We start from the raw sequence: 162990 nt of genomic DNA on the forward strand, positions 1-162990 counted from the left end.
TGTCCTGGTAGTCCTCGGTAAAGGAATCCTTGTTCGCGTTGGCTCGGTCCACGTGCGCGTCGCCCAGCACTTCGCGGCGAACCACCATGCCGGCGTCGTAAATGTCTTGCGCGGTGGCGTCCGCCTGCACGGCACCGTTGCGTTCGGCATCGCCGGAAACAGTACTCATCGTCCGTTCTCCTTCATGAAGTTGCTCATCAGTTCAGCCACCACTGCCGGTGCCTCAGCCGGGGCAAGGTGACCGACGCCGTCGAGCGCTACAGCCTCAGCGGTACCGCCGCCGGCCGTGATACCCGAAACAACAGATTCAGCCACAGACGGCGGCGCTACGGAATCCTCGACGCCGGCGATCACCTGGGTGGGGACGGTGATGCTGCCGAGCTGCTCGCGGACGTCGAACGCGGCGAGGGCTTCGCAGCAGAACGAGTAGCCGAAGCGGTCGGCGTCGCGCAGGGCGTGCAGGAGGCGGCTGCTGATGTCCGGCTGGCGCTCCATGAAACCGGGACCGAACCACCGCTCAGCGGAGCCCTGGATCATCACCGGGGTGCCCAGCTTGCGGACGGTTTCGGCACGCTCCAGCCAGCCTTCGGGTGTGCCGAGCTTGGCGCCGCTGCACTGGACGGACAGGCTGCGGAGCCGGTCGCCGTGCTTGATGCCGAGCTGCAGGCCCGTGGCTCCGCCCAACGAAACACCGGCGTAGTGGAAGTTGGCGCCCGGGGTTACCGAATCGACAAGATCGACGACGGCGTCCGCAAGTTCCGCGACATCGAACCCTTCAGTGACTGTCGGCGAGATGCCGTGGCCGGGGAGGTCCCAGCCGATGACGTCGTACTCGTCGCCCAGGAGCGCGGCGGTTTCCGTCCAGAGGATCGTGGAGGTGCCCAGTGACGGACCTACCACCAGGAGCGGTTTGGCTCCGAGTTCGCGCTGCGGGGAGAGCAGCACGGCCTTGACAGTTGGCTTAGCCACGCGTGGCTCCTTTCGAGGAGAATCCTGCATAGTCCGGGTACGCGGCAAGGATCCTACGGCTGATCTGTGCGGCTTCGCCGAGGTAGCTTGCGGGATTCAGGAGTGCTTCGAGTTCGGCATCGGACAGCTTGTCCGCAGGGACGGTTTCGCGCAGCAGCTTGGTGTAAATGCGGGACTGCTCGGCGGCGGGTGCTTTCAGGGTTTCGTCGACGACGGCCTGCAGCTTCTGCTTTCCGTCCTCGCCCAGCAGAGGAGCGACGGCGGCAGCCACACCTTCGCTGAGCAGCAGCGGCCCTGTTAGTTCGAGGTTCCGGCGCATGGCATCCGGGAAGACGCGAAGACCTTCCGTGAGTTCGCGGAGGTGTCCGGCTGCGCCCAGGGCCAACGCGAGCAGCTGACGCAAAGCAGGCCATTCGCTGTGCCAGGCGCCATCGGGTCGCTCATCGTTGAAGGTGGCCGCAGCCAGGTGCAGTTGCGACGCGAGGCCGGGAGCCTGCAACGCCGCACTGCGGATGAGCACGGACAGGACTGGGTTCTGCTTCTGCGGCATGGCGGAAGAAACACCGCGCCCGGCCGCCAAAGGTTCGCCGAGTTCCGCAACTTCAGGTCGGCTCAGGAAGAGCAGGTCCGCCGCGATCTTGCCGAAGGAATCGATGAGTGCAGCGAGGCCGTCCCCCAACGCCGTAATGGCCAGGCGGTTGGTGTGCCAGGGAGCGGCAGCCGGGGCGAGGCCAAGTGCGGCAGCCAACGAGTCGGCCAGCGTGAAAGGCGTGGAAGCTGAACCGGCAGTCAGCTTGGTCCCGGAGGCCAACGTGCCGCCGGCTCCGCCGAACTGGACCGGCAGCTCCAAGGACTCCAAGCGTGAAGCCGCAGCCGCAACACCCTGGAACCACTGAGCAGACCTGAGTCCGAACGTGTACGGAAGTGCGTGCTGCGTCAGGCTCCTGCCCACGCACAGCGTTTCCGCATGCTGTTCCGCCAAGGCGGCGAGCGCCGTCGTCGTGCCTTTGACGTCCAGCAGCAGCGCCGAAACGGTGCGGCTGGCGAGCAGCATGAGGGCGGAGTCGAGGACGTCCTGGCTGGTCAGCGAGGTGTGGACGGCTTTGCCGGCGCCGATCCCGGCCGAGTCCACGGACTTGACCCGGGCACGGAGGTCACCGAGCAGCGGGATCACCGGGTTTCCGCCACCTTGGGCCCGTTCCGCCACCGAAGCGGCGTCGTAGGAGTCCACATGGGCGGCTTCGGCCACCACAGCGGCAGACCCGGCAGGGACGAGCCCCGCGTCCTCGAGGACGGCAGCCCAGGAGGCTTCGACGTCGAGAATTGCCGCGATCACGGCACGGTCGCCCGTCAGCGCAGCCACAGCGGGCGACGCCGAGACGGGGCTAAGGAGGCCGAAATCGCCGTCGGTCATGCCGGTGTGTCCGCGTTGACGCTGGTTTCCAGCGAGCCGTCCTGCTGGAAGTCCAGGAACACGGTCTCGTCGCCACCCTGCAGGCGGATATCCCAAGTGAGGCCGCCGTCGGGATCGCGGCGTGCGATCAGCGTCTTGCGGCGCTCCGGATCCAAGGAGCTCAGCAGGGGATCGTTAGCCAATGCTTCTTCGTTTTCCGGCAGGTACACGCGGGTGAAGAGGCGGTTCATGAGGCCTCGGGCGAAGACCGCAACGGAGATGAACGCCGCAGCGCCGGGCTTGGTGGGGCCGGGGTTGACCGTGGTAAAGGTGTATACGCCGGAGTTGCCAACAGAGCCGCGACCCCAGCCGGTAAACGTGTAGCCGTCGCGAACCAGCGAACCGGTGCGCTGCACGATGTTGCCCTCGGAATCCGGCTGCCAGATCTCCAGGATGGCGTCCGGGATGGTGCTGCCGGATCCGTCGTAGACCGTGCCTTGCAGGCGGATGCTGCCGGGGCTGCCCGGAGCCAGGAGCTCGTTGTCCTTGTTGAAGGGGAGTGCGTAGCCGTAGAATGGGCCTACGGTCTGGCCCGGTGTGGGTGTCAGCTTGCTCATGTGCCTACTCCTCGTCCCCGGCGTCGCCGTATGCTTCGTTTTCCGTCCAGGTCCGCTTGGAACCGGTCAGGATGATGTCCCATTTGTAGCCAAGCGCCCACTCGGGGCTGGTGAGCTCATGGTCGTACTCCGCCACGAGACGGTCGCGGGCATCTTGGTCCACGATCGACTGGTAGATGGGGTCCAGCGGGAACAGCTGGTCGCCCGGAAAGTACATCTGGGTGACGATGCGCTGCGTAAACTCCGAGCCGAACATGGAGAAGTGGATGTGCGCCGGACGCCAAGCGTTCAGGTGGTTCTTCCACGGATACGCACCGGGCTTGATGGTGGTGAAGCTGTAAGAGCCGTCGTCACCGGTGATGCAGCGGCCGACGCCGGTGAAGTTGGGATCCAGAGGCGCGGGGTGCTGATCGCGCTTGTGGATGTAGCGACCGGCGGCGTTGGCCTGCCAGATCTCCACAAGCTGACCGGCCACCGGTCGGCCGTCACCGTCAAGGACACGGCCGGCGACGATGATGCGCTCACCTTGGGGCTCGCCGTTGTGCTGGATGGTCAGGTCCGACTCCAGCGCGTGAACGTCCTGGTGACCGAAAGCGGGCGAGTAGAGTTCGATGGTCTCCGGGTCCGCGTGGTGCAGGTTCTTGGTGGGGTGACGCAGGATGCTGCTGCGGTACGGTGCGTAGTCCAGGCGCGGCATGGTCTCCGGGCCCCGGCCGTTCTTCAGTGCCTCGGCGTAGCGGTCACTGATGCCCTTCATCTCAGCACTGAGATCGGCTTGGGTTTCCACCTTCTTGGGGGAAACGTGCGCGGCATGCGCCTCTGCGGGCGGCACGAGTTCCTCGGATTCGAGCGCTTGTGCTGACTGTTCTTGCGGCACGGCCGGCTCCTTTCGGTTGATGGTTCTCTTTGGTTTCGGGTCTAAACCCGGTGAAGCGAGTCGTATTGGACAGCGTGGCGCACAGGAGCGTTGGGTGCCCCGTAGCCGTCGTAGTTGCCGCGGCGCTCCACCATTTCGAAGAACACACTGCCCACGGTGGCGGTGTAGAAGTGGAGGAATTCGCCGTTGGCGTCCCGGTCATACAGGAGGTTGAGCTCCATGAGAGTGGCCAGGAAGTCGGGTTCAAGATCGAACCGTGCGTCCAGGTCCTCGTAGTAGTTGGCGGGAATCTGCAGGAACTCGAGGCCACGATCGCGGGCGGACCGGGCCGTAGCCACGAGGTCGTCCACCGCGAAGGCGATGTGTTCCTGGTACGTTTTGCGTGCCGTTTCCTGGGATTGCTGGGCGGGTGCCAGGTTCAGGACCAGCCTGACCGCGCCGTTGCTGGTCTCCATGACCTGCGAGCGGACAAGCCCGCTGGGACTCGGGACCTCGGCGAACGGCTGCGGTTCCAGGGCCAGCGCGCTGGTGTAGAAGAGCACAGCTTCGTCGAAGTGCTGCCAGGGCTGGGCCAGGTTCACGTGGTCGATCACGGCGTTTCGCTGCGCTGCGGAATGCTCCAGCCCTTCGCCGAATTCATGCGTCCACGCAGCGGTGCCATCGGGGCTGCCCTGGCACAGGAAAATCTCGGTGGAGTCCGGGGCGGAGATGCCTTGGAAGACTTCCTCGTCGGCTTGGACCTTGCGAGCAACCACTGGCGCCTTGAGTTGCTGGGCCCGAGCGGAGGCAATCACCGGAGAGTCGACGTCGAACCCCAAAGCGGCGATAGCCGGTTCCGAGTGCGAGGCTGCTTGCTCGTTGATGATCACGCGGGCCTGGCCCATGGTCCAGAGCTGGACGTCCTTGGTGCGGTGGCGGCCTTCGAACTCGAAGCCGAGCTGGCCCAGGAGCTTCTCCAGCTGCGCGGTGTCGTCCGCTTTGACCTCGGCGAAGTTGAAGCCGGCGGGCTCGTTCACCTTGGGCAGCGTGGCCAGTTCCATGGGATAACGACGGCGGGACGCACTGCCGTTGCCCGCAGTAGCTTCGGTGGAGGTGCTAGCGAGCCATTTGGCACTCTGCTCCTCCAGCCAGATCAGTGAGCGCATGGCGTCGACGGCGGTGCGCTCGGTGTCCGACTGGCGGAAGACGTCGTTGAAGACCTCAAGGGAGACCGGGCCCGTGTAACCGGCACGAACAACATGGCCCATGAACTTGGCGAGCTCGAACTGGCCCTCGCCCGGGAACACACGGTAGTGACGGCTCCAGGACAGCACGTCCATGGAGAGCTTGGGGGCGTCGGCAACCTGGACGAAGAAGATCTTCTCCGCGTTGATCTGCTCGATCGGCGCGGTGTCCCAGTCGCGGGAAAGGATGTGGAACGAGTCCAGGCAGGTGCCGAGGTTGGGGTGGTCAACCATCTCCACCAGGCGGTACGCATGCTCGTAGTCGTTGACGTACTTGCCCCAAGCCAAGGCCTCGTAGGCAACCTTGACGCCGTGATCCCCGGCCAGTTCTGCAAGTTCTGCCAGCTGGGAGGCGCGGAGTTCGTCGTCGTCGATGGTTGCGGTGGCCACGTTGGAGCAGACCAGGATGGTGTCCATGCCCAGACGTTCCATGAGGTTGAACTTGGCCTCGGCCCGCTTAAGGTTGGCCTTCAGCAGCTCCGGCGTGACGCCGTCGAAATCGCGGAACGGCTGGTAGAGATCAAGGCCCAGGCCAAGGTCGGCAGCCATTTTCCGGACTTCTTCCGGGCTGTGCGGTGAAGTGACGAGGTCCTGTTCAAAGATCTCGATGCCATCGAAACCCGCGATGGCGCAGGCCTGCATCTTCTCCTTCAGCGTGCCGGACAGGCAGACTGTGGCGATTCCGGTGCGCATCAGTGGCCTGCCTTCGTCAGCTCGGGGGTCAGCGAAGCCGCGGCGTCCTCCACTGCGATGAGTTCCAGGAAGTGTGCCCGCATCCGCTCGCGGTCGGCCTCGCGGCCTGTGATGAGGTGGAAAGCGTCAGCCGCCTGACCGACTGCCATCCGGCCGCCGTCGAGGACGTCGCAGCCCTTTGCCCGCGCTTCGCGGACGAGTTGCGTCTCAATCGGGCGGTAGACAATGTCAGCCACCCACTGGCGTGGCTCCAGAAGTTCGATGTCGAGGGGCAGTCCCGGGTGGGCGGCCATGCCGATCGGGGTGCAGTGCACCAGACCGTCGGCAAGGGGCATGATGTCGCCGAGTTCTGCGGGGGCGTGCGCGGTGACTGTGGCCTGCGGGAAGAGGCCGCCAAGTTCAGCGGCTCGTTCCGCAGCCCGTGCCGGGTCCATGTCCACGAGGTTCAGCGTGCTGACGCCGGCTTTGAGGAGGGCATAGGCGACGGCGGAACCTGCACCGCCCGCACCGAGCTGGACAACGCGGTCCAGCTTGGCATTCGGGAGACCGTCGGCGAGCGCGGAGCCGAAGCCCGAGAAATCCGTGTTGTGGCCGGTAAACCGACCGTCCTGAATCAGGACCGTATTGACGGCACCCAGGCGACGGGCGTCGTCGGAAATTTCGTCAAGGTGTTCAAGCACCAGCTGCTTGCAAGGATGCGTGATGTTCAGGCCGTTGAAGCCCATGCGGTGGGCCGCTGTGAGGAGGTCTCCGACGGCGGTGGCCGGCAATGCGAGTTCCAGCAGGTCGAGGGGGCGGTACAGCAAGCGAAGGCCCTGCACATCGGCTTCGCGTTCGTGCATGGGCGGCGTGAGCGAGGGCATGACCCCTTCGCCTATGAGGCCCACCAGAACGGACTCGGCTCGGTTGCTCATCCTAAAGCTCCTTTGACTTCAGCACCCGGGGCGTTGGCGCTTTTCTGGGGCGCCGCCTGACCGGGTGTTATTTAGATTACTACAAGTGTTCATATTCCGCACGCTTGTTCTTATCGCGAACATCGAGGCGATGCACACCCAACTAGCTGGCATTTATGGTTGTTCTGAGCGCTGATAACAACCACTCATGCCAGTCAGTTGAGTTAGCGCTGGGGCAGGCGGGCCGCGAGTTCAGCCGCGGCTTCCTGCAGGGTGGGGACGTGCGCGATGAGTTCCTCCATGGTGAGGCGGAAGACCGGCACTGCGACGGCGAGTGAGGCGAAGGCGTGACCCTGGGAGTTGAGGACCGGGACGGCAACAGCGCGCATGCCGATCTCGTTTTCTTCATCCATCACGGCGTATCCCTGGCGGCGCACCTGTTCGATTTCGGCCCGGAACTTGTCCCGGTCGGTGATCGAGTGCTCGGTCAAGGGATCCAGGGGAAGCTCTTCCAGGAGTCGCTTCCGCTCGACCTCTTCTTCGAACGCGACGAGTGCCTTGCCCACGGAAGTGGTGTGCAAGGCGCCCAAGTGCCCGGGGTCGCTGGTGACGCGGAAGGTCTTGGGGCCATCCACCTTGTTCACGGTGAGGTGGTGGTTGCCGTCGCGGACGGACAGGATGGTGGCCTCATGGGTGCGCTCGGTGACTCGCTGGAGGACCGGCAGCGCTGTCGCGGCAAAACCGTGGTGGTTGGAAACGCGCTGACCCAGCTGGAAGACACGCAATCCCAGGTGATAACGGCGCCCATCGGGCTCGTAGTCCACGAACCCGTCACGGGTGAGCGAACCCAGCAGGCGATAGGTGGTGCTGAACGGAAGGCTGGCACTCCTGGCCAGATCGGCCGCACTTGCGCCACGCGGCTCATTGCCCAGAAGTACCAGCAGGCTCAGGGCCTTGCCGACCATGTCGGTCTTTGTGTCCTCTTTCACACTCATACGTCGATGCTCTCACATAGTGAGAGCTATTTCTAGATGGTGGGGACTTCTCTTGACAAGTGACCCCACTCACAGCCACTATTGCTGTATTGCACAAGTAGCTCTCACCATGTGGTTACTTTCGGGATGATCCGGCCGCACCTCGCTCTGGTCTTCCCACCGAAGCAAGATCCGCGACATCGTCGTCACAGAAGGAACCCCTCATGAGTCAAACAATGCCGTCAGCGACGCCAGGCACTGAAACCACCGCAGGAACTCCCAAGAAAGCCGCGCTTGCCAGCTTCCTTGGCAGCGCCGTTGAGTACTACGACTTCTTCATCTTCGGCTCGGCCGCAGCCCTGATCTTCCCGCATGTGTTCTTCCCGTCTGCCGATGCCAACGCAGCCATCATGTCGTTCGCGACCTTCGGCTTCGCTTACGTTGCCCGCCCCGTGGGCGCTGTGATCCTGGGCCACTTCGGTGACCGCATTGGCCGACAAAAAGTCCTCATGTTCACGCTGGTCCTCATGGGTGCCGCCACGTTCGTGATCGGCTGCCTCCCGGACTTCAAGACCATCGGCTGGTGGGCACCCGTCCTGCTGGTATTCGCCCGTCTCTGCCAGGGACTTTCTGCCGCTGGTGAGCAGGCCGGCGCCTCCTCAATGACGTTGGAGCACGCCCCGGACAACCGCCGCTCCTTCTTCACTTCCTGGACCCTTACCGGCACCCAGGGCGGCCAGATCCTGGCTGCCTTGGTGTTCATCCCGGTGGTGGCACTGCCCGACGACATCAAGTACGGCATCGGTTGGCGCATCCCGTTCTGGCTCAGCGCAGTGGTGGTATTGGTTGCCTTCTTCATCCGCCGCACCCTCCACGAGCCGCCTGCCTTCGCGGAGGCCAAGAAGAATAATGAAATCTCCAAGCTCCCCGTTGCCGATCTCCTGAGACTGCACTGGCGCGATGTTCTCCGCGTAGTCTGCTGTGCCTTCATCGCCGCCGTGAGCACGGTCTTTGGAACGTTGGCCATCAAGTACGCCCAAGATGTTGCAGGCGTCAACAGCACCATCACGCTGTGGCTGGTGGTGGCGGCCAACGTCGTAGCCCTGGGAACCCAGCCGCTGTTCGGCATGCTCTCGGACAAGATCGGCCGCAAGCCCGTCTTCATCTACGGAGCTTTGTCCAGCGCCATCATGACGCCGGTGTTCCTGCTGACCCTCGAAGGCGGCAACGTGCCGCTGATGTTCCTGGTCTCCGTGGTGTTCTTCTCGTTCGGATACGCCGCAGCAAACGCAGTGTGGCCCTCCTTCTACGGCGAAATGTTCAGCACCAAGGTCCGCTTCTCCGGCTTGGCCATCGGCACGCAGTTGGGCTTCCTCATGGCAGGTTTCGCCCCGGCAATCGTCACTGCCCTGGGTGGCACCAAGCCCGGCGGATGGGTCCAGATCTCCATCTTCACCGCGGTGATCTGCGTGATCGCAGCTGTCTCGGCCATGACCGCCCGCGAATCGGCCAAGACCCCCACCACCCAACTCGGCCTGCACAAGTAGCCGCAGCGTTCCTGCCCACTTAGTGGGCGCCAGCAACAGGAAAGCCCGGAATGTCCCCTGACATTCCGGGCTTTCCGATGTCCGAACCATGGCGCGGAGGGAGGTAAGCGGGAAGGAGCGCAATCCCCGGAAGCTACCGCGGGTCCAGCACCACCGTTTGGAACGCCCCCTGACCAGTGCCGGTGTAAAGGAACAGGGTCCCGTCGCCGGCCACGCCAACTACGGAAGGATTGCCCGTCCCAGTAAAACCATTGCCCAGGGCGGCGAAGGTAGCGAACATGTTCCATCCAGCCCCCAAAGCCACCCGCGCCAGGAAGCCGCCGCTGCCGTTGCCCGGGTAGAGCCAGAGTGAGCCATCGCTTCCGCGGGCCAGGATGTCCTCCCGGCCATCACCGTTGAAGTCACCGCCCTGCATCACTGAATTGAAGATGTTCCAACCGGTGCCGATCTGCCGCCACGGCTGGAATCCACCCGCGCCGTTGCCCGGGTAAAGCCACAAGCTTCCATCGGCAGCACGCGCCACAAGATCGGCTTTGCCGTCACCGGAGAAATCACCCGGCGCGAGCAGCTGCGTGAACCCTTGCCACCCCGTGCCAATCTGCTTGCGGGCCAAGAACTGGCCGCGACCATCCGTTGGATACAGCCACAACACTCCATCGGAACTGCGCGCTACAAGGTCCGGGTGACCATCGCCGTCGAAATCTCCCGCACTGAGTACCGAAGTGAACGTGCCCCAACCCGATCCCAGCTGGACTCGCGGCAGGAAACCACCTGAACCATTGCCGGGGTAAAGCCACAACACGCCGTCGGTGCCGCGCGCCAGAATGTCCGCGACAGCATCGCCGTCGAAATCCCCTGCCTCCCACACCTGGCTGAACTGGTTCCACCCGGCGCCAATAGCCAGGCGTTCGGCAAACCCAGAGCCGTCGCCCGGGTAGAGGCGCATGGTTCCCGACGACGTCGCCGTCACGACATCCGACTTCGCGTCACCTGTGAAGTCTTGCCCGCTCACGATGTCGCCCACGGCGTTCCAACCAGTTCCGACGGCGACACGCGGCACGAAGCCACCCCAGCCATTGCCGGGGTACAGGTAGAGAGTGCCGTCGCTTGCCCGCGCGAGCAGTCCGGCTCCGGCGCCGGCGAAAGAGCCGTCGGAAGTGATGCTGGTGAAACCATTCCAGCCCGAGCCGATCTGCGACCATGTACGGAAACCGCCTTGGCCGTCACTCGGGTAGAGCCACAGGCTGCCGTCCGGTTTGGTGGCCATGAGGTCGGGCCGTGCATCGCCGTCAAAATCCCCCACCCCAATGAGGTTGGAGAAGCCTTGCCAGCCGGATCCGATCTGCCGCTTGGCGAGGAAACCCCCGTTTCCGTCGCCCGGATACAGCCACAGGACGCCATCGCTGGTGCGTGCCAGGATGTCGCTGCGGCCGTCACCATTGAAGTCCGCAATGCCGGTAATGGCGTCAAAAATGTTCCACCCCGAGCCGATCTTGCGGGGGTTATCAAGTCTGTTGCCGGGCAGGCCCGCGTAGAGCATCAGTGAGCCGTCAGCCTCGCGGGAGAAGACATCGGCGAGCCTGTCGCCGTCGAAGTCGCCCACCGAAAAGCGGATCTTCATTGTGAGCTTGGGATCGGCAAAAATAGTGACCGACGCTTGCGTTGCGGACACCGAATTGATGGTCACCTGCGTGCCGGTATAGGTAGTGAAAGTGCTGCCGGCCTGCCATGCGTGGTTGGTGGCGTACCAAGGTTCCGGGAATGGCTTGGTGGACGGCATGAGGATCAGGGACGAAGCGATGGTGGCTCCGCCGCGCTGGACGATCTTGACGCCCCTGTTTCCTGCTGGCTTGCCGGAGTCGTCGAGGTAGCTGTCGTAACCGGCAGCCTGCCGCAGCTCCAGGTAGTAGACCTCTTTGCTGATGGGATCCGTGAACTTAATGGCACGCTGGGCTTCGGTTCCGCCCCAAGGTTTCAGTGTGTAGGTCTTGGCGCCCGTGGCAACGCCAACATCACGGATCTCATCTCCCCGGCCGAGCCCGGCATAGTCCCAGAGCGAGCTGCTCACCACGGGCGATTCGAATTGGGCAGCACCCATGATGTCCGTGGTGTCGCCGTACTCCCGGATGTAGCACGAGGGATCCGTGAACCGGCCGTTGCCGTCAACCCCGACGTCGGACGCTCCGCTGCCGCACTGCAACGCGTCCGCGTGCATCAGGCCAATGACGTGGCCGAACTCGTGACTCATCACGTTGTTAGTGAACCCGCTGATCTGCGGCAGGAGGACGCGGCCACTGTAGCTTCCGCTGCTGTAACCGGCGCCGAGGGCGTTTCCGGACAGCGTGGACGTGGGAATGAAAATCACCAGTGCTGTGTAGGGGCTGGCCGTCCAATTCAGCTCGCTGGTGATAGTGGACATGATGGTGCTGTAGCTATCCGTGGACTTGGCCTTGGACTGGTGGCCGGCAACCTTGGTATTCACCGTCATGGACAGTTTGTTGGCCGTCATCGCTTTCCAGTAGTTGCTGGATGCAGCCACAGCCTGCTCGGCACCGGCCATGGACACCGTGTTGCTGTTGTCCGCCAACTTGGCCGTGACCAGCCGTACCCGGATGTCGCCGCTGGGCCCGGCCGCTGCCGCGCCGGCGTCGGGAGCGGTATTGAACGGCGTGGCACGCTCGGGCGGATTCTCGAACGTATGCTCCGAGTGCGGCGTCCCCTCCACGAACTGGACGTTCGGGTTGTCCGGTCCGGGCAACGGCACAGCCGTTGCGGGGGTCTGTACGAAAAACAGGCCGGTAGCAAACACCACCAAGCCTGTCGACAACGCAATTGTTCGCCGTAGCGCACCCATTCGATCTCCCCGGGGACGGAGCCTGCGGTTGCTGTGAGACTCAACAACCGGGATCAGGCTACAGCCGGGTAGGTGCCAAGCCCGGCAGGCGGGGCGGGCCATGTGGAAACCCAACCATCCCGGAATGCTAACGGGACCCTAACCGGGCCGAAATACCGTGGCAACATTGCCGCGCCACACTGGAATAGCCGGCAAGTGCAGGCACCAGCTCCAGCCAGGAGGACACCATGCTGAAGGAAGCCACCACTCACACAACACGAATACGCGCTATCAGCCAGCTCCACCGCGGGGACGAAATCGAAGCCCGGCTGTCCGTAGGGCCCGCTTACGATGACGTAGTGATCCGCCGCGGGCGCGTCCAGGAAACGGCGCCGGGAATTGGCGTGGTGTGGATCATGGACCACGCCACCGGAATGCGGAAAGCCATCAATACCGATGAATGCAGTGTTTGGCGCGTCGCCTGATCCGGCTCGACCCCAAACTCCACTCAGCCGCCGGCCACGGATTGGATGATCAAGACCTCCTGGCCTGCCGCAACTTCCGTTTCAAGACCTTTCACACGCCGGATCTCGTCACCGTTCACGTAAATATTCACGTAGCGGCGGAGCGCCCCGGTTTCATCACGCAAGCGCCTGGCCAGCACCGGATAATCTCCGGTCACCGAGTCCAGCAGCTGTCCAACGGTCACAGCCCCGTCGGCGGACGCAGTCAGATAGGACTGTCCGCCGACGAGCGGCTGCAGGACGCCGGGCAACAGGACCGTAAAGTCAGCCACGACCCACCTACCCGGGCACCGGGGCGCTGGCTTTTGTTTCGTTGTCGGCCGGGACACCAACCACGACGGCGGCACGCACGCAGAGCACGTCCGGCAAGTGCGATGCCACTTCAGTAAAAGTCTCGCCCTCGTCAGCGCTGGCATACACAGCGCCTCCGCGGGTTCCGAAATACACGCCGGTGGGTTCGGCGGTGTCCACGGCAGCGGCGTCCCTGAGCACGGCGTTGTATTCGTGGTCCGGGAGACCCGTGTGCAGTTCCTTCCACGTTCCGCCGGCATCGTCTGTGCGGTGGACGCTGAGCTTGCTGTCCGGCGGGATGCGTTCTCCGTCCGCCTTCAACGGGATCACCCATGCTGTGCCTTCCCGGCGCGGATGAGTCAGCATGACGAACCCAAAGTCTGCCGGCAACCCCTCCGCGATTGAGTCCCAGTTCTCGCCGCCGTCGTCCGTGCGGTACACGCCGTGGTGGTTCTGCGCGTACAAACGGTTCTCGACGGCGGCATCCGCTGCGATCTTGTGAACGCACTGGCCGAACTCGGGATTCGGATCGGGCATGAAGTAGGCCGAAATTCCCTTGTTGCGGGGCTCCCAGGAGGTGCCGCCGTCGAGCGATCTGTAAACACCGCCCGTGCTCATGGCGATGTGGACCTTCTCGCCTGACGGATCAACCACGATGGAGTGTGCCGCCGCTCCGCCGTAGCCGGCGCCCCACTCGCCGCGGTGGGGGTGGTCCCAGAGCCCGCGGTTCAGTTCAAAGTGCTCGCCGCCGTCGGTTGATTTCCATACTGAGATGGGCTCGCAACCGGCCCAGACAACGCCGGGGCGTGAGTCGGAGTCCGGGTATATCTGCCAGATGCGCTCCAGGGCAGCATCAGTGCCGTCCGGGAATTTGATGGCGCCCTGCTCGGGCTCGGTCCATGTTGCGCCGAGGTCGTCGGAGTGGGCAACGGTGGGACCCCAATGCTCGGATCGCACGCCCACCATGATCCGTGTTTTGCCGTCTCGTGTGTCTATTCCGATGCTGGGAATCTCACTCATCAGGAAGTGCGGGCCGGAGAGGGACCATTCTTTCCGGTCCGGGCTGCTTGCGAGCCAGAGGCCTTTCTTTGTCCCGATCGCGATGAGGTAACTCTCTGCGGTAGCCATGATCCCCATCGAACCATCAGGGCGTGTAGGTGGCAACGGTTTTTTGAGCTATGTGGATAGACCGGTGACCGGGTTTCGGCGACCGAGCCGGCCCCGCTTCCACACGAATGGACTCCGGGCAAGAGTCACCCTTACGGGTACAGTGCACTGAAATCCCCAATCGTGACGCGAAAATCAAAAAAACTTTTCGCGGGTTGGTGTGACAGTTGGCTACTGACTGAAGAAAACGTGCTTGACTGTGGTTTTGCGGTCATACGGCCGCAGCAACTTATTGGGGGATAAAATGTTTTGCGAGGTCAAAGAGCCATGAGAGCACCAAAAACGAGTTCCACGGTGGCCGGCCGGTAGCAGGACCGAGCCATGATTGCAGTCTCTTTGCAAGAAGTAGCCATAGTCCTGGACCCGTTCTCCGTGAGGATGGTCCTCGGGGTAGTCACCCTGACCCTGATAGTCCTCTCCTGGGTCTCCTCCCGGCGTCTCCGGTCTCCGAGCACCGATTGGTGGCGGGCAGCCTTGTGTCTCTTCTTTGCAGGAAATTCCGCCTTCCTGCTGAACGGAAGCTCCTTCCTGGCGTGGGCCAATCCGCCGGGCAAGGCATTGGTTGTGGCCGGAGCTTTCAGCGTCTGGGCAGGAGCGCGAACTCTTCGCGGCCGTAAAGTCAGAGCCTGGCAGTTGGCACCGGCACCACTGATCACCTGCCTTGTGTCGGTGATGGACGATGCTGAATCCAGCCTGTGGTCCGGAGGCTTGGTCTACCTGGGTATGACGGCGGCGGCCCTTGGTATGGCTGCGGCTGAACTGTGGTTCGCGAAGTCCGCCCAGTTCCGGGTGACGAAGTTCCTGGCCCTGGCCGCCGCGCTGACCTCCCTCTACTATCTGGGCAGGGCGATCACGTTTGTGCTGGAAGGCCCGGACGGGAGTTCATTCCGGACATACTTTGGGTACGCGCCAGCGGCGCTCATGCACATAGTCCTCCTGGTGTCGCTGACCTACACCCTGAACGCGCTCAGCAATTGCCAGCTGATCACAAAACTCAAGGAGCGCGCCGAGCGGGACCATCTGACAGGGCTGCTGAACCGGGGCGCCTTCCTGGGTCTGGCTGCAAAGGAACTGGCTGGCCCGGCTTCCCGGCAAGGCGGAGCCTTGATCCTGGCCGACCTCGACTATTTCAAAGCCATCAATGATGAACACGGGCATGCGGCCGGGGACGCTGCCTTGTGTGCTTTCGCCGAGGCCTGCACCGCTTCGGTGAGATCAACCGACCTTGTTGGACGGTACGGCGGTGAAGAATTCATCCTGTTCCTGCCGGGGGCGACTCAGCAGCGGGCCGAAGGCATCGCCTCAGAGATCAGCCGCCGCCTGTCCTCCATGGCAGGTCCGGATGGCTTGCCCTTTCCGACGGTCAGTTACGGTGTCACGTCCACTGGTACCGGGACTCCGGACCTGGCCTTCATGATCAACGTGGCAGACGCCGCGCTGTACACCGCAAAGGGGCAGGGAAGAAACAGGGTTGTGGGCGCAGATTCAGTGGACCCGCTGCCCACGTTCCTTGGACGTCCGTAGTCACGAGTCGAGGGGTAGGGCGTTCAGTGTCTGCGGGCCCCTGGTATCGCGTTGTGTGACGTTATGCCTAGGCTGTGGGTGGCAAATGAGCCCGGTTCCACCCGTGAATGACGGACAACGATGACGGAGAACAACAATGACTGAAGCAAACACCGCTGCACGCGCACAACAGCTGAAAGCCCTCCATGAAGCACCGGAAATCCTGAGTGTGGTCAATGTGTGGGACGCCATCAGCGCCCGCACGGTTGCAGCGCTTCCTGAAACGAAGGCCATTGCCACTGCAGGGCATTCCATTGCTGCAGCCTTTGGTTACGCCGACGGGACCATGCCTTTGGACGTCGCTCTTGATGGGGTAAAGCGAATTGTCGACGCCGTCGATCAGCCGGTCACTGCGGACCTGGACGATGGCTACGACAACCCGGGTGAGACCATCCGCCGGGCGATCGGGATCGGGGTAGTCGGTGCAAATGTTGAAGACCGTTTGCGGCCCTTCGACGAGGCCGTTGCCCGCGTTCAGTCGATCATTGCGGCCGCCGCGGACGAAGGCATCGCGTTCCAGCTGAACGCACGCACTGACGCTATCGCCCGGGGCGGGGACCGGCCGATCAAAGACAGCATCGAAGACGCCATCGCGAGGGGACGCGCCTTCCTTGATGCCGGCGCTTCGCTGGTCTTCGTGCCAGGTGCCATGACCCGTGAGGTCATCGAACCGCTGGTTGAAGGCCTCGGACATGGGAAGCTCTCCGTCATCGGTGCTCCCGGAGCCCTCCCGGCAGCCGAGCTTCAGGAACTTGGTGTGGCGCGTGTGTCCTATGGTCCGTTCACCCAGAGGGTGGCTTTGCGCGCGCTCCGGGAACTGGCCACCGACCTCTATGGCTCGGGCGTAGTGCCGGTGGACACTCCCGCGCTGAACTAGCTGAACCTGTCCCCGCCTGACCAGTCCCCAACTGACCAGCCCCGGCCTGACCAGTCCTGTCTGGGAAGGCGGGACTGCTCAGGACCCTGAGCGGGTGTCGAACGCGGCCGCAGATTCCCGGAGCAGGCGGGCCACTGTGTCCACGGGCAGGCTCGCTGCCCTTCTCCGGTCGAACCTTCGTAACGCGATGTGCCGGGTCCCCAACCCGGGAACATCAAGGATGTCCACTTGGTCATGGACCACACCCGTCAGGGCCAGGGTGGGCACGATCGCGACCCCCTCACCGGCAGCCACCAGTGCCAGCGCGGTGAGAGTGTCGTGGTACTGGTGAACAGTCTCAATCCGGGCGCCCGTCGAGTGGCGGAGGCGCCCAAGCACGGCAGTGTTGGCTGCTGACGGCTCGACTCCCAGCCACGGCAACGGCAAGCGGCTCAGGTCGATGTTGTCCGTGCCGAGCAAGGTTCCTGCGGGGACCACGAGCTTCCACGGTTCATCCAGCAAAGGTTCCTGGATCATTCCGGTCGCCATCGGGTGCTGCTCTGCCGCCGTCGAATCCTGTTCGATCACCACAGCGTCGAGCTGGCGTTGCCGGAGCAGCCGCATCAGCGCAGGAAAGCTGTCCTCAACAATCTGAATCTGCAGCTGTGGGTATTGGCTCCGCCAATCGGGGAGGCGCGGGATCACCACTGTGCGCATGAAACTGGTGAAGCCGCCCACCCGCACCACTCCCGCGATATTGACTTCGCTTTGCATCCGGGCCCGGGCTACGTTGAGTGCCCGTTCTATCTCTTCCCCTGCCTCTGCCATGGCCAGGCCTGCGGGTGTGAGCACTGAACCTTTTGGGGTACGCAGGAGTAACGCCTGCCCTGCTTCGCTCTCGAGTTTGCTGAGTTGCTGCGACACTGCGGAGGGCGTAATCCGCAATTCATCTGCTGCCGCGAGAACGCCTCCGGTCCGTGCAACCGCGAGAAGCACCAGCAGCCGGCGCGGGTCCATATCCATGTTAAGCGCTCCTAAACATGGGCTTCAGAATAATGCAATTGAACTAAATGACTTCCTCGCTCAATATTGACTCAAAAGCACGATTCTGTCTCGCAACACCGACTATCGAATCAAGCCCCCAACCCGGTCCTGACGCCACCCGTCGGCTTTATCCGGGTGCCAAAAAACGTGAAAGGACTCCCATGGAACTGCTGTTCGAAATTGCCGGTTGGGCCGGTGCAGTGGCGATGCTCGGCGGCTACATGGCAGTGTCCATGGGCTGGTTGCAGGCGGGCAGTACCTTCCAGACAGTCAATCTGTTTGGTTCGTGCGCCTTCATCATTAATGGCACGCTCCACGGAGCCTGGCCATCCGTAGTAACGAACGTAGCGTGGTTCCTGATCTCAGCCGTGGCACTTCTGCGGATGAGGGCAAAGCAGAGGCCTGTGCAGGTGGTGGCTCAGGCTCACGAGAGCCCCTCACTTGGTCCGGACACTGCCGCCCAGGTCATCGTCACGGCCACTCGACCAGCCACCAGCTGCGCATAGCGGCGAACCCGGGAACAGCCACGCCGCTGGCGCCGGCCCCGGCTGGCTGACGGGCCCCGTCAGTCCACGAACTCCGACTGTGTCTCGATGAAGTCCCAGTCCGCAACGGTCAGGACGCCACTGACCTTGTCCGGATGGGGCCCGCCGGCTTCGGCAATATGCTGCAGTACCTGCAGCGGCAGCTCTTCGGCGCGCAGGTTTTCCCGTAGCCATTCCTTGCTGTCCAAGTGCAGATCGAGCCACCACATGTAGATTTCCATCGCGGACCGCCTTCCTTCGGATGAGCCGTGGGCCCGGATTAACCGTAGGCCCGGTCAGGAACGTCTACAAGGGTCCGCCCATGGCTGGGCCTAAGTAGCTGTTCAAGCGCACGCCGCAGCGCAACAATAAGGGTATGGCAGCGGAAGGTTTCAGCGGACGTATTCCCCTTGTTGTCGGAGTGCTGCCGGACCAGCATGTGGAGGTCCTGCAAACTGCCAGGACCCTCGCCGAACAACTCGGCGTTCCGCTGGTTTGCGCGTACGTGGATGAGGCCAGCTACCTTGTGGAGTGGGACCCCTCGCGGGAGACGCACCGGATGTCGCTGCATCCCGAAAAGGATGACGAGGACGTCGCTGCCGTCCGCGGTGATCTGGGTAAGGCAATCGCGGAGGCCATGGACGGCGGGACAGCCGATTGGACTCTGCGCTTGCTAGCGGGTGATCCCGCCAGGGCCTTGGGCCGCTTGGCGGCGGATATCGATGCCTCAATGATTATCGTCGGGACCCCGGAGCCCGGGCTGGGGCACCGAATTTCCGAAGCCTTGAACGGCTCGGTGGCGGCCTGGCTGAGTCATCACCAGCGGCGTCCGGTGCTGATTGTGCCCCAAAAGAAGAGGCAGGACGCCGCCCATAAAAACTAAAGCGAAAGTACTTATTCGAGGTGGTGGCAAAGGCGTCTCTCGGCACGTAGAGTAATTACTGCAGGAAGGCGAAAGCCCCTGCTCAAAGGCCGCTCCGGAGTGCGTATCCCCCAATAACGCACTCCGGAGCTCTTTGTTTTAAGCGGGCTCACCCGCGTGCCGCCACCACCTTCTTTGACGCGAAAACGGCCCCGACACGCCTGGTTGCAGGCGTGTCGGGGCCGTTGTGGTTTCAATGTGGGTGGTGACGGTACAGGCTCACGCTACAAGCACGACGTCGCCACCCGGATTGGGTGCCAAGAGGTCACCTGACGAACGTGTACAGCAGCGCCGCCATACCGAAGCCCACAATGGAAAGCACTGTTTCCAGCACGGTCCAGGTCTTCAGGGTGTCCTTGACTGACATGTTGAAGTACTTGGAGATGATCCAGAATCCACCGTCGTTCACGTGGCTGGCGATGATGGAGCCCGAGGAGATAGCCACCACGATCAGCGCGAGCTGTGGTTGCGAGTAGCCGGAGGCGAGGCTGGGTGCCAGGATGCCGCCGGTGGTCACGATCGCCACTGTGGCCGAGCCCTGGGCGATGCGCATGCCGGCGCTGATCACGAAGGCGGACAGGATGATGGGAAGCCCGGCTTGGGACAGTGAATCGGCCACGGCCTTGCCGACACCGGTGGCTGAGAGGACTGCGCCGAAGAAGGCGCCGGCACCCACAACCAGCAGGATCATGCCCACGGGACGCAACGAGGAACCCGTGATTTCGCTGAGTTCGGCGGAGGTCATTCCGCGGCGGATTCCCAAGAGCCACATCGCCAGGAGCACGGCGACGGTCAGCGCGATGGCCGGGTTGCCGAAGAACTGGAGCACATCACGGAAGGTGCCTGCGGGAGCAAAGATGTTTCCGAAGGTACCGCCGAGGATGAGGATCATGGGCAAACCGATGGCCAGAAGCACCAGTCCGATGGACGGTTCGTGGCCCTTGGCTTCCTCGGCTTCGGGAACAATGCGATCCTCCGGAACGGAAACCATGACTCGCTTGCCGATCCAGGTGCCCCACAAAATACCGGATGCGAACCATGCAGGAATACCGCAGATGAGGCCCATGAGGATGATCCAGCCGAGATCCACGCCGAACAGTCCGGCCGCAGCAACGGGGCCGGGGTGCGGAGGAAGGAAGGCGTGCGTCACGGAGAGGCCGGCCAGCAGCGGGAGAGCGTAGAGGGCAAGTGACTTGCCACCACGGATAGCCGCGACGTACACCAGCGGGGCAAGGACAAAGATGCCGATGTCGAAGAACACGGGGATACCCAGCACGAAGCCGGTGATGCCCATGGCGAGCGGGGTGCCCTTTTCGCCGAAGATCTTCACGAGGCGGCCCAAAAGCACTTCCGCACCACCGGACCGTTCCAAGATGGCGCCGAGGACGGTACCGAGGCCAATGATTACCGTGATGTGGCCGAGGATGCCGGCGAAGCCCTTCTCAATGAGGGCGTCGCTGCTCTTGGTGGCCGAGCCGACAAGGGCCTCCACGGAGATCCCACCCACCAGGGCCACGATCACACCGGTTCCCACCAGGGCGATGAACGGTTCGAGCTTGACCTTGATGATCAGGAACAGCAGAAGGGCAATGCCGGCGCCTGCCAGGAGGAGCAGGCCGGCGGTGTCGTGCCGCAGCCATTCGAGGAATTCAGTCATGACGAGTCTTTCTGGGTAAGTCCTACTTGAGGGTGCCGGTGAAGGCTGCGGCACGTGCCGCGATGTCTGCCCAGTCACCCGCAGCAACTGCCGCGGGCGGGACTACGCTGGTGCCGCAGCAGACTGCGGCAGCACCGGCGTCGAGGTAGCTCTTGGCGTTGGAGGCGTCGATGCCTCCTGAAGGGAGCAATCGGATGCCCGGGTACGGGCCCTGCAGGTCCTTCAGATACGCCGGGCCGAGCTGGCGGGCGGGGAAAATCTTGACGGCGGCCGAGCCCAGGTCCAAGGCCTGTGCCACCTCGGTGGGGGTCATGGCGCCGAGGCTGAACGGGATCCCCGCAGCCACGGCGACGGCGGCGACCTCCGGCCTGAGGCCGGGCGTCACCAGGAACTGCGCACCGGCATCGATCGCTGCGCGGGCTTGATCAGCGGTCATCACGGTGCCGATTCCGACGGCGGCGCCGTGCTCCGCTGCGGTCTCCGCCGCGCGCTTGACGTGCGTGAGCACATCCGGTGTGGTGAACGTCAGTTCGACGCTGCGGATGCCGCCGTCGGCCAGCGCCCGGCAGAGATCGGCGGCGTCGGTGATGGACGGTGCGCGGACCACGGCCAGGGTGCGGTCGGCTTCAAGCTGCTGGAGGAATTGTTCAGGGGTCATTGTTGTCCTTCTCTGGTGAGGCCGTCGCTGCTGCGACGAAGGGCACGGCCCGCGCGGGCGCCGGTGGGCTTGCCGCCGTCGATCGCTGCCGTGCCGTTGACGAAGACGTACTGGAGGCCGCTGGCGGCTTGGCGGGGGTTCTCAAAAGTGGCTTCGTCGCGGACGGTTTCCGGATCGAAGAGCACGACGTCGGCCGCGTAGCCTTCGCGGACCAGTCCCCTGTTGTGGAGCTTGAGTCGTGCGGCGGGCCGGCCGGTGAGGTGGTGGACCATTTCCTCGAGGCTCAAGAGTCCGAGGTCCCGGGAGTAGTGGCCGAGGTAGCGCGGGAAGGTTCCCCAAGCGCGGGGGTGTGGCTTGGCGCCGACCAAGAGTCCGTCGCTGCCGCCGGTGTGGGTGCGGTGTTTCATGATGGCCTGCACGTTTTCCTCGTGACCCACGTGCTGCAGGATTCCGGTGCCGAGGCGGTCTTCCGTGAGGATCTGCGCGAAGACGTCGAAAGGCTCTTGCTTGGTCTCGGAAGCGATGTCCCGAACGGTCTTGCCCACGTAGCCTGCGAGCGCGGGATTCTGGACGCCGCTGATCTCCAGGGTGTCCCATTCGGCCACCACTCCGTGGCAGCCGTCGGAGCCGTAGATCTCCACGGCTTCTTGGATGCGTGCGCGGGTTTCCGGATCTGCCAGGCGGGCCAGCGTGGCCTCGGTTCCGCCCGACGACGCCCAGCTGGGGAGGATCGCGGACAGTGTGGTGGCGCCCGGGAGGTACGGGTACGTGTCCAGGGTGATGTCCACACCCTGGTCAAGGGCTTGGTCGATCAGCTCCAGGAGCTCCCCCGCCCGGCCCTTGTTTTCCGCGAAATTCATGGTGGCGTGGGACAAGTGCAGGGCACATCCAGTCTCGCGGCTCAGCCCGATCATCTCGGCGTAGGCACCCAGCGCACCCTTGCCGTAAGAGCGGTGGTGCGGCGCATAAAAGCCACCCAGTTCACCCACCGTCCGGCAGAGCCCGGCGAGTTCCTCGGTCTGCGCGTACATGCCCGGCGTGTAGGTGAGTCCCGAGGACATTCCCACGGCCCCTTCCTCCATCGCCGTGCGGATGATGTCCTGCATCTGCTGCTGTTGTTCCGGCGTGGGGTCACCTTCGGCGAAGCCCATCACCATGGCGCGGACGGTTCCTTGGGGAACGAGGTAGGCGGCGTTGGTGGCGATTCGGCCACCGTCCTGTTCCGTGTCCAGTCGGTCGAGGTACTCGCCAACTGTCCGCCAGTTCCAGTCGAACTCGGCAGGATTGTCGTTCCAGCCGGCGATTTTCTCGCGGACACCCGCCAGTGTGGCATCATCAACCGGTGCATAGGACAGTCCGTCCTGACCCAACAATTCCGTGGTGACGCCTTGGCTGAGCTTGGCGTAGTGATCCCTGTTGACCAGCAGTTGCAGGTCCGAGTGCGCGTGCATGTCGATGAACCCGGGGCTCAGGACCAGACCGGTGGCATCGATGACGCGCTCCGCGCCGGTTTCCGCTGCGGTGAGGGACCCGGCGTCGAGGATTCCGGCGTCGACGACGGCGGCAATCACCGCGCCGTCCAGCAGGACGTCCGCGCGGCGGCGGGCCGCTCCCGTTCCGTCCACCAGGGTGGCATTGTTGATGAGGGTCTTCATCGCATGGGTCCTAGAAGAAGGTATGGATGAGGTCGACGACGGTTTGGTCGCCGGCACTTTCGGCGGACGCGCTGTCCGCGAGCACCGGGATGACGGTCCACTTGTCGAACGCTGTGCACGGATGGGACAGGCCCAGCCGGACGACGTCGCCGGGGTTTACCGTGGTGGTGTTGGCGTCGTAGCTCATGAAGCTGTGTTGGTCGTTGACCGAGGTGATCTGGGCACCAAGCAGCGGTTGCATAGCTTCACCAAGGACCGGGCCGATGAACTGCGGCTCGGGCAGGCCTTCGTCGAACGGGAGGTCGCGCTTGCCGGCGTCGAGGATGGCCAGGCCCGGTTCAGTCTGCGAAACAACGCGTGCCCAGCCGTGCATCCCCGCTGTGAACGGTTGGTTGCCTTCGCGGGAAAACGGCGAGATTCCGCGGTAGAAGCCGTCGTCGTGGATGATGTAGGCGCCGCTGCGGATCATGAGGTCCACATTGGGACCGTCCTCCGGGTCTGCCCTGATGTACGGCGACAGAACCGTCACAACGTCGTCAAAGTAGGCGCTTCCCCCGGCTGTGAGGAACACGGAATCCGTGCCATACAGGCCTTCGGCGAGAAGCTGCTCGTGGAGCAGTCCTATCCGGGCGAGGTAGCCGCGAACGGCGGCCAGGCCGGCGTCGTCCGCTGTGTGCGCGAGCGAGCCTTCGTAACCGCTGACGCCCACCAGGCGAAGGTTCGGTGAGGCGGAGATTGCCCGGGCTATCTCCACGGCAGCCTCCACGGATCGGGCACCGGTCCGGCCGCCGTGGGCGCCGAGCTCCACCAGGACGTCCAGCACGGCATCGCTGCCGGCAAGCGTCCGGTTGATGACGTCCACGGTTCCCGGCGAGTCGATCCACGACAGGATGGTGGTGTCCGCGGGCTGACTTGCGACCCACTGGATCGCGTGCGGATCCGTGAGGCTGTTGGCGAGCTGCAGGTTCCGCACGCCGAATTCGCGGGCTACGCGGAGCTGGGCGAAGTTGGCCAGGGTGATGCCCCAAGCGCCCCGGTTGAGCTGCTCGGTCCACAGCTGGGGCGACATGGTGGTCTTGCCGTGCGGGGCGAGCAGCACACCGTGTTCGGCGCACCAATGGGCCAGGCGGTCGGCGTTGGCCCGCAGTGCGCCGGCGTCGAGCGTGAGCAGCGGCGTTTGAAGGTCGGCCAGCGTGTGCTTGGCGGCGAGGAAGTCCGCATGGGTGGTTCCGTTCGCGGATGCGGGCACTGCTTTGTGGCGCCAGTCCAGACGGCGTTCAGCCAGGCCTGACACGGCGGATGCCGAGATGGCTTCGGAAGTGTTCACGCGTTTGGTTCCCTTCGCGGTGCTGCGTTCTTGAAGCTGCGTTGTGGGGTTGTTGGGTGAGTTCTGCTTGCGTTGCGTATTTTGCAACGCTGGTTGCAAACCTGCTGGTGATATGTCTAACATGGTGGCGGATCGAGAGTCAAGGCCGCTGCGAAGCGCACGAACTAGTGGGAGAACGATGCTTTCAGCCGTATGCGTGGGCGAAACCATGGCCATGCTTACCCCTGTCCACGCCGTCCCCCTGCACCTGGCAACCGAACTTCACTTCGGGGTCGGCGGCGCGGAATCCAACGTCGCCATGGGCTTGGCGGCCATGGGCCTGGACACGCACTGGGTCAGCCGGGTGGGCCACGACGGCTTCGGCACCCGCATCCTGCGAGAGCTTCAGGATCACGGCGTGGGCGTCTCCGGCGTGGAAGTGGACCAATCCCTCCCCACCGGCCTGTACGTCAAAGTCCCGGCCCAGGAGTCAGACCCCGACGGCGGCAGCTCGGTTCTGTACTACCGGCAAGGATCTGCGGCCTCGGCCATGGGACGGGACACGCTGTCCAATCCAGCCGTTTCCGCTTTGCTTGAGAACGCTGCGCTGATCCATCTGAGTGGGATCACCGCTGCTCTCTCCCCCGAGTGTCTTTCGCTGTTGGAAGCAATCCTGACTTCTCCCCGCAACGGGCGGACCATCAGCTTCGACGTCAACTGGCGCGAAGCCCTCTGGGCAGGCCAGGACCGTTCCGTCCTGCAGCGCCTGGCGAACCTGGCCGACGTCGTGCTTGTTGGAAAAGACGAAGCCGAGCACGCCTTCGGCACCACCGACGAAGCCGAACTCCGCCACATGATGCCCGACCCGAAGGTACTGGTCATCAAGAACGAGGCCATCAGCGCCATCTCTTTGGACCGGAGCGGCACCCGGGAAGAGGTGCCCGCACTGTCCGTCGCCGTCGTCGAGCCTGTTGGTGCGGGTGACTCGTTCGCCGCCGGTTACCTCAGCGGCATGCTGTTCGGGCTCGGCCAAAAGGAACGCCTCCGCCGCGGCCACGTTGCTGCTGCATGCACCCTCACCGTCCACGGCGACCGCGGTCCGCTGCCCGACGCCGCCGAACTCGCAGCCATCCTCGATTCTTCGGATGACGTTTGGGCTGCTATCCATGTTGAAGACGGACAATTCAACACCAGAACCGGAGCGTGACACCGTGAGCCAAAGCCTCATGCGGGCCATCGACCTGCTCGGCGAACTCGCCGCCAAACCAGCAACCCTGGACGAGCTCGCGTCCAAGGCTGCCGTCCACAAAACCACCGTGATGCGGCTCCTGCACGCCATGGAAGAAAAACGGTTTGTGGTGAGGGACGAAGACCAGCGGTTCATGCTCGGTTCCAAGCTTTTTGAACTGTCCTCGCTGGCCTTGGAACAGCGGGACATCCGCAAAGTGGCACATCCGCACCTGGCCGAACTCAACGGCCGCACCGGGCACACCGTGCACCTCGCCGCCTTCGAAGGAAATGAAGTGGTGTACATCGACAAGTTCGAGTCGCACCACCCCGTGCGCATGTACTCGCGCATCGGCCTGACTGCATCACTGCACTCGGCCGCTGTGTCCAAAGTCCTCCTCTCCGACATGCCGCGCAGCCGGCAGGAAAAGATCGCCGCGGGGCTGGACTACGTAAAAGTTACCGAGAACACCCTGACCTCGCCCTCTGCCCTGTTGGCGGAGCTGGAGCAGGTCAAGGAACAGGGCTGGGCCCACGACAACGCCGAGCACGAAGCGTTCGTGCACTGCATCGCGGCCCCCATCCGGGACGCCAGCGGCGCCGTTGTTGCCGCAGCCTCTTGTTCGGTACCGGTAGTGATGCTCAGCTATGAAGGCTTGCTTGAGCTGCTGCCCGACCTCAAAGCCAGCACCGAGGCCATCTCCAACGACCTCGGCTGGATCAGCCACGAAAGGAACTCAGCATGAGTGAAAAGACCGTAGTACTGACCGAAAACGCCCCCGCCCCGGCGCACGTATTCTCCCAGGGCATCAAAAAAGGCGGCATGTTCCAGGTCTCCGGCCAGGGACCCATGGATCCCGCCACCAACCAGTACATCGGCGAGGGCGACGTCAAAGTCCAGACCCGTCGCACGCTGGAGAACGTGAAGGCCATCCTCGAAGCCGGTGGATCCTCCGTTGAAGACGTCCTCATGTTCCGCGTCTACCTCACCACCCGCGACCACTTCGCTGCCATGAATGAGGTCTACGGCGAGTTCATCCGCGAGAACGTGCCCAGTGGTTTGCTGCCGAGCCGCACCACCGTGTTCGTGGACCTGCCGCACGAGGTCATGCTGGTGGAGATCGACGCCCTGGCCGTCACAGCGTAACCCTCTCTCACATCCCTAGGGCTTCCACCGGACGCTCTCTCACATTCGCTTAAGGCTCGACGGCGGCACTCATCTTGAGTGCCGCCGTCGAGCCTTAAACGGTGGCTGGGACGCGTTCGGTCACCACCCACATTGATTGTTTGGGCGGGCCAACACGCCGCGAAAGCCGACGCGTCTCAGCTTCCTTGGGCTCAAAGTGGGTGGTGGCGGCACGCGCCTAGCCGAACAACCAGGCCGCACCCAGCAGCAACGGAACAGCCAGGATGCTGGTGAACACAGCCGTTGACTGGGCGATGCCTTGGCCCACGCCGTAGCGGACTGAGTAGAGGACCACGTTCTGGCCGGTGGGGAGGATCGCGCAGGCAGTGACCACAAAGGTGCTGAAGGGGTCCAACTGGAAGACGAAAGCGGCCAAAACCCACGCGAGCACGGGCTGGATGGCCGACTTGAGGATGACGGCGATGGTGGTGGGGACGCGGTCGTCGATGCCGGGACGGACCGACAATCCATGCAGGGACATTCCGAAGATGATCAACATCAGCGGGACAGCCAGTTGGGCAACCAACGCCAACGGATCCAGGACAAGGCTGGGCAATTGAATTCCCAGGGCGCTGACCAGCACGCCCAGGATCGCCGCAACAGTGACAGGGTTGCGGAACGGGATGGAGAGCGTGCGCCACACTGACACTTTCTTCCCCGCAGGGTCGGTGAGGTCCAAGATCGTCAGCGCAATGGGCGTCACGATAGCCAGCTGGAACAGCATGATCGGCGTGACGTAGGTGGCACTTCCCAGGATATAGAGCGACAACGGAACACCCAGGTTGGTGGAGTTCACGATGCCCACGGACAGCGCACCAATAGTTGTGCGCCGGACACCCCATCGAGCAATCGTGCCAGCCACCGTGAACACGAGCATGACAGCCACAGCCGTCACCACGGAGATCAGGCCAGTGGCGCTCAGGACGTCGTTGATGTGCCTGGATGCGATAGCCGAGAACATCAAGCAAGGCAGACCCACCATGAAGGTCAGAGTGGAGAGGACTTTGCTTCCCTCAGGCCCCAACGCCTTGGTTTTGCCGAGGATGTAGCCGATGAGCAGCACAATACTGACCACGAAGAAACCCTTGAGGACACCGTCCAAACCGTCTTACTCAATCCACTCTTCGGGGGGCCCGCCGACAGCGCAGGCTCTGGAAACAGATTTCAGACTATCCGGCAGGCGCGCGTTACCCGTTCTGCGTTACGTAAGGGCTAATCCAAGCCCAAAGAGGGTCAGGAAGACACGCGCCGACTGACCACCGACGCCGGGACAGCTGGAACGCGCTGCCGTTTGGCGTACACCCGGGCCCTTTGGCTGGACAACGCCAGGAGCACCAGGATGTCAGTGGCCAGGCCGGAGAGGCCGGCTTCAAGGGTGATATTCGCGCTGCCCGTAGAGTAGTCGATCGCCTGGACCAGGATGGACAGCGAACTCAGGCCCATCGCAATGACGCGGGCACCGTTGCTGCCAAGGAATATGCGCCAGGCCAGGAAAACTTCACCCAGCCCGAACACCAGGACGACTCCTGCTACCAAGGCGATTGCCGCCGTCGTGCTTTGCGGGTCTGATGAGTCGTCGTCGAAGGTGAGCCCGGATATTTCACCACCGGAGGTGAACAAGGTGATCGCCAAGGCCAGCGCCGCCACCGCCCTGGCCACCACCAGGGCGGCGCCCATCATGATGGGCGCCGGCCGTCTGTCCCTGCTATCGGTCCGGTTGGGTGGTTGATCCGAAGGAACGGGGACGCGGCGGGCGTCGATGATCGGCAAATCGCCGTCGGTGGAAATGGAGTCACCGCCGCCGTTGCGCGTGTGATAACCGGTGGAGAAGTCCTCGATGACCTGCACCATCACGGCTGGCTCAGCGGCCGAAACGGTAGAAACGATATGGTCTCGCTCCACATCGGTGTTCTGTTCAATCTTGTGCGTGATCTGGAGCGTAAACAGGGAGAAGCCGACGCTGCGATCGTACGTACCCGCGGCGAGCCAATCCACTTTGTGGCCTCCCGGCAGGAGCCAGCCTTCAGGGCAACGCCAGAAGCGGACGTGGTGGCGTTTGCCGGGGGTGTTGTTGACCTCTTGCTGGTAGGCGAAGTCCTGCTGCCGGTCGAAGAGATACAGGGGGCTGACGGGCGCCTCCGTGTAGCTCTGCCGGAAAATGGTGGAGCTGATGATGCGTCGGCTGCTGGCGAAGGTCACGTCGTCGGCCATGGTCCAGCCGGCGGCCCTCATGACCGCATGGATCTGCGGTTCCGCCCCTAGTAAGGCAACGTTGACGGGGTCACCGAGCAGGCCATCACTGGTCCGGGCGCGGCCAATGAAGTACCCAGGAACGTAAATGGTGGTCAGAATCCTGTGGAGTCGGGGCAACAGCAGGTATGCCAGGAATGCCCAGAACACCACCGAAAACCACAGCTGACCCCACCCCAGGTGGAAGCTCTCCCCCACCAGCAGAAAAGCCAGCCACACCGCAGCCGCGCCGCCAAGGATGAAAAATCCGTGGTCGAGCCGGCTGTCTGTAGCTTCTTTGTTCGGCACCTTGTACATATAGCTCCCCCCCTTGCGCTCCTTAAGCTTCGGGCCTTGGGTGGCAGTTGTACATGGGTCCACTTAAGCCAGCAGGCTTGGCACCGTGAGTTGTTTGTTGTCTATGAGCCATTGCACGGATTCGCGCACCGCCTGCTCGGGTTCATATCCAGGTGCGTACCCGATCAGGGATGCGGCCTTGTGGATGCTCATGCAGTGGTTGCGGGAGAGGTGGGCCCAGCTGGAATCGGCAAATTCCGGGGTGGTGGTCCGGCGGAACTCCTCCCAGCTCACGGTTTCCATGCGGGGCTCCTGCCCGAACCAGGACGACGCAATGCTCACGTAACCCCGAACCGTCAGGGCAGTGGGCGCAACAATGTTGAAATCCTCCCCGGCTGCAGCGTCTCGGTGAAGGATGGCTTTCTCGAAGGCCTGCGCAACGTCGTCGGCATGCACGTGGTGCATCAATTCGGTCCCGCTGCCGGGAACCTGAAGCGGCTGACCGGAGGCAATCGTGTGCCACACGCCTGGATCCAGGTTGCCCAGTGGCCCGATCGGCAACCACCCGGGCCCCACGATGTGTCCGGGGTGAATGGATGTTGTGGCCAGGCCTCCGGCAGCAGTCTCTTCCTTGAGCATGCCCGCGATGTCACGCTTCCGGATCCCGTACTGGTCCAATGGTTCAGCGGCGGACTCCGTTCCTTCGGCAATGGGCAACTTCAAGCTGACCCCGTGCCGCCATATGGAGCCGCAGTGCAGCAGATGCTCCGTCTGGTTCCGCAGACTTTCAACCAGCGCGGTGGCCGATTCGAGCGTGAAGCAAATGAGGTCAACCACGACGTCGGCACCCAGTGCCGCTACCCTGTCACCGAAGCTGCCCTCGCGTTCCTCGTGGTCGCGGTCCGCGGTGACCTGCCGAACCTGCTGCCATTCGGGGACGTCAGCGTACGGCGGGCTGCTTCCGCGGCTGACGTTGATGACCTCGTGCCCGGCGCGCACAAGCCGGGGAACGAGGAAGGACCCGATGTGGCCACTGCCGCCGATGACAACGATCTTCATGAGTGCTCCGATCTTCACGAGTCACGGTACTGAATGTTCGGTACGTACCGGTAGGCCCCGGCGCCCAACGTCAACCCCGCACATAATAACGAGACTTACTTGTTCCCGGGTTAGACAAACGGCCTGCTCCCCCGACTAGCATGAATAGTCCGGGTAAGCCCGGGTACGTGACCTCTTGAACGACCCCCTCGGACGGTCGGCGTTGACGCGGCGACCACGTAAAGGAGAAAACTGTGCGGGAGCCTGCAGTCAACGAGAGCGTGTCAGAAATCAGCGAAACTCCAGAGAAAAATCCGGAGGAGACGCCACAGGAAACGCCCGATGAAACCGCAAGCGAACCGGCGGAAATCACGTTTGATGAACAGTTCTACCCGGCCCGGCCCAAGGCTTTGCGGCCGATCGCCCGGAGGCGGCAGTTCTTCGCAGCCCGGCCCTCACTGGAATTCGATGGCCTGAACTCCACCTATGTGGACTGGCTCAGGAACCAATCCATGCTGGGTGACGCCAACACCATGGCCCGGCAATTGTCCGGGCAGGCCAGCATGTGGCAGAACTCTTACGCCAGGCCCAACCCGCGCTCAGCTGTGGAGCGCGCACCCGTCTGGTTCACCGCCTACCCGCTGTCCTTCATCACCAAGGACGGCCAGTCCTTCCTTTCAGCGTTGGGCGATCCTGCACTCTGGGATGCGTTCAGCCAGATTGGCATCCGCGGGCTCCACACCGGGCCGGTCAAGCTCGCCGGTGGCATCCGTGGCTGGTCGCAGACACCCAGTGTGGACGGCCACTTTGATCGGATCAGCATGGCGATCGACCCTGCCTTCGGCACCGAGGAAGAGTTCCGCCAGATGTGCGAGGTGGCCAATGAGCATGGCGGCACCGTCATTGATGACATCGTCCCGGGGCACACCGGCAAGGGAGCGGACTTCCGTCTTGCTGAAATGAACTTCCGGGACTACCCCGGCATTTATCACATGGTGGACATCCCCGAAGAGGACTGGCACCTGCTGCCTGATGTCCCGGAGGGCGAAGACTCGGTGAACATCAGCCCGGCGGCTGAAGAGGCCCTGCAAAAGGCCGGGTACATCATCGGACGCCTGCAACGGGTCATCTTCTACGAACCCGGCGTCAAGGAAACCAACTGGAGCGCCACCAAGCCCATCATTGACACCACGGGCAAAACCCGGCGTTGGGTTTATCTGCACTACTTCAAGGCCGGCCAGCCTTCCATCAACTGGCTGGACCCAACCTTCGCCGGCATGCGCCTGGTGGTGGGCGACGCCCTGCACTCATTGCTGGACCTCGGGACCGGAGCGCTCCGGTTGGATGCCAATGGCTTCCTGGGGGTCGAGAAGAGTGCTGAGGAAGAACCCGGCTGGTCCGAGGGCCACCCGTTGTCCGAGGCCGCCAACCAGCTGATTGGTTCCATGATCCGCAAGGTGGGCGGATTCTCCTTTCAAGAGCTCAACCTCACCATCGATGACATCAAGACCCAGTCCGAGTCCGGCCCGGACCTCTCCTACGACTTCATCACCAGGCCCGCCTACCACTACGCCCTGGTTATAGGAGACACAGAGTTCCTGCGCCTTACCTTGCGGCTTTCCATGGAGATCGGCGTGGATCAGGCGTCGTTGGTGCATGCCCTCCAGAATCACGATGAACTGACCTATGAGCTGCTCCACTTCGCTGCGGGCCACAGGGACGATGTCTTTGAACTTGCCGGCGAGGAACTCACGGGCGCAGAGGTGGCCGAGAAGGTCCAGAACACCATGCGGGAACGGCTCACAGGTGAGAACGGGCCCTATAACGCGGTCTTCACCACCAACGGCATTGCCTGCACCACGGTCAGTTTCATCATGGCGGCCCTGGGCATCAACGATCAGGATGCCATCACCGAGGAGCAGGAAGCCCAGGTGCTTGACGCCCACGTGCTGTTGTCCATGTACAACGCATTGCAGCCCGGCGTCTTCGCGCTTTCCGGTTGGGACCTCACGGGCATCACAGCACTGGATCGGGAGACGGTCCGGGAGCTCACGTCGCAGGGTGACACCCGTTGGATCAACCGTGGCGCACACGATCTCATGGGGACCAGCCCGGACGCGAAGTTCTCTTTGGCGGGAATGCCCCGTGCCCGGAGCCTCTACGGTCCGCTGCCCGATCAGCTGAAGGACCCAAACTCCTATGCCCGGCGCCTCCAGCAGATCCTCACGGTACGGGAAGAGTCGGGGATCGCCACCAGCACGCTTCTGGATGTGCCCGACGTTTCCCACCGCGGGCTGTTGGTGCTGGTGAACCAACTCGCCGACGGAGCACTGCAGGTCACTGTCCTGAACTTCTCGGACCAGGACATTGCCGGCAGCATCCAGTCCTCACACCTTGTCCCGGGCGCCACCGTCCATGATCTATTCTCCGGCGAGGACGTCAGCCAAGTGGATGACCTCCACAGCTTCTTCCTCGAGTTGCCCGCTTTCCAAGGCACGGCGCTTCTCTTGAAGGACCCGGTAGTGGAGGACGAGGTCACCGAATAGAAAGCACGACGTCGGCACTCACGGTGAGTGCCGACGTCGGGCTAATTCGCGGCTCGCAGGCGCAATGGCCAGACTGCAGAACCAAGGCACTCTTAGTAAGAGGACGATCGCGGCCTTTTATGACGCGGCTCCCGGTAACTCACACGATTAGGTGGGGAATGAGAGAAGCGCGGAGCCCGGCTTTGGCCCACAGGCGCTCCTGACCGCTGAGGTTCGTGTCTTTCGTGACAAATGTCACTCCGAAAGTCCGGCATATTTTGGGCTTGCACGGCACTTAATCCGTGCCTTCCATGCCGTCAGCCGTGCTCGACAGGAACGGCGAAATGTCCGTCCCTTGCCAGAAAGTCATAAATGCAGTCGCCGAACAACAACCCAATTCCCGATCACAACGGAGAACTGGGCAGCACCGAGGTCTTGACCGAGCTTGGGCTGCCCGCAAGGCCCATGACCAGCCTTCGTCGGCGCGGTATCTCAACCATTGAAGAGTTGATTACTTGGTCCGCCGAAGACCTTCGGTTTGAGGTGCAAGGACTCGGAAGGGGTGGGCTCAAGGAGATAGAGGCCGCACTGGCTCGCCTGGGTCTACAGCTGTCAGCAACCACACGGCGGTCAGAAGTGGCTGCGGCAGCGACCACTGGCAAGCTGGCGACCGCAAACGCGGCCAGGGCGGAAGGCCGAACAGCCATGGAAGCGGCCCGTCTAGTTGTACTGCTCAGGGAGGTTGTTTAGCCGGCTGACGGGTGGTTTGTTCCCGAGTGCGGTGTGGGGCCTGTGGTGATTGTAGTAGTGGATCCAGCCGGGTAGGGCTTCTCTGCGGGTTGTTTCGGTGCCGTAGAACTTGGCGTAGGCCCAGCCGTCGTTGAGTGTTCGGTGGAACCGTTCGATTTTGCCGTTGGTCTGGGGCCTGTAGGGGCGGGTTCGTTTCGCGGTGATGCCGAGGTCGGCGCAGGCGGCTTTCCAGGCGTTGGAGACGTAGGCGGATCCGTTGTCAGAGAGGACCCGTTTGGTGATGATCCCTTGCCCGGCGAACCAGGCCACGGCGCGCTGGAGAACGGCGATGGCGGTGACGGCTTTTTCATTCTGGTGGATTTCGGCGTAGGCAACGCGGGAGTAGTCATCCAAGACTGTGTGTACGTAGGCGGTGCCGTTTCTGGGGTGTTTGCTGGAGCGGGTGTAGCCGCTTCGTGCTGCTGAGGTTCTGGAGTTCTTTCCGCCTTCGACCCTGCCAAGGTAGCGGTGGCCGCCGCCGTCGGGGATGTTCCCGAACTTGGTGACATCGACGTGGAGCATCTCGCCCGGGGCCGTGTGTTCGTAGCGGCGGATCGGTTCGCCGGTGAGCCGGTCGATGTAGCGCAGCCGGTTGATCCGGCAGCGGACCAGGACGGCGTGCACGGTCGAGGCCGGAATGCCCAACCGCCCGGCGATCTGCACCGGCCCCAGCCGCTTGCGCCATCGCAGGGCAACGATGCGTTTGACCAGTTTCCCCGGGGTCCGGTTGGGGCTGCGGCGGGGACGGGATGACTTGTCACCCATTCCTTCGGGCCCGTGCTCGAGGTAGCGGGTGACCCAGCGTTTAGCGGTGGGCCAGGAGACCATGTAGTGCTTGGCTGCCTCGGTGATCGTCCAATGGTGTTCAACGACCAATTGGGCGAGCTTCAAACGGGCTTTTGGGGTCAACATTGCGTTAGCGTGGGACACGAAGGCCTCCTAGGTGTGCAGCGGTTTCTTAGACAGCTCCACTCCACACCGGGAGGCCTTCGTCATCCCGGAAATCTCACGCCGTGTCCTCACACGGCCTCAACCAACCTCCCCGGGCAGTACATCTAGTGGGGTGGAGTCGCGCCACTTTGTACAGGCACCACCAAGCCGCCTCACGTCGTAGCGTGGATATTTAGTAAGCGCCCGGCATAGTCAGTTAATGTCCGGCTGGCCAACGAATGTAACAAGGTTTCGAAGAAACGCGGAAAGCACGACGTCGGCACTTTAGGTGAGTGCCGACGTCGAGCTTTGGTGTTAGTCGCCTACGGCGTCGCGGCCGCGGCGGAGGATGAGCGGATCGGCGTCGTAGACAACCGAGGTGTCCTTGTCCTCATAGTCGAACTGGTTGAGGAAGTAGCGCATGGCATTGATGCGCGCGCGCTTCTTGTCGTTGGACTTGATGGTGATCCACGGCGCGTGGTCGGAGTCCGTGTGCAGGAACGTCCGTTCCTTGGCGTCCGTGTACTCGTCCCAGCGATCCAGCGACGCCAGGTCCATGGGCGAGAGCTTCCAGCGGCGGACGGGGTCGATCTGGCGGATGGCGAAGCGTGTGCGCTGCTCCTGCCGTGTCACGGAGAACCAGAACTTGGTGACGTGGATGCCGGCGTCCACCAGCATCTTTTCGAAGACCGGGGCCTGACCCATGAAGGTGTCATATTCGTCGTCAGTGCAGAACCCCATGACGCGTTCCACGTTGGCGCGGTTGTACCAGGAGCGGTCGAACATGACGATCTCACCTGCGGTGGGAAGGTGCTGGATGTAGCGCTGGAAGTACCACTGGCCTTGCTCGCGGTCAGAAGGCTTGGCGAGCGCAACGGTCCGGGCGGAGCGTGGATCCAGATGCTCAGTGAAACGCTTGATGGTGCCGCCTTTGCCGGCGGCGTCACGTCCCTCGAAAACGATGACGTGCTTGAGCCCAAGGTCCTGGCCCCAGTACTGGAACTTCAACAGTTCGATCTGCAGGCGGTACTTCTCGATCTCGTACTCATCGCGGGTCATCCGCTGCTGGTAGGGATAGTCCTCGTTCCACGTCTCCACCGCTGATCCACCGGGGTCGATGAGGTCCGGGTCTTCGCCCTGGCCGCCGCTGATGGTGTAACCCAATTCAACAAGGTGGTCGATGGTTTCCCGCAGGTTGTCCCTGACCCACCAATCGTCCAGTGATGTGCCTGTTGGGCTCGATGGGGTTGCCTCCGTCATGCGGTCCTCCTGGTCTGTGAGCCTGCCCGGTCTGCGGGTAGTGCGCGGCAGCCTAACAAGGCTTGGTGACGGGAACGTGAACGGGCCTAGGCGGGCGCTCCCAGGTCAATCCAATAGCGTCGAAAAAGCTGCCCATCCTCGTCCGTCCGCACATCCTCGAGCACCCCTCCACACCGCTCGATGGTCCTTGCGGACGCTGCGTTGCTGTCATCGCACGTCAGCAGAACGCGATCCGGCAGAATGCCATTCGGCTGTGCCCGGGCGGACAAGCGGGCACAGAGTTCCCGGAGAGCCCAAGTAGCCGCTCCCCTTCCACGGTCGGACGGTCGTACCCCGTAGCCGATATGGCCACCCGAGTTAAGGAGGGCCGGGGTCAGGTGGTGACGAAATGCGATGGAGCCTACATAGCGCGAGTGCTCAGTGATCCAGCGAAAAGTACACGGAACCATGCCGTCCTTCTCCGGGGTGTTTTCAGCGTCCAGCAGCCTGGCAACCCATTCCTCAAACCCCTCCGGGGTGGTGACGTCGTCAGCCATGAAGACGGCGGCACCGTCCTGATGGGCGCCTGCCCACTCTTGGTGGGACTCGAGGAACGAGTGGTAAAAGGACTTATCAGGGGCAACAAGCGTGAACATGGACCGACCCTATCCCGGACGCGCTTTCCCGGGTTGTCATACCGGGCTGCTAGGCCTACGGGTTTGCTCGCGGCAGCTTCCTGCCCCGCACAGCTGCGTGCGTCTTCTGGAGTGCAGCAATTGATGAGTCGTAGGAATGCTGGGCGACTCCCACAAAGAGGCAGTCAACGATCATCATCTGCGCTATCCGGCTACCCATTGCCCCCGGACGGAAAGGAGTCTCGCGGGCGGCCGTACTCAACACAATGTCGGCCGCCCTGCCCAATGGCGAGTCAGCATGGTTGGTGATGGCGATGGTGACGGCTCCGGCCGCTTTGCCCGCCTTCAGGAAATCGATGGTGTCCATGGTGGCTCCCGAGTGAGAGATGGCGATAGCAACGCCGTCGGCATCGAGGAGGGCCGCGGAAGCCAGGGCGGCATGCGGGTCCCCCCAACTGAACGAGGTTAGGCCTATCCGGTGCAATTTCTGCTGCATGTCCTGGCCCACCAACCCGCCCGCTCCCACGCCGAAGATGTCGGTCTTCCGGGAACTGGACACCGCGCTTACCGCCCGGGCCAGCTGTTCCACGTCCAGCACTTGGGCGGTATCGGCGATGGACATGGTTTCGTTGAAGGCAATTTTGGAGACGATGTCCTGCAGCGAGTCTGCGGTGTTGATGTCTTCATAGACCGCGGCAGGCACGCCATGGGCCACACTCTCCCGCGCAGTTTCGCGGGCTAGGTCCAGGCGCAGAGCGGAGTAGCCGCCGTAGCCCACCTTCTTGTAGAACCGGACCACAGAAGTAGTGGATGTTCCACACTCCTCAGCCAGGTCACCGATGGACATGGCTGCTGCCCTGGACGGGTCAGCCAGGACCAGCTCAGCCACGGCCCGTTCCGAGGGGCGCAGTGCCGGCAGGACAGAGCGAATCCGCACCAAAACTGTGCGGGACAACTTTGCATTGTCCGGCGCTTCCACCATGGTTTCCTTTCAATGGGTCGAACCCGGGCCGGGGCACTGCCCCCGACCCAAGTCACCGCCCGAGTCTTGTCATTAAGTTACACAAGCGGCGTTGAGAAGGTAAGTCATTGACGCAATGCCGGCAAGCGAATACGGTCGATGTAAGGAAAATCACAAATTTTGTCATGTCACTCGCTCCCCTTCGAAAGGCTTCTTCATGGCACTGGACCGTAGAAAACTGCTCCATGCATCCGGGCTGGCGGCAGCTGCCGCCGTCGTCGCGCCTTTTGCTCCCGGCGCAGCTGCCAGCACCAACCCCAGCGCGCAGAATCGGCCGGGGAAACCGGGCGCTCCAGTCAGTGGCGCCGACGTTGCCGCCGCGACAAACTGGAGCATTTTCGCGGGACGCAAGGTGGGAGTCATCACCAACCCCACCGGCGTGTTGGCGAACTTCCGCTCGATCGTGGATGACATGGCGGACAAAGGCGTGGACGTCGGAGCAGTCTTCGGTCCCGAGCACGGTTTCCGAGGGACCGCGCAGGACGGCGCCAGCGAAGGAACCTCCGTGGACCCGCGGACCGGCATCACGGTTTACGACTCCTACGGCGCCAGCGTTGCCGATTATGTGGGCTTCTTCGAAGCGTCGGGGGTGGACACCATCTGCTTCGACATCCAGGACGTCGGGGCACGCTTCTACACCTACATCTGGACCATGTGGGGTGCCATGCAGGCGGCGTCGAAGACAGGAGCCACGCTTGTTGTCCTCGACCGTCCGAACCCCATCGGCGGCCAAGCCCGCGGACCGGTCCTGCAAAAGGGGTTCGAATCCGGCGTTGGCCAGTTGGGCATTGCGCTCCAGCATGGGATGACGGTGGGCGAGCTCGCCAAATACTTCAATGCGGTTCATCTTCCGGCCGCCGGACTCACACCCATCGAGGACCTTCAGGTGGTGGAGGTCCAGGGATGGCGCCGCGACATGACCGGACCGGACAACCGGGCGGCCTGGATCCTGCCGAGCCCCAACATGCCAACACCGGAAACGGCCACCCTGTACCCCGGCACGGCCCTGTTCGAGGCCACCAACATGTCGGAAGGGCGCGGCACAACCCGGCCCTTCGAACTCATCGGCGCGCCCTACGTGGACTACCGCTGGGCCGAGGCACTGAACAGCAAGGGCTTGGCAGGCGTCACGTTCCGGGAGGCATACTTCCAGCCGACTCTTTCCAAGAACCAGGGCATCATCTGTGGTGGCGTGCAGGTTCACATCACCGATCCCACCCGCGTCGAAGCCCTGGAAGTGGGCACCCACATGTTGGTCGAAGCCAAGCGCCTATACCCCGGCTTCGGTTGGCGCGGCGACGGCGGCCGCTGGATGGGCCTGCTAAGCGGCTCGGCCAGGTTTGCTGAACAGCTCGACGCCGGTGCTGACGCCAAGACCATCATGGACAGCTGGCGCGCCGAACTGGACCAGTTCGTGCGCGAGACCCGCGCGTATCTCCTCTACAACGGCAAGCGCTAGTCGCGCAGACCAACGCAAACCTCAACCACAACAAGGACGATGGGATTGGGATTCACATGCAAAGACAACGAACATCACTCATGACGGCGGCCGCCACGGCGCTGCTCATGACGGGCGCGGGGGTCATCACCGCGGCGGGCACGGCAGTCGCAGCCCCACCCACCACCGCGGGAACTACGACGACGGTCTCCGCCTCGCCTAACATCGAGGCGATGATTGCCGGCATGACGCTGGACGAAAAGATCGGCCAGATGACGTGGACTCACGTTTACGGTTCATCGGCGGACGACGCCTCCATGGCAGCAAAGAATCAAGAGCGGTACGGCGTCAATACACCCGCCGAGGTGGTGGAAAAGTACAACTTTGGCGGCGTTCTCTACTTTGCGTGGTCCGGCAACACCAACAACCCTCAGCAGGTTGCGGGCCTTTCCAACGGCTTGCAGCAAACGGCCTTGCGAGAGGACGGGAACGGCATTCCACTGGCAGTCACCATCGACCAGGAAGGCGGTTTGGTTGCCCGCATTGGGCCGCCCGCCACAGTCCTCCCGGGAAACATGGCCCTCGGCGCCACCGCGGATGCGAATCTTGCCAAAGCACAAGGTGAAATCCTTGGCTCCGAAATGCGCGCCATGGGTATCAACGTTGATTTCGCGCCGGTCCTTGACCTGAACTCCAACCCTGACAACCCGGTCATCGGAATCCGATCCATGGGCGAGGACCCGGCCCTGGTCAGTGCCCTCGGTGTTGCCCAGATCGAAGGCATTCAAGCGCACAACGTAGGCGCGGCCGCCAAGCACTTCCCCGGCCACGGCGACACCTCAGTGGATTCCCACTACGGACTGCCCACCGTCACTTACGATCGCGCAACACTCAATGAGCACCTGAAACCCTTCAAAGCTGCCATTGACGGCGGGGTGGACATGGTCATGACGGCCCACATCATTGTTGAGGCCATCGACGCGGAAATGCCCGGCACCCTGTCCCACACGGTACTCACCGGTTTGCTTCGCGATGAGATGGGCTTCAAGGGGTTGGTGACAACTGATGCCTTGGATATGGCCGCAATGGCCGCCGAGTGGCCCCAGGAAGAAATCGCCGTCAAGGCGATCCAGGCCGGATCTGACATCCTCCTCAACTCCCCGGACGTGGACGCGTCGTTCGCCGGGGTTCGCGCCGCCGTCGAATCCGGCGAGATCACCGAGACCCGCCTGGATGAGTCCGTCCGACGGATCCTTGAATGGAAGGTCAAGCGTGGGGTCTTCGAGCAGCCTATGGCAGACCCCGCCGCGGTGGACACCTTGGTGGGAAGCGCAGAGAACCTGGCCACGGCAAAGCTGATCTCCGACCGCGCCGTCACCTTGGTACGCAATGAGAACGGGGTCTTGCCGCTCGCTTCGGGCAGCTCGGTGCTCATGGTGGGTGCCGGTTCAGCGTGGCCCGAGCTCGCGGGACCAATGCTCAAGGATCAGGGATTCACGGTCACCGAAGACTACGAGGATGGGGCCTCGCCCTCCGCGGCCTACCGCGCACGTGCGGTGGCTGCCGCCGGCAACGTCGATGCCGTGGTCTTCGCTTCCTACAACGCGACCAGCAATGCTGCGCAGCAACAGATGGTCGCGGAACTCGCCGCCACCGGCACACCGGTGATCGTTGTGGCAACCCGCAATCCCTACGACGTCAACGTCTTCCCCGGCGCCGACGCCGTACTTAACAGTTATGGAGTCAAAGAGGTCAATTTCCACGGTGCTGTCCGTGCCATCTCAGGTGCGGTCAACCCCAGCGGCAAGCTGCCGGTCAACGTGCCGAAGGCCGACGCCAGCGGTGTCCTCCTGCCGTTGGGCTTCGGGCTGAGCTACGAAATTACGACGCCGGCCCCCGTTACCTTCACGGACCGCCCGGGTCATGGGCAGGACGGTTACACCATCCCCTCCGTCCCGGGTGTTGCGTACATGATTGACGGCAAGGAAGTCGCCGCCGGAAGCTACAGGAAGCCTTCAGGCACTGTGACCGTCACAGCGGAACGGCTGCCCGGGTATGTCTTCACCGACGGTTCCGTCACCGAGTGGACGCACACCTTCACCACAGGGCTCCCCAAATCCTAGGAGAAGCTAAACCACCGTTGAGTTCATCAGTGCGACCGTGATGAGCAGGGCAATCCCGAACATCGGCAGGCAAAGAACGATGTTGGTCAGGCGGTTGTCCCTCATCACGGCCACGAACTCCCGGAGGAAGGCGCTGGGCACAAAGTATCTGGCCGTGGGAGCACCCACAACCTCGGCATTGATCTTCTGGCGCCGGGATAGGAGCGCGGCGCGGAGCACGTGGTAATTGTTGGTGCACACAAGCAGCGGACCCTGAATGCCTTTGTCTGCCAGCAGGGCAACGGAATACGCGAGGTTCTCTCGGGTGGTGGTGGCCTGGTTCTCTTCCAAAACATCCTTGGCCGCCGCCCCCTTTGCCACCAGGTAGTCCTTCATCGCGGTGGACTCCGGCCGGGGTTCGTCCGGGCCTTGGCCCCCGGAAGGCACCAAGACGGGCTTGGCCGGGGTGCCGCCGTCGTAAATTTCCAAAGCCTTGTTCAAGCGGGCGGCGAGCAACGGCGGGACCTTGCCATCAATCAGCCCGGAACCGAGGACGATGACGGCCGCCGGGTTAGGGCTGAAACGCATCTTGGAATACACCACTGCGTAGCCCAAAAAAACCACGAATGCGCAGCCGAGGTAGGAACAGAGGAAGAAAGCGAGAGCGGCTATGCCCGCCAGCACCGGCTGCCCGCTCAGCACGAAAAGGAACGCGATGACGGGGGCCAGGAACACCGCGAGTCCCACCGCGAACGGCAAGAAACTGGTGATCCCAGGCCCTTCCCTGCGGACCATCGTGACGCCGTTGGCGATCAGGAAGCCCGCAAACACAAAGATGCTCACCACCGGTACCACCAAGACCACCAGGTTCAACCATTCGAACCACGGGTTCAGGTCGATGAGCAAGTCCAGCACGGCCTGCAGAAGGAACCACGCAGCCACAAGCAGGAGCACCCCGTTGCGGAGCCGGCGCCGGTCCGACTGGAACGAGGCAAGGAAGAGCCCCGCAAAGAGAAGTCCGAGGACCAGATTCAGCATGATCCAAGCCTATGCGCTGGGGCTACTGCCCTTGCCCGGGCGTCTCGTACGACTCCGGGGTTAGACGGCCATCTGCGGCAACATTGGTCTGCTTCCCGGGGACGATGTCCGTGTTCTGGGCGCTGACCGCGAGCCATCGGCCGTCACTTTGACGCACGGCCGTGAAGCTGATGACTCCCCGTCTGGGCCCTGATCTCTCGCCGGTGGGCGTGATCTGGCCGGTCATGGACCACCTCGCGTGGACAACGGCCACCTCGGTGCCGAGCTCCCGGACTTTGACCTTTTCCAACACCATCTCCGTGTCCGGAAACATGTGCCGGAAACCATAGTCGTGGTTGAACCGGATCTGCCTGCGGTTGTTCCACCACATGCCCACGACGTTCACAAAGTCGGCGTCCTCCACGAACAGCTCCGTAAGCGCCGCGGGATCAGCCACGTTCCATGCTCTGGCGAAACCGTCGGCTACGTCGCGGGGGCTCGGTTTCATCACGCCGATTCGCGGATGACCAGTTCGGTGGGGATGGTGACGGCGGCGGGGCGTTTGCCGCTGATGACGTCCAAGAGCAGCCGCACCATTTCCTCGCTGATGCGGTCGAACGGCTGCCGGACGGTAGTGAGCGGGGGCGCCGCCTCTTGCGAGGTACTGATGTCATCAAAGCCGACGACGGCGACATCACCCGGGATTGTCAGACCGGCTTCGCGCAATACATCCATTGCGCCGAGTGCCATGAGGTCGTTCGCAGCGAAAACGGCATCGATGTTCTTGGTGCGACCGAGAAGTTCACGCATCGCTTTGGCCCCGCTGTCGCGGCTGTAGTCACCCTGGGCAATGAGCTCTTCATCGATATCCGCACCTTGATCGTCCCGGTACGCTTCGAGTCGCCGCGTACCGCCGGAGGTGTCCGCAGGGCCGGCGATGGTGGCAATTCGCTGCCGGCCGCCGTCGCGAAGGTACCGCAAAACGTCGCGAGCGCCCTCGTAATCGTCGGCAGCGACGTAACCCATTTTCTTCTCGAAGCCCAAGGGGGCGCCACAAGCGATCGCCGGGACACCCGCGGAAATGATGTCCGCGATGATGCCCTTCCTGCTGCCATGGGAGGAGATGAGGAGGACACCATCAACGTGGCCTGCTGTGAGGAAGTCGGTGGCTCGCCGTTGTTCATCATCGGTGCCGGCCATGATCAGGACCAGCGGGATGTCATGCACAGCCAGAGCGTCCGCTGCGCCGCGCATGAGGACAGCGAAGTTGGGGTCCTCGAAGAGACGTTCTTGGGTCTCAGTGAGCAGGAAAGCCACGGAATTGGCGCGGTTGGTGGCGAGATTCCTTGCGTGCGGGTTGACTCGGTAGCCCGTCTTCTTGATCGCGGCGTTGACAGCGGCCAGAGCCGACGGGCTGACCCAGTGGCCACCGTTGAGAACCCGGGAAACCGTACCTCGCGATACGCCGGCTTCTGCGGCCACATCGTCGATTTTGGGCCGTGGCCTGGGGGCGGATTGCGTCATGACCCAAAGCCTACCTACCGCTAGGCCTTCACGGCGCCAGCGGCAAGATCCACCTTCCAATAGCGCTGCAGGAGAAGGAACATGATCACCAACGGCACGATTGACAGCAGCGCGCCGGCGAGCACCAGCGTGTACAGGGCGGGTGCTGAAGCGCCTTGGTTCAACAGACCGTTAAGTCCCACAGTGACCGGGAACAATTGGTCGTCGCCGAGCATGATGTACGGCAGCATGAAGTTGTTCCAAATGGCCACGAACTGGAACAGGAAAATGGTCACCAGGCCAGGCAACATCATGGGTGCAGCAATGCGGTTGAAGATATACATTTCCTTGGCACCCTCGGTTCGGGCGGCCTCAATGACATCACCGGGAACGGAGGCCGCGGCGTAGATCCGCGCCAAGTAAATGCCGTACGGGCTGATGATCTGCGGCAAGAGCACCGACCAGTAGGTGTTGGTGAGGCCGGCTTGGGCCAGCATCAGGTATTGCGGGATGGCGAGGATGACGCCGGGAACCAGCACCCCCATGAGCAGGACCTTGAAGACACCGGACTTGCCCGGGAAATCAAACTTCGCCAAGACGTAGCCGGAAAGCGCAGAGACCCACGTGGACACGACGGCTCCGACGCCCGCGTACAGGGCCGTGTTGAGCATCCAGCGCCAGAACAGGCCATCGCGATATTCGGTGAGCTCCACGATGTTGTCCCAGAGGTGAGTGCTGGGAGCCAAGGTAAACGTGGAGAACAGCTCAGTGCCGTCCTTGCTCGCGGCAGCCACTACCCAGATCACGGGGAACAGGCAGTACAGCGCACCAAGGATCAGGATTCCGGTGGAAAGGTAACTGGGCTTTTCCTTGACGTACTCCGCCTTGGTTGCCTTGGGATTGGTTCTGTTGGATTTTCGGGAAGTGGCGAGGGCAGTCACGGTCAGTTCTCCTGTCCGAAGGCCCGCTTCTGCACGATGCGCAGGAACAGGAACGAAATGATGAAGGTTGCCAGGGCAATCACGATGCTGGTGGCAGCCGCGGAAAAGACATCGTTGCGCGTGAAGGCATCGCGATACACCAGCATCAGCGGGGACCAGCTCGTGGAAAGGCTGTTGGCCAGAGGGCGCAACGTGGTGGGTTCAGCGAAGACCTGCAGCGTGGCGATCATCGAGAACAGTGCGGTCATCACCAGCGATGGCGCGATGATGGGGATCTTGATGCGCAGGGCCGTCTGGATTTCCGAGCAGCCGTCCAGCTTGGCGGCCTCGTAGATTTCGCTGGGAACGGCCTTCAGCGAGGTGTACATAACGATCATGTTGAAGCCGACGCCACCCCAGAGGGCGATATTGCAGATGGCGAACGTCACCAGGTTGGGATCCAGCAGCGAAGGCAGTTCCATTCCGAACTGCCTGGCCAGGAAGTGGAACGGGCTGACGCCGGGGAGGTAAAGGAAGCCCCACAAGAGCGAGCTGATCACAGCCGGTACTGCATACGGCAGGAAGATGGCCGTGCGGGAGAAACTACCGGCACGTGTGCGCCGGGAGTCCAGCAGGAGTGCAAACAGCAGGGCAAAGCCGAGCATCAGGGGGATGAGGATGAGCCCGTAAGTGAGGACCCGCAGGACGCTGCCAAGGAATTCCGGGTCCGTCAGGGCGCTGACGTAGTTGTCCAAACCGGCGAAGGCCGTGCTCTGTGAGCCTTTGCCGAGGCCCAGTCCGCTGACCTTCTTCTTCTGGAAGCTGAGCACCAAGGTGTAGATGATGGGCGCTGCCATGAAGACGAGGAAAAGGATGATGCCCGGCGCGAGCATTGCGTAGGGGATGAGCACCCGGGATTTGAAGTTCTTCGACTTCCTCGGGGTTCCGGCTGCAGTATCGGCCGCCGGACCGGGCCTGGTTACGGTCATTGCCACGGGTGCACTTCCTTGTGGTGGATCGACGTGTGGTGATTCTGGTTCGAACTGTGGTGATTCGATGTGGGACAGCGTGCGCGGGAGGGTGCCAGGCGTCTCGCCGGCGGACACCCTCCCACGCTGAATCGGCTACTCTGAACCGCTGCTTGGAACTGCTGCTTGGCGCGGTTACTTGACCGTGAAGCCGGTCTTCTTCAGGTCATCTACGGTGACCTGCTGCATGTTGCTGACTGCATCCAGGAAGGCACTCTTCTGCTTGGACTGTGCAGCCTTGGCGAACTGATCGTTGTAGGCGTTGTAGGCCACGTTGACGTTAGGACCGTAGGTGAAGGAGCCCACGTTCTGCGCCGCCTCACCAACAACATCGTAGAAATCGGGCTGGTTGGAGAAGAATGCGGGAGCCTTGGTCAGGGCAGACTTCGCGCCTTCGTTGTCTGCCGGGTAGATGCCGGCCACCTCAACCAGGGCCTTTACGGCTTCGGGATCGGTGTTCAGCCACGTGGCGAATTTGGCCGCGGCGTCGAGGTTCTTGGACTGCGAGGTCACAGCAGTGGAAGATCCACCCCAGTTGCCGGTGGACGGCTTGGATGCGTCCCACTGCGGCATTGGCGCCACCTTCCACGTGCCGGCTGTGGATCCGGCGTTGCCCTCCAGAACGCCCGGGCCCCAGGCCGCGCTGAGCCAGCCAACCTGCTTGCCGGTGTTGAGTGCCGTGTTCCACTCCGGGGTGTACATGGGCTTGTTGTCGATGACACCCTCTTCCACGAGGCCGCCCCAGTATTCAGCCACCTTTTCTGTGGGCTCTTCGGCGATCTTCACGTTCCAGGCGTCGCCATCAACACCCCACCAGGAGGCTCCGGCCTGCTGGGCCATGCCGGTAAACCATCCGGCGTCGTTGGAAGAGAACGTTCCCAGGTAGGCCTCGGGGTCAGCTGCATGAACGGTCTTTGCTGCCGCCGCGTACTCGTCCCAGGTTTTAGGAACAGCGATGCCCAGCTTCTCGAAGATGTCCGCGCGGTAGTAGAACACCATGGGGCCGGTATCCTGCGGCACGGAGTACAGGGCATCGCCGCCCAGCGTCACATCGTTCCAGACGCCATCGGGGAAGTGGCTCTTGGTGTCGTTTGCCACGGTGCCGGAAAGATCGGCGAGCGCATCGGCTGCTACCAGGGTGGGGATCTTCTGGTATTCGGCCTGGATCAGGTCCGGGGCGCCGCTGCCGGCCTTGACTGCGGTGAGCAGCTTGGTGACGGCCGGGTCTCCGCCGTCCTGCTTGTTCACGGTGACGTGGATGTTGGGGTTTTTCTCATTCCAGAGTTCCACCACCTTGTCCAGGTTGGGGGCCCAAGCCCAGTAGGTCAGTTCCACTTTCTGGTTGGGATCGCTGGTGGCCGCGCTTTGGCTGCCTGCCGTGGAACCTCCTGAACAACCTGCGGCGAGCATCGTGGCCGCTGCGAGCATGGCTACGGCGCCTGCACGAAATGACTTGCGCATTTCGTCCTCCTTGTCGAAAAGCTGAATTGTGCTGTCTGGGATTCACCGCTCATCCGAACTGGGGTCGCATGACTGTGAGCGGTTCCAGTTAGACACAGCCGCGTGATCCATGTCAACACTAAATAACATCTAGTCAGGGCAACGAGGGCTGTGATAATACTGGGAGCGCACACAGTTCTAAGGAGATCATTCGATGACAGACGTCCTGCAGGCCCCCGCCACCCAACGCGCACCCGCGCCTTGGGTACAGCGACCGGCCGGCCTTTGCTACGGCGGGGATTACAACCCCGAGCAATGGCCCCGCGAGGTCTGGGTGGAAGACATCGCGCTGATGAAAGACGCCGGGATCAACCTGGTCAGCATCGGCATCTTCTCCTGGGTGTTGCTCGAACCACGCGAAGGTGAATACCACTTCGAATGGCTTGATGACTTGATGGACCTGCTGGCCGATGCCGGCATCAGCGTGGACCTCGGAACACCTACGGCGGCACCGCCCGCATGGTTCTGGAAGAAGTACCCCCAGTCGCGTCCCGTGACCCGCGAGGGCGTCACCTTGGGCAACGGATCGCGTGGCATGGCCAGCCCCAGCTCGCCGGAATACCGCCGGGCGGCCACCAACATCACCGAACAGCTCGCACGCCGCTACGCTTCCCACCCCGCGCTGGTTCTTTGGCACGTCCACAATGAATTCGGCGCACCGGTCAGTGAGTCCTACGACGCGCAGTCCGTGCTGGCGTTCCGCGATTGGCTCCGCCACCGTTATGGCACCTTGGACGCCCTGAACCAGGCCTGGGGCACCCTTTTCTGGGGGCAGAAGTACGGCGAATGGGATGAGATCGACGCACCCAGGCTTTCAGCCAGCGTCAGCAACCAGGCACAGCGGCTCGACTTCCGCCGGTTCACCTCGGACGCCATGCTGCAGTGCTTCATTGCCGAGCGCGATGTCATCAAAAAGTACACGCCCCACCTTCCGGTGACCACCAACTTCATGGCCACCAACTGCCTTTCAGCTGACTACTGGGCCTGGGCCAAGGAAGTGGACATCGTTGCGAACGACCACTACCTGGTTGCGCAGCGCACGGACAACCACGTTCTTCTCTCCATGGATGCCGACCTCACGCGATCCCTGGCGGGCAACCGGCCCTGGATGCTGATGGAACACTCCACCGGGGCCGTGAACTGGCAGGGACGGAACATCGCCAAACGGCCGGGCGAATTAGCCCGCAACAGCCTGTCCCACCTGGCCCGCGGGGCGGACGCCATCATGTTCTTCCAGTTCCGCGCATCCCGCTATGGCGCGGAAAAGTTTCACTCCGCCATGCTCCCGCACGCCGGCACCGGTACCCGGATCTGGCGCGAGGTCATGGACTTGGGCGAAGACCTCGGGAAACTCTCCCCTGTGAAGGGCTCCGTCGTGAAGTCTCGCGTGGCTATCCTCTGGGACGTGGAATCATTCTGGGCGCAAGATCTTGAATGGCGGCCCAGCAGCGATCTTGACCACCGCGAACGGATCGAATCCTTCTACTCCGTCCTGTGGAACCGCGGGATCAGTGTGGACTTCGCCCACCCCGAAGCCGACCTCTCCGGTTACGACCTGGTCCTCGCCCCGGCCCTCTACCTGGTGGGTGACAAGGCAGCCGCAAACATCAGCCGCTACGTCCACGACGGCGGACATCTGATGGTGTCCTATTTCTCCGGCATCGTCGATGCCAACGACACCGTCCCAGCAGGCGCCTCCCCCGGTGGCCTCCGCGACGTCCTCGGTTTGGAGATCCACGAATTCCTGCCCTTGCGTGAGAACGAAACCGTCACCATGGGCAACGGCGCCACCGGAACCGTTTGGTCGGAGGAAATTCACCCCGGCACCGCCAACGTGCTGAGCCGCTATGTTGACGGCCCTGCGGCCGCCGGCCCGGCCATTACGCGGAACGAATTCGGCGACGGCACCGCTTGGTACATTTCCACAAAGCTCGACGGCGGCCACCTCGCCGACGTCGTACTGGACGCCGTGAGGGCGGCAGGAATTGAGCTTGGCGTCCAACCACCGACGGGGCTGGAGGTTGCTTCACGCGATTCAGAGGATGGCACTTTCACCTTCCTGATCAACCACATGGATGCCGACGCTGAATACCCGGCGAGTGGACGCAACCTGATCTCCGGCGAGGACGTCAGCGGAACAGCACACATTCCCGCCGGCACCATCTGCGTGGTCCACACCCCAGCGGAACAGCGCTGACCCTGCTGGAACCAGACGGCCGGCCCGGACCGATTACGGTTCGGGCCGGCATTCCACCCCCGCGGGTTGCCACCCGCCGTCGAGCTGCCACCCGCCGTCCTGCTGGTCCTCCCTCTGAGGGGCCCGTGGTAGATTCGATAGGCGCAAAAACGCAAACAAGGGGTTGATCATGAGCGATGCACGGACATCCCGGCCGCGGCATTTCAAAGCTGTCGCTGCGTCGCTGCTGCTGGTCACCGTAGCTGGCGGCCTATCAGCGTGCCGCGAGGAAAAGCGACCCGCGCCCCCTTACCCGGCGGTTGAATGGCAAGGAACTCCGCCCAGCGCGCCCATAGAAGCCGACCCCTGGGTCATTGCAGCCCGCAAATCCCTCGAGGCCCAGGCTGTAGCACAAAACATTACGGACTTCACCTTGCCCGAACTGGTGGAGACCACTGCCCTGGACCTCCGCGTTCGCCTTTCCAGGCATCCCGTGAATGACGTCACACAGAAACGACGCCCGGACATCCGCCCGGGACCCGATCCTTTCCTCCCTATGGAGGTCAAGCCAGGTCCGGCTGCAGGCACTGCCGAGGTTCGCGGTTGCGTGGTGCGTTGGGCGTCCGAAACAGGCGACGTGCCGGATGAGATGAGTGCCTCCGGCGTGATGTTCCGGATGGAACACCTCGAGGCAGGGCAACTGCGGATCAGCAGCGTGGTTACTCTTCCCGATCTGGACTGCAGTACCGCTACACCACCCATTGCATTGTTCGTGCCTGCTCCCGAGCCGTCCGATGTCACCGACGTCCAGGATGTTGTACGGGCAAAGCCAGCCGAAATCGACCCTGAGTACGTCGACCCTGAGTAAATAGGCCCTGAGTACTGCCTTACTTAGGACTTGGTGAGGTCCACCAGCCGGTCAGGTCAGGGTCAAGCCATTCCGCGAAGCGGTCTTTCGGAATGATGACCGGCGACCGGTTGTGGACGCGGCCTAACGCGTCCTGGGCGGTTGTGGTCAGGACCGTGCAGGTCCGCAGCCACCGTTCGGGGCCGTACTCGGGCAGCGCGGGGGCGGGCCAGAAATCGTGCAGGCCGGCGAAGCCCAGCAGCGGTACTTTCTCTGAGAACAGATAGTTCGGGATCCTTTTGCCGTCTTTGCTGAATTCGGGTTCATTCATTGAAAGCCCTGAACCGGGCCTCTCCCATGGATATGCCGTAGTGCTTCTTGAACGCGATTGATGCGGAATTGTAGGTGGAGAATCCTGTTTGCAGGGCGGCGTCTGCAAGGGAGATTGATCTGCTCCGGCGTATGAGCCTGGAGAGCTCATTCAGACGCCTCAAACGGAGGGCCCGACCAGGGGGCAGCCCATTGGCCGCGAAGACCCGATGAAGGGTTCTTTCACTCACGCCGAGCTCCTTAGCCAACGTCTCTGTTGTGAAGGCCGGATCCCGGTAACGTCGCGCTATAAGTTCAAGTGCGTGCGTGAAGAGTTCGGAGACCTCGGAGCTGGCCTGCATGCGCCTAAGAAGCAATCCGGCGGTATGCCGAGCCACCTCGAGCCCATCTGCGAGATCGCGCGTTGAAGACGATCGGGCCAGCGAAATCAAAACATTCACTACTGCGACGAGCATCTTCACAGGAGCATTAAGTGGGAGAACCTGCGATCGGGATGCCTGACCGTGAGCGCGGCTTCCCGTCAACGAAACGCGCACCACTCGTGACATCGCAAGCGTCGAGTACGAGAACTTGCCGCTGTGAATCAAAACGACGTCACCATCCGAAACGGTGATCACACGCCCCTGCAGCGCCAGCTTGATGCTGCCTGTCACAATCACAAGGAGCACAGGACCGTTCGGCGCATTCCCGGCAAGAGTATATGAGGTTCCCCTAATCTCATCGATCAAGATCCCAGCAGCAGTCAGATGGAATGTCCTAAATTCGGGAGCAGGCTCGCGAAAACTAACATTGCCACCCAGACGGCGTGAAAGCTCGCCTACTGACATCGTCCCCGTGCTGCCTAGCCCTAGCCGGACGGCGGCCTCCGCGCCCGCTTCTTCGACCATCGACCGCCCCCCGTGGCGGTGAGGTTCGAGTCGTTCATTTTCGGCGGCCCACCCCTCCACGAGAGCGAGCATGATGAGGTAATCAGGGACCATTTTGGCGGCATTACAGAAGGCTCTGAGGTCGAGCATCGTTTCTCGGATTCCCACCCCGTGGTAAGCACGGGATCCTCCGAGTCGTGAAACGGCGGCGTGCAGATCGCCGCCCCTGATCTTTATATTGGTGAGCGCCTGGACTTCCGGAACGAGCCAATCAGAGGCGCGCATCCATCCGGTTCGCAGACTCACATGATTCCAGTACTTTTGGAGCTCCAGGGATCTTCCTTCGAGCCCTTTCGGGGAAATTTGGGGGACGTCTTCCATGAAAACGTAGTACAAACGGATTGGTATTCGTGTCGCAATCCTGGGCAGCTTTTGCGAAACTTTGCTCATTCGGGACAATAGGTCGCCTGCGACTGGGCCACAGGGAACCCTCCGCAAACGTGCATGGATTCCTGCAGGGTGCACACTTACTGCCGTCGAGTAGTATCAGGCTGCCTCAAGGCCATCTAGCCGCAGTGGAACCGTCGAGTAGTTCTCATGCACGGATAAACCGCAATCCGGCCCGCTCCAGCGCTGCGAGGTTCCCTTCGCGGTTCCCGCCCCTGCGGAAAAATGGGGACCACAACACGTCGGAAGCAGGCCGGACAATCACTGAACATCACGGGTAGTAAATGACAAACTGGTTATTCTTCCAATTCACATCCTGGATATCCTCATTGTTGGAAAGATCGGTTTCTTCGTAGAACCCCGCGTTGGCACCCAGGTCAATTCGGGACCGGAATGAGGTGTAGTACCAGTATTTACCGTTCGGGTTCACCACAGAGTCTGAGACCGGTTGAGTGTAGACCCTGAACGTCACGGTAAATGACTCGCTCGGAAGGAAGGGCCGGAGAAGGGTGTAGTTTTCAACGATTCTGATGACATCTGACCCTCCTGTCGATGAAACGACTTCGGCCGTGCTTCCTGTATAGGTGTACTCGCTGGCGAGAAGCGAAGAAGCGACAACCTCGTATCCAGCCAGCGGCGTGTACTCTCTATTCGTTCTCGTTGAAACATTCTGGCCAATGTAAGTCACCGCAAAATGGGTACCGGCGGGCAATATCACCGCTGAGCTGTTGGTAAATGCTGCAGTAGCTGTGAGTGGTTGGGTGAACTCCGAGAAGGCCCCCACCTCCTCATTTGACTCTGTATCGAAAGTTGTGATTGGCGGAACCTCTTGGATATCCCCAATCGTTGTCGCGAGATCAATCTCAGGAAGCTGAGAAGCGCTTGCCGCTGGTGCGGCCACGGCTGCGACGACGACCGGAACACTCCAGGCGGACATTTTCGTGATAGTTCTGCGAGATACGCCAGAATTCATGTGGTCATTAATAGTCATTTTCTCTTTCATCACTTCTCAGGACAAACTCTCAGCTACCGCGTTCAACAATGGCTCATCGATCGGCGCAATCATCCTCAGATGGCGCTTTTTTAACTACGAAGTGTGAATCTGGCCCGCAGAGGTCCTAGAACTACCCAGACTTTGCCGTTCACCTAGGTAACATGTGATTGATTTTTCGGACTTTGGATGCGAAAGAGTTTTTACGGCCGGGCAGCGACCTGGGCGCCGACCCCTGCAAGGGCTAGCGGTGGTGCAGTCCCATCACGCCCATGACCATTTCTGCGGTCTTTCCGGCACCGACCTAGTGGAACAGACCGACGGCAGTGCCCCAGTTGCACATGACCGCGAGAGTGTGGCGGTTGGCTTTGACGTCCCGCGTCGAGCTGGCTGCGTTGGAGACGATCGGGTAGGGGCCGTTGGGGATTTCGCCAACGAACTCTGGGTGCGTCGGCATCGATCCACACGTAGGCAGGTTCGCTAGGACCGCTCCCGCGCCGTCCGCTGGGCAAAATCGTTGAGGGCCGCCGCAACAGCGTCCGGGTGGCTCAGGGTGGCGTAGTGGCCCCCGGGGATTTCCACGGGCTCGATCCCAAGCCGCTGTTGTACCTGCCGCCTCATGAACGGCGCTGGAAAAAACTGGTCGTCACGGCACAGGATGGCCAGGGTGGGCACGTCCGGATGACGGCCAGGCCAGGGTCCTGACATCCAGGCGCCTTGCTGGTCCCGCTCCCGGTCAGTGGCCTGCTGTGCCAAATCTTCAGGGACCAGGTTGAAGTACGCCTCTTCGGGGATGGCCTCTCGATCATGCCCCGTGTTGGTCCACCAGTCGCCGAAGGTCTCGCCCGGCATCGGAATCATGGCCGAGAGGTACACCAGGCCGTCGGAGTGGAGTTCGTCGCAGACCAACGGCGCCGTGAAGCCACCCAGCGAATGCCCCACCACGATGGTGTGCTCGCCATCGCCAACTGCGTCCGTCACGGCGCGGGTATAGTCCTCAAGCCCGGCGTTCTTGTCTTCGATGGGCAGGTCGACGGCAACCACACCATGCCCGGACGCTTCGAGCAGCGGGCTCACCAGATGCCAGTCCCATGCCGTGGAACCACCACCGTGAATCAGTACGAAAACAGCCATCATTCCCCCGTTTCAGCTCAGGCCGTGTGTGCTGTCACCAGCGCATCCGGCTTACCTTGTACGGGCCCCGCGGCTGTCTCAACGGGGAGCCCGTTTCGGATCCAATACTCGATTCCGCCGATCATTTCCTTCACCGAATACCCCAGTTCCGCGAAGGCCAGCGCAGCGAACGTGCTGCCGTTGCACCCTGGGCCCCAGGAATAGACCACTACTCGGGAGCCGGCTGGGACAAGTTGCTCCGCGAGGGCCGGTATCTGTGCGGTCGGAATATGTACGGCGCCTGGAATATGTCCGTGGTCCCATGAGGATTGGCGGCGGGTATCCACCACAATCCAGGTGCCGGGCGCTGACTCTGCCACTTCCATGACGTCGATCTCGCACTCCAGCTTCGCGCGAAAGTATTCAGATGCAGTAATACTCATGCGAGTTTCGCCAACTTCGCAGACGCCCGGCGGGAGCCCAGCTTGGCGGAAATCCGGAGGCTTGTCTCTGCGGCCATCGGCCCGACTTCACGGACACGCTTGGCGGTCATCCGGGAGGACAAGGAAGAGACAGACAGCGCTGCCACCACGTGATCGTCATGCCCGAAGATCGGGGCGGCAACGCAGCGAACCTCCGGTTCATTCTCCCGGTCATCAATGGAATACCCGCGCCGCCGGATGGCTTCAAAATCAGCTCGGAGCAGTGTCGGGTCCGTGATGGTTTTGTCCGTGAGGGGTTCCAAGTTTCCTGCCAGGATCGGTCCCACCACTTCCTCCGGACTGAACGCGAGCATGGCCTTCCCAACTGCAGTGCAATAGGCCGGCATCGTGGCGCCCACCCGCGACGCCATGCGCACCGTGGCTTCGTCCTCCACTTTGTCCAGGTAGACAACGTCGTGCCCGGAAAGAACCACCAAATGGCAAGTGCTTTCCGTGGCACGCATGAGAGTCCGGAGTTCGCCGTTGGCCACGCTGCGTAGATCCACGCGATCCAGGTAGGACTGTCCCAGCCGCAAACAGCCATGGCCCAGGCGGAACTTGCCTGTTTCGTGGTCACGCTCCAGCAGGTTTTCTTCAAGCAGAGGCGCAGCCAAACGCAACAACGTGCTCTTGTTGAGACCGGAGAGCCGGGTGAGCTCCACGAGTGCAAGCCCATCACCATTGCCTGGTTCCTCGGCCACCACAGTCAGCAAAGCCAGTGCCTTGCGCAGCGATGCCGAGGAATTGCGGGCATCCTTGCCTTCAGTAGTCACTCAGTTCCTCACGAGGTGCTCGGCGTCGTAATCGCGTTTCCAACCCTCCACACCCGGCCGCTGCTGCCATGGCGCGGGACCGGACAAAGGCCGATACTCCACGCCCATGGCCTCGAGCCGCGCCAAGTGTGCACCTGTGAGTCGGGTCAGGAACTCATCGTAGTCCCGGCCCGCGGGGTTGGACCAGAACACTTCGGAGATGGCGCTGAGGCGCGGGAACGCTGCGAACTGCACGCGGCGCGGTGAATCCAAGTGCTCGCTCCAAATGTTGGCTTGGGCTCCTAGGAGCCTGCCCGGGAAGTCCGTGCCTTCAACTCCTGGCAACGGCTCAAACTCGTAGACAGCCTGCAAGGTGGTCACGAAACCAACGGGGACGGGTTCGTCGTCACCGTCGGCCTGGCGGTGGTCCAGGTAGAGCTTGTGCTCAGGGCACATCACAACGTCGTAGCCCTTGCGCAGGGCGTCAATCCCGCCTTCGTACCCGCGCCAGGACGCCACAAGCGCACCGTCCGGAAGGCCGCCGTCGCCGATCTCGTCCCACACGGACGTGGCGCGGCCGTGGTGCTTCAGATGCAACGCCAGCTGCCCGACGAACCAACTGTGCAAGCCGGAAACGTCGTCCAAGCCCAACTCTGCAGCCTTTGCCTGTGCTTGGGCACTCGCCTGCCATTGCGTGAGTGGCACTTCGTCGCCGCCCAGGCTTATCCACGGGGAGGGGAAGATCTCCACCACCTCGTCCAGGACATTCCGGTAGAACTCCAGCGAGGTTTCGGAGACTTCCAAGACGGTCTCATTGATGCCCCACCGCGTCCATACCTCCACAGGAGATGAACCGTCAGCCGGGCCCGCACCGAGCTCCGGATACGCCGCGATGGCAGCTTGGCTGTGGCCCGGAATATCGATCTCCGGGATGACAGTGATATGCCGGTCCGCGGCGAACGCCACGATCTCCCGGAGATCGTCCTGCGTATAGAAACCACCGTGCGGGCGGCCGTCGAATACTCCTGCGCGCCAGGAACCAAGCGACGACTCCCGGCGCCACGCACCAGTTTCGGTCAGCTTGGGGTAGCGGTTAATTTGCATCCGCCAGCCCTGATCGTCCGTGAGGTGCAGGTGAAGAACGTTGAGTTTATGCATGGCCATCACCTCGATGAACCGGAGCACGTTGTCCTTGGGCATGAAATGCCGCGCGACATCCAGCATGGTCCCGCGGTAGCCGAATCGCGGCTTGTCCTCCACAGACACACGGGGAACCGACCATCCCTCAACAGCAACAACAGGAGCCTGCCTCAACGCCGCTGGTCCCAACAACTGCAATAGCGTCTGCGCGCCGTAGAAAGCGCCAGCAACGCCACCCGCAGAAATCACGACGGCGTCACTCACCTCCAAGCGGTAGGCCTCGGCGTCCAGCGAAGGGTCCAGCAGGAGGCGGATGCCCGCCTCACGAGCAGGCGCGGGAGCCAGGTCCCAACCCGTAGCTCCGCCCAAAGCCCGGGTGAGCCAGCGGCGAGGACCGCGCAGTTCAGGGTCGGCACCCACGGAAGTGCCGGCGTCGAGCTCCAACTCGCCCGTGCCTGCGGAGAAGGACCACGGGGCTGGGATCAATTGGTGAAACGCGCTCATCCCTTCACCGCCCCGGCCAGTCCGGACACGAGCTTGCGCTGGACTGATACGAAGAAGATCAGCACTGGAATGGTCATGATGACCGAGCCGGCCATGATGGCTCCCCAATCGTTTTGGTCGGGCTTGAAGAACGTCAGCAAAGCCATGGGCAGCGTCTGATTCTCCTGGGCGGAAATGATGAAGGTCTTGGCGAACAGGAAGTCGTTCCACGTGGAAATGAACGAGAAAACTGAACATGCCACCACACCCGGCGCCACCAAAGGGAACAGGATGGAGCGGACAAAGCGGAAGCTGCTGGCGCCGTCCAAACGGGCAGCCTCCTCGACTTCCAGCGGAACAGCGGCCACGAAACCACGCAGCATCCAGATGGCGAACGGAATACTGAAGCCGACATGGACCAACACCAGCGAGCCCAGTTGGTTCAGGCCCACCAACGGGATGGCCTCACCGGCATTGCGCAGCAGGAAAAAGAGCGGAATGGTCAGGGCTTCCACAGGCACCATCTGCGAAACCAGGATGATGATCAGCAGCTTGGTGCGCATCTTGAAGTTGTAGCGGGTCAACGCCACAGCCGCGAGGAACGCCAGGATGGTGGAAAGCACCACAACCACCAGCGCCACGATCACGCTGTTCAGGAAATACTGGCCAAAATTGTTCACACCCAGGACGCGCCCGAACGAGTCCAGCGACGGTTCCAGTGTGTACGGCGCCGCATCACCGGCGTCGAGCGCTGTTTTGGGCTTCAGCGCGGACAGCACCATCCAGAACAGCGGGAAGGCAACAATCAGCGCGATGACAATCGCGGCGGCATCCGCCCCGAAGCGACGCTTGCCCTGCTTGCGCAGCTTCTGCGGAGCCTCGGCTTTGGCGCTTCGGCGCGGGACTGATGAAACGTCGACGGCGGTCATAGGGCTTCGCCTGTTCTCTTAAGGATCCGGAGGTACACCAGCGTGATGACCATGAGCAGCGCGGTCATGATCACGCCGAGCGCGGAACCGAGGCCATAGAGGCTCGCGGCGAACGCCTGCTGGTAGCCGTAGACGTTGAGCACCAGGTTCTGGCCGGCGATCCCGCCACCGTTGGTCATGATGTAGATCTGCGAGAAGATCTTGAAGTTCCAAATAATGGATTGGATGGTCACCACGATCACGATAGGCCTGAGCATCGGGAGCATGATGCTGCGGGCAATGCGGGGCATGGAAGCGCCATCAATTCTGGCGGCTTCAATGACCTCCGTGGGGATGGCCTGGATGCCTGCGTAGACCGTGACCAGCACGAACGGGAACGAGCACCACACCACTTCGCTGGCTACAAGTCCGAAAGCCGACCATTTGTCGTAGGTCCATGAGTAGCCCTCGAACTGCGTCAGCCCGATGGCCACCAGAGTCTTGTTGACAAGGCCCAAGGTGGGCTCGAACAGGAACAACCACACCGCGCTGCCCGTGACGGCCGGGGTAGCCCATGCACCGAGCGACACCACGAACAGCATCGAACGGACCCACGGGCGCAGCCTGGTGGCCAGCACCGCCAGCGAACTGCCCACCAGCAAGGTGAAGACCACGCAGGCAGTGGCGAAGACCACCGTGTTGCCTAGAACAGTCCAGAACTGCGGATCAGCGAAGAGCTTCTGGTAGTTCTCCAGACCCACAAAATTCAGGGGTGCCTTGCCGCTGACTTGCGCCTGGCGGTAGTCGTACAGGGAGACGTTGATCAGCTGGAAGATCGGGTAGCCGAGCAGTGCGATCAGGACGATGAAGGCAGGGGCAAGATAGAGCCAGGGCTCCAGACCGCGTTTTCCGTTGGCAAAACGCCGGGACTTGCGGGTCGCCGTCGTCGGGCCTTTGCCTGGCGTACCGCCCTGCGGTGTCTCAGGCAGAACCGGGGTGAGCGCTGTCATGATGCGCCTTTGGTTGTTGGACTTTGTGATGGGCCGCAGCGCATTACTTGGACCCGAATGCCGTGTTCATTGCCGTTGCGGCCTCAGTGGTTGCGGCGTTGACGTCAGCCTTGCCCGTGACCACCTTCTGGTACATGCCGGTGAAGACACCCTGGGCATCGATGGTGGACCAGCTCTCAGTTACCGGGACAAACTTGGTTCCGGCGGCCAGGGTGTTGATGAACGGTTCAACCTGCTTGTTGTTCTCCGCAACGGACTTCTGGACATCGCTGAACGTGGGGAGGTTGCCCATGGAATCGAACATCTTCTGCTGATACTTCTTGCTGGCCAGGAGCTTCACGAAGTCAGCTGCCAAGGTGCGGCGTTCGCTGCTGTTGAAGACACCCAGATTGTTGCCGCCGGCGAAGGCCGGCGCGATGGAGCCTGCAGTCTTCCCTGGAACCGGAACCACTGCGAACTTGTCCTTAATGGCGCTGGCCGCAACTGCCTTGTAGTTGAAGTCGCCGCCAATGGTCATGGCCGACTTGCCTGCAATGAACTGCTGGACGCTGGCGTTGCCGCCGAACTCCGCGCAGGTCTGGGCCGGGCAGATGTCGTCCTTGAGGAGGCGAGAGTAGGCTGCGACGCCTTCGCGGGACTCAGCGGAGTCCAGGCCGGCAACGAACGTATCGCCTTCCTTCGTAGCGATCTCGCCGCCGTTGGCCCACAGATACGGCATGGCAGAGAACTGCGCCGCGCCGCCGACGGAGATGCCTAGCAGCTCCGGGTTTGCTGCGCGAACGGCGCGGGCAACGGTTTCTATCTCATCCAAGGTCTTGGGTACCTCAAGACCGAGCTGCTGCAGGAGATCAGTGCGGTAGTAGAGGGCACGAACGCCGACGAACCATGGCACACCGTAGTTCTTGCCATCGATCTCGGTGGTGTCCAGGATCTTCTGGTCCAGGTCCTTCGCCTCATCCCAGGACGTGATGTCCTCGGTGACGTCGGCCAAGCCGCCGGACGCAACGTAGCTGGCGAGGTCGGTGTTGCCGAACTCGGCCACGTCCGGGGCGCTGGAAGGATCGTTGAACGCGGCCTTGAAGCGTTCGGCGCGGCTGTCTACTGGAATGTACTGGACGTCGATCTTGGCACCACTGTGTGCCGCTTCGAATTCAGTAACGGCTTCCTTGACCACTGCGGACTTGGGATCCTGGTTGACCTCGGAGAAGAGCCAAACGCGGACAGTGCCCGTCTGCTCGTCCGAGCTGGAGGCTGCATTGTTTGACGTGGGCGGAGCGCAAGCGGTTAATGCGAGCGCTGCGATGGCTATTGCCGCGGCGGAGCGTGCGAGTTTCAAGTGTCCTCCATGGAGAAATGTTGGGTTCCGCGGGATTTCCCCCTCCGCGGCTATGAGACCAAACACTATGAACGCGCAGGTGTGGGCGGAAGCACATTTACCAAAAGGTTTGCATTGCAAACAAGAATCCAATTTTAAGGTGTTTTGGTCTATACCTAGATCGCTTTTTGGTCTAGTCCTTTGGCTTCCTGCGACTCGACGGGTGCGTAGCTGAGGTTCGGGCTATATACCCCCAGGGGGTACTTGACGCGATACCCCCTACGGGTATAGCTTCGAGTTATGAGCACGCCAGACCTGAGCATGAGCCATCCGGATGCACCCATCATCGAGGTGGATCTGGAGCACGCCGCACCCCACGGGTACACCAGCAACAAGGACGCGTACCTCAAACGCTTGAAGCGGATTGAGGGGCAGGTCCGAGGTATTGCGCGCATGGTGGAGGACGACAAATACTGCATCGACATCCTCACCCAAGTAGCAGCCGCAACCAAGGCACTCCATGCGGTCAGCCTGGGACTCGTTGAAGAGCACATCGGCCACTGTGTGGTGGGTGCAGCCTCCGAGCCCAATCCCGAAGCCCGCGCCGAACAGATCGACGCCAAAGTGAAGGAGGCCACCGATGCCATCGGGCGCCTGCTGCGGTAACTCCGCCACCAACCACCACACCATTCAACTCATCACCAAGGAGCACGCCATGAGCCAGACCATCCAGACCAACGTCAACGTTTCGGGTATGACCTGCGGCCACTGTGTCTCCAGCGTCAGCGAAGAAATCGAATCGCTCAGCGGCGTCGAAAACGTGGCAGTGGATCTCAACCCCGGTGGCCTGTCCACTGTGACCATCACCTCAACCAAGGAGCTCTCGCCGTCGGAAATTGGCGAGGCCGTGGCAGAAGCCGGCTACCTGGTGGTAGCCAACGAAGCTTAGGAGTCCTCTTGAGTAGCCAGGAGACTTTCAACCAACCCGCACACAGGGTCATCGAGCTGGACATCGAGGGCATGACCTGCGCCTCGTGTGTCAATCGAGTGGAACGAAAACTGGGAAAACTCGAGGGTGTAGAGGCCAGCGTCAACCTGCCCCTCGAATCAGCCCACGTCACAGTCCCAGCATCAGTGACGGATCAGCAGATCGTGGACACCGTCAATGCCACCGGCTACAAAGCCACCGTCCGCCAAGCCCCGGCGGCCCACGGACACACCTCCACCAAACAAACCCACGATCGTGGCGCCGCTGTAACGATGCCACGCGGCGAAGCCGGCGGCGTGCGGCAGCATGCGTCTAAGGGAGGCACGACCGAGCATGCAGAGCACGGCGCCGACTTCGCCGCCCAAGCCAACCACGGCGAGCACGGCGAGCACGCTACACACGAAGACCACATGGCTCACGGCCCAGCAGCCTCTACACTGCGCCCCCGCCTGATCGTCGCGGCCCTCCTGACCATCCCCGTGTTCGCAATCTCCATGATCCCCGCGTTGCAGTTCGCCAACTGGGGATGGGTTGTAGGTGCGCTTGCCCTACCAGTGGTGAGCTGGGCGGCCTGGCCCTTCCACCGGGCAGCGGCCATCAACGCACGGCACTTCGCTTCCACCATGGACACGCTCGTTTCCATTGGCGTCATCGCCGCCTACCTCTATTCGGCGTGGCAACTCTTTGTGGATCCCCGGATGACCGAACACCCCGGCATGGAAAACATGTCCGGTGGTGGCCTCTACTTTGAGGTCGCTGCGGTGGTCACAACGTTCCTGCTTCTGGGTCGCTACCTTGAAGCCAACGCCAAGGCCAAAGCGGGCAATGCCCTCAAGGCACTGCTGAATCTGGGCGCCAAGGATGCAACCATCCTGGTGGATGGCGTCGAGCAGAAGATTCCCGCGGATCAGCTCCTCGTGGACGACGTCATCGTTGTCCGCCCGGGCGAAAAGATCGCTACCGACGGCGTGGTCACGGACGGTGCATCCGCCGTCGACGCCTCACTTGTCACGGGCGAATCGGTGCCGGTGGAGGTTGGACCGGGCAGCTTGGTGACGGGCGCTACCATCAACACTTCCGGCCGGCTGCTGGTCCGGGCCACCCGCGTGGGCTCCGACACTACGCTCGCCCAGATGGGGCGTCTGGTCAGTCAGGCGCAGACGGGCAAGGCGCCCATTGCGCGGCTCGCTGACAGGATCAGCTCTGTCTTCGTCCCGATTGTCCTGGTTATCGCCCTGGCCACGTTCCTTCTGTGGCTGTTCTTCTCGGGCGACCTCAACGCAGCCTTCACCGCCGCCGTCGCCGTCCTGGTCATCGCTTGCCCCTGCGCCCTGGGCCTGGCAACTCCCGTCGGGCTACTGACGGGGACGGGCCGCGGAGCTCAGCTGGGCATCCTCATCAAGGGCCCTCAGGTTCTTGAGGACACTCGCCACGTGGACACCATCCTGCTGGACAAGACGGGCACCGTGACCAGTGGCAAGCTCGCTGTGGACCACACAACGGGCCTCAACGGCTACTCGCCGGCCACCGTCTTGACGTTGGCCGGAGCGGTTGAGTCGGCATCAGAGCATCCGATCGCGCACGCAATTACGGCCGCGGCGAAGGACGCCATGCGCGACGCCGGCACTCTCCCTGGTGTTGACGGCTTCAGTTCCGCTCCCGGCGGCGGCGTCAGGGGGTCCGTTGCAGTTGACGGGGTCTCCAAGATGGTGGTCGTCGGACGCTCGGGCTGGCTGGAGGAGAACGGCATCCCGCTCGATTCAAGCCAACGGGAAGCCCTCACGGCCGAAGAAAACGGCGGCGCCACTGCTATCTGGGTTGCGGTGGACGGCAAGGCCGCCGGAATCGTGAGCCTGAGCGACACCATCAAACCTGGCTCGGCAGCTGCGATACAGAAGCTTAAGGGAATGGGAATTCGGCCCATCCTGCTGACCGGCGACAATGCTGCAGTTGCCGCCCAGGTGGCTGCCGCCGTCGGGATCTCACCGGACGACGTGTTCGCCGGCGTACTGCCGGAGGGGAAAGTTGAGGCGGTCAGGAAGCTGCAGGCATCCGGTGCGACGGTTGCCATGGCCGGTGACGGCGTGAACGACGCCGCGGCCTTGGCACAGTCGGACCTTGGAATCGCGATGGGATCCGGCACGGATGTGGCGATAGAAGCCTCGGATTTGACGGTGATGGGCAGTGACCTGGGTCAGCTGGTGCAGGCGATTGAGCTGTCCCGCAAGACTCTGTCCACCATCAAGACCAACCTGTTCTGGGCGTTCTTCTACAACGCAATCGGCATCCCGGTGGCAGCACTCGGGTTCCTGAACCCGATGATCGCCGGCGCAGCAATGGCAGCCAGCTCGGTGCTGGTAGTAGCGAACTCGCTGAGGCTGCGCTCGTTCGGTAAGTAGACCCAACCGACTGGCAGTAGTGGTTGTTCTGACCCTTTAGAACAACCACTACTGCCAGCTACATTTGCGGCCGGGGCTCTAAGCAGTCCCGAACCGAACCGCAGCCCGGGCCTTGGCTTTGGCGGCTTCCTCGTCACGATTCTTAGCCGGGCCGTGGCTCACCAAGGAGTCCAGGAGATGCTGCGTAATATGGGCGATCTCGTGGACAGCCTCCGCGAAAGCTTCCTCATTGGCTTTGGAGGGCTTGGTGGATCCGCTGATTTTGCGCACGTATTGCAGGGCAGCGGCCTCCACTTCGGCGCTCGTGGCGTGCGGTTCGAAGTTATGCAGGGTCCTGATATTGCGGCACATAACCCCATGCTAACTATGGGCAGTGCTCCATGGGGAGGGGTGCCCATCGACGGTTTTTGGATTCCCGGGATAGGTTTTAGCTATTGGATCTTCCGGATGAGCCGGAGGCCGCTGGGGATGCCGAAGAGCTCGGGTCCGAAAAAATGAAGGAGAATCTCATGGCTATTTGGGGTGCAGATGTTGATCAGCTTCGTCAGCTCGGTAACAAGCTGAAGGCCGGTGCTGAGAACATCGAGCAGCAGCGTTCACAGCTCAAGGGCGCACTTGACGGCACCGACTGGAAGGGCCCGGACGCTGACAAGTTCCGCGGCGAGTGGGACAGCCAGCACGCTTCCAACCTGAAGAAGGTTGCCGACGCACTTCGCGAAGCCGGCGATCGCGCTCAGAAGAACGCTGAGCAGCAGCAGCAGGCCTCCAACTAAGACAGTTGGAAGAACCCCGGACGCAGCAGCGTCCGGGGTTCTCGCTGTTAAGGGCGCCGAAACCCGGCCTTGTTCGTCCATGTTGCCGTTGTACGGCGAGGAGCTCGAACAACTCCGGGAATCCCGCGGCCCGGTTGCCCGGAAGCCTTGTTTGTGGCGCTTAGTTGTGGGGCGCCTTCGCGGCCCGCCCGGTGGGGACGGGCTCGACGTCGTTCGGGTGATCCAGAACCCGGGTAACTTCCTGAGATGCCCGGTCTGCCTTTCGATCTCCGCGCAGCTCATCGACGCGTACCAGGACCACGCCGCCCACAATGAGCAGGCCGCCCAGCAGCTGAATTGGCCCGGGGAGTTCACCCAAAAGCAGCCAGGCCCAGATCACGGCGAAGAGCACTTCGGTCAGGGATACGAACGACGCCACCTTCGAACCCAGGCTGCGGGCAGCCATGATTCCGGAAACGTACGCCAGCACTGTGGCCAGGATGATAAGCCCGACGGCGGAGACCCACCAGGGAGTGGTCCACGGCCCAAGCGTTGTGTCGGCGGTGCTGAAACTCATGGGAAGCAGTCCCAACAGGCCCACGAGCCATATGACCAGCGCTCCCACAAACAGACCCCCGGAGGCGAGCACCAGTGGAGGCAGAGAGTCGTTCTCCTTCGCGGTAATGAAGAAGTAGATCACCAGGCAGACGGCGGCGGCCATACCCCAAAGAACTCCGATGAAGTCGACCTTCACGGCGCCGGTCAGGTCAAGCACCAGAACCAGGCCGCCCAGGGACAACAGGGCACCGGCAGCGGTGAGTGCGCGGGGTCGCCGTCGGCTGGCAATCCAGAGCCACAGCACAATCATCACGGGCGCCAGGTACTCCAGCAGTAGTGCTACGCCCACGGACAAGCGGGCCACAGCATTGAAGTAGAAAAGCTGGCAGCCGGCCACTCCGATGAGCCCGAACAGCAGGATGGTGAGCCAGTTGTCCTTGAGTTGGTGCCAGCGGCCGCGAAGAACCACGACGGCGGGAATCGCCAGGATCAGTGCGGCACCAGTGAGGCGCACGGCAACCGCGGCGCCGGGTGACCAACCGGTCTCCAGCATCGACTTGGCAAACGAGCCGGACGTGCCGAAAACGGCGGAAGAAAAGAGTGCGATGCCGAGTCCCGATGCCAGGAAACTCTTTGCATCAGCCTTCGTCGTTGGAGCTGACACAGCAGCCTCCTGTCAGGAGTAAAGTGGGCTTATGGTCATGACAGTACTCCCGAAACATGTAAGGAGTCAAAGTGCTTTTTGCGCCTGACACCGAGGTTGCCCTTCGTAGCGTCGTCAATCTCATCAACACTGCCGCCAACGGTGAGGAATCCCTGGCCACGGTGGAGGACCTCGACTCATTCCTGGACGCCGAAGAGTTCACTGGCTCACGGGTAAATACTCCTGCGGAACTGAACAGCATTAAGCGTCTGCGCAGCGAACTGGCTGCACTTTGGAGCGCCGACGAAGACACTGCGGCCAAGTCCGTCAACAAGCTGCTCACCGACGCCAAGGCGCTCCCCCAGCTCGTGAAACACGATCACTGGGATTGGCATCTCCACGCCACCACGCCGGAAGCGCCCCTGGCAGACCGGATGGGCACTGAAGCTGCCATGGCCATCATCGACGTCATCCGCAGCAAAGAGATGGAGCGCATGCGCGTATGCGCCGCGGACGACTGTGACGCCGTGGTTCTGGACCTCAGCCGCAACCGCTCAAAGCTCTACTGCGACACCGGCAACTGCGCTAACCGCGCCCACGTCGCGGCATATCGGGCAAGAAAGGCCGCCGAGGGCGAGTAATACCGGAGGGCTGCACCAAGCTCAGCACGTCACGCAGAAAATCCGACACCCCACAAAAAAGGCGCTCCCCCACTAAGATGAGGAAGCGCCGGAAAGTCAGCGGCCGTCGTCGGGCGTTTCAGTCCCGTCATCCGGACCACCAGGACCGCCGTGGCCGGGACGCTTGGAGCTGAGGTTGACGCCGGAACCCTTGCCGAGGTGGTCGGCGTTCTCCTTGTGGCTCATGGACAGCATGGCGGCCACAACGAGGCTCACGATGAACGCGATGCCGGCGCCAGTGAAGGCGAGGTCGAAGCGCGGGGCACGCGCGCTTCCGCCGGACGCGAAAATGAGCACGGCAACAAAGGCCAGTACTGCAAAGAACGCGGAGAACATGAGGGGTCCCTTGACCGAGGTCCGCATCTTGCGCGGTTCTCCTGGTGTCTGGTCTGCCACGGTCATTCCTCCAATGATGGCGGTTCGTGTCCGCCGGTCAGTAAAAGTTCTACAACGAGTAGAACGTCCAACTCCTAGTTTACGGCCTCAGGCGAAGCGCCGGGCGCAGCAGCTTGGGCCGGGCCTCCGGCAGCGGTCCGTGCGTCGTGCCGCAGCGTCAGGCCGGACAGGATCCACAGCACACCGGAAATGATGGCCCCGCCACCGGCAACGCCCAACAGTGCATGCGCGCCCAGCGACGTGAAGAACGGCAGCATCACCGCAGTGCCCACAGCAATAACGCCCGAGATGAGCCAGTCACGCGCCAACGAGTCCCGCTTCCGGAGGCCCTGGACGAACTCAAGGAGGCCCAGCACCAGCAATGCAAACATGGCCGAAAGGGCAACCCCGTCGTCAGACTGTGTGACCAACGCGCCGATGCCTCCGAGCGCAACAACCACCGGCACGGCAACGGGCAATGCGCGGGACATCCACACAGCCGCTGCAGTCGCCAGCAGGTACAGCCCCACAGCCCACGCCATGACGTGAACGGATGGCGAAGCCCAAAAGATGGTGACCGCACCGAACAACAGCGCAACCGTCGCGCGGATCAGCACGGGTTTCCAGAGTTCAGCCGCGGAGGCAGAAGGAGACTGGGCAGGAGTCGCTGGGAGAGTCACCCGTCCAGTTTAGTGCGAACCGAGCACCATCCACCGATCGGTCCTCGCGCGCAGCCCCAAAGTCACGCCGCGGGCCAGCATGTAGCCCAACGCAAACGCCGCCCACAACCAAAGGAGCCCCGCCTCGCCGTCGGGCTTTGTTTGGTGGATGACCACCAGCAACGGCAAGTAGACCACCAAATTTACGACGCCGGCAACCGCCAGGTAGCGTGCGTCGCCGGCGCCTATGAGAACTCCGTCCAGGACGAACACGTAGCCAGCCAGGGGCTGCCCCACGGCGAGGACCCAGAGGGCGACGGTGAGGGCTGACCGGACACCGGCGTCGGAGGTGAAGAGGTATCCGGCCCAGGGTGCCGCAATGGCCAGAAGCACGCCGGTGATCACACCGAACCCGAGTCCCCAGCGGATCATGGTGCGGGTCAGTTCACGCACGCGTTCTGCGTTCCTGGCGCCGAGTTCCTTGCCGATCAGGGCCTGCGCCGCAATGGCCAGCGCATCCAAGGCAAAGGCGAGGAAGGAGAAAATCGTCATGGCCAGCTGGTGTGCCGCAAGGTTCACGGCGCCTTGGGCGGTCACCACGAGGACAGTTGCGAGGATTGCCAGGCGAAGGCTCAGCGTGCGGAGCATGAGCCACGAACCCACCTTGGTCATGGCCCGGACGCCGTGCCGGTCGGGCTTGAGGGACACTCCGTGGTGCCGCGCATTCCGGCCGACCATCACCAAATAGACGGCGGCCATGGCCCATTGTGCAATGCTCGTGCCAATCGCGGAGCCAGCCACGGACATATTCAACCCGTACACGAAGAACACGTTGAGGGCGATGTTGACGGCGAAGCCCGCAGTTGCCACCACCAGCGGCGTCCGGGTGTCCTGCAACCCCCTCAGGACGCCCGTGCCGGCAAAGATAAGGAGCATCGCGGCCAAGCCAGGCATGGACCAGCGAAGGTAATCGACGGCGAATTGCTGCACGTCGCCAGTAGCTCCCATGAACCCAACCAACGGCTCGGCCGCAACGAAACCGGCCACGGCGAGCGCCAGCCCGAGCAGCAGTGCCAGCCAGACGCCGTCGCGCCCTGCTGCCAAAGCCTTCCCCAGCTTGCCGTCGCCGATCGCCCGGGCGACTGCCGGCGTCGTCGAGTATGCCAGGAAGACCATGAGCCCCACGGCGGTGTGCAGGATGGTGGATGCAAGGCCAACACCTGCCAGCTGGTCGACGCCCAGGTGCCCCACGATTGCGGAGTCAGCCAGCAAGAACAGCGGCTCGGCAATGAGCGCGCCGAAGGCAGGGACGGCCAGGCGCAGGATCTCGCGGGCGTTGGAGCGGGGTGTGGTGGTTGTGGTTTGAGGCACTAAACAAGCCTAGTCGGCCGCGGGCCGGGTACATTTGGGCGGTGTCTCACGAGCAACCCGTCACCGTTTCCGTAGCCCGCACCATTCTTCCCGGCTATACCCGGCAGGCCAATGCTTGGGCCCATGCAGGCCAGGAGCTCGCCCGCGAATGGCCTGGATATCTGGGATCCGGCTGGGTGCGCAATGGGGTGGACTCCGCTGAATGGCACATGCTTTACCGCTTCGCGGACGCCGATTCACTGCAGGAGTGGGAGGACTCCGAGGAGCGTCGCTGGTGGATCGATAGCGCCAGGGACATGATGGAGACCACGCGGGTGGAGCGGCACACGGGCATCGAAGGATGGTTTTCGCGGCCCGGGGACGTCTCGGTGGTTGTGCCCGAAACAGTGGTGCCGCCACGCTGGAAGCAGGCCATCAGCATCTTCCTGCCCTTCTTCCCGCTCAGTCTGCTGGCAAATTTCCTACTGCACCCCCTGACCCAGGACTGGCCACTGGTGTTGTCGGTGCTGCTCAACATCGTCATCCTGACGCCTTTGATGACGTATATCTTCCTGCCGATCACCACCAGGCTCCTCCAGCCGTGGCTTCAAGCAAAGCCGCGCAAGCGGCCTCGGTAGCTGAGGCTTTGGTCATAAAAAGCCATGATTAGTTGACACTTCAACTTAATTTCGGAAGGGTTGAAGACATGAACAAGTCCAGCTTGACCACCACAGCCCTGACCATCCTGCGTGTTATCGCAGGATTTCTCTTCGCCGCGCACGGTTGGCAGAAGTTCAACGAATTCACCATCGCCGGCACGCAAGCCTCTTTCACGCAGATGGGAGTGCCCGGCGCTTCCGCTGTGGCCCCGATCGTCGCCACGCTCGAGCTTGTGGGTGGCATCGCCCTGATCATCGGCCTTCTGACCCGCGTCTTTGCTGCCCTTTTGGCCGTCAACATGCTCGGCGCGCTCTTCCTGGTGCACGCCCCAGCCGGCGTATTCGTCGGTAATGGCGGGTACGAGCTTGTGCTGCTGTTTGCAGGCGCCGCATTGGCTCTCGCACTGGCCGGCGCGGGCAGGATCTCCGCCGACGCCGCACTGTTCGGCCGTCAAAGCTCCAAGCTGCGCGTCCTCGCGTAACCCCCCCCACCCCCGGACGCTCTCTCAGATAACACGCCCTTCAGCCCGATGCTCTCTCACTCTCTTCAGGAAAGTGAGAGAGCATCCGGCTTTAAGGGCCAGGATGTGAGAGAGCGATCCAAGTCATGGCGCCGTTCCAGCGGGCGCTGCCAGGGAGATGTTGGTGCCGGGGCCGTGCTTCTGCAGCTTTCGGTGGTACAAATAGCCTGATGATGACCCTCCTCACCGGCGTCGGCGCCAGCACTGGTACAGCCCGAGGCACTGCCCGGCTCATCCACGGCCCCGACGAATTCACGCGCTTCCAGTCCGGCGACGTACTGGTTTGCCGCACTACCGACCCCGCGTGGACGCCCCTCTTCGGCATGGCATCAGCGGTGGTCACGGAGACCGGAGGAATGTTGTCGCACGCTGCGATCGTCGCACGCGAGTTCGGGATCCCGGCCGTGCTGGGAATTCGTGATGCGCTGAACCTGCTCGCTGACGGGGAAACGTTGGCCGTTGATGGATCACTGGGAACCGTCACCCTGATGGATACCAAATGACGCTCCTCACTTTGCATGCCGTCCGCCTGCTTGGTTTCGCAGATACCCCAACGGTTGCGGCCCGCTTCTCGCAAGACCCCGGCTTGGTGGAGTCCCAACTCATCGACGCCGGTGTGAACGGCTTGGTTTCGCACAGCACCTTCGCGGGGACCAGCGGTTGGTCCCTGTCGAGCCTCGGGAGGGCTGAGAACCAGAGATTACTGGCCGAAGAACTGGACCGCACCGGTGCGCGCATCGCAGTCTTGGCCGTTCATGAGGACTTCGCGGACATCAACACCGGAGTTGTGGCTGCCTGCAGCGCCATCCAGCTGCAGACATCGCCCAGTGAAGACGCCATGGATGTCCTGATAGGCGCCTTGGCGTCGTGGCGTCCACTCGAAGCGCAGCTGACCGGTTTGCTGCCTCGCTTCGGCGGCTACTCCGAGCGCCTGCTGCTCGCGCTGAAGCACGCGGTCCAGGACACGGCATGGCTCGCCGCTACCGATCGCGATTCCTTCCATCGGGCATGGTTCGAACTTCATGAGGACCTCATTGCGACCCTCGGCATCCAGCGCCAGTAGTCAGTCTTAGTCACGTAACAGAAACCTGCCGCCAGTAAACTGCCACCATGAGCGATGATGCCGCCAACTCAGTGACCCTCCGCTTCCTGGCGGCTCCCATGGACATCGGACACAGCGGGTCCGTCGACGCCGGGACAGTCCTTGAGTGGGTGGACAAAGCAGCGTATGCCGCGGCGGTTGGTTGGGCCAAGGCGTATTGCGTCACGGCGTACGTGGGAAACATCCACTTCACAGACCCCGTGAACAGCGGCGACATGGTGGAAGTGACCTCCACCATCGTCTACACCGGCCGGTCCTCCATGCACATCCACACAGTGGTCAGTTCCCGCGATCCCAAAGGCGGGCCGGAAACAATGCACAGCCAGTGCATGGTGATCTTCGTGGCCGTCGGACCCGACGGGAAGCCGATTCCGGTCCCCCAGTTTGAGCCGTCCACACCCGAGGAAATAGAGCAGCGCGACCATGCGCTGGCTCGCATCGAGGTCCGCGAGCAGATCGTCAACGCGATGAACGCCCAGGAATATACCGACGCCGGAACAGCCGAGCGCGTCGTCCTGCGGTTTATGGCGTCCCCCACTGATGTGAACTGGGGCGGCAAGGTCCACGGCGGCATCGTGATGAAGTGGATCGACGAAGCCGCATACGTATGCGCCTCCCGATACTGCGGCAAAGACACCGTGGCCGTGTTCTCCGGGGGTGTCCGCTTCTACCGGCCCCTGCTGATAGGCCACGTCGTGGAGGTAGAAGCGCGGCTCGTGTACACCGGTGCCAAGGGCATGCATATCGCGGTCCACGTGCGCTCCGGTGATCCTAAAACCCGCGAAATGAACCTGACCACGTATTGCCTCACGGTGATGGTGGCGCGCGACGAAACAGGGACGGCAGTCCCCATCCCGCCCTGGGTACCCGTGTCTGACGAGGACAGGAAGTTGCATGCCCATGCCCGCGAACTCCTGGAAATCCGCGGCCGGGCACCAGGAAACCGGCTGCCGGATCATCTGAAGAAGCTCGCCGAGAGTTAGTGCGGGCTCCTACGTCTACTTAAGTGCCTCAGCAGCTTCAACAAGCTGCTGAGGCATCGTCATTTTCCGCGCCGTCTTCCCGGCGTTCGCCGTGTCGTTCCGGCGTTGGTCGTGCTCCAAACGCGTGCCGGCTTCCACGGCAGGCCTTCCCGGGCTTCCCCGCGCCTCCCGTGACCGACAACGGCGACTCCAGCGACCCCACATTCGTTATCAGTCCGGATGTGCTGGCCCCTCACAGAAGGAATCTCGGCGATTCCACGACACGAATCCAGCCATCGCGACACTTGAGGGTTGAGTGATTACGGCAAAAGAGGCGGAGGTGTTTCGGGGCTCGGACGAACCAGGCAGATCGAACAGCACAAAGGCTTTTTGGCACCGCCAAGTGGTCGAACAGCCTTTTCCATAAGGGGTCAGCAGTTTGCATAAGCAGAAGATAAATATCGTCCTGGACTACGTCTCCAAGGGTCTGGGCGTGAGAATCGTCGGCGCACCCGGTAGCGGCCGAACCAGTCTCCTCAAGAGCGTCGTTGCGAAACTGGAAGAAGACGGGGCCACGGTCTACACCATGTTCGCTGCACCAGCTCTTGCGGCAGTGCCTTTTGCAGGCGTTCTCTCTCTGGGCTTGGATCTTCGTTCCAGGACAATCGGAATTCTCGGCATCGTGGACCTCCTTTCGGTCCAGATGGCCAGGTCCGGGGTGCATCTGATTGCCATCGACGATCTGGAGAACCTGGATCGGGAGTCATTGGCAGTGGTTGATGTCCTGCGGAGAAGGAACAATGTTCCGCTGATCACCACCATGAACGATCGGCCGTTCCAGTCCAGAACTTCCGGCTACTTGGGGAGCATTCCCGAAGCAACTGTCTCCCTGCCGCCACTCGAATACGAACAAACCAGCAAACTCATTCTGAACACCCTTGGTCACCCCGCCGAAGTGGACGTGGTAGCGCGTGTTCTGAGTAAGTCCGGCGGCAATCTACGGTTGGCAGTCCGGATCATCCAAACCTCGGTCCTCAGTGAACGCTTGATTCTCAAGAACGGCCGATGGTGTCTGAACGGCACAAAGTTGATGAACGAACACCTTCACGGCACAGTGGAAGCCCTGCTTCAGGGGTTGCGGCCGGAAGAAGTCCGGGCACTCAACAAGATGTCACTTCTTGGACCCAGCCCGGTTGACCGCTTGGTGGCAGAAGTAGGCGAGGACGTCCTCGATAACCTTGAATACAACGGTTTGCTTTCGGTAATAGAAGGCCCGGACGAGACCCTCCTTGCGGCTGTCTTTCCACCAATAGTGGACGATTACCTTCGCGCCCACACGCTCAGCTCCAGGAGAATACTCCAGAGCGCAGTATCAGATCATGTCGCTGCAGAAGCGGGCGATCATCCTGCGCCAGCGCCCACAGATGACATGTTGTCTGCCTCGGTATCCGTGCTTCGCACGGAAATGGGCAGCAACCACGCGGCTGCCACCCGGTACTTCCAGCAGCGGCGCGACTCCTTTGAAGAAAACCGCTACCAAACATGGGTACGCGATCGCAGCCTGTCCAATGCTGTCGCGGTACTTAGTGTCTATTGGGGGGCGCCCGCCAACCCTCACCGAATCCAAGAGGTTCTCCGGCGAACTGACACTGAAAGTGGTGAATCAGAAGACCTCTTCTTCTTCACCATGTCCTTGGCTTGGTGGCAGTTCTCACACGAAAAAGACTTGGCCGGCGCAGTTGCAACAATGCAGGCTCTATCCTCCAAAGAACCACGCCTACTGCACGAAGCCAAAGCGTTCGCAGCATTCCTGACCGCAAACCATAGCGGCATGCCCAGCGACCATCATGTTTTCGCCGATGCCACGGGCCTTGGGCTGCAGGGCGGCATCATCCCCACCATGATGGGGATGCTGGAGCTATACCGGCTCAACCCCCAAGGAGCATTAAGCGCACTTGACTCAGCAAACGAGGCCTGCAGTTTTCCTAACTTCGAGTCTTTCATTCGCGGAATGGCAATGCTCTCGAGTGGCCGTGAAGAGGAGGCGCTGGTCATGGCACTCGACTGCCGGGAAAAGGCCTTACAGGACTTCGATCAGTTTGCTTTCGTAAGTCAGAGTTACATAGCAGCCCTCGCCCTCCTTCACCATGGTTTGTTCGATGAAGCCGAATATCTCATGGGTCGCGCCTTTTCATTGGGTAAACCGGGATTTCTTGTGGATTCGTTGCACGTGGCCATGCTGCGTCTTTCATCCCTGCGAAACGCTGTTCCGGCAACCTCCCATGGAGTGGCAGCGGGGTCTCAGGGCCGCGACATTGGACCGTTCCCTGGTTTAGGAACCGGGTTGCACGACCTCGCTGCCAGCCGTCCCGCCAGCGCCAAAGCCTTTGACGAAAGAGCCAGCCGAATCATCGAGAAGTCGCTGGCGCGCGGTTTTACTTTCGAAGCGATGCATACGGGGCTTTTTGCTCTGGGGCTCCTCCCGGGCCCCCGTGTCCGGAGGCTTCTCCAGAAGATCCTGGAGGACCGCGGGATCACGGTCCACGATCAGCTCCTCACCATTGCCGGCGCAGCCATAGAGATGGACCTTCCCCGCCTACGGCATTTGCTTGACACCTATGTGCTGGATGGAGACACGTTCCAAGTCGCGATGGTTCTTCGCGGAGCGGAGCAGCGGTGCCAGCTCAGCGGCGAGCCTGCTGCTGCGAGCGAGATGAGAAGGGCAGCCAAGGAGTTCACCGCCCGCTTCCGCATGGTGGGGACATTGTTCAATTTCAGATCAGAGCCTCCCGGCTCTTCCTTGACCATGAGGGAGATAGAGGTTGCCCTCGTCGCCGGGCAGCAAAGCAACCATGACATCGCCGAGCACTTCGGCATCAGCATCCGGACTGTGGAGAGCCACATATCCAACGCACTGCGGAAAACCGATACAACCACTAGAAAACAACTTGCTGATCTCATTCGAGCTGCGCCGAAGCCCCTAACGTCAGGCGCCACGGAGCAAGCCACTTCGTAGGGCCGCTTACACCAGGGCATGTACACGCTGCACCATTGCCAACGGAAAGACGCCTGAAGACGCAAGGGAGGTTGCCATAGTGGCCTCTCGTACTCGGTGATTCCGTACTTCTGACAACAGCGGGTTGCTCCGCCTGTCTGATTATGGAAGGGCCCGCGACACGAGGCGATCTGACTGCTCCCAAAGTACTAGGGGTGGGGAACCAAGGTCAGTGTGGTCACGGCGCGCTCTTGCCCCCTCGCTCCAACACTGAGCCCGCGCATTAGGGGCCACTGATAGGGCGCCGGAGCGGGCTAGTTTACTCATGTGTCAGATCAACATCACCTTACGGCTGGCGCGGGAGAAACCTGGGCTTGTGCATCGAACGGGGGCAAATTGGGAGCTGTTGCATACACCTTTGATGTCGATTTCGTCCACAGAAATCCGATCCTCTCCACGGCAATAATGTCCGAGTGGAAGACCAGTACCGAAGCCGCAACGCTGGGGAAGTTCTATAGCTCGTGGTCAGCCTTTTCGCTTGATCATCCAAGAGCTGCTCACTGGATAGCCCTGGATGCTTTTTTTGATGATGAGGTGCCCCTTCCACTTAAAGTTCGCACCATCGCGGCAACCGGCCGACGCTGCATTGTGTTGGGAAGGGTTAGCCCGGTTCAACGATCTGCGCTATCCGCAGAGGGTGCCGTTGCAATTCTGGATGATGACTGGACAGCTGCTGAGATTCCCGGGCAGATTGAAGCCATTGTGGTTGGGGCAGTACCCGTCCTTCCAGCACAATCAAGCATCGGAAGTAGGCTCACCGACCGTGAAATCCAAGTACTGGAGCTCTTCGCGCAACGCAGGGCTTTGACAGCTTCGTCTTTGGCCGCAGCACTTGGACTCCGTACCACCACCGTGCGAGGTCATCTCTTCCGCGGCCGTAGGAAGCTCACTGCGGCCGGCCTCAAGTGTGCCACGCGTGGAGAACTTGCCAACGCACTTCAGGAAATTGGGTACAGCCACACGGACGCTCAGTGGCATGCCGCTGGGAGATGGTGAACCAGCAAGGGACGCTGGTGAGCCAGGACAATGGCGAACAATCGACATGGTTCCCTGGTGGAGCTCAAGGTCGGCTTCCAGATGTGCGCACTGATCGCAACAGGCGGTAACAACCTGCCACTTAGATGTCTGGCCATCTACCCTTAGACCGTCGCAGCAGCCTAACCGATCTCAGGATTCCTTTGACGCGCTTTCCGTCGTTTCCGTCGGAAGGTGTGACCGATATGTTGTTCTCAGTGGAGCCATCCGCAAAGTCACACCCGAGGCATAGCCCTGTAGGTTCTGCTTGCCAGCACCGTATTTTCGCCCCTCCGAATTGCGGCCGTCTACTCGTCAGTGGGACGGAGGCACCGATCGCGGCGCCGGCATTCGCAACTCGACCCACTTGCCATTCAAATGCCGGGGCTGGGTTGGGGCCCTGTCAGGCATCCACTCGAGCCGGTCTCTGCGGCCTGAAACCTGTTAGGACGGCCTCGTCTGCGGCCTCGTCGGATGCTTCAGGCAGCTGCGGGTCACAGCGGAGGCTATCGCCAACTACGAGCAATCAGATGTGCGGTGACACGCTGATGGTGCAGCAGCTTCATCGGATCAGTGCTGGATGTCAGCGCAAAGCCGCTGAGAGGAATGCGCTTGGAAGGGCGTCGCGTAGACAATCCCGCGGCAGGGGTCTTCAGGACTCGCGGATCTACGGCAATAGCAGCGAGTAGCGGCATCGGCTCTTGGGCGGCGGAGTCCTTAATGCATTTCAGCTATGCCCTGGCGGAATCCAGGCTGAGGGGAACTTATGGGCTGATGTGGGCGGCTGATTAAGAATGCGCGCAGTAAAATCCACATGGCTTGATGGTGCGGAATAGCGGACTGCACATGGCCCGCGTTCGCGGGGTCGAACTTCCCATCCGGCGCGAATACCGAGACTCGGACCTGTGGGTGGAGAACGCGACCCACGGGTTCGACACGTGGGGGGAACCCGTAGGTACGCTCTCTTCCAATTCAGGGGCAATAACTATCCCCTTGACCCGGCATGGTCAATTGAAAGCGTCCACTGACCAAACCGGGGGACTATCGTTTCAACTTCTAGTCGCTTGAGTTCAGAACTACCTTGATGACAGACACCGTGGTGGTGCCGTTGTAGGTCACCGTCACGGTCATGGTAGCGGTAGATGGCACTTCATCAGAGCTCAGGTTCTGTGTACTCACTGCAAAGAGTGCAACACCATCAGCGCCCGTGACACTCGATGCATTCCGGCTCTGATCTTCCTCGGGGCCGTCATTATCCGGCGCCGGGTACTCGTAGATACCCAGGACGTCGCCGTCCTCATTCTGACCTGAGACCTGGACGGTGACGCTGGCCCCGACAATGGGGTTGCCGTTTGCGTCCGTTACCGTGACGGGGAAGTCGTACGCCCTCTGATCCGCATCTTCTTCATTGCTCCCATAGTGGTGGTCACCCTTCCAATCAGTGATGACGGTTCCGGGTCCAGGCGTCACTACGACAGGAGCGAGTGAGGCGGCGACCGCCGGAGTTGCGGCAGCTACTGCAATCAGTGGAATGCTCCAAGCCGTGCCGATAACAACCTTACGTCGGTCGATATCCGGATTTTTTATCTTGCCTTTATCCAAGGTCATCGTTTGCTCCTTCAAGCCAGTCAGCGCGCTAGCCGACTGAAGTAAATTTGAGGTGGAAATATTGGTGCAAACGGAACTTATCATTGTGCTCATTTGGCACAGTTTTCACTGCTTGGAATGTACTACACGATGTTCTGGTGGATAACGCACAACTGCTCCCGGCGTCGTTCCGGCTTAGCGGCCGCCCTCGGCACCGCCACAACATGCGAGGGGGTTACCCGCCGGGCCCAACCACTAGGCGGCTATCAGAAGGCCATGGGCCTGAAGTTCCTCCACACTACTCAGCAAATGGGACTCGTAACCGGTTGGGAGTCCTATCCGGGGCGCGATCCGCATGGCAAGGCCGTCGATGTCGCAGGGAGTTGCGAGTGCGTGCCAGATCGCCGGCCCTACACCGGATAGCCGGACTACCCCTTCGCCGGTCATGACAATCAGTTCTGATCCATCTCCATCTGCCAGCGGAATCTCAACGGCGTCTACCAGCTCGGCTCTCTTGAGAAGCGCGGGGCGATCACCGTCGTCGCACCCATGTCGTTCGGGCGGCTGCGTCCCCTCCCCCAGGACTGACGTCCACGTCTTGGAGATGGCTGGCCGCTCAAGGAGCGCGGGCAAAAGGACTGCCAAGTCTCCCGCCTCGCGGTAAGTCACCCTGACAGCGCCACCCGTGGCGTCAAGGATCTCGCATAGACGTCTCAGCGGCTGGTGGACGTCACCCAACGATGAGGTGTGCGGTGCCAATTCGATAATCGCTTCCGCATGACCCAGCGCGGTGACCGTGGGCACGCTGGCGTCCGGATTTCGGTCCAACAGGACCACTGACGCCAGCGTCGGCTTGGCCGGCGCCACGAGTAACCCAAGTTCGTCGGGGCCGATCTGATGCTTGGGAGCGGCCAGATCTTCGACTATCACGGAGAGTGGCTTCGCGTACGGAACGATCACGTCCGAGCCATCAACAGCAACGGTCTCATCTGTGACGTAGCCCAGAGCAGCGCCGAGGCGTCTTGTCGCGGTGGTCTTTCCCATGCCCGAACGGCCTACGAGGGCAACGGAACGGCCGGTTTTCCGATCAGCCAGTGCCGCGGCATGCAACATGACCAAGTCACCCCGGCCGGCGGTGATGCCCGCTAAGGTAACGGCGCTTGTCAGTTCCGATGCGAATTCCTTGAATGTACGGCCGGTTACGATGGCGGCGCCAACAGCCGAGGAGACCGTTGCCCGAAATGGACGTTCTCCCGAGTGGGCCAAAACTGCCGTCGGGATTTTCTCGGGACGCGGCATCGACTCGCCCGGAAGATCGAGGCAGCGGGACCAGGCACGCCGCAGCTCCGTTTGAAGGTCCTCGGTCACTCCCGCATGCAGCACCACGGAGACCTCTGCCCCCAGGACACGGAGATTTAATTCCCCCTGTATCGCATCCTTGGCTTGTTTTCCTGCCAACTCGACCCCTGCAATTATTTCGTGATTGCTCTCCGCCGACCCTGTAGTCATCGTGGTCCTCCTCTTCCTGGAAGTGGCCCTTTACTGAGGGCTTCAGCCCAGAGACCACTTACGGCGCACGCGCGGCGCAGTCAAACAGTACATCGGCCTCTTTGATTGCTTGCAATCAATATCACCAAATGATGCTGGCTGCATGGAAATCACTCAGCAAGGGCATTAGTCGCGACCACGTAGAAGCGAAAGGAACCTTCCACTGATAGACGGTATGGGCCGCATATAGTCAGGTTCTGGATTCAATCAAACGGCTTGCTACTTCAATTTCCAAAAGGGCACACATTTTTCCAGTGCAGCTTTTAGTCCACATAGATCAAATCAAGACAAGCATGTCTTTCAGCGAACCAGGGTAAATCTAGCCGACCAGGTTTTCGGCCGCGACGTCCATGTGAGCGATGATCGTCTCCCGCGCTTTCGCAGCGTTCCCGGTCTCAATGGCGGCCACAATGTCGTGATGCCGCCCGACGCTCATGTTCCGGGTGGCGCGTTCCAACCCTGCGAACATGATGGACATCCGGATGGAGCCCTCCAGTGATTCCCACGAGTGCAGGAGGGTTTCGTTTCCGGACAGGCGGCAGAGCGTGCGGTGGAACTCCAGGTCGGATTCGATCCGCTCCTCCAGCGAGGACTTGGCAGCCTTTTCCATAGTGTCGACGGCGGCACGCAACTCTGCGAGCGCGGCGTCCTTGTCCGGCATGTCACTGAGGGTCCTGGCGGCCAACGATTCCAGAACCCCGCGGACTGCGAAGATGTCCCGGATTTCCTTGACGTCCAGATGCCGGACGGACATGCGGCCCCGTGCTCCCGCGGAGATCAGACCTTCTTGTTCCAGCTGGCGCAGGGCTTCACGGAGGGTGCCGCGGCTGATTTGCAGCATGTCCGAGAGCTCGGTTTCCACGAGGTGCCGCCCGGGTTCGAGTTCACCGCTGGTGATCGCGGTCCGCAGCGCTGCGAGCGCTTGTTCACGGAGGCTCTTCTTCTCAAGTCCCAGCAGGGATGCGGTGGCCATGATGTGTCCTCGGTTCTATGGGCAACTGCTGACAGTCCGGTGTTAACAGTTGATACTACGGGCAGGAGTGCGGGAGGAGCATTACATCCCCTTCCGCACTCCGGCCGGAAAATATGAAGTTCAGCCGAGTTCCGCCAGCACCTTGGCCACTATCCGGTCCACGGACAGTCCGTAGCGCTCGTGCAGCGTCGGCAGCGCACCGGCGTCGAGGAATTGGTCCGGAAGCGCGATGGGAACCACGCGCTTGCCGAGACCGGCGGTGACGACGGCGGACGCAACAGTTTCGAACAGACCGCCGACAACGGTGTGGTTCTCCAGCGTGACAGCAAGCCGGCCGGTGTTCAGCTCCGCGAGTACGGTGGCCGAGTCGAAGGGTTTGATGGTGGGCGTGTGCACCACGGCCACATCCACGTTATGGGCAGCCAACGCATCCGCGGCCTGCAGCGCACGCATGGTCATCAGGCCGGAGGAAACGAACACCACATCGTTGCCGCCACGGAGGACTTTGGCTTTGCCGAGCTCGAATGTGTAGTCGTACTCATCCAGGACCGTGGGCACGTTGCCGCGCAGCAAGCGCAGGTACGTGGGCCCATCGGAGGCCGCAAGCTGGGGAACAGCCTGCTCGATGTCCACGGAGTCACAGGGGTCCACGATGGTGAGGTTAGGCATGCCGCGGAAGATCGCCATGTCCTCGGTGGCCTGGTGGCTGGGTCCGTAGCCGGTGGTCAGGCCTGGGAGCCCGCCGATGATATTGACGTTCAGATTGGGCTCGGCGATGTCGAGGCACAGGAAGTCATACGCACGCCGGGCCGCGAACACTGAGTACGTGGAAGCGAACGGGATCAGCCCGGTCTCGGCCATGCCTGCGGCCGCACCGAACAGGAGCTGCTCGGCCATTCCCATCTGGAAGAACCGTTCCGGGAAGGCCTTGGCGAAGATGTGCATGTCCGTGTACTTGCCGAGGTCCGCGGTCAGGCCCACGATCCGGGAATCAGCCTCGGCGGCTTTGACCAGCGCATGCCCAAAGGGAGCGGAGGTGGTCTTTTGGCCGGGATCAGCGAAGGACGCGATCATGGCAGAGGTCTTGAGCTTTGCTTTGGTGGTAACTGTGCTCATGCTGAAGCCGTCCCTTCGTATCCTGCGGTCAGCTGTTCGCGGCAAATCTGCCACTCGTGTTCTTCGATGCGCATGAAGTGCGCCTTTTCACGGGTTTCCAGCAACGGCACGCCGCGCCCAACCTTGGTGTCGCAGAGGATCACGGACGGCTGTCCGGAAGCAGCCGAGCGCGCCGCGATGTTGTCGAATGCTGCCAGCAGCGCACCGACGTCGTTCCCGTCCACGCGCTGGGTGTACCAGCCGAACGATTCCCACTTCTCGGTGACCGGTTCGGTACGGAGCACGGTGTCCGTGGCGCCGTCGGCCTGGAGGGCGTTGATGTCCACCATGGCCGTCAGGTTGCCGAGCTGGTGGTGGTGCGCACCCATGGCGGCCTCCCATGTTGAACCCTCGTCGAGTTCGCCGTCGGAAAGGAAGTTGATCACGCGGGACGCAGAGCCCTGAAGACGCAGGCCAAGAGCCATGCCGACGGCGATGGTCAGGCCGTGGCCCAGCGAGCCGCCGGAGATTTCCATTCCGGGGGTGTACGTGGACATGCCTGACATCGGCAGGCGGGAATCGTCGGAACCGTAGGTTTCCAGCTCGGTTACCGGAACGATTCCGGCTTCGGCCAGTGCCGCGTAGTGCCCGATTGCGTAGTGCCCGGTGGAGAGCAAGAAGCGGTCGCGGCCCTCCCAGTGCGGGTCTTCAGCACGATATGTGAGCTGGTCGGCGTAGACGGCGGCCAGCATGTCTGCGGCGCCGAGCGCCTGGCCAACGTAACCCTGGCCTTGGACCTCGCCCATGGTCAGGGCGTAGTGGCGGATTCGGTAAGCGGCGGCGCGGATGCGGTCGACGCGCTCGGGCGTGGGAGCGGCCACGGGTGCCGCTTCAACTGATGAGAGAGTCACTGGTTTCCTTCCGGAGTCCGGCGCGTACCGATGGGGAGAACGCGCCGACGTCGAGGGGTGCTTTAGGCGTTTATGGTCTGGGGAGTTTTGCTGGCGGCTTCTACGGCAAGCTCACGCTCACGCTTGCCCCAGGTTTCCCGGGTGATGAGTGCTGCCCACAGGCCGATGGCTGCGTAGATGCTGAACAGCAGGGCCGGTCCCATCCAACCCATGCTGACGAACAGCAGGGTGGTGATGAAGGGGGTGAAGCCGGAGACCATGGCGGAGATCTGGTAGGACAGCGAGGCGCCGGAGGAGCGGGTCTTAGCTTGGAAGAGCTCAGGGAACCATGCACCTTGGGCGCCGGCCAGGGAATTCTGGCAGACAGCGTAGGCGATGACGATGGTGGCGATGATCAGGAGGAACATTCCGGTGTTGACCAGCATGAACATTGGGATGCCGAACACCACCGCGAAGGCCGTGGACCAGATGTAAACAGGGCGGCGACCCACGCGGTCCGTCAGTTTGCCCCAGTAGTAGGTGGCGAAGATTCCGATGCCCGCGGCGATGCAGAGTGCCACCAGGGTTTCGGTCTTGTCGGCCAAATTGTTGGTGTGCAGGTAAGAGATCATGTAGGTCACGGACACGGCGTAGCCGGCAGTTTCAGCGATGCGGAGGCCGATGCCCCGGACGATGTTGCGCCAGTCAGTCTTGATGACCTCAACGATGGGGGACTTCACGATGTCGCCCTTGGCCTTGACGTCCTCAAACACAGGGGACTCGGGAACCTTGGAACGGATGATGAGGCCGACTGCCACCAACACGATGCTGGCGAGGAACGGTACACGCCAGGCCCATTCGCTGCCGAGCCCCACGCTGCTGAGGAAGACGAGGTTGGCGAGCAGGAGGCCAACGGGGAAGCCGGCCTGCACGATGCCCGTGAACTGCCCCTTCTTCCGCCATGGTGCGTGCTCGTAGCTCATCAGGATGGCACCGCCCCATTCAGCACCGAAGGCCAGGCCTTGGATGATGCGGACCAGGACTAGGAGTGCTGGAGCGAGCAGCCCCACTTGGGAGTAGGTGGGGAGGAGGCCGATGGCGAAGGTTGCCAGCCCCATGAGGATGAGCGATGCCACGAGGACGGGTTTGCGGCCGAGCTTGTCGCCGAGGTGGCCACCGATGATGCCACCCAGTGGACGGGCAGCGAAGCCGACGCCGAGGGTCGCGAAGGAGGCCAGGGTGCCAGTCACCGGGTCAGCACCCGGGAAGAACGCTGTACCGAAGTACAGAGCGGCGGCGGTGCCGAAACCGATGAAGTCGTAGGTTTCAATGACTGCGCCAACGCCGGAACCGACGGCGACGCGCTTTGCTTCCTTGGTTCCATGAACCGGACCACGCATGGTCAGAGCTTCATTGCTCATAGTGTCTTTCCCTTTCAAAAGTGCGGCGCATCTTCGGCCACCCCACTGTCGACAGTCAACATAATACGTCAACTGTGACCGAGGACACCAGCAATGTCAACAGTCAACTTCAAAGGTTGACTGTTGACAGTCAGCGCCGATAACGTGGTGTCCATCACTAAGGTCCCTCTCTGGCGAGGGCCCCAACTTGAGGATCAACGACGATGTTTCATCAACGACTGGGCTGCTCGTCCATCAGCTTCCGCCACCAGGATCTACCCACCGCCCTGCACACCATGCGCGGCCTCGGCTTCGAGGAAATCGATCTCGGCGCGCTCCCGGGCGTCTGCGACCATGTGCCGTACGTACTGGACGCCGAGGCAGTGAAGGCGGTCGCCGCCGTCGTCAATAACTCAGGACTGCGCGTTCGTTCGGTCAACGGCGACATCGGGAACCTGAACGCAACGCTCGACGCCGGTGCGCAGGAAGCGCGCGAACGGCACCTCGAGATGCTGCTCACCTTGGCGGCCAAGACTGGCGCTGACGCGCTGGTACTCCCGTGCGGCGCTATCGACCACGATCCCTTGCAGAGCCTGGAAGAAGACATCGACGTTGTAGCAGCCCAACTGATTCATGCCTCTGTTCGCGCCAAAGAGTTCGGCGTCGAGCTGTGGACCGAATCCCTGCACTACTACCGGCTGTGCTGGAACACCGAACGCGCGCAGCTGCTCGCCGACCGGCTTGCCGGCTCCGACGTGGGAATCGTCATGGACTTCAGCCACATCGTCGCCTCCGGCGGCGACCCCGTGGACTTCGTGGACCGCTTCGCCGCGCGCGTAAAGCACGTCCACCTGCGGGACGCCGTGCCAGCCACTGACAACGAGCCGGGAAACATCAACCTCAGCATCGGCAACGGCAAGGCCGATTTCACTGCCGGACTCGCAGCGCTGAGGGACATGGGCTACGCCGGCCACTTCTCCCTGGAACTCGAAACCCGGGACGTCACCCACGAAGAGCGCCCCGCGGCCGCGGCAAAAGCCGCCAGCTTCATCACAGACCTCATCTAAACCGCGTCATCTCAAATTCAAGGAGCACCATGACTACCATCCAGCGCACCGCCGTCCTCACCGGAGCTACCTCCGATCGCGGCATTGGCCTGACCACCGCCCGCCGCTACGCCAACCAGGGCTGGGGCATCGTGATCCTGGACCTCGACGGCGAGAAGTCCGCCAAGGTTGCCGCCGAGATCGCCAACGAATTCAACGTTCCGGCCTTCGGCTACGAGATCGATGTTGCCAACGAAGCGTCCGTCACCACAGCCCAGGCCGCGGTCGCAGCAGAAGTTGCCGCCGGAAACCTCCCGCCCGTTGGGGCCCTGGCAAACATCGCCGGCATCACCTCCCCCGTTCCGTTCCTGGAGACCACGCTTGAGCTCTGGCACAAGGTCATGGACGTCAACGCCACGGGCACCTACCTGGTTACCAAGGCCTTCCTGCCGGACATGATCGCCAACGGCTGGGGCCGGATCGTGAACATGTCCTCAGTCTCCGCCCAGCGAGGCGGCGGCGTGTTCGGCAAAGTTCCCTACTCCGCAGCCAAGGCCGCCATCCTCGGCTTCACCAAGGCACTCGCCCGGGAAATCGGCGAGACCGGCGTGACCGTCAACGCCATCACTCCCGGCGCCGTGGACACCAACATCCGCGTCGGCAGCACCGACGAGCAGGAAGCCGCCATCAACGCCGGCATCCCGCTGGGTCGCAACGCGACCACGGAGGAAGTAGCCGCCGTCATCACATTCCTCTCCTCCGAGGACTCCGCTTACCTCACCGGCACCACCATCGACATCAACGGCGGCAGCCACATCCACTAATTCGAGCTGCTCGAAGGAAAAACCAGGACCCACCATGACCAGAATCTTCAACGATCCCGCCGACTTCGCTGACGAAGCCCTCGCCGGTTTCTGTGACGCCCACTCGGACCTCGTCCGCCACGTGGAAGGCGGTGCAGTCCGCCGCGGCCGCACAGCGACTCCGAAGGTCGCCGTCATCACCGGCGGCGGCTCGGGACACTACCCGGCATTTGCCGGCATCATCGGACCGGGCTTCGCCGACGGTGCCGTGGTGGGCAACATCTTCACCTCACCCTCGGCCCAGCAGGCCTACTCTGTGGCCAAGGCCGCCAACTCCGGAGCCGGCGTCGTGTTCAGCTACGGCAACTACGCCGGGGATGTCATGAACTTCGGCATGGCCAGCGAACGCCTGAATGCTGAGGGCATCCCGACGGAGAACGTGCTGGTCACAGACGACATCGCCAGCGCCTCCCCCGAGGAGATCGAGAAGCGCCGCGGCATTGCCGGGGACTTCGTGGTTTTCAAAGTCATGGGTGCTGCTGCCGAAGCCGGGCTGGACCTCCACTCCGTGGTTCGTTTGGGGCGCAAGGCGAATGAGTTCACGCGAACCATCGGCACGGCATTCAGCGGCTGCACCTTCCCCGGCGCCGAGCAGCCCTTGTTCCGCCTTCCCGAAGGACAGATGGGCCTGGGCCTGGGTATCCACGGCGAGCCTGGACTGTTCGATACCGAGCTGCCGTCCGCCGTCGAGCTCGGCCAGGAACTGGTCCGACGGGTGCTGGCGGAACCTCCTGCGAGCGATTCAACGCGGCTGGCCGTGATCCTCAACGGGTTGGGTTCCACCAAGCACGAGGAACTGTTTGTCCTCTGGCGTACCGTGGCCCCGCTGCTTCGCGAGGCCGGCTATACGCTAGTGATGCCGGAAGTGGGAGAGCTGGTGACCAGCCTGGACATGGCCGGGGCCTCGCTGACGCTGACGTGGTTGGACGAGGAACTGGAGCAGTACTGGACCGCTCCCGCCCTGACACCGGCATACCGCAGGGGTGCGGTTGGTTTTGACGTGGCATCCGCTGACGCGGATGAAGCTGACGTGGACGCCCTCACCGCTGCCGACTACTCCTCAACAGAGGCCTCGCGTGCCTACGCCGCACAGTGCCTGCGAGCCGTGGACACCACGACGGCCTTGTTGCGTGACTCCGAATCGCTGCTGGGCGACATGGATGCGATCGCCGGAGACGGCGACCACGGCCGAGGCATGGTCCGCGGATCCGCGGCAGCACTCGAGGCCGCGGCTGTTGCTTTTGAACGCGGCGCCGGCGCTGGTTCGCTACTGGCCGCTGCCGGCGATGCGTGGGCAGATAAGGCCGGCGGCACGTCGGGCGTCCTCTGGGGTGCCGGACTGCGCGCCTTTGGCGAACGGTTGGGAGACGCAGAAACCCCGACGCCGGACGTCCTCGCCCAGGCTGTTCGAGCCTTCGCGGACCGCATCGCGAGCCTCGGGAAAGCCGAAATCGGCGACAAGACCATGATGGATGCACTGCTTCCCTTCGCGTCCTCGCTGGAGGACCGCATCTCCTCCGGCACTGTTGCGGAGGACGCTTGGGCAGCTGCCGCAGCCGAAGCCACAACGGCTGCTGCGTCCACCGCGGAACTTCCCCCGCTCAAGGGCCGTGCCCGGCCGCTGGCCGAAAAGAGCATCGGCACGCCGGATCCCGGGGCGACGTCGCTCGCCATGGTGTTCGCCGCCGTCGGGCCCCATTTCACAGCCGTCCCTGGCCCCGCTACCAACTAGGAGAATTTTCATGCGCATCATTGTGGGCGCCGACGAAGCCGGCGTTGATTACAAAGACCGGATCATGGCCGATCTTGAGGCCGACTCCAGGATCACCGAAGTGATCGACATCGGAGTGAACCGCGCGGATGAGGACTTCACCAGGCCCTACCCCTATGTGGGCATCGCCGCCGGTGAAATGATCCGGGACGGCAAGGCTGACCGGGCCATCCTTTTCTGCGGCACGGGAATCGGCGTGGCAATCGCGGCCAACAAGGTTCCGGGCATCAGGGCCACGGCAGCCCATGATTCGTTCTCCGTGGAGAGGTCCATCCTGTCCAACGACTGCCAGGTCCTCACCATGGGCCAACGCGTTGTGGGCGTGGAACTGGCCCGTCGCTTGGCCAAGGAGTGGATCGGCTACGCCTTCGATCCCTCCTCGGGGTCGGCCGCCAAGGTGAAGGTGCTCAGCGACTTCGAGGGCTGCTAGAGCCTCTTGAACGGCGCTGCCTCGTCGGCGTATTCTCCACAAACAGGCATTGGGGTTTACTGGCTCCGATCTGGAGGGCGCGCTCATGAATCTACTAAGCCAGATTTTCGCCGGGGGCACTGCCCTGGCCCTGATCAGCGTGGGCTTGTTGGAGATATTCCGGCACGGCGATCAGCGACTCCACCGGATTTTCCTGATCGAACCTGATGATGTTCGGGCCGTACGCATGTGGGCAATGAACGTTGGCGCCTACAACATGGCCTTCGGACTGGGGATCGCCACCGGACTGTGGATGGTGAACGTCGGTGGGCAAACGGCCGGCGGCTCGGCGATTGTGATCTTCTGCTGCGCCAGCCATATCTTTCTAGGTTTCTGGCTGTGGGTCACGGAGAAACGCCTGCTCATCAGCGCCGTTGGACAGGCGCTCTTTCCAGGCCTGGCAGTGATCTTCTATATGTTGTTCGGCTAACCGAACCCTAGCCTCGGTTGGGAGGAAGATTTCCAGGCCACAGGAAACTTGGTTCGCCCGATTGCGCTCGGCATGGCTGCCACGCATCTGGCGGCCGGAGATTCTGTGATCATGCCGCAGTTTCTCGACGCCGAGGACGAAGCCTTGTTGTTTCGGCGTGCTGCTACAGAGGCAGGCGCCGGCTTTAGCCACTTCGTCGGGCACCAAAAAGGGCTCTACCGGCGGATGAATTTACGCCGGTAGAGCCGTCTTGGGTGTACTACTTGATGAGCGCGGCTGCCTGGTCCAGGAGTGCGCCGGCTGCTTCCGGCCCACCGACTGCACCTTCTGTACCGGATGAGGTTGCAGAGATCAGGACACCGTCTTTGATCACGTGCGCGGTGTAGATTGCTCCTGTTTTTCCATCAGGAGTGACCATGAGGGTCTTGAAAGCAGCCGTGCCTGGCACGCTTCCCACGCCATCTACCTTCTCGGTGGAAGTGGTGACTGACTGACCTTCCGCGGTGAATGTCACTTTCTTGCATGCCTCTGCCTGAGATTTGCGTGTGTCCACGTTCTCCTGCAGGAGCGCGACGTCCACGCCTGAGGTAAGCGACACGTTGCTGAAGAAATCGTTGGTTTTGGTCCGTGCCGTGCCGGCAGTGGTCGATCCTGCTACAGGCTGGGGCACTCCCAGGTTGCCGAGGTCCTTGCACCCGGCCGGTTCGACCGCCACTTTGCCAAAGGTGTCCGTGATCGGGTCGAACTGATCCAGAAGCTCCTCACCGGAAAGGACAGCAGGGCTGCTGCCGTCGGAAGCCTTGATCTGCTTGACCAACGCCACGAGCTCTTCATCGGTGTACTGCTTAGCAGGCGTGGGCGCAGCTGTGGCAGTTTCGCTTGCCGGGGCCGACGCTGGTGCTGCCGCGGTACCCCCACCACATGCGGTCAACGCCACGACCATCAGTGTCGATGCCCCAAGTCCGATCAGCGAATACTTCATGTGTGTTCCCCCAAATTAGTTTCATTGATACGCCCGCAGACACGGACTAAACAACACTACTGGCCTGACTCCTCCCATGAGGGCAGGCCACGCAGCCTGCTAGAAGCCGCCGCCACCAGCACTCGTTTCGCCCGCCATGTTGGCAAAGCGCGAGTAGTGGCCCTGGAACGCCACAACGATGTCCTTGGTTGGACCGTTACGGTGCTTGGCGATAAGGATGTCGGCCTCGCCGGCGCGGGGTGATTCTTTGTCGTACACGTCTTCGCGGTGCAACAGGATCACCATGTCGGCGTCCTGCTCGATGGAGCCGGATTCACGGAGGTCAGAAACCATCGGGCGCTTGTCCTGGCGCTGCTCGGAACCACGGTTCAGCTGTGACAGGGCGATGACGGGAACCTGCAACTCCTTGGCCAGTAGCTTGAGGGCACGCGAAAACTCGGAGACTTCCTGCTGGCGGGATTCCACCTTTTTGCCGGAGCTCATGAGCTGGAGGTAGTCGAGGATGACGAGTTTGAGGTCGTGCTGCTGCTTCAGGCGGCGGCACTTGGCCCGGATCTCCATGAGGGACATGTTGGGGCTGTCATCGATGAACAGCGGAGCGTCGTTCATGCGGCCCATGGTGGTGGCGATCTTGGACCATTGCTCGTCCTTGATGGTGCCCTTACGGAGGTCCTGCAGACCGATCGTGGCTTCTGCGGAAAGAAGGCGCATGGCGATCTCGTTCCGGCCCATTTCCAAAGAGAACATGACGGTGGCCAGGTTGTTCTTGATGGCGGCCGAACGCGCGAAGTCCAATGCGAAGGTGGACTTACCGACGGCCGGGCGTGCCGCGATGACAATCATCTGGCCCGGGTGCAGGCCGTGCGTCAGCTCGTCCAGCTCGTAGAAACCGGTGGGAACGCCGGTCATGCCCTCGCCGCGGTGGCCGGAGGCCTCGATCTCATCCACGGTGGATTCCATGACGTCCTTCAACGCCACGTAGTCTTCCGCCGTACGCTTTTCAGCCACCGCGTACACCTCGGCCTGGGCCTGGTTGACGAGGTCTTCCACTTCGCCGTCTTGGCCGTAGCCCATCTGGACAATTTTGGTTCCGGCGTTGACAAGGCGGCGCAGCACTGCGCGTTCCGCAACAATCTCGGCGTAGTAACCGGCGTTGGCAGCAGTAGGGACTGTTTGGATGAGCTCGTGGAGGTAGGCAGGGCCTCCGATCCGGTTGATCTCGCCACGCTTGGTCAGTTCATCCGAAACGGTAACGGCGTCGGCGGGTTCGCCACGGCCGTAGAGATCGATGATGGACTCATAGATGGTCTCGTGTGCGGGCCGGTAGAAGTCGTGCCCGCGAACGATCTCAACCACATCGGCGATCGCGTCCTTGGAGAGCATCATGCCGCCGAGTACTGACTGTTCAGCAGGGATGTCCTGGGGAGGTTTCCGGCTCGAGTCCGAAGCGCGTGAGCCCTCGATTGAGTCCAAGTGCGTAACTGACAAAGCCGTCCTCCATTTGTGTACCGCTGCAGAGATGTGTTCCCTGGCGGCCCGTAAAGCGCAGTGCGTGGGCTACGGGTCCGTCTGGTGCATCTGACGATGGCAGGCAGGTCCGACAGAATAAGCCGTATCCACAAGTTATCCACAGTCGAATCCGTGGACCCGCTATAAGCACTGACTTTTTTGGAGTCCAAGAAACTCATCGCGGGCTATTCGTGCCCAAAATGGACACTTCAGACACGTTACAGCAGGCGGCTGACACCCCCTGTGGAAAAGCTGTGGAATACCAGTCCCACGTTGTGCACAGACTGTGCGTTACCCTGTGGATAGAGAAATTCTTTTCGAGGAAAATAGGCTCTGACCTGCGCAAACGTTCTTCACACGCTGTGGACTGGAGAAAGTTTTGGAGGGAATTAATCCACAGCGGCCACAGCTGATGGGGTCATTCCAGTGGGCGAAATCATGTTAAACATGCCGCAGATGTGATGCACCTTACATCGAGCGCCTTAATTTGACACAGGCCTCTCAGAAGCCTATGCCGGAAGTGGAATGTGCTGTGGATAACCAACTTCTGGCATAAGCTCTAATCATGGGGATGAACTTTGGTGACGTACTGACGATTGTCCTTCCGCTCCTTGTCTTAGTGGGCTTGCTGTGGGCGCTCACGGCGGCCTTCAAACCGCGCGACACAGGCGTCTCGGACGCTGAGAAGTATCAGCGCGAGCTGGCGGCACGTTCCGCTGCGCACCAAGCTTCCCAGGTGCAGGAGGCGCTGGCTCTCCGCGCGCGGATCGAAGCCACCACCAAGCCGAGCCAGAACGAGGCCAGCCATAGGGAACAGGCGGAGAACACCAGGACGGCCATCCAGGCACAAGCGGCACGGTCTCACGCTGCCGGCCAAACGGGACACCAGCCCGCCATACTTCCCAATGGTCAACTGAACCCTCAACTCGCCTTCGAGCTGCAGAACCTGGTTCGCAGTGGGAAAAAGATCGAGGCCATTAAGGTCCTGCGCCAGGCCACCCACTCAGATTTGCTTACCGCCAAGAACTACGTAGATCGGCTCTGACAACGCCATGGACTCCATCCTCATCCCGCTCCTGATCCTCATTGCGGTCATTGCGGGCGTGCTCCTGCTTATTCGCTCGTTCACCAAGCGCTCGGCGGAAAGCAAAGCCGACATCGCAGCAGCGAATGCCCCCAAGGACCCGGTGGAACTGGCCAGGGAGTCTGCGGCAAAGCTCAACCAAGAACAGCACCGGCAGCTTTACTCGCTCATTGCCCAGGGGCAGGGCATGGCGGCCATCAAGCTTTACTTGCAGGCCACCGGCGAGGGCCTGCGGGCTTCGCGTAACGCCGTAGGCGCGCTGGCGGCGCACCCGCAGCCATTCACACCGGAAGCTCCGGCCAAAGATTTGCTTGCCGACGATGACGACGAACCCGAACGTTTCCCCTACAGGTACCGGGCAATCGTCAGCAAAGGCGACGTCACCCGCGAAGTGAGCAGCAACATGCTCAACGACGAGATCTACGGACGTATCCGAACGCTGGCAAAAAGCGGTGACGTTGAGGGCGCGGCACTTGCGCTGACGCGCCACTCAGACATCAACATTAAGCAGGCCCGCGAGTTCATTGAACTTTTGGACGACTGACGTAGAGGAAGCCGTCGAGGGAGAGCTGAATGCCGGGGGCACCGATTGTTTACAAGAGCACACACCGGGTCAAGTTCTCAGAGCTCGATCCGTATAACCACGTGAACACGGGCGTCTACGCGTCGTACTACGCAGATCACCGGATGGAGGGCCTACGGGACTATGTTGGCTGGGATCTGGAGACCCTGGGCAAGCTGCCATTCATGGTCTGGGTCCGGAGAATGGAGATCGATTTTCTGCAGCCTGCCCGGGGCGATCAGGAGATTGTCATCACGTCGTTCGTGCGTGAGTTCCGCGGTTCCAGTGCATTCATCGAGTGCTCCATGACCGACGCCCGCGGAAATCCGGTGTCGCGCTGCCTCATGACCGTCGCCTTCGTCGACAAGGAAACGAGACGCGCGACGGACTGGCCTGCCGACGTTATGGCGCTGTTCTTCGAGAAAGAAACGTCCTGAGCGCATTCCCTGCCCGCCGTAGCGGAAACCACTTCCGGCCCGTCCACGGAAACTAAAAGTCGAACAGATCCCCCAGGAAGCCTTCCTTCTTCTTGCGCTTGCGGCCGTACTGGTCACGATTGCCCCCGTCGCGGCGATCGTAGTCCCTTCGGTCATAGTCGCGCCGGTCCCTATCGTCGTACCGCGGCTGCTGTGGCCGGGACTCGAAGGGGTTGTAGATAGGTGGCGGCGCGATGGGCGGCTGTGACGGCGCGGCGGCGGGCCGGGCAGGCGCGGGGATGGTTTCAGCCGCGACGCGATCAATGATCTTGTCCAGCTCCCCACGGTCCAGCCACACACCCCTGCACTGCGGGCAGTAGTCGATCTCCACGCCGCTTCGTTCGCTCATCACCAGGTCAATGGAATCCACAGGACACTTCATGTTTGCCCCAACGATCGGACCGGGCAATAAGTTCGGCCTGTCCAAGGTCCGGGATTCAGGAGGTGGGAAGCCCCGCATGCATACTGAACGGATGATTCATCCGGACGTCGTCGAAGCGCAGCGGCTTGTACAAATGCTTGGGAGGGAGTGTTCCCCGCCATCTCCCGAGGCAGACAACGCTGAATACGGAGCCGCAACCGCCACCAGCGGCCCAGGGCTGATCCGCTTCCGGGTTGGAAAGGTCACCCCCACCAAGGTGGGCTTGTTCGTTGCGGTGTGGCGTCGCGCAGCGGCCGGAGGAACGGAACCTTTCCCGGCGGACGGCCCTTCCGCGCACGACACAGACATTCTGGTGGTCTCAGTCCGGGAATCGGAGAACTCCGGTCATTTCCTCTTTCCCCGGTCCGCCTTGGTCACTCATGGAATTTGTTCCGTTAATGGCAGCGGCGGGAAGCGCGGGTTCCGCGTTTATCCTCCGTGGTCGGTGACGCCGAATCGCCGAGCACAAGTGACCCAAGAGTGGCAGGGCGCATTCTTCCACCACTCCCCCGCACGCCCCCTACCTGCCTGCTGAGATCCCGGCGAGCAACTGCTCGAACGGCAGCGACTCAAGTGCGTCATTCTTGCGGTGCGGCTGGGGGCCGCTGAGCAGCTGCACGAGTTCACCCGCGGCCCGGTCCACGCGCGCCGAGAGGGGCGACCCGCCGTCGTCGGTGTTTCCCCAGTCTTGGGGCCCTGCAAAGACGCCGGTAGCCGCGATCCTGGTGCGCAAGTAGCTGAACAGGGGACGCAAGGCGTAGTCGAGGACCATCTGATGGCGGTCAGTTCCGCCTGTGGCACCCAGCAGAACGGCTTTGCCCTCCAGCGACTTCGGGTCCAGGACATCGATAAATGACTTGAACAGTCCGCTGTAGGAGGCGCTGAAGACGGGACTGACGGCGATGATGGCGTCGGAATTCTCGACGCCGGCAATCACGTCCGCGAGGCGCGGTGCGGCATAGCCCGTGACGAAGTTATTGGCGATGTCCACGGCGAGGTCCCGCAGTTCGACGATGTCAATCGTCGCTTGGTACCCTGCCGCGCGCAGCTGCCGCTCGGCCGAGGCAGCCAGCTGGTCGGCCAGCAAGCGGCTCGACGACGGTACGCCGAGTCCGGCGGAAAGGACGGTGATGCGGCGGGTTTCCATGGCATTCTCCTGTTGCTCGTTCATCCAGCTTACATGCATTTGCATCTAAATCTATGAACAGGGGCATGCTCCGAAGTATTCCCGGGGGCAGTCAGGGAGTCCCGAGCTGCCTCAAGAACGCCACCGTGGCGGCAGAAATCTGCTCTTTCGCCACCTCGCGGTCCACCGTCGCTTCGCCGTCACCCGGCCGCGGGCCGTAGCTTCCAAAGAACGCATGATTCCCGCCCTGAACCTCGACGAAAGCAGCATCGAGGGGCAATACTCCCGGGAGGCGTCGATCTTCGCTGGCGTACTTAGCCCGTCTTCAGTGCCGGAGATGGACAGAACCTTCAGTCCCGCCCGATCACGCAAGGACTCCAAGGGATAGGAGCAATAGAGGAGCAAGCCGCTCACCTGCTTGGCGGCCCCTGACTACTGCCGCAGAGCGTGCGTGGACAGGAAATCGAACGTCCTGTCCCGCGCCTCGCGGGCCTCGTCAAAGTTCAGGTGGAACTGGTACTCGTGCGGCAACTCAGGCTCATGGGTGGCAGGCCAGAAGAGCTCGGTAACGGGAACCCCGGCATCCTTCAAGCGGTTGCTGTAGGGCACGGATTGCAACCACGTGAGGCCGTCACCATTACCACCGCTGATGAACGTTGGCGGGAAGTCCTCGGTCACGAAGTCAATGGTGGACATGGTGGCACCGGCGTAGGTAGCGGACCAGTCCTTGGTGCCCGTATAGGCCCAGAGTGACGTCTTGAAACCCCAGGCTACGATTCCGCTGAGGTCCGCCATGGCGCGGAGGTCGTAGACACCGCAGTGAAGGATGGTGGCCGCGAGATCCGACTTCTGAAGGGCGGGCTGGATTCCCATCAGATTCGCATACTCAGGGTTCACGGTGAGTGTGGTCATCTGGCTCGCGAGCTGCGCGCCGGCAGAGTCCCCGGCCAAGACGATGCGGCTGGTGTCCACGTTCAACTCAGTGGCGTTGGCTTTGATGTAGGCAAGTGCGTCGTTGATGTCCCGCACCGCCGTGGGATAAGTGGCCTCAGGAGCGATCGGATAACTCATGCCAATAGTGGTGTAGCCCTCAGCCGCGAGTATCTGAAGATACGGATTCACGTCGCGTTGGGCCCCGGAAATCCAGGCGCCCCCGTGAATCCACACCACAGTAGGTAGCGGCGCGGCAGTCCCTGCAGGACTAAAGACATCGAAAGTTGAACCGGGCTTGTAGGCGACACCCATCTCCGTTTGCAACGGCGTGTCCGGAATGTACGGCGTCATCTCGTCGATGGTCGCCTGTGCCCCGCGTTCAAAGACGCTTCGAATCAACATCGCGGAAGGCCACGGCGTAGCGGAAAGCGCCAGGAGGACTACCAGCACCAGCAGGATCGCCAGGTCCAGCTTCCGCAGCCGTGAGGATCGTTTTCGTGGAGGACGTGAACCTGAACCAGTAACCACTGTTTCGCCCTGCTTCGTGCTGGCTTGGATCGATTCCAACGGTCCCATCACACACTCCCCCGGTCGGTGTACCTGTGGACCATGCTAAGGCCGCAGGTTCGTTTCAGACGTCAGCCCCTTCCCAGCGCAGCGCAACCGCACAAAGAATCCACTTAGTTTCGGAATAAGCTTGCAATATGAGTTCAAACTCATAATATGGGATTAGTGGTGTGGCCTGCCTCACGGTGCGCATCAGATTCCAGCCTTCAGTGCGGAAGGCCCAACGATCGGATTCCCATGTCAGACATTGCTGTTCTGATCAACACAGCTGTCGCAGTTCTAGCGGCTGTCCTGTTGATCGTCCGCTTCCGGGTCAACCCGGTGATTTCCCTGATCCTCGCTTCCGTTTATCTCGGTCTGGCGGTGGGCCTCGGCGTCGAGAAAACCGTCAAAACCATCACCGGCGGCTTCGGCGAGATCATGGTGGACGTCGGCCTGCTCATCGCCTTCGGCGTCCTGATGGGCTCCATCCTCAACCAGAGCGGCGCGATCCGGCGCCTCGTGGAGCACCTTCTCAAGACCTTCGGGCCCAAGCGACTCCCCTACACCATGGGCTTGGCCATCGGAACGGTCCTGCAGTCGATCTTCCTGGACGTCTTGCTGGTCATCTCAGCACCACTTGCCCGCAAGCTGGCACCGAAAATCGGTAAGCTCGGCACGGCCCGAATGGCTACCGCCATGGCCATCGCGCTGGAGTGCGGCATCGTGTTCACCGTTCCCGGCGTCGCCTCACTAGCCTTGGCCGGCTTGCTGAACGTCCCGCTTGGCAAAATGCTCCTCTTCGGTTTGCTCCTTGTGATCCCCACGATCATCATCTCGATTGCCATCATGACCTTCCTGTTCCGCCGCGGATTCTGGAACGAGGCAAAGGACGAGGACCACACGTTCGTTGCCGAGGAAGACAGCGAAGGCGAGGAACCCACAGATGGTGGCGCAGCAACTGTCCCGCCCACGGCAAACAGTGAGCGTGGCACGGCTGCATCCAGCGCCCAACCCGCCGGCGGAAGCGTCGCCGTCGTCGAACGCGAACGCAAAGAAGCCCCGCTGATCCTGCTCTTCGCACCGTTGCTGACGTCCCTGCTCCTCATCGGCGCCGGGGCAATCCTTGAAATCCTTGAGATCTCAATGCCCTGGCTGCAGCTCCTCGGCGAGCCCGTGATTGCCCTCCTTATCGGTCTCATCGGGACCTGCTTGGTGACCCGTGCTGCCATCGGTCAGAAGAAGGTTGAGGAAGCCATCGCTGTTGGCTTCAAGGAAAGCGGTCAGATCCTCATCCTCACCGGTGTCGGCGGCTCGCTCGCCGCGACAGTTGCGGCAGCTGGCTTGGGTGACATTCTGGGCGGATTCTTCTCCGCCAGCACGGTGGCTCCGCTGCTGGTGGTCTGGGCCATCGCAGCAGTGCTGCACATCGCCGTCGGGTCCGTGACATTGTCCGCCATCACGGCTGCAGGGCTGCTGGCACCCATCGCTCCGGCCATTGGCCTTGATCCGGTACTGCTGGCACTCGCTGCCGGCGCGGGATCGCTCTTCATGGTTCACGTCACCAGCAACACGTTCTGGCTCCTGCAGTCACTTTTGGGTCAGAGTGTGAGGGGTGCACTCAAATCGGTCACGGTGGGAGTGTCCGTAGCCTCCGTGGTGGCGATCCTGCTGATCCTGCCCATGAGTCTGCTGTTCTGACCGACCCCGCCAACCGTCTACCCACCACGCACGAAAGAAGACCATGACACACCAAACAATCGCCCCTCTGGACGGCGTCCGGGTCCTGGAACTCGGCAATTACATTGCCGCACCTACGGCCGGCCGGCTACTCGCCGACTTCGGAGCTGAGGTCATCAAGGTGGAACGGCCGGGAACCGGCGACGAACTACGCAACTGGCGCCTGCACAAAGGCAACACGTCCATGCTGTACCGCACCCTGAACCGCAACAAAAAGTCAGTGGTCCTTGATCTCCGGACCGAGGCCGGCAAGCAGGCAGTGCTGGAGCTCGTGGCCAAGTGCGACATCCTTTTGGAAAACTTCCGCCCCGGCACCCTGGAAAAGTGGGGCCTGGGCCCCGAAGTCCTCAACGAAGCGAACCCGGACCTCATCGTTACCCGCATCTCTGCCTTCGGGCAGACGGGCCCGCTGTCCGAGCGGCCCGGTTTCGCCGCCGTCGCCGAAGCCTACGGAGGGTTCCGGAACCTGGTGGGTGACCCGGACCGCGCGCCGGTTCGCGTGGGCGTCTCGATTGGAGACTCGATTGCGGGCTTGTATGCCGCCTTCGGTTCCATGATGAGCCTGTACCAGCGTGAAGCACGACGCCGGGACTCGGCTGGTGCTGTTCCGCTCACCGAGCGCATCATCGACGTCGCGCTGAATGAGGCCATGTTCTCCATGATGGAATCGCTGATTCCGGACTACCAGGCCTACGGCGTGGACCGGCAACGTGTGGGTGGCCGGATGGAGGGCATCGCTCCTTCCAACGCGTACGTGTGCAAGGACGGTGCGAGCATCGTGGTGGCCGGGAACGGTGACTCGATCTACCAGCGGTACATGCAAACCATCGGCCGTCCGGACTTGGCGGAAGACCCTTCCCTGCAGACAAATGCCGGGCGCTGGGCCAAGCGTGAAGAACTGGATCAGGCCATCGGCGAATGGGCCGCCACGCTTTCCGGCGCCGAAGCCCTTGCATCCCTCGAAGCCGCCGGTGTTCCCGCAGGACCCATCTACACCGCGGCGGACATCAGCACGGACAGCCAGTACGCCGCCCGCAACATGATCCAGAAGTTCGACGTTTCCACTGGCGAGGAAATCCTTCCCGGCGTCGGATTCCCCGGCATTGTTCCAGTGATCGGGGACCAGTCCCTGCCCATCCGGAACCTGGGCCCGGACTTGGGCGAAAACACGCAAGAAATCCTTGGCGGGCTCCTGAACATGGATGCCACGCAGATCAATGCGGCCTCAGGCCGCGAGGAGGCCCTCCGACCATGAACCGCTTTGAAAGCCCCCTTGCTGCCACGCTGGGCAACGCCATCCTCAGGGACGTCACCCTGCGTGACGGACTCCAACTGACCGGCAAACTCCTGCCCACTGAGCAGAAGATCGAGACAGTCCGTGAGCTGCTGCGCCTGGGCGTGCCGGCCATCGAGCTCGGCTCCATGGCCCGCGCGGACTTGGTCCCCACCATGGCGAACACGCTGGAAGTGGTCCAAGCCCTCACCCCCGAGGAACTGGACAAGTGCTGGATCTGGGTAGCCACTCCCGGTCACGTCGCGAAGGCATCAGCCGCTGGTGCCCGCAACTTCCAGTACTGCCTGTCCGCCTCGGATTCGCACAACAAGGCGAACATCGGGCGCACCACTGATGAGAGCCTGGCCGCCTTGCCCGAGGCTATTGAGTACACCCGCGCAGTAAATGGCCAGATCCAGCTGTGCATTGCAACCTCCTTCACGTGCCCGTTCGAGGGTTATGTTCCGGAGGAGCGCATTCTTTCGATCGCCAACGATCCCCGCACTGAGGGCACCACGGACATCGTCATCTGCGACACCCTTGGACAGGCAGTGCCAGCGCAGGTATCCCGGCTAATCATCCGGGTCCGGGACGAGTTCCCTGCACGCCGGATCGTGTATCACGGCCACGACACCTGGGGCCTGGGCGTGGCCAACACTCTTGCCGCCATCCAGGCCGGTGCCGCAATGGTGGACGGTGCCCTCGGTGGACTGGGCGGCTGCCCGTTCGCACCCGGCGCGAGCGGCAACACCTCCAGCGAAGACATTCTTTTCGCAACACGTCCCGAGTGGCTGACCCCGGATGTCTTCGGCGAACTTGTAGTGCTTTCGGAAAAACTGTTGGCGGAACTGGGCGAACCGAACCGCTCCAAGGCTGCCCAAGGCGCGCGTTCCAAGGCTGAGGCCTTTGACTGGGTCATGCCATCCGCCCAGCCTTCCGCCACAGGAGGCAACTAGGCATGGGGAACCACTACCTGGTCACCACAGCCATTCCCGAGCCCGGCCTGCAGTTGCTGTCCGACGCCGGTCAGGTGACCGTACTGCCGGACCCACCGGACTACGCGACGCTCGCCGCGCTGTGCGCCTCCGACGATTACGACGTAGTGCTCACCCAGTTGCGCGACGTCATTGACGAACCACTGCTGGCGAAGGCCCGGGTGAAGGGTGTTTCCAACTACGCAGTGGGCTACAACAATATCGACGTGGACGCCGCCACCCGGCACGGCATCCTGGTGGGCAACACCCCGGGTGTCCTGACAGATGCGACGGCGGACGTTGCCATGCTGCTGATCCTCGGCACCGCACGCCGCGTGGTGGAATCGGACCGTGTGGTCCGTGATGGGAAATTCCTTGGGTGGGAACCTGAGTTCATGCTGGGCCGGGACGTTTCCGGTGCTGTGCTTGGCTTGGCCGGATTCGGCAGGATCGCCCGCGCCGTTGCCCGACGCGCCCTGGGCTTCGGCATGGAAGTGCTCTTCTCACCACGGCCGCCCGGCGACCGGCCGGTTAGCGATGAGGAACTCGGCGAATTCGCGGGCAAGGTCCGGCAGGTACCGTGGGATTCTCTGGTGGAGCGCAGCGATTTCCTGTCCCTGCACGTCCCCCTCAACGAGCAGACCCGGCACCTGGTGGACGCAGATGTTTTGGGCCGCATGAAGTCCGACGCCATCCTCATAAACACCGCCCGCGGCCCTGTGGTGGACGAGTCGGCGCTGGTTGAAGCCTTGCGCAACGGAGTGATCGGCGGGGCTGGTTTGGATGTGTTCGAGGACGAGCCTCGACTCGCGGCCGGCCTTGCCGAACTCCCCAACACGGTCCTCCTGCCTCACGTGGGCAGCGCAACCGTGCCGGTCCGCGCCGAAATGGCCAGGCTCAGCGCCCTCAACGCGATCGCCATCGCCGAAGGCCGCTTGCCGCTCCATCCCGTCAACCCGCTTTCGCGAGCATGACCATACTGGTGGCCCCGGACAGTTTCAAGGGAACATACACGGCAGCAGAGGTGGCGGCGGCCATCGCGGCAGGAATTCACGACGGCGGCGGCTCGGCTACGCAGCTTCCCGTCGCCGACGGCGGCGAGGGGACTTTCGAGGCGCTCTGCCGCAGCCTTCGCGCCTCTCCGGTGAGTGTCGACGTCGTCAATTCCTGGGGTGAGCCGCTGCGGGCCATACTTGGGCTGGCCGCGGACGGAACCGCCGTCGTCGAGGTTGCGCAGGCTAGCGGGTTGTCGGCCGCGCGCACTACTCCGCAGGACGCGATGTCGGCCAGCACCTATGGCACCGGGCTCCTGCTCTCCGCGGCAGTCAACCTCGGAGCAAAACACATCCTGGTGGCTGCGGGTGGTTCGGCAACCACCGACGGAGGTACAGGCGCTGTGCGGGCAATCACCGAAAACGGCGGGCTTGGCGACGCCCGCCTGACCGTTCTTTCGGACGTCACCACTACGTTCTTGGAGGCCGCGCGGGTCTTCGGGCCGCAGAAGGGCGCGGATCCAGCCACGGTCCTTTTGTTGGAGGAGCGCTTGGAGCGCCTGGCTCCCTCACTTCCGCGCAACCCTTCCGCCGTCCCCCGTACCGGGGCTGCGGGTGGGCTGGCCGGCGGGCTGTGGGCGCACTTCAACGCCGAACTGGTATCCGGCGCCGACGCCGTGTTGGATGCCGCCAACTTCGATTCTTTGCTGGGTACTGCCGAAATCGTGGTGCTGGGTGAGGGACGTTTAGACTCGCAGACAGGAGAGGGAAAGATCATTTCGGCCATCTTGGAGCGTGTGCGTCAATCAGGACGGGAAGTTCCGGTGGTGGCAGTGGTGGGGTCTGTTCACGAGGACCTGGGCAGTTATGCACTGAACTTCGCGGACGTCATGGTGGCAACCGACGTTAACGCCATGCGGGCTGCGGGCACGGCAATCGCGTCGCTTTAGTTCTGGTTGTTAGTTTGTCCTTCCGGCCCCTCCCGCAGCCATAAGTTCCAGGCGCCTGAGGGTCTCGCGGTTTCGTACTGAGATCATGGGATCCCGAAGGGCTTTGGGGACCACTTTTCCCGGGCCGCGCACTGCGTCTTCGGCAATGGAGACGCGGCATTGGGAGCCTCCAAGGTCCTCCAGCGTGATCAGCACCTTGGCCTCGCCCATGGGCCAGCCCCGGGCAAGCAGCTCCAGCTTTCGGCCCGCTTCCATGGCGGTGACGCTGGTGCTGTCATCGATAAGGAAAGGCCACGAGCCTACGGAATGGTGCAGCTTTGAGCCCACTTGTGGCCATTGGTCGTCCACGGCGCGGATCCTCGAGGCACCCACAACCCAGCCCGGATAGAGCCAGCCGTCTTCGATGACCTTCCAGATGTCAGTGGCGGGGGATTTGAACAGCTGCGTCACGGTGGACATGGTATTCCTCTCAGCGTGCTCATCTGGAAGTAACTTAAGACCAAGCTAAGCATGCTTAGTGTTGGCCCGCCACTCTCGCATCAAGTAGCCGGTTTGCTGGCCTTGCCGTCCAACCAAAGCGTGTCCGACTCGTCCCGGTGCGTCCCATCCGTTCCTACATGCTTACTGTCGATCTTGGGGCCCTTCTTGATGACATGCACAAGCGCCATACCGTGGCCACGGCCAAGATCGTAATCGGCTTTGAGCCATTCAAGAATGGTCCCCGCCTTCACCGACGGGTCCTTGAAGCCCTTGGCGTCCGCGATTTCAACCAGTTGCCGCGGGGTAAGCCCGGTTTTGTCTTCAATGGCGTCAAGGTAGGCCTGGAAGGACATCAGTGTTGCCTTTCGCTTTTTCTTTCATGGGCGGATCTCATAATTGGTGACTCTACGTGATGGGGCCGACATCAAAAACGCTTCGGGTACCGGCTGCTTGCCTGCGCCCCTACACTGATCGCATGGTGTGCCGAGGGTGGCGTTCTTTCGCGGTAGGCATGGCCGTCGTTCTCGCCCTGCCGCTCCTTGCTGGGTGTAATTCACCTGACTCAGAACCGCAACCCACCACCGGAAATGCAGGCCCCATCACTGTTGAGATCAATCAGTCCAGGGACCAATACGGCAAGCAAGCCATCCAGATTCAGCTCACCAACACTACGGATTCGCCACTGACCGTGACCGGGGCCCTACTGCACTCCACGCTGTTTGAAGGCGACATCACCTGGGAGCCCACGGAGGGCAGCCTTGAGTTGCCACCCCGCCAGCCCAAGAGCCTTCCTGCGGCCTTGCCGACTGCGGCATGTGGGACGTCATCTACAGATTCGAGCCGAGAAGCGGAGGCCCGGATCAGCTACTCAGAACCGGGCAAGGAACTCGCGGAGGAGTACGCCAGCGCTTCCGATCCCTTCGGCGTCCTGACCAGGAACGCCAGCGAGCTGTGCACCGCAACGGAAGCAACCGCCGTCGCCACCATAGTTTTGGACCCGGAACTGGAAGTGGCCGCAGACGGTCGCACCGCCGTCGTGCGCCTTGTCATCACGCCACGCACGGGAGGGGCGGCTCAAAGCCTGACCATTGAATCGATCGACGGAACCACGTTACTGGCGGAATCCCCCACTGCCCCTTGGCCCAGGAACGTCGCGGTGGGCATGGTGAAGCAGGAACTGCCGCTGACCATCCGACCAGCCCGCTGTGATCCTCATGCTGTGGCTGAAGACAAGGTGGGAACCCTCCTGCCGTTGAGGATCACTGTGGGCGAACGGCAAGGCGTGCTGAAGATTGCGGCGTCGAATGAGTTGCGAGGCAAGATCTACGACTTCGTCACCTCAGCCTGCGCCGGGGCGGGCTAAGCGGGCCTAACCAAGGGTAGCCAAGGCTTGAGGAGCGCTCTCCACAGTGACCTTGACGTTGGCTTCCACGCTCTTCACCTCGCCGTCCATTTGGTACGGCAGCGGCTTGAGCGTGGTGAATTCGTAGCTGCTCACGCTCGGCTGATCGCCCAGCCCCTGCGTAGTGGCTTTGAGGGCCGTCAAAAGAACGCGCCACTTGGGCATGTGCGGAAAGACGATGACTTCAAACTTTCCGTCAGACGGGTGGTCCTCTGCTTCACTGAGCGTGGCGTACTTAGCCATCTCATTGATATTGGCGAAGACAAGGCTGTCGAACTTGCGGCGCTTCCCATCAGACTGGCGAATGGCGAAGGGCTGGAACTCGGAGAAGGACTTGATGACCGTCACCATCTCCTTCAGCGCGCCCTTGCTGCCCTTTTCAAGCTCAGTGGCCACCACCGGGGTGAGGCCAAATCCGATATAAGAATGTGCGTATTCAAGGGGCTCATTCTCTTTTTGGCCCGTATGAATGCGGAGAAGGTCAATGTTGTGAACCCGGCCCTCGGCAATGGCCTCTTCAAGGGGCTTGGTGCCGATAATCCGGCTATGGTCATTGGCATTGCCCGCGGCCAGTACTGCTGCGACGGCCCGCGGGTTGTCGGCCTGCATCACACCGTTGACAACCTCGTTGTAGCCGCCATCTCCACTGACGGAAACCACAAGAACATCGCCGCCCTTTGAGGCCGCTTCCCGCGCCAAGTCCACCGCGTGCCCGGCGTGCTCCGTGGGCTGGAGGGTGATTTCGGGCTGGTACGTGAGCAGCTCCTTGAGCTTGCCATGCAACTGCTGCGCCAGCTCAGGCGCGTCCCCGGTGCTGTTGGGATTGAAGATGATGACAATCGACTCGAAAGTCCGTGCAGAATCCATACGTGCTCCTCCTAGGTGCGCCCTTTTAACCTCTACCCAATTCGCTGGGCGTCAATCAGGTGCCGGGTGGAGTGAGCGATGAAGGGGCGGCCAGCTCTCATCTGTTCATCCAACTCCTTGAGTCTGTCACGATAGCCCTCCACGGAGAAGTCGGGCACCCACCACACACACTTGCGCAGGGTCCACACCACAGCGCCGACGTCGAAAAACTCCATCCGGCACCGGGCCGTGCGGAGGTCAGTTATGGTCAGGCCGGCAGCTTCCGCTGCCGCTGACTCGGCCTGCGGGTCGCGGCCCTTCCGTTGTTGCGGCAGCGGACCGAGGAAGTGCTCAATGAGTTCAAACGCCGACGCCGGGCCAACATGTTGGGCGAAATAGTGGCCGCCGGGGGCCAATACTCGGTGGATCTCATCCCAGTCCGGACGAACGGGGTGCCGGGCTGTGACCAACTCGAATGACTCGTCAGGGAACGGCAACGGTGCGTCCGCGGTCACCTCAACCACCTCAACCCCGCGTGGACCGAGCCTTTCAACAGCGCGCCGTGCGTTGGGCGGCCATCCCTCAGTGGCAGACATACGTTCGGGAAATTCGCCGGCCTCCGAGAGGACCTCTCCCCCACCGGTATCAAGATCAAGGGCGCTCCGGACTGTGGCAAGTCGACCGGCCAGCAATTTTGCGAATCCCCAAGGCGGCCTTTCTTCGGTGGCCCTCCCATCCAGCCAGTGGAATCCCCAGCCTGTCACGTCGGCTTCGGCAGCCTCGTTCACCAAGGTTTCGAAGTCCCTCATCAGTGCCTCATCTTTTTCTCTGCTGCGAGTTGTGCAGCAACTTTGCCCATCAGGCTGTACGGAATCGGCTTGGCCAGTGGAAACTTCAGCGTCCCCTCCTGGAGGACCTGCTGAGTTGGCTCAGGCTGCGCTGAGATATAAGCATCCACGGTGGGATGTTTCTCAGACATTGCATTCTCCCTACGGTTGTAGATTCAGCTCTCGCCGGGGAACCGGCCACCAATCAGCCTTGTCATGTGCTCAGCTGTCGCCAGAAGGGGTTCAACCCAGGCCTCGCACGTCTCCAATGGCATTCTCAGCGTCGGTCCACTGATGGTCACGGCCCCCACCAAGCCCGCGGCGGAGTCGAAAACCGGTGCGGACAGGCCGGACGCGCCGTCTTCCCGCTCACCCACCGTGATGGCGAAACCATCCGCGTGGGTCTTCTTGACGGCTGCCTCAAGTTCCTCGGAGCTGGTGATGGTGTAGTCAGTGATGGATTCCAAGGGGTCCCGCAGGACAGCTTCCATCAGCTCCGGGGACCAAGCGAGCAGTACCCTGCCCGCTGAACCTGCGTGGAGCGGCACGATCTTGCCCAGATGCATCTCGCGACGCAGCGCGTGATGGGTATCGGCCATGGCGACGCACACCCGGTAGTGCTGCTCGGCTTTGAAGAAGCAGGCCGTTTCGCCCGTGGTATCCCTCAGGGTCTTGAGCAAAGGACTCAGGATGTCCACAACCTCCATGCCCCGGGTTGCAGGAGCCGCCCAGTACGCCATCCGCATGCCGATGCGGTAGGCGTCGCCCTCGCGGTCAAGGAAACCCTGCGATGTCAGATTCGTGACCAGCCGCTGCACTGTGGACGTGGGCATGCCGGTGAACTCTCGGATATCAGCCAACTGCAGCACCGGCTTGGACAAGGAAAAGGCATCCAAGATGGAGGTGATCTTGCCCAGGACAAGCAAAGGGTTGCCGTTGGCCTTCGTGGAAGCATCGGATACTGACATAGGACTCACGCTAAACGCTGCAGTGGGGTGGCGCCAATCCCGCCGGTAGGGTTGCACCATGGGGACAGTTCTGGAGGCCGAAGGCCTGTTGGTTGGGTATGCCGGGGCTCCGGTCTGCGGCGAAGTTTCTGCGTCGGTGGACGCGGGTGAAGTCTTGGGAATTGTGGGCGTGAACGGAGCAGGAAAGTCCACGGTAGCCCGGACCATCGCTGGACGGCAGGCCTCTCTGGCAGGAGACGTGAAGGTCCATGGTCTCCTCATCGATCCGGACGCCGTACCGTTCCGCCGGCAGGTCTCCGCTGTCTTCGATGATGATCTCTTCTTTCCGTCCCTCACTGTTCGGGAACACCTGCTCCTCATCGCCCGTGGGCACTCCCTGGAGGACCCAGAGGCGCGCGTTGAAGAAGAGCTGGAGTTCTTCGGGCTCCTGGGCAGGGCCCATGCGATCCCCGATGCTTTGTCTTCCGGCCAGCGCCGCAGGTTGCTGCTTGCCGCCGGACTGATCCGCCCGTCGTCGCTCCTGATTCTGGACGAGCCCGAACAGCGGCTCGACCCGCGGATGCGGGTAGCCATGGGCGAACGCATAGCGGACCACGCCAAGGACGGCGGCGCAGTAGTGCTGGTCACCCATGATCCCCAGCTGCTGCTGGCTACGGCCACCACGTGTTTGGTCATTGACGAGGAAGTTCTGGAGTTCGATCCAGAGCAGGGGGCTTCGATCATTGCCGGGTCCTGACATGCTCACCCGTGAACTTTCCCCGCAGCACCGGGAATTGGCCTCCGAGATTGTCCGGTTCACCCGCCGGAGCGCCAAAAGGTACAAACGCAGCCGGACCTCGTGGGGAGACCTCTTTGTTGATGCCTACAGTTGGGCGCTCGGCATTGGTGTATCCCTGACCATTGCGGCCTCGTTCGTCCTGGCGTTGCGCAACGAGATTGCTCAACGGGCATCAACGGCCAACAGCATCATCCGCGCACAATGGCTCGTCCTGCCGGAAGCGGTGTTGTGGACATCCGTGACGTTCGCGGTCCTCCTGGTCATCGGCAACCTTGCACGGAAGCTTGGACCGATGACCGTGAACGGAGCAGAGAGCACCTGGTGGCTGACGCTTCCCGTTGACCGCCGCCCCATGGTCCTGCCACCCTTCGCTCGCAAGGTGGCGCTGACGGCGGCCGGCTCTGGCGTTATCTACCTGCCCTTCAGCATGGTGACCGCTGTTGACCGCGCACCCATGGAACACGTCTTCGCTTCGCTCACCTTCGGCGCAGCCGGAGCTATAGCGGTAGCCATGGCAGGGATCCAGCAACTTGCTTTACTGGGTCCACGACTTGGCAAGGCAATTGCGACGGCTGCGCTTCTTACATGCTCTGTCCTTCCAGCGATGCCATCCTCCCCGTGGCCGGCAGCGCTGGTGGGCGTCGCCGCCGTCGCACTCTTTGCCGTAGTTGCGCCGCGAGCCGGTCAGGTCAAGGGTGATGAGCTGGTTCGCGGCGGCGCCGTGGCCGGTCACGCGGGCGCGTCACTTTTCATGATGGACTCCAATGAGGTGCTGCGTGCGCTTGGTGGCAACCGCAAAAGGGTCGACGGCGGCAGGGCAGCCAGCTTCTACGCCCAGCCTGCGCGCGGCCCGCTGTGGGCGCTGATCCGCGCCGATGTGGTGGCCTTCCTCAGGCTCAATCCCCCGCTGACGCCGCCCATTCTTTGGCTCGCTGCCTGCAACGCCATACTTCTCGTGGAAGGCGGACTGCCCGAGTTCGCACAGTTGGCCGTCATAGTGATCGCCGGATGCGCCACGGCTTCGGGCTTGGGGAGCGTAGCCCGCAAGACGGCGCTGGTTCCTGAGCTCGACGCGCTGCTGCCGCTGCATCCGGCGCTGGTAAGGACAAGCCGGACACTCATGCCTTGCTTGGCAATGGCTGTGTGGATGGCCGTGCTTAGCGGGCTTTTGGTTCTCCTGGGCGCGGCGAATCCTTGGCTCATAGGAGTCGGTGCCCTGGCGGGTGTCGGCATGGGCGCTGGGACGCTCCGCGCGGCCACCAGGACCCCGCCGGATTGGACCGCACCTCCGGTGGAAACGCCGTTCGGCCCGGTTCCGCGGGCCCAGCTGGGCTCCCTGATGCGCGGGCTGGACGTCACCGTCCTGGCCATGGTTCCGCTGCTGCTGGCGCTGTACCTCGGCTATGTGCCGGCGTCCCTGGTCATCATTCAGGCGGTCCTCAGTGCCGGAATCTTCCTGGTGGTGGTGCTGACACGCCCCAAGCGAATCTAGCCGTGGTTAGAGGAGGACCGTGCCTTCGATGCAGGTAGCCGACGCTCCACCAACCCAGATCTCGCCAGCTTCAGCCTTGACGTGAATACACCCGGCCCTGCCCAGGACGGTACCTTGAGCGGCAAGATACTCATCAGGCGCCCGGCCGCTGCCAATCAGCCACTGGGCCGCGCCGGCATTGAAGCTGCCCGTCACCGGGTCCTCCACCATGGCATCGCCCGGAATGAACGTACGGACTTCAAAGTCGACGGCGGCACCCGGCTCATGTGGGCCAATCACCCCCACCTTGAGGTCACCCATGGCAACGAGGTCCGGCTCGATGGCCAGGACTTGTTCCGCTGAACCCAGAAGCACGCCGATCCACGTGGGTCCGTTGACCAGCCACGACGCATCCAGCAGGGCATCCTCGGGCAGCCGCAGGCCGGCAACGAGTTGCGCCCGGACATCGTCGTCCACAGGGCCGAAGCGCGTCAGCGGCGGCGCAGCGAAAGCCAAGCGGCCGGCGTCGTGCTTTACCCGCACCAAACCCGCGCCGCACTCCTGAACCAGGACGCCATCAGTCTTAGGCACTCCCCCGGCCTGCAGCCACGTGTGCGCGGAGCCCAGCGTGGGGTGTCCGGCGAAGGGGAACTCCTCGCTGCCCGTGAAGATCCGAACCTTATAATCCGCTTCGGGGTGGGTGGGAGGGAGCAGGAACGTGGTCTCGGAGAGGTTGGTCCAGTTGGCGAAGTGCTGCATCGTTTCCGTGCTGAGGCCTTCAGCATCGACGACCACCGCGAGCGGATTGCCGAGGTACGGGACCTCGGAGAAGACGTCCACTTGGTGGAAGGGCCGGATGCGCGGGGGTTCTGAAGTCACCGCAGAAGGCTATCACCGGGTGCTGGCAGGCCCGCTCCGCGTCTGCGAAACTACCCGTATGGCAGAGAACAAGACCCAGCCCACGGACGTCTCCGTGGAAGAATTCCTGGCCGCGGTGGAGCACCCCAAGCGGCGCGAGGACGGCTTTGAGCTGCTGGACATGATGCGCAACATCACCGGCAAGGAAGCCGTCATGTGGGGCCCGTCCATCTTGGTTTCGGCAGCTATCACTACAAGTACCACAGCGGTCGCGAAGGTGACGCCGCCGCCGTCGGATTCTCACCGCGCAAGGCCAGCCTGGTGCTGTACGGGCTCACCGAGGGTCCGGACGCGGACCGCCTGCTCCCGGAATTGGGCAAGCACAAGACCAGTGCCGCGTGCCTGTACGTGAACAAGCTGGACGACGTGGACCGGGAGATCCTGGCCGAGATGATCCGTGCTGGCTACAAGCACGTTATGGAGGAGTTTCACACCCCGTAGATCTCGCGCCCAGATGGCAGCAAAAAGACCCCCACCACCGGAATCCGGTAGCGGGGGTCTTCAGGTGCAGTCAGAGACTACTTTGCTGCAACGACCTCGAGGTCGATAACAGCGGAAACATCCTCGTGCAGGCGAACGTTGGCCGTGTACGAACCGACAGACTTGATGTGGTTCGGCAGTTCAACGTTGCGCTTGTCGATGGCGCCGAGGCCAGCAGCCTCAACAGCAGCAGCGACATCAGCAGGCTTGACGGTGCCGAAGAGACGACCGGACTCGCCGGCCTTCACCTCGAGCTTGACCTTCTTGGAGGACAGAGCCTGGGCCTGGGCCTGTGCAGCTTCAACAGAAGCGTGCGCACGAGCGGCGCGGGCAGCCTTGATGGACTCAACCTGCTTCTCGCCACCCTTGGTCCAGGTCAGAGCGAAGCCGCGGGGCAGCAGGAAGTTACGTGCGTAACCGTCCTTAACCTCCACAACGTCACCAGCAGCACCGAGACCGGTTACTTCGTGGGTCAGAATGAGCTTTGCCATGTTAGTTAATCCCTTCCCTTAGCCGCGGCCAGCGCCGGAGTAAGGCAGCAGAGCAACTTCGCGGGCGTTCTTGATTGCCTGGGCGATCTTGCGCTGTTCCTGAACGGTAACGCCAGTGACGCGACGAGCGCGGATCTTTCCGCGGTCGGAGATGAACTTGCGCAGCAATGCTACGTCCTTGTAGTCGATGACAGTGATGTCAGCGGCCTTCAAGGGGTTGGACTTTGGTTTGGGCTTACGGAGTTCAGCCTTAGCCATCGTGGAGCTCCTTTTCTATGGAGCCCGTGGATATTGATCCACGGGATGGTGGTGTTCGACGGCGGTTGTCACCATGGTGCCTTTCGGCAGTTCCGGTGAGCGTCCGGCGTCGGACGTTTATTTGGTGTTTAGAAGGGAGGTTCGGAATCCGGGCCGTTGCCCCAACCGCCAGCATTGCTGACACCGGGCGTAGCCCAAGGGTCATCCTGCTGCTGTGCGGGCTGGTTGCCGCCCCAGGTTCCACCGGAGTTGCCGCCACCCTGGTTTCCACCAGGAGCGCCACCTCCAAAGCCACCGGAATTACCGGCGTTACCGCCACCGAAGCCACCCTGGCCACCGCCGGAGCGCTGGGTACGGTTGACCTTGGCGTTTGCGTAACGCAGGCTGGGGCCGATTTCGTCGACCTCAAGCTCAATAACGGTGCGCTTTTCGCCTTCTTTTGTTTCGTAAGAACGGCTCTTCAAACGGCCGGAAACGATGACGCGCATGCCCTTTGTGAGGGACTCGGCCACGTTCTCGGCTGCTTCGCGCCATACCGATGCGCGGAGGAACAGGGTTTCCCCGTCCTTCCACTCATTGGACTGGCGGTCAAAGGTCCGGGGAGTAGAAGCGATGGTGAAGTTCGCTACTGCTGAGCCAGACGGGGTGAACCGCAGCTCGGGGTCATTGGTGAGATTACCGATGACCGTAATAGTGGTTTCGCCTGCCATCTACTGCCTCCTTGTTCGTTCCTGCGGGGTAAAGACCTGAAAGGGGCTGATTACTCAGCAACGACCTTCTGGTCTTCAGGGCGGATGATCTTGGTGCGCATGATCGTCTCGTTGAGAGACAGCTGGCGATCAAGTTCCTTGGCGGTAGCCGGTGCTGCGGTGAAGTTCACCACGGCGTAGATACCTTCGGACTTCTTCTTGATGTCGTACGCCAGACGGCGACGGCCCCAGATGTCTACCTTTTCGATGGTTCCACCATCGGTGGTGATGACATTGAGGAACTTCTGAAGCGACGACTCTACGGTACGCTCTTCGACCTCGGGGTCGATGATTACCATCAATTCGTAAGGACGCATATGTGAACCCACCTCCTTTGGGCTAAGCGGTTACGGTATTTCCGTAACAGGAGGTTCATTTGCGATGCTGCGTTGGCGCTCCCCGGCCGAAAACACGGCAAGAGGGCGTAACACAGACTTCAATATCTTAGTGCATCTCCTGCACTCAAAGCTATTCGGCGGGATCCGTGGGAGGAACCAGCCAGATTACGTATGTGGATAACCTGGTGGGGCAGCACGGAATACTGGGGCTATGACCGTTCTGAAGACCACCATTCTCTTCGTTTTGGCAGCCGTCGCAGAGATCGGCGGAGCTTGGCTGATCTGGCAGGCCGTGCGCGAAGGCAAAGCGTGGTGGTGGGCAGGACTCGGCGTGGTGGCGCTGGGAATCTACGGTTTCTTCGCGGCCTTCCAACCCGACGCGCACTTTGGCCGGGTCCTCGCGGCTTACGGCGGCGTGTTCATTGCCGGATCACTCGGCTGGGGAATGCTGATGGACGGCTTCCGGCCGGATCGCTGGGACGTGATCGGCGCCGCCATCTGCATCGTGGGTGTAGGCGTCATCATGTTCGCGCCGCGGCCGGGCGGCTGAGTGCTGGCGGCTGAGGGCTGGCCGCCCCGGGCCGGGCGGCTAGTACCCAGGAACGACAAAACCCCCGGAAGATCAACTTCCGGGGGTTTCTTTGTGCGCGGAGGGGGACTTGAACCCCCACCCCCTTTCGAGGACTAGCACCTCAAGCTAGCGCGTCTGCCATTCCGCCACCCGCGCAAGGTGATCAGGAGAACATGTTTCCATTTTCTCCTTGACAGCGTCAAAGACACTAACACGAAGAATGGCAATCCGTGGATTCCTGAGGCCGTGAAAGCCTCCCGCTAGGGCTGGGGCCATGGATGCAACACCCTTGAATGCCCTGGTTCTGACGGTCGTCTTCTCGGCGATCGCCCTCTATTTTCTGTACTTCGTGGTTCGTGCAGGCGTCCGGGACGGCATCCTGCAGGCCGACAAGAAACGCCATGAGCAAGCCAAACAATAAAGCGAAACGGGACAGCCGCCGTCGAGCAATGACGGCGGCTGTCCCGCTGCAGAAAAGGCGACGGCGGTCAGGAACCGATCTTGGCGCGCTCGGCTTCCCCGCCAAGCACCGGAGTGGCGGGCGTGTTGCCTTTATTGCGGTAGCGAAGCACGCCGATGCCCACTACAACCGCGGCCAACGCCAGCGACAGGAACAGCGATTCGCGGGTGGATTCGATGATGACCATGCCGATGATGAGTGCCACGATGGCGCCGATGGCAATCCATGTGAGGTACGGGAAGAACCACATCTTGAGGTCGAGCTCCTTGGCGGCTGCACCCATTCGCTTGCGCAGTATGAGCTGGGACGTCGCGATGACCAACCACACGAAGAGCGCGATGGCACCCGAGGTATTCACGAGGAACAGGAACACCGAGTCCGGGGCAATGTAGTTCGCGCCAACGGTGAGGAACCCCACCACGGTGGAAGCGAGCACGGCCGCGGCCGGAACCCCACGCTTGGAGATCTTCATCCAGGACTTGGGAGCGTCGCCGCGCTGCGAGAGCGAGAACAGCATGCGGCTGGCGGTGTACAAGCCCGAGTTGAGGCAGGAGAGCACCGAGGTGAGGACAACAATGTCCATGATGGTGCCGGCACCCGGGATTCCGTAGAGCTCGATGACAGCAACATAGGGGCTCTTGGCCACGGAGGCGTCGTTCCAAGGCAGCAGGGTCACCACGATGGCAATGGAGCCGATGTAGAAGATCAGGATGCGCCACACAGTGGACTTCACGGCCTTCTTGACGGCGTCCACCGGGTTCTCGGACTCGCCGGCGGCAATGGTGGCTATTTCGGCGCCAAAGAAGGAGAAGACCACCACGAGGATGCCCGCAAGAACTGCGCCGGGACCGTTTGGCATGAAGCCACCCTGATCCAGCAGGTTGGCGACGCCGGGTGCCGAAACGCCCGGCATGAAGCCAAGGATGGCAACGATTCCGGCCAGCAGGAAGATGACGATTGCGGCCACCTTGATGGATGCGAACCAGAACTCGAACTCACCGTAGGACTTCACGGAGCCGAGGTTGGTCAGCGTCAGGAGCACCATGAGCACAAGGGCCCAGATCCACTGGTCGACGCCGGGAACCCAGCGGTGCATGATGGCGGCACCGGCCGTAGCTTCGATGCCAAGGACGATGATCCAGAACCAGGCATAGAGCCAGCCGATGCTGAATCCGGCCCAGCGGCCAAGGGCTTTGTCGGCGTAGGTGGAGAAGGATCCGGTTTCGGGGTTGGCCGCAGCCATCTCACCAAGCATGCGCATGACGAGGATGACCACGAGGCCTGCAGCCAGGTAAGCCACGAGGATGCCCGGGCCGGCCTGCTGAATGGCAGCGCCGGAGCCTACGAACAGGCCAGCTCCAATGACGCCGGCGATGGCGATCATGGAGAGGTGACGTGGCTTCAGGGACTTGGAAAGCTGTTGGTCAGCGTGCATGGATCGGCGCCGTCCTTTAGGTTTGGGGTTGGCCGCAGTGGTGTGCCACTGGCCACATGACTAGTTCACGCTAGCCTGCGACACCGCACCGAATCCTGTGCACCCGAACATTTTGCACTCCCTCAAACAGGGGCCGTGCACAAAATGTAACCCTCAAGGCATCTAAAGTTTCTTATAGGAAACTTTTGTCATGCCCCTGAAATGAGTGTTTGACGCTTCAGCCTAGACGGCAGTACGGAAAAAAAGCTCCGCAACAGTCGAAAGGCTCTTCGGATCCTCTACACCGCACAACTCCCGCGCAGAGTGCATGGACAGCAGCGGAATCCCCACATCCACCGTCCGGATGCCCAAGCGTGTAGCTGTGAGGGGTCCGATGGTGGAACCACACGGGAGATCGTTGTTGGAGACGTACTCCTGGTACGGAACGTCAGACTCATCACAGAGCCTTGCCCAGACGGCGGCGCCCGTCGCGTCTGTGGCGTAGCGCTGGTTCGCGTTGATCTTCAGCAGCGGACCGCCGTTCAACACCGGTTTGTTTGCGGGGTCATGCTTCTCCGCGTAGTTCGGGTGGACAGCGTGGCCGGCGTCCGCAGAAACGCAGAACGACGCCGCCAAAGCCTGCCGCCGCTGGCTCACCGTAGCGCCCAGGCCGTCGGAGATGCGGACCAGGATGTCCTCAAGGATGGGGCCGCAGGCGCCGGACCGGGAGTTGGAGCCGATCTCTTCATGGTCGAAGGCAGCAAGGACGGCGATCGGGCCCCCTGCCGGAGCATCGGCTGCGTGCGCTACCAACGCCACCAAACCAGCGTGTGTGGAGGAGAGGTTATCCATGCGCCCGGAAGCGAAGAACTCACTCTTGGCCCCGAAAACCGCCGGTGCCTGCGTGTCTGCCACCACGACGTCGTACCCGCCGATATCGGCAGCGTCCACAGTGGCGCCCTCAACGCGATCGGCAAGCAGTGCCAGAAGATCTTCACCGGTTGGGTCGCCCTGGCCGAAGACGGGGTTCATGTGTTGCTGCTTGGAAAGGTGGAGTCCGTTGTCGTTGACGCCGCGGTCCAAGTGAATGGCAAGCTGCGGGAAACGGAGGAGGGGTCCGGTGGCCGTGAGGTGCTGGGTTCCATCGCGCAGTACCAAGCGGCCCGCCAACTGCAGTTCGCGGTCCAGCCAGGAGTTGAGCAGCGGCCCACCGTAGACCTCCACACCGGCCTGCAGCCAACCGAACTTACCGGTGGTGGGCTTCGGCTTGAGCTTGAACGACGGCGAATCGGTGTGTGCACCAAGGATGTTGAAACCAGTGGTGGGGCCGGCGTTTTCGGGAGTCACCCAGGCAATGAGCGCACCGTCGCGGATCACGTAGAACTTGCCTGCTCCGCCGTCCCACGGCTGCAGTTCATCCAATCCCGTGAAGCCCGCGGCGTCGAGTCGGCGCGCGGCTTCGTGCACAGCGTGGAAGCTCGACGGCGACGCCGATACGTACTCGCCCAGGTCCTTGATGTGGTCAACTGCTGCGGAGGCATTCGAAGGCATGCCCCCGAGTCTAGCCCCGCTTTCGTTGCCGGCCGGGCTAGACGGTGACGTTCAGCGCGGCCGTGTAACCGCCCGCGACCGAACCGGACATAGTCGCCAGCTGGTATATGCCTCCATCGTCACCAAAGACGTTGTCCGAGGTCAGGGTGGTATTCGGGAAGTTCTTGGCGCTGGATTCATAACCGGCCGTCGCATAGACCTCCTTGCAAGCCTTCTCAGTAAGTGCGATCTGCGAGACCGTCAGCACCTGTCCGGCTGCAGTCGTATTGCTCATGGATTCGAATACCTCAAAGTGAATATGTGGCCAGCGGCCGTTGTACGCTCCCGGGTAGATAGTGCTGAAAGTCAGTTGGCCGTTGGCATCTGCTTCCTGCACGCCTCGGAGGTAGTTCTCGTTCTCCAAGCCCGAATCGTAGAGCGAATATTTGCCGTTCTGGTCGCAATGCCAGGCATACACGGCGGCACCGGCCAGAGGAGCGCAACCGTTCGCGTTGTCCAGAAGCGTCAAGGTCACTGTCAGCGGCACGCCCTCAGCCTTGGTGGTGGAGGTGCCAAAACTGGACCTGATGTCGCGACGGACTACTCCCGAAGCCTCGAGCACGTTGGGGCCGTTGGAACCGTCGCCCGGGTAAGGCCCCAGCGTCTCCTCCGGGATCTCCACTCCGCATTCTGCGAACGCCCGGGTCACCGTGCTCGTGGCCGACGCGGAAGGTGACGCAGCCGCCGTCGTGGTTTCCGTCGCCGTGGCAGTAGCGCTGGCGGTGGCAGTGCTCGACGGCGACGCGCTGCCGCCTCCCGTTCCCGGCGTGCAGGCTGCGAGGGCTGCTGCCGTTCCAGCGCCGAAGAGGAGCCCCAAGCTGCGGCGCCGGCTCAGGAGCGTGGAGAGATCGAATTCAAGGCCGCGGTCGTGGTCGGGGTGAGGAGTTGTCATGCCTCCATGAAACGCGCCGCGCCTGTGCGTTGTACATGGTGAAACTGTGCCGCGGCTATGTCTCAGTAGTCCGGGTTGCTGGGCACCACGAGTCCGGTTTCGTAGGCGTAGACCACAACCTGCACCCGGTCCCGCAGTTGCAGCTTGCTCAGGATCCGGCGGACGTGGGTCTTCACCGTGGCCTCGGAAAGGAAGAACTTGTGGGCGATCTCAGCGTTGGAGAGGCCCTCCGCGATGGTGGTGAGGATTTCGGTTTCCCGCGGGGTGAGTTCGTCCAAGAGCGGGTCGCGGTGCGAAGTGGGCGAGTGACCGGGCACGACGCCACCGCGTACATACGTTTCAAGCAGCCGTTGCGTGACTCTCGGGGCCACCACGGCATCGCCACTGGCCACCAAGCGCACCGCGTGAACCAGCTCAGAGGGGGCAACGTCCTTGAGCAGGAACGCGGACGCCCCCGCCTGCAGCCCGCTGAAGGCGTACTCATCGAGGTCGAACGTGGTCAGGATGATGACCCGCGCGTCGGAGCCTGAATCCGTGATCTGCTTGGTTGCCTCGATGCCGTCCATGCCGGGCATGCGGACGTCCATCAGAACGACGTCAGGTTGCAGGGCTTCTACTTGGCGAACAGCCTCGATGCCGTCCGAAGCCTCGCCCACCACATGGACGTCCTCTTCACCTTCAAGAATGAGCCGGAAGCCCATCCGCAGCAGTGGCTGATCGTCCACCAGCAGCACTTTGATGACTTCTTCGATCATGATTCCCCCTTTTCGCCGTTCCAGCGGAGCTCGGCATGGACTGCCCAACCTCCCCGTTTTCCTGGTCCGGCAGTAACGATTCCAGCATAGATTCCGGCACGTTCATTCATTCCATCGATTCCCTGCCCGGTCCCCAGGCTGCCCACGGATTCGCTGCCGCCCTCACGGGTTCCGCGGCCGTCGTCGAGCACGTCAATGGTGACCAAATCACCATCGCGAGCCACCTGGACATCAACGCGGCTGAGCGAGCGCCCGTACCGCAGGACGTTGGTCAACGACTCCTGCACGATCCGATAGACAGTGAGTTCGAAGGCCGGGTCAGCCGGGAGGCCCGGCCCCGTGTGGGCGTAGTGCAGCGGCAGTCCGGCTGTCCGGAAGCCGTCCAAGAGTTTCGCCAGGTTCTGCCCGGATTCAAGGGGTGTCAGTGGTGCCGGTCGCCCGGAATCATCCCGCAGAACGCCGAGTACGCGGCGCATGTCGGCCAGCGCGGCCCTTCCCGTCCGGGATAGTTCTCCGAGCACGTCACCGGCGCGCTCCGGATCTTTCTTGACCACCACGGCGGCACCGTCCGAAAGGCTGATCATCACTGTCAGCGAGTGCGCCACGACGTCGTGCATTTCCCGGGCAATTCGGTTGCGCTCGGTGACCTTGCCAAGCTGGGTGGTTCGCGCGGCCCACGCCGCAATCTCGGCTTCATGTTCCCTGCGCTGGCGCACCGAAATGCCGATGCCTGTGGCCAAAAGGTTGGACAGCATGATGGTCACCGCAGTGGCGATGTTGTTGATGAGGTGGAAGTTCTCCGGAACGTCCTGCAGGTTGTCCATCTCGCTGGGACTCGTCCACATGAACAGGTAGAGCAGGCTCAGAGGCAAGCTGGCTACCGCGAAAACCACCAGCGCCAACGCACGCTTCCGGAGTGACGCCACGGCATAGAGCGCGAACCATAGACCTGCGGAAACATTCGATCCCCAAGGGTTCAGGATGGTGGCCGCTATTTCCAGAAGGGAGACAGCGAGAACCACCTGAAGCGGAAACGGGCGCCTGAAGAACAACGCGATGGCGATCAACAGCAGTATCGCCACCACGAGCCATTTGCCGTCGACGACCGACGGAATGATGGTGGGCAGCGCCAACAAAAGGTAGCAAAGGACCACCACTGCATCCATCGCGCGGGGCCGTTTGAAGAAGTAACGCCGTATTCGGCCCCTGCGGCGCTGGGCAATTTCAGCGAAGGACGCGTCGGCCGTGGTGGCCGACGCGTCCTTCATCTGTGGAGCTTCAGTCATGAATTGAGCCTAGACGGCAACCCGTCCTAGACGTCCCGCTTCTTGAGCAGGATCATGGCCAGGGCCACCGGCACAACCACCCAGGCGCCAAGAACCAGCGCGGCCTGCCACGCTTCCAGCGTGTCCGGGACATGCTCGACGGCGGTCATGGGCGTGATGGTGCTCGTGGGGAGGTACTTGTTGGCTTCCTTGAAGAAGTCGCCGGGGATGAGCTGGAAGGCAATAGGCGCAACGAACAGGAGTCCCACCAGGCTCATGATGCCGCCGGCCGAGTTACGGACGATGGTTCCGAGGGCCATGCCGATTGCTGCCACGGCTGCCACGTAGAGGCTGTTGACCAGAAGGAGCTTGATGGACTGTGAGCTGCCAAGGTCCAGCTTGAGGTCGTAGTTATCAACGATGGGAAGCGACACCAGGCCCGCGATGTAAATGGACACCGCTGTCAGGAGGAAAGCGCTGACCATGACCACAATGAGCTTCGCCAGGAAAGGCGAGAGCCGCTTGGGGACGGCGGCAAAGGTGGAGCGTGCCATGCCGGTGGTGAACTCGGAGCTCATGAGCAGGACGCCCAAGGAACCGAGGATGAGCTGGGCGAACGAGATACCCGAGGTGGGGATGCTGACGGCGAGGTCCCCGCCCTGGGCGGCCATGGCTGCTGCGACTTCGGGATCCGCCGCGGCCTGCTCCGCAAACTGGCCTGTTCCCCACGCTGAGAGGGCTGCGAAGCCCACCATGACCAGTGCCGTGGAGGCAAGGAGGATCAGCGTGGACATCAGAGTACGGAACTTGATGAATTCCGAGTTGAGTACGCGATGGAATGCCGGTCCGGGACCGACGGAGTTGCGGATGGACTTGCGGTCCAATGTGGTGGTGCTCATGTCTATTTCCCTCCGGCCTGAGCGGGAACCGAGGCCCCGGCGGTGATGTGCGAGTGGTATTCGACCTCGTCCTTGGTCAGTTCCATGTAGGCCTCTTCCAGGCTTGCCTGGAGCGGTGTCAGCTCGTAGACCATCACTTGGTTGTCCAGGGCCGTACGGGCGATGCCGCGGGGATCAAGCCCTGAAACTTCCAGCAGTTCGCGTTCGTGGACCTCCACGGAAACGCCAGTGCCGGCCAGGAGCTGCATGAGGCGTTCCGGCTGATCGGTGCGGACCCTGGTCCGGGCGTTGCCCTTGCCCGTAATGATTTCGGCGATAGGTGCGTCGGCGATGATCCTGCCGCGGCCGATGACAATCAGGTGGTCTGCCGTCAGTGCCATTTCGCTCATGAGGTGGCTGGACAGGAAGACTGTGCGGCCTTCGGAGGCCAAGTACTTGACGAGGTTGCGGACCCAGACCACGCCTTCAGGATCGAGGCCGTTCACCGGCTCATCCAGGATGATGGTCTGCGGGTCACCCAGCAGCGCTGCTGCGATGCCAAGGCGCTGGCCCATTCCGAGTGAGAATCCCTTGACCTTCTTCTTGGCGACATCGCCCAGGCCCGTCATCTCAATGACTTCACGGACGCGGCTCTTGGGGATGCTGTGGGTCGCTGCCATGGCAAGAAGGTGGTTGTAAGCCGTGCGGCTCGTGTGGACAGCCTTGGCGTCCAGGAGGGCGCCAATTTCACGCAGCGGCGCCTTGTGCTGGGCGAACGGCTCACCGTTCACGGTCACAGAGCCCGCCGTAGGAGAGTCAAGCCCCATGATCATGCGCATGGTTGTGGACTTTCCGGCACCGTTTGGGCCCAGGAAGCCCGTCACCCGTCCGGCCTGGACAGTGAAACTGACGCCGCCGACGGCGGTCTTCTCGCCGTAGACCTTGGTCAGGCCTTTTGCTTCGATCATGGAAGCGTTCCCTCCTCGGAGCACATGTGTGTGCAAGTGAGTTTTGAATGTACCTACAACGCTACTCACGGAGGGGACGTAAATCGCCTGTCTCAGGGATGATTCAGGGTTCAGTCAGGGTAGTCCTCGCGGATGACCCGCCGCGTTGAAACCCGGGCTTTTCGCTCAGTCGACGGGCAACGGCGAGTAAACGGTGAGCTCGCGCGGTTTCACAGTGAACGTGGCACGGCGGACCCCGGGCTTCGGCTCCCCGTCAACGGCCAGGACCAACGGTTGGCCAAGAGCCTCCACCGTGATGGTGGTGGCCTCGGTCAGGTGGGTGACTTTGGAGGCGGCGACGGTGCCGGTAACCACCGCCCACAGCAGCCGCGCCCGGGCGAATGGCTCGTCCGCAGTGATCATGCGCAGATCGAAAACACCGTCGTCCAGCACCGGCCGGCGAAGTGGTGCATGGTCGCTGGGATAGAACCTGCCCCGGCCCATGTAGAGGATCCAGAGTTTGTGCTTTACCCCGTCCACCAGCAGCGTGGTGGGGGAGTTCACGCCGAAGGTGCGCAGCGATGCCACCACGCTTGCCAGCGGTTTACCCATGGCAGGTTGCAGTCTCTCCCGACGTCGAACCAGGTTTGGATAGACGCCGACACTCGCCGTATTCAGCATGCCCAGCTCTGTGGTTTCCGGCATTTCAGGTAGTCCCCGTTGCACCACCACGTGCCCCAGGTCGACGGACGCTGCGTGTCCTTTGGTCACGGCATCGATCGCGTCGTCAATCGAACCGGTGCCAAGGTCGCGGGCGAAGTGATTGAGCGTTCCGCCTGGAAGCACCAAGAGCGGGAGTGAATGCTCGACGGCGGCAGCCGCCGCAGTGCCAACCGTTCCGTCACCGCCCCAGACGCCGAGTGCAACGGTGCCTGGCCGGGTTGCCACTGCATCGATCTCAGCAGCTACGTCTTCACCTTCGGAAATTTCGCGTATATAAGCCTTTGGGAATATAACCTTCAATAACTCTGCAGTCTCGGGGGAGTAGGACCCGCCCAGGACGTTGACCGCAATACCCAGCCCCTCGCCGTCGGAAATTGCGGGAGCTTCCGCAGGCGTCCGGCGCGGCGTCGGTTCGGGCGGTCGGGCCGGCCACCACTTGCGGGTCAGCAGTGCCGCTCCCGCACCGAGAGCGGAACCGAAGACCACATCGGAGGGCCAATGGGCCCCCGTGTGCACGCGCGAGTAGGCAACCCCCGCAGCAAGCGGTGCCAGTGCGGCGCCGAGTGCGGGCGAGACCATGCCGACACCCACCGCGAACGCCACCGCAGACGCTGAGTGGCCTGACGGCATGGAGGAACTCGTCGGCTGCGGATTCACGAAGCGGAACAGTGGCAGGTGCTCAGGGAGTGGCCGCCTGCGCGGGAGTGCCGTTTTGAAGACCAGGTTTGTGACCCCGGAGGCAACGCCCAGGGCGAGGAGTCCGTGGAGGGCTGCCCTCCGGGGCTTCCCTGGGAACGTGGCCATAATCCCCGCTATGCCGAACCACAGTTTGCCTTTGGTTGCCGCTGCAGAGAGTTCTCGGAAAAACACGTCGTGATCACCCTGGGGTTGCCGGGACACAGCCCGGACCAGGAAATGGTCGAATCTTGCAATCCGTTTGGGGCCTTTGCCCAAGAAGCCTCGCATCCCATCACACTAACCCTTGCCGGTGCCGCCCAGCTGCCGTGGCTACGATGAATGGATGATTCGTGTACTCCGTCCTCGTCAACGGCCCGCCTGGCAGTTGGTCACGCCCGGAGTGCTCCTGCTGTGCGCTTTCGCAGTGCCGGGCATACTGCTGATGGCCGGGCAAGGCGAGCCGGCGTTCAACGGCGTGGACGTTACCTGGCAGGCCTACGCCTTCAGCCTGCACTCACCCTTCTGGGATGGCGTGAACGTTGTCCTCAACTGGGCCGGGTATGCGGGGATGCTGGTCTTCCACGTAGTGCTCGCGATCTCGCTCCTCATATGGCAACGACCTATGGCCGCGGTGTTCGCCGCCTCAAGCGGCATCGCCGTGCTGGCACTAACGCAGCTCGCCAAAGCTGTGGTGGGTAGGGACAGGCCGGAAGGTGCCAAGGTGCTCACCGATACCGGCTCATACCCCTCGGGGCATGTATCAACCACCACGGCGTTCCTGATGGTGCTCGCCATCCTCATTGGTCGATCATGGATGGCACTGTTGGCCGTCTCCGGAATCATCGCGATGATGATCAGCCGCACCTATCTGTCGGCCCATTGGTTGAGTGACGTCCTCGGCGGCGCCTGTCTGGCTGCCGGCATTGTCCTGCTGATGTGGTGGCGTTTACGCGATATATGCATCAAGGAGAATGAGCGCGCGGACGGGCGGACTATTTGGGCGGCAAAGGCTTCGCAACGCCGGCAAGCAACAGAGCAAGCAAAATAGGCGCGCCAATGGCCAGCAAGGCCAGATGGATTCCGGTGTGGTCGCCGAGGTAGCCCAAGAGGGGCGGGCCGGCTAGGAACGCTATGTAACCGATGGTGGAGACCACAGACACCCGAGCCGCTGCATGCTTGGGGTCATCCGCTGCGGCCGACATTCCCATGGGGAAGGCCAACGCCGCGCCGATGCCCCACAGCGCCGCACCAACGCCGGCCAGGATCACATTGCCGGCGAAGACGAACAATGCGAGGCCCACGGCGGCCGCGGCCATGCTTGCCCGGAGGACGTTCACTCGTCCAAACTTGTCGATTGCCTTGCCACCCAGGAACCGCATCACGGTCATGGCCAGGACAAAGAGCGCGAACAGCAATGCGCCCGTGGACTCCGAGGCGCCAAGCCCGTCCACTGCAGCCTTCGCGATCCAGTCGTTGCCCGCACCTTCGGTAAGGGTGGCACCCAGCACCACGACGCCGATGAGCAGCGTCCTGCCGTCCCTCCAAGCCGTGGGGCCCTTCTCAGCCGCCGCGCCGCCGTCGTGAATTTCTTCGACCTCGTGCGGTAGGAAGTACTTGGGGACCGTCAGCGCCAAGATGACGGCGATGGCCGCGATGACCAACAGGTGCTCAGGCAAGCCGACACCCAGTTGGGAGAGGCCGGCCCCGATCAGCGCGCCCAAGAACGCGCCACCGCTGAAGGCAGCATGGAACTGCGGCATGATGGTGCGCTTGAGCCGGTGTTCGACGTCCGCGCCTTCAATGTTCTGCGCCACGTCCCACAGGCCGATACCGATGCCGAAGAAGAAGAGGGCAACGGCTGTGCCCGGAACGGACGCGGCCATCAGTGAGAAGGCAATGGCCGCGCCGGCAGCCCCCGCCACGATGCCGGCCACCCGGACCGTATTGGCTGTACCGATCCTGCCCACCACCCATCCGGCTGATGGAAGCGCCAGCAAGGACCCGACGGCGGTGCAGAGCAACAGAGTGCCCATCTGGCCGGACGTCAGGCTGAGTGCCTCGGTCACGGCGGGGATGCGGGCAGCCCAGCTGGCGAAGACCAAACCGTTCATGCCGAAGATCAGGAACGTCGCCACCGCAGCGGCGTTGACGTTGGTGGTGCTTCTGGTGTTGGTGGTCATGCAATCACAACTTCCACGGAGAGTTTGTTGAGCCGGGCAAGATCTTCGGGGGATGGTTCCTGGTCTGTCACGATCATGGCAACGGTGTCCATGGCTGCAACCAGTGCTACTGCGCTGGCATTCCACTTGCTTTTTGAGGCAGCCACAATCACCCTCGCCGCCGATTCCAGACCTGCGCGCTTAACGGCGGCGTCCTCTAGGTCGTGCGCCAGCAGGCCGTCCTTGAGGTTGAGGGCGCAGGGGGTTACGACGGCGGTGTCGAACCTCAGTGAGCGAACGTTGGCTTCAGTCATGGGTCCCCTGAACGACTGTTCCCCGGGGGTGAGGCGACCCCCGGGGAGTATGAGCTCCGGTGCGTGGCCGTCCTTGTTCCGCGTCAGCGCTTCCACGCCGTGCAAGGACATGGGCATCACCGTGAGTGCCCGGTGGCTCAGGCGGCGTGCGATCTCCGTGGCCGTGGAACCGCTATCCAGCCACACGTGCTCGCGGTCCTTGATCAGTGGATCTACGGCTTGGGCTATACGGACCTTCGCCTCGTGGTCCTCAAGTTCGCGCTGTCCGTAGCCGGGATTGTCTCCCCGTGCCAGCAAGCTGCGGGCACCACCATGGACGCGCTTGAGAACTCCGTTTGCTGCGAGGATTTCGAGGTCTCGACGGATGGTGGCCCCGGAGGCTCCCGTAGCTTGGACGAGCTCGTCCACTGTGGCTTCTTCGCGTGTACGCAACAGCTCGCCAATGAGCCGGTGGCGGTCAGCAGTTCCCATGCTTCAACCGTAGCAAGGATTGCTCATTTAATCACCATGAGTGATCATTTGCGCATCCAACGCTCTCTCACATCCCATGGCTTAAAGGGAAACGCTCTTGCAGCAACTGCAAGAGCGTCGGCCAAAAAGGGCTGTTATGTGAGAGAGCGTCGGAACTACCGGGCGCGCTCCACCCGCTTCTCGTCCCACACGGGTTCCTCGGATTCGTAGACCTTGCCGTCGGAGCCGAAAATCAGGAACCGGTCAAAGGACTTGGCGAACCACCGGTCGTGTGTGACAGCCAGGACAGTGCCCTCGAAAGCATCGATTGCTCGTTCCAAAGCCTCGCCCGAGTGCAGGTCCAAGTTGTCCGTGGGCTCGTCGAGCAGCAACAGGGTGGCACCGGAAAGCTGCAGCAGCAGGATCTGGAAACGAGCCTGCTGGCCCCCGGACAAGGACTCATACTTCTGCTCGGACTGACCGGCCAAGCCGTACGAATCCAAGGCTCCAGCGGCAGCCTCACGAGGAAGGCCGGACCGGTGTTCGTCGCCGCGGTGCAGGATCTCCAACAAGGTACGGCCCAGAAGGTCAGGGCGCACATGCGTCTGCGCGAAGAATCCGGGCCTGATGCGGGCGCCGAGCTTAACGGCCCCTTCGTGCGGCACTTCAGCGATCACGACGTCGGACACTGGCAGGTGCTCGCGTTCGGGGTCGGTGCCGCCGGTGGCAAGGAGGCGCAGGAAGTGGCTCTTACCGGAGCCGTTGGATCCCAGCACGCCAACGCGGTCGCCGAACCAGATCTCCGTGGAGAACGGCTTCATCAGTCCGGTCAGTTCGAGCTTCTCGGCTACAACGGCGCGCTTGGCAGTTCGCCCACCTTTGAGGCGCATCTTGACGTTCTGCTCGATCGGCAGGGCCTCGGGCGGCCCAGCTTCCAGGAACTTGGCAAGGCGGGTCTGCGCTGCCTGGTACCTGTTGGCCATGTCGGAACGGAAGGCTGCCTTGTTCTTGTACATGTTGACGAGTTCCTTGAGCTTTACGTGCTCCTCGTCCCAGCGCTTGCGGAGTTCCTCGAACCTGGCGTTGCGGTCGGCGCGTGCCTCCACGTATGAGCCGAAGCCTCCGCCGTGGATCCATGCCCCGGCACCGTTGATGCCGGGTTCAAGCGTAACGATCCGGCCGGCCGCGTTGTTGAGCAGCTCGCGGTCGTGGCTAATGAACAGCACGGTCTTCTTGGACTCGTTGAGCTTCCCCTCGAGCCAGCGCTTGCCGGGCACGTCAAGGTAGTTGTCCGGCTCGTCGAGGAGCAGGAGCTCATCCGGACCGGCAAACAGGGCCTCGAGCACCAGGCGCTTCTGCTCGCCACCGGACAACGTCGAGGCGCGGCGGAACTGTGCTTTGTCGAAGGAAATTCCGAGTGCTGCCATGCAGACTTCGTCCCAGACGGTTTCGACGTCGTACCCGCCGGCATCTCCCCAGTCCACAATTGCCTGGGCGTACTTCATCTGGGTGGGCTCGTCGTCGTGCTCCATCATGGCGAGCTCGGCGTCCTCCACGGCCTTGGCAGCGGCGGCGAGGCCGGCCTGTGCCGTGGAAACCAGGAGGTCGCGGACGGTTGATTCGTCGCGGACCTGGCCGACGAACTGGCGCATGATGCCCATGTTTCCGGAACGGCCCACAACGCCTTCGTCCGGCGTGAGATCCCCGGAGATGATTTTGAACAGGGTGGTCTTGCCCGTGCCATTGGGGCCGATGAGCGCCGTCTTGGTGCCATCGGGGACCTTGAAAGTCACCCCGTTGAGCAGCTGGGTGCCGTCGGAGAGGAAGTAGTCGATGCCGGAAACGTCAATATGGGCCACGTTTCAATCCTCCCACGGCGGCGGATTGGCGCTCGACGGCGGCACTAGGCGTGGGTGCGTGGGCTGACTTCGCGCGCGGTTGGTGGAGCATTGTTTTCCACGTCCCCCCGCCTTACCGTGAAAGGACGGTCAGCCGAAGTGCAGGTGCGGCATGCGGGTTTCTCGATGGTCATCGCGCGGCTTAGTGTCGTGTGTCCTTGCCGCCGCCGTTCTGGGAGGTTCCACTACTCCGGCTCCGGACAATGCCGTCATCGCAGGGTCAGCCTACGGGGAGTTGGACGCCTTCCTGCAAGACCAGCTCGGCACCCTAGGGATTCCCGGCGCCGCTGTGGTGGTTGTCCAGCACGGTGTCCAGGTGCATTCTGCTGCGTTTGGCCGTGCTGACGATTCGGGAAGGCCCATGACGGTCCGCACGCCCGTGCTCTTGGCTTCCACCAGTAAGTCACTGACGACAATCGCCGTGATGCAGCAAGTTGAGGCTGGTCGGCTGGAATTGGATGAACCTGTGCGGACGTACTTGCCGTGGTTTGCGTTGAAGGACAGCCGCGCATCCGGAATTTCCGTCCGCCACTTGCTCCACCAAAGCAGCGGTATGTCATCAGCAGACACGGCGTTTGAAGGCAGCGACGCGCAAGGCCCGGAAGCCCTTGAAGATGGTGTGCGTGCTTTGTCAGGCTCGCCTCTGGCCAGGTCACCCGGGGAAGCTTTCGGGTATGCCAACGCGAACTACAACATTCTTGGTCTCCTGGTGCAGACAGTCTCGGGCCAACCTTTCGGCGATTACATGAGGCAGCACATCTTTGAACCCTTGAACATGACCCACAGCCATCCGACGCAAGCGGCTGCCCGCGCAGACAACGTGGCTGCCGGGTATTCCTTGTGGTTCGGCTCATTTTGGCGGCAGACGGATGTTCCTGCGCCCTCCACCGGGATGCCGTCCACCACTATGTACTCCTCCGCCGAGGACTTGGGTCACGAGCTAACAGCACTGCTGGGGCAAGGGCGGTACGGCGACGCCCCCATCCTCCAGCCGCACAGCGTGAACGCGATGTTCGAGCCTGGCGTGCAGGTAGACGGCTCCAAGGGGTACGGCATGGGATGGTTCACCCGCCCACTTGTGGAGTCCGCGGATCCAGCCAAGCAACCACAGGATTCAAAGTTGCCGCTACTGCTGGAACACCAGGGCGAATGGGGCAACTCGCACACCTACTTGGCAATGATTCCCGATTCCGGTATCGGTATCGCGTTGGTCATCAACGCCAATGACACGTCCGCGCCCTCGCGGCTCAAAGCCATTGATGGCAATGTCCTGCGGATTCTCCACGGACAGTCACCCGTACCCACGATGGTGCAAGAAGACTGGCTGCAGCGCTACAGCTGGGCGGTCGCGCTGGGACTGCTTCTCGCGGAGCTGCTCAGTTTGTGGCTTTCACTCTCTGTCCTGCTTCGGGACCGCGGAAGGTCCCGGACGTGGAAGCCACCCACCCTGGCAGTCAGCGCCCTCCTCCTTGATGCGTTCGCGCTATGGCTGTGCTTCCTTTACGCACCCGCGAGGTTCGACACCAATGTGGCCGTCATCATCCGCCAGTTTCTCGACGTCGGGATTTCCTTGGTACCTGTCCTGGTTTTGGCTGTCCTTTGGCCTATCCCACGAACGGCCTTGCTTCTCTGGAGGGCGCGGACGCCTTCCAAAGTCAGCCAGCCGCGGTAAGGAATGACTTCAGCAGGGGCCCGCTGGTGGTGGCACCCAGGCCGCCTTCTTCCACGAACACGGCAACTGCCAGGTCCCCGTGCGTCGCGACGATCCACGCGTGCGTCTTAGGTGGGTTGTCGTTGCCGAACTCTGCGGTACCGGTCTTCGCTCCTACCGGCGTCCCGGGCACTTCGGCCAGGAATCCTGCGTGGCCGGAGGTCACGACAGCCCGCATCATGTCGGACAGGGCAGCAGCTTCTTCCTTGGTGATCGGCTTGGTGGACGCCGGTGATACGGGAACGGCACTTACTGAAGCGGACGACGGCGACGCGGTGCCGCCTTCTGTGGGCGTGGCGCCGGCGCTGGGGTCCTGGCCCGTGTCCGGGTTCTGGGCGGCGTCGGCGTTCAGCACGAGCTGCGGAGAAACAGGAGCGCCGTTAGCAACGGAAGCTGCCATGACTGCGGCCGAAAGCGGGGAAAAGAGCACCTTGCCCTGGCCAATCATGGAAGCGGCGTGCTCGGTGCCTTCCGCGGCACCAGGAACCGAACCCAGGAACGCGTCAGCACCCAGCTTGGGTGCTTCAACCGCTACGCCCAGAGCCTGGGCCGCGGATTCGAGTTGGTCTTGGCTGACGGAGTCGCGGGCGTTGATGAAGGCGGTGTTGCAGGAGTGCGCAAATGCGTCGCGCAAGGCCACCGAACCAAGTGAGCTCTCCGGGTAGCCCTCGGCATTCTTGAACGTCCGGCCGTCAACCGTGAGCGTGGATGGGCACTCAACCTTGGAATCAGGGGTTGCGCCGTTCCGGAACATCGCCAGGGAATCAACGATCTTGAACGTGGAGCCCGGTGCGTACTGGCCCAGCAGTGCCGTGTTGTAGCCGTTGCTTCCGGGTCCGGACGCTGCAGCAAGGACAGCTCCGGTTGATGGTTTAAGGGCAACAATGGCCGACGCCGGCCCAACACCGGCCAAGGTCTCTTCGGCCAACTGCTGGAGTTTCAGGTCAAGCGTGGTCTTGAGCGTAGTGCCAGGGGCTGGGAGCGACGAGAAGAACACTTTGGTGCCGGGCGTCTCGCCTTGAGACTTCACCTCAGGCGTGGCAACTACTTCCACGCCGTCTTTGCCGCGCAGCAAAGAGTCGTACTTCTGCTGCAGGCCGCCGGTACCCGTGGTGTCTCCAGCACGCAGCGCACCGTTGGAGTTCTCAATTTGTTCGGCGCTGGCTTGGCCAACACTGCCCAGCAATGCCCGCGCAAAAGTGCGGGTTGGTGCCAAAGCCATGGAGTCGAGGATGCTCGAACCGCCGGGAATGGCCTCAATTTTCGCTTCAGTGATCTCCGCCGTGTACGCGCGGAGGACGAGGCCTTCCACGAAAGCCTGCGGACCTGACGCAGCAACCTGCTTGGCGTACTCTTCTGCGTCCAGCCCGAGGAGTGCAGCCATGGCACGTGCTGAGGCGTCGGCTTGCTCTGCGGGGACCTTGGTTTTGTCGATGCCAACACGGAAGACGGGACGGTCCTCAACGATCGGGGCATCTCCTGCACCCAGGATCTGGCCGCGCTGGGCGGGAACTGTCTTGACGGAAAGGGTCTCACCCTCAGAGAGTTCCGGAGCAAGGAGGGCCGGTGTCCATTGGACAGCCCATTTGTCGCCGGACTTCTTCAGCGTGGCCTCGGAGCTGTACTCCCACTTGGCCGAGCCGATGTTCCAGCTGTAGTTCAGGGGGAAAGTTGCGGTGTCGCCGTCGAGTTTGACGTCACCGGATGCCACCGACGGCTTGGCCTCGAGTCCCGCAAAAACCGCCTTGAGCTGATCGTTGGCCGCGGCAGCGTCCTTACCCTCAACGGCGAGCGAGCCGACGTCGAGCGCTGACAATGAGGAGGCGAGCTGCTTGGCTGCTCCCTCCGCACCGGCGCGGCCGTCATCACAGGCAGTCAGCGAACCAGCCATCACCAGCGATACGAGACCAAGGACAAGACCGTGTTTTCTCAATTTCCCCATTTGCGACATTATGCCCGGTTCCACTGACAGTTTCTTGTGGTGCCCGTTAAACGGACAGCCGCCGCCCGCCACCCAGGCTGGAGTTGGCGAGCGACGGCGATCTTCACGTCAGGTTACGAAGCACAAGTGAACTTGGCATCACCCCACACACCATGTGCCCCGTTGATGGATCCGGAGGGGTCCACCACCAATTCCACATAGGCGGCGCCGGTGAGGTCAACGACCACGGCCTCCGGCGCGAATCCCGGAGTGTACGTGCGCGACTGGTACTTGTTCACGCCGTCGGTGTTGACCTTGAAGATGATGTTGCCGCCGAAACCGCTCTCAAGGCCCACTTGGGAGGTGAACGAGGTGCATTTGCCGCCCAAGTAATAGGTGATCTTGGACGCCGCGTGCACACCCAGACCTTTGCTGAACACAGGCTGCTGACCGGTTGCGGGGTCCGTGTAGTTGATGGCCAACGGCTTGTCCGGGGACGACGCCGAGTCCTTGTTCGCCACGTTCTTGCCAATCACGCCGTAGCCGTTCAAAGCCTGCACCCACGGCGTTTCCGAGGCATATACGGAGCCAACCGGTACGTCCGGCAGCGGCTGCGATGTCACTTTCCAGTCGAAGAACTTCACTCGGGTGTCGGTGGGCAGGGTGACGGATGCCAACTCTTTGGTGGGGTTGAGCCGGACCGTGTTGGAGAACGCCTGGTACTTGTATTGCGTGTACTCCGGCGAGGGCCCGTTGGCGTTGTTGCGGCCCTGCTCTGACACTGCGAGCACCGCGCCGTTAAGAACCGACGGCTGCAGCCAGTTGGGGAAGAAGATGGACTGATTTTCCATGCTTCCGTCGGCATATGTCAGTGTCAGGGTGGGACTGGTGCCATTGCCTACTGCAGCGGATCCAAGGACTGCCAAGTGCGTTCCCTTGCCCTTGACGGCAATGGTTTGCGCGGACAACGCCACCGAGTTGGGGACATCGGGTCCGACGGCCGGCCACGTGTAGTCAACCTGCGTCGGTTTTCCGGCGTCCACTGTCACCGTGCTGCCCGGCCGGACTCCGCCGGCAGGAACCGTGGCGGCGGCCAGCTGCTCGGCAGCGAAGGTGGCCCCGCCGCCGTCGAAGTTTCCAAGCGCCTTACCTGCCACCGTGGTGACCGAAACGGTGTTGTACGCCGCGGCCAGAGAACCAAAGGCTACGTAGATCTGGTTGCCGCCGGTCACCGATTGGTTCGCGTCCGAAGCAACGTACGACGCCGAGACCCGCACAGTCTGTTGGCCCGCCTTTGCGCTGGAGCCGGGTTTGATGACGAACGTTGCGGTGGTGGTCGCACCGCCGTCGACCTTCGCCGCGGTTGCGCCGGAGGAAGACACCACAGTCCAGCCCTCAGGCAGGATCGGGGTCAGGACGACGTTGCTCTTGGCTTTGGTTCCGGTGTTCACGAACGCCGCCGTGACCGTGGTTTCCTGATCCTGGAAAACCTGCTGGCCGGTTGTCACGCGAACCTCAGCTGCAACGTCCTCCTGGCTCTTGCCGCCCAATGGACCGGCTTGCTGTAGCTGGACAGTGGCGGACTGGTTGGAGGCGATGGAGCCCGTCTTCACCCAGATGGTGCCGTTGTTGGCCTCATCGAAGTACCAGCCGGTGGTTGCTGCGGCGTAGGCTGCCTGCGTGGAGTGCTGGGCCAGCTTGGTGCCGCCAATCTTCACGTCCTTGGGCGCTGCGCCGGCGTGGACTTTCAATTCATAGGGACGTGCCGCCGCCTTGCCGGTGTACTCACCCTTCCGCTCACCGATGGACACCTTGACGCTGCTGTTGCCTGTGCCTGGGGCATCCACGGAGAAGAGCTGGCTGGAGGACTTGCCATCCTTGAATTCGCGGGTCACCTTATCGTCCTCGTACAAAGTAAAGGTGTCCTGGCCCTTGGCGTAGACGTCCAAGGTGATCATGGAATCTTCCGGAACCAACGAGGCGTTGCGGGCCACGATGCCTTGCGGGATCACCGCACCGGCACGAACGAACACCGGCAGCTTGTCCAGCGGTGCGTTGTAACCGTTGAGGATCTGGCCGCCCTGGTAGAGCTTGCCGGTCCAGTAATCCACCCACTGCTGGCCTGCGGGGAGGAAGATGCCATTGCGGACATCGGTCTGGGTGAAGACCGGGGCCACAAGGAAATCGGAACCGAGCATGAACTGGTTGTTCGCCTCGGCCCCGTAGGACCACTCCTGGTCAGGGAACTCAAGGGCCATGGAACGCATCATGGAAACCCCGCTTGTGGATGACTCCTGAGCCAGCGTGTAAATGAAGGGCATGAGCTGCTGGCGGAGCTGGAGGTACTGGCGGTTGATGGCAGTCGCCTCGTCGCCGTAGAGCCACGGACGCTTGTCTGTCGCAGCCCAGCCGGACATGGAGTAGAGCGCCGGGGCGAAAGCCTTCCACTGGAGGTCGCGAACGTACGACTCAGCAGAGCCGCCGAAGATGCCGTCAACGTCACCGGTGGTGAACGCCAAACCTGAGTTGCCGGCGCCGGTGAGGGCCGAGACCTGCCAGCGGACGGCGTCGAGGTTTCCTGAATGGTCGCCCGTCCACTGCATGCCACAGCGCTGGGAGCCGGCCCAGCCTTCAACCATCAGCGAGGTGCCGCGGGCATTTGAGTACTGTTCGATGCCTCCGTGCGCCGCTTCGCAACCGGTGAGCGCTTGGCGGTAGCCCTGGCCCACCCACGCGACGTCCAGCTTGCGGAGCCGGACACCGGCCTCGCCCACTTCGTATTCCTGGTTGGTCAACGAGCGCTGCGTCCACAGGCCAACTTTGAGGTCGGTTTCTTCCTCGATGTTGCTCACGGTTTCCGGAAGTTGCTGGTACTCGCAGCCGTAGCCGTCATTGACCAGCATCCAGCCGGCGGGCATGTCGTTCTCAACGAACTTCCGCGCGGTCTTGATGGCGTCGGGGGTCTTCTGCTTGGCGCCGTCGGGATCGCCGTAACCGGAGGAGGAGTAGCCCGGGTTGGAGCGGTTGTAGCAGTCAGCATCGCCGTACTCCAAAGCGTAGACCGGGGGCATCATCGGCTTGCCGGTCAGCGTGGTGTAGGCGCCCAGGGACTGCTTGTAGTCACCCACGAAGTAGTAGGCGTCAAAACGCTTTTCCTCATGCGTAGTGGTGGGCTGGCCAGCGAAGTTGTAGGAGCCGCGGGCGAACGTGTCGCGGAGGACTCCGTAGCCCTTGGAGGACATGTAGTAGGGCACAGCGTTGGGGTAGCCGTCGTCGTCCCAGTCGAAGTTCTTGGCGATGTTGATCAGAGCGCCGGTGTGGACGGAGCGGCCGTTCTGCATGCCGCCACCGATGAACTGTTCGCCGTCCTGCTGGGCGAGGTGCTGTGTGGCCGAGTTGGCGCCGAAGGTGATGGGCGCGGACTCCTCCAGAACCAGCGAGCCGTCAGCCCTGAGGACGCGGAGTTGGGTTGTGGCCTTGCTGATCTCGACGCTGATCTTTGCGGTCTTCAAAACCAGCCAATCGCCATCCGTTACGGTGGGCGTGCTGCCGGGGAATTTGTCCTTGCCCACCACGATGTTGGCAGTCCTGGCAGGGTCGCCTTGGTCGGTGTTGGCCGGGTCGGTGAACTTTCCGCTGGGGTCAGCTTCCAAACGGAAGTTGCCGTCGTCCAGGAACGTGACCCTGATGGCGCCCTTTTCAGCGGAAAGGTCGACGACGTTTCCGGACTGGGTGAACCCGTTCACCGCTCCGAGGGGTACTCCGGCGGCATCGACTGGGACTTCGGGGGTGACGGTTTTGATGGATGCCGGGTCGCCGGGAGCGGCATTGGCGGCTGTGGCAAAGGTGAGAGCGGGGATGGTTCCTGCGAGGAGTAGCGAGGCCAAGCCGAGGGAGGCGGCCTTCCTGGCTAACGAGCCTTTTCTGGAGTAGCCGGCGCTGTTGGGAGCAGCGCCGGATAAGCCCAAGGAGGGTGCGAACATGTGGGGCCAACTTTCGACGAGTGACTTTTTGTGATCTAACTCATAGCGAAACGTGCACTAATCGTCACTGCAAAAAGGGCAAAGGTCAACCGTTTCACCAAAATTGCCTATCCACCTAGGGGAGTCAGTGGCCGCGGATAATCCTGCGCTGCGTAGCGACGGCAATGGCTGCCGTACGGTTGTCCACCCCGAGCTTGGAGTAGATATGCACCAGGTGAGTCTTCACCGTGGCCTCGGATATGAAGAGTTGCTTGGCCATGGCGCGGTTGCTCATTCCCGTCGCCAAGAGCTCCAACAGTTGGACTTCCCGGCCGCTCAACGCCGGTGAGGGGTTCCGGATGCGTCCCATGAGGCGCGCCGCGACCTCGGGCGCCAGCGCGGTTTGCCCGGCCGCGGCGGACAGGACAGCCTGCCGAATCTGCTCCGGCGGCGCGTCCTTCAGCATGTAGCCGCTGGCGCCAGCCTCCACTGCGGCGAGGATATCGGCGTCAGTGTCGTAAGTCGTCAGAATCAACACGGGTGGCGGGGGATTACCGCCCTCGCCGGCCTTGATCTTCTCCGTGGCCGTCACACCGTCCATGCCGCTGCCCATTTGCAGATCCATGAGCACCAGGTCCACGGGCTCGCCCAAGGTATGCAGCTTGCTGAGTTCCACCAGCGCGGCATCACCCTCAGATGCCTCGGCAACCACGGTCACGCCTGGAAAGTCGGCGAGCATCGCACGGAGTCCGGCCCGGACCACGGGATGGTCGTCCACTAACAGCACCCGAATATCACTCACACAGCACCTTCATCCACCGGCAACGGCATCCGGACCGCAACCACTGTCCCTTCGCCCGGAGCCGACTCGATTTCCAGGCTGCCATCCAGCGCGGCAAGCCGCTCACGCAAGCTCTGAAGCCCGACGCCGGTGCCGTCGCCACGCGCTGTACCTGCCGCCGTCGACGGTTCGAAACCTATGCCGTCGTCGAAAACATCCAACGTCACCTCCGCGCCCAGAAAGGACAGCGTCACGACGGCGGCCCGAGCGTGGGCATGCGCCCACACGTTCGCGAGGGAAGCCTGGGCCGCCCGGAGCAAGGTGGTCTGGTACGTATTCGGCAGCTCTACGGGCGCACCCACCAGCTCGAAGCGGCAGCGCAACGCGGAACCCCGGGCAGCAGCTTCCGTCTCCGTTTTTTCACAGAGTCGTCGGAGCGTGTCCACGAGTCCCGATTGCTCAAGATCCGGTGAACGCAAGCCGCGCACAAAGCTCCGCGCTTCGGCAAGGTTGGCCGATGCTGTGTCCTGAACGATTTTCAAGCTCTCCCTCGCCGTCTCCACATCGCTGCTCTCCAAGGCTTTCTCCGCGGACCTGCCCATCAGCACAATGCTTGAGAAGCCCTGAGCCAAGGTGTCGTGGATTTCCCGGGCGAGCCGTTCACGTTCAGCCAGCATTCCGGCGTCGTGCTGGGTTCGGGCAAGCTCGGCGCGTGTCCTGCGCAGCTCGTCGGCAACTGTGCGTTGGTTTTCGGCTTCCAGGAACAGTGCCCGGTAAGCCAGCCCTGTAACCACCGCAAAGACGGCCCCGAACACCGGTCCCAGGATCATCGAAAGCTGCAGGCCGCCGTCGGACGATCCCCGGCTGTGGAACCACAGCGTGCCCACCAGAAGGGCAGTACTCCCAGCAATCGCGGGTAACGCGAGTCCACGGGGGAGCAGGTGCAATTGCAGGAAGAAGAGCGGGAACGCCACCCATGCGAAGTCGCTGCTGACCAGGAGGAGGAGCAACCATAAGAGCATCACCGCGGCAAGCCACCAGCGTGCGTACTTTGAGGGGTTGAACCGCGAGGGGTCGCTTGAATGGCGCTTCTCCAGAACGGTTCCGGCCAGATAGACGGCAGCCAGCAGGGCGGAAAGCCCCAAACCGGCGGTCAGTGCCACCGGCGAGGGCGTCCCGGCGGTTCCCACGCCAGTCAGCAAACGAACGATTGCCACCAGCAGCAGGACCGCGAAACCGACATGCAGGCTCACGCGCAGCACGCGGAGGATTGTGGCGGCGCCAGCGGGAGACTGCATGCTTCCCAGCGTATCCCCGGCGTTGTGCAAACCGCCCCGGATTCAGCGCTCCAGGGCGGGAATCAACCATTTGGATGATCGCCGGTTCAACCCCTCGACGCCAGGTAATCCACCCGGCTCCCGATGCTCCTTGGAGCCATCCCCGGAAGAGTTGATGGTGCCGGGACCAAGCCCGCATTGAATCGAAGGAATCCGATGTTTCTCGCCATCCGCGACATCCGTTTTGCCAAGGGCCGTTTTGCGCTCATGGGCGGCGTCGTTGCACTGATCACTCTGCTGCTCGTCATGCTTTCCGGGCTGACTGCGGGCTTGGGCAACCAGTCGACGTCGGCCATTGAGGCGCTGCCCGCTCAGCAGATTGTCTTTGGCGCTCCCGCCGGAAGTGAGGCCACGGCGTCGTACACAGAGTCCGAGGTTTCCACGGCACAGCTTGAGACCTGGCGGGAACAGCCGGGCGTGACTTCGGCGCAGGCACTCGGAATCAGCCAGACGCGCTTCCAGTCTTTGGGTGGGTCTGGCACTCCGAGCGGCACGGCGAATGCGGCAGTCTTTGGCGGCTCCTTGGCACCGTCTGCTGTGGAGGACGGAACCGTCGTCGTGGGCGAAACTCTTGCCAAGGAGCTATCGCTGGAGGCCGGTAGCCTCGTCCGGGTTGGCGGGACGGACCTCAAGGTCTCGGATGTTGGGGAGGACCAGTGGTACTCCCACACCGGAGTGGTGTGGACGACGCTCGACACCTGGCGGACCATCGCGCACGCGGCACCCGGCACTGCCACTGTCCTCGCTGTAAAGCACGACGCCGGATCCACCGTTGACCTCGACGCAGCCAATACGGCGGCTGGCACGGTCAGCACCGATCCCGAGGGCTCTTTTCAGGCGCTGGGCTCGTACAAGAGTGAGAACGGATCACTCATGCTCATGCAGGCATTTCTTTACGGCATCTCAGCCTTGGTGATCGTCGCCTTCTTGACCGTCTGGACTGTGCAGCGCACACGTGACATCGCCGTGCTCAAAGCTTTGGGGGCACCGTCCGGCTACGTAGTGCGGGATGCCCTCGCCCAGGCGGCCCTGGTATTGCTGGTTGGCGCCTCAGTTGGCGGTCTTGTTGGTCTGGCGGGCGGTATCTTGGCGGCGCAGGCTGCACCTTTCCGGATCACGCCTATGACCACGCTGGCACCCATTGCAGGGATCATCCTCCTTGGCTTGGCTGGCGCGGTCCTGGCGGTCAGAAACGTGACCAAGGTGGATCCTCTGCTGGCCCTCGGCGGCAACTAATACATTCCTAGAAAGGCATATATCGTGATAACGCTGAACCTCGCCAACGTCTCCCTCGAATACCCCGACGGAGGCACTACGCTCAAGGCCCTCGATGCCGTCAACCTCAGCGTCCGCAGGGGTGAGTTTCTTTCATTGGTTGGTCCCTCCGGGTCCGGTAAGTCATCGCTGCTCGCCGTCGCCGCGACTCTGGTGAAACCCACTGCCGGGCTGGTCGTCATCGATGGCCAAGACGTCGCCTCGCTCAAGGAGGCCGAACGCACAGCCCTTCGCCGGGACAAGGTGGGCATCATCTTCCAGCAACCTAACCTGCTGCCGGCCCTGACCGCCGTCGAGCAGTTGCTGATTCGCGAGCATCTGCGGGGCAAGCGGGTGCGCGAAGAGCGGGGGAAGGCGGCGGAGATGCTGGACGTCGTCGGACTTTCCGGCGTGGCGCACAAGAGGCCCCACCAGTTGTCCGGCGGCCAACGTCAGAGGGTGAACATTGCGAGGGCTCTCATGGGCAGCCCCACAGTTCTTCTGGTTGATGAACCCACAGCCGCGCTCGACCACGAACGGAGCGAGTCGATCGTCCGGCTTCTGCGTCAGGTAACCGATGAGTTCCAGACGGCCACCGTGATGGTCACTCACGACACCGAGTTCCTACCGCTCACCGATGCAGTCGCCACAATGCGGGACGGACGAATCAGCCGCGCCCTGGTCCCGTCCGCGCAATCCAACTAAGGGGAGCCGAGGAGAGCTTCGTCCTGGGCTTCGTCATAGGCGTCGCGGGCTTCCAGGATGGTGGGCACGTGACTCTCGGCCCAGTGGCGCAACATGGTCAGCGGCTGCAGCAATGACTCACCCATCGCCGTGAGTTCATAGTCCACCCGCGGCGGCACCTGGGCATGGACGGTCCGAGTGATCAGCCCATCGCGCTCCAGGGCACGCAGGGTTTGCGTCAGCACCTTGGGAGTCACCACGCTCACCATTTTGCGTAGCTCCGAGAACCGCACCGGCCCGTTGCCCAGCACCTGAATCACCAAGGAAGCCCACTTGTCGCCGATGCGCTGAAAGATCACGCGCGACGGGCAATTGGGGTCCAGGATGTTGGCGGGCAAGTCGTTGGTATCCATGAGTATCAGTATCCCTGAGGTAACTAGGTTCCTTTGAAGCTATCAGTATCCGGTGGATACCTTTGGGGTTATTGCAAGGATACCAACCTCAAGGAGAGCTATGAAAATCGCAGTGTACGGCGCAACGGGCATGGTCGGCAGCCAGATCGTCAACGAATCCATCACCCGCGGCCACCAGGTTACGGCCATCTCCCGCAAGGGCGCAGAGGTTCCCGGAGCCGCTGCCCAGGCAGCCGATCTGGCTGACGCCCAGGCCTTCGCCTCCATCGCCAAGAATCACGACGTCGTCGTGCTGGCTACGGGCCCCAGCCGCACCGGCGGCGATCATGGCGAATGGCTTGATGCGATGGCTTCCGCCTACAGCAATGCCGAAGGAACCCGGCTCATGATCGTCGGCGGCGCCGGCACCTTGGAGATTGACGGCGTCCGGCTGCTTGACTCCCCCGAGTTCCCCGAAGCCTACAAGGCTGAGGCCACTACTGCCGCCAAGGCTTTTGAAGCTGTGAAGCAGACGCCGGAGACCATTGACTGGACGGTTTTGGCTCCCGCTCCCGTCATTCAGCCGGGTGAGCGCACGGGTGAATACACCCTTGCCAAGGATTCACCGGCCGGCAACAGCATCTCCACTCAGGACTACGCAGTGGTCATGCTGGACGAAATCGAGAGCCCGGCTCACCGCCGCGCCCGCTTCACCGCCGCTAACTAAACGAGCTAAAGGCCAACGCCCAGCCCGGGTACCCGCATCTTGAATATGTCTTTGAGAGCATATCTTGCAGCGTGGTACCCGGGCATTCCCGTGACACCGGGTCCTGGCGGCGTTGACGAGGAACACAGGTATACGCCCGGCATGGGAGTCCGCCAAGGCGCGTTGGAAACTACCGGCCGTTGCACCAGACCGCGGAGGTCCAGCAGGCCGGCACTGAAGTCGCCACCAACGTAGTTCTCGTTGTACGCGGACAGTTCCGCCGCCGTCGTGGTTTTTGAGGCCACCACAACATCCCGGAAGCCTGGCGCGTACCGCTCAATGCGTGCGGTGACAGCTTCCGCCATGTCCACGGTGGAGTTGGCAGGTACGTGGCAATAGGACCACAGAACGTGACGGCCTTCCGGCGCCCGGCTCGAATCCACCAGCGATGGCTGGGACACCAGGACATAAGGCTCGGTTGGATGTTTGCCCATGTCCACGAGGTTCTCGGACTCTGCCATCGCCAGCCTGGAACCGCCAACATGGACCGTCCCGGCCTTTGCCAATCCGGGATCACGCCATGGAACAGGTCCGGACAGGATGAAGTCCACTTTGCACGCTGCATTCCCAAAGCGGAATGCTTCGAGAGCCCGGCGGTAGCGGTCGGGAACTTCCGAGCCACCCAGGCGTGCCAGGGTTGGCGGTGCAACATCCAGCAAGATGGCTTTCGCGGGCCGGACCTGATCCAGCGAATTCACTTGTTCGCCCACGTGGATAGTGCCGCCGTGCGCTGTGAGGTCGTCAGCCATGGCCTTTGCAATGGACATCGAACCACCAACAGGTACAACCCAACCGCCTGCGTGCGCCAGGACGCTGAGCAGCAGTCCGGCACCCGTTGAACTGAGGGACGGCTGCGAGCCGAGTGCATGCGACATCACGCCCGTCAGCAGCGCAGGGGCGGCTTCTTCGCGGAATCGGCGCATCCATAGCGGGGTCCCCTGGTCCAGTGTGGCCAGCCCGAACCTGACTGCCGCCACGGGATCCTTTGGAATGCGCAGGAGTTGGTTGGAAGTAAAGTCCACCACCCCGTCCACGCGCTCCAGCAAGGGTTGAAGCAGCCGTCGGTAAGCCGGACCGTCGACGCCTAGTTCCTGCACCGTCCGATCCAGGGATTGGTAGGCCAGGGCGGCCCCGCCGATGTCCAACGGTGTGCCGTGCTGGATCTCCGGCAGCCGCAGATCCACGCGCTTCGATAACTCAAAAGCGCGGAAGAAGGGGGATGCCACAGCCATGGGATGCACTGCCGAACAGACGTCGTAAAGGTATCCAGGCTCGATCAACTCGCTGGTCCGCGATCCTCCGCCGATCGCATCAGCTGCCTCGTACAGATGGACACTCAGGCCCGCGCGGGCCATAACCACTGCGGCGGACAGGCCGTTGGGGCCGGCGCCGACGACGGCGACATCAACCATCGCTGTTTACCTCCGTACGCTGCGGTGCCTTGGGATCGGTAGTCTCTACCGTAGCCCGGGGCCGCCATGGCAGCACTGACCGGGAGGGGCGGAACACATCGAGCCGCAGCCAGTCCCGGGCATCGTCGAATGGTCCCCCATGAGGGTCGTCCTGGCCATGGGCGCGGAGTGGATCCTGGGCAGGATCCCAGATATCGATGACCACCCTCACCATGAGATACGCCGTGGCAACCATGTGCAGTCCTACGGCCAGGACGTAGTAGGACATGTCGATGTTGTGCTGGACGGAACCGCCACTGGTTGTTTGGCCCAGATACATCCAGACGGCCGCCCAGTGCAGCCCCTCGGCCGCTTGCCAGATGAGGAAGTCCCGCCAGCGGGGTCGGGCCAGGGCGAGGAGGGGTATGAGCCAGATGACGAACTGGGGCGAGTACACCTTGTTGGTCAGGATGAATGCGGCAACTATCAGGAACATCAGTTGCGCCAGTCGGGGTCGCCGTGGGGCGCAGAGGGCCAAAGCAACAATAAGAACGCATGCGAGGACGAACAGGGATAGGGCCAGGGTATTGATGGTGGCTGCGTCCATCTGCACCCAACGAACCCGGTCTGCCACAAGGTTGTAAGCGAACCAGGGTGAGCTGTACCCGGCAGGGCGGTCCTGACTGAATTCGAAGAAGTATCGCCAGCCGGAGGGGTTTATCACTGCAACGGGCAGGTTCACAGCCAGCCAGGACGCAATGGCTGCACCGGCCGTGATGAAGAAAACGCGCAGCTTGCCGGTGCGCAGGGCCAATACCAGCACAGCACCAAGTATGAGAACCGGGTATAGCTTGGTGGCGGCACCCAGTCCGATGCACACGCCGGCCAGGATGAGCTTGTCCCGGGAGAAGAAGTACATTCCCAGGGCCAGCAGTCCCACAACCCACATGTCCCAGTTGATGAATCCGGCCAGGATGATCCCGGGGGCTACGGCCACCATGGCGGCGTCCCACGGCCGGCGCCTGTTAATCCTTGCGGTCAGGAGGACCGTGACGATCCATACCGCAACGATCAGTGTTGCGTTGACGTCGAAGTAGCCCAGGATGCGTTCGTTTCCTACACCTTGGCCGGGAACCAGCAAAGCGGTGACCCCCGCGATGATGCCTATGAGAACCGGGTACTCGAACAGGCTGCCCTGGGTGAAGAAGGGAAATATGCCCTCGCCCAAGCCGCGGTTCCGGAAGAGTTCCGGGAAGTCGGAATAGCAGGTTGCATAGAACTGGCCGGGGGTCTCCCACCCACGGACCCGGCAGAAGTCCTTTGCAAGCACTGCGAGCAACGCAGCGAAAACTGTGAGGATGATCAGGACCCGTTCCACAGTGAACGGACCGGATGCGATCCTTCCGGGCGAGGAATGTTTGCCAAGGGGCCCGCCCACGAGCTCCGTGAAGTGGCGAAGCAGGGCGTCACTGCGGCTTGGAACCACTAAGCGGGCACGTTTTTGCAGCCGGTGAGGCTTCGTCTCCTGCATGGGATCGAGCTTACAGTCCTGCGAGGTTCACCGGCTTAAAGGGGAGGAGCCCACGCGTAGCCGCGTGGGCTCCTTGAGGTTCAGCATGAATGTGTGGCACCTGAACTCCTTCGGGGCTGGCTGAAGGGCATCAGCGGATGAGTCCCATCTGGTGCAGGACAACGTAGACGTCTTCACGGCGCTGGTCGAGCAGCTGGCCGTTGAACAGGGTGCGGTCCTTGGGAGCATTGACACTCTTGAAGAAGCGCATGTCTTCGGGGCGTTTTCGCATGGTTCACCTCCTTTCACGGAAGAATTGAACGGAATTTAGGCACAGCAATTAGAGCCGAATGAATTCGTAAGAAATCAAGGCCTAAAAGGGCGTAAATAGCCGAGGCTAATAGGGGTTTCGCGGACCGAATCAAAAGAGATTAGTCGTGCAATAGCGCGTGCTTCCAGCAGCCGACCCAACAAGAAGCTGGTTCCGAACTATGGGGAAACTGCGCACCCGCGGCATACTGCGTGGGTCCGCGCCTACAACTGACTACTCAGCCATCCAGAGACAGGATGGCCGTCAGGAATACCGCCGGCAACAAGCCGGTCCGGTAGTTCAGGAGTGGGTCAGAGAGCAAAAATGGCGTCGATCATCAGCAGAGGCCGGGGTAGCAGTGACGGTCAACTTCCGTCCGCTAGTCAAAGTAATCATTTTCCCAACCTCCTTTTCTGGCTGATAAGCAGCCTGCTGTGGCATGGTCCCGGCTGACTGAACCGGGGAATGCGCGCCTGGTTCCCGGCGGGTCGCTCTGGGAACAAGATATAAGCTACCCCACGAACGGGGAGTTTGACCAGCGAAATTAGCTAATTCGCCAAAAGTTTTTCTAAATTCGTGTTTTAGAGTCCCCAACGCACAATTGCAGGCGTCCGCTTATCCCAACCAAGGGTGCAGACCTTCGCAGTTCCCAGAATGAAGTGCCGGCCTTCGCGTGCATCCATTTCCAGCCACCGCGCTGTCAGGATTCGGGAGAAATGACCGTGGGCCACTACCAGGACATTGTCCATTCCGGATTCCAGAACGCGTCCAATGATCTTGTCGGCCCGGGCCGCAACCTCATCCAAGGTCTCCCCGTTGGGTACGCCATCTGTCCAGATGAGGTAGTCCGGGTTGTCTTTGCGAATCAGGTCCGAGCTGATGCCTTCGTAGTCCCCGTAGTTCCATTCCACAGCCAGTGGCTCATGGACGGCCTCAGGGTAGCCTGCGAGTTCTGCCGTGCGGCGGGCGCGGCGCAGGGGTGAGGTCAGGACCAGGTCGAAGTCGATGCTTTCCAGGACCTTGCGGGCTTCAACAGCCTGCTGCTCGCCCTCAACAGTGAGGGGGAGGTCGGTCAGGCCGGTGTACTGACCGCTCTTGGACCACTCGGTCTCGCCGTGGCGAAGGATCCAGAGTTGCGGACGCGGTGAAGTCGCAGCGTTCATGAGGGCTCCTCAGTTTCGGTCAAAGGCTCGACGGCGGACTCGGGTTGCGCTTCCCACCATGCGAAGAGTTTCTGCTCGGCTTCCTCGGGGGACAGCGGACCGTGTTCCATTCTCTCTTCCAGAAGGAACTTGTAAGCCCGTCCCACCACGGGACCCGGTTTGAGTCCCAGGAGCCTCATGATCTGCGCACCATCCAGGTCAGGCCGGACAGCCGCCAGTGATTCCTGTTCCAGAAGCGCCGAGATACGTTGCTCAAGGTCATCGTAGGCGAAGGACAGGCGGTCGGCCTTGCGCTGGTTACGCGTAGTGACGTCGGATCGGGTGAGCCGGTGAAGGCGTTCCAGGAGGGGACCGGCGTCGGTGACGTAGCGGCGGACCGCGGAGTCGCTCCAGCCGGCATCGCCGTAGCCGTAGAAGCGCATGTGCAATTCCACCAGGCGTGAAACGGCTTTGATTGAGTCGTTGTCGAACCGCAGTGCTTTCATGCGCTTGGCGGTCAGCTTCGCACCCACAACGTCGTGGTGGCGGAAGCTCACCGCGCCGCCCGGTTCAAAACGACGCGTAGCCGGTTTGCCGACGTCGTGCATTAGCGCTGCGAACCGCAACACAAAATCGGGGCCGGGCACAGGGCCGTCAGGTCCTGTTTCCAGTGCAGCGGCCTGCTCAAGGACCTGAAGGGAGTGCTGGTAAACGTCTTTGTGCCGGTGGTGCTCGTCGGCTTCCAGGCGCAGGGCGGAGACCTCGGGGAGCACGAACTCAGCAAGGCCCGTGTCCACCAGGAGGTCGATGCCCACGCGGGGGTGGGTTCCGTTAATAAGCTTGACCAGCTCTTCACGGACGCGCTCGGCCGAAATGATTTTGATGCGGTCTGCCATTTGGGACATGGCCAGCCGGACGTCGTCGTGAACCGACACGCCGAGCTGCGATGCGAAACGGGCCGCACGCATCATGCGCAGGGGATCGTCGGAGAAAGAGGCCTCCGGGGCGCCTGGTGTGGCGAGCTCTGACGCGTGAAGGTCGCGAACACCGCCGAAGGGATCCACCAGTTCCAGGCTCGGCAGGCGCAGCGCCATGGCGTTGATGGTGAAGTCGCGGCGGAGAAGGTCGTCGGTCAGGGAGCTGCCGAAAGCCACCACGGGCTTGCGCGAATCGGGGTCGTAAGCCTCCGCGCGGTACGTGGTGATTTCAATCTGGAAACCGCTCTTCTTCATCCCGATAGTGCCGAAAGCGCGGCCGATTTCCCAGAAATTGTCCGCCCACTTCTTGATGACGGAAATGGTCTGGTCCGGCGTGGCGTCGGTGGTGAAGTCGAGGTCCGGGGAGGTTCTGCCCAGGAAAAGGTCGCGCACGGGTCCACCCACCAAGGACAGCTCGAAGCCGGCGTCGACAAAGCGCTGCCCGAGGTCGAGCACCACCGGATCGATGGTGAAGTTAACAGAAGAGCTGTCCAATACGTGCGCCATAGTTCCTTAAGCTTGGCAGATTTTTGCGCAGCAGTGGGCCACTGTTCCATGCGAAATCAGGCATGTGTCCGCGGAGCATCTCCTGCAGTACATCTTGTGGCCATGTCCCGGTCATCACTCCGGGGCAAGAGTCGTTAGAGTGGACCTCATGGCCAACCCGATCCCGAGCGCTCCTGGCAGGAGGACAAACGCACCGTTGCCGTCGGCAATCGGCGCGCACGTCGCGCCTGCCCAGCAGCACCCGGTGCAGGCCTCGCTTCCCACTGTTGAGGAAGTGTCAGCCGGTGGCGTGGTAGTAGACACGTCCGACGGCGAACTCCGGGTTGCGATTATCGCCCGCCTCAATAGGGGTGGCCGGCTTGAATGGTGCCTCCCGAAGGGCCACCCGGAAGGCCGCGAGAACAACGAGGAAGCTGCTGTTCGTGAGATTGCCGAGGAAACCGGCATCGAGGGCAACATTCTGGCGCCCCTTGGCAGCATCGACTACTGGTTCACCGTGAGCGGCCACCGCGTCCACAAGACCGTGCACCATTTCCTGCTCCGGGCAACGGGCGGCGAGCTCACCATCGAGAACGATCCGGACCAGGAAGCCGTGGACGCCGCGTGGGTTCCCATCCAGGAACTGGCCCGAAAATTGTCCTTCCCGAATGAACGCCGCATCGCCGATTTGGCACGGGAAGTGCTTCCCGAACATCTCTGACCCGGGTACATGGGACGATAAAGGCGATGTCTGAAGCCAAAACAACCCAGTCCGTTCAGTCCGGAGAAGCACGTTCCAGCGCCATCATGGCCGCAGGAACGCTCGTTTCCCGGTTCCTTGGCTTCGCCAAAACGTGGATGCTCGGCGCCGCCCTCGGCCTGGGCTCCACGATCAATGACACGTTCATTAACGCGAACAACCTGCCGAACCTGATCTTCCTCCTGGTTGCCGGCGGCGTGTTCAACGCCGTTCTGGTCCCACAGATCATCAAGGCCAGCAAGGCCCCCGACCGAGGCGCGGACTACATCAGCCGCCTGCTGACACTGGCAGTCCTGGTGCTTCTGGCGTTGACGGCGCTGGTAACGCTGGCGGCACCCTTGGTCATCGACCTCACCACGCAAGGCTACTCCGAGCAACAGAAGGCCTTGGCGGTCACCTTCGCTTTCTGGTGCCTGCCGCAGATCTTCTTCTACGGGCTCTATGCCCTCCTCACGCAGGTGTTGAACGCCCACGGAGCGTTCGGCCCCGCCATGTGGGCCCCGATCCTCAACAACCTGGTGGCCATCGCCGGTCTGGGGATGTTCATCTGGATCTTGGGCGAGAACATTCACAACCCCCACACCTTGGACAACTGGGGGCCCACCCAGACGTTCCTGATTGCCGGTTTCTCCACTTTCGGTGTGGTCGCGCAGACTGCCATTCTCCTAATCCCCGTCTTCCGCCTGCGCCTCGGCCTTCGTCCGCGCTTCGGCTGGCGCGGCGTTGGACTCGGCCAGGCAGCCAAGCTGAGCGTCTGGACGCTGGCGACCGCCGCCGTCGGACAACTCGCGTTCCTGTACGTCATGAGGATCGCCACCATTCCCGGTGCCGAGCGCCTCCGTCTGAGCAACGCGGGGAATACAGTGGCCGCTGCGGTCCTGCCCGGCAACGCCGTCCTGGAGGTCGCGAGCCAGCTCTACCTGTTGCCGCACTCGATCATTGCATTGTCCTTGGCTACCGTCCTCTTCAACCGCATGACACGCGCGTCGCAGGACGGCAACAAAGCCGAGCTGCGGGACGCCCTTTCCCACGGCCTCCGCACTATGGCTGTTGCCACCGTTTTCGGTGCCTTGGCGCTGTTCGCGCTGGCCGGTCCGCTGGGAATGTTCTTCTCCGGTGGCGAACCGCAGGACGGCGTCATGCTGGCGCAGACGCTCACCATCCTCGCGCTGAGCACACCCTTCCTGAGTGCAAACTTCATGATGTCCCGCGTGTTCTACGCCAACGAGGACGCCCGCACGCCCCTGTACGTCCAGTTGTGGTTGGCCGTGATCTACGTGGTGGGCGCATTCTTCATCCAGTTCCTTCCCGTGGGCCAGATCATCTACGCGATCGCAATCCTCTACACACTGGGCAACATTCTGTCCGTGGTGATCAGCGTGGTGTTCCTGCGCCGGTTGCTGGGTCACCTCGACGGGCCGCGCATCGCTAACTCGTACATCCGCATGGGCTACGCAGGCCTGGGTTCTGCGCTTGCCGGTGCAGGGGCTTTGTGGCTTCTGGGGAGCTACCGTGCCGACGGCTTCGCATGGAGCAGCCGCCCGGCCGCCTTGGTGACCGTCGTCGTCGTTGGGCCTGTCATGCTGCTCGCATACCTGGTCCTCCTGCGCGTCTTCCACGTCACCGAACTTCGCGACCTCCTGCGTCCGCTCATGGGCCGTCTGGGTCGCGGTGTCCCCGCGCCCGTTGGCGCCCCTGCGGAACCCACGACGCCGGCACGCGCTACGGTCTCTGACGATACCGGTTTGATTCCGCGCATCTCGGGCGAGTTCGACGCTGCTTCCTTCAGGGCCGGGCCGGCTCTTGCCCCTCAGCGTTCTCCCGAACCCGCCACCGGCGGCTCACCGGGCGAGCCCAAGACCTACCTTCCGGAAGAAGACGCGCCAAGCACGGCCCGCGGCGGCAGGTTCCGTCCACAGGTCCCGCTGCCGGGTCGACGCACCTACCAAGGCGACGCCGGACAGAATCCGTACTTCCCCACACGCGGAAGCCACAGGAAGTGAGCCGGTGCCGCCAACACGGGCGGCGGGCCTCAATCCGTTAGGCTAGAAACGAATATAGGTAGTTGCAAAAGAGGTTCAACCGGTTCACCCGGGGGAGCCATGTGCTGGACCGCAGCTCCCGGACAGCCTAGGAGGAACACGTGTCCCACCCGATCGACGTCGGATCAGTACTTGGCGGCCGCTATAAGGTCACGGCCAATGTATTGACCTCGCATGACCAAGATCAGGTGCTCGACGGCGTGGACCAGGTCCTCAACCGTCCCGTGAGCATCCTTGTTGCCGGTCCCGGAAATGCCGAGCAGGTGGCCCAAAGCGCCCGCGAAGTGGCCACCGGGGAGAGGCCGGGCCATGTTCAGATCCTGGACTTGGGAATCAGCGAAAACACCACGTACCTGATCACCAACCACAGTACCGCTGCTGATCTGCTGGACCTCGTGGTCGCCACCAACCCGCCTTACATCGAGCCTTTCTTCACGGAGACGCTCGGAAGCGAGATTTTTGGCCGGCCGCGCACCTATGAGCCCGAGACGTACGACGGTCTTTACGAGGATGATGAGCACGACGCCGAGTACATCCAGTACGACGAAAACGGCTACCCCATCCCGTACGAGTCCGACGGCGAGCAGTCTGAACCTGCCGCGCCCGCACGCACTGCGCCGCACGTACCACCCATGCCCTCGTCCAGCCCTTCTTCGCAAAAGAGCGGGATCGCGGGCAAGCTGGCTGCTGCCGCTGCCGGCGCCGGAGCAGCGGGGGTCGCTGCCGCTGCCGCTCTGAAGCACGCGGGTTCCAAAAACCACGACGCCGGTGCTGCCGCCGCTGATACTGCAGGTCCAGGTTCTTCTGCCAACGGGGGCGGAGCGTCGCCTGCTGTTGCATCGCAGCCGCCGACCCAGGCCGTTTCATCGCCGCCGGTTTCGTCGCACACTGCCAACCGCGAGCCTGCTGCGGAACCAAAGGTTTCCCTGTGGTCCCAGGAGGACTACGGATTTAGCGGCTCAGGCGCAGATGCTGGTGGTTCCGGTGCTACAAACCGTGGCAGCGACTCCGGCTACGATCGGGCGGCCAGCAGCTTCCCGGCGTCGTCAGCTGTTACGGACGATTACGCGGACGAGGAAGTTTACGAAGACGAGGCTCCGGAGAAGGAACCGCGTTCACTGCGCTGGCTCGTCGGTGGCCTCCTTGCCGCCGTTTTGGTGGTGGGACTCGTCCTGGCGGTGACCAACCTCGGCAGCCTCTTGCCCAGCGGCGCACCGGCCGCCACGCAAAGCACGCCTGCCCCGCAATCCTCGGCTCCGGAAACTGAGGAGCCCGCGCCCACGCAAGCTCCGGCACCTGCCACGCCGCCGGAAATCGAAGAGATCAGCCGCCTCGGCGACTTCCCCTTCGCTGCCACCTATGACAAGGACCTTGCCCGGGCCTTTGACGGTAACGCTGCAAGCTACTGGTCGGACATGGAATTCGCCTCCGCAAACTGGGGTGGACTTTTCGAAGATATGCCGCTTGTGGTCAAGCTCAAGGAACCCACCGAGGTCAAGTCCGTTGTGCTCAACCAGCTGGGTGGTTCCGGCGGTAGTATCAGCGTCTACACCAACGATCGTCCTGCGATGGACGGCGCAAAACTGGTGGGAACCAACAGCTTCACATCCCCGGAACTGACCATGCCGCTTGCAGCACCGACGCAGACCCAGTACGTCATCGTGGTCATCAGCGCGCTCCCCAAGCTGGCTGCACCGAAGACGCGATTCGGCTTCGGACTGCGTCTCGCTGAGGTCACGGTGCAGTAGCCACACACCATCAGATAGCAGTTGGGGCCGTTTTGACTCGTCAGAACGGCCCCTACTGCTGTCTGCGTTGGCGTCACCGCTTAGATTCGGCATGCTTGCAGACGGTACCCTGAATGATGGTGGCTTTTAGGGTCCCCAACTCCAACGGAATATTTGGAACGCAACAGGGGTTGAGTCAGGTGGCTGCCCCGAAAGCCGCAGCATCGACTAAGGAAGAGGTTCACGCCAAGTGAGCATTGCAGAAAACAGCGCATCGCAGGTGCGTGACGTCATCATCGTTGGTTCAGGCCCTGCCGGCTATACAGCCGCCGTTTACACCGCCCGCGCCAACATGAAGCCTCTGCTCATTGCCGGTTCCGTCACTGCTGGTGGCGAACTGATGAACACCACTGACGTGGAAAACTACCCGGGATTCCCGGAAGGCATCATGGGCCCGGACCTCATGGAGAACTTCGAGAAGCAGGCGGCCCGCTTCGGCACCGAGATCCAGTTTGAGGACGTTACCGAGCTGGACCTCGACGGCGACATCAAGACCGTGACCATCGGAACGGGGGAGACCTTCCAGGCGAAGGCCATCATCCTGTCCACAGGTTCGGCCTACCGCGAGCTCGGCTTGGCCAACGAGAAGCGCCTCTCAGGCCACGGCGTTAGCTGGTGTGCAACCTGCGACGGTTTCTTCTTCAAGGATCAGGACATTGCCGTCATCGGTGGTGGCGACTCCGCCATGGAGGAAGCACTGTTCCTCACCAAGTTTGCGAAGTCCGTCACGGTAGTCCACCGTCGCGATACCCTCAAGGCTTCCAAGATCATGGGTGACCGTGCCCAGGCCCACGAGAAGATCAAGTTCGTCTGGAACACGGCCGTTGAAGATGTTCTCGGTGGGGACAAGGTGACTGGTCTCAAGCTGAAGAACCTCGTGGACGGAACCGAGTCAGAACTCGCTGTCACCGGCGTGTTCGTGGCCATCGGCAACGACCCCCGCACGGACCTCATCAAGGGCAAGGTTGATCTGACCCCTGAAGGAACCATTGCCGTGGAAGGCCGTAGCTCCCGGACCAACATCAAGGGTGTCTTCGCCGCGGGCGACGTCATTGATCCCACGTACCGCCAGGCCATTACGGCCTCGGGTTCCGGTTGTGTGGCTGCCCTTGACGTTGAGCACTACCTCGCAGACCTGCACTCCTAAGCTGCATCCAAGCAACCATACGAAGGGAAAAGTTATGAGCAACGCAAAAGACGTAACTGACGCAAGCTTCAGTACGGATGTCCTGGCTTCCGAGAAGCCGGTCATCGTGGACTTCTGGGCAGAGTGGTGCGGCCCCTGCCGCAAGCTCGGCCCCATCCTCGACGAGATCTCCGTCGAGTACAGCGAAAAGGTTGACGTTGTGAAGCTCAACGTCGACGACAACCCCGCCATCGCCGCCGAGTACGGCATCACGTCCATCCCGGCCGTGTACCTGTTCAGCGGGGGAGAAGTGAAGAGCACCGTCATCGGCGCCAAGCCGAAGCAGTTCTTCGAGAAGGAATTCGCGGACGTCCTGTCCTAAGTTTTCCAGACCAAGTTACATCGAAAAGCCGGCGGTTGCTGCTCCTCAGGGAGCGGGAGTCGCCGGCTTTTTGTTTCCTTCAATGATTTCAAACAGATTCGGTCTCATTAGTACCGTATTCTTCCTGAGCGTCCCCCCGGCTTCCTCCTGAGCTTACAGTGCCGTTCTCCCTACCTGGGGTAGGGAGAAATCATCGTTCTTTCAGGCGCTTCCCCGTTCTGCCAGACCGGGGCACCCCTGAGGGCATTTGTTCGTTGCTCGTCAAGCTATCCTTCAAACTCTCCCCGCTTGTTGTCCCGGCCACTGGCTAAAGTGGCGCTAGCTCCCCGGTCCGGTTCCGTGCCGGACTGACTTCTTGCCCATCCGGTGTCCCTTCCAGTTCCTCGCCCGTCCGGTTCCTTTGGGGGGGAGGGCCGTGAGCCCTCCGAAACCGAGGGCCGCGTTGCTGCATCTCCGCTTTCACATCGGGATGCACGCTGGCGATGTAAGTTGTATGGCTGCCCGCCGCAAGCTACGGGCCTCACGCTGCAAACAGAAGCCGCAGTCTGCTGAGGTAACCGCAGTTGGAGTGAATATCTTGCTGCCCCTGCGTCCTTCCACGTCTCGCCGACTAGCTAACCATCCCACTCCCTATTAACGTTGGGGAGGACCTTGGCCGTGCTGATGGAGGTAGTTCTTTGCCTGGTCGGACGCCTTGTCCAAAAAAGAACCTCTTCCTGCTTTCAATTGCTTGTGTTTGACTTCGAAGGTGGTGGGTGCCGGTTTCACGTGAAACACTGCTCTCTAGTCCTAGCATTCACTTTCCCAGTCACTTAGGTGGATGGACCAGCATTAAGCATCTGAAGCGCGCGGAAAATCACCAAATATCGACTGCGGATTCAGTACCTGGGGCAGTTGACCCTCAGCTGACTATTTGACGGTTCTTCGCAATCATCACTAGTCAGTGCTTCCAATGCTTCCAATGCTTCCAATGCTGAAAAGGCTACATATTCAGGCCGGAAACTGCCCGCTCTCCAGCGTAGGGGGGTGTTAGGGAACGTGCGCCGGAACAGGAACTGGTTGCCAGAATTCGTAGTAGGTCTCGATAGAAATCTGACTAGAACCAATTCTTATGCTGGAACCATCACTCGGTACTCGCATCAGATATTGTTACCGTTCTAGAACTGCGGGTTTCGATAGAGGATGCCCACCGGGTTCCGATCGTTCCGGCCGGTACACCCTCCCCCTCATGAGACCCATTTTCCTCTTGCTATGGTCTTCTGGGGTCCTGGAAGGGCTTCTAGGACCCGGGTCCATGCAGCAGCCGAGGGCTCTCGTTCTCCGCAGAACGCCCTAATCTTCCTGTGCAGGGCAATAGCAGCGTGCCCATGCTGAACTCGCTCAAGCACAAGTCCTTTCGCCCTGAGAGGGTGTCTGCGCTCATGAGGACTCATCTACTTGTAGACGGTTTCAGTAACCTCCGTGTCGGTCGCCAACCGGTGAAACCACTCCTGCCAGGGCGAAAGAAGCAGACAAGGTGAATACCGTCTCGCTAGTTACAATCAGAGTCGGTATCCGCGCATCGTCGTCCAGGGCTTGGTGCTTCCGCACGCGATTCGCCCTAGTGCGCAGTTCTATCGGGCTAGCTCACCCAACAGGTTCGCTTTGTCCGCCGGTTCCATGGCCTACGTTTCACGTGAAACAGCATTCAGACCCTCTCAGCCCTGAGCTACGACGTTCACGCGATTTGGGTCCGCAATTGCAGTACCGAATCACACATGAATAGTCCGAACCAGGGGTCCGGGATCCGGGATCCGAGGCCGCCACCGCCACGTTCCGATTCCCACATGACTTACGCGATGCCCGAGCATCATCACCGGCCCGACTGGCACATGTTTCACGTGAAACACGCTTCCACACCTCATCCTGAATCTTGCACGGGCCTAAACGCCCTCGGACGGACTACGAAGAACTGACCTTGAAGAGTCGGCGTGGCCCTGATTGAAGGGCAGCCAGTGGCTTCTCTGCTGTGCGAAGGACTACGCCGTAGTGATCGGCCGCGTGCGCGTGAACCAAGATACAGGCCCCGCCAGGAGATAGCTGTAGGGGTGCGCCCGTCACCACGTCAGGAACCCGCGCTGAAGACGCTCGGGCCCGCCGGTTCGTAAGGATGCAGCCGCATCGCTACCCGGAACACGGGCGAGCCGGCGCATGAACGCACGGGCGCTCAACCACGCGACCAAGCCTGTGGATCGACAAGAGACGAGTCAGAGCGCGGGCGACCTCCTTCCAATGTCTGCCTTTTCACGGGGCGAGTGGCAATCGTGCGCCCAATGGGTCCAAGACCAAGTCCCCAGGCTAGGGGGAGTAGCGGAATGAACATGTTTCACGTGAAACAGGATGAGCTCATGAAAGGACCCACCAACCGAGGCATAGGCCTCAAACCAGACCATCCCTTCACTGCAGCTCCTTCCCCCATCCTTGGGGGCACTCCATGACTGCAGCGCGTACGTCACCAGGCTCTTGGCGCACGACGTCCGGCCAGCCATAACGAGATGCCCCGCACAAAAGCCGGCATGGGAACGACGAGGCCGTCGTCGTACGTGAGTGCCCTGCATGCGAACTACGACGCCGTTGACGTAGGTCGGAGAAGACGGCGGCACCATCCTGCAAGGAGCGCTTGGGGAGACGGTGGCTACAGTTCGCAGACCCATCCGGCGGTTCCTCCAATGCGCCCCCGCACTAGCCACGACTGCTTGTCTTGTCCTTGTCTCGCCACCGGGGTACCAAGCGCAGGGGGAGAACGTCTGCGCCGACGTAGGAGGTGAAGGGGATGTCAGCGGCGCTGACCTGATACATCCGATGAATATCCCTTGATAGTGGAAGCAACTGTGTACACCGGGAGTGTGATGCGCACGCGTCCGGCCAATGAAGACGATCATAGGGGCCTAGTGCGTCGCACTGAAGTCCAATCTTCTGTCCGACTATCCATACCCTCATCAAGCACCAACAATCGCGCTTGCGAATTTTCCCACATGGTGCCGATCTAAACTGCCGTGATCAGGGGCGACTAGAGAGCAAAGAGTCGGCCTACGCCGACACCATCCACAGACTTGTGCACAGTGTTATCCACAGGCTTATCCACTGCTCATGAGATTGCCCACATACCCTCCCTTGGCGGCGACGGAAGCCCATGCAGACTTTCACTTCACTGAAGTCAGGATGGTTCTCGATCCTTGTTGTGGAACAAGGGCTTGGCCACATTGAATTGCCGCCAAATCAATGAAAATTGGGCAATATGCGCATACTCACAGTAGGCAGTGGGGGGTGGACATCCTGGCTTCAGCCAATGTCGGGCTCTGGTTCCATTGGAGGCACGTTAACCCGACTTGGGACGTCGGCAGAACTGATTCCATGAGATCGGGCAGGCTTCGGATCAACAGACTTATCCCCAGAGTTTTCCACAGGGATATCCACCGCCTTATCCACGGTTTAACCACTGCTTAAATGGATGCCTGCGAAGCTCCGTCAAACGGGAGGCAGCGTGCCCCGTTGCTCTGTTTCACGTGAAACACTGGACAGCGGCCACGCCGAAACCACATGCCACCGGCGAACTTGGCGAGACACACGTCAGGAAAACGGCTCCTCACAGAGTGACCACGGGAGTTCTAGGTCATGGAGAGTTTGATAGCCACAATGTGGGACCTAGCAACATCCGACCAATTGACAACGGCACAACTGCTCTGAGCACGGCCGTGGTCCGCCGCCCACCTATGGTCGACCGCTGCATAGCACTTCCGGACCAAGCGACCACACGCTGAGAGATGGACTGCACCACCTCATCTCTGCAGAGGACCAGCCGTCGGAGTGAGCGTACCGGTTTTAGTTCGTCGCAGTCGCTCAACTAGCGTGGCAACTTGAGGACGCCCAGGGTGTCATCACTGTGGCCCAGCGCCCTCGACAAGGGACATTCATGACTTCATGAAATGCCGTCATGGCCCGCGTTAGCCCGATGTGGAAGGCACCGCAGCGCGGAGCTCAGGAGCAACGGAGAATCATGTTCGAGATACATGCAACATTCGTTAACCCTCGATGATGCATCGACTACCTCTGTCCCTACCCCCAGCAACTCACAGAGGCCATAGATGGACCGCATTAGCGAAGTCCTGATGCCGCCGCGCTGTACAGGACACGATTAGACACAACGCTCGATGGCCACCGTGACCATGGAATGACAAGATGTGGTCTCAGTTGCAGCACAATACGAACCACCGGTTCGTCGTGAGTCCTCACAGGCACCGGCACGACGAGAACTTCGGATGCATTCGCTGACGCATCCGACGATATTGTCTTACCTCGGCGAGGACTAGAAGGGTTTAGCAGGACACCTTGGCAGCCTGGCCCTAGGGGGAGCGAAGGCTAGAAGCCTGCGTAGTAGCTCAGGGAGCCGTACATTCCGGCCATCCATGCGTATCTATTCGAGACGCCCAAACAGCTGCCGCCCAGCAAGCAGTAGTCAGTGACAGGGCCCATGCCGACTATCCGAGGCATCGCCCATCGGCTCAAGGGCAATCCAGATGGTGATCGGTCAATCGCGGGATTTCCGGGCGGTTCGTGCCCTGGAACATCTGTGGCAGCCTAAGCACTCCGGCATTGAACCAAGCCTCCTTGGTAAAGCACGGGATGAAGACTTTAGTGTCTGCTCCATGGTGCCCAATCATGAGTCGCCTCGCACGCTGAGTGGGTCTGATCCAGCGGCGATTACTGGAGTAGCCCTGCCCTCCTGCGAGGTCACCAATAAGTCAGAACCTCGCAGTGCACGACATCAATGCGTTTGAGAGTATCTGTCTTCCGACACAAGAGGTTTCATTCCCCATCTGGACACTCGGTAGGTTCCGTTTTCCGGCCCACGATTCAGCAATGTTTCACGTGAAACTGCCGGGGCCCCCCTTATCTCCATGGCGTAGCACCACCGGATACATGCATAGGCCCAACTGCCCCCTGCAACGCCCCGACACTCAGGACCCATTGAGCAATAGGAGTTAGCAAAAGCGGTATCACCGACGAGCAGTGCTCCGGGCGTACTGTTTCACGTGAAACAGAAACGGCAAGCGAACCGCGGGACGGCCGGGCTTTACGAGGGCCGTTATGACCCGTCTAGCCCGCTAGGACCACTCCGCCTACCGTACGTGCCAGCATTTCATCCTGATGCTCTCAGCAGGCTTAGCAGCGGCTCAACTCACCTCACGGGGCGGATACGGCCCGCTACAGGCCGTTGACACTACACATTCCCAGGTTCAGCGCCTGTTCGCCACGGAGAATGCGCCGATTTACCGTGAAATCTTGAACACTCGCGCACACCCACCTCTAACCTAGGGGAAAAATGCCCATATTCCTCGAATTCGAACGCACCGAGGCAGTCCCTCGCGTGCCTATGAGCGCGAATGGAGACATCCAAGTGCCAGTAGACTGAAGGCATCAGGTCCAAGAATCCAAGACACCGTGCGTAGACGGCGCTAAACACCAGAAGCCTCCAAAGGCCCACTTGTCACGTCTGCTGTATTCTCATCTGAACCGATAGATCTCAAACGAACCGATCGCGGCACGAGGTCCTACTGTGGCGTGTTTCACGTGAAACACGCCCCGGGACATATCCGATATGCAAGAAACGCCGCCATTGCGGGGGAGGGTTTCGGAGCCATCCCCCGACGTTAGTCCCTGGCATCAATCCCCGCTGACCATCCAGAGGGTGCGTAATCCAGTGAAGCAAGAGATGTGCACCCAATAGTGAATCAGCACCTGAGGGCCCACCGTGCGCCCGAATGGCACCCGATCGGACTTCCAACGCAACAACTAGGATTAGGGGGAACGTGCACAGGGTAAAAGCCAAGAGCATCAACCTCCGCTAGTGTTGGCAGCGGTTCCTTCCGGCGACAGTCCCGGTGGGCAGACACTCTCACCTGGACGCACGCAGCCAACAGATTCTAGTCGGACAAGTCCTGCCTCAAAGCCAACGGCCCTATCAACATGTAAGGGCAGGTGAGCCTCTTACACACCCACCCCTTCCGGCAGATATCAGCCAGATAGAGCCCGTTTCACGTGAAACATGACAGGCAGGCAGCATAGAACGTCAAAACGGCCAAAACTAAGCACTGAATGCGGGCTAAGCAACAAAACAAATGGGGCCCACACCAAGTGTGAGCCCCATCCGTCGGTATCTGCTTCTAGTCTTCTGCGCCAGGGCCTAAGACATCCATGATGCGGTTGAGATCCTCAACGCTGGCGAACTCAATACTCACGCGACCTTTACGCGCACCCAAGGTGATCTTCACGTTCGTATCCAAACGGTCCGAGAGTGACGAGGCCAGGTAATCCAGGCGTTCGTGCCGAGCGTTGGGCTTGGGGATGCTGCTCTTAGCGGGCGTGGTGGGATCTTGGTACAGAGCAACTGATTCCTCGGTAGCTCGGACTGACATGCCCTCCGCCACGATCTTCTGGGCCATACGTTCCATCGCCGCAGCGTCCGGGAGTGCGAGCAGAGCACGTGCGTGCCCAGCGGACAGAACTCCGGCGGCAACGCGCCGCTGAACCAAAGGCGGGAGCTTGAGCAGTCGCAGAGTGTTGGAAACCTGCGGACGGGAGCGACCAATTCGGTCAGCCAACTGCTCGTGCGTGGTTCCGAAGTCCTCCAAGAGCTGCTGATAGGCCGCTGCTTCTTCCAAGGGATTCAGCTGGCTACGGTGAAGGTTTTCCAGAAGAGCATCGCGAAGAAGGTCATCGTCGGTGGTATCACGAACAATCGCAGGGATTGTTTCGAGTCCCGCGGCCTGGACTGCACGCCAACGACGCTCACCCATGACCAACTCGTACGGTTCTCCACCCTTTTCGGTTGAAGTACGCACAACAATTGGCTGGAGCACGCCGATTTCGCGTACAGAGTGCACAAGCTCAGCCATGTCGTCTTCATCGAAGACCGAACGAGGTTGTTTGCGGTTCGGATGGATGTCGCCGACGGGGATCTCGGCAAACCGGGCTCCGGGGACCTCCACCAACTCGACGTCTGGAGCCGAGTGGGAAGACGCAGGCGCGGCAGCCGCCGTCGACCCTTTCGAGTCGGCAGAATCCTTACCGGCAGCAGCACGCGAAGCGGCCGGCTTGGAAGCAGATTTCGGTGGTGTGGATGTCCCGGCGTTGGAGGACCTGGCAGCCGAGGTCTTGCTCCGGGACTTCGCGGCTGCAGCGCCCTCTGCTGCACCGCCTAATGATGTAGACGTCTTTGCAGCAGCTGGCTTGGAATCTGCAGCGCCCGAATCTTCGAGAGAGGTCTCAACTGTCGGCTCCGCTGTCTTCCGCGCTTCGGGGAAGAACAGATCCACGGGACGGGATGGTGCGGCACCGTTTCCCTGGGCCGCGGCCGAGCTAGGAATGAGAGCCCCAAGACCCCTGCCGAGGCCCCTTCGCTTTTCGCTCATTGATTCATCCCTCCAATGGAATAGCCGAGCACGGATCGGCCCAAGCTGTTGCTGTGTTTCAAGAATTCTAGCGTTCAGCTATTTCGGCTGCGGCTTCCATGTAGGAAAGCGCGCCGCTGGAAGACGGATCGTACGTCATGACTGTCTGCTGATAGCTGGGAGCTTCAGAGATTCGTACCGATCGCGGAACCACCGCACCCAGAACCTGCTCGGGGAAGTGCTGGCGCACCTCGGAGGCAACCTGCGCGGCCAGGTTTGTGCGGCCATCGTACATGGTCAGAAGAATGGTGGAGACCACCAGATCGGCATTGAGGTGCTTCTGAATCATCTCGATGTTCTTGAGCAATTGGCTCAGGCCTTCAAGTGCGTAGTACTCGCATTGAATGGGAATGAGGACCTCGCTGGCGGCGCAGAACGCGTTGACTGTGAGCAGCCCAAGGCTGGGTGGGCAGTCGATGAAGATGAAGTCCAGGCGCCCTTCACCGTTCTTCTCACGCTCCTTGGCGTAGACGTCTATGGCACGGCGGAGCCGCTGTTCGCGGGCGACAAGAGAAACAAGCTCAATCTCGGCACCGGCGAGGTGAATGGTTGCAGGCGCGCAGATGAGGTTGGGAATGTCAGGGCACGGAGCCACAACTTCCTTGAGCGGAAGATCGTTGATCAGCACATCGTAAATGCTGTCTACGTCAGCGTGGTGCTCAATGCCCAACGCCGTGGAGGCATTGCCTTGGGGGTCGATGTCTATGACCAACACGTTGAGACCGGCAGATGCCAAGGCCGCAGCGATATTCACCGTGGTGGTGGTCTTACCTACGCCGCCCTTTTGGTTGGATACGGTGAAGATGCGGGTCTTGTCCGGCTTGGGCAGTTCCCTGCCGATCAATCGTTCGCGCCGACGAGTTTCGTTAGCCAACTGACGGGCGATGGGGCTGGAATCATCGATGGAATCCATGACGTTACGCACTCCATCTGAGACGGTTTCACGTGAAACGGCATTATCAACCGAATCAGTACGAACTATTGCAGATTGAAGGGATGCAGAGGGTGTAGCCATGGCCCGCGCGGACCCCAAAGACATAAACGGGGGAATTCGCTGCGTGGAGGTTTCACTACTGCCCACTGGTCACACTCTCACTCTCATTCGGCGCTTGCTGCCGTTCTCTAGCCTAACCGCTCAGCCGCCGACACGCGGGATACCGAGCGGGACCTACGCCGTCTTTCCGGGCTTGTTGACGATGATCCTCACCACGGTGGTGGGTTCCTCCAAAAGCTCCTGTCCGCAAACCACAACTGACGTTTCCACGCCACCAAGTTTGCGGATGACTTTCTTTGCCTTTTCAATCTCTTCGGCCGCGCTGCGTCCCTTGATAGCCACCACTTCACCATGGCCGTTCAGGAGAGGAATGGTGAGACCAGCCAGGTTGGAGAGGGCAGAAACGGCCCGGGCGGTCACAACATCCGCATCCACCATTCCGACTGCGAGTTCAGCCCGCGTCCTCATGATGGTGACGTTGTCCAGGCCGAGGTCATCCACCACTTCTTGGAGCCAGATGACACGACGTTCCAACGGCTCAATCAGGGTCAGTTCAAGGTCCGGGCGGGCAATTGCAAGGCAAAGGCCCGGAAGCCCGGCACCGGATCCGACATCGGCAACATGGCTGTCCATGGCGATGGCGGACTCAATAACTGCGCAGTTCAGGACGTGGCGGCTCCACAAACGCGGAATCTCACGCGGGCCAATAAGCCCGCGCTCAGTTCCCGAGGTAGCCAGGTGCTCCACATAGCGCTTGGCAAGATCCAAGCGCTCCCCAAAAATCTTCTCTGCCGCTTCCAGTTCAGCTGCGGTGATTTCAACCATGAGCTGCTAGTCGGCAGAAACGACGATGTGGCGGCCAGCGCCTTCGCCCTCGGACTCGGAGACGTATCCGAGATCAGCAACGGCGTCGTGGACGATCTTGCGCTCGTAAGCACTCATCGGCTCAAGGGCAACTGTTCCGCCATCAGCCTTGACCTTGGCCACGGCGTCCTCGGCGATCTGCTGAAGCACGCCGGCGCGCTCCTTGCGGTAGCCGTTGATGTCCAGGACCAGGCGTGAACGGCTTTCGGTGGCGGAAAGGACCGAGAGACGGGCCAGTTCCTGCAAGGCTTCCAGGACTTCTCCGTCGCGGCCTACGAGGCTGTCCAACGCTGCTGATTCTTCATCCGCACCGATGGAGATGTATGTGCGTCCGTTACGGACCTCAATGTCGATGTCGCCGTCGATGTCAGCGATGTCCAGGAGCTCTTCGAGGTAGTCGGCGGCAATGTCGCCTTCCTCCTCCAAGCGGCTGGCCGTCTTGGACTGCGTCTCTCCCTGGGAATCTTCCTGGTCTTCAGTCACAGCGGTGATAACTTCTTCAGTGCTCTCGGCAGACATTACTTCTTCTTCCTGTTCTTACGTTGTGGCTGGACGCGCTGGGCCCTGATTTCGGCGGCTGCTGCAGCAGCAGCTTCGGCTTCAGCGGCAGCGTCCGCAGCGGCGTTTTTCTTTCCACCCAGCAGCGGCGGCAGGCCCTTTGCGGCGCGGCGCTCTTCAAGCGCCTTGGCTGCGGGGGATCCCGGCGTAGGCATACGGCGGATAACGAAGAACTGCTGGCCCATGGTCCAGAGGTTGGTGGTGGTCCAGTAGATGAGGACACCGATGGGGAAGTTGATGCCACCAATACCGAACACGAGCGGCAGGATGTAGAGCATCATCTTCTGCTGTCGCATGAACGGGCTGGCCATGGCCTCTTCGGACATGTTCTTGGCCATGATCTGCTTCTGGGTGATGAACTGCGAGGCCGTCATGGCAATGATCATGACGATGCTCAGAACCCAGACGGCCACAGCACTGTTGCCGCCACTGGGGTCGCCGTGAAGCAACGAAGCGGACAGCGGAGCACCAAAGATGCTGGACGAATCGAACTGGACTACCTGTTCGTGGCTCATGGCGCCAACGCCCTGGCCCTGCTTGGCATTCGTCGAAATACCGGACAGCACCTGGAACAGCGCGAAGAAGAACGGCATCTGGATCAGCATGGGCAAACACGCCGAGAACGGATTGGTGCCGTGCTTCTTGTACAGCGCCATCTGTTCCTGCGCCATGGCCTGGCGGGACAGCTGATCGGTCTTGCCCTTGTACTTGGTCTGCAGCTTCTTCAGGTCCGGCTGCAGCAGCTGCATGCCGCGCTGCGCTTTGATCTGCTTGACGAAGACAGGAATCAGGGCGGCACGGATCACCAACACGAGGCCAATGATGGACAGAGTCCACGTCCAGCCGTTCGCGGCGGGCAGGCCAATGAAGCTCAGTCCCTCGTGGAAGCCAACCATGATGATTGACACCAGCCACTTGAACGGAAACATGATTGTTTCAAAGAAGTCCATACGATATCCCTATTCGTTAGGCCGCCGAGCGGCCTTCTTCATCAGCCTGAGCAGCCAGGAACTGGTCCGGATTGTTCAGTACAACAATTGTGGGCGTCCGGCCTTCAGGCCAATGACGATGGCCGGCGGGGACGTGGTCCACTCCGCCGGCGTTCCAAGGGTGACATTTGGCGAGCCTTTTGGCTGCGAGCCAGCTACCCTTCACGGCGCCATGCACCGTCACTGCTTCCAAGGCGTAGGCCGAGCAGGAGGGAAAGAAACGGCAAACCTGGCCGTACAGGGGCGAGACGACCTTACGGTACGCCTTCAGCAGGAGAATGAGAATGTTGCGGGGCAGCTCCCAGAGGAACGTGCCTACCACCGCCGGAAGACTCCGATGCGGAACCTTCCCGGAGGGGTCGCTTGAGGAAGGAACGACGGCGGTGCTTATGTCATGCACGCGGTGTCCCTTCCGTAGTGGTGCCGTTGTGTTCGGTCGAAGCGTTGCGTGGAGCTGAGCCACCCAATCGCTTCGTCGTCACTGCCAGTGCGGCGTTGTAGTCCGAGAGCAGCTGCTCCCAGCTGGCTGTTGCAGCTGCGGGCAGCGCCCGGACTACTACCGCCAGACCCGTTCCGTGCGTGTGCAAGGACAGTGCGCCTGCTTCTCTCAGTCTCCTCTTAACGAGGTTCCTGGTCACGGCGTTCCCGACGGCTTTGGAGACAATGAAACCGATTCGACTCGGCTCCCCGGCCCCGATAGAGGCCGTATATAACACTAAGTTCCGGCGTCCATTGCGGACGCCGGAACGTACAGTTGTTGAAAAGTCGGTAGACGTCCGCAGACGGTTAGGGGTGGCTAGCACCGTCGAACCCGCAAAAAGACCCTGACCGACAAGTCAGTTATTTACGCCGACAGTTCGACGCGGCCCTTGCCGCGACGGGCAGCCAGGATGGCGCGGCCGGCACGGGTGCGCATACGAAGGCGGAAGCCGTGCTTCTTGGCCCGACGGCGGTTATTCGGCTGAAAAGTCCGCTTGCTCACGTTAGTTACTCCAGTGGATCAAAGGTGCGCCCACCCGATCAAAAAAGGGGAAGAACTGGCCGACGCTAAGTTTTGTATGTGCCTGCCGCCGTTGCCTCCCGCACGGTGAACGTACGGAGTTACAACTGATCTCAAAAGCGGACACAAAGGACTTCACAACGTTAGGGCAAAAAGGCACCCACAGTCAAACCGGGAGCCTGCCGCGGGGCTATCCACAGCTGTGCCCAACCGTGGTTTCCAGCCTGTGGATGAAGTGGCTCACAGGCGGGTTTTACGAACCACAACGGTGTAATTATCCACAGGCAACTTCCCAGCTATCTTCTAGCGATTTCATCCCCTAGAGTGGCTCAGTAGCCCATTGTCCA

General features: G+C 62.0%; 156 protein-coding genes, 1 tRNA gene and 1 pseudogene (1 of these 158 cut by a window edge). 59 read left to right on the plus strand and 99 right to left on the minus strand.

What is annotated here, in order from left to right:
- From pcaC to ARUE_RS20985, 8 genes are all read right to left on the minus strand, one after another.
- Positions 1-169, minus strand: partial view of a 4-carboxymuconolactone decarboxylase gene (gene pcaC, locus ARUE_RS20950; protein WP_011776633.1) — the 5' portion only. It extends 275 nt beyond the left edge of the window; the window shows 169 of its 444 coding nt (coding positions 1-169); its start codon is at positions 167-169; its stop codon lies off the left edge, out of view.
- Positions 166-969 carry an alpha/beta fold hydrolase gene (locus ARUE_RS20955; protein WP_043470863.1) on the minus strand — a complete coding sequence of 268 codons (804 nt, stop codon included), beginning with the start codon at positions 967-969 and terminating at the stop codon, positions 166-168. The genes pcaC and ARUE_RS20955 overlap by 4 nt, the downstream gene beginning before the upstream one ends.
- On the minus strand, positions 962-2383 hold the full coding sequence (locus ARUE_RS20960; protein WP_014923229.1) for a lyase family protein: 1422 nt from the start codon (positions 2381-2383) through the stop codon (positions 962-964). The genes ARUE_RS20955 and ARUE_RS20960 overlap by 8 nt, the downstream gene beginning before the upstream one ends.
- On the minus strand, positions 2380-2979 hold the full coding sequence (gene pcaG / locus ARUE_RS20965) for a protocatechuate 3,4-dioxygenase subunit alpha (RefSeq protein ID WP_011776635.1): 600 nt from the start codon (positions 2977-2979) through the stop codon (positions 2380-2382). Before pcaG ends, ARUE_RS20960 begins: the two co-directional genes overlap by 4 nt.
- A 4-nt stretch (positions 2980-2983) precedes the next feature.
- Positions 2984-3856: a protocatechuate 3,4-dioxygenase subunit beta gene (gene pcaH, locus ARUE_RS20970; RefSeq protein WP_043470866.1), complete on the minus strand. Its 873-nt coding sequence runs from the start codon at positions 3854-3856 to the stop codon at positions 2984-2986.
- 41 nt (positions 3857-3897) lie between these two features.
- The gene (locus ARUE_RS20975) at positions 3898-5772 is read right to left on the minus strand and encodes a bifunctional sugar phosphate isomerase/epimerase/4-hydroxyphenylpyruvate dioxygenase family protein (RefSeq protein ID WP_014923231.1); all 1875 of its coding nucleotides are present in this window, start codon (positions 5770-5772) and stop codon (positions 3898-3900) included.
- Entirely contained in the window at positions 5772-6686 is a 915-nt protein-coding gene (locus tag ARUE_RS20980) for a shikimate dehydrogenase (RefSeq protein WP_014923232.1), read from the minus strand. Before ARUE_RS20980 ends, ARUE_RS20975 begins: the two co-directional genes overlap by 1 nt.
- Positions 6687-6889: 203 nt before the next feature.
- Positions 6890-7660: an IclR family transcriptional regulator gene (locus tag ARUE_RS20985; RefSeq protein WP_043470868.1), complete on the minus strand. Its 771-nt coding sequence runs from the start codon at positions 7658-7660 to the stop codon at positions 6890-6892.
- 203 nt (positions 7661-7863) lie between these two features.
- Between ARUE_RS20985 and ARUE_RS20990 the strand changes: the two genes are divergently transcribed.
- On the plus strand, positions 7864-9186 hold the full coding sequence (locus ARUE_RS20990; RefSeq protein WP_043470869.1) for an MFS transporter: 1323 nt from the start codon (positions 7864-7866) through the stop codon (positions 9184-9186).
- Positions 9187-9319: 133 nt separating this feature from the next.
- Here ARUE_RS20990 and ARUE_RS20995 read toward each other — a convergent pair whose 3' ends face one another.
- Positions 9320-12040, minus strand: a complete 2721-nt coding sequence (locus ARUE_RS20995; RefSeq protein ID WP_043470871.1) for an FG-GAP-like repeat-containing protein — start codon at positions 12038-12040, stop codon at positions 9320-9322.
- 227 nt (positions 12041-12267) lie between these two features.
- On the opposite strand from ARUE_RS20995, the gene ARUE_RS21000 reads away from it, so the two are divergent.
- Positions 12268-12504: a hypothetical protein gene (locus ARUE_RS21000; RefSeq protein ID WP_011776642.1), complete on the plus strand. Its 237-nt coding sequence runs from the start codon at positions 12268-12270 to the stop codon at positions 12502-12504.
- Between the two features lie 23 nt (positions 12505-12527).
- Here the strand turns inward: ARUE_RS21000 and ARUE_RS21005 are convergent, their stop codons facing one another.
- A complete protein-coding gene (locus ARUE_RS21005; protein ID WP_011776643.1) occupies positions 12528-12815 on the minus strand; it encodes a MoaD/ThiS family protein in 288 nt (95 codons plus the stop codon).
- Positions 12816-12822: 7 nt separating this feature from the next.
- Positions 12823-13971: a WD40/YVTN/BNR-like repeat-containing protein gene (locus ARUE_RS21010; RefSeq protein ID WP_014923236.1), complete on the minus strand. Its 1149-nt coding sequence runs from the start codon at positions 13969-13971 to the stop codon at positions 12823-12825.
- 351 nt (positions 13972-14322) lie between these two features.
- Here ARUE_RS21010 and ARUE_RS21015 point away from each other — a divergent pair, with 351 nt between their 5' ends.
- Both ARUE_RS21015 and ARUE_RS21020 read left to right on the plus strand, forming a co-directional pair.
- A complete protein-coding gene (locus tag ARUE_RS21015) occupies positions 14323-15525 on the plus strand; it encodes a GGDEF domain-containing protein (protein ID WP_014923237.1) in 1203 nt (400 codons plus the stop codon).
- Positions 15526-15661: 136 nt separating this feature from the next.
- Positions 15662-16441, plus strand: coding sequence for an isocitrate lyase/PEP mutase family protein (locus ARUE_RS21020; protein WP_014923238.1), 780 nt, complete (start codon positions 15662-15664; stop codon positions 16439-16441).
- A 78-nt stretch (positions 16442-16519) separates the two neighbouring features.
- On the opposite strand, the gene ARUE_RS21025 is transcribed toward ARUE_RS21020, so the two are convergent.
- On the minus strand, positions 16520-17443 hold the full coding sequence (locus ARUE_RS21025) for a LysR family transcriptional regulator (protein WP_014923239.1): 924 nt from the start codon (positions 17441-17443) through the stop codon (positions 16520-16522).
- A 182-nt stretch (positions 17444-17625) separates the two neighbouring features.
- Here ARUE_RS21025 and ARUE_RS21030 point away from each other — a divergent pair, with 182 nt between their 5' ends.
- Positions 17626-17970, plus strand: coding sequence for a CBU_0592 family membrane protein (locus ARUE_RS21030; RefSeq protein ID WP_238324422.1), 345 nt, complete (start codon positions 17626-17628; stop codon positions 17968-17970).
- Between the two features lie 59 nt (positions 17971-18029).
- Here ARUE_RS21030 and ARUE_RS21035 read toward each other — a convergent pair whose 3' ends face one another.
- Entirely contained in the window at positions 18030-18230 is a 201-nt protein-coding gene (locus tag ARUE_RS21035; RefSeq protein ID WP_011776649.1) for a hypothetical protein, read from the minus strand.
- A 134-nt stretch (positions 18231-18364) separates the two neighbouring features.
- Here ARUE_RS21035 and ARUE_RS21040 point away from each other — a divergent pair, with 134 nt between their 5' ends.
- A complete protein-coding gene (locus tag ARUE_RS21040; protein ID WP_014923240.1) occupies positions 18365-18871 on the plus strand; it encodes a universal stress protein in 507 nt (168 codons plus the stop codon).
- A 304-nt stretch (positions 18872-19175) separates the two neighbouring features.
- On the opposite strand, the gene ARUE_RS21045 is transcribed toward ARUE_RS21040, so the two are convergent.
- From ARUE_RS21045 to ARUE_RS21060, 4 genes are read right to left on the minus strand one after another with little or no spacing between them, the layout of a single operon-like run.
- On the minus strand, positions 19176-20567 hold the full coding sequence (locus ARUE_RS21045; protein WP_014923241.1) for a GntP family permease: 1392 nt from the start codon (positions 20565-20567) through the stop codon (positions 19176-19178).
- A 22-nt stretch (positions 20568-20589) separates the two neighbouring features.
- Positions 20590-21225 (minus strand): bifunctional 4-hydroxy-2-oxoglutarate aldolase/2-dehydro-3-deoxy-phosphogluconate aldolase, encoded by a 636-nt coding sequence (locus ARUE_RS21050; protein ID WP_011776652.1) that lies wholly within the window; start codon positions 21223-21225, stop codon positions 20590-20592.
- On the minus strand, positions 21222-22880 hold the full coding sequence (locus ARUE_RS21055) for an N-acyl-D-amino-acid deacylase family protein (RefSeq protein ID WP_014923242.1): 1659 nt from the start codon (positions 22878-22880) through the stop codon (positions 21222-21224). The genes ARUE_RS21050 and ARUE_RS21055 overlap by 4 nt, the downstream gene beginning before the upstream one ends.
- A gap of 10 nt (positions 22881-22890) precedes the next feature.
- Positions 22891-24207 carry an alanine racemase gene (locus ARUE_RS21060; protein WP_043471586.1) on the minus strand — a complete coding sequence of 439 codons (1317 nt, stop codon included), beginning with the start codon at positions 24205-24207 and terminating at the stop codon, positions 22891-22893.
- Positions 24208-24385: 178 nt separating this feature from the next.
- Here ARUE_RS21060 and ARUE_RS21065 point away from each other — a divergent pair, with 178 nt between their 5' ends.
- The 3 genes from ARUE_RS21065 to ARUE_RS21075 are packed head-to-tail and all read left to right on the plus strand — an operon-like array spanning position 24386 to position 26560.
- On the plus strand, positions 24386-25393 hold the full coding sequence (locus ARUE_RS21065; protein ID WP_043470874.1) for a sugar kinase: 1008 nt from the start codon (positions 24386-24388) through the stop codon (positions 25391-25393).
- A gap of 4 nt (positions 25394-25397) precedes the next feature.
- The gene (locus tag ARUE_RS21070) at positions 25398-26159 is read left to right on the plus strand and encodes an IclR family transcriptional regulator (protein WP_043470877.1); all 762 of its coding nucleotides are present in this window, start codon (positions 25398-25400) and stop codon (positions 26157-26159) included.
- On the plus strand, positions 26156-26560 hold the full coding sequence (locus tag ARUE_RS21075; protein ID WP_011776657.1) for a RidA family protein: 405 nt from the start codon (positions 26156-26158) through the stop codon (positions 26558-26560). The genes ARUE_RS21070 and ARUE_RS21075 overlap by 4 nt, the downstream gene beginning before the upstream one ends.
- Positions 26561-26777: 217 nt before the next feature.
- On the opposite strand, the gene ARUE_RS21080 is transcribed toward ARUE_RS21075, so the two are convergent.
- The 3 genes from ARUE_RS21080 to ARUE_RS21090 form a co-directional block, all read right to left on the minus strand.
- Entirely contained in the window at positions 26778-27674 is an 897-nt protein-coding gene (locus tag ARUE_RS21080) for an AEC family transporter (RefSeq protein WP_238324424.1), read from the minus strand.
- Between the two features lie 158 nt (positions 27675-27832).
- A complete protein-coding gene (locus tag ARUE_RS21085; protein ID WP_014923246.1) occupies positions 27833-29146 on the minus strand; it encodes an LssY C-terminal domain-containing protein in 1314 nt (437 codons plus the stop codon).
- A 63-nt stretch (positions 29147-29209) separates the two neighbouring features.
- Complete coding sequence (locus ARUE_RS21090) at positions 29210-30184, minus strand: NAD-dependent epimerase/dehydratase family protein (protein WP_011776660.1); 975 nt, start codon at positions 30182-30184, stop codon at positions 29210-29212.
- A gap of 233 nt (positions 30185-30417) precedes the next feature.
- Here ARUE_RS21090 and treS point away from each other — a divergent pair, with 233 nt between their 5' ends.
- Positions 30418-32709 (plus strand): maltose alpha-D-glucosyltransferase, encoded by a 2292-nt coding sequence (treS, locus tag ARUE_RS21095; protein WP_014923248.1) that lies wholly within the window; start codon positions 30418-30420, stop codon positions 32707-32709.
- 351 nt (positions 32710-33060) lie between these two features.
- A complete protein-coding gene (locus ARUE_RS21100; protein ID WP_043470880.1) occupies positions 33061-33438 on the plus strand; it encodes a DNA-directed RNA polymerase subunit alpha C-terminal domain-containing protein in 378 nt (125 codons plus the stop codon).
- On the opposite strand, the gene ARUE_RS21105 is transcribed toward ARUE_RS21100, so the two are convergent.
- The 4 genes from ARUE_RS21105 to ARUE_RS21120 all read right to left on the minus strand — a co-directional run bounded on the left by ARUE_RS21105 (position 33409) and on the right by ARUE_RS21120 (position 37263).
- Positions 33409-34407: an IS481 family transposase gene (locus tag ARUE_RS21105; protein ID WP_081589163.1), complete on the minus strand. Its 999-nt coding sequence runs from the start codon at positions 34405-34407 to the stop codon at positions 33409-33411. The two genes, ARUE_RS21100 and ARUE_RS21105, sit on opposite strands and share 30 nt — an antisense overlap.
- A 315-nt stretch (positions 34408-34722) precedes the next feature.
- Positions 34723-35667 (minus strand): polyphosphate kinase 2, encoded by a 945-nt coding sequence (gene ppk2 / locus ARUE_RS21110; protein WP_014923250.1) that lies wholly within the window; start codon positions 35665-35667, stop codon positions 34723-34725.
- Between the two features lie 86 nt (positions 35668-35753).
- Positions 35754-36302: a GNAT family N-acetyltransferase gene (locus tag ARUE_RS21115; RefSeq protein ID WP_014923251.1), complete on the minus strand. Its 549-nt coding sequence runs from the start codon at positions 36300-36302 to the stop codon at positions 35754-35756.
- Between the two features lie 55 nt (positions 36303-36357).
- Positions 36358-37263, minus strand: coding sequence for a MurR/RpiR family transcriptional regulator (locus tag ARUE_RS21120; RefSeq protein WP_014923252.1), 906 nt, complete (start codon positions 37261-37263; stop codon positions 36358-36360).
- Positions 37264-37459: 196 nt separating this feature from the next.
- Here ARUE_RS21120 and ARUE_RS21125 point away from each other — a divergent pair, with 196 nt between their 5' ends.
- Both ARUE_RS21125 and ARUE_RS21130 read left to right on the plus strand, forming a co-directional pair.
- Positions 37460-38761, plus strand: a complete 1302-nt coding sequence (locus ARUE_RS21125; RefSeq protein WP_043470882.1) for an exo-beta-N-acetylmuramidase NamZ family protein — start codon at positions 37460-37462, stop codon at positions 38759-38761.
- Between the two features lie 56 nt (positions 38762-38817).
- The gene (locus ARUE_RS21130) at positions 38818-40863 is read left to right on the plus strand and encodes a glycoside hydrolase family 3 protein (protein WP_014923254.1); all 2046 of its coding nucleotides are present in this window, start codon (positions 38818-38820) and stop codon (positions 40861-40863) included.
- 6 nt (positions 40864-40869) lie between these two features.
- On the opposite strand, the gene ARUE_RS21135 is transcribed toward ARUE_RS21130, so the two are convergent.
- The 6 genes from ARUE_RS21135 to ARUE_RS21160 form a co-directional block, all read right to left on the minus strand.
- Positions 40870-41880, minus strand: a complete 1011-nt coding sequence (locus ARUE_RS21135) for a YdcF family protein (RefSeq protein ID WP_014923255.1) — start codon at positions 41878-41880, stop codon at positions 40870-40872.
- A 22-nt stretch (positions 41881-41902) separates the two neighbouring features.
- Positions 41903-42367: an SgcJ/EcaC family oxidoreductase gene (locus ARUE_RS21140; RefSeq protein ID WP_014923256.1), complete on the minus strand. Its 465-nt coding sequence runs from the start codon at positions 42365-42367 to the stop codon at positions 41903-41905.
- Complete coding sequence (locus ARUE_RS21145) at positions 42367-43383, minus strand: LacI family DNA-binding transcriptional regulator (protein WP_011776670.1); 1017 nt, start codon at positions 43381-43383, stop codon at positions 42367-42369. Before ARUE_RS21145 ends, ARUE_RS21140 begins: the two co-directional genes overlap by 1 nt.
- A 20-nt stretch (positions 43384-43403) precedes the next feature.
- Positions 43404-44303, minus strand: coding sequence for a carbohydrate ABC transporter permease (locus ARUE_RS21150; RefSeq protein WP_014923257.1), 900 nt, complete (start codon positions 44301-44303; stop codon positions 43404-43406).
- Between the two features lie 2 nt (positions 44304-44305).
- Positions 44306-45271 (minus strand): carbohydrate ABC transporter permease, encoded by a 966-nt coding sequence (locus tag ARUE_RS21155; protein ID WP_011776672.1) that lies wholly within the window; start codon positions 45269-45271, stop codon positions 44306-44308.
- A 174-nt stretch (positions 45272-45445) separates the two neighbouring features.
- A complete protein-coding gene (locus ARUE_RS21160; RefSeq protein ID WP_014923259.1) occupies positions 45446-46771 on the minus strand; it encodes an ABC transporter substrate-binding protein in 1326 nt (441 codons plus the stop codon).
- A gap of 193 nt (positions 46772-46964) precedes the next feature.
- Between ARUE_RS21160 and ARUE_RS21165 the strand changes: the two genes are divergently transcribed.
- Together ARUE_RS21165 and ARUE_RS21170 are read left to right on the plus strand one after the other, a co-directional pair.
- On the plus strand, positions 46965-49007 hold the full coding sequence (locus ARUE_RS21165) for a beta-galactosidase (RefSeq protein WP_014923260.1): 2043 nt from the start codon (positions 46965-46967) through the stop codon (positions 49005-49007).
- 169 nt (positions 49008-49176) lie between these two features.
- Positions 49177-49854, plus strand: a complete 678-nt coding sequence (locus ARUE_RS21170) for a hypothetical protein (RefSeq protein WP_043470887.1) — start codon at positions 49177-49179, stop codon at positions 49852-49854.
- A gap of 19 nt (positions 49855-49873) precedes the next feature.
- Here the strand turns inward: ARUE_RS21170 and ARUE_RS21175 are convergent, their stop codons facing one another.
- The 11 genes from ARUE_RS21175 to ARUE_RS21220 form a co-directional block, all read right to left on the minus strand.
- Positions 49874-50164, minus strand: a complete 291-nt coding sequence (locus ARUE_RS21175; protein ID WP_014923262.1) for an SOS response-associated peptidase family protein — start codon at positions 50162-50164, stop codon at positions 49874-49876.
- Positions 50157-51479, minus strand: a complete 1323-nt coding sequence (locus ARUE_RS21180; RefSeq protein WP_162486200.1) for an AraC family transcriptional regulator — start codon at positions 51477-51479, stop codon at positions 50157-50159. Before ARUE_RS21180 ends, ARUE_RS21175 begins: the two co-directional genes overlap by 8 nt.
- A gap of 268 nt (positions 51480-51747) precedes the next feature.
- Positions 51748-52467, minus strand: coding sequence for a hypothetical protein (locus tag ARUE_RS21185; RefSeq protein WP_162486201.1), 720 nt, complete (start codon positions 52465-52467; stop codon positions 51748-51750).
- 304 nt (positions 52468-52771) lie between these two features.
- Positions 52772-52924 (minus strand): hypothetical protein, encoded by a 153-nt coding sequence (locus tag ARUE_RS24265; protein WP_014923265.1) that lies wholly within the window; start codon positions 52922-52924, stop codon positions 52772-52774.
- 23 nt (positions 52925-52947) lie between these two features.
- A complete protein-coding gene (locus ARUE_RS21190; protein ID WP_014923266.1) occupies positions 52948-53604 on the minus strand; it encodes an alpha/beta fold hydrolase in 657 nt (218 codons plus the stop codon).
- 14 nt (positions 53605-53618) lie between these two features.
- On the minus strand, positions 53619-54023 hold the full coding sequence (locus ARUE_RS21195) for a rhodanese-like domain-containing protein (RefSeq protein ID WP_014923267.1): 405 nt from the start codon (positions 54021-54023) through the stop codon (positions 53619-53621).
- Positions 54020-54835 carry an IclR family transcriptional regulator gene (locus ARUE_RS21200; protein ID WP_011776680.1) on the minus strand — a complete coding sequence of 272 codons (816 nt, stop codon included), beginning with the start codon at positions 54833-54835 and terminating at the stop codon, positions 54020-54022. The genes ARUE_RS21195 and ARUE_RS21200 overlap by 4 nt, the downstream gene beginning before the upstream one ends.
- Positions 54836-56458, minus strand: a complete 1623-nt coding sequence (locus ARUE_RS21205; protein ID WP_014923268.1) for a beta-N-acetylhexosaminidase — start codon at positions 56456-56458, stop codon at positions 54836-54838. It abuts the gene before it with no gap.
- Entirely contained in the window at positions 56455-57366 is a 912-nt protein-coding gene (locus ARUE_RS21210) for a carbohydrate ABC transporter permease (RefSeq protein ID WP_014923269.1), read from the minus strand. Before ARUE_RS21210 ends, ARUE_RS21205 begins: the two co-directional genes overlap by 4 nt.
- Positions 57363-58355 (minus strand): carbohydrate ABC transporter permease, encoded by a 993-nt coding sequence (locus tag ARUE_RS21215; protein ID WP_011776683.1) that lies wholly within the window; start codon positions 58353-58355, stop codon positions 57363-57365. The genes ARUE_RS21210 and ARUE_RS21215 overlap by 4 nt, the downstream gene beginning before the upstream one ends.
- Positions 58356-58398: 43 nt before the next feature.
- A complete protein-coding gene (locus ARUE_RS21220; protein WP_011776684.1) occupies positions 58399-59691 on the minus strand; it encodes an extracellular solute-binding protein in 1293 nt (430 codons plus the stop codon).
- Between the two features lie 279 nt (positions 59692-59970).
- On the opposite strand from ARUE_RS21220, the gene ARUE_RS21225 reads away from it, so the two are divergent.
- From ARUE_RS21225 to ARUE_RS21235, 3 genes are read left to right on the plus strand one after another with little or no spacing between them, the layout of a single operon-like run.
- Positions 59971-60336, plus strand: coding sequence for a metal-sensitive transcriptional regulator (locus ARUE_RS21225; protein ID WP_014923270.1), 366 nt, complete (start codon positions 59971-59973; stop codon positions 60334-60336).
- A 49-nt stretch (positions 60337-60385) separates the two neighbouring features.
- A complete protein-coding gene (locus ARUE_RS21230; RefSeq protein WP_043471595.1) occupies positions 60386-60619 on the plus strand; it encodes a heavy-metal-associated domain-containing protein in 234 nt (77 codons plus the stop codon).
- An 8-nt stretch (positions 60620-60627) separates the two neighbouring features.
- A complete protein-coding gene (locus tag ARUE_RS21235; RefSeq protein WP_014923272.1) occupies positions 60628-63057 on the plus strand; it encodes a heavy metal translocating P-type ATPase in 2430 nt (809 codons plus the stop codon).
- Between the two features lie 78 nt (positions 63058-63135).
- On the opposite strand, the gene ARUE_RS21240 is transcribed toward ARUE_RS21235, so the two are convergent.
- Positions 63136-63408: a DUF2277 domain-containing protein gene (locus tag ARUE_RS21240; protein ID WP_011776687.1), complete on the minus strand. Its 273-nt coding sequence runs from the start codon at positions 63406-63408 to the stop codon at positions 63136-63138.
- Between the two features lie 158 nt (positions 63409-63566).
- Between ARUE_RS21240 and ARUE_RS21245 the strand changes: the two genes are divergently transcribed.
- A complete protein-coding gene (locus tag ARUE_RS21245; protein WP_011776688.1) occupies positions 63567-63830 on the plus strand; it encodes a WXG100 family type VII secretion target in 264 nt (87 codons plus the stop codon).
- Positions 63831-63990: 160 nt separating this feature from the next.
- Here the strand turns inward: ARUE_RS21245 and ARUE_RS21250 are convergent, their stop codons facing one another.
- A complete protein-coding gene (locus tag ARUE_RS21250; protein WP_014923274.1) occupies positions 63991-65031 on the minus strand; it encodes an EamA family transporter in 1041 nt (346 codons plus the stop codon).
- A gap of 71 nt (positions 65032-65102) precedes the next feature.
- On the opposite strand from ARUE_RS21250, the gene ARUE_RS21255 reads away from it, so the two are divergent.
- On the plus strand, positions 65103-65651 hold the full coding sequence (locus tag ARUE_RS21255) for a CGNR zinc finger domain-containing protein (RefSeq protein ID WP_011776690.1): 549 nt from the start codon (positions 65103-65105) through the stop codon (positions 65649-65651).
- Between the two features lie 96 nt (positions 65652-65747).
- Here the strand turns inward: ARUE_RS21255 and ARUE_RS21260 are convergent, their stop codons facing one another.
- The 3 genes from ARUE_RS21260 to ARUE_RS21270 form a co-directional block, all read right to left on the minus strand.
- Positions 65748-66092, minus strand: coding sequence for a hypothetical protein (locus ARUE_RS21260; protein WP_014923275.1), 345 nt, complete (start codon positions 66090-66092; stop codon positions 65748-65750).
- Between the two features lie 68 nt (positions 66093-66160).
- Positions 66161-66745, minus strand: a complete 585-nt coding sequence (locus ARUE_RS21265; protein ID WP_187329908.1) for a hypothetical protein — start codon at positions 66743-66745, stop codon at positions 66161-66163.
- 9 nt (positions 66746-66754) lie between these two features.
- Positions 66755-68095: an MATE family efflux transporter gene (locus tag ARUE_RS21270; RefSeq protein ID WP_014923277.1), complete on the minus strand. Its 1341-nt coding sequence runs from the start codon at positions 68093-68095 to the stop codon at positions 66755-66757.
- Between the two features lie 41 nt (positions 68096-68136).
- Between ARUE_RS21270 and ARUE_RS21275 the strand changes: the two genes are divergently transcribed.
- The 7 genes from ARUE_RS21275 (at position 68137) to ARUE_RS21305 (ending at position 75369) form a co-directional block, all read left to right on the plus strand.
- Positions 68137-68712, plus strand: a complete 576-nt coding sequence (locus ARUE_RS21275) for a putative antibiotic biosynthesis monooxygenase (RefSeq protein ID WP_014923278.1) — start codon at positions 68137-68139, stop codon at positions 68710-68712.
- Between the two features lie 68 nt (positions 68713-68780).
- Complete coding sequence (locus ARUE_RS21280) at positions 68781-69215, plus strand: DoxX family protein (RefSeq protein WP_014923279.1); 435 nt, start codon at positions 68781-68783, stop codon at positions 69213-69215.
- Between the two features lie 209 nt (positions 69216-69424).
- The gene (locus ARUE_RS21285) at positions 69425-69757 is read left to right on the plus strand and encodes a PEP-utilizing enzyme (protein ID WP_051025041.1); all 333 of its coding nucleotides are present in this window, start codon (positions 69425-69427) and stop codon (positions 69755-69757) included.
- A complete protein-coding gene (locus ARUE_RS21290) occupies positions 69754-70317 on the plus strand; it encodes a hypothetical protein (protein WP_014923281.1) in 564 nt (187 codons plus the stop codon). Before ARUE_RS21285 ends, ARUE_RS21290 begins: the two co-directional genes overlap by 4 nt.
- A gap of 47 nt (positions 70318-70364) precedes the next feature.
- A complete protein-coding gene (locus ARUE_RS21295; protein ID WP_011776698.1) occupies positions 70365-71339 on the plus strand; it encodes an acyl-CoA thioesterase in 975 nt (324 codons plus the stop codon).
- A 418-nt stretch (positions 71340-71757) separates the two neighbouring features.
- Positions 71758-74334, plus strand: coding sequence for a LuxR C-terminal-related transcriptional regulator (locus ARUE_RS21300; RefSeq protein WP_014923282.1), 2577 nt, complete (start codon positions 71758-71760; stop codon positions 74332-74334).
- Positions 74335-74709: 375 nt separating this feature from the next.
- Positions 74710-75369 (plus strand): hypothetical protein, encoded by a 660-nt coding sequence (locus ARUE_RS21305; protein ID WP_238324428.1) that lies wholly within the window; start codon positions 74710-74712, stop codon positions 75367-75369.
- 1074 nt (positions 75370-76443) lie between these two features.
- Here ARUE_RS21305 and ARUE_RS21310 read toward each other — a convergent pair.
- From ARUE_RS21310 to ARUE_RS21335, 6 genes are all read right to left on the minus strand, one after another.
- Positions 76444-76995, minus strand: a complete 552-nt coding sequence (locus ARUE_RS21310) for a hypothetical protein (RefSeq protein ID WP_014923283.1) — start codon at positions 76993-76995, stop codon at positions 76444-76446.
- Between the two features lie 234 nt (positions 76996-77229).
- Positions 77230-78483 carry an ATP-binding protein gene (locus tag ARUE_RS21315; RefSeq protein ID WP_014923284.1) on the minus strand — a complete coding sequence of 418 codons (1254 nt, stop codon included), beginning with the start codon at positions 78481-78483 and terminating at the stop codon, positions 77230-77232.
- A 358-nt stretch (positions 78484-78841) separates the two neighbouring features.
- Positions 78842-79495 carry a GntR family transcriptional regulator gene (locus ARUE_RS21320; protein ID WP_014923285.1) on the minus strand — a complete coding sequence of 218 codons (654 nt, stop codon included), beginning with the start codon at positions 79493-79495 and terminating at the stop codon, positions 78842-78844.
- Positions 79496-79615: 120 nt separating this feature from the next.
- On the minus strand, positions 79616-80611 hold the full coding sequence (locus tag ARUE_RS21325) for a transketolase family protein (RefSeq protein WP_014923286.1): 996 nt from the start codon (positions 80609-80611) through the stop codon (positions 79616-79618).
- Positions 80608-81501 carry a transketolase gene (locus ARUE_RS21330; protein ID WP_014923287.1) on the minus strand — a complete coding sequence of 298 codons (894 nt, stop codon included), beginning with the start codon at positions 81499-81501 and terminating at the stop codon, positions 80608-80610. Before ARUE_RS21330 ends, ARUE_RS21325 begins: the two co-directional genes overlap by 4 nt.
- A gap of 62 nt (positions 81502-81563) precedes the next feature.
- A complete protein-coding gene (locus tag ARUE_RS21335; RefSeq protein ID WP_014923288.1) occupies positions 81564-82901 on the minus strand; it encodes an MFS transporter in 1338 nt (445 codons plus the stop codon).
- 203 nt (positions 82902-83104) lie between these two features.
- On the opposite strand from ARUE_RS21335, the gene ARUE_RS21340 reads away from it, so the two are divergent.
- The 6 genes from ARUE_RS21340 (at position 83105) to ARUE_RS24270 (ending at position 87702) form a co-directional block, all read left to right on the plus strand.
- On the plus strand, positions 83105-83947 hold the full coding sequence (locus ARUE_RS21340; RefSeq protein ID WP_014923289.1) for a sugar phosphate isomerase/epimerase family protein: 843 nt from the start codon (positions 83105-83107) through the stop codon (positions 83945-83947).
- Positions 83948-83976: 29 nt separating this feature from the next.
- The gene (locus ARUE_RS21345; protein ID WP_014923290.1) at positions 83977-84750 is read left to right on the plus strand and encodes an SDR family NAD(P)-dependent oxidoreductase; all 774 of its coding nucleotides are present in this window, start codon (positions 83977-83979) and stop codon (positions 84748-84750) included.
- Positions 84751-84784: 34 nt separating this feature from the next.
- Positions 84785-86521, plus strand: a complete 1737-nt coding sequence (locus tag ARUE_RS21350) for a dihydroxyacetone kinase family protein (protein ID WP_014923291.1) — start codon at positions 84785-84787, stop codon at positions 86519-86521.
- Between the two features lie 10 nt (positions 86522-86531).
- A complete protein-coding gene (locus ARUE_RS21355; RefSeq protein ID WP_014923292.1) occupies positions 86532-86990 on the plus strand; it encodes a ribose-5-phosphate isomerase in 459 nt (152 codons plus the stop codon).
- 85 nt (positions 86991-87075) lie between these two features.
- Positions 87076-87459 carry a DUF1304 family protein gene (locus tag ARUE_RS21360; protein WP_014923293.1) on the plus strand — a complete coding sequence of 128 codons (384 nt, stop codon included), beginning with the start codon at positions 87076-87078 and terminating at the stop codon, positions 87457-87459.
- Positions 87460-87507: 48 nt separating this feature from the next.
- Complete coding sequence (locus ARUE_RS24270; RefSeq protein WP_162486202.1) at positions 87508-87702, plus strand: hypothetical protein; 195 nt, start codon at positions 87508-87510, stop codon at positions 87700-87702.
- 16 nt (positions 87703-87718) lie between these two features.
- On the opposite strand, the gene ARUE_RS21365 is transcribed toward ARUE_RS24270, so the two are convergent.
- Positions 87719-88441 (minus strand): hypothetical protein, encoded by a 723-nt coding sequence (locus ARUE_RS21365; protein ID WP_014923295.1) that lies wholly within the window; start codon positions 88439-88441, stop codon positions 87719-87721.
- A 99-nt stretch (positions 88442-88540) separates the two neighbouring features.
- Positions 88541-89929: a replicative DNA helicase gene (dnaB, locus tag ARUE_RS21370; RefSeq protein ID WP_011776730.1), complete on the minus strand. Its 1389-nt coding sequence runs from the start codon at positions 89927-89929 to the stop codon at positions 88541-88543.
- A 592-nt stretch (positions 89930-90521) separates the two neighbouring features.
- Here dnaB and ARUE_RS21375 point away from each other — a divergent pair.
- The 3 genes from ARUE_RS21375 to ARUE_RS23470 are packed head-to-tail and all read left to right on the plus strand — an operon-like array spanning position 90522 to position 92033.
- The gene (locus ARUE_RS21375) at positions 90522-90995 is read left to right on the plus strand and encodes a hypothetical protein (RefSeq protein ID WP_014923297.1); all 474 of its coding nucleotides are present in this window, start codon (positions 90522-90524) and stop codon (positions 90993-90995) included.
- 7 nt (positions 90996-91002) lie between these two features.
- Positions 91003-91578 (plus strand): hypothetical protein, encoded by a 576-nt coding sequence (locus tag ARUE_RS21380; protein WP_014923298.1) that lies wholly within the window; start codon positions 91003-91005, stop codon positions 91576-91578.
- Positions 91579-91607: 29 nt separating this feature from the next.
- Positions 91608-92033: an acyl-CoA thioesterase gene (locus ARUE_RS23470; RefSeq protein ID WP_014923299.1), complete on the plus strand. Its 426-nt coding sequence runs from the start codon at positions 91608-91610 to the stop codon at positions 92031-92033.
- Positions 92034-92085: 52 nt separating this feature from the next.
- On the opposite strand, the gene ARUE_RS21390 is transcribed toward ARUE_RS23470, so the two are convergent.
- Entirely contained in the window at positions 92086-92442 is a 357-nt protein-coding gene (locus ARUE_RS21390) for a TFIIB-type zinc ribbon-containing protein (protein WP_286139956.1), read from the minus strand.
- A 145-nt stretch (positions 92443-92587) separates the two neighbouring features.
- On the opposite strand from ARUE_RS21390, the gene ARUE_RS21395 reads away from it, so the two are divergent.
- A complete protein-coding gene (locus tag ARUE_RS21395; RefSeq protein WP_286140391.1) occupies positions 92588-93028 on the plus strand; it encodes a MepB family protein in 441 nt (146 codons plus the stop codon).
- Here ARUE_RS21395 and ARUE_RS21400 read toward each other — a convergent pair.
- A complete protein-coding gene (locus ARUE_RS21400) occupies positions 93014-93640 on the minus strand; it encodes an FMN reductase (RefSeq protein ID WP_043470896.1) in 627 nt (208 codons plus the stop codon). The genes ARUE_RS21395 and ARUE_RS21400 overlap by 15 nt on opposite strands.
- A 91-nt stretch (positions 93641-93731) precedes the next feature.
- A complete protein-coding gene (locus ARUE_RS25040; protein ID WP_353580104.1) occupies positions 93732-93899 on the minus strand; it encodes an alpha/beta hydrolase in 168 nt (55 codons plus the stop codon).
- Here ARUE_RS25040 and ARUE_RS24850 point away from each other — a divergent pair.
- A complete protein-coding gene (locus ARUE_RS24850; RefSeq protein ID WP_014923302.1) occupies positions 93855-94007 on the plus strand; it encodes a hypothetical protein in 153 nt (50 codons plus the stop codon). The genes ARUE_RS25040 and ARUE_RS24850 overlap by 45 nt on opposite strands.
- Positions 94008-94051: 44 nt before the next feature.
- Here the strand turns inward: ARUE_RS24850 and ARUE_RS21410 are convergent, their stop codons facing one another.
- Complete coding sequence (locus ARUE_RS21410; protein WP_014923303.1) at positions 94052-95128, minus strand: alpha/beta hydrolase; 1077 nt, start codon at positions 95126-95128, stop codon at positions 94052-94054.
- 228 nt (positions 95129-95356) lie between these two features.
- Here ARUE_RS21410 and ARUE_RS21415 point away from each other — a divergent pair, with 228 nt between their 5' ends.
- Genes ARUE_RS21415 through ARUE_RS21435 form a run of 5 tightly spaced genes read left to right on the plus strand, consistent with a single transcriptional unit; the run spans position 95357 to position 101027 of the window.
- A complete protein-coding gene (locus ARUE_RS21415; RefSeq protein ID WP_043470899.1) occupies positions 95357-96799 on the plus strand; it encodes a GntP family permease in 1443 nt (480 codons plus the stop codon).
- 43 nt (positions 96800-96842) lie between these two features.
- Positions 96843-98093: a CaiB/BaiF CoA transferase family protein gene (locus tag ARUE_RS21420; protein WP_011776738.1), complete on the plus strand. Its 1251-nt coding sequence runs from the start codon at positions 96843-96845 to the stop codon at positions 98091-98093.
- Positions 98090-99067 (plus strand): hydroxymethylglutaryl-CoA lyase-like TIM-barrel protein, encoded by a 978-nt coding sequence (locus tag ARUE_RS21425; RefSeq protein ID WP_014923305.1) that lies wholly within the window; start codon positions 98090-98092, stop codon positions 99065-99067. The genes ARUE_RS21420 and ARUE_RS21425 overlap by 4 nt, the downstream gene beginning before the upstream one ends.
- Before the next feature lie 2 nt (positions 99068-99069).
- Positions 99070-100059 carry a 2-hydroxyacid dehydrogenase gene (locus ARUE_RS21430; RefSeq protein WP_014923306.1) on the plus strand — a complete coding sequence of 330 codons (990 nt, stop codon included), beginning with the start codon at positions 99070-99072 and terminating at the stop codon, positions 100057-100059.
- Positions 100056-101027: a glycerate kinase gene (locus ARUE_RS21435; protein WP_014923307.1), complete on the plus strand. Its 972-nt coding sequence runs from the start codon at positions 100056-100058 to the stop codon at positions 101025-101027. The genes ARUE_RS21430 and ARUE_RS21435 overlap by 4 nt, the downstream gene beginning before the upstream one ends.
- Positions 101028-101036: 9 nt before the next feature.
- On the opposite strand, the gene ARUE_RS21440 is transcribed toward ARUE_RS21435, so the two are convergent.
- Both ARUE_RS21440 and ARUE_RS21445 read right to left on the minus strand, forming a co-directional pair.
- Positions 101037-101486, minus strand: coding sequence for an SRPBCC family protein (locus ARUE_RS21440; RefSeq protein ID WP_011776742.1), 450 nt, complete (start codon positions 101484-101486; stop codon positions 101037-101039).
- A gap of 80 nt (positions 101487-101566) precedes the next feature.
- Positions 101567-101860, minus strand: a complete 294-nt coding sequence (locus tag ARUE_RS21445) for a DUF4287 domain-containing protein (RefSeq protein ID WP_011776743.1) — start codon at positions 101858-101860, stop codon at positions 101567-101569.
- Positions 101861-101982: 122 nt separating this feature from the next.
- Between ARUE_RS21445 and ARUE_RS21450 the strand changes: the two genes are divergently transcribed.
- Positions 101983-102870, plus strand: a complete 888-nt coding sequence (locus tag ARUE_RS21450) for a hypothetical protein (protein WP_286139959.1) — start codon at positions 101983-101985, stop codon at positions 102868-102870.
- A gap of 6 nt (positions 102871-102876) precedes the next feature.
- Here ARUE_RS21450 and ARUE_RS21455 read toward each other — a convergent pair whose 3' ends face one another.
- The 4 genes from ARUE_RS21455 to ARUE_RS21465 are packed head-to-tail and all read right to left on the minus strand — an operon-like array spanning position 102877 to position 105550.
- On the minus strand, positions 102877-103776 hold the full coding sequence (locus ARUE_RS21455) for a diacylglycerol/lipid kinase family protein (protein WP_011776745.1): 900 nt from the start codon (positions 103774-103776) through the stop codon (positions 102877-102879).
- A 32-nt stretch (positions 103777-103808) separates the two neighbouring features.
- Positions 103809-104564, minus strand: a complete 756-nt coding sequence (locus ARUE_RS21460) for a class I SAM-dependent methyltransferase (protein ID WP_014923309.1) — start codon at positions 104562-104564, stop codon at positions 103809-103811.
- Positions 104564-104734: a hypothetical protein gene (locus tag ARUE_RS24525; RefSeq protein ID WP_014923310.1), complete on the minus strand. Its 171-nt coding sequence runs from the start codon at positions 104732-104734 to the stop codon at positions 104564-104566. Before ARUE_RS24525 ends, ARUE_RS21460 begins: the two co-directional genes overlap by 1 nt.
- 24 nt (positions 104735-104758) lie before the next feature.
- Entirely contained in the window at positions 104759-105550 is a 792-nt protein-coding gene (locus tag ARUE_RS21465; RefSeq protein ID WP_014923311.1) for an IclR family transcriptional regulator, read from the minus strand.
- Between the two features lie 58 nt (positions 105551-105608).
- On the opposite strand from ARUE_RS21465, the gene ARUE_RS21470 reads away from it, so the two are divergent.
- On the plus strand, positions 105609-106286 hold the full coding sequence (locus ARUE_RS21470) for an ABC transporter ATP-binding protein (protein ID WP_014923312.1): 678 nt from the start codon (positions 105609-105611) through the stop codon (positions 106284-106286).
- Between the two features lies 1 nt (position 106287).
- Positions 106288-107820, plus strand: a complete 1533-nt coding sequence (locus ARUE_RS21475) for a DUF6297 family protein (protein WP_014923313.1) — start codon at positions 106288-106290, stop codon at positions 107818-107820.
- 6 nt (positions 107821-107826) lie between these two features.
- Here ARUE_RS21475 and ARUE_RS21480 read toward each other — a convergent pair whose 3' ends face one another.
- Positions 107827-108678, minus strand: a complete 852-nt coding sequence (locus tag ARUE_RS21480; protein WP_014923314.1) for a PhzF family phenazine biosynthesis protein — start codon at positions 108676-108678, stop codon at positions 107827-107829.
- A 58-nt stretch (positions 108679-108736) separates the two neighbouring features.
- Between ARUE_RS21480 and ARUE_RS21485 the strand changes: the two are divergent.
- Positions 108737-109158, plus strand: a pseudogene (locus ARUE_RS21485) (DUF1801 domain-containing protein).
- Between the two features lie 77 nt (positions 109159-109235).
- On the opposite strand, the gene rplI reads toward ARUE_RS21485, so the two are convergent.
- The 4 genes from rplI to rpsF all read right to left on the minus strand — a co-directional run bounded on the left by rplI (position 109236) and on the right by rpsF (position 111012).
- Positions 109236-109688, minus strand: coding sequence for a 50S ribosomal protein L9 (gene rplI, locus ARUE_RS21490; RefSeq protein WP_011776753.1), 453 nt, complete (start codon positions 109686-109688; stop codon positions 109236-109238).
- Between the two features lie 18 nt (positions 109689-109706).
- Entirely contained in the window at positions 109707-109946 is a 240-nt protein-coding gene (gene rpsR / locus ARUE_RS21495; RefSeq protein ID WP_003800144.1) for a 30S ribosomal protein S18, read from the minus strand.
- Between the two features lie 128 nt (positions 109947-110074).
- On the minus strand, positions 110075-110656 hold the full coding sequence (locus ARUE_RS21500; RefSeq protein WP_011776754.1) for a single-stranded DNA-binding protein: 582 nt from the start codon (positions 110654-110656) through the stop codon (positions 110075-110077).
- A 50-nt stretch (positions 110657-110706) separates the two neighbouring features.
- The gene (gene rpsF / locus ARUE_RS21505; RefSeq protein ID WP_011776755.1) at positions 110707-111012 is read right to left on the minus strand and encodes a 30S ribosomal protein S6; all 306 of its coding nucleotides are present in this window, start codon (positions 111010-111012) and stop codon (positions 110707-110709) included.
- A 232-nt stretch (positions 111013-111244) separates the two neighbouring features.
- Between rpsF and ARUE_RS21510 the strand changes: the two genes are divergently transcribed.
- Positions 111245-111583: a YnfA family protein gene (locus ARUE_RS21510; RefSeq protein ID WP_014923317.1), complete on the plus strand. Its 339-nt coding sequence runs from the start codon at positions 111245-111247 to the stop codon at positions 111581-111583.
- A gap of 94 nt (positions 111584-111677) precedes the next feature.
- On the opposite strand, the gene ARUE_RS21515 is transcribed toward ARUE_RS21510, so the two are convergent.
- Positions 111678-111760 (minus strand) — tRNA-Leu (locus tag ARUE_RS21515).
- Between the two features lie 118 nt (positions 111761-111878).
- Here ARUE_RS21515 and ARUE_RS24530 point away from each other — a divergent pair.
- A complete protein-coding gene (locus ARUE_RS24530) occupies positions 111879-112025 on the plus strand; it encodes a hypothetical protein (RefSeq protein ID WP_014923318.1) in 147 nt (48 codons plus the stop codon).
- Between the two features lie 67 nt (positions 112026-112092).
- Here ARUE_RS24530 and ARUE_RS21520 read toward each other — a convergent pair whose 3' ends face one another.
- The 8 genes from ARUE_RS21520 to ARUE_RS21555 all read right to left on the minus strand — a co-directional run bounded on the left by ARUE_RS21520 (position 112093) and on the right by ARUE_RS21555 (position 121494).
- Positions 112093-113499 carry an amino acid permease gene (locus tag ARUE_RS21520; RefSeq protein WP_011776758.1) on the minus strand — a complete coding sequence of 469 codons (1407 nt, stop codon included), beginning with the start codon at positions 113497-113499 and terminating at the stop codon, positions 112093-112095.
- Positions 113500-113721: 222 nt separating this feature from the next.
- Complete coding sequence (locus ARUE_RS21525) at positions 113722-115029, minus strand: M18 family aminopeptidase (RefSeq protein ID WP_011776759.1); 1308 nt, start codon at positions 115027-115029, stop codon at positions 113722-113724.
- Positions 115030-115066: 37 nt separating this feature from the next.
- A complete protein-coding gene (locus ARUE_RS21530) occupies positions 115067-115960 on the minus strand; it encodes an intradiol ring-cleavage dioxygenase (RefSeq protein ID WP_014923319.1) in 894 nt (297 codons plus the stop codon).
- A 62-nt stretch (positions 115961-116022) separates the two neighbouring features.
- Positions 116023-116715 (minus strand): response regulator, encoded by a 693-nt coding sequence (locus ARUE_RS21535; protein ID WP_011776761.1) that lies wholly within the window; start codon positions 116713-116715, stop codon positions 116023-116025.
- Positions 116712-118001, minus strand: a complete 1290-nt coding sequence (locus tag ARUE_RS21540; protein ID WP_014923320.1) for a sensor histidine kinase — start codon at positions 117999-118001, stop codon at positions 116712-116714. Before ARUE_RS21540 ends, ARUE_RS21535 begins: the two co-directional genes overlap by 4 nt.
- Positions 118002-118027: 26 nt before the next feature.
- Positions 118028-118879, minus strand: a complete 852-nt coding sequence (locus ARUE_RS21545; protein ID WP_011776763.1) for an ABC transporter permease — start codon at positions 118877-118879, stop codon at positions 118028-118030.
- A gap of 2 nt (positions 118880-118881) precedes the next feature.
- A complete protein-coding gene (locus ARUE_RS21550; protein WP_011776764.1) occupies positions 118882-119826 on the minus strand; it encodes an ABC transporter ATP-binding protein in 945 nt (314 codons plus the stop codon).
- A 165-nt stretch (positions 119827-119991) separates the two neighbouring features.
- A complete protein-coding gene (locus tag ARUE_RS21555) occupies positions 119992-121494 on the minus strand; it encodes a bifunctional phosphatase PAP2/diacylglycerol kinase family protein (RefSeq protein ID WP_011776765.1) in 1503 nt (500 codons plus the stop codon).
- 55 nt (positions 121495-121549) lie between these two features.
- Here ARUE_RS21555 and ARUE_RS21560 point away from each other — a divergent pair, with 55 nt between their 5' ends.
- Positions 121550-122254, plus strand: a complete 705-nt coding sequence (locus tag ARUE_RS21560; RefSeq protein ID WP_043470904.1) for a phosphatase PAP2 family protein — start codon at positions 121550-121552, stop codon at positions 122252-122254.
- Here ARUE_RS21560 and ARUE_RS21565 read toward each other — a convergent pair.
- From ARUE_RS21565 to ARUE_RS21575, 3 genes are all read right to left on the minus strand, one after another.
- Positions 122199-123386 carry an MFS transporter gene (locus tag ARUE_RS21565; protein WP_014923321.1) on the minus strand — a complete coding sequence of 396 codons (1188 nt, stop codon included), beginning with the start codon at positions 123384-123386 and terminating at the stop codon, positions 122199-122201. The two genes, ARUE_RS21560 and ARUE_RS21565, sit on opposite strands and share 56 nt — an antisense overlap.
- Positions 123383-124150: a DeoR/GlpR family DNA-binding transcription regulator gene (locus ARUE_RS21570; protein WP_014923322.1), complete on the minus strand. Its 768-nt coding sequence runs from the start codon at positions 124148-124150 to the stop codon at positions 123383-123385. The genes ARUE_RS21565 and ARUE_RS21570 overlap by 4 nt, the downstream gene beginning before the upstream one ends.
- Before the next feature lie 155 nt (positions 124151-124305).
- Positions 124306-125988 (minus strand): ABC-F family ATP-binding cassette domain-containing protein, encoded by a 1683-nt coding sequence (locus ARUE_RS21575; protein ID WP_014923323.1) that lies wholly within the window; start codon positions 125986-125988, stop codon positions 124306-124308.
- 151 nt (positions 125989-126139) lie between these two features.
- Between ARUE_RS21575 and ARUE_RS21580 the strand changes: the two genes are divergently transcribed.
- On the plus strand, positions 126140-127699 hold the full coding sequence (locus tag ARUE_RS21580; RefSeq protein WP_014923324.1) for a serine hydrolase domain-containing protein: 1560 nt from the start codon (positions 126140-126142) through the stop codon (positions 127697-127699).
- On the opposite strand, the gene ARUE_RS21585 is transcribed toward ARUE_RS21580, so the two are convergent.
- From ARUE_RS21585 to ARUE_RS21600, 4 genes are all read right to left on the minus strand, one after another.
- Entirely contained in the window at positions 127683-129680 is a 1998-nt protein-coding gene (locus tag ARUE_RS21585; RefSeq protein WP_043471608.1) for a penicillin-binding transpeptidase domain-containing protein, read from the minus strand. The genes ARUE_RS21580 and ARUE_RS21585 overlap by 17 nt on opposite strands.
- 113 nt (positions 129681-129793) lie before the next feature.
- Positions 129794-133642: an NPCBM/NEW2 domain-containing protein gene (locus tag ARUE_RS21590; RefSeq protein WP_014923326.1), complete on the minus strand. Its 3849-nt coding sequence runs from the start codon at positions 133640-133642 to the stop codon at positions 129794-129796.
- 124 nt (positions 133643-133766) lie between these two features.
- The gene (locus ARUE_RS21595) at positions 133767-134423 is read right to left on the minus strand and encodes a response regulator (protein WP_011776773.1); all 657 of its coding nucleotides are present in this window, start codon (positions 134421-134423) and stop codon (positions 133767-133769) included.
- Complete coding sequence (locus ARUE_RS21600; RefSeq protein WP_014923328.1) at positions 134420-135700, minus strand: sensor histidine kinase; 1281 nt, start codon at positions 135698-135700, stop codon at positions 134420-134422. The genes ARUE_RS21595 and ARUE_RS21600 overlap by 4 nt, the downstream gene beginning before the upstream one ends.
- Positions 135701-135895: 195 nt before the next feature.
- On the opposite strand from ARUE_RS21600, the gene ARUE_RS21605 reads away from it, so the two are divergent.
- Both ARUE_RS21605 and ARUE_RS21610 read left to right on the plus strand, forming a co-directional pair.
- Positions 135896-136975: an ABC transporter permease gene (locus tag ARUE_RS21605; RefSeq protein ID WP_187329909.1), complete on the plus strand. Its 1080-nt coding sequence runs from the start codon at positions 135896-135898 to the stop codon at positions 136973-136975.
- Between the two features lie 24 nt (positions 136976-136999).
- Positions 137000-137698 (plus strand): ABC transporter ATP-binding protein, encoded by a 699-nt coding sequence (locus ARUE_RS21610; RefSeq protein WP_014923330.1) that lies wholly within the window; start codon positions 137000-137002, stop codon positions 137696-137698.
- Here the strand turns inward: ARUE_RS21610 and ARUE_RS21615 are convergent.
- Positions 137695-138090, minus strand: coding sequence for a winged helix-turn-helix transcriptional regulator (locus ARUE_RS21615; RefSeq protein ID WP_014923331.1), 396 nt, complete (start codon positions 138088-138090; stop codon positions 137695-137697). The two genes, ARUE_RS21610 and ARUE_RS21615, sit on opposite strands and share 4 nt — an antisense overlap.
- A gap of 100 nt (positions 138091-138190) precedes the next feature.
- Between ARUE_RS21615 and ARUE_RS21620 the strand changes: the two genes are divergently transcribed.
- Positions 138191-138796 (plus strand): NAD(P)-dependent oxidoreductase, encoded by a 606-nt coding sequence (locus tag ARUE_RS21620; RefSeq protein WP_014923332.1) that lies wholly within the window; start codon positions 138191-138193, stop codon positions 138794-138796.
- A gap of 5 nt (positions 138797-138801) precedes the next feature.
- On the opposite strand, the gene ARUE_RS21625 is transcribed toward ARUE_RS21620, so the two are convergent.
- The 5 genes from ARUE_RS21625 to ARUE_RS21640 form a co-directional block, all read right to left on the minus strand.
- The gene (locus ARUE_RS21625; protein ID WP_014923333.1) at positions 138802-140247 is read right to left on the minus strand and encodes a phytoene desaturase family protein; all 1446 of its coding nucleotides are present in this window, start codon (positions 140245-140247) and stop codon (positions 138802-138804) included.
- Positions 140240-141757, minus strand: a complete 1518-nt coding sequence (locus tag ARUE_RS21630; RefSeq protein WP_187329910.1) for a glycosyltransferase family 87 protein — start codon at positions 141755-141757, stop codon at positions 140240-140242. The genes ARUE_RS21625 and ARUE_RS21630 overlap by 8 nt, the downstream gene beginning before the upstream one ends.
- 130 nt (positions 141758-141887) lie before the next feature.
- Positions 141888-142028 (minus strand): hypothetical protein, encoded by a 141-nt coding sequence (locus ARUE_RS24535; protein ID WP_011776781.1) that lies wholly within the window; start codon positions 142026-142028, stop codon positions 141888-141890.
- A gap of 599 nt (positions 142029-142627) precedes the next feature.
- Positions 142628-143209: a histidine phosphatase family protein gene (locus ARUE_RS21635; protein WP_011776782.1), complete on the minus strand. Its 582-nt coding sequence runs from the start codon at positions 143207-143209 to the stop codon at positions 142628-142630.
- The gene (locus ARUE_RS21640; RefSeq protein ID WP_014923335.1) at positions 143206-144672 is read right to left on the minus strand and encodes a CCA tRNA nucleotidyltransferase; all 1467 of its coding nucleotides are present in this window, start codon (positions 144670-144672) and stop codon (positions 143206-143208) included. Before ARUE_RS21640 ends, ARUE_RS21635 begins: the two co-directional genes overlap by 4 nt.
- 196 nt (positions 144673-144868) lie before the next feature.
- Here ARUE_RS21640 and ARUE_RS21645 point away from each other — a divergent pair, with 196 nt between their 5' ends.
- From ARUE_RS21645 to trxA, 5 genes are all read left to right on the plus strand, one after another.
- Positions 144869-145372 (plus strand): NUDIX hydrolase, encoded by a 504-nt coding sequence (locus ARUE_RS21645; RefSeq protein ID WP_043470909.1) that lies wholly within the window; start codon positions 144869-144871, stop codon positions 145370-145372.
- A gap of 26 nt (positions 145373-145398) precedes the next feature.
- Entirely contained in the window at positions 145399-147414 is a 2016-nt protein-coding gene (murJ, locus tag ARUE_RS21650; protein ID WP_014923336.1) for a murein biosynthesis integral membrane protein MurJ, read from the plus strand.
- A gap of 140 nt (positions 147415-147554) precedes the next feature.
- Positions 147555-149201, plus strand: a complete 1647-nt coding sequence (locus ARUE_RS21655; RefSeq protein WP_014923337.1) for an ABC transporter substrate-binding protein — start codon at positions 147555-147557, stop codon at positions 149199-149201.
- Between the two features lie 229 nt (positions 149202-149430).
- Complete coding sequence (trxB, locus tag ARUE_RS21660; protein ID WP_014923338.1) at positions 149431-150387, plus strand: thioredoxin-disulfide reductase; 957 nt, start codon at positions 149431-149433, stop codon at positions 150385-150387.
- 34 nt (positions 150388-150421) lie between these two features.
- Entirely contained in the window at positions 150422-150748 is a 327-nt protein-coding gene (gene trxA, locus ARUE_RS21665; RefSeq protein WP_014923339.1) for a thioredoxin, read from the plus strand.
- Positions 150749-156951: 6203 nt separating this feature from the next.
- Here trxA and ARUE_RS21670 read toward each other — a convergent pair.
- The 8 genes from ARUE_RS21670 to rpmH form a co-directional block, all read right to left on the minus strand.
- Entirely contained in the window at positions 156952-158199 is a 1248-nt protein-coding gene (locus tag ARUE_RS21670; RefSeq protein ID WP_014923344.1) for a ParB/RepB/Spo0J family partition protein, read from the minus strand.
- A gap of 67 nt (positions 158200-158266) precedes the next feature.
- Positions 158267-159319: a ParA family protein gene (locus ARUE_RS21675; protein WP_011776792.1), complete on the minus strand. Its 1053-nt coding sequence runs from the start codon at positions 159317-159319 to the stop codon at positions 158267-158269.
- Between the two features lie 87 nt (positions 159320-159406).
- The gene (gene rsmG, locus ARUE_RS21680; RefSeq protein WP_011776793.1) at positions 159407-160057 is read right to left on the minus strand and encodes a 16S rRNA (guanine(527)-N(7))-methyltransferase RsmG; all 651 of its coding nucleotides are present in this window, start codon (positions 160055-160057) and stop codon (positions 159407-159409) included.
- A 6-nt stretch (positions 160058-160063) separates the two neighbouring features.
- Positions 160064-160615, minus strand: coding sequence for a Jag family protein (locus tag ARUE_RS21685; protein ID WP_014923346.1), 552 nt, complete (start codon positions 160613-160615; stop codon positions 160064-160066).
- Positions 160615-161604, minus strand: a complete 990-nt coding sequence (yidC, locus tag ARUE_RS21690) for a membrane protein insertase YidC (protein WP_011776795.1) — start codon at positions 161602-161604, stop codon at positions 160615-160617. The genes ARUE_RS21685 and yidC overlap by 1 nt, the downstream gene beginning before the upstream one ends.
- 16 nt (positions 161605-161620) lie before the next feature.
- On the minus strand, positions 161621-162106 hold the full coding sequence (gene yidD, locus ARUE_RS21695) for a membrane protein insertion efficiency factor YidD (protein WP_011776796.1): 486 nt from the start codon (positions 162104-162106) through the stop codon (positions 161621-161623).
- On the minus strand, positions 162036-162446 hold the full coding sequence (rnpA, locus tag ARUE_RS21700; RefSeq protein WP_043470913.1) for a ribonuclease P protein component: 411 nt from the start codon (positions 162444-162446) through the stop codon (positions 162036-162038). The genes yidD and rnpA overlap by 71 nt, the downstream gene beginning before the upstream one ends.
- Positions 162447-162487: 41 nt before the next feature.
- Positions 162488-162625, minus strand: coding sequence for a 50S ribosomal protein L34 (gene rpmH, locus ARUE_RS21705; protein WP_011776797.1), 138 nt, complete (start codon positions 162623-162625; stop codon positions 162488-162490).
- Positions 162626-162990: the final 365 nt, after the last annotated feature.

This window comes from Arthrobacter sp. Rue61a (assembly GCF_000294695.2).
Classification (GTDB): Bacteria; Actinomycetota; Actinomycetes; order Actinomycetales; family Micrococcaceae; genus Arthrobacter; species Arthrobacter aurescens_A.

Excerpts from the sequence above, each read along its gene's own strand:
- ARUE_RS20960 (WP_014923229.1), bottom strand. The coding sequence starts at position 2,383 with ATGACCGACGGCGATTTCGGCCTCCTTAGCCCCGTCTCGGCGTCGCCC.
- pcaG (WP_011776635.1), bottom strand. The coding sequence starts at position 2,979 with ATGAGCAAGCTGACACCCACACCGGGCCAGACCGTAGGCCCATTCTAC.
- ARUE_RS20975 (WP_014923231.1), bottom strand. The coding sequence starts at position 5,772 with ATGCGCACCGGAATCGCCACAGTCTGCCTGTCCGGCACGCTGAAGGAG.
- ARUE_RS20980 (WP_014923232.1), bottom strand. The coding sequence starts at position 6,686 with ATGAGCAACCGAGCCGAGTCCGTTCTGGTGGGCCTCATAGGCGAAGGG.
- ARUE_RS20985 (WP_043470868.1), bottom strand. The coding sequence starts at position 7,660 with ATGAGTGTGAAAGAGGACACAAAGACCGACATGGTCGGCAAGGCCCTG.
- ARUE_RS20990 (WP_043470869.1), top strand. The coding sequence starts at position 7,864 with ATGAGTCAAACAATGCCGTCAGCGACGCCAGGCACTGAAACCACCGCA.
- ARUE_RS20995 (WP_043470871.1), bottom strand. The coding sequence starts at position 12,040 with ATGGGTGCGCTACGGCGAACAATTGCGTTGTCGACAGGCTTGGTGGTG.
- ARUE_RS21000 (WP_011776642.1), top strand. The coding sequence starts at position 12,268 with ATGCTGAAGGAAGCCACCACTCACACAACACGAATACGCGCTATCAGC.
- ARUE_RS21010 (WP_014923236.1), bottom strand. The coding sequence starts at position 13,971 with ATGGGGATCATGGCTACCGCAGAGAGTTACCTCATCGCGATCGGGACA.
- ARUE_RS21015 (WP_014923237.1), top strand. The coding sequence starts at position 14,323 with ATGATTGCAGTCTCTTTGCAAGAAGTAGCCATAGTCCTGGACCCGTTC.
- ARUE_RS21020 (WP_014923238.1), top strand. The coding sequence starts at position 15,662 with ATGACTGAAGCAAACACCGCTGCACGCGCACAACAGCTGAAAGCCCTC.
- ARUE_RS21025 (WP_014923239.1), bottom strand. The coding sequence starts at position 17,443 with ATGGATATGGACCCGCGCCGGCTGCTGGTGCTTCTCGCGGTTGCACGG.
- ARUE_RS21030 (WP_238324422.1), top strand. The coding sequence starts at position 17,626 with ATGGAACTGCTGTTCGAAATTGCCGGTTGGGCCGGTGCAGTGGCGATG.
- ARUE_RS21035 (WP_011776649.1), bottom strand. The coding sequence starts at position 18,230 with ATGGAAATCTACATGTGGTGGCTCGATCTGCACTTGGACAGCAAGGAA.
- ARUE_RS21040 (WP_014923240.1), top strand. The coding sequence starts at position 18,365 with ATGGCAGCGGAAGGTTTCAGCGGACGTATTCCCCTTGTTGTCGGAGTG.
- ARUE_RS21045 (WP_014923241.1), bottom strand. The coding sequence starts at position 20,567 with ATGACTGAATTCCTCGAATGGCTGCGGCACGACACCGCCGGCCTGCTC.
- ARUE_RS21050 (WP_011776652.1), bottom strand. The coding sequence starts at position 21,225 with ATGACCCCTGAACAATTCCTCCAGCAGCTTGAAGCCGACCGCACCCTG.
- ARUE_RS21055 (WP_014923242.1), bottom strand. The coding sequence starts at position 22,880 with ATGAAGACCCTCATCAACAATGCCACCCTGGTGGACGGAACGGGAGCG.
- ARUE_RS21065 (WP_043470874.1), top strand. The coding sequence starts at position 24,386 with ATGCTTTCAGCCGTATGCGTGGGCGAAACCATGGCCATGCTTACCCCT.
- ARUE_RS21075 (WP_011776657.1), top strand. The coding sequence starts at position 26,156 with ATGAGTGAAAAGACCGTAGTACTGACCGAAAACGCCCCCGCCCCGGCG.
- ARUE_RS21085 (WP_014923246.1), bottom strand. The coding sequence starts at position 29,146 with ATGTACAAGGTGCCGAACAAAGAAGCTACAGACAGCCGGCTCGACCAC.
- ARUE_RS21090 (WP_011776660.1), bottom strand. The coding sequence starts at position 30,184 with ATGAAGATCGTTGTCATCGGCGGCAGTGGCCACATCGGGTCCTTCCTC.
- ARUE_RS21100 (WP_043470880.1), top strand. The coding sequence starts at position 33,061 with ATGCAGTCGCCGAACAACAACCCAATTCCCGATCACAACGGAGAACTG.
- ppk2 (WP_014923250.1), bottom strand. The coding sequence starts at position 35,667 with ATGACGGAGGCAACCCCATCGAGCCCAACAGGCACATCACTGGACGAT.
- ARUE_RS21115 (WP_014923251.1), bottom strand. The coding sequence starts at position 36,302 with ATGTTCACGCTTGTTGCCCCTGATAAGTCCTTTTACCACTCGTTCCTC.
- ARUE_RS21120 (WP_014923252.1), bottom strand. The coding sequence starts at position 37,263 with ATGGTGGAAGCGCCGGACAATGCAAAGTTGTCCCGCACAGTTTTGGTG.
- ARUE_RS21125 (WP_043470882.1), top strand. The coding sequence starts at position 37,460 with ATGGCACTGGACCGTAGAAAACTGCTCCATGCATCCGGGCTGGCGGCA.
- ARUE_RS21130 (WP_014923254.1), top strand. The coding sequence starts at position 38,818 with ATGCAAAGACAACGAACATCACTCATGACGGCGGCCGCCACGGCGCTG.
- ARUE_RS21135 (WP_014923255.1), bottom strand. The coding sequence starts at position 41,880 with ATGCTGAATCTGGTCCTCGGACTTCTCTTTGCGGGGCTCTTCCTTGCC.
- ARUE_RS21140 (WP_014923256.1), bottom strand. The coding sequence starts at position 42,367 with ATGAAACCGAGCCCCCGCGACGTAGCCGACGGTTTCGCCAGAGCATGG.
- ARUE_RS21145 (WP_011776670.1), bottom strand. The coding sequence starts at position 43,383 with ATGACGCAATCCGCCCCCAGGCCACGGCCCAAAATCGACGATGTGGCC.
- ARUE_RS21155 (WP_011776672.1), bottom strand. The coding sequence starts at position 45,271 with ATGACCGTAACCAGGCCCGGTCCGGCGGCCGATACTGCAGCCGGAACC.
- ARUE_RS21160 (WP_014923259.1), bottom strand. The coding sequence starts at position 46,771 with ATGCGCAAGTCATTTCGTGCAGGCGCCGTAGCCATGCTCGCAGCGGCC.
- ARUE_RS21165 (WP_014923260.1), top strand. The coding sequence starts at position 46,965 with ATGACAGACGTCCTGCAGGCCCCCGCCACCCAACGCGCACCCGCGCCT.
- ARUE_RS21170 (WP_043470887.1), top strand. The coding sequence starts at position 49,177 with ATGAGCGATGCACGGACATCCCGGCCGCGGCATTTCAAAGCTGTCGCT.
- ARUE_RS21175 (WP_014923262.1), bottom strand. The coding sequence starts at position 50,164 with ATGAATGAACCCGAATTCAGCAAAGACGGCAAAAGGATCCCGAACTAT.
- ARUE_RS21180 (WP_162486200.1), bottom strand. The coding sequence starts at position 51,479 with ATGAGCAAAGTTTCGCAAAAGCTGCCCAGGATTGCGACACGAATACCA.
- ARUE_RS21185 (WP_162486201.1), bottom strand. The coding sequence starts at position 52,467 with ATGACTATTAATGACCACATGAATTCTGGCGTATCTCGCAGAACTATC.
- ARUE_RS24265 (WP_014923265.1), bottom strand. The coding sequence starts at position 52,924 with ATGCCGACGCACCCAGAGTTCGTTGGCGAAATCCCCAACGGCCCCTAC.
- ARUE_RS21190 (WP_014923266.1), bottom strand. The coding sequence starts at position 53,604 with ATGATGGCTGTTTTCGTACTGATTCACGGTGGTGGTTCCACGGCATGG.
- ARUE_RS21195 (WP_014923267.1), bottom strand. The coding sequence starts at position 54,023 with ATGAGTATTACTGCATCTGAATACTTTCGCGCGAAGCTGGAGTGCGAG.
- ARUE_RS21205 (WP_014923268.1), bottom strand. The coding sequence starts at position 56,458 with ATGAGCGCGTTTCACCAATTGATCCCAGCCCCGTGGTCCTTCTCCGCA.
- ARUE_RS21210 (WP_014923269.1), bottom strand. The coding sequence starts at position 57,366 with ATGACCGCCGTCGACGTTTCATCAGTCCCGCGCCGAAGCGCCAAAGCC.
- ARUE_RS21215 (WP_011776683.1), bottom strand. The coding sequence starts at position 58,355 with ATGACAGCGCTCACCCCGGTTCTGCCTGAGACACCGCAGGGCGGTACG.
- ARUE_RS21225 (WP_014923270.1), top strand. The coding sequence starts at position 59,971 with ATGAGCACGCCAGACCTGAGCATGAGCCATCCGGATGCACCCATCATC.
- ARUE_RS21230 (WP_043471595.1), top strand. The coding sequence starts at position 60,386 with ATGAGCCAGACCATCCAGACCAACGTCAACGTTTCGGGTATGACCTGC.
- ARUE_RS21240 (WP_011776687.1), bottom strand. The coding sequence starts at position 63,408 with ATGTGCCGCAATATCAGGACCCTGCATAACTTCGAACCGCACGCCACG.
- ARUE_RS21245 (WP_011776688.1), top strand. The coding sequence starts at position 63,567 with ATGGCTATTTGGGGTGCAGATGTTGATCAGCTTCGTCAGCTCGGTAAC.
- ARUE_RS21260 (WP_014923275.1), bottom strand. The coding sequence starts at position 66,092 with ATGACCGTGGCAGACCAGACACCAGGAGAACCGCGCAAGATGCGGACC.
- ARUE_RS21280 (WP_014923279.1), top strand. The coding sequence starts at position 68,781 with ATGAACAAGTCCAGCTTGACCACCACAGCCCTGACCATCCTGCGTGTT.
- ARUE_RS21285 (WP_051025041.1), top strand. The coding sequence starts at position 69,425 with ATGATGACCCTCCTCACCGGCGTCGGCGCCAGCACTGGTACAGCCCGA.
- ARUE_RS21290 (WP_014923281.1), top strand. The coding sequence starts at position 69,754 with ATGACGCTCCTCACTTTGCATGCCGTCCGCCTGCTTGGTTTCGCAGAT.
- ARUE_RS21295 (WP_011776698.1), top strand. The coding sequence starts at position 70,365 with ATGAGCGATGATGCCGCCAACTCAGTGACCCTCCGCTTCCTGGCGGCT.
- ARUE_RS21310 (WP_014923283.1), bottom strand. The coding sequence starts at position 76,995 with ATGACCTTGGATAAAGGCAAGATAAAAAATCCGGATATCGACCGACGT.
- ARUE_RS21315 (WP_014923284.1), bottom strand. The coding sequence starts at position 78,483 with ATGACTACAGGGTCGGCGGAGAGCAATCACGAAATAATTGCAGGGGTC.
- ARUE_RS21320 (WP_014923285.1), bottom strand. The coding sequence starts at position 79,495 with ATGGCCACCGCATCCCTGCTGGGACTTGAGAAGAAGAGCCTCCGTGAA.
- ARUE_RS21325 (WP_014923286.1), bottom strand. The coding sequence starts at position 80,611 with ATGAGCACAGTTACCACCAAAGCAAAGCTCAAGACCTCTGCCATGATC.
- ARUE_RS21335 (WP_014923288.1), bottom strand. The coding sequence starts at position 82,901 with ATGAGCAATGAAGCTCTGACCATGCGTGGTCCGGTTCATGGAACCAAG.
- ARUE_RS21340 (WP_014923289.1), top strand. The coding sequence starts at position 83,105 with ATGTTTCATCAACGACTGGGCTGCTCGTCCATCAGCTTCCGCCACCAG.
- ARUE_RS21345 (WP_014923290.1), top strand. The coding sequence starts at position 83,977 with ATGACTACCATCCAGCGCACCGCCGTCCTCACCGGAGCTACCTCCGAT.
- ARUE_RS21350 (WP_014923291.1), top strand. The coding sequence starts at position 84,785 with ATGACCAGAATCTTCAACGATCCCGCCGACTTCGCTGACGAAGCCCTC.
- ARUE_RS21355 (WP_014923292.1), top strand. The coding sequence starts at position 86,532 with ATGCGCATCATTGTGGGCGCCGACGAAGCCGGCGTTGATTACAAAGAC.
- ARUE_RS21360 (WP_014923293.1), top strand. The coding sequence starts at position 87,076 with ATGAATCTACTAAGCCAGATTTTCGCCGGGGGCACTGCCCTGGCCCTG.
- ARUE_RS21365 (WP_014923295.1), bottom strand. The coding sequence starts at position 88,441 with ATGAAGTATTCGCTGATCGGACTTGGGGCATCGACACTGATGGTCGTG.
- ARUE_RS21375 (WP_014923297.1), top strand. The coding sequence starts at position 90,522 with ATGAACTTTGGTGACGTACTGACGATTGTCCTTCCGCTCCTTGTCTTA.
- ARUE_RS21380 (WP_014923298.1), top strand. The coding sequence starts at position 91,003 with ATGGACTCCATCCTCATCCCGCTCCTGATCCTCATTGCGGTCATTGCG.
- ARUE_RS23470 (WP_014923299.1), top strand. The coding sequence starts at position 91,608 with ATGCCGGGGGCACCGATTGTTTACAAGAGCACACACCGGGTCAAGTTC.
- ARUE_RS21395 (WP_286140391.1), top strand. The coding sequence starts at position 92,588 with ATGCTTGGGAGGGAGTGTTCCCCGCCATCTCCCGAGGCAGACAACGCT.
- ARUE_RS21400 (WP_043470896.1), bottom strand. The coding sequence starts at position 93,640 with ATGGAAACCCGCCGCATCACCGTCCTTTCCGCCGGACTCGGCGTACCG.
- ARUE_RS24850 (WP_014923302.1), top strand. The coding sequence starts at position 93,855 with ATGATTCCCGCCCTGAACCTCGACGAAAGCAGCATCGAGGGGCAATAC.
- ARUE_RS21410 (WP_014923303.1), bottom strand. The coding sequence starts at position 95,128 with ATGGGACCGTTGGAATCGATCCAAGCCAGCACGAAGCAGGGCGAAACA.
- ARUE_RS21415 (WP_043470899.1), top strand. The coding sequence starts at position 95,357 with ATGTCAGACATTGCTGTTCTGATCAACACAGCTGTCGCAGTTCTAGCG.
- ARUE_RS21420 (WP_011776738.1), top strand. The coding sequence starts at position 96,843 with ATGACACACCAAACAATCGCCCCTCTGGACGGCGTCCGGGTCCTGGAA.
- ARUE_RS21425 (WP_014923305.1), top strand. The coding sequence starts at position 98,090 with ATGAACCGCTTTGAAAGCCCCCTTGCTGCCACGCTGGGCAACGCCATC.
- ARUE_RS21430 (WP_014923306.1), top strand. The coding sequence starts at position 99,070 with ATGGGGAACCACTACCTGGTCACCACAGCCATTCCCGAGCCCGGCCTG.
- ARUE_RS21435 (WP_014923307.1), top strand. The coding sequence starts at position 100,056 with ATGACCATACTGGTGGCCCCGGACAGTTTCAAGGGAACATACACGGCA.
- ARUE_RS21440 (WP_011776742.1), bottom strand. The coding sequence starts at position 101,486 with ATGTCCACCGTGACGCAGCTGTTCAAATCCCCCGCCACTGACATCTGG.
- ARUE_RS21445 (WP_011776743.1), bottom strand. The coding sequence starts at position 101,860 with ATGTCCTTCCAGGCCTACCTTGACGCCATTGAAGACAAAACCGGGCTT.
- ARUE_RS21450 (WP_286139959.1), top strand. The coding sequence starts at position 101,983 with ATGGTGTGCCGAGGGTGGCGTTCTTTCGCGGTAGGCATGGCCGTCGTT.
- ARUE_RS21455 (WP_011776745.1), bottom strand. The coding sequence starts at position 103,776 with ATGGATTCTGCACGGACTTTCGAGTCGATTGTCATCATCTTCAATCCC.
- ARUE_RS21460 (WP_014923309.1), bottom strand. The coding sequence starts at position 104,564 with ATGAGGGACTTCGAAACCTTGGTGAACGAGGCTGCCGAAGCCGACGTG.
- ARUE_RS24525 (WP_014923310.1), bottom strand. The coding sequence starts at position 104,734 with ATGTCTGAGAAACATCCCACCGTGGATGCTTATATCTCAGCGCAGCCT.
- ARUE_RS21465 (WP_014923311.1), bottom strand. The coding sequence starts at position 105,550 with ATGTCAGTATCCGATGCTTCCACGAAGGCCAACGGCAACCCTTTGCTT.
- ARUE_RS21470 (WP_014923312.1), top strand. The coding sequence starts at position 105,609 with ATGGGGACAGTTCTGGAGGCCGAAGGCCTGTTGGTTGGGTATGCCGGG.
- ARUE_RS21475 (WP_014923313.1), top strand. The coding sequence starts at position 106,288 with ATGCTCACCCGTGAACTTTCCCCGCAGCACCGGGAATTGGCCTCCGAG.
- rplI (WP_011776753.1), bottom strand. The coding sequence starts at position 109,688 with ATGGCAAAGCTCATTCTGACCCACGAAGTAACCGGTCTCGGTGCTGCT.
- rpsR (WP_003800144.1), bottom strand. The coding sequence starts at position 109,946 with ATGGCTAAGGCTGAACTCCGTAAGCCCAAACCAAAGTCCAACCCCTTG.
- ARUE_RS21500 (WP_011776754.1), bottom strand. The coding sequence starts at position 110,656 with ATGGCAGGCGAAACCACTATTACGGTCATCGGTAATCTCACCAATGAC.
- rpsF (WP_011776755.1), bottom strand. The coding sequence starts at position 111,012 with ATGCGTCCTTACGAATTGATGGTAATCATCGACCCCGAGGTCGAAGAG.
- ARUE_RS21510 (WP_014923317.1), top strand. The coding sequence starts at position 111,245 with ATGACCGTTCTGAAGACCACCATTCTCTTCGTTTTGGCAGCCGTCGCA.
- ARUE_RS24530 (WP_014923318.1), top strand. The coding sequence starts at position 111,879 with ATGGATGCAACACCCTTGAATGCCCTGGTTCTGACGGTCGTCTTCTCG.
- ARUE_RS21520 (WP_011776758.1), bottom strand. The coding sequence starts at position 113,499 with ATGCACGCTGACCAACAGCTTTCCAAGTCCCTGAAGCCACGTCACCTC.
- ARUE_RS21525 (WP_011776759.1), bottom strand. The coding sequence starts at position 115,029 with ATGCCTTCGAATGCCTCCGCAGCAGTTGACCACATCAAGGACCTGGGC.
- ARUE_RS21530 (WP_014923319.1), bottom strand. The coding sequence starts at position 115,960 with ATGACAACTCCTCACCCCGACCACGACCGCGGCCTTGAATTCGATCTC.
- ARUE_RS21535 (WP_011776761.1), bottom strand. The coding sequence starts at position 116,715 with ATGATCGAAGAAGTCATCAAAGTGCTGCTGGTGGACGATCAGCCACTG.
- ARUE_RS21540 (WP_014923320.1), bottom strand. The coding sequence starts at position 118,001 with ATGACTGAAGCTCCACAGATGAAGGACGCGTCGGCCACCACGGCCGAC.
- ARUE_RS21545 (WP_011776763.1), bottom strand. The coding sequence starts at position 118,879 with ATGAGCACCACCACATTGGACCGCAAGTCCATCCGCAACTCCGTCGGT.
- ARUE_RS21550 (WP_011776764.1), bottom strand. The coding sequence starts at position 119,826 with ATGATCGAAGCAAAAGGCCTGACCAAGGTCTACGGCGAGAAGACCGCC.
- ARUE_RS21555 (WP_011776765.1), bottom strand. The coding sequence starts at position 121,494 with ATGCGAGGCTTCTTGGGCAAAGGCCCCAAACGGATTGCAAGATTCGAC.
- ARUE_RS21560 (WP_043470904.1), top strand. The coding sequence starts at position 121,550 with ATGATTCGTGTACTCCGTCCTCGTCAACGGCCCGCCTGGCAGTTGGTC.
- ARUE_RS21565 (WP_014923321.1), bottom strand. The coding sequence starts at position 123,386 with ATGACCACCAACACCAGAAGCACCACCAACGTCAACGCCGCTGCGGTG.
- ARUE_RS21570 (WP_014923322.1), bottom strand. The coding sequence starts at position 124,150 with ATGGGAACTGCTGACCGCCACCGGCTCATTGGCGAGCTGTTGCGTACA.
- ARUE_RS21580 (WP_014923324.1), top strand. The coding sequence starts at position 126,140 with ATGCGGGTTTCTCGATGGTCATCGCGCGGCTTAGTGTCGTGTGTCCTT.
- ARUE_RS21585 (WP_043471608.1), bottom strand. The coding sequence starts at position 129,680 with ATGGGGAAATTGAGAAAACACGGTCTTGTCCTTGGTCTCGTATCGCTG.
- ARUE_RS21590 (WP_014923326.1), bottom strand. The coding sequence starts at position 133,642 with ATGTTCGCACCCTCCTTGGGCTTATCCGGCGCTGCTCCCAACAGCGCC.
- ARUE_RS21600 (WP_014923328.1), bottom strand. The coding sequence starts at position 135,700 with ATGCAGTCTCCCGCTGGCGCCGCCACAATCCTCCGCGTGCTGCGCGTG.
- ARUE_RS21605 (WP_187329909.1), top strand. The coding sequence starts at position 135,896 with ATGTTTCTCGCCATCCGCGACATCCGTTTTGCCAAGGGCCGTTTTGCG.
- ARUE_RS21615 (WP_014923331.1), bottom strand. The coding sequence starts at position 138,090 with ATGGATACCAACGACTTGCCCGCCAACATCCTGGACCCCAATTGCCCG.
- ARUE_RS21620 (WP_014923332.1), top strand. The coding sequence starts at position 138,191 with ATGAAAATCGCAGTGTACGGCGCAACGGGCATGGTCGGCAGCCAGATC.
- ARUE_RS21625 (WP_014923333.1), bottom strand. The coding sequence starts at position 140,247 with ATGGTTGATGTCGCCGTCGTCGGCGCCGGCCCCAACGGCCTGTCCGCC.
- ARUE_RS21630 (WP_187329910.1), bottom strand. The coding sequence starts at position 141,757 with ATGCAGGAGACGAAGCCTCACCGGCTGCAAAAACGTGCCCGCTTAGTG.
- ARUE_RS24535 (WP_011776781.1), bottom strand. The coding sequence starts at position 142,028 with ATGCGAAAACGCCCCGAAGACATGCGCTTCTTCAAGAGTGTCAATGCT.
- ARUE_RS21635 (WP_011776782.1), bottom strand. The coding sequence starts at position 143,209 with ATGAACGCTGCGACTTCACCGCGTCCGCAACTCTGGATCCTTCGCCAC.
- ARUE_RS21640 (WP_014923335.1), bottom strand. The coding sequence starts at position 144,672 with ATGGCGCACGTATTGGACAGCTCTTCTGTTAACTTCACCATCGATCCG.
- murJ (WP_014923336.1), top strand. The coding sequence starts at position 145,399 with ATGTCTGAAGCCAAAACAACCCAGTCCGTTCAGTCCGGAGAAGCACGT.
- trxA (WP_014923339.1), top strand. The coding sequence starts at position 150,422 with ATGAGCAACGCAAAAGACGTAACTGACGCAAGCTTCAGTACGGATGTC.
- ARUE_RS21670 (WP_014923344.1), bottom strand. The coding sequence starts at position 158,199 with ATGAGCGAAAAGCGAAGGGGCCTCGGCAGGGGTCTTGGGGCTCTCATT.
- rsmG (WP_011776793.1), bottom strand. The coding sequence starts at position 160,057 with ATGGTTGAAATCACCGCAGCTGAACTGGAAGCGGCAGAGAAGATTTTT.
- ARUE_RS21685 (WP_014923346.1), bottom strand. The coding sequence starts at position 160,615 with ATGTCTGCCGAGAGCACTGAAGAAGTTATCACCGCTGTGACTGAAGAC.
- yidC (WP_011776795.1), bottom strand. The coding sequence starts at position 161,604 with ATGGACTTCTTTGAAACAATCATGTTTCCGTTCAAGTGGCTGGTGTCA.